Source organism: Arenibacter echinorum (assembly GCF_003259375.1).
Taxonomy (GTDB): domain Bacteria; phylum Bacteroidota; class Bacteroidia; order Flavobacteriales; family Flavobacteriaceae; genus Arenibacter; species Arenibacter echinorum.
Genome location: NZ_QLLN01000002.1, coordinates 115,344 through 346,029, shown reverse-complemented (window position 1 = coordinate 346,029; position 230,686 = coordinate 115,344). Strand labels below are relative to the sequence as shown.

Annotated in this window: 186 protein-coding genes, 1 tRNA gene and 2 pseudogenes (2 of these 189 only partly in view); 102 read left to right on the top strand and 87 right to left on the bottom strand. The window is 39.5% G+C overall.

Annotation, left to right across the window (positions count from 1 at the left end; genetic code table 11):
- The 4 genes in view from LV92_RS05345 to LV92_RS05330 are tightly spaced (at most 11 nt apart) and all read left to right on the top strand, a layout consistent with a single transcriptional unit that may run on beyond the window.
- Positions 1–745 carry the final stretch of a cytochrome c family protein gene (locus LV92_RS05345; RefSeq protein ID WP_111622620.1) on the top strand. Its footprint begins 1,094 nt before the window's first position, so 745 of the gene's 1,839 nt are visible here — the last part of the coding sequence; its start codon lies beyond the left edge, outside the window; it ends in the stop codon at positions 743–745.
- Positions 721–2,604 (top strand): hypothetical protein, encoded by a 1,884-nt coding sequence (locus tag LV92_RS05340; protein WP_146613516.1) that lies wholly within the window; start codon positions 721–723, stop codon positions 2,602–2,604. The genes LV92_RS05345 and LV92_RS05340 overlap by 25 nt, the downstream gene beginning before the upstream one ends.
- Positions 2,605–2,611: 7 nt before the next feature.
- On the top strand, positions 2,612–4,195 hold the full coding sequence (locus tag LV92_RS05335) for a hypothetical protein (protein ID WP_146613515.1): 1,584 nt from the start codon (positions 2,612–2,614) through the stop codon (positions 4,193–4,195).
- An 11-nt stretch (positions 4,196–4,206) separates the two neighbouring features.
- On the top strand, positions 4,207–5,013 hold the full coding sequence (locus tag LV92_RS05330; RefSeq protein WP_111622617.1) for a GW dipeptide domain-containing protein: 807 nt from the start codon (positions 4,207–4,209) through the stop codon (positions 5,011–5,013).
- Positions 5,014–5,024: 11 nt separating this feature from the next.
- Here the strand turns inward: LV92_RS05330 and ccsA are convergent, their stop codons facing one another.
- Positions 5,025–8,150: a cytochrome c biogenesis protein gene (gene ccsA, locus LV92_RS05325; RefSeq protein WP_111622616.1), complete on the bottom strand. Its 3,126-nt coding sequence runs from the start codon at positions 8,148–8,150 to the stop codon at positions 5,025–5,027.
- 428 nt (positions 8,151–8,578) lie between these two features.
- On the opposite strand from ccsA, the gene LV92_RS05320 reads away from it, so the two are divergent.
- From LV92_RS05320 to LV92_RS22060, 5 genes are all read left to right on the top strand, one after another.
- Entirely contained in the window at positions 8,579–10,603 is a 2,025-nt protein-coding gene (locus LV92_RS05320; RefSeq protein ID WP_111622615.1) for a helix-turn-helix domain-containing protein, read from the top strand.
- Positions 10,604–10,878: 275 nt separating this feature from the next.
- Complete coding sequence (locus LV92_RS05315) at positions 10,879–11,934, top strand: class I SAM-dependent methyltransferase (RefSeq protein ID WP_111622614.1); 1,056 nt, start codon at positions 10,879–10,881, stop codon at positions 11,932–11,934.
- A gap of 124 nt (positions 11,935–12,058) precedes the next feature.
- On the top strand, positions 12,059–12,553 hold the full coding sequence (locus LV92_RS05310) for a YybH family protein (protein WP_111622613.1): 495 nt from the start codon (positions 12,059–12,061) through the stop codon (positions 12,551–12,553).
- 183 nt (positions 12,554–12,736) lie between these two features.
- The gene (locus LV92_RS05305; protein WP_111622612.1) at positions 12,737–15,160 is read left to right on the top strand and encodes an outer membrane beta-barrel family protein; all 2,424 of its coding nucleotides are present in this window, start codon (positions 12,737–12,739) and stop codon (positions 15,158–15,160) included.
- Positions 15,161–15,257: 97 nt separating this feature from the next.
- Positions 15,258–15,392, top strand: coding sequence for a hypothetical protein (locus LV92_RS22060; protein WP_262511293.1), 135 nt, complete (start codon positions 15,258–15,260; stop codon positions 15,390–15,392).
- A gap of 75 nt (positions 15,393–15,467) precedes the next feature.
- Here the strand turns inward: LV92_RS22060 and LV92_RS05300 are convergent.
- Positions 15,468–15,541 (bottom strand) — tRNA-Ala (locus LV92_RS05300).
- Between the two features lie 72 nt (positions 15,542–15,613).
- Positions 15,614–16,411, bottom strand: a complete 798-nt coding sequence (locus tag LV92_RS05295; RefSeq protein ID WP_111622611.1) for a universal stress protein — start codon at positions 16,409–16,411, stop codon at positions 15,614–15,616.
- Positions 16,412–16,567: 156 nt separating this feature from the next.
- Between LV92_RS05295 and LV92_RS05290 the strand changes: the two genes are divergently transcribed.
- The 4 genes from LV92_RS05290 (at position 16,568) to LV92_RS05275 (ending at position 19,748) form a co-directional block, all read left to right on the top strand.
- The gene (locus tag LV92_RS05290; RefSeq protein ID WP_111622610.1) at positions 16,568–17,068 is read left to right on the top strand and encodes a GNAT family N-acetyltransferase; all 501 of its coding nucleotides are present in this window, start codon (positions 16,568–16,570) and stop codon (positions 17,066–17,068) included.
- An 11-nt stretch (positions 17,069–17,079) separates the two neighbouring features.
- Positions 17,080–18,414: an MATE family efflux transporter gene (locus LV92_RS05285; RefSeq protein ID WP_111622609.1), complete on the top strand. Its 1,335-nt coding sequence runs from the start codon at positions 17,080–17,082 to the stop codon at positions 18,412–18,414.
- Between the two features lie 83 nt (positions 18,415–18,497).
- Positions 18,498–19,268: an enoyl-CoA hydratase/isomerase family protein gene (locus LV92_RS05280; protein WP_111622608.1), complete on the top strand. Its 771-nt coding sequence runs from the start codon at positions 18,498–18,500 to the stop codon at positions 19,266–19,268.
- Positions 19,269–19,271: 3 nt separating this feature from the next.
- On the top strand, positions 19,272–19,748 hold the full coding sequence (locus LV92_RS05275) for a DUF4199 domain-containing protein (protein ID WP_111622607.1): 477 nt from the start codon (positions 19,272–19,274) through the stop codon (positions 19,746–19,748).
- 158 nt (positions 19,749–19,906) lie between these two features.
- Here LV92_RS05275 and LV92_RS05270 read toward each other — a convergent pair whose 3' ends face one another.
- A complete protein-coding gene (locus LV92_RS05270) occupies positions 19,907–20,551 on the bottom strand; it encodes a 2OG-Fe(II) oxygenase (RefSeq protein ID WP_111622606.1) in 645 nt (214 codons plus the stop codon).
- A 195-nt stretch (positions 20,552–20,746) separates the two neighbouring features.
- Here LV92_RS05270 and LV92_RS05265 point away from each other — a divergent pair, with 195 nt between their 5' ends.
- The 3 genes from LV92_RS05265 to LV92_RS05255 are packed head-to-tail and all read left to right on the top strand — an operon-like array spanning position 20,747 to position 23,233.
- On the top strand, positions 20,747–21,955 hold the full coding sequence (locus LV92_RS05265) for a PHP domain-containing protein (protein WP_111622605.1): 1,209 nt from the start codon (positions 20,747–20,749) through the stop codon (positions 21,953–21,955).
- A 40-nt stretch (positions 21,956–21,995) separates the two neighbouring features.
- Positions 21,996–22,445: a 6-pyruvoyl trahydropterin synthase family protein gene (locus LV92_RS05260; protein ID WP_031445794.1), complete on the top strand. Its 450-nt coding sequence runs from the start codon at positions 21,996–21,998 to the stop codon at positions 22,443–22,445.
- A gap of 20 nt (positions 22,446–22,465) precedes the next feature.
- Positions 22,466–23,233, top strand: coding sequence for a UDP-2,3-diacylglucosamine diphosphatase (locus LV92_RS05255; RefSeq protein ID WP_111622965.1), 768 nt, complete (start codon positions 22,466–22,468; stop codon positions 23,231–23,233).
- 154 nt (positions 23,234–23,387) lie between these two features.
- Here LV92_RS05255 and recJ read toward each other — a convergent pair whose 3' ends face one another.
- The 3 genes from recJ to LV92_RS05240 are packed head-to-tail and all read right to left on the bottom strand — an operon-like array spanning position 23,388 to position 27,465.
- On the bottom strand, positions 23,388–25,106 hold the full coding sequence (gene recJ, locus LV92_RS05250; protein ID WP_111622604.1) for a single-stranded-DNA-specific exonuclease RecJ: 1,719 nt from the start codon (positions 25,104–25,106) through the stop codon (positions 23,388–23,390).
- Positions 25,107–25,111: 5 nt separating this feature from the next.
- Positions 25,112–27,022, bottom strand: coding sequence for a peptide-N-glycosidase F-related protein (locus LV92_RS05245; protein ID WP_111622603.1), 1,911 nt, complete (start codon positions 27,020–27,022; stop codon positions 25,112–25,114).
- A 23-nt stretch (positions 27,023–27,045) separates the two neighbouring features.
- The gene (locus tag LV92_RS05240) at positions 27,046–27,465 is read right to left on the bottom strand and encodes an OsmC family protein (protein ID WP_111622602.1); all 420 of its coding nucleotides are present in this window, start codon (positions 27,463–27,465) and stop codon (positions 27,046–27,048) included.
- Between the two features lie 55 nt (positions 27,466–27,520).
- On the opposite strand from LV92_RS05240, the gene LV92_RS05235 reads away from it, so the two are divergent.
- Entirely contained in the window at positions 27,521–28,111 is a 591-nt protein-coding gene (locus tag LV92_RS05235; RefSeq protein ID WP_111622601.1) for a carboxymuconolactone decarboxylase family protein, read from the top strand.
- Between the two features lie 571 nt (positions 28,112–28,682).
- On the opposite strand, the gene LV92_RS05230 is transcribed toward LV92_RS05235, so the two are convergent.
- The 4 genes from LV92_RS05230 to purN all read right to left on the bottom strand — a co-directional run bounded on the left by LV92_RS05230 (position 28,683) and on the right by purN (position 32,844).
- Entirely contained in the window at positions 28,683–30,581 is a 1,899-nt protein-coding gene (locus LV92_RS05230; RefSeq protein WP_111622600.1) for an amidophosphoribosyltransferase, read from the bottom strand.
- A 44-nt stretch (positions 30,582–30,625) separates the two neighbouring features.
- Positions 30,626–31,552, bottom strand: coding sequence for a PfkB family carbohydrate kinase (locus LV92_RS05225; protein ID WP_111622599.1), 927 nt, complete (start codon positions 31,550–31,552; stop codon positions 30,626–30,628).
- 87 nt (positions 31,553–31,639) lie between these two features.
- The gene (locus LV92_RS05220; protein ID WP_111622598.1) at positions 31,640–32,275 is read right to left on the bottom strand and encodes a ribonuclease H1 domain-containing protein; all 636 of its coding nucleotides are present in this window, start codon (positions 32,273–32,275) and stop codon (positions 31,640–31,642) included.
- Entirely contained in the window at positions 32,275–32,844 is a 570-nt protein-coding gene (gene purN / locus LV92_RS05215) for a phosphoribosylglycinamide formyltransferase (RefSeq protein ID WP_111622597.1), read from the bottom strand. Before purN ends, LV92_RS05220 begins: the two co-directional genes overlap by 1 nt.
- A 159-nt stretch (positions 32,845–33,003) precedes the next feature.
- On the opposite strand from purN, the gene LV92_RS05210 reads away from it, so the two are divergent.
- The 5 genes from LV92_RS05210 to pyk all read left to right on the top strand — a co-directional run bounded on the left by LV92_RS05210 (position 33,004) and on the right by pyk (position 37,438).
- Positions 33,004–33,237, top strand: coding sequence for an acyl carrier protein (locus LV92_RS05210; RefSeq protein WP_008269813.1), 234 nt, complete (start codon positions 33,004–33,006; stop codon positions 33,235–33,237).
- Positions 33,238–33,348: 111 nt separating this feature from the next.
- Positions 33,349–34,599: a beta-ketoacyl-ACP synthase II gene (gene fabF, locus LV92_RS05205; RefSeq protein ID WP_111622596.1), complete on the top strand. Its 1,251-nt coding sequence runs from the start codon at positions 33,349–33,351 to the stop codon at positions 34,597–34,599.
- 8 nt (positions 34,600–34,607) lie between these two features.
- Positions 34,608–35,351 (top strand): ribonuclease III, encoded by a 744-nt coding sequence (gene rnc, locus LV92_RS05200; protein ID WP_111622595.1) that lies wholly within the window; start codon positions 34,608–34,610, stop codon positions 35,349–35,351.
- Positions 35,352–35,526: 175 nt separating this feature from the next.
- The gene (locus tag LV92_RS05195; protein WP_111622594.1) at positions 35,527–35,991 is read left to right on the top strand and encodes an IPExxxVDY family protein; all 465 of its coding nucleotides are present in this window, start codon (positions 35,527–35,529) and stop codon (positions 35,989–35,991) included.
- 4 nt (positions 35,992–35,995) lie between these two features.
- Positions 35,996–37,438, top strand: coding sequence for a pyruvate kinase (gene pyk, locus LV92_RS05190; protein ID WP_111622593.1), 1,443 nt, complete (start codon positions 35,996–35,998; stop codon positions 37,436–37,438).
- A 67-nt stretch (positions 37,439–37,505) separates the two neighbouring features.
- Here the strand turns inward: pyk and dinB are convergent, their stop codons facing one another.
- Entirely contained in the window at positions 37,506–38,603 is a 1,098-nt protein-coding gene (gene dinB / locus LV92_RS05185; protein WP_111622592.1) for a DNA polymerase IV, read from the bottom strand.
- A 61-nt stretch (positions 38,604–38,664) separates the two neighbouring features.
- Between dinB and LV92_RS05180 the strand changes: the two genes are divergently transcribed.
- Genes LV92_RS05180 through LV92_RS05170 form a run of 3 tightly spaced genes read left to right on the top strand, consistent with a single transcriptional unit; the run spans position 38,665 to position 40,342 of the window.
- Positions 38,665–39,372 carry a Rossmann-fold NAD(P)-binding domain-containing protein gene (locus LV92_RS05180; RefSeq protein ID WP_111622591.1) on the top strand — a complete coding sequence of 236 codons (708 nt, stop codon included), beginning with the start codon at positions 38,665–38,667 and terminating at the stop codon, positions 39,370–39,372.
- Positions 39,373–39,377: 5 nt separating this feature from the next.
- Positions 39,378–39,851: a CYTH domain-containing protein gene (locus tag LV92_RS05175; RefSeq protein WP_111622590.1), complete on the top strand. Its 474-nt coding sequence runs from the start codon at positions 39,378–39,380 to the stop codon at positions 39,849–39,851.
- The gene (locus tag LV92_RS05170) at positions 39,839–40,342 is read left to right on the top strand and encodes a YciI family protein (RefSeq protein ID WP_111622589.1); all 504 of its coding nucleotides are present in this window, start codon (positions 39,839–39,841) and stop codon (positions 40,340–40,342) included. Before LV92_RS05175 ends, LV92_RS05170 begins: the two co-directional genes overlap by 13 nt.
- On the opposite strand, the pseudogene LV92_RS05165 reads toward LV92_RS05170, so the two are convergent.
- The 20 genes and pseudogenes from LV92_RS05165 to LV92_RS05070 form a co-directional block, all read right to left on the bottom strand.
- A pseudogene (locus LV92_RS05165) lies at positions 40,334–40,855 on the bottom strand (TetR/AcrR family transcriptional regulator); the annotation flags it as partial. The gene LV92_RS05170 and the pseudogene LV92_RS05165 sit on opposite strands and share 9 nt — an antisense overlap.
- A gap of 87 nt (positions 40,856–40,942) precedes the next feature.
- Positions 40,943–42,361 carry an efflux transporter outer membrane subunit gene (locus LV92_RS05160; RefSeq protein ID WP_111622587.1) on the bottom strand — a complete coding sequence of 473 codons (1,419 nt, stop codon included), beginning with the start codon at positions 42,359–42,361 and terminating at the stop codon, positions 40,943–40,945.
- Positions 42,362–42,366: 5 nt separating this feature from the next.
- Positions 42,367–45,504: an efflux RND transporter permease subunit gene (locus LV92_RS05155; protein WP_111622586.1), complete on the bottom strand. Its 3,138-nt coding sequence runs from the start codon at positions 45,502–45,504 to the stop codon at positions 42,367–42,369.
- Positions 45,505–45,529: 25 nt separating this feature from the next.
- On the bottom strand, positions 45,530–46,663 hold the full coding sequence (locus LV92_RS05150; RefSeq protein ID WP_111622585.1) for an efflux RND transporter periplasmic adaptor subunit: 1,134 nt from the start codon (positions 46,661–46,663) through the stop codon (positions 45,530–45,532).
- Positions 46,664–46,675: 12 nt separating this feature from the next.
- Positions 46,676–47,179, bottom strand: coding sequence for a GbsR/MarR family transcriptional regulator (locus LV92_RS05145; RefSeq protein ID WP_111622584.1), 504 nt, complete (start codon positions 47,177–47,179; stop codon positions 46,676–46,678).
- A gap of 179 nt (positions 47,180–47,358) precedes the next feature.
- Positions 47,359–47,754: a hypothetical protein gene (locus tag LV92_RS05140; RefSeq protein WP_111622583.1), complete on the bottom strand. Its 396-nt coding sequence runs from the start codon at positions 47,752–47,754 to the stop codon at positions 47,359–47,361.
- A gap of 121 nt (positions 47,755–47,875) precedes the next feature.
- The gene (gene pheS / locus LV92_RS05135; protein ID WP_111622582.1) at positions 47,876–48,895 is read right to left on the bottom strand and encodes a phenylalanine--tRNA ligase subunit alpha; all 1,020 of its coding nucleotides are present in this window, start codon (positions 48,893–48,895) and stop codon (positions 47,876–47,878) included.
- A gap of 78 nt (positions 48,896–48,973) precedes the next feature.
- Entirely contained in the window at positions 48,974–50,854 is a 1,881-nt protein-coding gene (locus LV92_RS05130) for a SulP family inorganic anion transporter (RefSeq protein WP_111622581.1), read from the bottom strand.
- A 124-nt stretch (positions 50,855–50,978) separates the two neighbouring features.
- Complete coding sequence (locus tag LV92_RS05125; protein ID WP_111622580.1) at positions 50,979–51,608, bottom strand: carbonic anhydrase family protein; 630 nt, start codon at positions 51,606–51,608, stop codon at positions 50,979–50,981.
- A gap of 15 nt (positions 51,609–51,623) precedes the next feature.
- Positions 51,624–52,469: a universal stress protein gene (locus LV92_RS05120; protein WP_111622579.1), complete on the bottom strand. Its 846-nt coding sequence runs from the start codon at positions 52,467–52,469 to the stop codon at positions 51,624–51,626.
- Positions 52,470–52,474: 5 nt separating this feature from the next.
- Positions 52,475–54,067: a SulP family inorganic anion transporter gene (locus LV92_RS05115; RefSeq protein WP_111622578.1), complete on the bottom strand. Its 1,593-nt coding sequence runs from the start codon at positions 54,065–54,067 to the stop codon at positions 52,475–52,477.
- Positions 54,068–54,142: 75 nt separating this feature from the next.
- On the bottom strand, positions 54,143–54,439 hold the full coding sequence (locus LV92_RS05110) for a hypothetical protein (RefSeq protein ID WP_146613514.1): 297 nt from the start codon (positions 54,437–54,439) through the stop codon (positions 54,143–54,145).
- A gap of 58 nt (positions 54,440–54,497) precedes the next feature.
- Positions 54,498–55,256, bottom strand: a complete 759-nt coding sequence (locus tag LV92_RS05105) for a tetratricopeptide repeat protein (protein WP_111622576.1) — start codon at positions 55,254–55,256, stop codon at positions 54,498–54,500.
- 3 nt (positions 55,257–55,259) lie between these two features.
- A complete protein-coding gene (locus LV92_RS05100; protein ID WP_111622575.1) occupies positions 55,260–57,038 on the bottom strand; it encodes a BatD family protein in 1,779 nt (592 codons plus the stop codon).
- Positions 57,039–57,043: 5 nt separating this feature from the next.
- Positions 57,044–57,898 carry a tetratricopeptide repeat protein gene (locus LV92_RS05095; protein WP_111622574.1) on the bottom strand — a complete coding sequence of 285 codons (855 nt, stop codon included), beginning with the start codon at positions 57,896–57,898 and terminating at the stop codon, positions 57,044–57,046.
- Positions 57,899–57,911: 13 nt separating this feature from the next.
- Entirely contained in the window at positions 57,912–58,949 is a 1,038-nt protein-coding gene (locus LV92_RS05090; protein ID WP_111622573.1) for a VWA domain-containing protein, read from the bottom strand.
- A 51-nt stretch (positions 58,950–59,000) separates the two neighbouring features.
- A complete protein-coding gene (locus tag LV92_RS05085) occupies positions 59,001–59,999 on the bottom strand; it encodes a vWA domain-containing protein (protein ID WP_111622572.1) in 999 nt (332 codons plus the stop codon).
- On the bottom strand, positions 60,000–61,655 hold the full coding sequence (locus LV92_RS05080) for a BatD family protein (protein ID WP_111622571.1): 1,656 nt from the start codon (positions 61,653–61,655) through the stop codon (positions 60,000–60,002).
- Positions 61,656–61,660: 5 nt separating this feature from the next.
- A complete protein-coding gene (locus LV92_RS05075; RefSeq protein ID WP_111622570.1) occupies positions 61,661–62,527 on the bottom strand; it encodes a DUF58 domain-containing protein in 867 nt (288 codons plus the stop codon).
- Between the two features lie 88 nt (positions 62,528–62,615).
- A complete protein-coding gene (locus LV92_RS05070; protein WP_111622569.1) occupies positions 62,616–63,617 on the bottom strand; it encodes an AAA family ATPase in 1,002 nt (333 codons plus the stop codon).
- Between the two features lie 546 nt (positions 63,618–64,163).
- Here LV92_RS05070 and LV92_RS05065 point away from each other — a divergent pair.
- Positions 64,164–64,937: an SDR family NAD(P)-dependent oxidoreductase gene (locus LV92_RS05065; RefSeq protein WP_111622568.1), complete on the top strand. Its 774-nt coding sequence runs from the start codon at positions 64,164–64,166 to the stop codon at positions 64,935–64,937.
- The gene (locus tag LV92_RS05060) at positions 64,934–66,070 is read left to right on the top strand and encodes an ATP-binding protein (protein ID WP_111622567.1); all 1,137 of its coding nucleotides are present in this window, start codon (positions 64,934–64,936) and stop codon (positions 66,068–66,070) included. Before LV92_RS05065 ends, LV92_RS05060 begins: the two co-directional genes overlap by 4 nt.
- Before the next feature lie 19 nt (positions 66,071–66,089).
- On the opposite strand, the gene LV92_RS05055 is transcribed toward LV92_RS05060, so the two are convergent.
- A complete protein-coding gene (locus LV92_RS05055; protein WP_111622566.1) occupies positions 66,090–67,037 on the bottom strand; it encodes a carbohydrate kinase family protein in 948 nt (315 codons plus the stop codon).
- A gap of 124 nt (positions 67,038–67,161) precedes the next feature.
- Positions 67,162–69,714 carry an adenosylcobalamin-dependent ribonucleoside-diphosphate reductase gene (locus LV92_RS05050; protein ID WP_111622565.1) on the bottom strand — a complete coding sequence of 851 codons (2,553 nt, stop codon included), beginning with the start codon at positions 69,712–69,714 and terminating at the stop codon, positions 67,162–67,164.
- A 411-nt stretch (positions 69,715–70,125) separates the two neighbouring features.
- On the opposite strand from LV92_RS05050, the gene LV92_RS05045 reads away from it, so the two are divergent.
- Both LV92_RS05045 and LV92_RS05040 read left to right on the top strand, forming a co-directional pair.
- Positions 70,126–70,851 carry a metallophosphoesterase gene (locus tag LV92_RS05045; protein WP_111622564.1) on the top strand — a complete coding sequence of 242 codons (726 nt, stop codon included), beginning with the start codon at positions 70,126–70,128 and terminating at the stop codon, positions 70,849–70,851.
- Between the two features lie 63 nt (positions 70,852–70,914).
- A complete protein-coding gene (locus tag LV92_RS05040; RefSeq protein WP_111622563.1) occupies positions 70,915–71,913 on the top strand; it encodes an acyl-ACP desaturase in 999 nt (332 codons plus the stop codon).
- A 159-nt stretch (positions 71,914–72,072) separates the two neighbouring features.
- On the opposite strand, the gene LV92_RS05035 is transcribed toward LV92_RS05040, so the two are convergent.
- The 5 genes from LV92_RS05035 to LV92_RS05015 all read right to left on the bottom strand — a co-directional run bounded on the left by LV92_RS05035 (position 72,073) and on the right by LV92_RS05015 (position 76,322).
- Positions 72,073–72,624, bottom strand: a complete 552-nt coding sequence (locus tag LV92_RS05035) for a hypothetical protein (RefSeq protein ID WP_111622562.1) — start codon at positions 72,622–72,624, stop codon at positions 72,073–72,075.
- An 18-nt stretch (positions 72,625–72,642) separates the two neighbouring features.
- Positions 72,643–72,840, bottom strand: coding sequence for a hypothetical protein (locus LV92_RS05030; protein WP_111622561.1), 198 nt, complete (start codon positions 72,838–72,840; stop codon positions 72,643–72,645).
- A 627-nt stretch (positions 72,841–73,467) separates the two neighbouring features.
- Positions 73,468–75,021: an L-piperidine-6-carboxylate dehydrogenase gene (gene amaB, locus LV92_RS05025; protein ID WP_111622560.1), complete on the bottom strand. Its 1,554-nt coding sequence runs from the start codon at positions 75,019–75,021 to the stop codon at positions 73,468–73,470.
- Between the two features lie 152 nt (positions 75,022–75,173).
- On the bottom strand, positions 75,174–75,719 hold the full coding sequence (locus tag LV92_RS05020) for a 3-hydroxyanthranilate 3,4-dioxygenase (protein WP_111622559.1): 546 nt from the start codon (positions 75,717–75,719) through the stop codon (positions 75,174–75,176).
- 126 nt (positions 75,720–75,845) lie between these two features.
- Positions 75,846–76,322 (bottom strand): CAP domain-containing protein, encoded by a 477-nt coding sequence (locus LV92_RS05015; protein WP_111622558.1) that lies wholly within the window; start codon positions 76,320–76,322, stop codon positions 75,846–75,848.
- Positions 76,323–76,675: 353 nt separating this feature from the next.
- On the opposite strand from LV92_RS05015, the gene LV92_RS05010 reads away from it, so the two are divergent.
- Together LV92_RS05010 and LV92_RS05005 are read left to right on the top strand one after the other, a co-directional pair.
- A complete protein-coding gene (locus LV92_RS05010; protein ID WP_111622557.1) occupies positions 76,676–82,186 on the top strand; it encodes an alpha-2-macroglobulin family protein in 5,511 nt (1,836 codons plus the stop codon).
- Positions 82,187–82,277: 91 nt separating this feature from the next.
- The gene (locus LV92_RS05005) at positions 82,278–82,808 is read left to right on the top strand and encodes a DUF5004 domain-containing protein (RefSeq protein ID WP_111622556.1); all 531 of its coding nucleotides are present in this window, start codon (positions 82,278–82,280) and stop codon (positions 82,806–82,808) included.
- A gap of 73 nt (positions 82,809–82,881) precedes the next feature.
- On the opposite strand, the gene LV92_RS05000 is transcribed toward LV92_RS05005, so the two are convergent.
- Positions 82,882–83,430: a CvpA family protein gene (locus LV92_RS05000; RefSeq protein WP_111622555.1), complete on the bottom strand. Its 549-nt coding sequence runs from the start codon at positions 83,428–83,430 to the stop codon at positions 82,882–82,884.
- Positions 83,431–83,536: 106 nt separating this feature from the next.
- Between LV92_RS05000 and LV92_RS04995 the strand changes: the two genes are divergently transcribed.
- From LV92_RS04995 to LV92_RS04980, 4 genes are all read left to right on the top strand, one after another.
- Positions 83,537–83,893 carry a hypothetical protein gene (locus LV92_RS04995; protein ID WP_111622554.1) on the top strand — a complete coding sequence of 119 codons (357 nt, stop codon included), beginning with the start codon at positions 83,537–83,539 and terminating at the stop codon, positions 83,891–83,893.
- A 2-nt stretch (positions 83,894–83,895) separates the two neighbouring features.
- Entirely contained in the window at positions 83,896–84,207 is a 312-nt protein-coding gene (locus LV92_RS04990) for an antibiotic biosynthesis monooxygenase family protein (protein WP_111622553.1), read from the top strand.
- On the top strand, positions 84,188–86,578 hold the full coding sequence (pbpC, locus tag LV92_RS04985) for a penicillin-binding protein 1C (RefSeq protein WP_111622552.1): 2,391 nt from the start codon (positions 84,188–84,190) through the stop codon (positions 86,576–86,578). Before LV92_RS04990 ends, pbpC begins: the two co-directional genes overlap by 20 nt.
- 98 nt (positions 86,579–86,676) lie before the next feature.
- Positions 86,677–88,344, top strand: a complete 1,668-nt coding sequence (locus LV92_RS04980; RefSeq protein ID WP_111622551.1) for a glycerol-3-phosphate dehydrogenase/oxidase — start codon at positions 86,677–86,679, stop codon at positions 88,342–88,344.
- A 51-nt stretch (positions 88,345–88,395) separates the two neighbouring features.
- Here LV92_RS04980 and LV92_RS04975 read toward each other — a convergent pair whose 3' ends face one another.
- Positions 88,396–89,397, bottom strand: a complete 1,002-nt coding sequence (locus LV92_RS04975) for an NAD(P)H-dependent glycerol-3-phosphate dehydrogenase (RefSeq protein ID WP_111622550.1) — start codon at positions 89,395–89,397, stop codon at positions 88,396–88,398.
- A gap of 329 nt (positions 89,398–89,726) precedes the next feature.
- Here LV92_RS04975 and LV92_RS04970 point away from each other — a divergent pair, with 329 nt between their 5' ends.
- The 3 genes from LV92_RS04970 to LV92_RS04960 all read left to right on the top strand — a co-directional run bounded on the left by LV92_RS04970 (position 89,727) and on the right by LV92_RS04960 (position 93,510).
- Complete coding sequence (locus LV92_RS04970) at positions 89,727–90,653, top strand: nicotinic acid mononucleotide adenyltransferase (protein WP_111622964.1); 927 nt, start codon at positions 89,727–89,729, stop codon at positions 90,651–90,653.
- A gap of 224 nt (positions 90,654–90,877) precedes the next feature.
- Entirely contained in the window at positions 90,878–91,849 is a 972-nt protein-coding gene (locus LV92_RS04965; protein WP_111622549.1) for a phytanoyl-CoA dioxygenase family protein, read from the top strand.
- 83 nt (positions 91,850–91,932) lie between these two features.
- A complete protein-coding gene (locus LV92_RS04960) occupies positions 91,933–93,510 on the top strand; it encodes a SulP family inorganic anion transporter (RefSeq protein WP_111622548.1) in 1,578 nt (525 codons plus the stop codon).
- A 98-nt stretch (positions 93,511–93,608) separates the two neighbouring features.
- On the opposite strand, the gene LV92_RS04955 is transcribed toward LV92_RS04960, so the two are convergent.
- Positions 93,609–94,088, bottom strand: coding sequence for a c-type cytochrome (locus LV92_RS04955; RefSeq protein ID WP_111622547.1), 480 nt, complete (start codon positions 94,086–94,088; stop codon positions 93,609–93,611).
- 42 nt (positions 94,089–94,130) lie between these two features.
- Positions 94,131–95,093, bottom strand: coding sequence for a YheT family hydrolase (locus LV92_RS04950; RefSeq protein WP_111622546.1), 963 nt, complete (start codon positions 95,091–95,093; stop codon positions 94,131–94,133).
- A gap of 267 nt (positions 95,094–95,360) precedes the next feature.
- Here LV92_RS04950 and LV92_RS04945 point away from each other — a divergent pair, with 267 nt between their 5' ends.
- From LV92_RS04945 to LV92_RS04930, 4 genes are all read left to right on the top strand, one after another.
- The gene (locus tag LV92_RS04945; RefSeq protein ID WP_211322934.1) at positions 95,361–96,743 is read left to right on the top strand and encodes a 3-keto-disaccharide hydrolase; all 1,383 of its coding nucleotides are present in this window, start codon (positions 95,361–95,363) and stop codon (positions 96,741–96,743) included.
- Positions 96,744–96,771: 28 nt separating this feature from the next.
- Positions 96,772–98,130: a Gfo/Idh/MocA family protein gene (locus LV92_RS04940; RefSeq protein WP_111622545.1), complete on the top strand. Its 1,359-nt coding sequence runs from the start codon at positions 96,772–96,774 to the stop codon at positions 98,128–98,130.
- A gap of 18 nt (positions 98,131–98,148) precedes the next feature.
- Positions 98,149–99,216, top strand: coding sequence for a DUF6807 domain-containing protein (locus LV92_RS04935; protein ID WP_111622544.1), 1,068 nt, complete (start codon positions 98,149–98,151; stop codon positions 99,214–99,216).
- Between the two features lie 256 nt (positions 99,217–99,472).
- Positions 99,473–100,522 carry a substrate-binding domain-containing protein gene (locus LV92_RS04930; RefSeq protein ID WP_111622543.1) on the top strand — a complete coding sequence of 350 codons (1,050 nt, stop codon included), beginning with the start codon at positions 99,473–99,475 and terminating at the stop codon, positions 100,520–100,522.
- 110 nt (positions 100,523–100,632) lie between these two features.
- Here LV92_RS04930 and LV92_RS04925 read toward each other — a convergent pair whose 3' ends face one another.
- The 3 genes from LV92_RS04925 to LV92_RS04915 all read right to left on the bottom strand — a co-directional run bounded on the left by LV92_RS04925 (position 100,633) and on the right by LV92_RS04915 (position 106,834).
- Positions 100,633–102,291, bottom strand: coding sequence for a RagB/SusD family nutrient uptake outer membrane protein (locus LV92_RS04925; RefSeq protein ID WP_111622542.1), 1,659 nt, complete (start codon positions 102,289–102,291; stop codon positions 100,633–100,635).
- 45 nt (positions 102,292–102,336) lie between these two features.
- Positions 102,337–105,408, bottom strand: a complete 3,072-nt coding sequence (locus tag LV92_RS04920) for a SusC/RagA family TonB-linked outer membrane protein (protein WP_111622541.1) — start codon at positions 105,406–105,408, stop codon at positions 102,337–102,339.
- A 451-nt stretch (positions 105,409–105,859) separates the two neighbouring features.
- Complete coding sequence (locus tag LV92_RS04915; RefSeq protein ID WP_111622540.1) at positions 105,860–106,834, bottom strand: NAD(P)H-dependent flavin oxidoreductase; 975 nt, start codon at positions 106,832–106,834, stop codon at positions 105,860–105,862.
- 137 nt (positions 106,835–106,971) lie between these two features.
- On the opposite strand from LV92_RS04915, the gene LV92_RS04910 reads away from it, so the two are divergent.
- Positions 106,972–107,448, top strand: a complete 477-nt coding sequence (locus LV92_RS04910; protein ID WP_111622539.1) for an acyl-CoA thioesterase — start codon at positions 106,972–106,974, stop codon at positions 107,446–107,448.
- Here the strand turns inward: LV92_RS04910 and LV92_RS04905 are convergent.
- Both LV92_RS04905 and LV92_RS04900 read right to left on the bottom strand, forming a co-directional pair.
- Entirely contained in the window at positions 107,432–108,325 is an 894-nt protein-coding gene (locus LV92_RS04905; RefSeq protein WP_111622538.1) for a DMT family transporter, read from the bottom strand. The two genes, LV92_RS04910 and LV92_RS04905, sit on opposite strands and share 17 nt — an antisense overlap.
- A complete protein-coding gene (locus LV92_RS04900; protein WP_111622537.1) occupies positions 108,322–108,675 on the bottom strand; it encodes an arsenate reductase family protein in 354 nt (117 codons plus the stop codon). Before LV92_RS04900 ends, LV92_RS04905 begins: the two co-directional genes overlap by 4 nt.
- Before the next feature lie 205 nt (positions 108,676–108,880).
- On the opposite strand from LV92_RS04900, the gene LV92_RS04895 reads away from it, so the two are divergent.
- Positions 108,881–109,348, top strand: coding sequence for a DinB family protein (locus LV92_RS04895; protein ID WP_245946265.1), 468 nt, complete (start codon positions 108,881–108,883; stop codon positions 109,346–109,348).
- A gap of 8 nt (positions 109,349–109,356) precedes the next feature.
- Here LV92_RS04895 and LV92_RS04890 read toward each other — a convergent pair whose 3' ends face one another.
- Entirely contained in the window at positions 109,357–110,100 is a 744-nt protein-coding gene (locus LV92_RS04890) for a DUF3298 and DUF4163 domain-containing protein (protein ID WP_111622536.1), read from the bottom strand.
- Positions 110,101–110,188: 88 nt separating this feature from the next.
- Here LV92_RS04890 and LV92_RS04885 point away from each other — a divergent pair, with 88 nt between their 5' ends.
- The 4 genes from LV92_RS04885 (at position 110,189) to LV92_RS04870 (ending at position 116,040) form a co-directional block, all read left to right on the top strand.
- Complete coding sequence (locus tag LV92_RS04885; RefSeq protein WP_111622961.1) at positions 110,189–111,343, top strand: cystathionine gamma-synthase; 1,155 nt, start codon at positions 110,189–110,191, stop codon at positions 111,341–111,343.
- 104 nt (positions 111,344–111,447) lie between these two features.
- On the top strand, positions 111,448–112,791 hold the full coding sequence (gene gdhA / locus LV92_RS04880) for an NADP-specific glutamate dehydrogenase (RefSeq protein WP_111622535.1): 1,344 nt from the start codon (positions 111,448–111,450) through the stop codon (positions 112,789–112,791).
- Between the two features lie 119 nt (positions 112,792–112,910).
- On the top strand, positions 112,911–113,630 hold the full coding sequence (recO, locus tag LV92_RS04875) for a DNA repair protein RecO (RefSeq protein ID WP_111622534.1): 720 nt from the start codon (positions 112,911–112,913) through the stop codon (positions 113,628–113,630).
- A 1-nt stretch (position 113,631) separates the two neighbouring features.
- Positions 113,632–116,040, top strand: coding sequence for a TonB-dependent receptor (locus tag LV92_RS04870; RefSeq protein WP_170126284.1), 2,409 nt, complete (start codon positions 113,632–113,634; stop codon positions 116,038–116,040).
- A gap of 55 nt (positions 116,041–116,095) precedes the next feature.
- Here the strand turns inward: LV92_RS04870 and LV92_RS04865 are convergent, their stop codons facing one another.
- Complete coding sequence (locus LV92_RS04865) at positions 116,096–116,515, bottom strand: hypothetical protein (RefSeq protein WP_146613513.1); 420 nt, start codon at positions 116,513–116,515, stop codon at positions 116,096–116,098.
- 229 nt (positions 116,516–116,744) lie between these two features.
- Between LV92_RS04865 and LV92_RS04860 the strand changes: the two genes are divergently transcribed.
- From LV92_RS04860 to LV92_RS04840, 5 genes are all read left to right on the top strand, one after another.
- Positions 116,745–117,692 carry a DUF4382 domain-containing protein gene (locus LV92_RS04860; RefSeq protein WP_111622531.1) on the top strand — a complete coding sequence of 316 codons (948 nt, stop codon included), beginning with the start codon at positions 116,745–116,747 and terminating at the stop codon, positions 117,690–117,692.
- A 126-nt stretch (positions 117,693–117,818) separates the two neighbouring features.
- On the top strand, positions 117,819–121,220 hold the full coding sequence (ileS, locus tag LV92_RS04855) for an isoleucine--tRNA ligase (RefSeq protein ID WP_111622530.1): 3,402 nt from the start codon (positions 117,819–117,821) through the stop codon (positions 121,218–121,220).
- A 4-nt stretch (positions 121,221–121,224) separates the two neighbouring features.
- Complete coding sequence (locus LV92_RS04850) at positions 121,225–121,608, top strand: TraR/DksA family transcriptional regulator (RefSeq protein ID WP_031445713.1); 384 nt, start codon at positions 121,225–121,227, stop codon at positions 121,606–121,608.
- Between the two features lie 35 nt (positions 121,609–121,643).
- Positions 121,644–122,264 carry a DUF4097 family beta strand repeat-containing protein gene (locus LV92_RS04845; protein ID WP_146613512.1) on the top strand — a complete coding sequence of 207 codons (621 nt, stop codon included), beginning with the start codon at positions 121,644–121,646 and terminating at the stop codon, positions 122,262–122,264.
- Positions 122,265–122,298: 34 nt separating this feature from the next.
- Positions 122,299–122,949 (top strand): lipoprotein signal peptidase, encoded by a 651-nt coding sequence (locus tag LV92_RS04840; RefSeq protein ID WP_111622528.1) that lies wholly within the window; start codon positions 122,299–122,301, stop codon positions 122,947–122,949.
- Here LV92_RS04840 and LV92_RS04835 read toward each other — a convergent pair.
- Positions 122,921–123,481: a 5-formyltetrahydrofolate cyclo-ligase gene (locus LV92_RS04835; RefSeq protein WP_111622527.1), complete on the bottom strand. Its 561-nt coding sequence runs from the start codon at positions 123,479–123,481 to the stop codon at positions 122,921–122,923. The two genes, LV92_RS04840 and LV92_RS04835, sit on opposite strands and share 29 nt — an antisense overlap.
- A 577-nt stretch (positions 123,482–124,058) precedes the next feature.
- On the opposite strand from LV92_RS04835, the gene uvrC reads away from it, so the two are divergent.
- From uvrC to LV92_RS04785, 10 genes are all read left to right on the top strand, one after another.
- On the top strand, positions 124,059–125,846 hold the full coding sequence (uvrC, locus tag LV92_RS04830; protein ID WP_111622526.1) for an excinuclease ABC subunit UvrC: 1,788 nt from the start codon (positions 124,059–124,061) through the stop codon (positions 125,844–125,846).
- Positions 125,847–125,863: 17 nt separating this feature from the next.
- Entirely contained in the window at positions 125,864–128,119 is a 2,256-nt protein-coding gene (locus tag LV92_RS04825; RefSeq protein WP_111622525.1) for a patatin-like phospholipase family protein, read from the top strand.
- A gap of 250 nt (positions 128,120–128,369) precedes the next feature.
- Positions 128,370–129,512 carry a 4-hydroxyphenylpyruvate dioxygenase gene (gene hppD / locus LV92_RS04820; protein WP_111622524.1) on the top strand — a complete coding sequence of 381 codons (1,143 nt, stop codon included), beginning with the start codon at positions 128,370–128,372 and terminating at the stop codon, positions 129,510–129,512.
- A 426-nt stretch (positions 129,513–129,938) separates the two neighbouring features.
- Entirely contained in the window at positions 129,939–130,766 is an 828-nt protein-coding gene (locus LV92_RS04815; RefSeq protein WP_111622523.1) for a DUF3108 domain-containing protein, read from the top strand.
- A 1-nt stretch (position 130,767) separates the two neighbouring features.
- Positions 130,768–131,727, top strand: coding sequence for a tryptophan 2,3-dioxygenase family protein (locus tag LV92_RS04810; RefSeq protein ID WP_111622522.1), 960 nt, complete (start codon positions 130,768–130,770; stop codon positions 131,725–131,727).
- 7 nt (positions 131,728–131,734) lie between these two features.
- Positions 131,735–133,003, top strand: a complete 1,269-nt coding sequence (locus tag LV92_RS04805; RefSeq protein WP_111622521.1) for a peptidoglycan DD-metalloendopeptidase family protein — start codon at positions 131,735–131,737, stop codon at positions 133,001–133,003.
- Between the two features lies 1 nt (position 133,004).
- Complete coding sequence (gene pgi, locus LV92_RS04800) at positions 133,005–134,642, top strand: glucose-6-phosphate isomerase (RefSeq protein ID WP_111622520.1); 1,638 nt, start codon at positions 133,005–133,007, stop codon at positions 134,640–134,642.
- Between the two features lie 172 nt (positions 134,643–134,814).
- Positions 134,815–137,379: a TonB-dependent receptor gene (locus LV92_RS04795; protein WP_111622519.1), complete on the top strand. Its 2,565-nt coding sequence runs from the start codon at positions 134,815–134,817 to the stop codon at positions 137,377–137,379.
- A gap of 92 nt (positions 137,380–137,471) precedes the next feature.
- Positions 137,472–137,930: a hypothetical protein gene (locus LV92_RS04790; protein ID WP_111622518.1), complete on the top strand. Its 459-nt coding sequence runs from the start codon at positions 137,472–137,474 to the stop codon at positions 137,928–137,930.
- A 115-nt stretch (positions 137,931–138,045) separates the two neighbouring features.
- Positions 138,046–138,639, top strand: coding sequence for a 3-keto-disaccharide hydrolase (locus tag LV92_RS04785; RefSeq protein WP_111622960.1), 594 nt, complete (start codon positions 138,046–138,048; stop codon positions 138,637–138,639).
- 4 nt (positions 138,640–138,643) lie between these two features.
- Here LV92_RS04785 and LV92_RS04780 read toward each other — a convergent pair whose 3' ends face one another.
- Positions 138,644–139,687 carry an endonuclease/exonuclease/phosphatase family protein gene (locus tag LV92_RS04780; protein ID WP_111622517.1) on the bottom strand — a complete coding sequence of 348 codons (1,044 nt, stop codon included), beginning with the start codon at positions 139,685–139,687 and terminating at the stop codon, positions 138,644–138,646.
- Between the two features lie 121 nt (positions 139,688–139,808).
- Between LV92_RS04780 and LV92_RS04775 the strand changes: the two genes are divergently transcribed.
- Both LV92_RS04775 and LV92_RS04770 read left to right on the top strand, forming a co-directional pair.
- Positions 139,809–142,550, top strand: coding sequence for a TonB-dependent receptor (locus LV92_RS04775; protein WP_111622516.1), 2,742 nt, complete (start codon positions 139,809–139,811; stop codon positions 142,548–142,550).
- Between the two features lie 41 nt (positions 142,551–142,591).
- Positions 142,592–143,962, top strand: a complete 1,371-nt coding sequence (locus LV92_RS04770; RefSeq protein WP_111622515.1) for a DUF5689 domain-containing protein — start codon at positions 142,592–142,594, stop codon at positions 143,960–143,962.
- Between the two features lie 2 nt (positions 143,963–143,964).
- Here the strand turns inward: LV92_RS04770 and LV92_RS04765 are convergent, their stop codons facing one another.
- Positions 143,965–144,372, bottom strand: a complete 408-nt coding sequence (locus LV92_RS04765; RefSeq protein WP_111622514.1) for a response regulator — start codon at positions 144,370–144,372, stop codon at positions 143,965–143,967.
- 13 nt (positions 144,373–144,385) lie between these two features.
- Entirely contained in the window at positions 144,386–146,581 is a 2,196-nt protein-coding gene (locus tag LV92_RS04760; protein ID WP_111622513.1) for a PAS domain-containing sensor histidine kinase, read from the bottom strand.
- A 352-nt stretch (positions 146,582–146,933) separates the two neighbouring features.
- Between LV92_RS04760 and LV92_RS04755 the strand changes: the two genes are divergently transcribed.
- The 3 genes from LV92_RS04755 to LV92_RS04745 are packed head-to-tail and all read left to right on the top strand — an operon-like array spanning position 146,934 to position 148,824.
- Positions 146,934–147,410 carry an ankyrin repeat domain-containing protein gene (locus LV92_RS04755; RefSeq protein WP_111622512.1) on the top strand — a complete coding sequence of 159 codons (477 nt, stop codon included), beginning with the start codon at positions 146,934–146,936 and terminating at the stop codon, positions 147,408–147,410.
- Between the two features lie 2 nt (positions 147,411–147,412).
- Entirely contained in the window at positions 147,413–148,036 is a 624-nt protein-coding gene (locus LV92_RS04750; protein ID WP_111622511.1) for an NUDIX hydrolase, read from the top strand.
- Positions 148,037–148,047: 11 nt separating this feature from the next.
- Positions 148,048–148,824: an amidohydrolase gene (locus tag LV92_RS04745; protein ID WP_111622510.1), complete on the top strand. Its 777-nt coding sequence runs from the start codon at positions 148,048–148,050 to the stop codon at positions 148,822–148,824.
- Here LV92_RS04745 and LV92_RS04740 read toward each other — a convergent pair.
- Positions 148,808–150,445: an Ig-like domain-containing protein gene (locus tag LV92_RS04740; protein WP_317046754.1), complete on the bottom strand. Its 1,638-nt coding sequence runs from the start codon at positions 150,443–150,445 to the stop codon at positions 148,808–148,810. The genes LV92_RS04745 and LV92_RS04740 overlap by 17 nt on opposite strands.
- Positions 150,446–150,474: 29 nt before the next feature.
- Entirely contained in the window at positions 150,475–151,074 is a 600-nt protein-coding gene (locus LV92_RS04735; RefSeq protein ID WP_245946263.1) for a ComF family protein, read from the bottom strand.
- Between the two features lie 145 nt (positions 151,075–151,219).
- Between LV92_RS04735 and LV92_RS04730 the strand changes: the two genes are divergently transcribed.
- Together LV92_RS04730 and LV92_RS04725 are read left to right on the top strand one after the other, a co-directional pair.
- The gene (locus tag LV92_RS04730) at positions 151,220–152,116 is read left to right on the top strand and encodes an AAA family ATPase (protein ID WP_111622507.1); all 897 of its coding nucleotides are present in this window, start codon (positions 151,220–151,222) and stop codon (positions 152,114–152,116) included.
- A gap of 37 nt (positions 152,117–152,153) precedes the next feature.
- Positions 152,154–153,698 (top strand): glycine--tRNA ligase, encoded by a 1,545-nt coding sequence (locus tag LV92_RS04725; protein WP_111622506.1) that lies wholly within the window; start codon positions 152,154–152,156, stop codon positions 153,696–153,698.
- An 82-nt stretch (positions 153,699–153,780) separates the two neighbouring features.
- Here LV92_RS04725 and LV92_RS04720 read toward each other — a convergent pair whose 3' ends face one another.
- A complete protein-coding gene (locus tag LV92_RS04720; RefSeq protein WP_111622505.1) occupies positions 153,781–155,862 on the bottom strand; it encodes a TonB-dependent receptor family protein in 2,082 nt (693 codons plus the stop codon).
- A gap of 245 nt (positions 155,863–156,107) precedes the next feature.
- On the opposite strand from LV92_RS04720, the gene LV92_RS04715 reads away from it, so the two are divergent.
- Together LV92_RS04715 and LV92_RS04710 are read left to right on the top strand one after the other, a co-directional pair.
- Entirely contained in the window at positions 156,108–156,869 is a 762-nt protein-coding gene (locus LV92_RS04715) for an exodeoxyribonuclease III (RefSeq protein WP_111622504.1), read from the top strand.
- Positions 156,870–156,922: 53 nt separating this feature from the next.
- Positions 156,923–157,963, top strand: coding sequence for an NADP(H)-dependent aldo-keto reductase (locus LV92_RS04710; RefSeq protein WP_111622503.1), 1,041 nt, complete (start codon positions 156,923–156,925; stop codon positions 157,961–157,963).
- A 130-nt stretch (positions 157,964–158,093) separates the two neighbouring features.
- Here LV92_RS04710 and radA read toward each other — a convergent pair whose 3' ends face one another.
- The 5 genes from radA to panC form a co-directional block, all read right to left on the bottom strand.
- The gene (gene radA, locus LV92_RS04705; RefSeq protein ID WP_111622502.1) at positions 158,094–159,455 is read right to left on the bottom strand and encodes a DNA repair protein RadA; all 1,362 of its coding nucleotides are present in this window, start codon (positions 159,453–159,455) and stop codon (positions 158,094–158,096) included.
- A 228-nt stretch (positions 159,456–159,683) separates the two neighbouring features.
- Complete coding sequence (locus LV92_RS04700) at positions 159,684–160,826, bottom strand: alpha/beta hydrolase (RefSeq protein ID WP_111622501.1); 1,143 nt, start codon at positions 160,824–160,826, stop codon at positions 159,684–159,686.
- A 25-nt stretch (positions 160,827–160,851) separates the two neighbouring features.
- Positions 160,852–161,817, bottom strand: coding sequence for a lysylphosphatidylglycerol synthase transmembrane domain-containing protein (locus LV92_RS04695; RefSeq protein ID WP_111622500.1), 966 nt, complete (start codon positions 161,815–161,817; stop codon positions 160,852–160,854).
- Between the two features lie 2 nt (positions 161,818–161,819).
- Complete coding sequence (panD, locus tag LV92_RS04690; RefSeq protein ID WP_093977447.1) at positions 161,820–162,170, bottom strand: aspartate 1-decarboxylase; 351 nt, start codon at positions 162,168–162,170, stop codon at positions 161,820–161,822.
- A gap of 76 nt (positions 162,171–162,246) precedes the next feature.
- Positions 162,247–163,089, bottom strand: a complete 843-nt coding sequence (gene panC / locus LV92_RS04685; RefSeq protein ID WP_111622499.1) for a pantoate--beta-alanine ligase — start codon at positions 163,087–163,089, stop codon at positions 162,247–162,249.
- 103 nt (positions 163,090–163,192) lie between these two features.
- On the opposite strand from panC, the gene LV92_RS04680 reads away from it, so the two are divergent.
- The 8 genes from LV92_RS04680 (at position 163,193) to LV92_RS04645 (ending at position 175,375) form a co-directional block, all read left to right on the top strand.
- On the top strand, positions 163,193–164,002 hold the full coding sequence (locus LV92_RS04680; protein ID WP_111622498.1) for a glycogen/starch synthase: 810 nt from the start codon (positions 163,193–163,195) through the stop codon (positions 164,000–164,002).
- A 5-nt stretch (positions 164,003–164,007) separates the two neighbouring features.
- Complete coding sequence (locus LV92_RS04675; RefSeq protein ID WP_111622497.1) at positions 164,008–165,846, top strand: DUF4270 domain-containing protein; 1,839 nt, start codon at positions 164,008–164,010, stop codon at positions 165,844–165,846.
- Positions 165,847–165,973: 127 nt separating this feature from the next.
- Entirely contained in the window at positions 165,974–167,821 is a 1,848-nt protein-coding gene (gene glmS, locus LV92_RS04670; protein WP_111622496.1) for a glutamine--fructose-6-phosphate transaminase (isomerizing), read from the top strand.
- Between the two features lie 245 nt (positions 167,822–168,066).
- Entirely contained in the window at positions 168,067–170,826 is a 2,760-nt protein-coding gene (locus tag LV92_RS04665) for a TonB-dependent receptor (protein ID WP_111622959.1), read from the top strand.
- Between the two features lie 24 nt (positions 170,827–170,850).
- Positions 170,851–172,578: a G-D-S-L family lipolytic protein gene (locus tag LV92_RS04660; protein ID WP_111622495.1), complete on the top strand. Its 1,728-nt coding sequence runs from the start codon at positions 170,851–170,853 to the stop codon at positions 172,576–172,578.
- 337 nt (positions 172,579–172,915) lie between these two features.
- On the top strand, positions 172,916–174,424 hold the full coding sequence (atpD, locus tag LV92_RS04655) for a F0F1 ATP synthase subunit beta (RefSeq protein WP_111622494.1): 1,509 nt from the start codon (positions 172,916–172,918) through the stop codon (positions 174,422–174,424).
- A 79-nt stretch (positions 174,425–174,503) separates the two neighbouring features.
- Entirely contained in the window at positions 174,504–174,782 is a 279-nt protein-coding gene (locus LV92_RS04650; protein WP_111622493.1) for a FoF1 ATP synthase subunit delta/epsilon, read from the top strand.
- Positions 174,783–174,829: 47 nt separating this feature from the next.
- A complete protein-coding gene (locus LV92_RS04645; protein ID WP_146613511.1) occupies positions 174,830–175,375 on the top strand; it encodes a hypothetical protein in 546 nt (181 codons plus the stop codon).
- A 61-nt stretch (positions 175,376–175,436) separates the two neighbouring features.
- On the opposite strand, the gene LV92_RS04640 is transcribed toward LV92_RS04645, so the two are convergent.
- From LV92_RS04640 to LV92_RS04610, 7 genes are all read right to left on the bottom strand, one after another.
- A complete protein-coding gene (locus LV92_RS04640; protein ID WP_111622491.1) occupies positions 175,437–176,447 on the bottom strand; it encodes an amidohydrolase family protein in 1,011 nt (336 codons plus the stop codon).
- A gap of 149 nt (positions 176,448–176,596) precedes the next feature.
- On the bottom strand, positions 176,597–177,703 hold the full coding sequence (locus LV92_RS04635) for a Gfo/Idh/MocA family protein (protein WP_111622490.1): 1,107 nt from the start codon (positions 177,701–177,703) through the stop codon (positions 176,597–176,599).
- A gap of 79 nt (positions 177,704–177,782) precedes the next feature.
- The gene (locus LV92_RS04630; protein ID WP_111622489.1) at positions 177,783–178,079 is read right to left on the bottom strand and encodes a putative quinol monooxygenase; all 297 of its coding nucleotides are present in this window, start codon (positions 178,077–178,079) and stop codon (positions 177,783–177,785) included.
- Between the two features lie 160 nt (positions 178,080–178,239).
- Positions 178,240–179,688: a sulfatase family protein gene (locus tag LV92_RS04625; protein WP_111622488.1), complete on the bottom strand. Its 1,449-nt coding sequence runs from the start codon at positions 179,686–179,688 to the stop codon at positions 178,240–178,242.
- A gap of 135 nt (positions 179,689–179,823) precedes the next feature.
- Positions 179,824–180,945, bottom strand: coding sequence for a serine hydrolase domain-containing protein (locus LV92_RS04620; RefSeq protein ID WP_111622487.1), 1,122 nt, complete (start codon positions 180,943–180,945; stop codon positions 179,824–179,826).
- A 53-nt stretch (positions 180,946–180,998) separates the two neighbouring features.
- Positions 180,999–181,463: a DoxX family protein gene (locus LV92_RS04615; protein WP_111622486.1), complete on the bottom strand. Its 465-nt coding sequence runs from the start codon at positions 181,461–181,463 to the stop codon at positions 180,999–181,001.
- 69 nt (positions 181,464–181,532) lie between these two features.
- Complete coding sequence (locus LV92_RS04610) at positions 181,533–181,904, bottom strand: VOC family protein (protein ID WP_111622485.1); 372 nt, start codon at positions 181,902–181,904, stop codon at positions 181,533–181,535.
- Between the two features lie 483 nt (positions 181,905–182,387).
- On the opposite strand from LV92_RS04610, the gene LV92_RS04605 reads away from it, so the two are divergent.
- The 5 genes from LV92_RS04605 to LV92_RS04585 all read left to right on the top strand — a co-directional run bounded on the left by LV92_RS04605 (position 182,388) and on the right by LV92_RS04585 (position 194,501).
- A complete protein-coding gene (locus LV92_RS04605) occupies positions 182,388–185,639 on the top strand; it encodes a SusC/RagA family TonB-linked outer membrane protein (protein ID WP_245946262.1) in 3,252 nt (1,083 codons plus the stop codon).
- A gap of 12 nt (positions 185,640–185,651) precedes the next feature.
- Positions 185,652–187,520, top strand: coding sequence for a RagB/SusD family nutrient uptake outer membrane protein (locus LV92_RS04600; protein ID WP_111622484.1), 1,869 nt, complete (start codon positions 185,652–185,654; stop codon positions 187,518–187,520).
- Positions 187,521–187,616: 96 nt separating this feature from the next.
- Positions 187,617–190,925 (top strand): VCBS repeat-containing protein, encoded by a 3,309-nt coding sequence (locus LV92_RS04595; RefSeq protein ID WP_245946260.1) that lies wholly within the window; start codon positions 187,617–187,619, stop codon positions 190,923–190,925.
- 80 nt (positions 190,926–191,005) lie between these two features.
- Positions 191,006–192,244 carry a multiheme c-type cytochrome gene (locus LV92_RS04590; RefSeq protein ID WP_111622482.1) on the top strand — a complete coding sequence of 413 codons (1,239 nt, stop codon included), beginning with the start codon at positions 191,006–191,008 and terminating at the stop codon, positions 192,242–192,244.
- A gap of 349 nt (positions 192,245–192,593) precedes the next feature.
- The gene (locus LV92_RS04585; RefSeq protein ID WP_111622481.1) at positions 192,594–194,501 is read left to right on the top strand and encodes an AraC family transcriptional regulator; all 1,908 of its coding nucleotides are present in this window, start codon (positions 192,594–192,596) and stop codon (positions 194,499–194,501) included.
- Positions 194,502–194,839: 338 nt separating this feature from the next.
- On the opposite strand, the gene LV92_RS04580 is transcribed toward LV92_RS04585, so the two are convergent.
- The 5 genes from LV92_RS04580 to LV92_RS04565 form a co-directional block, all read right to left on the bottom strand.
- On the bottom strand, positions 194,840–196,381 hold the full coding sequence (locus tag LV92_RS04580) for a RagB/SusD family nutrient uptake outer membrane protein (RefSeq protein WP_111622480.1): 1,542 nt from the start codon (positions 196,379–196,381) through the stop codon (positions 194,840–194,842).
- Between the two features lie 25 nt (positions 196,382–196,406).
- The gene (locus LV92_RS04575) at positions 196,407–199,553 is read right to left on the bottom strand and encodes a SusC/RagA family TonB-linked outer membrane protein (RefSeq protein ID WP_111622479.1); all 3,147 of its coding nucleotides are present in this window, start codon (positions 199,551–199,553) and stop codon (positions 196,407–196,409) included.
- Between the two features lie 393 nt (positions 199,554–199,946).
- The gene (locus tag LV92_RS22055; protein WP_262511292.1) at positions 199,947–200,081 is read right to left on the bottom strand and encodes a hypothetical protein; all 135 of its coding nucleotides are present in this window, start codon (positions 200,079–200,081) and stop codon (positions 199,947–199,949) included.
- A gap of 23 nt (positions 200,082–200,104) precedes the next feature.
- Complete coding sequence (locus LV92_RS04570) at positions 200,105–201,655, bottom strand: Ig-like domain-containing protein (protein WP_111622478.1); 1,551 nt, start codon at positions 201,653–201,655, stop codon at positions 200,105–200,107.
- Between the two features lie 163 nt (positions 201,656–201,818).
- Positions 201,819–204,440 carry an AAA family ATPase gene (locus LV92_RS04565; protein ID WP_111622477.1) on the bottom strand — a complete coding sequence of 874 codons (2,622 nt, stop codon included), beginning with the start codon at positions 204,438–204,440 and terminating at the stop codon, positions 201,819–201,821.
- A 471-nt stretch (positions 204,441–204,911) separates the two neighbouring features.
- Between LV92_RS04565 and LV92_RS04560 the strand changes: the two genes are divergently transcribed.
- Entirely contained in the window at positions 204,912–206,723 is a 1,812-nt protein-coding gene (locus LV92_RS04560) for a BspA family leucine-rich repeat surface protein (RefSeq protein ID WP_111622476.1), read from the top strand.
- Between the two features lie 130 nt (positions 206,724–206,853).
- Here LV92_RS04560 and LV92_RS04555 read toward each other — a convergent pair whose 3' ends face one another.
- From LV92_RS04555 to LV92_RS04520, 8 genes and pseudogenes are all read right to left on the bottom strand, one after another.
- A complete protein-coding gene (locus tag LV92_RS04555) occupies positions 206,854–207,063 on the bottom strand; it encodes a helix-turn-helix domain-containing protein (protein WP_111622475.1) in 210 nt (69 codons plus the stop codon).
- A 288-nt stretch (positions 207,064–207,351) separates the two neighbouring features.
- A pseudogene (locus LV92_RS04550) lies at positions 207,352–207,655 on the bottom strand (type II toxin-antitoxin system RelE/ParE family toxin).
- A complete protein-coding gene (locus LV92_RS04545) occupies positions 207,648–207,899 on the bottom strand; it encodes a type II toxin-antitoxin system ParD family antitoxin (RefSeq protein WP_111622474.1) in 252 nt (83 codons plus the stop codon). The pseudogene LV92_RS04550 and the gene LV92_RS04545 overlap by 8 nt, the downstream one beginning before the upstream one ends.
- Positions 207,900–208,176: 277 nt before the next feature.
- Positions 208,177–209,829 carry a hypothetical protein gene (locus tag LV92_RS04540; RefSeq protein ID WP_211322933.1) on the bottom strand — a complete coding sequence of 551 codons (1,653 nt, stop codon included), beginning with the start codon at positions 209,827–209,829 and terminating at the stop codon, positions 208,177–208,179.
- A 252-nt stretch (positions 209,830–210,081) separates the two neighbouring features.
- Entirely contained in the window at positions 210,082–210,372 is a 291-nt protein-coding gene (locus LV92_RS04535) for a type II toxin-antitoxin system RelE/ParE family toxin (RefSeq protein WP_111622472.1), read from the bottom strand.
- The gene (locus LV92_RS04530) at positions 210,365–210,604 is read right to left on the bottom strand and encodes a ribbon-helix-helix domain-containing protein (RefSeq protein WP_111622471.1); all 240 of its coding nucleotides are present in this window, start codon (positions 210,602–210,604) and stop codon (positions 210,365–210,367) included. The genes LV92_RS04535 and LV92_RS04530 overlap by 8 nt, the downstream gene beginning before the upstream one ends.
- Positions 210,605–210,759: 155 nt before the next feature.
- A complete protein-coding gene (locus LV92_RS04525; RefSeq protein WP_111622470.1) occupies positions 210,760–211,293 on the bottom strand; it encodes a GNAT family N-acetyltransferase in 534 nt (177 codons plus the stop codon).
- On the bottom strand, positions 211,294–213,102 hold the full coding sequence (locus tag LV92_RS04520; RefSeq protein WP_111622469.1) for a M61 family metallopeptidase: 1,809 nt from the start codon (positions 213,100–213,102) through the stop codon (positions 211,294–211,296).
- A gap of 128 nt (positions 213,103–213,230) precedes the next feature.
- On the opposite strand from LV92_RS04520, the gene LV92_RS04515 reads away from it, so the two are divergent.
- The 8 genes from LV92_RS04515 to LV92_RS04480 all read left to right on the top strand — a co-directional run bounded on the left by LV92_RS04515 (position 213,231) and on the right by LV92_RS04480 (position 220,927).
- A complete protein-coding gene (locus tag LV92_RS04515) occupies positions 213,231–214,388 on the top strand; it encodes an aminotransferase class I/II-fold pyridoxal phosphate-dependent enzyme (RefSeq protein WP_111622468.1) in 1,158 nt (385 codons plus the stop codon).
- Complete coding sequence (locus LV92_RS04510) at positions 214,385–214,768, top strand: putative signal transducing protein (RefSeq protein ID WP_111622467.1); 384 nt, start codon at positions 214,385–214,387, stop codon at positions 214,766–214,768. Before LV92_RS04515 ends, LV92_RS04510 begins: the two co-directional genes overlap by 4 nt.
- A gap of 1 nt (position 214,769) precedes the next feature.
- Positions 214,770–215,381 (top strand): dethiobiotin synthase, encoded by a 612-nt coding sequence (bioD, locus tag LV92_RS04505; protein ID WP_111622466.1) that lies wholly within the window; start codon positions 214,770–214,772, stop codon positions 215,379–215,381.
- 139 nt (positions 215,382–215,520) lie between these two features.
- Positions 215,521–216,789 carry an adenosylmethionine--8-amino-7-oxononanoate transaminase gene (gene bioA / locus LV92_RS04500; RefSeq protein ID WP_111622465.1) on the top strand — a complete coding sequence of 423 codons (1,269 nt, stop codon included), beginning with the start codon at positions 215,521–215,523 and terminating at the stop codon, positions 216,787–216,789.
- Between the two features lie 3 nt (positions 216,790–216,792).
- Positions 216,793–217,962 (top strand): beta-ketoacyl synthase N-terminal-like domain-containing protein, encoded by a 1,170-nt coding sequence (locus tag LV92_RS04495; RefSeq protein ID WP_111622464.1) that lies wholly within the window; start codon positions 216,793–216,795, stop codon positions 217,960–217,962.
- A gap of 373 nt (positions 217,963–218,335) precedes the next feature.
- Positions 218,336–219,430, top strand: a complete 1,095-nt coding sequence (bioB, locus tag LV92_RS04490; protein ID WP_111622463.1) for a biotin synthase BioB — start codon at positions 218,336–218,338, stop codon at positions 219,428–219,430.
- 76 nt (positions 219,431–219,506) lie between these two features.
- The gene (locus LV92_RS04485; protein ID WP_111622462.1) at positions 219,507–220,364 is read left to right on the top strand and encodes a cupin-like domain-containing protein; all 858 of its coding nucleotides are present in this window, start codon (positions 219,507–219,509) and stop codon (positions 220,362–220,364) included.
- A 65-nt stretch (positions 220,365–220,429) separates the two neighbouring features.
- Positions 220,430–220,927, top strand: a complete 498-nt coding sequence (locus LV92_RS04480; RefSeq protein ID WP_111622461.1) for a DUF6646 family protein — start codon at positions 220,430–220,432, stop codon at positions 220,925–220,927.
- Positions 220,928–220,977: 50 nt separating this feature from the next.
- Here LV92_RS04480 and LV92_RS04475 read toward each other — a convergent pair whose 3' ends face one another.
- Positions 220,978–221,460, bottom strand: a complete 483-nt coding sequence (locus LV92_RS04475; protein WP_111622460.1) for a regulatory protein RecX — start codon at positions 221,458–221,460, stop codon at positions 220,978–220,980.
- A gap of 217 nt (positions 221,461–221,677) precedes the next feature.
- Between LV92_RS04475 and LV92_RS04470 the strand changes: the two genes are divergently transcribed.
- Complete coding sequence (locus LV92_RS04470) at positions 221,678–222,616, top strand: 3-keto-disaccharide hydrolase (RefSeq protein WP_111622459.1); 939 nt, start codon at positions 221,678–221,680, stop codon at positions 222,614–222,616.
- Between the two features lie 76 nt (positions 222,617–222,692).
- Here LV92_RS04470 and LV92_RS04465 read toward each other — a convergent pair whose 3' ends face one another.
- Complete coding sequence (locus LV92_RS04465; RefSeq protein ID WP_111622458.1) at positions 222,693–224,240, bottom strand: Rne/Rng family ribonuclease; 1,548 nt, start codon at positions 224,238–224,240, stop codon at positions 222,693–222,695.
- Positions 224,241–224,511: 271 nt separating this feature from the next.
- Positions 224,512–224,802 (bottom strand): HU family DNA-binding protein, encoded by a 291-nt coding sequence (locus tag LV92_RS04460; protein WP_031445631.1) that lies wholly within the window; start codon positions 224,800–224,802, stop codon positions 224,512–224,514.
- Positions 224,803–224,933: 131 nt separating this feature from the next.
- Between LV92_RS04460 and mutY the strand changes: the two genes are divergently transcribed.
- From mutY to gldD, 4 genes are read left to right on the top strand one after another with little or no spacing between them, the layout of a single operon-like run.
- Complete coding sequence (gene mutY, locus LV92_RS04455; RefSeq protein ID WP_111622457.1) at positions 224,934–225,971, top strand: A/G-specific adenine glycosylase; 1,038 nt, start codon at positions 224,934–224,936, stop codon at positions 225,969–225,971.
- Positions 225,972–225,995: 24 nt separating this feature from the next.
- Positions 225,996–226,463 (top strand): single-stranded DNA-binding protein, encoded by a 468-nt coding sequence (locus tag LV92_RS04450; protein WP_111622456.1) that lies wholly within the window; start codon positions 225,996–225,998, stop codon positions 226,461–226,463.
- Positions 226,464–226,488: 25 nt separating this feature from the next.
- Entirely contained in the window at positions 226,489–227,817 is a 1,329-nt protein-coding gene (locus LV92_RS04445; RefSeq protein WP_111622455.1) for a gliding motility-associated protein GldE, read from the top strand.
- Positions 227,807–228,361, top strand: coding sequence for a gliding motility lipoprotein GldD (gldD, locus tag LV92_RS04440; RefSeq protein WP_111622454.1), 555 nt, complete (start codon positions 227,807–227,809; stop codon positions 228,359–228,361). The genes LV92_RS04445 and gldD overlap by 11 nt, the downstream gene beginning before the upstream one ends.
- Before the next feature lie 7 nt (positions 228,362–228,368).
- Here gldD and LV92_RS04435 read toward each other — a convergent pair whose 3' ends face one another.
- On the bottom strand, positions 228,369–228,788 hold the full coding sequence (locus LV92_RS04435) for a hypothetical protein (protein ID WP_111622453.1): 420 nt from the start codon (positions 228,786–228,788) through the stop codon (positions 228,369–228,371).
- A gap of 427 nt (positions 228,789–229,215) precedes the next feature.
- Between LV92_RS04435 and LV92_RS04430 the strand changes: the two genes are divergently transcribed.
- From LV92_RS04430 to rpmA, 3 genes are all read left to right on the top strand, one after another.
- Entirely contained in the window at positions 229,216–229,671 is a 456-nt protein-coding gene (locus LV92_RS04430; protein ID WP_111622452.1) for a DUF4199 domain-containing protein, read from the top strand.
- A gap of 100 nt (positions 229,672–229,771) precedes the next feature.
- On the top strand, positions 229,772–230,305 hold the full coding sequence (gene rplU, locus LV92_RS04425) for a 50S ribosomal protein L21 (protein WP_111622451.1): 534 nt from the start codon (positions 229,772–229,774) through the stop codon (positions 230,303–230,305).
- A 24-nt stretch (positions 230,306–230,329) separates the two neighbouring features.
- Positions 230,330–230,590, top strand: a complete 261-nt coding sequence (rpmA, locus tag LV92_RS04420; RefSeq protein WP_031445623.1) for a 50S ribosomal protein L27 — start codon at positions 230,330–230,332, stop codon at positions 230,588–230,590.
- A 90-nt stretch (positions 230,591–230,680) separates the two neighbouring features.
- Here the strand turns inward: rpmA and LV92_RS04415 are convergent, their stop codons facing one another.
- Positions 230,681–230,686: the 3' end of an SDR family oxidoreductase gene (locus LV92_RS04415; protein WP_111622450.1), read on the bottom strand. The gene runs 1,098 nt beyond the window's last position; only the last 6 of its 1,104 coding nucleotides appear in the window; its start codon lies off the right edge, out of view; it ends in the stop codon at positions 230,681–230,683.

Genomic DNA, 230,686 nt, shown 5'->3' with positions numbered 1-230,686 from the left:
TCCCATAGATTTTGCGGCATGTACCAACTGTCATGTCGACTATCATAAGGGGGAATTTAAAGAGAACGGCGTCTCACCGGATTGTGTTCAATGCCATTCCTTGGAAAAAGGTTTTGATTATAGCCTATATACTTTGGAACAGCATAAAGAAACTGAATTTCCTTTGGAAGGGGCACATATTGCGACCCCTTGCTTTAGTTGTCACGTTAGCGAAGATGATGATCGCTGGACTTTTCGAAATATGGGGGCCAACTGTGTAGATTGCCATCAGGACATCCATGAGGGATACATAAGTGAAAAATACTATCCCAACGACGATTGTACTAGCTGTCATACCAATGATACATGGAGTTCCGTGAATTTTGATCATAACAAAACAGATTGGCCATTAACCGGTAAACATACCGAGGTGGAGTGCAGGGCATGTCATTTCAACGAATTAACTGTGAACGAACCCATTAAGGGTCAAAAATTCGCTAATTTAGAGAGTAATTGCGCCACCTGTCATGAAAATATTCATGATGACACCTTTGCTATTGACGGGGTTACTGATTGTAAACGTTGCCATATCACCTCCAGTTGGTTCCCGGAAACGTTCAATCACGACTTGACCAATTTTCCTTTGGAAGGAAGGCATGCCAAAATTCAATGTAGTGCATGTCACGAGATAGCCAATGCTAACGGAGAAGTAGAAGTAGTATACAAAATTCAGAAATTTAGATGTATCGACTGTCACTTACAATAGTTGCCCTTATGGGCGTTTGGCATTTGTTTGCGCAATCACCTCATGGTGACCAGCTTAGAATGGATTGTGCCAAATGCCATAATCCTTCGGGGTGGACTATTGATAACTACACGCTTCAGTTTGATCACGATAAAACAGAATACCCTTTGGAGGGTGCCCATGCCCAAGTAGATTGTAAACTTTGTCACAGTACTTTGGTTTTTAATGAAGTGCCTTCAACGGACTGTGTTTCTTGCCATGTTGATATACACAGCCAATCGGTGGGCAACGATTGTGTTCGTTGTCATACTTCCCAGACTTGGTTGGTAGACAATATTCCAGAACTGCACGAAGAAAATGGTTTCCCTTTGATCGGAGCCCATGGTAATCTTAGCTGCGTAGAATGCCACACTTCTGAAACGACCTTGAGGTTTGATAGGATTGGGAACGATTGTATTAGTTGCCATAGGGACGATTATGCCAGTACACAGAGCCCCAATCACGAAACCTCGGGCTTTTCAACAGATTGTATAGAATGCCATAATCCTCTAGGTTTTGGATGGGATTCGGCAGGAGCTGGCAACCACGATTTTTTTCCGCTTACGGAAGGGCACGATATTCAAGACTGCACCCAGTGCCATACTACGGGAAATTATGCAGATGCATCACCTGAATGTGTTAGTTGCCATCAAGACGATTATGCAGGTACCCAAAACCCGAATCATTCTAGTTCTGGTTTTTCCACGGACTGTGCCTCCTGTCATACGACTGCTCCCGGATGGACCCCAGCGACCATTAACCATGACTTTTTCCCCCTGACCCAAGGTCATGATATTCAGGATTGTGCCCAATGCCATACTACGGCCAATTATGCGGATACATCACCAGACTGTGTAAGTTGTCACCAGGATGATTATGCCGGTACCCAAAACCCAAATCATTCTAGTTCTGGCTTTTCAACAGACTGTGTCTCCTGTCATACCACTAATCCTGGATGGACGCCGGCGACCATTAACCATGACTTTTTCCCTTTGACCCAAGGCCATGACCTACAGGATTGTACACAATGCCATACCAATGGTACCTATGCCGGACTTTCGCCCGATTGTGTTAATTGTCATCAAAGCGATTACGACGGAACCCAAGATCCAAATCATCAGACTAGCGGATTTTCAAATGATTGCGCATCTTGTCATTCTACCAACCCAGGATGGTCACCGGCAACGATCAATCATGACTTTTTCCCGTTGACCCAGGGCCATGATTTACAAGACTGCACCCAGTGCCATACCATTGGCACTTATGCCGGGCTTTCGCCCGAATGTGTGAATTGTCATCAAAGTGATTACAACGGAACCCAAGATCCAAATCATACCACCTCAGGTTTTTCAACGGATTGTGTATCATGTCATACAACGAATCCCGGTTGGGCACCCGCCACTATAGACCATGACTTTTTTCCACTAACACTAGGTCATAATATTCAGGATTGTGCCCAGTGCCATACCACGGCCAATTATTCGGACGCTTCTCCTGATTGTGTAAATTGTCATCAGGATAATTATGACCAAACCAACAACCCCAACCACCTGGCAGCCAATTTTCCTACCGATTGTGTGGCCTGTCATACCACCAATCCGGGATGGACGCCTGCAACATTTGACCACGATGCACAATATTTCCCTATTTACTCGGGAAAACATAGGGAAGGAGAGGTTTGGAACGATTGCGTGGAATGTCATACCAATCCGGCCAGTTATGCGGATTTTTCCTGTTTCCAGTGTCATGGGCAAAATGAAATGGACGATAAACACAAAGAGGAAAATGGATATGAATATGTAAGCACTGCATGCCTAGAATGCCATCCCAATGGCAATTAATAAGAACATGAGATTTAAAGTTAGTTTCTTTATAAGCTTTGTAGCTCTAACCTACAACATATATGGGCAGGATCCTGTACCTGCACCATTGTTAAGTGGGGAAGTCTCGTTTGTTACAACACAGAATGTATATGTAAAATTCCATGATACCCAGGCTATAATTATTGGGGATTCCCTACGTTTGGAAGGAACAGGTAATTCCTGTTTGGTGATTAAGAACAAGTCCACCACCTCATGTGTTTGTACAGTGGTCGAGGGCTGTACCATTCAAAAAGGTGATGTAGTAATATACCGTATACCTCCAAAAATACCAGAAAAAAAGAAGGAAACACCAAGGAAGGAAGTTATACAGCCCATCATTGAATTGGAGGAAAAGCCACTGTATAAGGAAACGATTAGGGGAAGTGTATCCGCTGCGAGTTATAATACGATAAATAGCCAAAGGGATGACCGACATCGTTTAGTGGGTCGTCTTTCCATGAATGCAGAACATATTAAAGGGTCAAAGTTCTCGCTTAATACCTACTTGAATTATCAGCATATTTTGGGCTTAAAGGATACTTCATCCTATCTAAAAAATAGTTTGTTGAGAATTTACAATCTCGCTGCACATTACGATGCTACACCAACATTGTCTCTTACCTTGGGAAGGAACATCAACTCCAAAATATCCTCTTTGGGAGCCATAGACGGCTTGCAGGTAGAAAAATTCTTCGGAAAACAATACTTTGGTGCCATTGCAGGATTTCGCCCGGACATATTGGATTTTGGATTTAATTCCAATTTGCTGCAATATGGGGGATATGTAGGTACTCTGACCGAAGGCGCTTCATTATATTCCCAGACCACATTGGGATTCATTCAACAGCAAAATAGTGGAGAAATAGATCGGCGTTATGCTTATTTTCAGCATACCAGTACCATTTTCCAGAACCTTAACCTGTTTTCCTCTCTCGAAATGGACCTGTACAGTAAACTCAATGAAGTGGTCAGCAATAATATTAGATTGACCAATTTATATCTATCCGCCCGATACAGATTCAGTAGAAAATTTAATATGATGGTTTCCTATGATTCTCGAAAAAGGATTTTGTACTATGAAACTTTCCAGACAGAGGTAGAACGACTTTTGGATGATGACGTGGCCCGGCAAGGGGCCCGTGCCCGTATTAATTTTAGGCCCTTTAAAAATATATTTGCTGGAGCCAGTTATAGCAAACGGTTCCAAAATAATAGTGAGAATAGATCGGATAATATCTATGGCTTTATTACCCTTTCAAAACTTCCTACCATCGGAGGAAGATTATCATTGTCCTATAACATGAATGAATCCAATTATTTAAAAAGTAATGTTGCCGCTATACGGCATTCAAATTCCTATTTGGATGGAAGGTTGAACGCTGATTTTTATTATAGATTTGTGCATTATCATTATACCAATAATTTAAATCCGCTAAGTCAACATTATGTGGGTACCAATCTTTCTTATTACATAGACCGAAAATTGATGTTCAGCATCTCCGGAGAAATGACCACTTACGATCAAGAAAATAATTATAGAATTTATTCTAGGCTCGTACAACGATTTTAAAACTTTGAAACATGAAAACTTCTTATAAATTTGGATTATTGATGATGGTTTCTTTATTGGCAATGGGCTGCAACAATAGCCCTAAGGTCATTGCCCCCTCCACCCATACCGAAGATTCTGAAAATGGGAGTGGAATCTTTACCACCAATCCCGCCACCCAAGTAACTCCTAATTCCGACATTTCGTTCAATGAGGATCTTCATAAGGTGGTAGTGCAAGAGGTTTTGCCGACCAATCGCTATGTATATCTCAAAGTAAAAGAGGAAGGGAATGGTCAGTTCTGGATCGCAACCCGAAAACAAGAGGCCAAAAAAGGGGAGGTATATTTTTATAAGAGACCCCTTTTAAAGACCAACTTTGAAAGCAAGGAATACAACCGGGTATTCGATACCATATATCTGGTTTCCAATTTGGTGTCCCAGGACCATTCGAAACATGTAGGGGATTTAAAATCGACTGTCCCAAAGATGGAGCAAACTGTGGCAACTAAGGAAGATATCCCTACACATACCGAAAAATTGGTAGAGCACAAGGGTACTTTAAAAATTTCTGAACTGGTAAAGGATCCTAAAAAGTATGAAGGCCATACCGTTCAGATTAGTGGAACATGTGTTAAAGTGAACCCGAATATTATGGAACGAAATTGGCTTCACGTTCAAGATGGTAGTCAGAACGATTATGATTTGGTTGTCACGTCCAATACCTTTGTTCCGGAGGGTTCCAAAATTACCATTAGAGCTGTAGTTAGCCTCAACCGGGATTTTGGGGCAGGCTATACATATGACCTGATTTTGGAGAATGGCACCCTTGTACAATAATCTTAACTCCTCTACGAAATCACTGGATACTTCCGCTTTTTATAATAGGCCGCACTGCTGATTATAATTATGGAAACTACCACCACATAAACCCAATTTGGGATCGGCACCGGATCTCCAGTGGCATACGAATGTAAACCGGATAAATAATAGTTGACCCCATAATAAGTCATGATAACCGTGGCGAGTCCAAAAATAGTAGCTACGTTATAAGCAAAAAGTCCGGTGAGCTTTGGAATAATGCGCATATGCAAAATAAAGGCATATACAAGAATAGTGACCAAGGCCCATGTTTCCTTGGCATCCCAGCCCCAATATCGACCCCAGGATTCGTTGGCCCAAACACCACCCAAATAAGTACCTATGCTAACCATAAATAGTCCACCGATCAGCGTAAGTTCACTGATGTACGACATTTCCTGAACAATTCTTTTTATTCGTGCCTTGTTGGATTCCTTAAGGAAAACCATCAAAATCAAATTGATCAATCCAATAATAGCTCCCAACATCAAAAATCCGTAACTACCTGCTTCCAAAGAAACATGGATGGTTAACCAATAGGATTTTAATACGGGAACCAAAGGCGTAATCTCGGGATCTAGAAAACTTAGGGTAGATACAAAAAGAATTGTAGCGGCCAAAACCATAGTTGCAGCCAGTCCACCGAAGGATTTCCTGGTAAATAAAACGCCTGCCAAGGTAGATGTCCAGGCAATATAGATCATAGATTCATATCCGTTGCTCCATGGTGCCCTTCCGGACACGTACCAGCGTAGACCGAGTCCTATGGTATGAAAGGCGAAACCTATGAGGACCAATGAGAATAGAAGCAAGTATACTTTTTTTAACTTTACATCCGGCTTAAAAACGGATAGGAACAAAAAGAATAATAATGCGAGTCCCAAAAAGATATAGCCTATGGCCAGGCGGGTAAACACATTTAGTTGGTTCAATAAAATCTCGGCATTGATCTTTGCTTCGGAGGGCATTATTTCGCCCCCGTTTTTGGTCTGGTAGGCTTTAAGCTCCGCTAAAAGATGATCCGCATTTTTGTAGTCTTTTGAATTTACTGCTTCTTTCAAGGCTGAGGTATAAGCACTAAAAAATTTGTCGGCAGTGTTCTCTTCATGGTTATGCCCATCGTTGGCACCGTGGTTATGGGCGGTATTGGAAAGCCAGGTATTATTGGGATCTTCGGGATTTGGAATTAACTTAAGTAAGGTACCCGAAAAGGCCATACTCAGAATATTGATCCTTTCGTCTATTTTTAGAAGTTCCTTCTCGTAAACACCCTGATCAATGGGTTCCAAGCCATAGATTCTTTGCATTTCATCGCGCAATTTATATTTTCCATTGGTATCAAAAAAGTCCTTATAGGAAGCATAGTCACCTCCTACACTAAGTTTCTTTTTAATGTCTTCATGCTTGCCCAGTTTAATGAGGGGTATACCATACCATTCTTGTTTATTAATAAAAAGACTCAGAATAATTTGGTCTGCGGTTAAGCCGTACATGCTTTCCTTGCGTGCCAATTTGCGCATGATTTCTCGGGACAGGGTATGAACTGGTTTCATACGGCCCTTAAAATCCTGTACCACCAAATGGCTAAATTCATTGGCATGTTCCAGAGAAACGGTAGGTTCAATAAAGGAATCGTCCAGTGTTTTTTGGGCAAAGGAAGTTGAAGCAATAAATAATAGGAAGAGGAAAGTACCGCTCTTGGCACGCAGTTTCTTGATCTTCTGAGTAACCTGATAAAACCTGGTATTTCTGCTAAACAATGTCCATATCATGCCTATAGTCAACAATGCATATCCAATATAGGAAATCCAAGTGCCCCAGAAATCGTGGTTTACACTTAAATAGGTGCCTCTTTCATCTTTGTCAAAGGAAGATTGGAAAAACCTATAACCATCATAGTCTAAAATGTTGTTCATGAATATTCGATAATCCATGTTCACATTGTTCTTGTCATCCACCAAGGTAACTTCACTAGCATAGGAGGAGGCACTGTTGGTACCGGGATATTTATCCAAAATAAATTTGTTCAACTTAATGTAAAAAGGGAGCTGTATTTCTTTGGAACCATAGGAAACGGATACGCTTAAACCATCAAAATTAAGCACTTCGGGCCTACCTCCCATGCCCCTGCTACCGTAGACAATTGTTTCTTGGGTTTTTCCGTTTACGGAAACATCCATCAAAAGGGCAGTGAGACTTTCATTTTTTACCTTGGGATCTTCAGATTCGATACGGACAGTTCCATTTTTATCGAAATTGGAAAAGACTATATTGTTCGCCCCGTCAGAATAAAGTGAGCGCAGCAATAAGGGACTATAATTTTGGGAAGGATATAAGGTGTCCTTCTTCTGTGTGGCCATAACGGTTCTTGAAAATGTTCTATCGGAAGCGAACAAAATGGAATCGTTTCTATATGCAATATTAATGGCATCTGGCAATTGGGTGTCCTTAAAATTGAAAATGAGGTTCTTTATACGTTTGGTCTGACCTTCATTGATAAAATACTCTTCCCTCCCGTTGGCTCCTGCCATCACAATCTGTAGGGTGGGTTTCCCATCTATACTTTGGCCAAGAATCTGTTTGGGATTGGGGATAAATTCTTTTACCTGTACATTGATTAAATCTTTGCCTATCCAATACGACTCATGCCATCGGTTGTTTCCCAAGGAAGCAAAAAGTACTGGTTCGTCGAAATTATAGTTTTGGCCAGCCTGGCTTACATCAAACTTTAAAAAAGTATTGGAAGAAAGGAAATTGTTAGAAGCACCATTTTCGCGAATGTGCATAACCCCTTCAAAACCCAGGTATCTGGTTAATCCTGCTCCGATCAAAATGACAATGATGGCCCCATGAAAAAGTAGTAAGGGCCATTTCTTTTGAGGGATCATTCGGAACTTGAAAATATTCACGATGATCGTAATACCAAATAGAAGAAGCAATAGTTCAAACCACCAAGACTTGAAAATGGTTTTTTGGGCAGCACTGGTGCCAAAATCATTTTCTATGAATGTGGCTACTCCTATGGACAAAGCGAATAGTAATATATAAATTCCAGCTGCCCTAGTATTAAAAAGTGGGGATATATACTTTTTAATATTGACTAACAGGTTTTTCATAAAAACGTTGATGTGGGTCCATCAAAGTTAAAGTAAAAAAAATTAAAATTTTGCTAGTCAAGGGATTATCTCGTTGGACTGATGCATTAAATCTTTTTCAAGTAATATTGACTGTTTTTGTAAATAGCCTGATGTTGTGACTGCATTTCGACACCAATAAATTTCATTACGGTAAGTAGACTTTAAGTGTATGCTTTATAAAACCCTAATTTGATTTAACTGTATTCGTTATTAAGAGAATGTTTACAATAAGTTCAGGGCAATAGGTCTGCAAATTGTTGGTAGATAAGAATTTATAGACGTCGCCAAAGAGACCTAATGCCAAACGTTGGCTTAAAAGGATTAGTTAAATGCCTGATAGTTACAGGTCAACTATTTTTTAAATTGCTTAACTTGTGCTACTCCCCTTTAAGAAATTGGATTAGTAGATGAGTTCGGACAAGAATTTGGACAAAGGATTTCACGCAAAATCAATGGGGGGTACTCTAGTCGAGCAACTTACCAAAGAAATTGAGGCGCACCTAAACAACGATCAATTTGGGGTGGATAGTCTTGCCCAAGCGGTGGGAATGAGCCGTTCCAGTCTACATCGAAAACTGCACAAAATAGTAGGTGTCTCTACAAGCCAATTTATCAGGGAATATAGATTGAAGAGGGCTTTGGAGCTGCTAAGGGAGGAAAATGTTACAGCCTCAGAAGTAGCTTATCGGGTGGGTTTCAGCAGTGCCACCTACTTCAGCACTTCTTTCCATAAGTTTTACGGGTACACCCCAGGGGAGGTAAAATCTAGAGAGGCCAGTGATGGCGTTGAGAGTAAAGAACCATCCAATACCGCAACAGGCCAAGGGTTGCTCTCCTCTGTGGACCTATCAAAAAAACAAAAAGGAAGCTATAAAAAACCATTAGTCTTGTCTGTATTGTTAATAGCAATAGTAGCAGCGGCCTTATTTCTTTATAGTACTATTTTAAAGAAAAATGTAGAAACCAAAGGCATGGAAAACTTAATTGCAGAAAAATCCATTGCTGTACTGCCCCTTAAAAATTGGACGGGAGATCCAAATCTGGAATATATAAGTGATGGTATGACAGATGCCGTTATCTCGAGACTCACCAAAATTAATTCAATTGATAAGGTTATTCCCTTTACATCTACTATAAAATACAAGGAAACGAATAGGTCTGCCCAGGAAATTGCAACTGAATTGGGGGTGACAAATCTCCTGCAGGGCAATCTTCAGATTTCCGGTGACCAAATCAAAATAAACCTGCAAATGATAGACAGTCGGACCAACGATCATTTATGGTCAAAAGAATACATCAGGGAATGGAGAAGTGACGAAATTTTTAAAATGCAGACCGCAGTTGTAGAAGGTATTGCCGCTAATATGAATGCTGTTATTGCCGATAATGAACTTGATAAAATTCAAAAAGTTCCCACAAAAAGCAAACAGGCCTACTCTTATTACCTTCAAGCCGAGTTTCAAAGGAATAAGGCCAACGAACTATCGTACTCCAATGCTATTGCCTCATATGAAAAAGCTATCGCCATAGACTCAAATTTCGTGGATGCCTATAGAGGTCAGGCTATGGTATGGAGCTTCGGAGGATTGGTTTGGGGGATATATGATGAACAAGAAGCCTGGAGAAATGCCAAAAAATTACTGGAGAAAGCACTAAAAATAGATCCGACCAACAAGGAAGTGGAGGAAGAATTATACAGCGGGTATTTTTTTTACGATTGGCGTTTTGAAGAAGTAGAGAATTATTACCAACGAATTTTGAAGGATTCTTTCGTGGACAATACTCCCTCTATAAATGCAGATTATGCCATAAAAACAGGAAGGTATCAAAATGCTGTCGATGCCATGGATGAAGTAATTTTGACCGATTCATCAATCGGCATTCTTTTTTTCTTCAAGGCCGAAGCCTTAGTTTTTCTTGGAGAAACCGAAGAAGCTTTGGAACTTTTAAACAATACCTATTCTTTGCACAGTGATAATTGGTTTTACCTAAGGGAGTCCGCTAAACTCAATTTTTATCTAAAGGAATATCAGAAATCAAAAGAACAACTTCATAAATTACTGACCCAATTCCCAGATTATCCACCTATCCTGATGTGGCTTAATGCCGTATATGCCCAAATGGATGGTAATACCGTAGATGCTTCCAAATATTTGGCAGAGTTGGAAACTAAGTACGACAATCGCTCTTCTGGTAGTCCGGCATGGTTTATAGCACTGTTTTATAGCACACAAAAGAATTATGAGAAGACTTTTGAATGGCTACAAAGGTCGTACGACAGGCACGAGGTAGAAATGACCTGGTTACGGGAAGAGCCACTTCTTGCCCCCTTAAGAGATGATCCAAGATACATAAATCTATATGATAAAGTTGGATTTTCAAGTATAGGCATACCCATAAAAACTTCTTCAGAAATTTATAGCTCAAACTAAGCTTTTCAACATCATTTAAAGGTCTTGCACCATAAGTTAAAGGCATGTGCAAAAGTTTAACAAGTTTGCAACATAACTGTTAATCAGTGCTTTATGTTAATTTCCATCTTTGACAACAACAATTTTGAGGTATAGGATACATAGGCTGTAGAGCGGAAATTCTCCCACCATTTGCAGAAATAATGAACCCCCTTTCCGCACAATCCTTTTGACCTTAAAGTAAACTTTAGTTCCCCTTGATAATTAAAATTAATTGTTCACTTAAAATTAGAACCATGGAATTAAATGAAGCAAAATTAAACGAGTTACTGGGAAAAGTAGTTACCGAAATGGGAGCTGCAGCCAATGGACCCTTGATCTTATTGGGGGATAAATTGGGACTTTTCAAATCTTTGGCCGTATCCGGGCCAATGAATTCGACCGAGTTGGCCGATGAAACAAATACTGCGGAAAGATATGTCCGTGAATGGCTATCGGCCCAGGCGGCATCGGGTTATGTAAGTTATGACGCCACAACCAATAGCTTTTCAATGACCCCAGAACAGGCAGCTGTTTTCGGCGATGCGGAAAGTCCTGTATTTATGACCGGAGCATTCTATGCAATTACATCGGTCTACAACGATGCACCCAAGATGGAAAAAGCCTTTAAATCGGGGGAAGGGGTCGCTTGGGGCGATCACAGCACTTGTTTGTTCTGCGGTACCGAAAAATTCTTCAGCCCTTCCTATGAAAATAATTTGGTTAACCACTGGATTCCATCTTTGGACGGTGTAGATGCTAAATTAAAGAATGGGGCAAAAGTGGCGGATATTGGCTGTGGCCATGCTGCGTCTACTATTATTATGGCCAAGGCTTATCCTAAATCCACTTTTATTGGATATGATTATCATGCTAAATCTATAGAACATGCTAGGGAAAGTGCAGCCGCCGCAGGTTTGGACAATATTTCTTTTGAAGTTGCATTGGCCAAAGATTTCCCAGGAAGCGATTACGACTTTATCGCTTTCTTCGATTGCCTGCATGATATGGGCGATCCCGTTGGGGCCTGTGCCCACGTAAAAAAAGCCTTAAAGCCCGACGGTACCTGTATGATCGTGGAACCTTTTGCAAATGATTCTTTGGAGGAAAACCTAAACCCGGTCGGGAGGGCATTTTATGCATTTTCTACAACACTTTGCACACCGTGTTCCCTAAATCAGGAGGTAGGCCTTGCCCTAGGTGCCCAGGCAGGTGAAAAACGTTTGCGGGAAGTTGCGACCTCTGCTGGGTTTACTAGGTTTAGAAGAGCTACGGAAACACCTTTTAATTTGATTTTAGAGGCAAGAGCTTAGATCTTTTTATTCTTGCTGGGAGATACAACCATTTTGATTTTATGCTGAGAAGGAATAAAACAATCCTTATTGGCAAATATCGGACACATAAAAAGTAAACTATTAACTATATAAATTTAAGATTATGAAAACTAAGATGACACTTACAATGATTATGATTTTTGGAATTTTAATTTCAGGATATGCACAACAAGCTGAAGTAAATAGGATCGATTTGATAAATGACGAGTTTCCGGAAGCGAAACAAGAAGTGATGGAGACCTTTGGCGCAATTGCACAAAGTATTAAGGATGGTGATATGGATAAACTAATTTCCTTTCACGCCTACAGTCCAAAGTTTACGGAATTCAAAAATGGAGAACCAAGAAATGGGGGTGATGCAAACGAGGCGCATGAACGAACTGTTTTTGGTGCTGTGTCCGAGGTAGTAAAGTTCGATGCCAAAGATTTACAAATTGCCGTTTATGGCGATGTTGCCAATTTAACCTTTCACTCGGATTTTCATTTAAAATTTGGAGAGGAACTAGTGGTGGTTAATGACCAAATAACATTGTTGTTCGTCAGGACGGACAATGGATGGAAAATGGTTCACGAACATCATTCACCTTTGGCAAAATAAGACGGTTAAAAGCGCGCCATAACAATAAATATAGGCAATAGATTAACCTCCTTTTAATATACTATCTGTACAAACCTTTATTCACAACGGTGGGGATTTAAAGTTTCCATTTCCCCACCTATCACTATGATCTTTTAGGATACTAAGCAATTCCCCCATAGAAAATAATCAAAATAATACTACATGCGTCAACTCAATTATTATGGTTTAGTGGTGGCTTTGGTGCTTATGGGATCCGGACAAGCCGTATTTGCACAGAACGCTTCGCTGACCGGCAATGTTTATGATGAAAATAAAGAGGCAATGCCTTTCGCACATGTACTTATATTACAACAACAGGATTCTGTTTTGGTGAAGGGCGTAACCACCAATACCAATGGAGGGTTTGTTGTGGAGGGAATATCAATGGGCAATTATATACTCAATATTTCACTTTTGGGATACGAGCCGTACTTCAGATCTATAGCACTTACCGATTTAAAAGAGCATTCTACGGGGAATATCCAATTATCACCTATGAGCCAACAGTTACAAGGCGTTCAGGTGGTTGGGCGTAAGGCCTTATTCCAGCAAATGAGCGATAGGTTGATATTGAATGTGGGGTCCTTACCTACTTTTAGTGGTAATAATGCCCTGCAGGTTCTTCAAAAGGCACCTGGGGTAATGGTACAGGAGAATTCGAACAGCATTAGTCTAAACAATAAGGGCGAGGTGCTGATTATGATAAACGATAGGGTATCGCGCGTACCCAAGGGTAACTTGATACAGCAATTAAAGGGAATGCGGGCAGAAAGCATTGATCGTATAGAACTCATACATCAACCATCGGCCAAATATGATGCCGATAATGCCGCCGGTATTATCCATATTGTCATGAAGGAAAACAATCTTTATGGGTTTAACGGCAACGCTAGTTTTACCGCTGGTATTGGGCAAAGGGAAAAATTCAACGGCAGTACCGACTTTAATTATCGCAATAACCGTTTGAACATTTATGGCAATGCCACTGGCTTTCATAGCAGATCTCCCCAGTTATTGATAAATCATTTTAGGGAATATGAAAATGAGGGCGATTATTACTATTACGAGAACAAGTTGAAATTTGAAAACCCTACCAGCAATTCATTGGGTTTTACATTGGGGGCCGATTTTGAAATTGATAAAAACAACACTGTAGGGGGTCTTTTTGGGTATTCCAAAAATAACGAACTGGGCCATGATTATACTAGTAGGTCAAGTGGTTCAATAAATTCGGTGCCCAATACCAATTCAGAATTCCTCCTTGATGTTGACAATCCTAACAGTAACACCTTTATAAATCTAAACTATTTTCGAAAAATAGGGGCTAATGCTTCTTTAAATATCGATGTGGATAGGGTAACACTGGATGTGCAAAATTCTTCCGAACTTTCTAATCTAGATCCGGGGGAAGCCATTGATAAAACAGCTGTTGATCGTGAATCACAATTTGAAATTAAAACGGCAAAGGCCGATTTTGAATGGGAGACCGAAGCGGGCAACAAATGGGAAACAGGTCTCAAAGGCACTTTTAATAACTCCAATACCCAATCACAGATTCGGAACAGAACATCCGGTATTTGGGAAGTAGACGAAGCATTCACAATGAACGATGACATTGCAGAAAAGGTTTTGGCAGCCTATGCCTCGGTTCATAAACAATGGAACGGGAAATGGGAAAGTAATTTGGGCCTTAGACTGGAGCATTATAATTATGAACTTGACGATACCGTTGGAGAGAACGACTTTAGCGTTACTTACAATAATATTTTTCCGGTCGTCAGGACCAGCTACGCTATTGATTCGACCAAGTCGCTGACTTTATCCTTTAACCGACGTATTGAAAGGCCGTCTTTTTTTAGTTTGGCAGGTTACTACGTTTTAATAGACCCGTCCCTGTTCGCCAGTTCAAATACGCGAATAAGGCCATCATTTACCAATGCCGTCAGGTTGGCTTATAATCAAGGCTCTTTTTTGATCTCGATGGAGATAAACAGGGCCAAAGGTGCCATCGCATTTTACAACACAGTTGATAAGGAAAAGAATCTGCAGACGAGTATCCCCATCAATTTTGATAAAATGGACGGATTCCTGCTAAATATGAGCTTCCCGATAAAAATCACTCAGAGGTGGAAAATGAACTGGAATTTGGACGGTTCTTACAAAAAGGTAAAAGATGCCTCTAACCGGCCCCTACCTTTTGAAAAAGGTTTATTTACTGTTACGGCCCAGTTGGCCAACGTTTTTGAATTGGGTAATTCATGGACCGCCAACATCGATGGCAGGTATATGAGTCCTTACATATCTGGAGACCAAGAGCAGTACTTGCAACATTACGTAAACGTGGGAATCAGTAAAAAATTCAGGAACGAAAGTTCGCTTACGTTTAGTGTACAGGATATCACTGCCACTAGCGGCATCATCGAATGGGAATATAATCAGCCCGAATTGGGCATAAAAACCTATGGCGATAATGATTGGTCAGAAAGGGTATTTCAGCTAACTTATTCTTTTCCCTTTGGAAATAAAAAAGTAGAGGAAAAAAGGAATCGGGAAACGGGATCTCAAGAGGAGCGCAATCGAATGTAAGTGTTTCCAAAAATTTTGGGCTAATTTATCTAGACACATAATACTCTTCGTAATAGAAATAAGTTTTAAAGAGTGAAGAATTATAAAAATAGGTTATTTGAAATCAACCAAATACAGGGTAAGCTCATCTAAGTTTTGTGTAACCACATTGCACCAGACCAAATCCCTTCCTGCAAACCTGCCTGCCCGAAGGCAGGTGCAATTGGTAATATCTGTGACCTTGGCCTTCTAAAACACAAAAGCCACACAAATTTATTTGTGTGGCTTTCTTTGGTTTTATAACGCAATACCCAATTGCGTTTGATCGTGGAGAATACCGGAGTCGAACCGGTGACCTCTTGCCTGCCAGGCAAGCGCTCTAGCCAGCTGAGCTAATCCCCCAAATTTGGCTGCCGCAAAGAAAATACTTTTTCTAACATAATCAAAGTACAATTACAGCTAATTCCAAATTTATTAGTCTTTCTTTACACTTAGGACCAAAACAGGTACCGGGGCATAAAATTCCGATTTAAGAATGGTGTTCCTTTCCCATAGTTTTTTAAAGAATCCTCTTTTTCTCCTAAAAACACATAATAAGTCCGGATGTTTGGCCTCAAAATGCTGTAAGACTCCCAAATAGGTAGTTGGGTTTTCAGATTGGGTAAGTTCAGAACCTAGGCCCATTAAGGACATGTTTATCTTAAGATCTTCCTTGGTGTAGCCTGGAGTTTTTACAAATAATAGACTAACCTTGGAATCGAATTTTTTCTTGATTTCAACCAAGGGATATAAAATACTCTTCTGCTTTAATACCCCAGATTTAAAGGCCGTCAAAATTGTTTTAAACGGTTTAAAAATGGTCCCTTTTGGTACAATAAGGGTAGGAATATCGGTTTGTTTTACAATTTTCCCTGAAGTATTCCCAAGGTAATATTCCTCTTGTATGTCGTTACTTCTTGGTGCCAAAATAATTAGATCAATTCCGAGCTCCTTATCGATATCCTTTAGTCCGTCTACTATGTCGCCGTTATAAGTGGCAATCTTAATGTTGATATTTCTTGCATTTACCTTTTCAAGGACGCCTTTGATGTGTTCTTTGGTAAGATCGTCCAGTTTTTCCTTGATATTGGCCAAACTGCTGGCACTGGAACTAACGCTAAATACTTCCATTACATAAATGTTGGAGTCAAATTCGGTTGCAAAATCAACCGCATATTGTAATGTTTCATGGGCATTTTCAGAGGTTCCAATAGGAACAAGGATATTTTTCATCGGTTCAGTATTAATTGTTTTTAACGCCTATACTTGTTTGTTGGTCAGACATGGCGCAGTTAAACATCTTGGTTATTACCAACTAAAGGGTTCTTCCCTTTCTTTGATAGGATTATTCATGAATAGCATAAATTTACAAATTAAATTCAACCGTCCATGATTCGATTGGCAAAGATATTGGAAATTCCGAATATTCTTAATATTACTCAGGCCTGCGCTAAAAACATGATAGACCAGGGCATTTATCAGTGGAACGAGTATTATCCTTCAAAAGAAGCCTTTGAAAAGGATATAGCCCGTAAGGAACTTTATGTTTTGGAGAAAAATGATGAAATAATTGGAACAATCGTAGTATCCACCCTTATGGATGGGGAGTATATTCCCATTAACTGGTTAACGCCCAATAAAAACAATATTTACATTCACCGCTTGGCAGTACATCCTAAAGAACAAAAGAAGGGCTATGCCCAGGATTTAATGGATTTTGCAGAGGATTATGCCCGTAAAAGCGGCTTTATTTCCGTAAGGCTTGATACTTTCAGTAAAAATGGCCGCAATAATAATTTTTATCAGGTACGCGGTTACCAAGCAGTTGGGGATATCTATTTTCCTAAGCAAAGTGAATTTCCCTTTCATTGTTATGAACTAATTTTATAAAATATTCTTTTTTGAAGAACCCAATTAATTTTAAAACCATTAATAATCTTGCCATTCCCGCCACTATTGCAGGCATAGCAGAACCAATCCTATCCATAACCGATACGGCCATAGTGGGCAATATTCCCCATGATGGCATGGAGTCCTTGGCAGCCGCAGGAATAGTGGGTTCGTTTTTGTCCATGTTGATTTGGATATTGGGACAGACACGGAGCGCCATCTCGGCTATTATTTCGCAATACTTGGGTGCGGGGAAGTTGGAAAGGGTTCAAACGCTCCCGGCACAAGCTATTTTCCTAAATATTTTGTTGAGTATTGTGATTCTCCTTTCCACTGTTTTTGTAGTGGAGGAAATTTTTGTTTTGCTAAACGCTTCCGGCAAAATTCTGGAACTCTGTATTTCTTACTATTCCATACGGGTATGGGGTTTTCCCCTGACCTTATTTGTATTTGCCGTTATGGGAATTTTTAGAGGTTTGCAGAATACCTTTTATCCTATGTTGATTGCCATAACCGGAGCTGTTTTGAATATAATTTTGGATTTTATTTTGGTATATGGAGTGGAAGGGATTATTTCCCCAATGTATTTGGAGGGGGCGGCTTGGGCCAGTTTAATTGCCCAAGGTATTATGGCTGTAATGGCATTTGTACTGCTGATTACCAAAACAAATATCAGCCTTAGACTTAAATTCCCCCTACACCCGGAATTGGGTAGGTTGGTGGTTATGAGCCTAAACCTTTTTGTAAGGGCGCTGGCCTTGAACATTGCCTTAATTTTGGCCGTTAGGGAGGCAACTGCACTAGGGGATAAGTATATTGGGGCACATACCATTGCTATTAATCTTTGGCTTTTTTCTGCCTTTTTTATTGATGGCTATGGTGCCGCGGGGAATATTATGGGAGGTAAACTATTGGGGGCCAAGAATTACGACGGACTTTGGGAATTGGCGAAAAAAATAATGCTCTATGGTTTTGTGATAAGTTTGATACTTGCTGCAGCGGGCTTCCTGTTTTACAAGCCTATAGGCCGTATATTTTCCAATGACATAACGGTTTTGCAAGCCTTCTATTCCATATTTTTTATCCTTATACTTGGGATTCCAATGAATATGGTGGCATTTGTTTTCGACGGACTTTTTAAAGGTTTAGGGGAGATGAAATACCTTAGGAATGTATTGTTGGTGGCCACTTTCTTTGGCTTTATTCCTATGCTTTTCCTGGGCAAATACCTAGGTTGGGGCCTCTATGGAATATGGGTAGCCTTTACGCTTTGGATGTTTATTAGGGGTGGGGCTTTGGTATGGAAATTTAGGCGAAAGTTTCGTCCGCTACTTCAAAACGTTTAAATTTGAAATACCGCACTTTGGTTTTTAGTAAAAAATTCAGAGTAGGAGGAAAATTTAATTAGAATACCACTAACCATAATAATATGGGCACTAGCCGATCTAACGGAAGTTTATATACCAACATCATCAATGGTGTGGCCACAGTAGAATTTGGACATCCAGCCAGCAATTCATTTGTATCGGAACTATTGGAAAGGCTCACCAAGACATTGGGGGAATTATCCAATAAGGAAGAGGTATCTGTAATTCTATTAAAATCTGAAGGGGATAGGGCGTTCTGTGCGGGGGCCTCCTTTGATGAACTTTTGGAAGTGGACAACTTGTCCAAGGGGAAAATATTTTTCAGTGGGTTTGCCCATCTTATCAATGCAATGCGGACCTGCAAAAAGCTTATCGTGGGCAGGGTGCAAGGTAAGGCCGTTGGCGGAGGGGTAGGAATTATAGCTGCCTGCGATTATGTATTTGCCGTAGAGGCAGCTTCCATACGCTTGTCCGAACTAACCATAGGCATCGCACCCTTGGTGATTGCGCCGGTGGTACAGCGAAAAATTGGTGTTGCCGCCCTTTCGGAACTGTCGCTTTCCCCGAATGAATGGAAAAATGCCTATTGGGCACAGGAAAAGGGGCTGTTTTCCAAGGTCTTTGATAAACATGACGAAATGGATAAGGAATTGGAAATTTTCACGGAAAAATTGGCCAAGTATAATCCTGAGGCTATGGAGGAATGGAAAAAAGTGCTTTGGGAAGGGACTGGGCATTGGGATACCTTATTGACCAACCGGGCGGAAATAACCGGACGTTTGGCAATTTCTGAAGAAACTAAGCAAGCATTGGAAAAATTCAAAAATAAGTAGATTATGAGCAAGTTCCGGATTGAAATTAAATGGGCCATTATTTTTGCATTGGCTACCCTGCTTTGGATGGCCTTTGAGAAATCTATGGGCTGGCACGATGTACTCATTGAAAAGCACGCCATTTATACCAACTTTTTTGCCATCATAGCTATCGCAGTGTATGTACTGGCCTTGTTGGACAAAAGAAAAGTGGATTACAATGGAAAAATGAATTGGAAACAGGGATTTATCAGTGGTATCATTTTAAGCGTGATCATTGCCGTAATTAGTCCGCTAACACAGTATATCACCAGTACTATAATTACGCCCGAATATTTTAAAAATATTACTAATTTTGTGGTGGATTCGGGGAAAATGGATCAAGAAGCTGCAGAGAGTTATTTTAATGTGAAAAGTTATATAATTCAAAGTCTTTTTGGCGCATTGACCATGGGAATCGTTACTTCGGCGATTGTGGCGTTTTTTGTGAAGAAGCAATAACTGGCACAGTTCACCGTTTTATTTTTTTAAACTTTTGCAATGGATATTTTATCGTTTTTAAACGGAAACTTTGTTTTCCCTCTACTAGCCTTGGTTTTATTGGTAGTTTATTTCGTTAATCGAATTAAAAACAATAGAAAATATAAAAGATAAGTCGGTTATCGGGTCTTTAACCACCCAGTGATGCTCAGCCGTTCGCGATGGGCGGGTTTTACCTCGTGCTCCAATTCCTGACTTTCAAAAATAACTACCCTTCCCGGAAAGGGGGTAATATGTTTTGCCTCTTCCCCATTTTCCATGGGTAAGTATAGTACCAATTCCCCACCATCTTGCTCTGGCTTCCAGTCCGGTTCATTTAGATAACAGACCATGGAAAGTTTACGCCTATCGTCATTCTGAAAGGTGTCCAAATGCCTTTTATAAAAAGTGCCTTCAGGATAGATGGCATAGTGAAACTCTTTGTGCATGATTCCCATAAAACAAGTCTTGTTCAGATAATTGGCCAATTCATTTATTTTCAGAAAAAATTGCTGTTCCAGTACATCCTTACTGCTTTCATCCATCCAAAGGATAAAATCGCCACGGATAGCCTTAATGATCAATTCGTTGACACGGTTCCCGATAGCTGCTTTTTTAAATTGGTCCTCTTCATACTTGGCCAATAGGGAATCCCTTAATTGGACCACATCTTCCGGCGAGAAAAAATCGTCTACAATACTGTATTTCTGGATTAGGATATCATCTATCACTTTTTCAAAAAGAGGATTCTCCTTAAACTCCAGTTGTTCAAATAGTTCTGCCAAGTTTGTGTGGTTTTAAAAATCGGACAAAAATAGACGAAAATGCCATTGGTTTCACACAGTGTGTTAAGTGTGTATTAATTGTCCCTATACGCGCATTATGTAATTGTAATGTTTATTGTTGATTTTTATCTTATTCCTTGATTTCTAATACATTTTCATTAACTTTTGAGCATTAATTTCCAAACAAGCCTAGATATGAAACATATTTTACCCTCTATTTTATTGATTTTGGTCTTTATATTCGGAAGCTGTGGAGATAGTACTAAGAATGCAGAGGAAACTGTAAAGAAAAGGTGGTATAAAGGAAATTTGCATACCCATTCCTTCTGGAGTGATGGGGACGAATTTCCTGAGACTATTTTGGATTGGTATAAGTCCAACAATTACCAATTTATAGCGCTATCGGACCATAATACCATTTCTATGGAGGAAAAATGGATACAGGTCAGGGAAGATTCTGTTTATCAAAAAAGCTTTGAGAACTATTTGGCAACCTATGGGGAGGATTGGGTAGAATATAAAGTGGACTCGGGAAAAGTGCAGGTAAAATTAAAGACTTATGCAGAGTATAGGGATCTTTTTGAAAAGCCTGGAGAATTTTTGGTAATTCATGCGGAAGAAATAACGGACAGGTACGAGGATAAGCATGTTCACATGAACGCTACAAATATTCAAGAAAAGATAGATCCCCAGGGAGGAAATAGCATTTCCGAGGTCATGCAAAACAATCTGGATGCGGTGCTGCAGCAACGGAAAGAAACGGGAGTTCCTATTATGCCGCATATAAATCATCCCAACTTTTATTACAGCATTAGTCTTGAAGATATGATATCCTTGAAGGGTGAGCGCTTTTTTGAAGTGTACAACGGTCATCCCATGGTTCATAATATGGGGGATTCAACACATATTTCTACAGAGGAGATGTGGGATCAGATCAATATATCCTATTTAGCTGCCAAAAAGCCCATTATGTACGGATTGGCAACCGATGATTCCCATAATTACCATAAAATGGGCAGTAAATGGAGCAATTCCGGCAGGGGTTGGGTTATGGTACAGTCTGATACCTTATCGGCTCCTGCATTAATAGAGGCCATGGAAAGAGGCGATTTTTATTCCACCACCGGGGTTAGCCTTAAAAGTTTAGATGTAAACGAAAAGAATTTAAAGGTGGAAGTAGAACCGGAGGCGGGCATTGATTATACCATAACTTTTCTTGGCTGCCTAAAGGGGGAAACCGAGGTCAAGGAGTTTAAAACTGTTGAAGGCAGTTCTGCCAATTTCGAGCTAACGGATGATATACTCTTTGTAAGGAGTAAAATAACTTCTACAAAACTTCAGGAAAATCCAATAGAGGACATCAAATACGAATCGGCTTGGACGCAGCCTCTTCTAAACGATTAGTTTCACAGAATAAATTACCTTTGCAGTCCAAATAAATATTATGGGCAATATTCGTATTACCAAACAGTTTAATTTTGAAACTGGACATGCCTTGTTCGGTTACGATGGTAAATGTAGAAATGTACATGGGCACAGTTATAAACTTTCCGTTACCGTAATTGGTAAGCCTATTACCGATACTGCCCACGTAAAATTGGGAATGGTCATAGATTTTGGGGATTTGAAGAGAATTGTGAAGGAAGAGATTGTGGACCAGTTTGATCATGCTACGGTTTTTAATAAAAATACTCCGCATGTGGAATTGGCACAGGAGCTAACGGATAGGGGGCATAATGTAATATTGGCCAACTACCAACCTACCAGTGAAAACATGGTTTTGGATTTTGCAGATAGAATTAAGGCCAGGTTGCCAAAAAATATCAGCCTACATTCTTTAAAGCTGCAGGAAACCGACACCTCCTTTGCGGAATGGTATGCTTCTGATAATTAAAAAGGCCCTGCATGAAAACTATTGACGTTCCCGCGGGCAAAAAAATATACTTCTCAAGTGACAATCATTTAGGGGCTCCTACCAAGGACCTTAGTTTTCCACGAGAAAAAAAGTTTGTAGCTTGGTTGGATTCCATAAAAGAAGATGCTGCCGCTATTTTTCTCCTCGGGGATCTTTTCGATTTTTGGTTTGAATATAAAACAGTAGTGCCCAAGGGCTTTACCCGTACCTTGGGGAAATTGGCTGAAATTACCGATTCGGGCATTCCGGTGTACTATTTTGTGGGCAACCATGATTTATGGATGAATGGCTATTTTGAGGAGGAGTTGAACATTCCTGTATATCACGAACCTCAATCTTTTCTTTTAAAAGGAAATTCGTTTTTAATTGGGCATGGAGATGGTCTGGGCCCGGGGGACAAAGGATACAAACGGATGAAAAAATTGTTCACCAACCCAGTATCCAAATGGCTTTACAATTGGTTGCATCCCGATTTTGGCGTTAAACTGGCCCAATATCTTTCTGTAAAGAACAAAATGATTTCCGGGGATGAAGATATTAAATTTCTGGGAGAGGAGAACGAATGGTTGGTGCAATATTGTAGGCGAAAACTGGAGCAGCAGCACTATGATTATTTTGTTTTTGGACATCGGCACCTGCCTTTGGAAATACCTTTAAATGAAAATTCTACCTATGTAAATTTAGGGGATTGGATTTCCTATTTTACCTATGGTGAGTTTGATGGATCTTCCATGTCCCTGAAAAAATATGGGTCTTCTCTAAGCTGAAATACTGCAGATTTTGTGAAACATCTAGAGTTAAAATCGTAATACGATCGATTTAATAATTTGTGCTATCAAAAAGTAATATAATTCGTACTTTAATTTGTAGTTACGGCCTGTTAAAGTTGTATTTTATTAATACCTGGTAATTATCAATAAATTAAAATTGATAACTATCATGCTCTTTTAGGTCCTTTAACTTCATTTGAAGGGCTATTTTGCCCTGCCATTCGTTTTCATCCAATGTAAAAACGGCACTAACGCTTTTGCTTGCCACCGTAGGTAAATACTTACCTAAATTAAAGCCAATAGAATCAATTCCCAACCTCTTGGAGCCGTTATTTTTATCAAAAAGCTTACATTTTAAATGCTTTCCTTCTTGGCCAACCACTTTTGCATAGCCGGTATCGTTGAGATTTTCTACCATGAAAACAGGGGTCATATTTCCTGGGCCAAATGGGGCAAATTGTTTAATAATGCGCATTAGCTTTGGAGTAATTTGATCCAGGCTAATTATGGCATCTACCATAATTTCAGGTGACATCAGATTTGGATCCATGGTATTGGCAACTACTTCCTCAAATTTGGATTTAAAGGCCTCGTAATTTTCTTCAAGTAAGGTAAGTCCGGCGGCATACATATGCCCGCCAAATTGTTCAATGGTATCGGAACAGCCCTCCAAGGCCTCATATACATCGAAACCTTTAATGGATCTGGCTGAGGCCGCTAATTTATCGCCGCTCTTTGTAAAAACCAATGTGGGTCTATAATAAGTTTCAATGAGACGGGAGGCTACAATTCCGATCACTCCCTTATGCCAAGTTTCGTTATATACCACCGAGGTAAACCCTTCTTCCTCTTTGTTTTCTTGGATCTGTAATAAAGCCTCTTGGGCAATGATCTGGTCCAGGTTTCTTCTGTCCGTGTTGTATTTCTCTATTTCGGCGGCAAAAAATTCGGCCCGTTCCAAATCGGTTTCCTTTAAAAGATTAACCGCGTGTTGCCCGTGCTCCATGCGCCCTGCCGCATTAATTCGCGGAGCAATTATAAAAACCACGTCCGTAATGGTAAGCACTTGTTTTTTTATTTGATTGATTATTGCCTTGAATCCTGCTCTTGGATCTTGATTGATTACCTGTAGTCCCCAATAGGCCATAACTCGGTTTTCCCCATTAATAGGAACTATATCTGCCCCTATGGCCGTAGCCACCAAATCCAAATAAGGAACTAAATCTTCAATAGTTTCCCCCTTTTTGCTCCCCAGTGCCTGAATCAATTTAAATCCGACCCCACAGCCACAGAGTTCGTCATAAGGATATGAACAATCTGCCCTTTTGGCATCCAATACGGCCACTGCATCGGGCAATGTATTCCCTGGCCTGTGGTGATCACAGATAATAAAGTCGATACCTTTTTCCTTTGCATATTTAACCTTTTCAATCGCCTTTACCCCACAATCCAAGGCAATTATTAAGGAAAAGCCGTTATCCTCCGCGAAATCTATACCTTGATAGGAAACCCCATAGCCTTCGTTATATCTGTCCGGTATATAGGTGGCCACGTTGGGGTAGGTGCTTTCCAAATAGGAGGAAACCAAGGCTACTGCCGTAGTGCCATCCACGTCGTAGTCACCAAAAATCAATATATTTTCCTGCTCTGCAATGGCCTTTTCTATACGTTCCACAGCCTTGTCCATATCCTTCATTAAAAAGGGATCGTGAAGGTCTGTAAGCTGTGGCCTAAAAAACCTTTTGGCATCCTCATAGTTGGTAATGCCGCGCTGTAGTAATAATTGCGCTACCAAATCGTCCACGCCTAATGCAGATGTCAGTGCATCTATTTGAGGTTGTTCGGGTTTTGGTTTAATGGTCCAGCGCATGGTGATTACTCCTTTAGCCTAATTCTATTTTTAAATACCTCATTGCCGTCTATAACAACTTTTAGATAGTAGCGCATTTTGGGCAAATATGAGAGGTCGTATGTAAAAATACCTTTTTTGAAATTTAAGTAAGTATGGGTTTCCACTATTTTCGTCTCATCCTCTTGTTGGGTTATAATGACCTTTACATCTTTTTCGTCGTTGGCAAAATAATCCAATGTTACCGGGCCATCGGTTCTGGCAGGGAACATGTTTATGGACGGTTCGTTGTCCAAATGATAGGTAGCTCCAGGTTGTACCTTAAAGTTATAAATAATATGGCTTCCAAAGTCGGAATTAAAATGTTTTGTGGCCTGTCCTAAAGTATCCAATAGTTTAACGCTACCATTGCCATCTTTTGCCTTGAACCAAAACTCAAGTCCATCCCCTCCGTTATCCCTTACCTTAAAAGTATAGTTGCCCTCTTGAAGTTTAAGGGTATCCATATAGGAGGTATTGGGTTTGAGATCTACACTGTCCCTTTTAAATAGTATCTTCCCATAACTATTGGTAATAGAGTATTCATTTTGCCCCGGCTTATTATTCGTCTTAAAATAAATGACAGTAGTCTCTGGCAATATGTTTGGCCTGATATAGACCGAACTTTTGGAATTATCCCCTATGTACCCGTCTTTTTTACCATTGGGTCTTTTTAGCTCCACATAAAAATAAGTGGAATCTTTTTCAATAAATATTTCTTCTGGCAATGTTAGTAATGCCGTTTCCCCGAAAGGAATATCTCCTTTCCATCTAAATTCTTTTGGTTTTTGTCCCTCTAGAAAATATTTGATTGCCAAAGACTTTAAATTTTCCTTGCCATTATTCTTGATACGGATAACTGCCAAGGCCTCCGTTTCATTTTTTCTACTATGGATTTTTTCGTTGGAAGGGGATATGATATCCACTAAAGTGACGTCATTTTGAGAGTTTATCTTACCATATTCCAGAACATAGGCCACTAGAAGTTCCTTTGCACTTGGCTTTTCCGTTTCATAGGGTTCCATATTGAGATCAATGGTAAATTCTTGTCCTGCCTTAATATCGAACCCCACTTCATCCGGTTGCAGCAAATACCCAGGGCACCAATTGGCACGGTCAAAGATCCATGTCCCGGCTTGTGGATATAAGGGGTTATCCCCACATTCCATCCACAATTGTTTTCTATCGATGACTTTTCCGTTATGCAGTATTTCGCGGTATTTGTCACAAAATTCTCCACAGCCGTTAGCATCCATTCCATGTCCTGTCTGATGAATTTTTACCTTCCCAAAGTTGGATTGGGTACTGGCCTTTAAGGCTACTGGTACCAAGTGATTTTCAATCGGATCTGATTTATCTCCATAACTATAATTGCCATCATAGATCTTATGTATGGCCAGTGGCTCGGCAACGGGTATTCCATAAGTTATTTCAAAATCTACGGTAACCTTCCAGCCACGGGTCTTATTATCCTCATAGCCTGTGTGTATGTAATCAACTTCCAGACTATCCCTCAAAATGGTAATAAAATCAGTAATGTCTACCTTCCAATCAAATCGCCAGTCCTCCTGCAATCTGCCTCCGTATGGAGTGAGCATTCTGGCAATCTCATAGTTGACAGAGTCGTTCTTTTGTCTCACTTTAATATGGTCAACATAATCCCAATCCGCACAACGCATTTTGTCCGGGCATTCAAAGGTGAGATTTAAGAATATCTGCCGAATTTCCTTGTTTTTGGGAGGAAAAACAGCCCAGTTCTTATAACTATTTTCACCTTTTGAAGGATCGGTAACAATGGTTTCCTGGTTGTGGGATATTATATTTTCTGTAGCTTGGGCATGTAAGTTTTGTTGTACCAGTATAAAACTAGCTAACAGATATAAAAATCTTTGGATCATATTAAAATGTAGAAGGGAAACTATTATTTATTAAAATAAGTCTTAATCTCCAAGGTTGCGAATTGACGGAACATTTCCATTACCCCACAATATTTTTCAACGGAAAGGTCAACCGCTCTTTGTAACTTTTTTTCATTGAGGTTAGGACCGGTAAAATGATACTCTATCAATACTTTGTCGTAATATTTGGGGTCTTCCTCTGTTAGGTTGGCAATAGTCTCTATTCTAAACGCTTCCACCTCCAGTTTCATTTTTTTAATAAGTGAGGCCACATCCAGACCTGAGCAGCCGGCCAAAGCGGTAAGCATAAGAGCTTTTGGTCTATATCCCATGCCTTCTCCACCATTTTCGGGAGCTACATCTATAGTTAGGTTGTTTCCGGATGGATTGTTACTTTCAAAGGCCATATTACCAAGCCATTTCGTAGTGATTTGATTTGTCATGTAGGTGTTTTTTTCGTTACTTGTATAGGTCAAAAATACGCATAATTCACAAATCATGTCCCTTGTAGATCCTTTAGATGCCGATCATGATGCAGCGACCAAAAAGTTGGCTGAATTTTTTAATGAAACTTTGGGTTTCTGTCCCAATTCGGTATTGACAATGCAACATAGGCCCGCTATTTCCAAGGCATTTATTAACCTTAATATGGCGGTTATGGCCAATGAAGGAAGGGTTAGTTCTGCTTTAAAAAGAATGATGGCCTGGGTAAGCAGTAATGCTACTGGTTGTCGATATTGCCAAGCGCATGCAATAAGGGCGGCAGAACGTTATGGAGCGGAACAGGAACAATTGGATAATATTTGGGAGTACAGGACCCATTCTGCATTCTCAGAGGCCGAAAGAGCGGCCTTGGATTTTGCATTGGCTGCTTCCCAAGTACCAAATACCATGAATCCAAAGATAAAGAAGGCCTTATATAGGCATTGGGATGAAGGTGAAATTGTGGAAATGTTAGGGGTCATTTCTTTGTTCGGCTTTTTAAATCGCTGGAACGATACCATGGGTACTAGCTTGGAGGATGGTGCTATAGAAAGTGGTAAGCAGTATTTGGAAAAATATGGATGGGAGAAAGGCAAACACGTTTAACGAAAATACTTTTTGTTGCAAGGTGCAAAACTACAAGCGGAACTCAATTTGTCTTTAGGAAGTCAATACTTGTTATAATTTCTGCTCTAATATCCAAATAGTAAGCCTATCGAAATCCTCAAAATAAAGTGTTGGGAAGTTTAGTTAACTAGATATTGTCATTACAGATTTTACCAAAAATAAAAAGGTAGAGCATAGCTCTACCTTTTTCCCCAAATCTTACCATGAACTTAACCTACTTATGCTATGGTCCTCCAAAAGTATAGTAATATAAGTTGTGGGAAAAAGGTTTTAGATGAATGTCTCTTTAATAAGTTGAAATACTTCTTATCCGATAAAGAGTAGTTTATATAGGATGTAATACAGCTGGTATTTGGGCTTGGGTTAGGTCCAATAAAAAAGGTGGAGAAGTCTCCACCTTTTTTGCCCCAAATCTTACCATGAACTTAACCTACTTATGCTATGGCACTGCTAAAGTACAGGTGCACAGCAGGTTTTTGATCAAAAAGACGTTAAAGAGTGTATTTCATCGATGAAGTGCATAAAAACCTACCCTTCATCGATGAAATGTTTAGTATGCCCGTTCGTTCTTGCCTTCGAAAAAGTTTATAAACGCCCTGTTTACCACCCGGTTACCACCTGGAGTGGGGTAGTTGCCGGTAAAGTACCAATCTCCCAAGTTTTTGGGACAAGCTTCATGTAAGTTTTCAATATTTTGATAAATCACCTGAACCTTGGCTTTAATGTCCGGCGGACTTAATAATTGCCCAATTTTGTCGGAAATCTCATCTGCCGTAAAAGGGGCATAGAATTCCTTAACGTAATTCACCACCTCTGAATCATGTGTCTGTGTTTGTAGCAAACATTTTTTATAGATTTCCTCCACAAGGTGCATAGTGTTCCTTTCTTCATGAAGGGCCAAAGCGGCCTTAAATGCAACAAAATCTTCCAGTTTGGCCATGTCTATACCGTAGCAGTCAGGATAGCGGATTTGAGGCGCTGATGAGACAACTATAATTTTCTTCGGTAATAGTCGGTCCAAAATTCTAAGGATGCTCTTTTGAAGAGTGGTCCCTCTAACTATACTATCATCTATGATTACCAAATTGTCGTTTTCCTTCACAGATCCATAGGAGATATCATAGACGTGTGCCACCAGATCATCCCTACTGCTGTCTTGGGTTATGAAGGTCCGGAGTTTGGCATCTTTTATGGCTACTTTCTCTATCCTCGGCCTCACTTCCAGAATCTCATGCAGTTCTTCCCGTGTTATTTTTCTTCCAATAGAAAGAATTTGTTCTTCTTTCTTCTTGTTCATGTAATTCTGTGCAGCGATTACCATTCCGAAAAAGGAGGTTTCCGCGGTATTGGGAATATAGGAGAATACGGTATTTTTTATATCGTCATCTATCGATTTCAGGATTAGTGGGAAAAGCAGTTTTCCCAACATTTTTCTTTCCTGATAGATTTCCTTATCACTGCCCCTGGAGAAATAAATACGTTCAAAAGAACAGGCTTTTCTTTCGGTAGGCTCTAAAATTCTCTTGATTTTGACCTTGCCATTTTTTTTGATGATGATGGCATGCCCAGGATCCAATTCCTTAACATCTTCGAAGCTAACGTTGAATACTGTCTGAATTGCAGGCCTTTCAGACGCCACTACGGCAATCTCATCGTCTTTATAGTAATACGCAGGTCTAATCCCTGCAGGATCTCTTAGAACAAAGGAATCGCCATGCCCCAACATACCTGCCATGGCATAACCGCCATCAAAATTTTTGGCCGCTCTTCTTAAAATTTTGGCAACATTTAATCTTTCAGCAATTATTGGAGAAGCTTCCCTTTTATTAAAGCCCTCTTTTTTAATATCCTTATAGAGCTGGGCTACTGCATCATCCAGAAAATGCCCAATTTTCTCCATTACCGTTACCGTATCTGCCTTTTCCTTGGGGTGTTGTCCAATTTGAATCAAATTGTCGAAAAGTTCATTAACATTGGTCATGTTAAAATTTCCGGCAACGATCAAGTTCCGGTGCATCCAATTGTTTTGTCTTAAAAAGGGATGTACACTCTCTATACTGTTTTTTCCAAAAGTTCCGTAACGCACGTGTCCCAAAAGTACTTCCCCGATATAAGGAATATGCTTTTTTTGTTTGGCTACATCGTTGATATATTCCGGATTTTCTTTAAATGAAGTATTGATACGGTCATTTATTTGTGCAAAAATGTCCTGTATGGGTTGTTGGTCTATGGATCGTACCCGACTCATATAACGCTCGCCCGCCTCCATATCCAATTTAATACTAGCAAAACCGGCACCATCCTGGCCACGGTTATGCTGTTTTTCCATCATCAAGTACATCTTGTTTACCCCGTAAAAGGCAGAACCGTACTTTTCTTGATAATATTCCAACGGCTTTAATAACCGAATTAAGGAAATTCCACATTCATGCTTAATAGCGTCGCTCATGGTAATGTTAAATTAAAAATGCCCTGTAAAATTAGGGCACATATTTATTGTAATTCAATATCAAATTGGGTAAGCTCCTTAAACTGGAGCAACCTGTCGTTGACCTCTTTCTTTTCTAATTTTTCCATTCTCTCGGTGCCAAAACGTTCAACACAAAATGAGGCTAAATTGGAACCGTGTATAACTGCACTCTTTAGGTTGTTGAAACTTATGTTTTCGGATTCCGCCAAATATCCGGAAAAGCCGCCTGCAAAGGTATCTCCCGCACCTGTTGGATCAAAAACTTCTTCCAAAGGCAACGCCGGTGCAAAAAACACCTTGGATTTGTGAAACAACAGCGCCCCGTGTTCCCCTTTTTTTATCACCACAAATTTAGGGCCCATTAGATGTATTTTCTCAGCAGCCTTTACCAAGGAGTGCTCTCCTGTTAGCTGTCTGGCCTCTTCATCGTTAATGGTGATCACATCTATATGTCTTACAACTTTCATCAACTCTTTAAGGGCATGGTCCATCCAAAAGTTCATGGTGTCAAGTACTATTAGCTTTGGTCGTTCTTCCATCTGATTAATTACACTCAGTTGTGTGTCTGGGTGTAAATTCCCCAACATCAATATGTCAGCGTCCTTAAAATTGTTGGGGACTACCGGAGCAAAGTCGGCAAGCACATTCAATTCTGTAGATAAGGTATCCCTGGAATTAAGATCGTTGTGATATTTGCCACTCCAAAAGAAGGTTTTACCACCTTTAATGACTTGTAGGCCGGAAATATCAATATTCTTTTTGGTCAAAAGATCCAAATAATCCTGGGGAAAATCTTCGCCCACAACAGAAACAATAGCAGATTTTACCCTAAACTGGGAAGCTGCCAAACCAATAAAGGTGGCTGCTCCTCCCAAAATTTTATCGGTTTTGCCGAAAGGGGTTTCTATAGCGTCAAATGCAACTGTTCCTACGATTAAAAGTTTGCCCATTAAATTTCGAAATTTGCTGCAAAGATAGGTTTTTGAACTGCCAATTCCTCAGCATTGGAAATCAAATTTTAAAAAATGATGATATCCCTATTTTCTACCAAAATCCGCAGGAATTTCACCCCAGGCCTTGGTTTCCCATTTAACAATAGTTGTAGTGTAGGTGTTTTTTTCCAGCCAAGTAATGGCACGCCTTACCAAATCGAAAACCACTTTGTTTTCTGGGGTCTCGGGCAATTTGGAGTTACAGCTCTTTTTTCGGACCCAGCTCATGGCCGTCTTGGAATCCGTATAAATTATTCTGTCGCTATTCTGTTGTTTTAAAAAAGCCAGTCCATGCACCAAGGCCAAAAACTCGCCAATATTATTGGTACCTTGCTTAAATGGGCCCTGTTTAAAAAGCTCTTTTTTTGTTTTGGTGTCTACCCCTCTGTATTCCATGATACCTGGATTACCACTTGAGGCGGCATCTACCGAAATGGAATTATAGTTGGGGTCGCCTATTTTACTTATCTGCTCTTTACTGAGTGTGGAGGAAGTAATTTTTTTGCCCTTATAATCATCATAATTGCCGTTGTAGGCCTTTTTTGCGGCTTCAAATGTTGGGAAAGATTTATATTGGGCTCCCTTGTAGTTGGTGATAGCTGCTTTACAGTCTTTCCAGCTGGTGTATATTCCTGGTCGACTTCCCTTCCAAACGGTATAGAATTTTTCTTTTTTGGCCATTATGTCCCCATCAAAACCTGTTCTATCACCTTGGGAAAATAGTCATATTCCAATTGATGAACCTTTTCCGCAATCATTTCAGGAGTATCATTTGGGCTCAAATCAATCTTTGCCTGCTTAATTATGCCTCCTTCGTCATAATTCTCGTTTACAAAATGAATGGTTATGCCCGTTTCCGTCTCATTATTGTTCTTTACCGCTTCGTGAACGTACATTCCGTACATTCCTTTGCCGCCGTATTTGGGGAGCAGTGCGGGATGAATATTAATTATTTTATTGGGATAGCTGCTGATAAGGTTATCTGGAATTTTCCAGAGAAATCCTGCCAAAACAATAAGGTCCGGACTTAGGGATTTAAGTATGTTTAAAACGCAGTCCGAATTATAAAACGAATGTCTATTAAAGTATAAAGCATTCAAATTTAATCGGTTACATCTTTCAAAAACTTTGGCGTCCTTTTTATTGGAAAGTACACAGCTAATGGAAACCTCGGGATTGTCGCGAAAATAATGTGCTATGTTTTCAACGTTGGAACCGGAGCCGGAAGCAAATAGGACAATCCTTTTCATGAATTATTTTGGGGTTAGGACAGAAAATAATTTTGGGCTAAAATAGCACTCTTGTATTTAATTTTATTAAATTACATCACATTTTAACGACAAATAGTGTTATTAAACCAAAGTTTTTTATTTTTGCCATCAATTTAAATTTTTAAAACCGATATTATTATGTCAGACATTGCATCAAGAGTAAAAGCTATCATCGTAGATAAATTAGGTGTTGATGAGAACGAAGTTGTAACCGAAGCTAGCTTTACCAACGACCTAGGGGCAGATTCATTGGATACTGTTGAGTTGATAATGGAGTTCGAAAAAGAATTTGATATTCAAATTCCGGACGATCAAGCAGAAAACATTGCTACAGTTGGTCAAGCTATAAGTTATATAGAAGAAGCCAAGTAATTTTATGATTTCTTGAACAAGTTTCAAAATTATCCATGTGGTAAAGACGCTGCATGGATAATTTTTTTTAATTTACACCTAACTTAATAAGTTAAACAAAATTTTAGTTCAATGCAATTAAAGCGAGTTGTGGTTACTGGTCTAGGTGCTTTGACACCTATTGGCAATAATATTGAAGAGTATTGGGAAGGCCTGAAGAGCGGAAAAAGTGGTTCGGCCCCTATTACTTATTATGATACAGAGAAGTTTAAAGTAAAATTTGCATGCGAATTAAAGAACTATAATGCTGAAGATTATTTTGATAGAAAAGAGGCCCGCAAGTTGGACAGGTTTGCCCAATATGCGCTCATTTCTTCAGATGAGGCCATTAAGGATTCGGGATTGGATCTTGATAAGTTAGATAAATTTAGAGTTGGAGTAATTTGGGGCGCCGGTATAGGAGGATTGGAAACTTTTCAGAACGAAGTTTTAAATTTTGCCGCAGGAGACGGAACGCCAAGGTTTAATCCATTCTTTATCCCAAAAATGATTGCTGATATTGCTCCTGGCAATATCTCTATAAAGCATGGTTTTATGGGTCCCAATTATACTACGGTATCGGCTTGTGCCTCCTCGGCCAATGCCATAATAGATGCCTTGAATACTATCCGTTTGGGGTATTGCGATGTTGTAGTTACTGGTGGTAGTGAGGCAGCGGTTACCATAGCCGGAATGGGTGGTTTTGGAGCAATGCATGCACTTTCCACACGTAATGATAGCCCAGAAACTGCTTCTAGGCCATTCGATGCCACTAGGGACGGATTTGTCTTGGGAGAAGGAGCAGGAGCTCTGATCCTTGAAGAATATGAGCATGCCAAAGCCAGGGGAGCAAAAATATATGCCGAAGTGGCCGGTGGAGGATTATCCAGTGATGCCTACCATATGACTGCCCCACATCCTGATGGAATTGGTGTTGTTCGGGTAATGGAAAATTGCTTAAAGGATGCCGGATTAAAACCGGAAGATGTAGATGCCATAAATACACATGGTACCTCTACACCATTAGGTGATGTTGCCGAACTAAAGGCTATATCCAAGGTTTTTGGAGAGCATGCTCCCGACATTAACATAAATTCTACCAAATCAATGACAGGGCATCTTTTAGGTGCAGCAGGGGCTATAGAAGCTATAGCTTCAATTTTGGCCATGGAGCATGGATTGGTACCTCCTACAATAAATCATACTACCGTAGATGAGAATATTGATCCCAAATTAAACCTTACCCTTAATAAGGCACAAAAAAGAGAGGTAAATGTTGCATTGAGCAATACTTTCGGATTTGGGGGACATAATGCATGTGTGATATTTAAAAAAATTAGCTAATTCATAGTATGAACGCTTTTTCCAATATATTTAATTCCCATTCAAAAAAGGATGGGGATTTTTTTTTGGGAATGAAAAAAATTTTGGGATTTAAGCCAAAAAACCTTGAAGTTTATCAAAAAGCGTTCGTTCATCGTTCTGCCAACAGAAAGGATAAAGCAGGCTTCCCAATGAATTATGAGCGTCTGGAATTTTTAGGGGATGCTATGTTGGGGACCATAATCTCCAAACATTTATATAGCATGGTCCCGGATGGGGACGAAGGATATCTCACCAAAATGAGATCTAAAATCGTAAGTAGGGAACACCTCAATGAGCTGGGGAAGGATCTTAAATTAATCGATTTTGTGGAGAGTAGAATTCCTAAATCGCGCTTTGGGGATAATATACACGGAAATGTTTTTGAAGCCTTGGTAGGCGCCATATACCTGGATAGAGGGTATAAATTCTGCGAAAAGTTCATAAACAAGAGAATTATAGTTCCCTATGTGGATATTGAACAATTGGAAGGTAAGGTTATAAGCTATAAAAGCTTGGTAATAGAATGGTGCCAAAAACAAAAAAAATCTTTTAATTACGATATCTACGAGGATACGGGAAATGATGTTATTAAGCATTTTGCCGTAAAATTGTCTATTGGGGGCAAAATTGTGGCCAAAGCTAGGGCAACCTCAAAAAAGAAGGCGGAAGAACGGGCTTCCAAGAGGGCCTATTTTGCCTTACAGGACAAAATGGATAAATCCAATGAGTGAAAATCCCTAAATATATGGATCATCGCTAAAATTTGGAGGGAAAACTTAGCAATTGCCTCAAGGGCACAGAATTTTATTAAACTCCAACGTTTTCGTAGGCTGAACTACGTTTTATACTTGGAATGGATAGGCTAGTTTCGTTATTAATCCTATATTTACGCCTTTCACGGAAAGTATGGCAGCGATACACAAAATTTCGGAAGATTTTTATGAAGAAACTTTTACTTTAATCGCTTTGCACAGCAGTATAGAAGATTTTATGCTGGTATATGCACTTAATTCTTGTCTTAAAACAAAGTTGAAGAGGTCCGTGAACGATTTGGATTTATCGGAAAATGGATCGTTCCCAATTTTTGATTGGAGAGATGAGGTAAATGATCGCTATTACACATTTGTCAGCAATAATGATGTAAAGGAAGAGGTATTAAGTATAGCAAATCTATTTCAGGATCAGCCAACATTAACAAAGTATCATTTGGTTCCAGAATTTAGGGATGTGGACTACTTTTTAAAGATAGAACACGACGAATTGGACGTGGAAGAAAACATTTTGAAGTCTGTACTAACTATCCCAAAGGTCATAACGGCCTATTTAGTGGATGCAAGTAAACTAAAATCTAAAAATAATTTAATATTTTAAAATAATGCCAATAAATAAAAAGACAAAAATAGTAGCGACCCTAGGACCAGCTACTAGTACGAAGAGTGTTCTTAAGGACATGATTGAGGCTGGAGTGGATGTCTTTAGGATAAACTTTTCCCATGCCGATTATAAGGACGTTGCAGAACGCATACAGATGATTCGTGATTTGAATGAGGAATTAGGTACCTACACCTCTATTCTTGCGGATTTACAAGGACCAAAATTAAGGGTCGGCGTAATGGCAGGTGAAGTGGTAGTTGCCCCGGGAGACGAAATAACTTTTGTTACCGGTAAGCCTTTTGAAGGAAATGCGGAGAAAGTGTATATGAACTACACCAATTTCCCCAAAGATGTAAAAGCGGGTGAGCGCATCTTATTGGATGACGGAAAGTTAATGTTCGAGGTGATTTCTACCAATTCCAAGGATGAAGTTAGGGCAAAAGTAATCCAAGGTGGGCCTTTGAAGTCCAAAAAAGGGGTGAACTTACCAAACACCAATATCTCTTTACCAGCTCTAACAGAAAAGGATATTAAGGATGCTATTTTTGCCATTTCACAAGATGTGGATTGGATAGCACTTTCTTTCGTAAGATTTAGTCAGGATTTAATAGACCTACAGAATATTATCAAGGAACATTCTGCGCATAAAATTCCAATTATTGCAAAAATTGAAAAACCGGAAGCAGTAGAAAACATCGATAAGATTGTGGCGTATTGCGACGGATTAATGGTTGCGAGAGGTGATTTGGGAGTTGAAGTTCCGGCACAGGAAGTGCCTCTTATTCAAAAACAATTGGTGTTAAGGGCCAAAAAAGCCAGGATTCCGGTGATTATTGCTACCCAGATGATGGAAACCATGATTACTAGCCTTACACCTACCCGTGCAGAGGTCAACGATGTGGCCAACTCGGTAATGGATGGGGCGGATGCCGTAATGCTTTCAGGAGAGACTTCTGTTGGAAATTATCCCGTTCAGGTAATTCAAAAAATGACCAGTATCCTGGAAAGTGTAGAGAATTCAGAACTAATTAAGGTACCGCACGAACCACCACAGGTTAGGACAAATAGATATATTACCAAATCCATTTGTTACCATGCCGCCAATATGGCCAATGAAATAAAGGCCAAGGCCATTTCTACCTTGACCAACAGTGGATATACAGCATTCCAGATATCCGCGTGGAGACCAAAAGCCCACATATTGGTATTTACCTCCAATAAAAGAATCCTTACACAGCTTAATTTATTATGGGGAGTAAAGGCCTTTTATTACGATAGATATGTGTCTACGGACGAAACTATTGAGGATGTAAATAGAATGGCGTGTCAGAAAGGGTTTTTAGAGGTAGGGGACATGTTGATAAGTTTGGCAGCGATGCCCATAAAGGATAAGGGTATGGTGAATACCTTGCGCGTCTCACAAATAGAAAGCAGTAATTTTTAGAAGCAAAAAATAGAATATTTAAAAGGGCCTGTCTGGATTTTAAAACCGGACAGGTCCTTTTTTATCGCTACAAGTCAAATTTTAGTTGTACGGTAAGCACCTTTTGTTCCATGGGTTCATTTTTTTCCGTATTCAAATTGGACAGGGATATCCCCAATAGGCGTACGGAATTTTCCAGTTTTTCCTGGTAAAGCAGTTCCTTGGTAGTTTCCAAGATCAAGGATTTGTCGGTAATGTAATAGGGTAGGGTCTTACTCCGCGTTTGAAGGGTGAAATCACTATATTTAATTTTCAAGGTTACCGTTTTCCCTGATATCTTTGATTTTTTTAGGCGCTTTTCCAGTTCTGTGGCAATGTTTTCCAATCTTTGTAGCATAAAGATCTCACTGCTCAGGTTTTCATCGAAAGTACGTTCTGCTCCCACTGATTTTGGGATCCTATTGGGCTTTACCTCACTGGTGTGAATTCCTCTAACCACATGGTAGTAGTAATCCCCGCTTTTACCAAAATGTTCCCTTAGAAATTCAACGGATTTCTGCTTAAGATCTTTACCCGTAAAAATACCGAGATGATACATTTTGTCCGCCGTAACCTTTCCCACACCATAGAATTTCCTTATTTCCAAGTTTTCCAAAAAGGATATTACTTCTTCTGGATTAACTGTTTTTTGACCATTGGGCTTGTTGTAGTCACTGGCAACCTTGGCGAGGAATTTATTGATGGATATTCCTGCCGATGCGGTAAGGCCAACTTCGTCAAAAATACGCTGTCTAATCTCCTCTGCGATAAGGGAAGCCGAGGGATTGCCCTTTTTGTTGGTAGTAACGTCCAAATAGGCCTCGTCCAATGAAAGCGGTTCCACCAAATCTGTATAATCGAAAAATATGCTTCTAATTTTAAGGGAAATCTCCTTATAACGGTCAAAACGTGGGGGTACAAATATTAAGTCGGGACAGTTCCTTTTGGCCAAGTAGCCACTCATAGCGCTGCGGACCCCAAATTTCCTGGCCTCATAACTGGCGGCAGAAACCACACCCCTTTTTTCGGCCCCACCAACGGCCAAAGGCTTCCCCTTTAAAGCAGGGTTATCCATTTGTTCCACGGAGGCGTAAAACGCGTCCATGTCCACATGGATTATTTTTCGTTGTGGGAAATCCATTTTCATACCGTAAATTTATAACAAGTTGGCGCTATAAGGCCCCACCTAAAATGTTAAACATCCTATAATGGGCAAGGGACAAATTAAATTACAGGAGAAAACGGCGATTGTACTGGGTGCTACCGGCTTAACGGGAGGGAATTTATTGCAGATGTTGCTCACGGATGAACGCTATATAAAAATTAGGCTCTTTTCAAGGAATAGTATTGGATTTACCCACCCAAAATTGGAGGAACATATTGTAGACCTCTTAGATTTGGAGACTTATAAGACCAATTTTCTGGCAGATGAAGTTTTTTGTTGTATTGGTACGACCAAAGCAAAAACCCCCGATACGGAAATGTATAAAAGGATAGATTTTGGAATACCGGTTTCGGCGGCCAAAATTAGCCGTATAAATGGTATTGAAACCTTCCTTGTCATCTCGGCTATGGGAGCCAATTCCAAAAGCGGCGTTAATTACAACAGGATAAAAGGGGAAATGGAAGAAGCTGTTTTAAAGTGTGGCATCCCTAACACCTACATTTTACAACCCTCGTTAATAGGGGGTAAGCGGGAGGAGCAACGAATGGGGGAATGGCTGGCCAAGCAGTTTATGAAAATTCTTAATTTTGTTCTGGTTGGACCCTTGGAAAAATTTAGGTCTATTGATCCAGAAGTCATTGCGGGTGCCATGGTATGGTTGGCCAATAATAGTTATGACCAGGTCAAAATTCAATCGGACGAAATTAAAAAGATATACCATAGCCATTTTAATACATCAGTAACCAACTAGTATAAATGATAGAAATAGAGCGTAAATTTTTAGTGAAATCGGAAGCTTTCAAATCAGACGCTATTAAAAAGGAAAGAATTGTACAAGGTTTTTTAAATACGGACCCCTTAAGGACAGTAAGGGTAAGGATCAAGGGAGACAGAGGATATATAACGGTGAAGGGAAAGGGTAACCAGAATGGTACCACGCGTTTTGAATGGGAAAAGGAAATTTCCGTTAAGGAGGCGGATGCCTTGATCAAACTGTCCGAGCCCGGGGTAATAGATAAGATGCGATACTTTATTGAGGTCGGGAAACATATATTTGAGGTGGACGAATTTTATGGGGACAATTCGGGATTGATAATAGCGGAAGTTGAATTGGAACATGAAGATGAGGACTTTTTAAAACCTCAGTGGTTGGGGGATGAAGTAACTTCAGATATCAAATATTACAATTCACAGCTGAGCAAAAACCCTTTTAAGACATGGAAAAAATAAGGTTGTTATTCGTTGTAATATTATTGTGGCAGTGCTTTTCCTGTAAGGATAAGGTAGAGGAAACAACTATAAAAATGGAGCAGCAAGTTATTGAACCCGAGCCTTCCGTGGCCGAATTGAAGAAGCGTTTGGAATCACAGGGATTTAAAACTTTCGAATATATAGATGAAAAGACCAGGGATACCATCTTGATGCAACAATATTTTATTGCCTTTTTAAAGAGTGGTCCAAATCGGTCCCAATCCAAGACTGAGGCAGACAGTCTACAGGCCTTACATTTGGCCCATTTGGGTAGAATGTACGAGGAAGGTTATGCCGATATTTCGGGTCCTTTTGGAGACAATGGGGACATACGTGGCATTACTATCTACAATGTACCAACCCAAGAAATGGCAGATAGTCTGGCCAATATGGATCCCATGGTAAAAACAGGCAGGCTGGCCATTGAGATACATCCATGGTGGGCTGCCAAGGGGTTCAAACTAAGATAGTTTGGAGACATAATTTTCTGTTGCTATACCTCTAAGATTATTTATGATCAAATGTTCCAATAATTCTGAACTGGTGTATTTGTCAAAGAGATTGTGGGTTGAAAAAAGCATATATTCCAATCTGTTTAAATATATATGGGAGGTAAGTGCCAAATTCACATTCTGTCTGATCTGGCCTTTTATTTGGGCCTGTTGCAAAAGCGCAAGGACATTATCATGTATTACGCTTACCCTAAATCCATTGAAAAGTTCGTTGGCTTTGGGATAGTATTTCTGTAGGCCCAATAAAAATGACGGACTAAACTTTTTAAGATTATTCAACCCTATCCTGTAAATTGAAATAATTCCTTGGATAGGGTTGTTTTTTTCTTTTTCTATTGCCTCTGTTATCTCATTTTGTACTTTGTTCAATAGGTACTTTAGGCTTTCCAGTACTATTTCTTCCTTGCTCGAAAAATGCCGGTAGATCGTTTTCTTTGAGACACCCATTTCATGGGCGAGGTCATCCAGGGTAAATCGTTTGCTCCCAAATTTTTAAAATTTGGAAATAGCGAATTCTAAAAATTCCTCCTGGTTCTCCATTGCCTATAAACTTGACTTCTATTGCCATCCACCACCCAAGGAGCGATACAATTCTACCGTAGCCGATAATTGGGATAGTTTGTTGGTAATAAGGTTTAGTTCAGCACTCAGGGCGCTTTGTCTAGCTGTTAACAAGTCCAAGTAATTGGCGTAACCATTTTTTAACAACTCCTCAGAATTAGTTTCTGCTTTTCGCAAGGCTTCCACTTCATTTTTTCTGAACTCGAATTTCTTGGTTTCAGCATCATAGGAAAATAACGCATTGGACACTTCACTTCCTGCAACCAATAGGGTTTTCTTAAAATTCAATAAGGAACTTTCTTGATTGGCAAGTGCAACTTCTTTTTGGGTTTTTAGTTTTCTTTGATTCAAAAGAGGTTGTGTCAAACCACCAACTACGGTTGCAAATAGGGAGTTTGCATTTAGTAACTTATCCAATTCCAAACTCTGTAAGCCTCCCGAAGCTGTTAAGGTAAGGGACGGATAAAAACTGCTATTGGCAACATTGGTCAATTCAAAATCTCTGATCAGAGCATATTCTGCAGCCATAACGTCCGGTCTGTTTCTTAACAATCTTGCAGGTACGCCCAGCTTTATTTCCTGATCAATGCTTTGATTGTCCAATCGACTTCTTTTAAACTCTTGAGGTGCCTTGCCAAGTAAAATACTTAATGTATTTTCTGCTTTAAAAATAGCAGTTTCTATATCTATTTGTAGTGCTCTAGCACTATTGTACTGCGCTATGTTTTGGTCTACTGCAACCTGGGTTACTTGACCTGCATCTTTTAATGCTTTAATTGTTTCTACGCTACTCTCCCTAGTGGCAATGGTTTGCTTGGTCACTGCTAACTGTGCATCTAAAGCCAATAAGTTGAAATAGGTATTCGCAATGCTGGAAATCAATTGTGTTTTCACCGCTTGATGTCCTGCAACACTTTGTAGATAATCTGCCTGCGATGCTCTTTTATTACTTCTTATTTTTCCCCAAATATCTGCCTCCCAAGATAAATCTGCAGTAATGTCATATGTGTCCAAACCTCCACTAAATATAGAACCGAACTGACTGTTCCCTGAATATTCCTGATGTGTATAGTTGGGCCCCACACTTAATGTTGGCAAATAACCTGCTTTCCCTTGTTTTGCATACGCTTCAGCAGCTATCATTTGCTGAATTGCGATACGAATGTCCATATTATTCTGCAGACCTTCCTCTATATATTGTTCAAGATATTGATCTGTAAATAAGTTTTTCCAAGATACGTCTGCCATAGAAACACTATCCTTTGGAAGGTTTTCGGTTCTATAAAGGTTTTCGGTTTCTATATCCAGATCCGGTCTTACATAATCCCGTGCCACAAAACAACTTTGTAATGTTATTGCAACTACTAGTAAAAGTGCACCTTTACTTAAACTTCTATGTTTTATAATTGATTTCATTGTTCTTAATCTTCAATAGTTTGTACTGCTGGTTTACTTGAGACTTTTTCTTGTAGCCACTGAAATAAGATAAATAGGATAGGAATCACAAAGACACCCAAAATGGTCCCAATAAGCATTCCTCCTGCTGCTCCTGTTCCGATAGAGTTGTTTCCTTCTGCTCCAACACCATTTGCCAACACCAATGGCATTAATCCTAAAATAAAGGCAAACGAGGTCATTAAAATTGGACGTAAACGCGCTTTTGCCCCATGGATGGCCGCATCAACGATACTCTCGCCATTCTTTCGTCTTTGTAGCGCAAATTCCACAATAAGGATGGCGTTTTTAGCAAGCAGTCCTATAAGCATGATTAGGGCTATTTGGAAATAAATATTGTTTTCCAGGCCTAAAAACTTTGTACTTATATAAGCGCCAAACACACCAAATGGTAAGGATAATACAACTGCAAATGGCAGTAAATAACTTTCGTACTGTGCACTTAACAAGAAATACACAAACAGGATACTTAATATAAAAATAAAGGTGGTTTGGTTTCCGGCATTCACCTCTTCCCGGGTTAATCCTGAATAAGCCACTGTATAATTGGTCGGTAGTTTTGCCACTTCTTCCTCAATAACCCTGATGGCATCACCTGTACTAAATCCGTCGTTTGTGGCACCTGTTATAGTCGTAGAATTGAACAAGTTGAAACGGGTAACCGATTGTGGGCCATAAACACGTTTTAGATTGACAAACTGTGTAATTGGTGTCATTTCTCCAGTATCGGTTCTTACATACATACTGTTTAACGCACTTTCATCTGCTCTGTCTTCTGGCAATGCCTGAATGTATACCCTAAATTGTTTTCCAAATCTTGAAAAATCCGAGGCGTAAATTCCACCAATGTATCCCTGTAATGTGGAAAAGATACTGGTTATTGAAACTCCTTTTTCTTTCGCTAGGGGCACATTCACCTCCATTTCATACTGTGGGTAATTCGTATTAAATGCGGATGTTGCGTATTTAATTTCTGGATGCTGCATTAAGGCCATGGTAAAGTTGTTCTTAGCCTTGTCCAAATCCGTGAACTCTCCTCCAAATTTATCCAGTAAATTAATCTCAAAACCAGCAGAGTTACCAAATCCACGAATACTTGGTGGCGAAAAGAAAATAACATTGGCCTCTGGAATAGTGGCTGCTATACCAAATAATTTTCCGGTAATGGCCTGTGCAGATAATGCTTCATCCTTACGTTCACTCCAATCCTTAAGTTTTATAATCCCAAACCCAAAGTTACTTCCCGATCCACTAATGATACTTCGACCTTTAATAAAATTAACGGCTACAATACCATCCATACCGTCTATTTTGTCGAATAATTTTCTTGCCACTTCATCTGTTCTATCCAAAGAGGCCCCAGGTGGCAATTCAATATTTGCGAAAATAATTCCTCTATCCTCATTAGGTACAAAACCTGTTGGAGTTGTTGTAGATGCCCAATAAATTCCTATAACGGCAATGATCAATAATATAACGGAAACGAATTTTTTTCTGTATAAAAACTGAAGTGATTTACCATATTTGTCTATTGTTGCGTTAAAGCCGCGATTGAATAATGTGTAAAAACGTTTTATCGGACTTTTTCCTTTTAATTCTTCGTCTTCCTTGTGTTCTTTTAATAATAGAGCACATAAGGCCGGACTTAACGTTAAGGCATTTACGGCAGAAATAAGGATGGCAATAATAAGAGTTACACCAAATTGCTCATAAAATACACCTGTTGGACCTGTTACAAAGGTTACCGGAATAAATACCGCTGCCATTACCAAGGTAATTGATATAATAGCTCCGGATATTTCGTTCATGGCTGTTAAGGTTGCCTTTTTAGGATTGTGTTCTCCGTTGTCCATCTTGGCATGGACAGCTTCCACAACCACAATGGCATCATCCACCACAATACCAATAGCGAGCACTAGTGCGAATAGCGTTAATAAGTTGATGGAATAGCCGAAAATATTCAAGAAAAAGAAGGTTCCAATAATAGAAACTGGTACTGCAATTGCAGGAATCAAGGTGGAACGAAAATCTTGCAAGAAGATAAATACCACTAAGAATACCAATAAAAATGCTTCTAACAAGGTGGTTATTACCTTATCAATAGACGCGTTTAGGAACAAACTCGTATCGTATGGTACAAAAATGTCCAAACCTTCCGGAAGGTCGGCTTTAACCGATTCCAAAGTAATTTTAATGTTCTCAATAATTTCTTGGGCGTTGGAGCCTTTTGTTTGAAAGATCCCCATAAACACCGCTGGATAACCTTTACTCATTGCGTTAGCCGCGTAAGATTGTGCATCCAACTCGATTGTAGCCACATCTTTTAATCGTAAAAACTCCCCGTCTCCCAACGCTTTAATTACAATGTCGCTGTATTGACTTTCATTTTTAAAGCGTCCGCTATAGGTTAGGGTATATGAGAACGATTCTCCGTTGTTCTGACCTAAGGAACCAGCTGCCGCTTCCAAATTTTGTTCTGCCAACACGGCGGAAATGTCTGAAGGAATTAAACCGTACGAAGCAAGTTTTTCTGGATTTAACCAGATTCGCATTGCATAATCCTGTTGTGAGAAGACACTAACATCCCCAACACCGCTAATACGTTGCATTGCTGGAATAACGTTTATTTTTAAGTAATTCTGAATAAAGGTAGCATCATAATCTTCGCTTTCAGAATACATGGATATAAACATCAACGCACTCGTTTCCTGTTTTTGCGTGGTAACACCGGTTTGGGTAACCTCTTGAGGCAATAAGGGAGTGGCCCTTGCCACACGGTTCTGCACGTTTACTGCGGCTATATCGGCATCAATTTCTTGATTAAAATATACAGTAATTTCTGCACCTCCTGTATTGGATGCGGTAGACGTTATGTACGTCATGCCCTCCACACCATTGATTTGTTCTTCAATTGGGATGATGACGCTCTCCATAACAGTTTCGGCGTTGGCTCCGGTATAGTTTGCAGAAACCTTAATAGTCGGTGGTGCAATATCAGGGTATTCCTCTATAGGTAAGCTAGTAATACTGATAATTCCTAGTAATACTATAATAATAGAAATTACCGTTGAAAGAACGGGTCTTTCAATAAATGTTTTTAACATGACTACTATTTTTGTTAGTTGGTGACTAGTTTTTAAATAAAGTTGCTACTGGTTTAATGGCATCTTCAAAAGAAGTTTCTTGAGGGGTAATGACCATCCCGTTTCTTAGTTTGCCTACCCCGGAAACAATAATTTTATCATTGGTATCCACACCGGATTCCACAACATATAGGTTTCCTACCGAGCCTTTTATTTTTACAATGGAAGTTTTTGCTTTGTTGTCGGCGCCCAATTTAAATATCATTATGTTGCCTTGTTGTTCAAAAGTGGCTGTCTGAGGTACCACTACAGCATCTTTATATTCTATAGGAAATCTTATTTTACCGCTGTTGCCATTGGTTAAAATTTCGTTAGGATTGTTAAAAGCCGCTCTAATTTTTATGGTTCCCGTATTCTGATTTATTTGACCTGTACTCGTTTGAATACGTCCTTTTTCCGAATATATTTTACCGTTGGCCAGTACCAAACTTAAATCTGGCGAATTTTTTATGCGTTCTGCCTTACTTTTCCCTTCAGATCTCTGTAAATGGTCTATGTATTGTGCTTCATTGAAACTAAAAAACGCATATACTTGGTCAATTTCACTTACAGTTGTTAATGGGGTAGCATCACTTGGACTAATTAATGCACCTTCCCTAAAATTTATGGAACCAACATAGCCGTCTATTGGACTTTTAATAGTTGCATAACCAATGTTTGCTGAAACTCCGCTATAGCTGGCTTTTGCTTGGGCTAAATTAGCTTTGGCGGTTTCCAATTGCACGGGGCTAATAATGTTTTTTTCTACAAGTGGAATCAATTTGTCTACTTCAACTTGTGCTACATTAACACGTGCTTTTGCCGCAACTGCATCTTGATTCAAAGACTGTGTTTCCAATTTAAATAACACTTGTCCTTTTTTTACTTTTTCCCCTTCATCTACATATACTTTTTCAATATATCCTGATGTTTTAGCTCTTACATCACTGTTTACCCTGCCCTCTATGGTTGCAGGATAATCTATGTATCCTGTAACGGTTTTAAGTTCTACCTGGGACACAGGAAAAGGTAATGGGGGTGCTTGTTGTGCCGCTGCAGCGTTTTCTTGTTTGTTGCCGCAACTCACTATAACCAAGAATACACTTAGTCCTAGAATAGCATATAATTTATTATTTTTCATTTTTGCTTGGGTTTAAATATTGAATTTGTTATTGGTTAATTTTGTCCTTAATTCATCTACAGAGGCTATTGCGCCATCCAAAAATTTGATGTAATCATCATGAAATCTTAAATCAAATTTTTCATCTTGATTTTCAATTTTATTGTTGTTTATGGTTTCTTTGTAGTTTTTTAATTCTAAATGCATCTCACGTTCCTCTCCCCATTTAGTGATCATGCGATCGATATGTTGCATAACCATGCTTTTGTTAATAACAAAATATTTTTTGCGATCTCCAGTTTTTGTGAAATACACTATTTTATTTAAATCCTGTAGATGATTAAGGTGTGTAGAAATTGTGCTTTTACTTGCACAGAGTATAGTTACCATATCTTCAAAAGTGGATCCTTTCTTACCTGTAAGGATTATATATGCCAAAATACGCGCTGCAACAGGTGCCAATTGCTCTCTATCTTCCAAATGAACGCCGAGTTTTTCAACCAAACCCATTTTTTCTTTGCAGATATTGTCTTTCATTTTTAATTGTTTTATTACGGTTTTCCGAAAATGAATTATCAGTTTTCCGAAAAATAAAGTGCAAATATACCTATTGGTTCTGAACAAACCGAACCAAACGAAATTAAATTTTTGTTAAATTGATATGAATATATTATAAGTTAGGTGGAACCAGGGGATCTGTAGATATAATTAATGGACTATTTGGCAAGGACACCTTCCATTTCCATAACCGGGATAGGCCCTAGATTGGATTCGCTAATAGAGTATTTTTCGAAGAGGAAGCGTTTCTCGTATAATTTGTCATCCGCGAAAAAAGTAACAAAGAATTCGTTATTAAAGGCCAGGATATCTTCATGGAGTATTTCAATTTTTCGAAAGCCTTTGGCCGGGATGTCACCCAATCCATGTCTCATGGTGGAAGTTTTCCGATCTCCTTCATAACCATTGGAAACTGCTATGACAGCTTCAATCTTGGAATCCCTATCGTTGATAAGGTAGGCATTCCAATTTTTCTCCAAGAATTCATCATTCCATTCATGAATAATGGCGACATGTACATTTTTCGCAATTGGAATTTCTATATCTTTTTTCAATTGTACAGAAAATATTTCAGAATACTCCCAACTATAATAGTTGGTGAAATTTGGTTAATACTATATTTAAAAGGTACCATATTATGATATTGCCATATTTGTTGGAATACCGGGCTTAGAATTAAAAAGCACTCTTAAACTGCTCCAAAAAGCGCACATCATTTTCGCTCAATAATCTAATATCTGAAATTTGATGTAGCAATAAGGCAATTCTATCTATACCCATACCAAAAGCAAAGCCAGAGTATTCGTTAGCATCGATGCCGCAATTGGTAAGCACATTGGGGTCTACCATACCACAGCCCATGATTTCCAGCCATCCAGTTCCCTTGGTCATTTTATAATCCGTTTCGGTTTCCAGTCCCCAATAAACATCTACCTCGGCACTAGGCTCGGTAAATGGAAAGTAGGAAGGCCTAAGCCTAATTTTGGATTTTCCGAACAATTCGGTAGTAAAAAATTGCAAGGTCTGTTTTAAATCGGCAAAGGAAACATCCTTGTCAATGTATAGTCCTTCCACTTGATGAAAGAAGCAATGGGAACGAGCGGATATAGCCTCGTTCCTGTAAACCCTGCCGGGAGAAATGGTCCTTATAGGGGGTTTGTTGTTTTCCATATAGCGCACCTGTACCGATGAGGTATGGGTACGCAATAAAATGTCGGGATCGGTCTGTATAAAGAAGGTGTCCTGCATATCCCTTGCCGGATGGTATTCCGGAAGGTTTAGAGCGGTAAAGTTATGCCAATCATCTTCTATTTCCGGTCCTTCGGAAACATTGAACCCAATTCGGGAAAAGATGTCTATTATCTGATTTTTGACTATCGAGATGGGATGGCGTGTTCCAAGGCCCAAAGGTTCCCCCGGTCTTGTTAAATCGCCATAAATTCCTTTTTCCTCTTTCTTATTTTCAAGGGCTTCCTTTAAATCGTTGACTTTTTCGGTAGCAACGGTTTTAAGTAAATTGACAGTTTTTCCGAACTCCTTTTTTTGTTCGTTTGGAACGTTTTTGAAATCTGAAAAAAAATGATTGAACAATCCTTTTTTTCCCAAGTATTTTATTCGGAATGCCTCTATGGCCTCAATATCGGTAGAAGAAAAATTTTCTACCTCGGTAATGTGCTTTTTTATGGTATCGATCATGCTGTTCGGCTAATGCCGCAAATTTAAGATATTTACGGCATTACCGACTACATATTTCATCATAAATTGGCTTAGAAACTATGCGGAAGCTTCAGTCTTTTGTTTAACCGGCTTTTGATTTAAGTACGTTATGCATTCATCAAAAGTGTCAAAAATGCGGTCTTTTGGAATTAAATCAGGTATTAGATCTACCCGTTCCATCATGTAACGTGGCTGATCCAGTACATCTACCAATAATACTTCGATGTTGGAATTAAGTAAATCTATAAGCACGTCTTCCAAAGTGTAGAGACCGGATTGATCCATATATTGCATACGGTCCATACGAATAATAACAGTTGATGCCGTTCTTGGAATTTGGTTTGCCAAGGCTTGAAATTCACTGGTGGAACCAAAGAATAGGGGGCCTTTAATGTGCTTTATAAAGACTTTCTCTTTTAAATGTTTTGGGAAATTGGCTTCATCTGCCCATCCTTTTTCATGTTCCAAGGTTTTTACGTCTGACCTTTCGGCGGTAAGATCCCCCATTTTTTTCATGAACATTAACGAGGCAATTACTAGGCCAACACCCACCGCATAGACCAAATTCCATACGGAAGAAAGAACCAGTACAACAAGCATAATGATAACCTCAGAACTTAATTTAAGTGGGCCTATGCTCATGTCTTTCGGTAAACTTGGTATGGCTTTCAGGCCTTTATAGTCCATAACACCTATACCTACGGTAACCAATATCCCGGCAAGCACAGCTGCAGGTATTTGGGATGCAACCGGACCCAAAGCTAAAAGAATTATTAAAAGCAGTACACCTGCGACCATACCCGATAGTTTGGTTTTACCCCCTGCGTTTATATTTACTACGGTACGGATAGTAGCACCAGCTCCAGGTATTCCTCCAAAAATAGCCGCTATACTGTTGCCTATTCCCTGACCCACAAGTTCCTTATTGGGCTGGTGCTTTGTTTTGGTCATGTTATCCGCTACTACAGATGTCAAAAGCGAATCTATGGCTCCCAATAAGGCCAGGGTCAAAGCTGTAAAGATATAAGGAGTTACGGAGTTGAGTTTAAATGCGGTGAATATTTCAAGATTGGGCACGGGAAAACCACTAGGTATTTCTTCAATAGGACGATAATTGAGTCCAAATCCGTATGCCACTCCTGAAACAACAATTAGGGCTACCAATGCACTTGGTATGGCAGTTGTAATTTTTTTGAAACCATAAATTATAGCGATTGTTGATAGTGCCAAAATAAGTTCCAGCCAATTGATGTTTTGCATGGCCCTAGGAAGGACTTTTATTGTCCCAAAAACCCCTGAAGCATCAGTTTTGGCCAGAGTACTAGCTTCTTTGTTCACGTCATCTTGGGTAATTCCTTCCGAGCGTTTGATTGTTTCCTCAAAATCTTCCAAAACTAGAATACCTTCGCCTGCCTCTTCTTTAAGAATATTTTCTAAGATGATTTCTTCGGCTAGTGGTTTGTATTGTGACACATACTCATCATCTTCTTTTGGGTAATACCCTACGGCCGGTAAAATTTGAGTAACCAATATAATTACCCCAATTGCGGTCATAAAACCTGAAACTACTGGGTAAGGGATGTAGCGAATGTACTTGCCAATACCTAAAAGGCCAAGACCTATTTGCATAAGGCCGGCCAATAAAAATACAATAAGAATGGCTGGAAGCGCTTTTTCAATGCTTCCGTCATTTAGCGCCACGATACCTGCAATAACCACCATACTTACTGCGGTCATTGGAGCGGTGGGGCCGGATATTTGAGTGTTGGTGCCTCCAAAAAGAGCAGCAAAAAAACTGATAAATATAGCTCCATACAGTCCGGCACTTGGTCCAAGCCCTGAGCTTACACCAAAGGCCAAGGCCAATGGAAGGGCAACAATACCTGCTGTTATTCCACCAAAAAGGTCTCCTCTAAAATTTGAAAAAAGATTTTTCATAAAATTGAATTTAGTGCTAGTTAGTTTAAGCAATAATTACTTTAGATTGAAACCAACGTTTAGTTTCAATATTAAGAAGGCCAATATGGCAACATTGGCCTTCTATTTCATTTCATTAGGTGTTTTATTCGTAGAAAACAACTTCACCATTGGAGACATCATACATTGCTCCAACAACTTTTATCTCCCCAAGTTCTTCCATTTCAGTTAGAACAGGGCTTTTCTTACGAATATTGCCCATTGTTAAATGAACATTCTTTTCAGCAACTTTATCTACAAACTCAAGGTTTTTGGAATTTCTTAAATTTTCATCTGATGGTTCTGTAACTGCCTCTACTGCTGGTTCTATTTTGTTGATCAAGGCGGTAAGATTACCCAATCTTGCGTGATCACAAGCTCCTTTTATTGCCCCACAGCTTGTGTGGCCCAGAACAACGAGCAGTTTGGTTCCTGCAAGTTTACAGGCAAATTCCATACTACCTAAAATATCTTCATTTACAAAGTTACCGGCTATCCGAATACTAAAGATATCACCAAGGCCTTGGTCAAAGACCAATTCGGCAGAAACTCTGGAGTCGATACAACTTAAAATGGTTGCAAATGGAAATTGACCTTCACTCGTATCGTTAACTTGTTCAAGTAGGTTTCTATTGGCTTTCAAGTTGCCTTGAAATCTTTGGTTGCCTTCTTTTAAATATTGCAACGCCTTATTCGGGGTCATTGTTGCTTGGGTTTCTCTTGTATGTGCTTTCATATTTATATATTTTAATTATGCAATTTTTAGTGTTGTGTTAAAGTTATCGTGGGTGTGTTTTTCCCCGGTTACCAAAAGATTAATATCGGATTTCCTTACCATATCATATGAATTTAATAATCTGGAAAGATCTTCTTTTTCCTTATTTCCTCCATCCAAAAACAAGAGATCTATATTACTTATGGATAAATAGACGGGAAGATTATTGACCGTATTTTCATTATTATCAAAAACATAGTTTATGGTCTTGCGCCCTAAGGAATTGTCTGAATGTGGTAGAACATTTGAAGATTCAACAATATTGAACGACTTCAAAGTACTGTTTGCATGTAAAAAGAGCTCATCAGCAAAGGACGAGTTAATTACCGCTTCAGAACAATTAAGGGACCCTATACTTATCTTCATACCTGGTTCAAGGCCTTTGTCATGTGAAACGATCAAGACTGTGCCCTTAAAAACACTTAGAACAAAGTTGATTATTCTATTTTCAGCCGTATTAAAATGTTTGCTTTTATGCCTTCCCAAGACTATAATGTCAGGGTTATTTTCGCGTAGATACCTATCAATCTCATTTCTAATATTGCCAAAGGTACTGGAATAATTAACAGCTACCCCGTAATTATCAATTATAGGAGACAATATATCCTTCATTCTTTTATCCGTAAGAATATATTCACGGTTTAATGAGCGCATGGCGGATAGTTGGTTTTCTTTCCCAATAACTGCCGTGGGTTTTGTTACATTTAGGACTTCAATTTCCCCATTGATCATTTGAGCCAAACTAACAGCACTTTTTAATAGGCTGGAGATGTCTCCTTGCAGATCCGTGAACAAAGCTATTTTGTGTTTATTTCTCTTCATGGCTATTAGCTTAAACTTAATTTAGATTTTGGTCTTGTTCTAAAGAATTCTGTAAAACTTGATGGGTTTTCGACTACACCACGCTTGGAGATCAATTGAATATCTATATTACGCTCCTTTGCCTTCACCGAAAAATCGTCTAGAATTTCAATAATATCAAGATCAAGATATCTTGTCTTTAGCAAGTTTATCTCTAAATAGGTGTCCCTTGGCAGGCTATCCAATTCTTTAAGAATGGCACCTTTATTAAAAAATGTCACTTCTTCTGCAAGGGTCATTTTTATCCTATGCTTTCCGTTACTTACATCTTCCATATGAAGGAAATGGGAATTCTGATAGCTTTTCAATAGGATTACCACGATGCCAACAGCAAGGCCGAGGCTGATACCAACAAGTAAATCTGTAAATATGATACCAAATACGGTCACCGAAAAGGGAACAAACTGTTTCCATCCCAATTTGTACATTTTAGCAAAAAGGGCCGGTTTAGCCAATTTGTAGCCTACGATAAAGAGTATGGCCGCTAAAACCGAAAGGGGTATCATATTCAATAGTCTTGGAATAAGAATAACGGAAATTAGCAAAAGGAAACCATGAAAAATGGCCGATAGTTTTGATTTCCCACCAGATTGAATGTTGGCAGAACTTCTAACGATTACTTGGGTTATGGGTAGTCCGCCAATTAGTCCGGATAAAATGTTACCCGTACCTTGGGCTAGCAGCTCGCGGTTGGTAGGTGTTACGTTTTTTTCGGGATCCAACTTATCGGTGGCCTCAACGCATAAAAGGGTCTCGAGACTAGCAACCAAAGCAATTGTAAAGGCGGTTATCCATACATCCGGGTTCGAGATTGCGGCAAAATTAGGGAAGCTGAACTGTCCTAAGAATGATGCGGCATCTTCAGGAATGGGTACACTTACCAAGTGATCGGAAGAAATAGCCAAAAATGAACTGTTCTGTGTTAAAACAAAGAATATGATACCTACCGCAACGGCAACCAATGGCCCTTGGATAAGCTGAAAAATCTTTCCTTTTTTGGAAAGTACCTTATCCCATAACAGTAATATGGATAAGCCAGCTATAGCCACCAGCGTTGCACCCGGGCTAATATTGTTTACAGTATTTATGATTTCCGAAAAGGTGTTCTCCCCATCCACTTGAAAAAAGGCCCAATCGCCTTCGGGGTCCGGGTCATAACCAAAAAAATGTGGAATTTGTTTAAGTATAATAATGATACCTATACCGGTAAGCATGCCTTTTATTACCGATGAAGGGAAATAATAACCTATAATTCCAGCTTTTAGAATGCCGAATATCAACTGAATGATTCCACCAAGTACAACGGCAACCAAGAAGTTTTCAAAACCTCCCAATGCGCCGATTGCGGTTAAAACAATAGCGGCCAGACCGGCTGCTGGTCCACTAACACCAATTTTAGAGCCGCTAAGTGCTCCTACAACAATACCGCCGATTATACCGGCAATTAAACCCGAAAACAGGGGGGCGCCACTGGCTAAGGCTATACCCAAACATAGGGGTAGCGCAACAAAAAATACCACGACACTTGCGGGAAGGTCGCTCTTAAGATTTTTGAACATATAAAATAATAATTTAGTCCTTAATGGGAATCAAGGACAAGTTTTTAATTAATCGAAATAGTTTGACTTTTAAGATTAACTTATATGTTCAGGTGGTGGTAGAAGAATTTTTTGGGTGATGTTGATATGGCCCATTGGGTGGTATACACCCATTATCGATTTTTGGGACAGGGCTATTAAAGAAAAATTTGATGAACTATCGTTTACGAACTTTTCCTGCAAGGGAGATTTCTTACCGGTTTCTTGTTGTTCTTCTTCGTTAAGGTTGGTTACAATAACGGGATTGTCAATGTCCATTAAAGTAATCGCGCTCGGAGCCACTATGGCAAATAGCCATAGGGAAAGCAAAAGTATACGAGCGAAGACTTTCATAGAATCACAAATTAGAGCAAATATAACACCAACGGATTTATTAGACGTTAAAGAAATATTAAAAATCCTTAAGGACTTTTATATCCTCCGATGGAATCCAACCCGTGGTGCCATCGGAAATTTCAATTTTTTTCCAGTCATTCAATTGTTCAAGTACATTGACCTTGGTACCGGCATGCAAAGTAAAAATAGCCTGACTCCTGTTGTTGGGCTCGGATTTAATACCAACTTCTTCAGTAAAAACTATGGCAGGTTGTTCCGATTCAAATTTGGAAAATTGTATATAGGCCAAAACAACCGCCAGTACTGTTAAGAGCAGAAAAATAAGGCTGCTTATAAAGGCTATTCGTTTTTGGGTAGAAAATTTAAAATAATAAAAGGCGATATAACAGCATACAAAAAGCATCATAAAACCAATTGCAACATAGGCCCATTGGTCAAATGAAAGATAGGTAGTCAGTCTGTTATACATTTTGGAAATAGCAGTCTGGGGCAGGGGTTCAATGGCATCCAAAGTCATATTTTGAGCATAGGCCAGGTTGTTCCTAATGTCCTGATCATTTGGTTTTAACAATAATGCCTTCTCGTAGTAATAGATGCTAGGGGCAATTTTGTTAAGCTTATAATAGGTGTTGCCCAGATTGAAATAGAGTTCGGCCGAATGCTCACCATTCTCCAATATCTTTAAATAATTGTCCGCAGCTTTTATATACTCTCCTTGGTTGTAAAATGCCGTAGCTTCGTCAAAAAGTTGTTCGTTTTGGGAAAATCCCAAGGTACTTACCAAAAAGGCTAAAATAGTTAATACACGTACCATTGTTTAAATTTGTTTATCCAGTTGTGAAATAACCTCACTCGCTTTATTGTAATCCTGTTGCATCTGAACGTCAGAAAAAGGGCTATATCTGGCCATTTCACAATTTTTCAGTAAGCCCATAAAGCCCTCCCGTGTGGCTTCGTCTACATTTTTTTCACTTAGAAAAGAGGCTATTTTATCCTTACTGAATTCTGATGTCTCAATTTTAAGTTTGGCTTTCAAATAATTGTGCAATGCCTTTTCCAAGGCCACATAAAATGACTCCTTGGACCCCAATGCTTTTTTGGCCGCAGATAGGTATTTCTTCGCCAATTTATTGGCACGTTTAATCTTGTTTCCTTCCACGTCACTGGCAATGGCCTCTCTTTTTTTGCCAAATACGATAGCCAGAGGAATTAATAGAATCGGTAGTAGCCACCAAAGAAAAAAGCTTCTAGAACCAAAAAAGTATTGATTATTGATGGTAGTTAGATTTGGTTTTATTTTATTGAATACAAATTGATCTCCCGTAGCCACCACCCTTTGTTTATTATTGGAAATAGAACCAGTGTTATCTGCGGCTCCGCTTGTGGGGCCTTCAAGCACATTGATCATAATTTCCCCTGAACTCAAGGTTTGATATTTTTCAGTCTTAGGGTTGAAAAAGCTAAAGGCTATGCTAGGAATGGGATACTTGCCCTTGAACGTGGGCACTACCGTGTAACTATTGCTTACATTTCCTTCCATGCCGGACAGGGTAGTACGAACACTTTCGTTGAACTCTGGATCATATACTTCCAAGGAACTAGGGAGATTTAAACTTGGAATTTCGAAGAGTTTTAAATTTCCCTTACCATTTATGGCAACTTTGGCCTGCAGGGATTCTGATGCATTTAGTTGGGTCTTACTGGTGGTCACCGAAAATTGGAATTCTCCTACCGCACCACTAAAATCCGTCGGTTTGCCTTCTGTAGGCAAAGGTTTTACATTAATTTTCCTATTGCCAGCGGATACGGTCTTGTTGGTTTGGGCAAATATTCTTCCCCCAAAGAAATCCCGTTTGTTGGTGGGAACCTGGAGACTTACATCCAGTGAAAGTGGCTCAATTTCCAATTCTCCCGTTCTCTGTGGATATAAAACTACCCTTTTTAAAATTACGGATCTATAAGACTTACCATCAAAGGTAGTATTCTGTACATCGTATTTGGTGACTGGAATATCCTGGCTCCAGAAATTGTTGTATTTAGGGTTGTCCAGCGCCCTAAAATTGGTGACGTCTATAGAAGGACTTGCGTAAAGTTTATAAACTACTGTAACAGCTTCATTTAAATATGGGCTGGTTTTGGATATTTCGGCTACCAGATGTAAGCTTTCGTCCGCAACATCATCGACCGTTTTTTCCCCGTCCGGTCTTTCGACTGCAGCGGTAACCTCCACTTCTTTGGGGAGCGATTTATAGGTTTCACCCTTTATGACAATCGTGGCCTGCTTAATGGTAAATTTTCCCCTTGCCGTAGGTGCAAGCGTATAGGTGTAGGTTTTGGAAAAGCTCCTAACCCCGTTCACCCATGAGGAGCTAATGGATTGGGAAGGGCCCATAAGCACCCTGAAACCTTCAAAATCCGGCGGCACAAAATTATCCCCATCCCTATTCATGGTAAAGTCTACCCTTAGACGTTCGTTAATGCCCAACACATCCTTGCTGAGATTCATTTCGAAGGTAACGGTTTCATCATTCTGGGCATACGAGAGTATACCTAGGAACAACAATGAAAGTAACGATATGTATCTTTTAATATTCACGTGTATTACCAGTCTTTTTCATTTTGCATTTTTGCACCTTTTACTTTTTGTGCATCAATTTTTTCCTGTACTTTTTTCTCCTCGTTCTGCATGGCCTCCAATAAGTTTTTCACTTGCTGAGGAGATAATTGGTTAGGTCTTGGTTGTTGCTTCTGCTCTTCTGCGTTATAGGGCTCGTTGTTTTTCTCTTCATCATCTCCTTCACCTTCTTTATTGTCTTCTTTCTCTTGTTCGCCATTATCTCCCTCTTCCTTCTTGTCGCCCTGGTTTTCCTCTTTTTGGTCGCCTTTATTGTCCTCGTTCTGGTCTCCTTCCTTTTTATCCTGGTTCTGGTCCTTTTGATCTTTTTGGTCTTCCTGGTTTTGGTCGTCCTTATTCTGATCATTTTTTTGTTCTTCTTCCTGTTGCTTTTTTAGCATTTCCTTGGCCAAAGCCAAATTGTAACGGGTCTCTTCATCCGTAGGGTCGTTCCTTAAAGCTTCTTTATAGGCATCTACCGCTTTTTGGTATTCTTTGTTTTTCATAAAGACATTGCCCATGTTATGGTATGCCATGTGCTTGTCCTTTTTGCTGGTGGCATTTTCTCCCGCCTGCTTAAATCTGCCGAAGGCTTCGCTATAGGTTTCGTTTTCATAATAGGCGTTCCCTAAATTATAGGGAGCTATACCGTTTTCAGCACTCTTGGAGATAGCCCTTCTATAATTGGCTTCGGCATTTACAAAATTGCTTTCGGACAGGTCTTTATTTCCCTCCCAAGTATAGTTGTTGGCAATTTTAAGTGATTTTTCCTTTTCCTTATCCACTTCCTGCGCTTGGACAAGACTTCCGATCAAAATAATGATAAATGCTATCTTTTTCATAATCCTACTGCGTTTATCGCTCGTTAAACAGATTTAATTTTTTAAGCCACTTCGTTTTTCTATCCAGGACAAAAATGTCTAAAAATAAGAATAAAAGGCCCGCGGCCAAAAACCACTGGAATTGATCTTTGAATTCGGCAAATTGTTTGGCCTCAAATTCTTTCTTGTCCATCTGGTTCAATTGCTCCTTAATAAAGGCAACTGCTTCTTCAGTGTTTTCGCCGTTTATGTATTCCCCATTGCCCTCATCGGCAATTTCTTGAAGCACGTCTTCATTTAATTTTGTAATGACCACTTCGCCTTGGTTGTCTTTTTTTAGGCTTTCAACAATACCGTTTCTTTTTAGGGGTATGGGAGCTCCTTTTGCTTTTCCTACCCCAATGGTGAATACCCTTATGCCTTCATTGGTGGCATCCTCAACGGCATTGGATACATCCCCTTCCGAATGGTCTTCCCCGTCCGAGATAATGAAAAGCACACGGTTGGTTTGTTCCTCATCGTCATAATAAGTCGATGCCAATTCAATGGCCTGGTCAATAGCCGTTCCTTGGGAGGAAAGCATATCGGTGTTCATGTTTTGCAAGAACATTTTGGCGGCTCCGTAATCGGTCGTTATAGGGAGTTGGGGAAATGCTTGTCCGGCATATGCAATAATTCCAATTCTGTCACTCGCAAGTTGATTGATAATCTCGGAAACCAGACGTTTGGCCTTTTCCAACCTATTAGGGGCTATATCCTCGGCCAACATACTTTTGGAAACATCTACTGCAAACACAATATCTACCCCTTCCCTTTTAACCGTTTCCAATTTGGTGCCTATCTTTGGGTTGACCAATGCCATGGTCAACGAGGCTATTCCCAATAGAATAAAAATTAATTTTAAGGTGGATTTGAAGTTGGACCTGTCAGGAGTCAATCGCTTTAAAAGACTAAGGTCTGCAAACTTTTTCTGTGTTCTTTTTTTCCAGATTTGAAGGAACACAAATAGAACCACCATCACCGGAATAATGGATAACAGGTATAAATATGATTTTTCGTCTAACTGAATCATTTTGTATTCTTCCTTTTTAAATCAATTCCCTCCAAAACTAGTTCTTTGATATTAAATAAAACTCCTGAACAAGGTGTTCCTTGCCAGCCATTCCAACAAGAGCAAAACCCCTGCCAAATAGACCCAAGGTCTAAATCTTTCTTCGTATTTGTAGTATTTAAACTCCTCTACCTCTGTTTTTTCCAACTTATTTATCTCCTCGTAAATGGCCTCCAGTTTTTTATTGTCGGTGGCTCTAAAATACTGCCCGCCAGTTGTTTCCGCTATCGATTTCAATAGGCTTTCGTCTATTTCTACCTCCCGCATCCCATATCTGAAGGATCCGTCGGCATTATATGCAATGGGGGTCATGGCGTTTCCGTTGGTACCAATACCAATAGTGTAGGTTTTAATTCCGAACTCCACTGCCAGATCTGCGGCGGTTTGGGGCTCTATAAATCCCGAATTGTTTACTCCGTCTGTGAGAAGTATAATTACTTTGCTCAAAGCCTTACTTTCCTTAAGTCTGTTGACAGAGGTAGCAAGTCCCATCCCAATAGCGGTTCCATCATTTAATTGTCCATAAGTTATTTCGTCCAAAGCCCTTAAAACTATGGATTTATCACTTGTAATAGGCGTTTTGGTATAGCTTTCCCCTGCATAGGCCACCAGGCCTATCCTATCGTTGGGTCTTTCGCTAATAAAATCGGCCGCTACTTTTTTAAGTGCTGCTAATCTATACGGCTTTAGATCTTTGGCCAACATACTGGAGGAAACATCGATGGCCATAACAATATCGATGCCTTTTGTAGTTTTGGTCCTTGTGGAGATATCCTCGGTCTGTGGTCTCGCCATTGCAACTATGATAGCGGCCAATGCCAACAAGCGCATTACAAACAGCGCCGGTTTTAATTTGGGCAATATGTTACCTTTGGGGAAGCCCTTGATGCTCGACATTTTTAAAGAAGCGGTCTGTTCCCTTCTTTTAAAGAAATACCAAAGCATTGCCACTGGAAGTAGTAGTAACAACCAAAAAAATTGTGGGTTCGCAAAGGAAATATTCTCAAACATCTATAAGCTCGTTTTTACTTCTACTGAATTTAATATTCGGTCTACTATCTGGTCTGCATAGTGGTCATCTTCCAACCATGTCAAGATTACATTTTGCTGAAAACCTTTACCGCCAAAAAATAGGACCATGTAGTTCCCAGAGATCAATTCTTTGGATTCGGGCACTGCAAATTTTGCACTTCCGTAAAGTTTAACACCTTTAACCCCTGTAAGGGTAGAAAAAGCTTCTTGCTTGGTAGTGATGTTCCTGGCACCTTGATTTTCAAAATTTTTCAAAATCTGTTCGGAGGCCTTTTCAAAATCCGGTTCTTCCGGTTGTGCCAACGTAATAGATGTGGCGCCAATGGTGAAAAGTCCAACAGAGCTCCTATAGGCAAATGCCTGCATTTCTTTGATGGAGGCTTGGGCTTCTGGCGGGAGTTTTACCGCTTGTCGCAACAAGACTTTTGGGGTCTGTAAACTAATAGGGGGAAAACCGTAATCGCTTTGTACCCATTCCCCTTCCAATAATTCTTTGGTCGGGTGTCCCAAAACGGTATCCTTTACTTGTCCAAATCCGTAGTAACCTATTGCTGCTACCGTGGAAATTAATAGTACAAATACCGCAGTGACAGCAACAATTACTATTTTTTTCTTCTGTTTCTTGCGTTCCAGCTCCTCCAAATACTCTTCCCGTTGCAATAACTCCTCTTCAGTAGGTTCTGGAATGGCTTCTTTGGTCTTGATCACAATCTGCTCCACAGATTTTCTATCCAGTTCGGCTGCTGACGACTCCGGCTTGGATTTTGCAAATTTTACCAAATCTGAGGTCTGTAAAACCTTTTTGAACTGTTGTATGGTCTCATGGTCCAGTTTCAATTGACCAGCATCCTTCATCATTTCCAATTTATCTATCAATTGGTCCGTAGTACTCTCCAATGCGGTAACATGAACATCTTCTTCCAAGTAGGATCTCACAATGTCCGTTAACTCGGAATAATAGGATTTATAATCGTCCTGAATTAAATATTTTGATTTTTCCAATTGTTTTAAACCAAGGATAGCACGGTCAAAAGGAGGTAATAGGGCTACTTTTTCCTCTTCGCTCAATGGTTTTTTTCTGAATACGAACCAATATAATGCTGCCCCGGCCAAAATTAAAATACCCAGTACCCAAAGGAGGATTCTCCAAAGGGCCCCGTTCGATTTTTCTACATTTATAATGGGTTTTATGTCGTACATCTTCTGCGCCAAGGTATCGACGGGTACCGTAGCAACATCAATTTTTATGGAATCGGTAAAAAACGGTTTTCCGTTTACCATAATCTGTTGTCTTGGAAGGGTGTAGGAACCGGAATCAAATTGGGTCAGGGCATAGATTTTTTGCAGGGTCATCCTGTCCATTTTTTTAACCGTATCGGTCTTTAGGGCTTCCACGGTTTCCAATGGTGAAAAGGTTTGGCCTTCAGGGAAGATTACCTGGGCTGTTGAATCTGTTTCTACGGTGACCTTAAAATTGATCTGTTCGCCAATCTTTATATAGGTAGTATCCACCCCTGACACAATGGTGGGGTTATTTTGGGAAAAACCTTGTGCCGAAGCAAATAGTAGACACAATGTAATATATCGTAGAAAATACGAATAACTATTTATAATGCTCAAATTTAAGTTCCTCATTTAAATCAACCTCTTCTCTTAAAATAGCCCAATAATTTCTTTACATAACTTTCATCCACCCTACAACTCAACACCCCACAACCAGATTTGGTAAAAGTCTCCTGAAAATAGGCCACGCGCTCACTATAGTGTTTGCCATAGGCCATCCTTACTTTTTTGGACTGGGTATTCACCAATTGAATAGCGCCCGTTTCGGCATCCTGCATTTGTACCATGCCTAAATTTGGGATGGTCTCTTCCCTTTCGTCAAACACCCTAATACCTGTAAGATCGTGCTTTTTACCTGTAATACGCAAGGTTTGAAGGTAGTCATCGGTAATAAAATCCGAGAGTACAAAGACAATTGCTTTCTTCTTCATTACGTTGGTAAGGAATTTTAAGGCAGCTCCCAAATCGGTTTCGCTGCTCTTGGGCGAAAACTCCAGCAATTCCCGTATTATTCTAAGGGCGTGACTTTTTCCTTTTTTTGGTGGAATGTAAAGTTCCACTTCATTGGTAAACAAAAGAAGTCCAACTTTATCATTGTTCTGAAGTGCTGAATATGCCAGCGTAGCAGAAATTTCGGTAATAATTTCCTTTTTAAACTGATTGTTGGTACCAAAAAGTTCTGAGCCGCTTACATCTACCATAAGCATCATGGTAAGTTCTCTTTCCTCTTCAAATACCTTTACATAGGGTTCGTTATAGCGTGCGGTTACGTTCCAATCTATGGATCTAACATCATCGCCAAATTGATATTGGCGCACCTCACTAAAAGTCATACCCCTTCCCTTAAAAGTCGAGTGGTATTCCCCGCCAAAAATATGGTCGGATAGACGCCTCGTCTTTATTTCGATCTTGCGAACTTTTTTTAATAATTCCTTGGTATCCATTTTCAGTTTGCAGTTTGCAGTAAAAAGTATTCAGGTACAGTTTTAAGGATTAAAGACCAAAAGCTGTAGACGGATAACTGTAGACTGATTAAGGTACTTCAATTTCGTTTACGATCTTGTTTATTATTTCTTCCGAAGTAATGTTTTCTGCCTCTGCCTCATAGGTTATGCCTATCCTGTGGCGCAAAACGTCATGGATCACTGCCCTTACATCTTCAGGGACAACATAGCCCCGTCTTTTAATAAAGGCATAGCATTTAGCAGCCACCGCTAAATTTATACTACCCCTTGGCGAAGCTCCGAAACTAATCAAAGGCTTTAGGCTTTCTAAATTATATTTTTCCGGGTAACGGGTGGCAAATACAATATCGAGAATATATTTCTCAATTTTTTCGTCCATATATACATCCCTTACCGCCTTTTGGGCACTAAGAATCTGCTTAACACTAACTACGGGTTTTACCTCTTCATAGGCTCCTTTAAGGTTTTGCCTAATTATTAATTGCTCCTCGCTAAGTTTGGGGTAATCTATAACGGTCTTTAACATAAAACGATCCACCTGGGCTTCCGGTAAGGGGTAAGTTCCTTCTTGTTCCACAGGGTTTTGGGTAGCCATAACCAGAAAAGGCTTGTCCAGTATAAAAGTTTCATCACCTATGGTAACCTGTTTTTCCTGCATGGCTTCCAAAAGGGCGGATTGCACTTTTGCAGGGGCACGGTTAATTTCATCTGCCAAAACAAAATTGGCGAATATGGGACCTTTCTTAATGGAAAAATCGTTTAATTTCATATTGTAGATCATAGTACCAACAACGTCTGCCGGTAAAAGATCGGGAGTGAACTGAATTCTACTAAAGCTTCCTTGTACCGCTTTCGCCAAGGTGTTTATCGCCAAGGTTTTGGCCAAACCGGGGACACCTTCCAGTAGAATATGGCCCTGCCCTAAAAGTCCAATGAGCAATCGTTCAACCATATGTTTTTGTCCTACGATTACTTTGTTCATTTCTAAAATAAGTAGGTCTATAAAAGCACTCTCCTGGGCAATTTTCTCGTTCACGGCACTGATATCTACCGAAGTATTTTCTTCCATATAATCCTTTGTTTTGTTTTGTTTAAAGTGGTTTACTCCAAAAGTGGATGCAAATTGAAAATTTATTTAGTTATTGGCTGTTAATGTATGGTTAAAAGTTAAGCAATGGGTCCAGTTTTATGAACTATTTAAGGGAATTATTCATAATTTCACAAACATATGAAAAATAAAACATCTTATTTCAAAATCGTTGCGGGGACAATTGCTTGGGACAATTGGGGTAAGAGGCTTTCTGCTGGGGAAAGATCTATGTTAGTTGGTCATTTATAAGCACAGGAAAATACTACTTTTAATTGGGCTGATATTTATGGCTTACTTGGCAATGAATCGGCTTTTAAAAATGCCCTTTCCAAGGCTGAAATAGCAAGGTGTAAATTTAGCTATTAAGTAACGCTCATACTAATCTGATGACTGATACCATAAAGGCTGTAAAATTGGACCAACAGCAGAAAGATTGGTTTTGTTCCCTAGATGGGGCGTAGGACAATTGAACTATTGATTGCCGATCAACGGCATTGTTAGAAATATAATAAAGAATTAATTTTTATGAGTATTACCATTAATGATAAACCAACAGCATTTATAACCGGGGCTACAAGTGGAATTGGGCTTGCAACCGCCAAACTCTTTGCCTCCAATAGGATTAATTTAGTTATCTGTGGCAGGCGAAAAAAGCGCTTGAACGAACTTAAAAAAGAACTGTCCAGACATACCAAGGTTTTCATTCTGGAATTTGATGTACAGGATAAAAAAGCAGTCTTTGAAGCCATTGCTTCCCTTCCGGATGAGTTTTCCAATATTGATATTCTAATCAATAATGCTGGCAATGCCCATGGTCTGGATTCTATAGAGGAAGGAAATATTGATGATTGGGAGGCTATGTTGGACATTAACGTCAAGGGACTTTTGTATGTTTCCAAGGCAATAATGCCAAAAATGATCAAAAACAAAGCGGGACATATTATAAATATTGGTTCCATTGCGGGGAAAGAAGTGTATCCTATGGGAAATGTGTACTGCGCTAGTAAATACGCTGTAGATGCCATAAATCAAGGGATGAGAATAGATTTGAATAAACACGGTATTCGCGTTGGGGCCATTAATCCGGGATTGGTGGAAACGGAATTCAGTAAGGTACGGTTTAAGGGGGATGATGGCAGGGCCGAGGCCACCTACAAGGGGTATAAGCCGTTGCAACCGGAAGATATTGCGGATGTAATCCATTTTATGGTTACTAGACCATCCCATGTCAACATTGCAGACTTATTAATTTTGCCTACGGCGCAAGCGAGTGCCACTATTGTCAATAAGGAATTATGATCAATAAACGCCTGCTCGTAAAAAACTTACTGGCCCATAATGACGAGAATAGCTTTTATGATAAAAAGCGCTTTATAGATATTGGACAGCGGGAAGGGAAGGCTAAATTTTTAAAGCATGTCTGTGCACTTGCCAATAGCAACCCTCAAAACAATTCTTTTATCGTTATTGGGGTCGAGGATGAGGACAATGAAATTGTAGGGGTCGATTTTTTTGATGACAGCAAGATTCAAAATTTGGTAAACGCCTATTTGGACAATCCCCCACGGATTACATATGAAAACATTCCATTTCCGCATTTGCCCATGGGCAAAGTGGTTGGTCTGGTAACTATAAAATCCAATGGGAAGGTTTGTTCCTTGAGAAAGAATATCTGGAAGTATTATGGGGGATCAGTATTTTTTAGGGACGGTAGCATAAGTATGCCCAAGGCTTATGGCATAGAATTGACTGATGTTAATGCAGATATAGTAGCTACCATAGAAAATCATGCCAAAAACAACATTGAACTTACCTTGGATGGCGTAATCGATTTTTTAAACGAAAGGCATAAGGATCTTACCAGTAATTATAAGGTTTTTAAGGAACAATTTGTGGTTTGTTGGGCGGGGCATCAAAAAAAAGTAAAAAATGAAACCTATTATTCCCGGGTCGACATAGAATTGATCAATGAACAAGTGAAATTGTTTTTTTCGGAATTTGATGAAATTACGATAGCTTATAATGAAAATTCCTTCACTACCATAGAATATGTGCAGTTGGGGTTAAGCAGTCAACAAAAGTACTACCCCTTGGAAAAAGTGGTCATTACCTTCTTGGATAATGGCACCTATACCATTCAAAGTGATTTAATATTTGAACCTCCCTTATATGACAAGAAAACACTTCACCATATATACAATGCCAATGTGGCCATGCTTAAAAAAATTGAAAAGGAAATTCCTTTGACCCTAAACGAGGAAAGGGATTTAGGTCTGTTGTCCGATACTTTTTTAATTTGCTATGTCAATGGATTTGAAGAAGCCAAGGATACTATGGAAAACGTAAAGCCTATCATGAAAAAATATAATCTTCCCGTGTATCAATCCATAAAAGAATCCCTACGCATCATTAGAAAGATGAAATATAATTAGGGGACGACGACAATTACATTTAAACCTGATTTATTTGTTCTTGGGTGGGCAAGGATTCTATGGCCCCATAGTTCAGGGTGGTAATGGCACCGGCCTTGTTGGCATCCTGAACCATTTTTTCCAACAATCCTGAATCGTCTAGGAGGGCATCCAGGTTGGTTGTATTGGAAATTTGTTTCAATAAACATCCAATAAATGCATCTCCAGCTCCCGTTGTATCAACAGGTTTTACCTTTATGCTAGGGATTATTTTTTGTATGGAAGGGGTGCTTAAATAGGTGCCCTCCCCACCTAGGGTAACGGTAATTATTTTTGTGCCCAACTGGTGTAAAAAAGTACAGGCCTCTTTTAAATCTTCTTTTTTTGAAAGCAATTGGGCCTCTTCCAAACTAAATTTGCACATATCCGATTTTTCCACAAATGGGAGGCATTTTTGGATAAAAACTTCCTCAGTTCCTTTCCATAGGTCTGCCCTAAAATTAGGGTCGAAACAGATAAAACTATTGTGGGATATGGCTTCCTGGAAATAGAGGGAATAAGCCTCTTCCAAACTACCGCCAAGGAAAGAGGTTGCGGCTCCAAAATGTACAATCTGGTTCCTAAATAGATTTTTTAATCTTATGTCGTGCGTTAATTCTTTGTCCGCCCCACGGCTAAAAACAAAATCGCGCTCCCCATCCTCTGCTATGGAAACAAATGCCAAGGTAGTGAAAGTGTCGGACCGCTGTGCCAGGGATACGTCCACTTGCCCTTCCGTTAAGGTATTGATTAGAAAAGTGCCAAAGGGGTCTTTGCCTACGCAGCCAATAAAAAAACTTTTGCCCCCCAGTTTGGCTATTGCCGAGGCTACATTAGCCGGGGCACCCCCTGCTTTTTTAGTAAAGTTTTGTGCTTTTGATAGTTCGCTCCCTTGTTTTTCCGCTACAAAATCTATTAATAATTCCCCTATACAGAAAACGTTTTTCATGCCTTGTTTTTAAATGATTGTTCTAAAATAGATAGAAATACGGAATTATACTAAAAACGCCTCCAAATGCATGCAGATGGGGGCGTAACTTTTAGAAAGAAAATTATAATTTTATAGTAATGGTTTATCCGCATTTGGACGAACCACAATCCTTACAGGTAAGGCATCCTTCTTGATAAATGAGGTTTTTGGAATTACAGGAATCACATTTTTGTCCCTTGGCCTCAGTGCCATCGGCAACGTATCTTTTTAGTGATCTTGCTACCCCGTTTTTCCAGGTGTTGATAGATTCACTGTCTAGTTGTAGACTGTTGATAAGATCCACCACTTTTTCTATAGGCATGCCATGGCGGAGGGTACTCGAAATTAATTTGGCATAGTTCCAATATTCAGGATTAAATTTATGGGATAGCCCCTCAATGGTCGTTTTATAGCCTCTTTTGTTTTTGTATTGAAAATCATATCGAGAAGAACCGTCTTCGTTTCTACTTTTTAGAATTACTCCGTCATTAACCCATCTAGGAATTAATATACCGTCCTCGTCATCGGCCATACCCGTGAAAATTTCATAGGGCTGGTCGTTTATCAGCCCAATAAAAGCAATCCATTTTTCTTTGTTATTTTGCAGTCGAACAACATCTGCCTCCAAAATTTGGGGACGTTTAGTGGGGAAATGGGTGAGGGTTTCCTCATTTTCCGATTTTTTTGGGTCATTGGAGATCAATACACCAGATCTGGAACCATCCCGGTAAACAGTGACTCCCTTGCAGCCTGCTTTCCAAGCTTCCAAATAAAGTTTTCCGACCAGTTCTTCGGACACATCGTTAGGAAGGTTTATAGTGACACTTATGGAATGGTCTACCCATTTTTGCACCGCACCCTGTAAACGAACTTTGCTCAACCAATCCACATCATTGGAAGTAGCTTTAAAATACGGCGAACTTTCTACAATCTTCTGTAACTCCTCCAGGGAATAATTTTTTTCGGTATCAATTCCCTTGACGGACATCCATTGTTTGAATTTATGATGGAAAACCAAATATTCTTCCCAAGAATCCCCAACTTCATCCACAAAATCAATACGAACATTCTTGTCATTGGGGTTAACTTTTCTACGGCGCTTGTATACAGGTAGGAAAACCGGTTCTATACCAGATGTGGTTTGGGTCATTAAACTTGTGGTACCCGTTGGCGCAATGGTCAATAGCGCTATATTTCTTCGGCCGTATTCCAACATTTCGTAATACAGTTTTTCATCGGCCTCCTTCAGTCTCAGGATAAAGGGGTTGTTTTTTTCCCTTTCCGCATCAAAGATTTGAAAGGCACCTCTATCCTTGGCGGTATGTACCGAGGCCCTATAGGCTTCCAAGGCAATAGTTTTGTGTACTTCAATTGAAAATTGGTTGGCCTCTTCACTACCATAACGCAGGCCAAGTGCTGCCAGCATATCTCCTTCTGCGGTAATGCCTATTCCTGTTCGCCTTCCTTGTTGGGCTTTTTCTTTGATGTTGGTCCATAAATTATATTCCACGGCTTTTGTGTCATCCAATTCCGGATCCTCTTTTATTTTTTTCAGAATCACATCTACCTTCTCCAATTCAAGGTCAATAATATCGTCCATGATACGCTGGGCCGCCGCAATATGCTCCTTAAATAGTTTAAAATTAAAGGTCGCATTATCTGTGAAGGGCTGTTCAACATATGAGAAGAGATTAATGGCCAACAAGCGACAGGAATCATAAGGACATAGTGGAATTTCGCCACATGGATTGGTAGATATGGTTTTATAACCCAAATCTGAATAACAATCCGGTACGGATTCGTTTATAATGGTATCCCAGAACAAAATACCTGGTTCTGCCGATTGCCAAGCGTTATGGACTATCTTGCCCCATAATTTTTGGGCATCTATAGTTTTGGAAACCTTGGGATTGGGGCTTTGAACAGGAAATTTTTGGGTATATGGTTGTCCACTTTCAACTGCCTTCATGAAATCATCGTCCATTCTAACAGAAACATTGGCACCCGTTACCTTGCCCTGTTCCATTTTAGCGTCTATAAAATCTTCTGCATCCGGATGGTTAATGGAGACGGATAACATTAGCGCTCCTCTTCTGCCATCTTGGGCTACCTCCCTAGTAGTATTGGAATATCTTTCCATAAATGGCACTAGGCCGGTTGAGGTCAAGGCCGAGTTTTTTACCGGTGATCCCTTGGGTCGTATATGGGATAGGTCATGCCCAACTCCCCCGCGGCGCTTCATAAGCTGTACCTGTTCCTGGTCTATTTTCATGATTCCCCCGTACGAATCGGACTGGCCTTCATTGCCTATTACAAAGCAGTTGGACAGGGATGCAATCTGAAATGGATTGCCAATTCCTGCCATTGGGCTACCTTGGGGCACTATATATTTAAAATTTTTGATCAGGTCAAAAACTTGCTTTTCATTCAGAGCGTTTGGATATTTTTGTTCAATTCTGGAAATTTCCTTCGCTATCCTGTGGTGCATATCATCTGGGGTCAGCTCATAAATATTCCCTTCGGAATCTTTTAGGGCATATTTATTTACCCATACCCTGGCCGCAAGGTCATCACCTTTAAAATATTTTAATGAGGCATTAAAGGCTTCTTCCTGACTGTAAGTCTTTTGTGGTCCTTGGGCGATTTTAGTTGGCATATAATGATTTTTAAGGGTTGTAATTAAATTGGAATAAAGAACAAAAGTATTAAAAAAAGTAGAAAGAAAAACATGATAATTATCATAGAAGTTTACAAGAAATATGAATTAAATAAGTGATAATCAATAAAGTACGTATTTATCAACAGGTAAAAGTTAACAAATAAATTATACTTTTTTTAATTTATATTTTTTGAATACTGTCGTTTTAAATAAAATAACTGCTCTTGGAGGCTTACATACCTTTTATTTTGTGGATATGTTTCTATTTGGTTTGGTCTGGTTCAAAGGTCTTTTAATCAACATCGAATTAACTATAGGTTATAGGATTTGTACATAAATTATTGGAATAAATCCATTTTTAGTTCTTTTTGGCATGGATATTAAACTGGTATTTGCGATTTTTGCCAAATGAGAACATTGGTAATCGGAGACCTGCATTCTGGGTTAAAGGCCTTGAAGCAAGTTTTGATAAGGGCAAAAGTGAGTCCCAGTGACCATCTTATTTTTTTGGGAGATTATGTGGATGGTTGGAGTGATGCTGTGAATACGGTAAATTTTTTAATGGAACTTGGGCATACGCATAAATGCTCTTTCATAAGAGGAAATCACGATGAACTTTGCAGTGATTGGTTAAAAAGTGGCGAGAATAATCCAATGTGGTTGCAACATGGAGGGAGTGCTACGCAGAATTCTTATCGGTTGGTGGGGGATAAAATAAAGGAAGACCACATTCAATTTTACGATAATTTGGAAAATTATATTCTGGACGCTGAAAATCGCTTGTTTATCCACGCGGGATTTACTAACTTAAGGGGTGTGGGCCACGAGTATTTTACCAAAACCTATTATTGGGATAGGACCCTTTGGGAATTGGCATTGTCTTTGGACCCGGCACTGAGCAAAGAGGATGAATTTTACCCTCAAAGGTTAACACATTACAAGGAGATTTTTATTGGCCATACTCCGGTAACAAGGATTGGGAGGACAACCCCAAAGAATGCTGCCAATATTTGGAATGTGGACACAGGGGCGGCCTTTAGAGGGCCATTGACGATCATGGATGTTGGATCAAAGCAATATTGGCAAAGTGATCCGGTATATTTGTTTTATCCCTCCGAAATGGGAAGAAACTAAATTTTACTGTCTGTAGGGACAGATTATCAAGATTATTAAGGATATTTACATAAAATTTCAAGAATGTCTAATAAGAACGTTAGAATAGAAGTGATGAAGTCCATTGAGGGCAAGGTGGATGGTTTTATAGACCAATACCTTATTCCAATACAAGACATTTGGCAACCCACGGATTTTTTACCGGATACACAAAGTGAAGGCTTTATGGATCACGTAACACAAATACGTGAAGAAGCCAAGGAATTGGGGTATGATCTTTGGGTCACCTTGGTAGCCGATACTATTACCGAGGAGGCATTGCCTACCTATGAATCTTGGCTAATGGACGTAGAAGGAATAGACCAACACGGTGAGAACAAGAATGGCTGGTCCAAATGGGTGCGTCATTGGACCGCTGAGGAAAATAGGCATGGCGATGTGCTTAACAAATACCTTTATTTGGCAGGTAGGGTCAATATGCGGGAAGTGGAAATAACTACCCAGCATCTTATTGCCGATGGTTTTGATATAGGAACGGATAGAGATCCTTATAAAAACTTTGTTTATACCTCTTTTCAAGAGTTGGCCACTAATATTTCACATAAAAGGGTAGGTCAAATGTGTAAAAAGGGAGGCAATACACTTCTTGGTAAAATGTGTACCATTATTGCCGGAGATGAAATGCGTCACCATTTGGCTTACAGGGAGTTTGTTAAGGTTATTTTTGAAAATGATCCTAGTCAGATGATGTTGGCCTTTGCCGATATGATGAAGAAAAAAATTGTAATGCCAGCCCATTTCCTGAGGGAGTCGGGTGGAAGCATAGGGACCGCTTTTGAAAACTTTTCCAATTGTGCCCAAAGACTGGGGGTTTACACTGCTCAGGACTATATAGAAATTTTGAAAAAATTGAATAGCTATTGGGAATTGGATAGTATTAGAAGTCTTAACGATGATGCGGAAAGGGCAAGGGACTATTTAATGAAATTACCTGATAGATTAGAGCGAATCGCGACCAGGATGAAATTCCCTGAGGACAATTACAGATTCAAGTGGGTAGAAGCCAACGGAAGAATGGTCTAGTAGATAGAGTGATAAAAGACAAAAACACCCCACTTAGATAACTAAGTGGGGTGTTTTTTTTATATTCTTTACCGCCAATAGACCATTGACATATTTGTAATTTGTATAGGAGCACTTCTATTGATTTAACTGAAGTGCAGATTTAGAAGACTGTAATTACTATAGTTTTCCTCTTTTGTGTTCTTCCTGCCATTTGTGTAATTCTTTCCATTTGCCTTCGTAGGCCATTTTTGCTTGCATAGGCCATGAGGCAGGATCGTGAATTTTATAACGGGCTCCTCCACTGTCCAGTATCTCCTGACATTTGGCAACGGCAGTTTCGGACAAATCTTTCCATGTTTTAATATCAAAAGAATTGAATAGTTGCTGAATTTTAGGTCCGATTCCTTCCACAATCTTAAGGTCGTCCCGTTTTACAGTTTTTCCAAGGGCGGCCTTTGCTGCCTGTGCATTAAACGGAAGTAGGGCTTCTGCGGCGGCTATTGGGGCAACGGGTTTGGCAGGAACAACAAGCTCCACTTTTTGGGATAGTTGTTTGTTACATGCCGCCAAATCGGTTTCCAGTTTTGCGTTTTTGTCCTTTAATATATTTAATTCTGAAGTGTGGTCTATTTGGGAATTCTTGCCTTTTCCGATTAAATAGCCAAATAGTGCGCAGACTATACCTACCACGGCGGGTATTAACCAGCACCAAATATTCAGGTTTTCCATGTTTTTTATTGTTTTGGGTTAGTTGTTTTTATCAAGGTTCTGACGCTCATTTTTTTTCTCTGCCAGCATACTATTTTTAGTAACATCCGCTGTATTTTCAACCGTGGGAGTATCATCTGTTTTGGTTACGCAGGTATTGCACAACATGAGGTTAAAATAGGTTCCAGCAACAATGGCAATAACAATACCCAATAAATTGGTTGTTTTTTTGGACATTTCGAATAGCTGTTAGGGTTTTGTCTAAATGTATTAAAAAAATCCCTTAAATGTTAAAAAAATGTTATTAAATATTCCATATCAAATAGTTAGCAAAATAATTGGCTTTGGGAAGTTTACTCGCCCTCAGTTAAAATTTAGGAAGTCAATGTTTTAGATAGCCGGTTGTAAAAATTGTTTCCACCCTATATTTAAACAACTTTAGACTGCAAAATAGGTATGAAAATTTAGGGCAGCAGTTGCAAAATTTACCAATTATACACATTTTATTACCATCCGTATAGTTTTGCTTTTAATCATGGAATGAAATGTAGACTTTAGCGTAAATATTAGAATTATAAAGACCTTATTTCTCCCGACTAAGTTCCGGCATTGAAATAGGTCTTTTTCACCATAATTATTTGAGTTAGTTTGGTTAAACCCGCAGCTATTTCTAATGGACCTATTCGGGGGGAGGGGAAATTTTCAAGTGGCTACGGGTTTATATTTTCTTGAACATTCAAGTAGAAACTTTTTGTCTTGGAGTATAGAGCTATTCTTCAGGATGTAATTTGGTTGGTTAGTTTAAAACCCGCTATGTACTGGTTTACATCCAGTACATAGCGGGTTTTTTCATAGGTTGTAATTCTAAAGATCAAACTTTATCCCTTGCGCTAAAGGCAATTCTGTAGTGTAGTTAATGGTGTTGGTTTGTCTTCTCATATATATTTTCCAAGCATCCGAGCCAGATTCTCGCCCTCCACCTGTTTCTTTTTCCCCTCCAAAAGCTCCTCCTATTTCAGCACCGGAAGTCCCAATATTAACATTGGCTATACCACAATCGCTACCTTGAACGGATAAAAAGCGCTCTGCCTCCCGCAGATTATTTGTCATTATTGCCGAGGACAATCCCTGAACCACTCCGTTCTGTATAGCAATAGCATTTTCTACATCTCCGGAATATTTTAATAGGTATAGCACTGGGGCAAAGGTCTCGTGTTGTACAATCTCATACTTATTGTTTGCTTCGGCAATGGCCGGTTTTACATAGCATCCACTTTCATATCCTTCCCCTTTCAACACACCTCCTTCAACAATTAGCTTGCCTCCTTCTTCCACCACTTTCTTAAGTGCTTGTTGGTACATCTTTACGGCATCGGTATCGATCAAGGGACCTACATGGTTCTTCTGATCCAGTGGATTTCCGATTCGTAATTGCTTGTAGGCGGTAACAACTGCATCTTTTACCTTATCATAAATAGATTCGTGTATGATTAATCTTCGTGTGGAGGTACATCGTTGGCCTGCTGTGCCAACGGCCCCAAAAACCGCTCCGATAACGGTCATTTTTATGTCCGCGTCAGGGGTTACTATAATGGCATTGTTTCCTCCTAGCTCCAAGAGAGATTTTCCCAATCGGGCCGCTACTGCCTGGGCCACGATTTTTCCCATGCGTATAGACCCTGTGGCAGAAATTAGAGGCACTCTTTTGTCATGGGTCATAAATTCACCTACCTTATAATCACCATTTATCAAGCAGGAAATACCTTCAGGAAGATTATTTTCTTTAAAAACTGTTGCTGCTATGTTTTGACAGGCAATCCCGCACAGAGGTGTTTTTTCACTCGGTTTCCAAACGCAGACATCGCCCGATATCCATGCTAGAGCGGTATTCCAGGCCCATACTGCTACTGGGAAATTGAACGCCGAGATTATACCGACCACCCCTAAAGGATGATATTGTTCATACATTCTATGTCCCGGTCTTTCGGAGTGCATGGTAAGTCCGTGCAATTGTCTGGATAGACCTACGGCGAAATCACAGATATCGATCATTTCCTGCACCTCTCCCAAGCCTTCCTGATATGATTTTCCCATTTCATAGGAAACCAATTTTCCCAAAGGCTCCTTGAGTTCACGAAGTTTATCGCCAAACTGTCGCACTATTTCCCCCCTTTGGGGTGCTGGTTTTGTTCTCCAAATTTTAAATGCATTGGTGGCTGCATCCATCACTTTTTCGTAGTCCTTTTTAGTGGTGGTTCTTACTTTGGCAATTAGAACACCATCTACAGGAGAAAAGGAGCTTAACTCCTCTCCGGAAGAAAAATTATCAGAACCTGTTGAGGTTCCATTATTTATAGCTTCGACGCCTAATTTTTTTAAGGCTTCTTGGATTCCAAATTCTTGTGCAATTTTTGACATTTATAACTATTTTATCGTTAATTGTTATATTTTTCAAATTTACAAATTAATGGGCAGTCTATGGTATAACCAACCATAAATGTTTTAATACCGAATGTATGGCTTTAAGTCCAACTTAGGATATGGGAAGTAACACTAAATAAAGATGTCGACTATTGATCTTCCTTGGCAATAAATCTTTCATCAACGGGCATTATAGTGCCACAATTGCTGCAGGTTCTAAGTTCATCCGAACCGTAGAAGGTTTTAAAATGCCCCAAAAAGTCCTTTTCTATATTATTTAAGGTGAAGTATACTTCATAAAGTTTATTGTTGCAGTTATCACAAAACCACAACAAGCCATCATCAACGTTCATCTCGGCCCGTTTACGTTCTATAACCAAACCTATGGATCCTTCTTTCCTAACCGGGGAATGAGGTATTTTGGCCGGGTGCAGGTACATGTCCCCAGGCCCCAATTGCATCGTCTTTTTTTGACCGTCTTCTTGAATATGAACTTCAATATTGCCTTCCAATTGATAAAACAGTTCCTCTGTTTCATTATAATGATAATCTTTTCTGGCGTTGGGGCCCGCTACGACCATAACAATGTAGTCTCCAGATTCCGTGTAAAGGTTTTTATTTCCTACTGGAGGTTTTAAAGTATCCCTATTCTCGGAAAGCCATTTATTTAGATTGAATGGTTGTTTTATGGACATAGTGTAGATTATTGAAGTTAATATTATACTGCCGCCCCTTAACATCTGATATCAGCTACTGCGCAATCAAATATTAAAACACGGTTTAACATCAAAAATAATAAAAGTAAACTGCTTTTAAGAAGACTATCGGTAGAAGAGTTGTGTAAAATATAGTTTGCCGTCTGTGTTCCTCTTTACACTTACAGCAGTGTGCGTAAATTCGCCTTCCATAGTTTTTCTATGGTCAGAACTGGCCAACCATTTTTGAAAAGCCTCCAAAGCAGAATCGTAGTCCTTTGCTACATTTTCGGAGACAAAAGAGGCATTTACTGCTTGGGAAATATCCGATGCACGCGCGCTAAAATTGTCATGGTTAATAGATCCTTTGGCTATCATATAGTCTGTATGCTTGTTAGCGTACTCATATGCCACTGAGCTGAAATCCAAGTCATTATAGCCTAAGGAAATACGATGGTCGTTGACGATCCCAAGTAATTCCTGCTCCACGTCAATCGCATTTTCGACTTCGGGACTAATTGCCGGCTCAATAGACTCTGTGCTACAGGAGACTACTACAAATGCGAACAATAGCATTACAAAATAATGCATTTTCATTTTCATATAATGTTCTATTTGTAAGTAGGAAGAAAGGGAAGAATGGGGAATTCTTGTGTTCTCGTAATTGGCTTCTCGTAACCAACGATTGTAATATTAAAAAATTAATTTATCACAAAGTCGAATAAACCACTTTATTCGACGAAATGCATAGCTCTTTAAGAATCCTGTAATCCATGGATTACTTATATATTACTTTCAACTGTATATTTTCTGATGCACATTTAGTATTTGGAATTTCGGGGCTATACCTGGAATAGAAATGGTAGGTAAATAAATTTTTACAGAGCTAATCAGATCAAAAAATATTCCACAAAAGGAAAACCTTTTATCTTTACTGTACTAAATTGGTTCTTTTCATGAAATTAATTGTCCATGCCCTAATATTTCTTTTCATCCTTGGTTGTAACCCGAAAAAAGAGACTGGTAAAACCCCAGTAGATAACTTAAATCTTTATCAGGAATATATAACGGAAGTGTCCCATGGAATAATTTCTGTAAAAGCAGATGTACGGGTTGTGCTGAGCCGTCCGGTTGATTCCTGGGAAAGTGGAAAGGAATTGGACAGCGATTTATTAGTCGTATTTCCCAAGACAAACGGCAGGGTAATAGCCTTGGACAGTAGAACCATTGCTTTTGTGCCCGAGGCCGGTTTTCAGCAGGATAGTAACTATGGGTTTACTTTAGATCTGGGATCTTTTATTTCAGGGATCCCAAAGGAGTTGCGCAAGTTTAATTTCGAGGTGAAAACATTGAAACAACAATTTAATGTGTATACCCAGGCCCTACAGTCCTATTCCAAGGATTATCAATATTTGGAAGGTCAATTGAAAAGTGCCGATCAATTAAGTTTGGAAAAAGCCAAACAATTGTTGCAGGTAAAACAGAAAGGGAAAATGGTCCCTGTTAAATTTGACACATCCATTGCTGAAGGAACCCAATTTCATTTTAAGATTGACAGTATTCAGCGATTCGCAGAGGATACGGATTTGGAGGTTGTGTGGGACGGCACCGGTATGGATATTGAAAGTGCTGGAAAAAATACTATAAAAATACCGGGTAAGAGTAATTTTAGCATTCTGGATGTTGACTTGGAAACAGGGGAAAATCAAATCATAAATATCAATTTTTCGGATCCTTTAAAAAAAGGACAAAACTTTAAGGGCCTGGTAGTGCTGGAAGGCGATGGGAACCTAAAATACAATGTAGTGGGCAATACTCTAAAGATATATCCTTCCAAAGAGATGAGCACAACACTAAGGCTCGAGGTTTTTGAAGGTATTGAAAGTGTTGATGGGTACAAACTTAAAACAAAGCTTACAGAAAGGGTAGCGTTCGAACAAATAAAACCGGAGGTCCGCCTGTTATCCAATGGAACAATTTTACCTTCCTCCAATAATCTAAAAATTAATTTTGAGGCAGTCAATCTGAAATCGGTCGACCTAACCGTCTATAAAATTTTTGAGAGCAATATTTTGCAGTTCCTACAAGGAAATGATCTTAATGGGAGTTACAATTTAAAAACGGTGGCAAGGCCAATAGCCTCCAAGAAATTGGATTTGGAAGCCGGTCTTGGCAACAATAATGGTAAATGGTCCGCGCATGCCATTGATTTAAGAACCCTTATTGCACCGGAGGTAGGGGCTATTTATAGAGTTGAATTTGGTTTTAATCCTTCGTATAGCCTATACAAATGTGAGGACACCAATTTTGAACAAGAAGCCCCATCGGAAGATGATTTTGATCAGGAAACGGAAAACAGCTCATGGGACGGAGTGGAATCCTATTATGAAGATTATTACTTTAACTATGACTGGAATCAAAGGGATAACCCTTGCCATACCTCCTATTACTATGATAAAACGGTAGGGGCCAATGTTTTGGCCTCGGATTTGGGGGTAACCGTAAAACAAGGGGTGAACAAGAGTTATTTTGTGGCGGTAAATAATATTGTAAACACAGAACCCGTTGCCGGGGCCAAGGTAACCTTCTATAATTACCAGCAACAGCCCATTGGGCAGGTAATAACAGCCTTGGATGGTACCTCTCTCTTTGATACCGATCATTTGGCCTACTTTGCAGTAGCTGAGAGCAATGGTCAAAAGACCTATGTTAAACTAAATGACGGCAACGCCCTGTCCGTAAGTAAGTTTAATGTTGATGGGGTTGCATTACAAAAAGGGATAAAAGGTTTTGTTTTTGGGGAAAGGGGAGTCTGGCGGCCTGGAGACAAACTTTTTCTTTCGTTTATGTTGAATGATAAAGCCAATAAACTTCCTGAAGGGCATCCCGTGAAATTGGAATTGATAGACCCCTACAACAAAGTGGTGCACCGGGAGGTAAGGACAAATTCCCTCAACAATTTTTATAGTTTCTTTTTAAGGACGGATGAAAATGCACCTACTGGTAATTGGCTGGCTAAGGTTTCAGTGGGAGGGGCAACTTTTACCAAAACCCTAAAGATTGAAACAATCAAACCAAATAGATTAAAAATTAAGACAACTTTTGAAAACGAGGTCTTGTCTGGCGGTAAACCCATTAAAGGGATGCTAGAGGTAGCTTGGCTTCACGGCGCGGTGGCCAAAAACCTTAAAGCCGATATTACTGCCAAGTTCAATGTACAGACTACAACTTTTAAGAACTTTCCGGCTTATGTTTTTGATGATCCCACTAGGGCGTTCGCCACAGAGGATCAAATAGTATTCAATAATGCTGTCAATGCAGAAGGCAAGGCAGTCTTTTCGCTAAATCCGCAAATTAATAGTCAGGCCCCGGGAATGCTTATCGCAGCATTTATTACCAAGGTTTATGAAAATGGCGGCGATTTTAGTACTGATGTCTTTACAAAGCAATTTTCGCCCTTTAACACTTACGTAGGCCTTAATGTACCCAAAGGTGATAAAACAAGGGGAATGCTGCTCACAAATGAGTCCCATAAGTTTGAAGTGGTAACCGTAGATGAAATGGGCAATCCCAAAGCCACAAACAATTTAAAGGCGACTATTTATAAAGTGAGCTGGAGATGGTGGTGGGAGACTTCTGCCGATAATCTTTCCAGTTTTAGCAGTAGTGAGTATCAGGAAAAAGTATTGGAGGAAACCATAAGTACTGATTCCAATGGTAAGGCATCATTTAATTTTGTGTTAAAATATCCCGAATGGGGCCGCTATTTGGTTAGAGTGGAAGATCCAAAGGGAGGGCATGCAACTGGTAAAACAATATACGTAGATTGGCCGGGATGGGCCGGAAAATCCATGAAAAATGATCCTTCCGCCGCCACTATGTTAATGTTCTCCACGGATAAGGAAGTCTATAAAGTAGGGGAAACGGTCATCGTTACCTTTCCTGGTTCAGAAGGTGGCAGGGCATTGGTTACCGTTGAAAATGGTAGTGAAGTACTGCATTCGCAATGGGTGGAATCCGAAAAAGGGGAAACAAAATTTGAAATTCCTATATCCGAATTGTATACCCCCAATGTTTACATCAATATTAGTTTGTTGCAACCACATGCCACTACTTTAAACGATTCCCCTATACGGATGTACGGGGTAGTTCCTATATCGGTAGAAGATCCTATGACCAAACTGCAACCAGAAATTGCTATGCCGGATGTCTTAAAGCCTGAGGAAAGTATAACCATCAAAGTAAATGAGAAACAAGGCAGGGCCATGACCTATAGTATTGCCATTGTGGATGAAGGCTTGTTGGATCTAACACGTTATAAAACTCCAAATCCGTGGAATACTTTTTATGCAAGGGAAGCACTTGGGGTACGGAGTTGGGATGTATACGATGATGTAATCGGGGCCTTTGGTGGAAGAATAAATCAGGTTTTTGCTATAGGTGGGGACGGAGAATTGGCCGGTGCCAAAAATAAAAAGGCCAATCGCTTTGAACCTATGGTGGTTTATTTGGGCCCCTTTAGCTTGAATAAGGGGGAGACAAAATCACATACAATAGACATTCCCAAATATGTTGGTTCGGTACGTACAATGGTCATAGCAGGAAATTCAGGGGAAGCCGCATATGGCATGGCAGAAAAAGCAACCCCCGTAAGAAAACCTCTTATGGTATTGGCTTCTTTGCCAAGGAAAATTACCCCTGGGGAGACGGTGACTTTACCGGTTACTGTTTTTGTTATGGAAGACAAGGTTAAGGAAGTGACGCTAAAAATTAAACCGGATCCTTCCTTCAGCATAGAAGGGAAGTCCGTACAAAACGTTTCTTTCACCCAACCCGATGAAAAAATGGCTTATTTTCAATTAAAGGTAGCCGATTTTAAAGGTATCGGCAAGGTTGTGGTGGAGGCTTCGGGTAATGGGGAAAAGGCATCTTTTGAGGTGCCTATAGATGTGGTAAACCCTAATCCATTGACTACGGTTACAGAGGATATTGTCTTGGAGGCCACTAGTAGCAAAAATATAGACCTTGAAACTTTTGGTATTCCCGGAAGCAATAATGCGGAGGTGGAATTTTCTACCCTTCCACCCATGAATTTTAATGGAAGAATGCAATATTTGATACAATACCCGCATGGGTGTTTGGAGCAGACCACCTCTAGTGCTTTTCCTCAGTTATTTATTACGGATATCTTCGATATTAACACAACAAAGAAAAAGGAGATACAGCAAAATGTTGAAAGTGCCATAAAAAGGGTAGGTAGCTATCAAACCCCACATGGAGGTTTCGCCTATTGGCCAGGACAGAATTATGCCGATGATTGGAGTTCCTCCTATGTAGGACACTTTTTATTGGAGGCAGAGAAAAAGGGATATGTTTTGCCCCTAGGATTTAGGTCATCCTGGTTAAATTATCAGCAGAATATAGCTAGACAATGGAGATCGGGAACAGGGTCTTCAGATTTGGCCCAGGCATATCGCCTGTATACCCTTGCACTTTCTGGAAATGCGGATATTGCTTCAATGAACAGACTAAGGGAAACACCCAATCTATCCAATGAGGGGAAATTCCGCTTGGCGGCTGCTTACGGACTTGTTGGTCAGGAATCTGTGGCCCAACAAATAATTAAATCTGCCAATTATGATTTTTCAGAAGGCAAATATGATTACCAAACCTATGGATCCTCCAATCGCAATATGGCAATGGCCTTGGAAACCTTTGTGCTTTTAAATGATAAGGTAAAGGCTCAGGAAATGGCCAAGAATTTAGCACAACGTTTAAGTTCAGATCAATGGATGAGTACCCAGAGTACTGCCTATTGCCTCCTGGCACTGGCAAAATTTGCCGATATGATAGGGGGTAAGGGAATTAAGGCCAGTATAGATGTTAATGGAGGCAATACCACCATTAACACGGACAAAACCTTGGCCAATACAGAATTGGGTATTAGAACGGGGACCAATTCCATCAATATAAAAAATACTGGCGAAAATTTGCTTTATGTGAGTATCATAAAGAGTGGGATTTTGCCTGTGGGAGAGGAAAGGGAGTTGCAACGGAATTTGGTGGCCAATGTGGTCTTTAAGGGAAGGAACGGCATTAAATTGGACCCTTCCACCATAATGCAGGGCACGGATTTTGTCGCAGAAGTATCGCTTACCAATACCAAGGCAGAATTGATTAAAAATGTGGCATTGTCCGAAATATTCCCTAGTGGCTGGGAAATAGTGAATACTAGGTTCACGGATTTTGGCGATTTTGCTGAAAACGAGGTGACTTATACGGATTTGAGGGATGATAGGGCCAATTTTTATTTTGACATGAAGAAGAACGAAACAAAAGTGTTCAGGGTATTGTTGAATGCCTCTTATTTGGGAAGATATTATTTGCCAGGGATACAGGCAGAGGCAATGTACAACAATGATTATGCTGTGCGTACCAAGGGCCAATGGGTAGAAGTAGTGCAGTAATTGTTCTTGGCGCCCCTAAAAAAATGAATGCTCCTTAACGCAACCATTTTGTATTTTTTGCATTTATAAATAAAAATATAAATGATATCATATGAAAAAAATAATTTGGTTTGGGCTCTTTGGGGCTATTGCGTTTAACAGCTTATTGGTAGGCTGTAGTACGGATAATACAGTTGAATGTCCTGCTGATTATGAAGGGGCACTTGTTGCGGAGGAAAATGATTTGCTCGGGACTTGGGAGTTGACGGCCATTGTTGCGGTAAAGGAAGTAGATATTACCAAAGATGACGTGCAGAATCCAAAAAAGGATATTTATGTGCAATATACGGACTGTGAAAAGGATGCCGAGTATACTTTTGGACCTGGTCGCGCCTACGAATTCGCACAGGGTCAAAATGCGTCCAACTGTAGTACTAAACTTAAGATTGAAGGGACTTGGAAACTTTCCAGTGACATCCTAGGTTTAATTGGGAATTGTTCCGCTCAAAATTTGAAAATTGTTTTCAATGAGGGCAAATCTGCATTTACCACTACTTCCAACTATAACATAACAGATGTAAATGGGCAAACCGTGCAGACAGACGTTACCTTTACCTATACTAAAATGGGAGCCACCGATTAATTGGTATTGAGAGAAAGATCATATCATCCTAATGGCTGCCAAATTATTTTTTTGGTGCCTTAGGATGATATAATTAACCACCTACCTTAATGAAGGTGTTTTTATCCTTGTTCTGTGGTGGTTCAACTTCAAGAGGTTCGTTATCCTTAAGCACCTTGCTAAAAACAAGAGCCCCTATTTCCTTTACAGGCATATATAGTTTGGATTCGTCAATTGATTCTTGCTTAACAAATCCAAGTTGATTATTGGTCCTGTCAAAAAATATCAATAGGGCGCCGAGGATTACAGCAACCTTGAGTGCGCCAAATATTCCTCCCGCTATTTTGTTTAGTATTCCCAACATGGCAAAATCGGCAATCTTGGTCAACAATCTTCCGGCCATATTTACAACAAGGACAATAATAATAAAGGTAATCAAGAAGGAAGCAGTGTTCATATATCTTTCGTTCCACTCCATATTTTTGGAAAGATATTCCCCAACAATATAGGAGAAGTGAATGGCACCGTACAAACCTGCAACAAGGGCAATAAGAGAAGCCAATTCTACAAAGAGCCCATTTTTAATTCCTTTGTATAGGCCGTATAGTAATAGTAGTCCAATAATAATATCCAATACACCCATACAAAAGTCTTTTGACAAATATAAAACTTTGATTTGTACCTTTGAAGAATTCTATTCTGTTTGGGTTAGTGAATCCAACAATAGATTCAAATTAAGATAAATTACGATGTCTAGAGACACACAATTAAAAGATAGGTGGGAGATTTTGGTAAAAAAACTGTCTTCCCAATTTGCGGACAACGATCCCCTGGAATTGGATGCCATTATATATCTGGTAGGAGTTCAGGAACTGGGGCAAATTCATAACACCTTTAAGAAGGATGAAAAATTAAATCTAATGCATATAGCTATCTGCAGGTTATTGGAACCTTATGGATATTATGAATTCGATTTTTTTGATGAAGATGGCTGGCCACATTATAACATAAAGGAAGAACTGCCCCCATTAAAGGCCGGCGAACAATCCGTTTTAATGAAAGAAGCTTTGGTGAGCTATTTCTTGGAAAAGGAATACATTTTATAGATATGGAACTTAAAAAGCCTTATTACGCGGTAATATTTACTTCTGTTACAACAAAAGATGATAAGGGGTATTTGGAAATGGCCCATCAGATGGAGTTATTGGCAAAAAGTCAGACAGGCTTTCTAGGCTTTGAAAGCGCCAGGGACCAAATAGGGATCAGCGTAAGTTATTGGGATAGTCTGGGTGCCATTGCGGATTGGAAAATGCAGGCGGATCATTTGTTTGCCCAAAAAAAAGGCAGGGAAGAATGGTACAAATGGTATAAGGTCCGTATTTGTATGGTGGAAAGGGAATATGAATTTGGGAACGGATAGTGATCCAGACAAGGGAGTAACAACCTTACAAAGGTTGAAGGGGCTAATTCAAAAGCACCCTAAGAAGTTGCTTATCCTTACTTTACTGCTGATTGCCTATTATTTCTGTTTGCCCAAACAACTATTCCATACCCCCCATGCTACCGTTGTTGAGAGTAGATCGGGCAAACTTTTGGGAGCACTTATTGCCGAGGACGGGCAATGGAGATTCCCGGTGGTGGACAGCGTGCCCTACAAATTTGAGACCTGTATTTTAAATTTTGAGGACGCCCATTTTTATTGGCACCCCGGTTTTAATCCCATTTCCATAGGCAAAGCTTTTTTAGCTAATATTTTGGCAGGGAAAACAGTAAGGGGGGGCAGTACCCTTACCCAACAGGTGATACGTTTATCCCGTAACCACAAAAAACGGTCCTATTGGGAAAAAGTGAGGGAACTGGTTTTGGCTACAAGATTAGAGTTGGGGTATTCCAAGAAATATATTTTAAAACTATATGCCAGTCATGCCCCATTTGGTGGTAATGTGGTAGGGTTGGAGGCCGCAGCTTGGCGTTACTTTGGTATGCAGCCCAGTCAATTGTCATGGGCCGAAGCAGCTACTTTGGCCGTATTGCCGAATGCGCCAAGTTTGATTTACCCTGGAAAAAATCAAAAAAAACTGCTGAACAAAAGAAATAGATTACTTCATAAATTACTGGATAATAATTATATAGATAGTACTACTTACCAGCTTTCGCTTTTGGAAGAATTGCCTAAAAAGCCTTTTCAATTACCGGATACATCACCCCATTTGGTTCAATATTTGGCCAATAAATATAAGGGGAAAAGAATTTTGACCCATGTGGATGAGAACCTACAGGCCAGTATAAACAGTATTGTAAATAAGCATTATAAAAACTTGAAGCAGAATCAGGTTTACAATGCGGCAGTTCTGTTGATGGATGTTAAAACACGTAAGGTACTTTCATACGTTGGTAACACTCCAACGGACAACGAACACGAAAAGGATGTGGATATGGTGCAGGCAAATCGCAGTACTGGGAGTGTGCTAAAGCCTTTATTGTATACCGCCATGATGAATGCGGGAGAATTGTTGCCCGGTATGCTAATACCCGATGTTCCCACCCAAATTGCAGGTTATACCCCTGAGAATTTTAACGAAAGCTATAGTGGCGCCGTGGAGGCCGATAAAGCTTTGGCCAAGTCCTTAAATATCCCTGCAGTGCGCTTGCTACGTTCCTACGGACTTGAAAAATTTAGGGATCAACTGGATTTGTTTAATTTAAGGGGCCTGGATAAGTCTGCCGATCATTATGGTTTAACATTAATTCTTGGCGGAGCAGAGAGCAACTTGTGGGATTTGTGCAAGACCTATGCCTCCATGGCATCAACCGTAAACCATTTTAACGCCACCTCCAGTGAGTACTATACCAAGGAATTTGTAGAACCAATCCTAACATCGGAAACCAAGGTAGATTTTGGCACCAAATCTACCGAAGTGACTATTTTTGATGCAGCCAGCATCTATCTCACTTTTGAGGCCATGAAAAAGGTCAACCGGCCCGAGGGCAGTGAATCTTGGGAGTTTTTTGATTCCTCCAAACAAATAGCTTGGAAAACGGGTACCAGTTTTGGAAACAAGGATGCCTGGGCCATTGGCATTACCAAAGACCACGTAGTTGGGGTTTGGGCCGGAAATGCCGATGGAGAAGGAAGACCAAATGTAACCGGACTTACCAGTGCCGCACCAATTTTATTCGATGTTTTCGATGTTCTGCCCAGGTCTTCCTGGTTTCAAAAGCCAGAGGATGAGTTTACGGAAATTACAGTATGTTCGGAAAGTGGTTACCTGGCTACTGACATTTGTCCCAAAACAGTAATTTCTATTCCCAAAAAGCAAAATTTCGTAAAGGCATGTGCCTATCATCAATTGGTGCATTTAAATGCTCAGAAGCAGTTCAGGGTCAATTCCTCCTGTGCAGATTTGTCCGAAACGGTCAGTGAATCTTGGTTTGTATTGCCCCCATTGATGGAATACTATTATAAAAAGGGACATCCTTCCTACAGGAACTTGCCTCCCTTTCCAGAAAATTGTAGTGAAACCAATACTGCCTCAATGGAGTTTATATATCCAAGGAACGGAAGTATAATTACCCTGGCAAGAAATTTTGAAGGTAAGAAAAATGAATTGGTAGTTAAGTTGGCCCATGTTAAACCGGCAACACCGGTTTATTGGTATTTGGATGAGAAATTTATGGGTCAAACCACAGACTATCACGAAATAGGATTGATGCCCGTACCTGGAGAGCATGGAATTACGGCAGTTGATGCCCTGGGCAATGAAGTGGTTATAAAGATAACGATAGAGTAACAATTGTCCTTTGATTTGGATCTATAATCAATTACCTTTAATGACATTGGTCAAAGTAAGATAAATACAGCCGCAATAAACTGATATCGTATAAAAAGATGACAAAAAATATTCGATTTTCTAATTTGGATAGGAAAAAAACAATTGCCAAACTAAAGGGGGAGACCTTTGATCTGGTGGTTATAGGTGGAGGTATTACAGGTGGTGGAATTGCATTGGATGCCGCATCCAGAGGCTTAAAAGTCGCCTTGGTTGAAAAAAATGACTTTGCATCTGGCACCAGTAGTAAATCAACAAAACTGATTCACGGTGGTTTGAGATATCTAAAACAATTTGATTTCTGGTTGGTAAAGGAAGTGGGTTCCGAAAGGGCAATAGTACATAATTTGGCGCCACATTTAGTGCTGCCTGAGAAAATGTTGTTGCCATTGATAGAAAATGGGTCCTATGGTAAATGGCTTACGTCTATTGGGTTAAAGGTCTATGATATTTTGGCCCAGGTGACAGGAGATGATAAACGCAAAATGTTGGAGAAGAAAGAGGCCCTAAAATTGGAACCTTTGTTGCCCAAAAAGATTTTGAAAGGAGCGGGGTATTATGCGGAGTATAGGACAGATGATGCCCGACTCACCATGGAGACTATAAAGACCAGCCTGCAATATGGTGCCATGCCTCTAAACTATGCCGAGGTGACGGACTTTATTTATGAAGAGGATATGGTTGCAGGGGTTAAAGTAAAGGACACGGCCTTGAATACAGAATTCCCAATAAAGGCCAAATATGTCATAAGCGCAGCAGGACCTTGGGTAGATGAGCTTAGGGGTATTAACAATTCCAAAAAAGGAAAGCGACTACATCTTACCAAAGGGGTGCATTTGGTTTTTCCCTATGAGAAATTGCCTATAAAGCAATCCGTTTATTTTGATATCCCGGACGGACGCATGATGTTTGCGATTCCAAGGGGCAAGATTACCTATATTGGTACTACGGACACAAATTTTAATGAGAACAAGGATAGCGTAAAAACGGATGTGGCCGATGCCATTTATTTAATATCTGCAGTAAATAATATGTTTCCGAAGATAAATTTGGAAATGGAAGATATAATCTCTTCATGGGCAGGTCTACGTCCGCTTATACACGAAGAAGGTAAGTCTGCCTCTGAATTATCGCGAAAGGATGAAATTTTTACTTCAGATTCCGGCCTCATAAGTATTGCCGGCGGAAAGCTAACGGGATATCGTAAAATGGCGGAGCGCGTGGTGAACAGGGTGGCCAAAAAAATGGAAGAAGATTATGGTATTAGTGTAAAGGATTCGGATACGGAGCATATTCCTCTTTGCGGAAACGATTTTAAAAAGTATAAATATGTTAAGAAATATATTGCCGAAATCCATGAAAGACTAACCCCTGAGGGATTTTCTCAATATGACGCCTGGTATTTGGTAACCAATTATGGAAAGCAGACCGAAACAATTTTGCAGTATTATTCCAAACAGAAGGAGGATGATCATGTGTTGGGCATGGCAAAGGCCGAGTTAAAGTTTACAATAGAAAATGAAATGGTACAAACTCCAATGGATTTTTTTATCCGTAGAACAGGAAGGTTATACTTTGATATAGATAGTATTAGAAATTTGATGGAACCCATCCTAGCCGAGTTCAAGACTATTTATAAATTGGATGATGAGGTAATTAACTCCTACCGGAAAACCTTGGAAAGAGAAATGGACGAGCATTCCAATTTTTCACTAGACCGAATTTAAGGAAAGTGGTTAGGGGGATTATTGGAGGCCTATGGGAGTTAAAGCGTGAGGCTAATCCAGCTTTTCGGTGAGCTCTTTAAAGACCTTTTTCGGGTTTTTATTTTCATAGAGCACTTCGTAAACGGCATTTAGAATGGGCGTTTTTGACTTTTTCTTGTGTTTGGAAACTATTAGATAGGCACTATTGGTGGCATAATATCCTTCGGCCACCATTTTCATTTCCATCATGGCACTTTTTACGGTGTAGCCTTTGCCTATCATATTCCCAAACATACGGTTACGGCTAAAAACGGAGTAGCCCGTTACCAAAAGGTCCCCTAAATATGCAGAGTCGTTAATGTTGCGTTTCATCTTATGTACCCGTTTTATAAACCGCTTCATTTCTCTTATGGAGTTGCTCATAAGTACACTTTGGAAGTTGTCGCCATAGCCTAATCCATGGGCGATACCGGCAGCAATAGCATAAATATTCTTTAACATAGCAGCATATTCCGTTCCTATAATATCGTCGGATATTTTGGTTTTTATGTAGTCGCTACTTAGGTGTTTGGCCACCAGTTTGGCTTTTTCGGTATCCGCACAGGCTATGGTTAAATAGGACAAACGTTCCAAAGCAACTTCTTCGGCATGACATGGTCCTGTAATGACCCCAATATTTTCGAAAGGAACGTTATAGTTGACATGAAAATGCTCTCCCACGATCAAACTGGATTCCGGCACAATACCTTTAATGGCCGAAAAAATAATCTTATCCTTGATATCTACGGTCAATTGCTTTAATTCGCTTTCTAAAAAAGCGGAGGGAATGGCAAAAATAAGGACATCGGCATCGGCAACAGCCTCATTAATATTGTCCGTGAGGTTTAATTGTTCTGTATGAAATTCTACCGAACTTAGGTAATTGGGGTTGTGTTTCTGTGTTCTAATGTGTTCAATAGCATCGGTATTGCGCATGTACCAATTAACCACATCGGCATTCTCTGTCAACATCTTAACAATGGCAGTTGCCCAGCTACCACCACCCAACATTGCAAACTTTATATTGTTTTTCATTTATTTGATATTTCTTGTTGTACACCCAAGACCCAATAACCAAGGTATCTCCCTATTAAAAAAAATCAATGGCCCATCAATTTTCCGGTATTAATTTAGAGGAGCACATGGTTGAATAAAATCTATGGCAATGTAGGACTGTTTTTTGGAGATTCAAAACTAGAATTCAATACCATCGGTATAAGTTTTGGTGTCTAATTGGCAACCCAAGTTTTTGTTCTTGTAAATATTTTTCAATGTTTTTTGTTTATAAAATATTGATAATCAATATTTTATATTATTGGCATAATGATTGTTTTACTTGTATAGGTAACATCAATCTATATCATATGAGAACTATAAAACTACTATTTACAACTTTAACCCTAGCCGTTTTGGCAACAGCTTGTTATACCGAAGTTATTATTGAGGACGAATATATTGATGAACCCGTTTTAAATGTTCATGCCTTATTAAAATCCCATGAGCTTTGGTATGTAGATATCAATGCTACTTCAGGCAATAGGGAGGTTCCTTTTTTACAACGTGCATTTACCGTCTCATTTGTGGGTGAAACCGTTTTTGCCAATAACAATATTGTAGGTATTGGTAAAACAGGGAATGGCTTTGGATTGGATGTTGGGTATTTCAATACTGCCAATGGAAGGCTTCAAATTAACCATGATGTGGACGGTTATTGGAGCTTGGAGGTATTCATGGTGGATAACAATACCATTGAATTATATGATTCCAATAGCCGAACCTCATATTATTTGGAGGGATATCAAAGAAATAACTTTGATTATGACATGGTATTTTATGACAATATTGAATATCTATTGCAGGAATATGATGTTTGGGAAAAGGTAACCACGAGTAAGGAAGGATTACTGAACGATTTTGATTCGGAAAATTATTTACAGTTCTATATTGAAGGCAACAGAAGTATGTTTAATTCCTCGGTAGACCCCAGTGGGATGCATTTGGACGATGTTTTATGGGATTATAGTGGGGAGTATTCAGTATTTGGCGTTTATAACGATGAAACGCTCAAAACTTTAACACTGGATTATGACTTCATGGGCAATGATTACTTTGAGTTGTACGTTATAAATGATAGTACAATAGAGCTGTATCATTCCTCTAGTGGAACGGTTTACAAGTTTAAGGGAAAGGGATTTATTAGCTATTTGAAATCTGGTATATCCCAATTGGACAAGAAAAGGACAAAAACCGAATATGGAACCATGAAGGTGGTCAGAAAAAGAAAGATATAATTATTGCCGTAAGGTTTTACGGCAGCGATATAAAGAAGTTTTTGGTTGGTTATTTAGTTAAAGACCGTCTTGGAGTAATTGCCCAGGGCGGTTTTTTTATTCATCATTTTCCCAGAACATTCCATAGGAGCAATTCCACAATCCGTTTAGTGTGCAACTAAGTTTTTTTTCTAATTAAATTCCTTAATTTAATGTACTGTACGCTACCTTAAAAAGTCAAGGAAATGAAATCCAAGGATACTAATTTGAAAAAGGGGAATCCCCATGCGGAGATACCGGGCAACCCATCCACCTCCGCCACTGGCAAAATTATTTTGAACGACAGAAGTAATGGAAAACCATTAAGGATACTGAGTGAGGAGGATTGGAAATTTTGGCAGTACAACGGATATATCGTTATCAAAAATGTGATTTCTAAAGATCAAGCACAGATAACAGCCAATTTTATATGGGAATTTGAAGAAAAAGATTCCGGGGATCCCAAGACATGGTATACTCCACCAAGGGCAGAAATGAAAATGAAGGAATTAACGGGAACTGGAATGGTAGAAGTGTATAATCACCAACTTTTATGGAACAATAGACAGGAACCGAAGATTTATGATGCCTTCGTGGATGTCTGGGGAACTGAAAAACTTTGGGTAACCATTGACAGGGCCAATCTAAATTTCCCAATTAGGGCTGGATTTCAACAAAAAGGGTTTATACATTGGGACTACGACCCTGAAACAAGGCCCCAGAATGTGCAGGGCGTATTGGCCTTAGTAGACCAGACCGATGAAAATATGGGAGGATTTCAATGCATCCCTTGGTTATATAGAAATTATGATACTTGGAAACTGACCCAGCCCAAAGAAAGGGATCGTTTTAAGCCGGACGTAAGCGCCATACAGGATAAAATAATAAAGGTTAAAATGGAGGCGGGCGATCTATTAATTTTTAATAGTACCCAACCTCATGGAATAAGGCCCAATCGTTCAAAGGACAAAGTGCGTATTGCCCAGTATATTTCTATGATGCCGGCGGAAGAGGATAACGGGCCGCTCCGGGATTGGCGCATCAACGCTTGGAGAAATAGATTGGCACCAGAGGGTTACGCCTTTCCCGGTGATCCCAGAAATTGGGAACAAACTAAATATAATACTGCTGAATTAAATACTTTGGGGGAGAAATTATTAGGGCTTCAATCCTGGTAATTTGTTGTTTATGTCACATTTAGGGATATCATGGTCCTTAAAACCAGAAAATCCACTACTTTTGCGCCCTTAAAAACAAAGACGTGAAGAAGTATTTAAATCTATTCGATTTTAAACAAAAAGTAGATTATAAGACCGAGATTTTGTCCGGTTTGACCGTGGCCCTTGCTTTGGTTCCCGAGGCAATTGCTTTTGCCTTGATCCCTGGGTTTTCACCGCTAACAGGACTATATGCAGCCTTTGTTCTGGCATTGGTGACCTCTATTTTGGGTGGTAGACCAGGAATGATATCCGGTGCAACGGGAGCAGTAGCAGTTATTTTTGTGGGATTAATTTTGGAATTGAAGAATACTTTCCCAGGGATTACTCCAGAAACTATATTGAATTATGTTTTTGCTACAGTGATCATTGCCGGCCTATTGCAAATAATGGCCGGAGTTTTAAAATTGGGTAAATTTATACGTTTGGTTCCACATCCGGTGATGTTCGGATTTGTAAACGGACTGGCCATTATAATATTTATGGCCCAGTTCCCTAATTTCTATATCAAGGGAACCTCAGAATTGATGTCGGGAATGCCTTTTTGGACCATGCTTGGATTAACTCTTTTAACAATGTTGATCATTTGGGGTTTCCCAAAAATAACCAAGGCGATTCCCTCTTCCTTGTTGGCGATCGTAGTGGTATCGGCCATCGTTTTGGGCTTTGGTATAGATACGCTTACAGTAGCGGATACAATGGTTGAAGGCCAATCCATTAAAGGAGGATTTCCTCCCTTGTCCATACCCAATATACCTTTTACACTGGAAACCTTAAAAATAATTTTTCCCTTTGCGGGCATTGTTGCCGGTGTTGGTTTAATTGAGAGTTTGCTTACCTTAAATATAATAGACGAAATTACTGACACTCGCGGAAGTGGTAACAAAGAATGTATAGCACAGGGAACAGCGAATATTTTTTCCGGATTCTTATCTGGGATGGGAGGTTGTGCTATGATAGGACAAAGTTTGATCAATACATCGGCTGGCGCTAGGGCCCGGTTATCGGGAATCACCGCTGCCGTAATGTTGCTGATATTTATAATGTTCGGTTCCAATTTAATAGAACAATTGCCCATGGCCGCTTTGGTTGGACTAATGTTTATGGTGGCCATTGGAACTTTTGAGTGGGCAAGTTTTAAGACATTTAGAAAAATGCCTACCTCAGATGTTGTTGTAATGGTGTTGGTTACCTTGATTACGGCCATTACCCATAATTTGGCCGTTGCCGTATTGTTCGGGGTAATTATTTCTGCCTTGGCCTATTCCTGGGAGAATGCCAAACGGATTAGAGCTAGAAAATCTACGGATGAAAACGGGATAAAACATTATGAAATTTACGGACCATTATTTTTTGGGTCGACCACTGCCTTTGCCGAAAAGTTTGATATACAGAACGATCCCAACGAAGTAATTATCGATTTTAAGGAAAGTAGGGTTGCAGATATGTCTGGAATTGAGGCCCTCAACAAATTAACTGAACGCTATGCCAAGGTGGGTAAAAAAGTGCACCTAAAACATTTAAGTCGCGACTGTATCAGGTTATTGGAGAATGCCAATGAAATTATTGATGTGAATGTAATCGAAGATCCTACTTACAAGGTAGTTGTGGATAAGGTTTAGTTTCGACCTTAGGATATTCGTCACAGAATAATAATATATAAGAAATGCGTTTGCAACAACCTAAATTATTGGTGCAAACGCATTTTATTTTTAGTGTACTATAAGGTCCTTAAATACTCCGCTACCGCACGAGCATCCTCTTCGGAAAGATTCTGGTTTAGCATAACGGCATTGTTATACTCCTTCAACAAGGCCTTGGCTATAGGGTCTTCCTTAAGCATACCATCTGGGTTCAGGATCATGTTCATAACCCATTCTGGGCTTCTTCTTTCAAAAACACCTTTTAGTGCAGGTCCAATTAAACGCTGCTCGGCCATATGGCAGGCCACACAAATGGTACTGAATGTTTTTTGTCCTTTGGCTGCCAGCTCGGTATCTATTTCATCTGCAAATGTTACAGATTTAATAGGCCCAACACCTTTGTTGTTCATGTCAACAGGTACTCCCTCACTTACAGGTTCCGCTTTGACTTCTTTTTTGGTACGGTTCATTTCAAAACCTTCCTTCTTTTCTTCTTTTTTTTCGCCACAGCTAAGGATTAATCCAGCTAAGGCCAAAGGGATAAATAATTTTCTCATCGTTTAGGTATATTATTTCACGAAGATAATAAATAGATTATTTTAATATAATTCTTCAACGAATTTTAATGCCCTTTTTTCAGTATAGGTGATATTTTTTTGGCCATAAAAGCCTACATGACCTCCGTACAAGGGAAGTTCAAAATGTACGGAATTATTTTGTTCAGCTTCCTTGTGAGGATAACATTGGTCCCCTAAAAAGGAATCATTTTGTGCATTTATAATCAGGGTGGGGGTTCTAATGGCATGGATAAATTGAAGCGAACTGGATTTTTGGTAATAATCAATGGCATCCTTAAATCCATGTGCCCGACTGGTATAGACGTCGTCAAAATCTTTTAGGTTGTTTATCTTGGCGATATCCAGATCACTTATCTTATCCGGAAAAAGAAGCTGTTTTGCACGAAGTTTTTCTATAAGATGTTTCTTGAAACGTTTGGCGTACAGTATGTTTTTTGGTTTCAATAGTTCCAATAATGAACTGTGCAAGTTACAGGGGACAGAGACTGCCACCGCCCCTTTTATTTCTTTGGGTACGGACCTTCCTTCCCCTAAGTATTTCAGGGTCAAATTACCGCCTAGGCTAAACCCCTTGAGGTAAATATTAGCGTATTTTTTTTCTTTTAGTATATGGTTTATTACGGCTTCCAAATCTTCCGTGGCTCCGGAATGATAAGATTGGAAAAGGCGATTGGTTTCACCACTGCAACCTCTATAGTTAACGGCACAGGCATCTATGCCAACGGCATTGAATTGTTTTGCACTCCCGGTAATATAGGGTCTTTGCGCATTGCCTTCCAAACCGTGTAAAAGTATTACCACTCCGGAAGACGGCTTTGGGGCGTAGCTCCAATCCAAATCCAAAAAATCCCCATCACTCAGCTCTATGCGTTCCCTTATTTGGGTCAGTCCATCAATCTTTCTGATCAATCCGGAATAGATTGTGGAGAAATGTCCATTTTTAAAGGGGAATGGTGGGTTGTATTTGGAATTGATTATAGGCATTGATAGTATTCTAAAAGGAGTTGAGGAATTAAAAGTATAAGGACACAAGATAAGGTTATCCTATAATTTTGCAAAGATCGGTTGCAAGTATATATTAGGAAGTAGTCTAAAGGCTTAAAATTTCAGAATATGCTATAAATTTGTTGGTAATTTTAGTTAATTCTTGTCTATTATAAATTTTATGTATGAATTTGTGAATTATTGTGTGATTGTCTCAACATATTTTTATATTTTCGTTAACGTTAACGAAATTAATACTTTAATGTTATGGCTAATAGGAAAATGACCAAGATATTCTTGGTAGCACTGCTTCATTTTACTTTTTTCAATGCTTTTGCCCAAGATGGGTGGGAAACACTTTTTAATGGTAAGGATTTTTCCAATTTTGAACAATTGAACGGAAACGCAAAGTATAAAATTGAAAATGGGGAAATGATCGGAACCTCTAGGTTGAATACGCCCAATAGTTTTATGGCCACCAAAAAGGCCTATGGCGATTTCATTTTGGAGTTTGATGTATTTGTAGAAAACGGACTGAATTCCGGAGTTCAATTTAGAAGTTTGAGCCTTCCCGAATATATGGATGGAAGGGTGCATGGATATCAGTGTGAAATTGAAACCAGTGATAGAAAATGGGCCGGGGGAATTTACGATGAGGCAAGAAGGGGATGGTTATATCCTTTGTCCAGAAACGTTAAGGGACAAAATGCTTTTAAATCTGGGGAATGGAACCATTATAGAATTGAGGCCATTGGTAACAACATTAGAACTTGGATAAACGGAATACAGTGTGCCAACTTGGTAGATGATGTTACTGCGAAAGGATTTATTGCTTTTCAGGTTCATTCCATTCACGAAGCTAGTTTGGAAGGCAAAATAGTGAAATGGAAGAATATTAGGATAAAAACCACAGATTTGGAGAAGGAGCGTAAGCAGGTTGCCGTATATGCTCCGGAAATAAGCTATTTGCAAAATCAGCTTACCTCAGATGAAATTAGAAAAGGCTGGCGATTATTATGGGATGGAAAAACATCGGAAGGATGGCGAGGTGCCAAACTGAATGCGTTTCCAGAGAAAGGCTGGAATATGGAACAGGGCACACTAAGTGTTCTTTCATCTGATGGCGCCGAATCCAGAAATGGTGGAGACATTGTAACAACGGATGCGTTTAGCAATTTTGAGTTAAGTGTTGATTTTAAGTTGACCAAAGGGGCTAATAGTGGGATTAAATATTTTGTAGATCCAGGGCTTAATATGGGCGAAGGTTCGGCCATTGGCCTGGAGTTTCAGGTGTTGGATGACAAGGAGCATCCAGATGCCAAAATGGGAAAAAATGGTAATAGGACCGTGGGGTCCCTATATGATCTTATCCGTGCAGAGAACTTTGAAAATTCAAGGGGCAAGAACTTTAATGGGGTAGATAAATGGAACAATGCCCGTATTGTTGTCAGAGGCGGCCATGTTGAACATTGGCTGAATAATGTAAAGGTGGTGGAATACGACCGTTTTAGCCAGGCATTTAAGGCTCTGGTGGAAAAAAGCAAGTACGAGAAATGGGAAAATTTCGGAACAATCCCAGCAGGTAGGATCCTATTGCAGGATCATGGGGACCATGTTTCCTTTAGAAGTATAAAAATTCGTGAGTTTTAAATAAGGTTCAATTTAAAATATTAAGATTATGGGTGAAGGACGTAGAAATTTCATAAAGAAAACGGCATTGGCCTCAGGAGGAATAGCCTTGGGAATTAATGCTATGAGTGCCAAAAGCTACAGTAAGATAATTGGTGCCAATGATAGGGTACGGGTAGGAATTGCAGGGTTTTCCAATAGGGCCAAAGGTGCATTGATTCCTGCATTTTTGGGGCATCACAAAAAGCAGAATTTTGAAATTGTGGGGGTTTCCGATATTTGGAACCGCAGAAGGGATGAAGGAGCTGCCTACCTGAAGGAAAAAACTGGGGACAAAATGAAGGTTTGGAGAAACCATGATGAAATGTACGAGGAAAATAAAATTGATGCCGTCATAATTTCTACTCCAGATTTTCAACATGCCCTACATACTGTTCAGGCGGCCAATGCCAAAAAGGATATCTACGTAGAAAAGCCATTTGCAGAAACTATGGACGATGCAAGGGTTGGTAAAAAGGCGGTGGAAGATTCCGGTATCGTGTTTCAAATTGGTTCCCAAAGGCGAAGTGGTCGTAACTACCATGCGGCCAACGACTATATTAAATCGGGAAAATTTGGGGATATCGTAATGGTTGAAATGAGTTGGAACGTAAATCAGCCTGACAGATGGCGCTTGCCCGAATTGACCAGTCAAATCAAGGAATCGGATACCGATTGGAAGCGTTATTTACTGAACCGACCTTATGAGGCCTGGGATCCTAGAAAGTATTTGGAATATAGATTGTTTTGGCCTTTTTCTTCAGGAATTCCAGGACAATGGATGTCCCACCAGATTGATACCGTACACTGGTTTACGGGATTGAACCATCCGCGTAGCGTTGCAGCCAATGGCGGAATCTATCTTTGGAAAGATGGAAGAAAGAATTACGATACTATGACAGCGGTATTCGATTATGGCCCATTGGATGACCTTTCAAAAGGTTTTCAAGTGGTATATTCTTCCAGGTTTACCAATTCTGCTGGGGGTACCAAGGAGATTTACTATTCCAACGGGGGAGAATTAAACTTGGACACCAATAAGGTGAGTCCCAATGGTGGATTAAATGCTTCCCATGCCAACAAAATGGGAATGCAAGAGAATAAATTGCCAGAGTTTGATCTATCGGATAGTGCTGTACAAGTGGTTACCTCCGCGGATACCGGAGCAGATAACATGACCTCCCTGCATATGTTGAATTGGATGGAATGTGTAAGGAGCAGAAAGGAAACAAATGGTCCAATAGACGCAGCATACAATCATTCCATTGCCAACATAATGACCACTGCAGCCCTTAGGACGGGATTAAAATCCACTTTCGACGAGAAGGCTCAGGATGTTTTGGCCGGGGATAAGGTTTTCAAATATTAAACTAAAATCATCAATAGCATGAATAAAATCAATATTGGTTGTTTTCTCATTCTTATGGTAATTTTTTCCTGTAAGGATAAGGTAGAAAAGGGAGATGTTGGGGAACCTTCACCTAAGATGGATCAAGTCACCTTTAATAATGATGAAAAGAATCAAAAGGTAGACATACTATTAGACGGAAATTTATTTACAAGCTATATATATGATGGTAAAACCCCTAAACCCGTTCTCTATCCTGTAATTACCAAAAGCGGTAAAAAAATAACCAGGGGATTCCCTTTAGAACCTGTTGAGGGGGAAAGGGTAGATCATCCGCACCATGTGGGGATATGGTTTAATTACGGAGATGTAAACGGATTGGATTTTTGGAACAATTCCTATGCCATAAAAGAGGAGGATAAACATAAATATGGAACCATCAACCATCGGCAGATCGTGGAAACCGATGCGGAAAATGGAATCCTAGTCACCAAGGCTAGCTGGGATACTTCTGATAAAACAAGTCTACTGGAGGAAACAACTGAATTTGCCTTTAGTCAAAACGGGGAAACTAGGAAGATTGTTAGAACCACTACTTTGAAAGCCTTGGAGGATGTATCCTTTAAGGACAATAAAGAGGGAATGATTGCTATAAGGGTAACAAGAGGGCTAGAGCTTCCTTCTGATCGACCCGATATATTTATGGATGCCAACGGGATACCGACGGAAGTAAAGGTTTTGAACAACGAAGGTGTCAATGGCAACTATTTGACCAGTGAAGGAAAAACGGGTGAAGAAGCTTGGGGAACCCGGGCCAAATGGACTACTTTATACGGAAAGATTGCGGATGAGCCTGTTTCGGTAACCATAATGGATCATCCTAATAATGTAGGGTATCCTACTTATTGGCATGCGCGCGGTTACGGACTTTTTGCGGCCAACCCATTGGGACAAGAGGTGTTTTCGGAAGGTAAGGAAAAATTGAATTTCTCTTTGGCAAAAGGGGATTCTGTTACTTTTAAATACACCATCTTGGTCCACAACGGCGAGCAATTGACACAAGATTCACTGAACGGATATTTTTCTGATTTTAGCAAAAGCCAATAATAGTAATATGAAATATATTGCCATTTTATTGTTTTTTCTAACTTTTGGCAACAGTGGCATGGCTCAAGCTTTACAAAAGACGTCTTTGTAAAGCTTGTTCAATGGTAAAACATTGGAGTCTTGGAAAATACCGGAGGGAGGGAAATGGAAATACACTTTAAAAAAATAGTTTTAGGCAGGCTTTAAACTGAATCAAGTTGTAATTTTGCCGCCGTTTTATAATGCTCTTATATGGCTAATCTAAGGTAACAGGTCTATGGACAATCTTATCGGAATTAAACAAATTGCAAAACTTGCCAATGTCTCCATAGGCACTGTAGATAGGGTGTTACATGATAGGCCCGGGGTATCCGAGACAACACGTGAAAAAATAAAGGCTATTATCAAGGAAACCGGATATAAAAAGAATACGGTGGCCAGTCGCCTTAATTTGGCAGGACGAAAGAAAGTAAAAATTGCCGTGCTTATTCCGGAGGTGTCCAGTAATTGGAGTTATTGGGAACTGCCCAAAAAAGGCATTGAAAAGGCTGTGGAAGAATTAAGTGAGATGGGTATCCTTGTTTCATATTACTATTTTACCGACCCTTTCTCCTTTATAAAAATGGGCGATGCCATTATGAATAAAAAATATGACGCCCTGGTAACGGTCCCATTTTTTATGGCGGAATGCAACAATCTTTTAAGTAAGGCCAAAACCGAAAGGATTCCTGTAGTCTTTATGGATACAGAGATCAAACTGGATTACCCTTCCTATTTTATACGGCAGAATTCACATAATGCCGGAATGGTGGGAGCGAGGCTTTTACATGGATTGGTAGGCACTGAGGGACTCTATTTTGTAATTAATATTGTAACGGAGAGGGGATTGCACGCCAATAATCAACAAAGGGAAAATGGCTTTAGGGAATTTTTTGCAACGAATTTTAAGGGCAAGCCAATTTCCATTATGACTATTAATCATCCTATAGATCGACCTTTTGAAATTAATCCTGAAATAGAAAATTGGTTCAGGGATCCCAGGCGAAAAGGCATTTTTGTGACTAATGCAAGATCTTATTTAATTCCGGATATACTTAAGACCTATAATGTTTCCAATGTTTCTGTAGTTGGGTTTGATCTTCATCAAGACAATCTGAAATGTCTAAGAAAGCAGGAAATTGATTTTTTAATCAATCAAAAACCTGAATTTCAAGGGTATACTGCTATTAAGGGAATGTTTAAATTCCTTACGGAACAGGACCCTTCAGATTTAAATATGGATGTCCCCGTAGAAATAATTGTGGAGGAAAATTGCGATGCCTTTTAGGTAGCAGTCTCCCTTATCTCTTTAGTTACTGCTTATGATCGATAATAAAAATAGGCCTCCAAATATTTGGAGGCCTATTTAATTACTAACTCAATAACAACAACTTTATATTATTGTGGATATCCCGGATTTTGGGGATAACCTCCCAAGGTCCTGTCTATTTGTTCCTGTGGGATAGGTCTTACTACATGATAATCCTGTATGTTTGGAGCGGCTCCAGTATTGTACATCCTAGTACGTTCAACCAATTTCCCGGTACGGACCAGATCCCACCATCTCCAGCCTTCGCCAGTTAACTCTCGAGCTCTTTCATCCAATAGAAAGTCTAAGGTTACATCACTTGCGGTTATCTGACTTGCTACTTCTTGCCCTGGTACGGCAGCCCTCATTCTCACTACATTAATATCCTGTGAAGCACCGGAAGGATTGCTTTGTTTCAGTCTTGCTTCTGCGCGCAGCAGATAGGCATCACCCAATCTCATCAAGATAAAATCGCGTTGCCCATTTACTTTCTGACGATCAGGTCGGGTCGGGTCTATCCATTTGTTCATGGAAGGAAACAACCTTTCTGAATATTCATCGTTGGTAATAACAATATAGGCCTTGGTGTCCTGTAAAGATTGCGGCCAATCCATATCTTTTCCAGGGCCTGGTATGTAGATGGCAGTATCCCCTATAGATAGTGCAGCCCTTGCTGGCTCACTTCCACTAGCTTCAGTAGCCGGTTCATTCTTATTGGCGTACCATACATGTTTAAATGAAGCGTCGTATCGCGTATCCATGTCCCTGTCCCATAGCGTAAGCATAAAATCGGTAGGGCGATGCCTTTTCCATGGTCTACCATTTTCAGTATCTCTGGTCATTCCACGTCTAACGTCATATTCCATAAGGAAATACAAGTGCCCACGGTGACCATAAGGGTCAATATCGCTGTCTACCTGCGCCTTTGAATTGGAAATAACAAAGACCATTTCACTATTCCCCTCGTTCGTAATATCCCATAGATCGGCATAGTTATCCAATAGGGAAAAGCCATAATTGTTGATGACGTTACCAAATAAGGTTTCCGCCCTAGATGCGTCATTACTATCAGCAAAGGAGGTATAGCTACGCGTCAACAATGCCTTTCCCAAAAGAAATTCTGCGGCAGCCTTTGTAGCTCTACCATAGTCCGACTGTGAGTTGGGAAGGTTGGCAATGGCAAATTCAAGGTCGGGGACAATGGCTTGGCTATAAATTTCTGTTTGGGCAGTTTTATTGGCCTCTACTTGTACGCCTTCGGTTTCCTCCAAGCTAAGATGTGCATCACCAAAGGTGGTCACTACTTGAAAATAATAAAGAGCCCTTAAAAAACGGACTTCCGCTATGCGCAAGTTTTTCTGCGTTTCTTCCATGTCCACATTCGTGGAACGATTGATAACACCATTGGCTTGATTTATTCCCCTGTACCAAGTGGCCCAAGATTCCTGTACATAACTCTCGGCACTGTTAAGTCCGGTATCGTAAAAGTTGAAGACTTTATGGCCACCATCTGCACCGTTTGTCCAGATATCTGTTCCAAAAGTAGTCATCGCAAAGCCCATCTCCTGTCCGTAAAAAGGTTTTAAAAATGAGTAGGTTGCTTTAACAGCATCTTCAAGTCCTTTTTCCGTGGTGTAGTAAGAGGCTGCCGAGACGTCGGTTACCAATTCCTCATCAAGTGAATCGGAGCAGGAATGGGCCAGGAGCCCAAGGGCCAAAAACCATATATAATATATTTTTCTTTTCATGATATTTTAAATTTATATTTTTTTAAACCGTGTTTATGCTTAATGTTAAAACTTGGCGCTTAAGGACAAGGAATACATTTTGTTACTAGGGACTATCCCGCTACCCGCCGAAACAGCGTCTTCGGAAATTTCTGGATCGAAGGTTTCGTAATCTGTAATAATCAATAGATTCTGACCGGAAAGGGTTAACTTTAGTTCCTGCATTCCCAGTTTCTCTATAATTGATTTTGGTAGGTTGTACGCCAAAGAGACATTACGTAGTTTAATAAAACTAGAATCAAAATACCTAAGGGTAGACCCGTTTCTTGGACTTTCCTGATTCTCGTTAGGTCTTGGATTGGCGTTGCTAGGATTGTCTATGGTCCAGTAATCTACATCCAAATTGTTATAACGGGCAAACAAGGAATTGTTACTGGCATGAAAGTCCGATCTAATCGTTTGGCCTTGACGGAAAAAGAAGAAAACGCCCAGTTCCAATCCTTTATAGGAAAATTTGTTGTTAAAACCTCCGTAAAAATCAGGGGTATCGGTACCTAAAATCTTACGATCATCAGGGGTGATAAGTCCATCGCCATCTAAATCATTTAGTCGGATTTCCCCAGGTACTTTTTGCTCTTGGGAATTGGCCAAAGCCTCTTCATCTGCCTGATAAATCCCTATTTTTTCATAGTCGTACCACACTCTGATCGGTTGTCCAATAAACCAATTGTTACCAATATCATCTACAGGATTTCCGTTTTCATCCTTTAAAGCCAATTCAATGATTTCTTCTTTATAACCAGCTACGTTAAAATCCATTTTCCAAGAGAATCCATTGGGATTATCCAAGATACCGGCACTAACCGCAAATTCCAAACCTTGGGTACGTGTGGCACCAATGTTCTGTAAAATACTATTGTATCCCGAAGTAAATGGTAGACTTCTGTCTAAAAGGATGTCCACTGTGTTTGTTCTAAACCAATCTACTGCACCATTGATACGCCCATTAAAGAGGCCGTAATCAACACCTATATCCAAGGTTTTCGATACTTCCCAGCCCAAAGCTGCATTGGGTATTTCCGAAAGTGCAAAACCAAGTGCGGATTCCTCTCCAAAGGCATAGGCGGTACCTTGTAGCCTTCCAGCAGTTTGATAGGGAGCTACGGAAGTGTTACCCACTTCCCCATAAGAAGCCCTTAGTTTTAACTCGGATATAGCCGATTCTGCCATAAAGGATTCTTGTGAAATTCTCCAACCAGCGGAAACGCCAGGGAAGTAGTTCCATTTGTTACCTTCGGCCAGTCTTGAAGAGCCATCCGCCCTTAAAGAGGCTTGGAACAAATATTTACCAGCAATATCATAATTTATTCTGCCCATAAAGGAATTCAGCGTCCATTCTGATAAGGAGGAATCTACAATACTGTTATCAGCAGATCCTAAATTATAAAAAGCTTGCGACTCATAGGGTATGCCTGTTACGGATGCATTGGAGAATTCAGATCGTGAGTTCTGAGTACTCTGTAACAAGGTTACCTTTAAATTATGATTACCTGCAATCTCGGTACCAAAGGTCAATAGATTTTCCAAGGTATATCCGAAAGTATCAAAATGGGTGATAGAAGCATCGCCTGGACCACCTCTGTTATCATTTGTTAAACTACCCCTGAATTGGCCTCGTCTACCAATTCGAATATCTGGACCAAAAGTGGTGGTCCAATTTAATCCTTCCGCTATGTTTATATCTAAAAAGATGGGGGCAAAAATACGTGTAAACTTTCTTTCATCTATGTAGGCGCCATCCACCAGTTCATTCAACGGGTTGGTTCGTATACCATCATTGGTAGGCAAGAATAAGAGGTTGCCCTCATCATCATACGGTACTCCCAAAGGGTTAATAGCCAATGCTTCGCCCATAGTGGCGTTGGAGCCCCAATTCTGAACGGAATTTGAAATTAAAAACGAGGCGCCAATCTTAAATGTATTATTGATTCTGTGATCAATATTGATCCTACCAGAAAAGCGCTCGTAATCTTGGTTACTTATAATACCTTGCTCCTTAAAATAACCAATGGAAGAGTTGAACGTAGTATTTTCTGATCCTCCGCTCACTCCTAATTGATGATTGGTCTGATATCCATTTCCTACTACTAAATCAATCCAATCTGTTGATCTTCCTTCTTCAATGGACTTTAATTCTACTGGGTCAAAAAAGACATCTACATCCGCAGGGATGGTTCCGTTCCAAGATGAACGTCTAGCTTCCCTTTTCATTTCCGCGTACTCTTGCCCGTTCATCATGTCTACCAATCGCGCGGCCGACGTAAGTCCAATCTGGCTGCTATAACGAACCTGTGTCTTGCCGACTTTTCCGCGGTTGGTGGATACTAGGATAACACCGTTTGCACCCCGAGATCCATAAACAGCTGTAGCAGCCGCATCCTTTAGAATTTGCATTGAGGCAATATCTTGAGGGTTGATATCGGACATTGATTCCGAACCGTCAATTAATGGAATTCCATCTACCACATATAATGGGTCATTGGAAGCGGTGATAGATCGTCTACCCCTTATACGTACGGTCGAAGTTTGCCCCGGTCTTCCTCCCGAAGCCTGGATGTCTACCCCAGAAATTTGCCCTTTAACGGCATCTATACTACTTGAGGTTTGGACAATACCTAATTGTTCGGCATCTACAGATGCGATTGCTGCGGTAACCTCGCCCTTCTTTTGAGTACCATAACCCACAACTACCACTTCATCCAATAAACTGGAATCAACTTCTAAGGAAGCGTTGAGGGTGCTTTTGCCGTTTACGGCAATTTCTTTGGGTGTAAAGCCAACATAACTGAATACCAATACGCCATTGGAGGCAGCATTAATGGTATAATTGCCATCAAAATCGGCCACTGTACCAACCGTTGTTCCTTTAACCACAATACTTGCACCTGGCAAAGGCACGCCCGAATCATCTGTTACTGTACCACTAACCTGTTGTTGAATGGACAGGCCGGAGTCCGTAATTGCATGAGATGTGCTGAACACACCTAAACACGCCAGCAAGGATAGCTGCAGAAAGATTTTCTTCCAAACAGGAACACACTGTCGTGCATGAATTGCTTCATTAATTTGTTTTTTCATAATTTGAGTTTTGAAGAGTTAGTTAAACGTTAAACATTGATTTTTGTTCGTTAACGTTAACGAATATAGTAAACTATTTTTTATAATATAAGGGAATTAATAAAATTTTTACGTTAAATTTTATTAATACTTAATATAATTCATATTATATTAATGAATTATTATTTTTTAACATAAATTAACTTAATGTTTTACGGAGGGGGTATGGGTTTGTTTTCTAGGAGAAATGGTTAATGTTTATCGGACGTCAGTAAGAAATCACTGGTGATAATGGTACGAATTTTAGGGCACGCTGGGTTCATCAAAAATTCAAGTGGACAAAGTTTTATGTCAAAACAGTATTTGCATTTATAGTTTGGGGATGCGGTAATATGGTAGGCTACTATATATAATAATTTGTCCCTATTATGTAAATGAACAGAAGGCAAAAATGAAAAAGGCTTTGAAATAATTATTTAGGATAGACTTCCAGGACCTTGATCTGTTCTTCAATAGCTAATTTAAATTCGGATTTAAGGTTCGTCACCAGTTCTGATACGGATTCGACGTTGTCAATAGTGGTGACTCCCTGTCCGGCAGACCAAATAGTTTTCCAAGCTTTGGCTTCCGTATTCAGCTCTTTTCCAAAATCTATTTTTCGGTCTTTTTTTAAATCTTCTTCCGTAATTCCCGCTGCCTTTAAGCTTGCTCCCAAAAAATTGGCATGTACACCAGATATGGCGGCAGTATAGACCACATCGCTGGCCCCGGCCTTGATAATCATTTGGCGATATTCCTCGGTAGCTTTACTTTCTTCGGTGTTTATAAATCGAGTGCCCATATAGGCCAAGTCTGCTCCCATCTGCAAGGCTGATGCTATATCCCTTCCGTTACTTATACAGCCGGAGAGTAAAATGGTTTTGTCGTAGAATTTCTTTATTTCGGCAACTAATGACATAGGGTTTATGGTGCCCGCGTGTCCTCCCGCACCAGCGGCTACCAAAATTAATCCGTCTACCCCGGCTTCTGCAGCTTTTTCCGCATGCCTTTTTTTAATGATATCATGAAATACCAGGCCACCATAACTATGTATGGCGTCTACTACCTGGGCCACTGCGCCCAAAGAGGTAATTATTAGCGGGACTTTATGTTTTATACAAACCTTTAAATCGGCTTCCAATCTGGGGTTGGTAGGGTGTACAATTAGATTCACCCCATAAGGAGCGGCTTTCTTTCCAGTTTCCTTTTCAAATTTCTTTAATTCGGTTTTAATCTCCACCAACCAATCCTCAAAACCTTCCGTACTACGTTGATTAAGGGCTGGAAAAGTACCCACTATTCCATTTTTACAGCATTCAATGACCAATTGTGGGCCAGATATAAGAAACATGGGTGCTGCTACTACGGGTAGTGCTAGTTCTTTTATGAAAGCGGCTTTTTTGCTCATTTGGATTGTGGTTTTAGTGAATTGAATATACTGGGATAACCCAAAAGTTACTAACTATTGTATTTAATTTTTTATAAAATATAGTACATTTGAATTATTATGCATGCATAATAATTCAAATGTACTAAATAAAAAGGATGTATTTAAAAGAATTCGAAATTCGATGGAGCGATGTAGATGCCAATCGCCATATGGCTAATTCTGCCTATTTAAATTTTATGAGCCATACAAGGATGTCTTTCTTGTTGGAAATTGGTTTTAACCAAAAGACAATGTCGCAGAACAATATTGGCCCAGTGGTATTCCATGAGCATGTCTATTATTTTAAGGAAGCATTTTTAGGAAAGCCGGTAAAGGTTTCCTTGGAGTTGGTAGGACTTAGTGAGGATGGAATGTTCTTTGAATTTCATCATAATTTTTACGATGGCAATGGAAAGAATTTTGCCCATTGCCAAATTATGGGTGCATGGATAGATTTAAAAACAAGAACCCTTACCGGTTTGGGTCATGAGTTTCTTGGGGCTTTTAACAAGGTACCAAAGGGAGACGGATTTAAGGTGCTTACCAAAGAGGATACCCGTAAGTTTTCGGTGCGTCCTAAGGACCTGGTTTAACTTTTTTGCTTACCAGATATACACCGATCAAAACCAAGACTATTGCCAAAAACTTAACCAAAGTAAGATGGTCTTTGCCGGCCACAATTGCAAATATGATTCCTATCAAGGGTTGCAGGTACATAAAAACACCTACTGTAGAGGCCTTTAATTGGGTAAGGGCAAAAACATTGAACAAATAGGTTAAAAAGGTAGTTCCAATGATAACAAAAGCAATAGCTCCAAGGGCTTCCCCAGGAAGATGGCTCCATTGTATCTCATTAAATTCTGTGAATGTTATGGGTAGTGTAATGATGAATCCAATTCCAAACATCCATTTCATTAGGGTGAAAGGGTGGTATTTTTCGAGGAGTTTTTTTACCAATATAAGGTAGAACCCATAGGATGTGGCATTTACCATAAATAGCAGGTTTCCCAATGGTATATTGGTGGCATCCTGTCTAATTTCAGCACCAAATAGAATTAATGCCAGTGCTCCTATCAAGCCCATAAAAACACCAATGCCCCGCTGAAGGGTAATTTTTTCCTTTATAAATAGAGCAGATAAGATTACAACAAGTATTGGCGTAATGGTAATGAGTACGGCACTATTTATCGGGGTGGAAAGGTCCAATCCCTTAAAGAACGATAGCATATTGATGCCCATTCCAAAGATGGCGCAAACCAGTAATCTGCCCCAATCCCTCCGTTCCAGTTTTTCTTTTGGACCGAAAAAGGAAATGCCCCAGAATAGTAGGGTTGCCCCGAAAAGTCGCAGGAAAATAAATCCAAATGGTTTTACGTAGGTAGGCATCACCCCCTTGGCAATGGTGTGGTTTATGCCATAAATGGTGGTCGCCCCAAAGGCGGCCAAAATAGCAAGGGTTCGTCTACTCACGAATTTATTTTTGCTTTGGCTGAAGCCACAACAGCCTTGCTATTTCCTACAAAAATATCGTTATCAATAATGATAACCGGGCGTTTTAAAAAGGTATAGTGTTCAAGAATTAGTGCCTTGTAGTCTGCTTCGGATAATTTTTGTTCCTTTAAATTTCGCTCTTTGTAAAGTCGCGCACGCTTGCTGAACAAGCTCTCGTAGCTCCCAGATAATCGGGCCATGCTTTCCAATTGGTCCGGTGTAATAGCCTCGTTTTTTATATCTTGAAGCATAAAATTTTTGGAGGGTTCCAAATCTTTTAAAATCCTTTGGCAGGTATCACAAGTACTCAGGTGAAATATTTTTTTCATGTGTATTTTTTATTCCTTTTAGAGGTCACATGAAACCATTTATGATTAAAATAACAATTAAATGCCAATGGGTAAGATTATTTTAATCTTGGCGGTTTCATTTTGTAAATCTGTTCCTTCCTATATTTTGCCTTGCAAAGAAACCCAATTACATTGAATTGTACTATTTTTAGCGGCAATTGTAAAAAAATAATAACCGAAAATTATGTCAACTTTGGAAAATGCATTCGAGGTAACGCTTCAAAACAGAAAAAGACTATATAAATTTTTAAAAGAGACTCCAATGGAGGTTCTTCTAGAAATTCCCCATGGCTTCCGCAACAATATTTGGTGGAATATTGCCCATGTTGTAGTTACCCAACAACTTCTGGTGTACAAATTTAGTGGACAGCCCATGCGGGTGAATGATGCCTTGGTGGAAAAATTTAAAAAGGGTACTATGCCGGATGGTACTGCTACAGGGGAGGAGATTAATCAAGTGGCAGATTTATTATTGTCCACTGTTGAATGGATGCAAGAGGACTATGCGAAAGGACTATTTAAGGGTTATACGGAATACACTACCAGTGCCAATGTTACCCTAAGCTCGGTGGATGATGCCATTATTTTTAATGTTTATCACGAAGGACTTCATCTTGGGGCCATTTTATCCTTAATGAAGGTTGTATCCTAGGCTGGGATTTATAATGTCTTCTTAAATTTTAAGTAGGGCTCTAATTCTTTGAATTTCAGGGTTAAAATAATTGGGCCGTCCGCATAGGAGGCAACTTCATACTGTTCGTAGAACAATTGTAGGCCTTCTTGGGTAAACCCAATATTCTCCGGAAGGTAAAATTCGTCATCCTCAAACATAAAACCAGTAGCATTTATTGAGCCGTTAGCTGGAATTTTTTCTTGGTCCCTAAATTTGCCTTCGGCAAAACTTTGAAATTCCAAAGGATCATTAAATAATTCCATGGTTTCTATTTCCAGGCCTTTTGCCTTGTCAAAATTTAAAAATCGGGTAGAGGAAAAACCGTGAGCCCCACCGGTAAAGGAATAGGAACTGACTTGTATGGTCAGTATATTTTTATCCTCATAGGTTACTTTGCCTTCAATATCGGCCTCCCAGCCAACCGGCTCATCGGGATACATTTTTTTTAATTCCAAATATCCGTTCTTAAAGGATTGGATAGCTTCCTCTATGTTGGTGGCTTCTATTTCATCATCATAAATGAGCAAGGATATCACCTCCTCATTTACCGAGTTGTTTATGATGTTGCTTATAGGTTTGTCATCCAAGGCTTTAGGAATTTGGATGGTTACCTTAGGACAACTGTTACAATTTTCTGTTGTAAACTTAAGGGGTTCAAAAGTGAGTCGATCATCCTTTTCACAATTCCATATAAATAAAACGATCAATAAATAAGCGAATCTAATCTTCATTAAAGCGATTGTTTTAGAAAGGTACAAAGCTACAATATCATTGTATTCCCAAAAAGATAAAGGTACATTTGTGTATAGAAATTTAGTTATGGGTAAAATACAATTAAAATTCAATAGCAGGACAATTCATGGGGGACAGGCGCCCGATGAGGCATATGGCGCGGTTATGCCCCCCATCTATCAAACATCTACCTACGCCCAAAGTACTCCGGGCGGGCATAAGGGTTATGAATATTCCAGAAGTGCCAATCCAACAAGAACGGCATTGGAGAATTCCTTGGCCAGTATTGAGAATGGGAATTATGGTTTGGCTTTTGGTAGTGGATTGGCGGCCATTGACGCGGTTATAAAATTATTGAGCCCTGGGGACGAGGTAATTTCCACCAGTGACCTGTATGGGGGCAGTTATCGGATTTTCAAAAAAATATTCGAAAAGTTCGGAATCGTTTTCCATTTTGTTGGGATGCAGGATACGGGGGAGATAGCCAAACACATTAGTAGTAAAACCAAGCTTATTTGGGTGGAGACCCCTACTAATCCAATGATGAATATTATTGATATTATGTCGGTTTCCCAATTGGCAAGGAAACATAGGATCCTGCTTGCTGTGGACAACACTTTTGCGACGCCTTATCTGCAGCTTCCTTTGGATTTGGGGGCCGACATTGTAATGCACTCGGCCACAAAATACCTTGGGGGTCATAGCGATGTGGTCCTGGGGGCACTGGTAGTCAGGGATAAGGAATTGGCGGACCAATTGTATTTTATTCAAAATGCAAGCGGTGCCGTGTGTGGACCAATGGATAGCTTTTTGGTGCTGAGGGGCATAAAAACTTTACATGTAAGGATGCAGAGACACTGCGAAAATGGTAGAGCAGTGGCAGAATATTTAGTAAATCATCCTAAAATTGAAAAGGTATTTTGGCCAGGGTTTCCTGAGCACCCCAATCATGAAGTGGCAAAAAGCCAAATGAAGGATTTTGGGGGAATGATTTCCTTTGTTCCAAAAGGGGGCAATTACCAAGATGCCATTAAAATTGTTGAAAAACTACAGCTATTTACCTTAGCAGAATCCTTGGGCGGAGTGGAAAGTTTGGCAGGTCATCCGGCCAGTATGACCCACGCCAGTATCCCGAAGGAGGAAAGGGAAAAAAGTGGAGTGGTAGATGCCTTGATAAGACTAAGTGTGGGCATAGAGGATAAGGAAGATTTAATTGAGGATTTGCGTCAGGCTATAGAATAAATATTTTGTCAAATTTTGAAAATAATAGGGTTTACATTATAGAAATACTATAATTTTGCCCTTAAACTCAATATTTATCAACAATTAGCAATAAAAAAGATTTTATGGAAGACAAGATAAATGCTTTTATGGATGAGGTAAAAGGGCGTAATAGCCATGAGCCGGAATTCATACAAGCTGTGCAAGAAGTTGCAGAAACAGTTATTCCTTACATTAGTAATAATGAAATTTACAATGGCAAGAATATATTATTAAGAATGGTGGAGCCGGAAAGGTTAATTTCCTTTAGGGTTTCCTGGGTGGATGATGACGGTGAAATACATGTAAATAGAGGCTATAGGATTCAAATGAATTCTGCCATTGGCCCTTATAAAGGAGGGCTTAGGTTTCATCCTACCGTAAACGCAAGTGTTTTAAAATTCCTGGCCTTTGAGCAGGTTTTCAAAAATAGCCTAACTACCCTGCCTATGGGTGGTGGCAAAGGAGGATCCGATTTTGATCCAAAAGGAAAATCGGATGATGAGGTAATGCGTTTTTGCCATGCGTTTATGACAGAGCTATGTAGGCACATTGGCCCCAATACCGACGTTCCTGCAGGTGATATTGGTGTTGGTGCAAGGGAAATAGGCTTTCTGTTCGGAATGTATAAAAAGATCAGAAATGAGTTTACCGGGGTATTGACCGGCAAGGGTCTTTCTTGGGGCGGTTCTAAAATACGACCTGAGGCTACGGGATATGGAACCGTTTATTTTGCCCAAAGTATGTTGCAATCCAAAAAGGACGATGTTAAGGGAAAGACCGTGGTCATTTCCGGATCTGGAAACGTTGCGCAATATGCTGCTGAAAAAGTGATTCAATTGGGGGGTAAAGTAGTTACCCTTTCAGATTCTGGTGGTTATATTTACGACAAGGATGGTATTGATGAGGAAAAATTGGCCTTCGTTATGGATATTAAAAACAAAAATCGCGGAAGAATATCAGATTATTTGGATAAGTATACATCCGCAGAATTCCATAAAGGAAAGACACCTTGGGAGGTGCCATGCACTATAGCCTTACCCTGTGCAACCCAAAATGAGTTGGACGGGAAGGATGCCAAGACCTTACTGAAAAATGGATGTATCTGTGTGGCCGAAGGAGCAAATATGCCATCAACCCCGGAAGCAATACATGCCTTTCATGAAGCTAGAATACTATTTGCCCCGGGAAAAGCGTCCAACGCTGGTGGGGTGGCCACCTCAGGTTTGGAAATGTCACAGAACTCATTGCGCATTAGTTGGACGCGTGAAGAGGTAGATGAACGTCTTCAAAAAATAATGAAGGATATTCATGATTCCTGTATAGAATATGGAAAGGACGACGATGGCTATTGTAACTACGTAAAAGGAGCAAATATTGCCGGGTTTGTAAAAGTTGCCGACGCTATGTTGGCGCAGGGAGTGATATAAGTTTTAATAAGTCGACATTAAGTCGAGCTATTTTAATTATGAGCAATTTTCAAGACCCTTAAGGTTTTCATGACCTTAAGGGTCTCTTTGTGTTATCTTTGCTCCCAGATATATTTGTAATGCAGGTTGCTACCAAAGGAATTGTTTTAACGGCTATTAAATATGGAGATACCAGTTTAATTGTCAGGATATTTACTTTTTCTGATGGAATAAAATCCTATCTGTTGAGAGGGATTCTGGCTTCAAAAAAAGGGAAGTTAAAAACCGCCTACTTTCAGCCTTTGCTTCAATTGGACCTAATTGCTTCACATAAAAACAAGGGAACCTTGGAAAGCATTACCGAAGCCAAGGTAGGTTATCATTATCAGTCGCTGCACACGGATATTGCCAAGAATGCCCTAACATTTTTTTTGGCAGAAATGTTGGGCAATAGCATTCACGAGGAAGAGGCCAATGAAAGTCTGTTTAATTTTATTGAAGCGGCCTTGCAATGGTTGGATGCCCATGATGAAGTTGCCAATTTTCACCTCTATTTTGTACTGTCATTGACCAAGTATTTTGGTTTTTACCCGGACACCAATAATATGGACTATTTGTATTTTGACCTTTTGGAGGGAGAGTTTATAAAAGTACCATCATTGAACCCAATCCTGAAAGGGGAGAATTTAGAACACTTTAAAGAGCTTTTGGGCATAAATTTTGATGCAATACATTCTATTAAACTTAACAAAAAGAACCGTCAGGAGCTCTTGAAAAATCTTGTCCTTTATTTTGAATTACATTTGCAGGGATTTAGAAAACCGAAGTCATTGGCCGTGTTAAATGAAGTTTTTAGCTGATATGCAAAAAATAGTTTTCATAGTTGTCCTCCTTTTATTTAAAGGTGCATTGGGGCAGGAAATTGTTATTTTGGACGAGGAAGACCATCAGCCGATTCCCAATGTTATTGTTTATAATTGGGATAAATCCAGAACGGCCCTTTCCGATTTTGACGGCAAATGTGACCTTTCTAAATTTGATCAGGGAGAACGGATTACCTTCACGCATATTGGTTACCAAAACTATAGAAGTACAAAGTCCAATGTGCTTAGAAAGGGAAAGCTCTACCTAGCATTGACTGCCGAGCAGTTGGATGAGGTGGTGATGTCTATCTCTAAATGGGAGCAGCAGAAAAAGGACATTCCTCAGAAAATATCGCTGATGAATGCCAAAACCATAGAATTTACAGCCTCCCAAACTTCGGCAGATCTCCTTCAAAATAGCGGAAAAGTGTTTGTCCAGAAAAGTCAGCTTGGAGGGGGTAGTCCTATGATACGGGGTTTTGCCACAAATAGATTGTTGCTTTCAGTAGACGGTGTTCGCATGAACAATGCCATATTCAGAGGGGGTAACATTCAAAATGTGATTTCAATAGACCCCTTTACCATTAAAAGTACCGAGGTGATTTTTGGGCCTGGATCTGTAATTTACGGTTCTGATGCTATTGGAGGGGTTATGAATTTTTACACCAACAATCCTCAATTTTCAAAGACGGATAGTTTACAGTTCTTTGGGAAATCAAATTATAGGTATTCATCGGCCAATAACGAAAATACGGTTCATGTAGATTTCAATTTGGGCAAAAGGGAATGGGCGTTTTTGAGCAGCCTTACCTATAACAACTTTGGAGATCTTAAAATGGGTACCCATGGACCATCTTCTTACTTAAGGAACAATTACGTGGTTACTGAAAATGGGCAGGACGGGTTACGGGAAAATGAGAACACCAAAAAGCAGGTACCTACCGGGTATGATCAAATTAATTTAATGCAAAAAGTGCTCTTTAGGCCCAATAGCAATTGGAATATCAATCTAAGCGCATATTACTCAGAAACTTCCGATTATTCCAGATATGATAGGCTTATTAGACCGTCAAAGGACGGATTGGGCCTACGCTCCGCAGAATGGAATTACGGCCCCCAGAAATGGTTTATGGGAAACCTGCAATTTTATAAAAACGGCAAGGGAAAGTTTTATGATGGATTAAAAATAACCACCGCCTATCAAAATTTTGTGGAATGTAGGAACGACAGGGATTTTGGGGAGGACATAAGATATAGCACCAAGGAGAATGTAGATGCTATTTCTGCCAACGTGGATTTTGAAAATAAACGTATTGGAAATCTTAGGCTTTACTATGGGGGGGAATACATTTTTAATAAAATTGGCTCTACAGGAAATGAGTATAATATAGAGACTATGGTTACCTCTCCTAGTGCATCCAGGTATCCGGACAATTCTACCTGGCAAACCCTTGCAGGTTATATTAGTGGTGAACTAAAGGCCAAGCCTAACTTTACATTTCTATCCGGGCTTAGATATAGCCATGTTTGGATCGATGCAATTTTTGACCAAACCTTTTATTCTTTTCCCTTTAACGATGCCGATCTTAGTACAGGAGCTTTAACAGGAAGCTTGGGATTTAGTTGGTTTCCGAAAGCGGATTTACAGTTGACCTTCAATGGATCTACAGGTTTTAGGGCCCCGAACATAGATGATGTTGGTAAGATATTTGACTCGGAACCCGGGTCCGTGGTAGTTCCCAATCCGGATTTGGAACCTGAGTATGCCTATAACTTGGAAGTAGGGATCCAGAAGAATTTTAATGATAGACTTATGTTAAAGGGAGCCTCCTTTTATACTTATTTGGTAGATGCTCTTGTACGACGGGACTTTCAATTTAATGGGCATGGTGAAATAATGTACAATGGGGAATTACATAATGTCCAGGCAATACAGAATGCTGCAAAGGCCTATGTTTACGGTTTTGAATTTGGATTGGATGCCTTTTTAACCGAAAGCTTGTCTGTGAACGCCAACCTTACCCTTACCGAGGGGATAGAGGAAGAGCAGGACGGTACGGATACCCCGGGTAGACATGTGGCCCCAACTTTTGGCGATTTTCATATAGTTTGGAAGAACCAAAAACTGAAAACCGATCTCTTTGCCAACTTTAACGGGGAAATCAGTTCAAGGGACATGGCAATGTCCGAAATAACAAAGGACTATATATATGCAGTAGATGCGGACGGCAATCCTTACTCCCCATCCTGGTATACCTTAAACTTTAGATCACAGTATCAACTCTCCAATGCTTTTAAACTTACAGCAAATTTGGAAAATATTACCGATCAAAGGTATCGTTCCTATTCATCCGGAATCGTGGCCCCGGGAATCAATTTAATTTTGGGTGTGGGCTATACGTTTTAAAAAAAAAGTCCGGTATATGTATACCGGACTAAAGTTTTAATTGGAATAGGGAAAACTATTCCTGTATTTTCTCCTTTGCCTCTTTGGCAGCGGCCTTGGTTTTCTCTGCAGCCTTGGTAGCGGCATCTTTCACCTCGTCACCCACCTCTTTGGCAGCAGCTTTGGTTTTGTCTACTGCATCGGTAGCAGCACCCTTAATATCCTCTCCTACTTCCTTGGCAGTATCACCGGCCTTGTCCATGGCCTCGTTACCGGCCTCTTTCATATCCTCTCCCATTTCTTTTGCATCGTCCATGGCTTCGGAGGCTGCACCTTTTACATCTTCCCCAACTTTCTGCATATCCTCACCAACTTCTTTTAATGCTTCATTTGTTTCTTCCATAGCATCCTTGGCCTTATCCTTTGTTTCTCTACACGATACAAATGAAATACTGAGGGCTATCATCAAAATTGAACTTAAAATTACTTTTTTCATATTTTTTGCTTTAGAAATTAATTTGAATCTGATATCAATATATACGGATGAATTGGAGATAAAGACCATATTTATCGCTCCAGGGCAGAAAAAATATGTAAGAAAATTAATCATTTAGAATTCTGAAAATCAGGTTTCTAGGCAAGAATCAATTTTTTGGGGGAGATTTTGTAGGTAGGGGAAGACTGGTCTTGGTTGTTATATAGGCAAATGTTTAAAATAAATTATTATGAAGAATTATTTAAAGATTTCAGGATTAGCTTTAATAGCTTTAGTAGGGATGATGTCATGTGGCAAAAACGACGATGATGCCATGGAGGGGGAATCGTATAATACATCCTTTGAAGTTACAGATGCACCCATAGATAAGGCCGAGGTAGAAGCGGCTTTTGTTACTATTACCAATGTTTCCGTAGACGGAAAGTCTCTAGAGGGATTCACTGCAACAACAATAAACCTTGCCGCTTTGGTAAATGGTAAAACTGAGGCTTTGGGGAACTTGGACCTACAGGCAAAATCTTATTCCAGTATCGTTTTTGAATTGGATTTTGATAAGGATGTGAACGGTGATGCTCCAGGTTGTTACGTAGAGAAGGCCAATGGGGAAAAAGATGCCTTGGTTGCTTCTTCAAACAAAATTACCATTAATGATTCCTTTGAGGTGTTGGCCAATGCCACTAATGTTATTGTGATAGATTTCGACCTTAGAAAAACTATTAAGGAAGAGAAAGATGGATTGTCCAGCGATTTCAATTTTGTTACCATGGCAGAGCTTACTGCAGGAATAAGAACGGTAAATACAGAATTGACCGGAAAAATTTCAGGGAGTGTCAACGATGCTAATAATACATCGGACAAGATTATTGTCTATGCTTATGAAAAAGGAACTTTCAATGCCGATGTTGAAACACAGGGAAAAGGGGAAAGCGAAGTTACCTTTGCCAATGCCGTAACCAGTGGAGAAGTAAAAAGCTTAAGCGGATCTTATAGTCTGGATTTCTTGGAAGAAGGGGAATACGAATTAATTTTTGCGTCCTATAGGGAAGATGACAATAGCGAGTTCTACTTCAATGCTTTGTTGAATGTAGAGTCGACCACAGGCCTTAATTTAGGGGCTATAGAGATAAGCTCGGCCATCCAAATAAGCGCAAATGTTACCGTAACCGGGACAAAATAATTTTAACAAACTATAAAAATTCTAAAAAGCTCCTTTTCAAAGGGGCTTTTTGCTTTTAACAGAATCTTTTTACGCTAAAAATCATTAGTTTTGCAAACTTAAAATGTAGCATTAGAAGCTGTTATTATGAAGTTTGCAGAATACAAGGGTTTAGATTTACCGAAAGTGGCTGAGGAGGTATTGCACTATTGGAAGGAGAACAATGTTTTTGAGAAAAGTGTCACAAGCAGGGAAGGGAAGGATAGTTTTGTTTTCTATGAAGGACCACCTTCTGCAAATGGATTGCCTGGTATTCACCATGTAATGGCCAGGACCATCAAGGATATTTTTCCACGCTATAAGACCATGAAGGGTTTTCAGGTAAAGCGAAAGGCCGGATGGGATACCCACGGACTTCCCATTGAATTGGGAGTGGAGAAGGAATTGGGAATTACCAAGGAAGACATAGGCACCAAAATATCCGTTGAAGAATACAATGCAGCCTGCAAGAAGGCTGTTATGCGCTATACCGATGTATGGAACGCCATGACCGAAAGAGTAGGCTATTGGGTAGATATGGAGGACCCATATATTACCTACAAATCCAAATATATGGAATCTGTGTGGTGGTTGCTCAAGCAGATTTATGACAAAGGACTTATTTATAAGGGATATACCATTCAACCCTATTCCCCAAAGGCAGGAACCGGATTAAGCTCCCATGAGCTAAATCAACCGGGTACCTATCAAGATGTTACGGATACCACCGTGGTGGCACAGTTTAAAGCGGATAAAGCGACCTTGCCACAGAATTTGAAGGACCTAGCCGGGGATGTGTTCTTTTTGGCATGGACGACCACCCCTTGGACCTTGCCGTCCAATACGGCATTGACCGTTGGTCCTAAGATTGATTATGTAGTAGTGAAAACCTTCAATCAATATACCTTTGAACCCATGCATGTTGTCTTGGCCAAATCTTTGGTAGGAAAGCAATTTAGCGGTAAATTTTTTGAAGCAGAAGACGATGCCGACTTTGAGAAATACTCTTCAACAGATAAGAAAATACCCTATCAAATTGTAGAAAGTGTCAAAGGGCAGGAACTTGTTGGATTAAAATATGAGCAACTGTTGGACTATGCACTGCCTTACCAAAATCCAGAGAATGCCTTCAGGGTAATTGCAGGTGATTTTGTTACCACAGAAGATGGTACTGGTATTGTACATACGGCGCCAACTTTTGGGGCAGATGATGCCTTGGTAGCAAAATTGGCGGAACCGGAAGTACCGCCTATGTTGGTTTTGGATGAAAATAACAATCCAGTTCCATTAGTGGATCTTCAGGGTAGATTTAGACCCGAAATGGGAGAGTATGCCGGTAAATACGTTAAAAACGAGTACTATGACGATGGTGAGGCTCCAGAGCGGTCTGTAGATGTAGAGATCGCCATCAAACTAAAAGAAGAAAACAGGGCCTTTAAGGTAGAAAAATACGTTCACAGCTATCCTAATTGCTGGCGTACGGATAAGCCTATCCTCTACTATCCCTTGGATTCATGGTTTATAAAGGTCACCGATATCAAGGATAGGATGTTCGATCTTAACCAAACCATTAATTGGAAACCCAAGGCTACAGGAGAAGGAAGATTTGGCAATTGGCTGGCCAATGCCAATGATTGGAACCTGTCCCGTTCACGTTATTGGGGTATTCCCTTACCCATTTGGCGTACCGAAGATGGCAAGGAAGAATTGATGATAGGTTCTGTGGCCGAACTTAAGTTAGAAATGCAAAAAGCCTTAAAAGCGGGAGTTCTTGAAAAAGATATTTTTGAGGATTTTGTTATAAGTGATATGAGCGAGGCCAATTATGATAAAATAGACCTTCATAAAAATATTGTAGATCAAATAACCTTGGTGTCGCCCTCTGGAAAACCAATGAAACGCGAAAGCGACCTTATAGATGTTTGGTTCGATAGTGGTTCTATGCCCTATGCACAATGGCACTACCCATTTGAGAATAAGGACTTAATAGATGAAGGAAAGACTTTTCCGGCCGATTTTATAGCCGAAGGAGTTGATCAGACCCGTGGTTGGTTTTACACCTTGCATGCCATAGCCACCATGGTATTCGATTCTGTGGCTTATAAGAATGTTGTTTCCAATGGCCTGGTATTGGATAAAGAAGGTAAGAAAATGTCCAAGCGCTTGGGCAATGCAGTAGATCCTTTTGAGACCATGGATGAATTTGGGGCCGATGCCACTCGATGGTACATGATATCCAATGCAAATCCATGGGATAATTTAAAGTTCGATATAGAAGGTATCGCAGAGGTAAAACGTAAGTTTTTTGGTACCCTTTACAACACCTACTCATTTTTTGCGCTGTACACCAACATAGATGGATTTATTTATAGCGAAGAGGATATTCCCCTAAATGAAAGACCGGAAATAGACCAATGGATTTTATCGGAATTGCATTCCCTGATCAAAACTGTGGACGAGGCTTATGAAGATTACGAACCCACCAAGGCAACTAGGGCCATATCGGACTACGTACAGGAAAATCTTAGCAATTGGTATGTGCGTTTAAGTAGAAGGCGTTTTTGGAAAGGGGACTATCAAAAAGATAAAATATCGGCTTACCAAACCCTGTATACTTGTTTGACCACTGTAGCAAAACTATCAGCACCGGTGGCGCCATTTTATATGGATAGGTTATACAAAGATTTAACCATTACGACACAGAAAGAGCCTTTTGAAAGTGTACATTTGGCCGATTTTCCTATATATGATGCCTCAATGGTGAATAAGGAATTGGAAAGTAAAATGGCAAAGGCGCAGACCATATCATCCTTGGTCCTGTCCATTCGTCAGAAAGAAAAGATCAAAGTACGACAACCATTGCAAAAGATAATGATTCCGGTATTGGATAATAAACAAAGGTTGGAGATCGAGGCTGTTGCAGATTTGATAAAGTCCGAGGTGAATGTGAAAGAGATAGAATTGTTGGATGACGCTTCTGGAATTTTGGTTAAACAAATTAAGCCCAACTTTAAAACCTTGGGGCCAAAGTTTGGGAAGGATATGAAGTTGATTGCCAGTGCCGTAGCGCAATTGAATCAGGATGATATCCAAAAAATTGAACAGGAAGGCGAAATTTTGCTGCATTTTGATAATAAAAGTATTACTTTACAGTTACAGGATGTAGAAGTTTCCTCCCAAGATATAGAAGGTTGGTTGGTAGCAAGTTCAGGTCCAATAACGGTGGCCTTGGATATATCTATCAATGAGGACCTTAGAAAGGAAGGTATTGCTAGGGAACTAGTCAATAGAATTCAGAACCTTAGAAAGGAATCGGGTTTTGAAGTGACAGATAAAATAGATATTAAGTTATTGAAAAATGGATTTGTCCAGGATGCGGTAGAAAGTAATATTGCATATATTAAAACCGAAACCTTGGCAGCAGAACTTAATTTTGAAGAAAGCATGGACAATGGAATAGAAGTGTCTTTCGACGAAGTTAATACCAGATTGTTTATAGTAAAACACTAAGATTATGGCCGAAGAATTAAAAGTAAGGTACGCGGATAAGGATTTAAACGAGTTTAAAGTCCTGATCGAAGAAAAAATTGAAAAAGCAAAAAGTCACTTGGAACTTTTAAAGAGTTCTTATATGAATGATGGCAATAATGGAACTGATGATACATCGCCAACATTTAAGGCTTTTGAAGAAGGCTCTGAAACAATGAGCAAGGAAGCAAATACCCAATTGGCCATTCGTCAGGAGAAATTTATAAGGGATTTAAAGAACGCTTTGTTGCGTATAGAGAACAAAACCTATGGTATTTGCCGGGTTACAGGAAAGCTGATCAGCAAAGAGCGACTTAAATTAGTACCGCATGCAACGCTGAGTATAGAAGCGAAAAATATGCAATCTTAAAATTAAAAGCGCCTTTAAGGGCGTTTTTTTATTGTATGAGACTAGTTGCCGTTGTTATCTTCCTAATGGGTAGTTGTATTTTACACGCCCAAAAAAAAGTCGTCAAAACCATTGAAAATCCCAACGTCTCTTTTATTCAGATAGATGGCAAGAATTGTTTTTCCCTTGCTTTGGAAACTGTGGATATTCCAAAAATAACTATTGCGGCTTCAATAGATGGTGAGTATTTACAGGATTTATTGGTAAATGTAAAGCAAGAGGGAGCAACCGTATTGGTCAGTACCGGCTTCCAGCCCAATTTTGTTTTCCCAAACGATAAATTAAGTGCTCACAAGGTTATTTCCATTTCCTTAAAGATTTCAATCCCCAAAAATCTTAATGTTAACGTATACGGTACCAGCACCAATGTTGGCGTTACGGGGCATTATGCCAGCCTAAAAATTAGTTTGTCCGATGGCAAATGCACCTTAAATGGAACGGGGGAAAATGTGGATGTACATACCCAAAGTGGAAATATTGAGCTAATTACAACAAACGCCCAAATTATGGCTTCTACAAAATTTGGCAAAATTAAACGCGAAGGGATTGCCTCTGGAGATGACCATTTTACGCTGAATTCCGTAACTGGAAATATCAGCATAAGGAAAACCGAATAATATGTTTATTTTTGCCGAATCTATTTTTTAAGTAATGAGTTTAAAAAAATCCTTAGTAATCATAATAGCAATTCTTGCTATAGATCAGATAAGCAAAGTATATATTAAGACAAACTTTGTCTTGGGCGAGTCGGTAGATGTCTTTAGTTGGTTCAAGATTTTGTTCATAGAAAACGAAGGTGCTGCTTGGGGAACCAAACTAAGTGATTTACTGCCCATATCCGATGAAGTAGGGAAACTGATACTTACCATATTTCGTTTGTTTGCAATTGTTGGGATAGGATATTGGTTATTTGATACCATAAAAAAGAATTCTTCCAAAACCTTAATATTGGCGGTATCACTTATTTTCGCGGGGGCACTCGGAAACATTTTGGATTCCGTTTTTTACGGTATGATCTTTAATGATAGCTATTCTCAAGTAGCCACGGCATTTTCTTCAGAACCTTATGGCAGTCTTTTTCACGGTAAGGTGGTAGATATGCTCTATTTTCCTATGATAGACTCCGTATGGCCAGATTGGGTGCCTATGGTCGGGGGAAATAATTTCCGTTTTTTCGAACCCGTCTTTAATATTGCGGATACCGCAATAAGCACAGGTGTAGGTATACTAATTGTATTTAATAAAAGTGCTTTTGGGGAAAGTTTGGAAGAAGTCAAAACTGATAAGTCCGATCAGGAGTAACGCAAAAGTTCAGTGGAACATCGTGGGGGTCTATATCCTCAATTTTTTCTTCTGCTTTAAATAGCGAGAGCCCCACCTTAATAACATCGGGTCTGCACTTATTCAGTAGCACATCATAAAATCCTTTGCCGTAACCAACTCTGTGACCTTCTTCGTCAAAAGCCATTAACGGAAGAAAGACAACATCTATTTTTTCAACAGGCACTTCAATTCCGTCTACCGGTTCAGGAATGTTCCAGCGATTTTTTTTTATGGGCGTACTATCGGTGAGTAAATAATTGACAAGGTTTAGGCTATCCACCATTTTCGGAAGTAGTATATTTTTGTCCTTCCCTTGTAAAATGGACATGATAAAACTGGTGTCGACTTCCTTTTTCTCGGTTATGGAAAGGAATAGATGATAATAAGAATAATTCCAAATGGGTAACTGAAGCAGCCGGTTGGCTATCAATAAGCTTGAATCTGATATTGTTTGTGAAGTAAGATTTTCTCTGCGTTCGGAGTAGATTAAACGCAAATCTTTTTTCAACATAAGGGTATTGGTTAAACTCGGGGCTTTGGGGACAGGGTTTAAATAGGAAAACTATTCCTTGGAGGCCACGGCGTAATAAATTTTGAAAAAAAGCATAAGAATTAAATATGTGCCCAAGGTTATTATATAGTTGTCCATGCGTTAATAATTTTAATTTTTCTAAATATAGGTAAAAAATTAATAAATCCTCCACAAAGGGTATCGTTTTATCGATGAAATGCATCATTTTTAACAAATATTTTGGTTTTTGAATTATTTGTTAATAGTATTTCGTTGTTAAATTTTTATAAAAAGCTGTTTATCAGTATATTACAAAATAGTGTACGATAACGTTAATTTTTTGAAATTGTGTATTTAATCGATATTTATTTTTGCCTTATCGAATTTTGTTGGATTGGATGTTGAATTTTAAGTAGTAAAATCCCTTCTTTTTGGTAATGTAATACAATTGTAAAATGAAGGGTTTCCAAAATTTCCCTTCGGAATCGTAACATCGGAGTTAAAAAGCTATATTCTTTGTGTCCTTTGGGAAAAACACAGTAATTTTCCTTACCAAAGAAAAAATTTATCTGAATACATGTCCCATATACCTATAGAAGTACAGTTAAGTTCGCTTCCTGCCAATCCCGGGGTATATCAGTTTTATGATTTAGAGGATAAGATTTTATATGTTGGCAAGGCTAAAAATCTGAAAAAAAGGGTTAGCTCCTATTTTAATAAAACGCACGAACAAGGAAAAACCCGTGTTCTGGTAAAGAAAATAAAAAGTATTAGGCATATAGTGGTGCCTACCGAGTCCGATGCACTGTTGTTAGAGAATAATCTAATAAAAAAATACCGTCCTAGGTACAATGTTTTGCTTAAGGATGACAAGACATTTCCTTGGATCTGCATAAAGAATGAAAAGTTCCCGAGAATCTTCCCTACCAGAAAATTTATCAAGGATGGTTCGGAGTATTTTGGGCCTTATACAAGCATGAAAACCATTCATACACTATTGGACCTGATTAAAAGCGTCTATCCTCTTCGCACCTGCAACTATGATCTTGCACAAGATAAAGTGGGGGCCGGGAAATACAAGGTTTGCTTGGAGTACCATTTGGGTAATTGTAAAGGTCCTTGCGAAGGGTTTCAACTGGAGGAGGAATATAATCGGCAAATACAGGAAATCAGGGAAATTATCAAAGGTAATTTTAAGTCTTCCCTGCACTATTTTAAAAGTCACATGAAATTGTTGGCCCAAGAGATGAAGTTTGAAGAGGCACAGCTTATAAAGGATAAAATAGAGGTTCTGGAGAACTATCAGGTAAAGACCACTATTGTAAATCCCAAGATCAATAATGTGGATGTATTTACCATAATTTCTGATGAGGTTTTTGCCTATGTAAATTTTCTGCAATTGTCCCATGGTTCCATTATACGGTCCCATACTTTGGAAATCAAGAAGAAATTGGATGAAACGGATGAGGATCTGCTCCAATTGGCAATAATTGAAATTAGACAACGCTTCAATTCCCATTCAACAGAGATTTATGTTCCATTTGAGGTTATCTTGGAACCGCACCTAAAAGTGGTAGTACCTAAACTGGGAGATAAAAAAAAGATCTTGGAGCTATCGGAGCGCAACGCCAAATTCTTTAGACAGGATAGGTTTAAGCAGATAAAGATTATTGATCCGGACAGGCATACCAATAGGATAATGGGGCAAATGAAAAAGGATTTGCGACTTTCCATGGAACCCAGGCATATAGAGTGTTTTGATAATTCCAACATCCAAGGTAGCAACCCAGTAGCGGCCTGTGTTGTATTTAGGGATGGAAAACCTTCAAAAAAGGAGTATAGGCATTACAATATTAAGACGGTTGAAGGTCCGGATGATTTTGCTTCTATGGAGGAAGTTGTTTTTAGACGCTATAAGCGACTTTTGGACGAGGAGCAGTCATTGCCCCAACTTATTGTTATTGATGGAGGCAAGGGTCAGCTATCATCTGCCCTTAAAAGTTTGGACGCCCTTGGGTTAAGAAGGAAGATAGCCATTATAGGTATTGCCAAAAGATTGGAGGAAATTTACTTCCCGGAAGATCCTATTCCTCTATATTTGGATAAAAAGTCCGAATCCCTGAAAATAATTCAGCAATTGCGTAATGAGGCCCACAGATTTGGGATAACCTTTCACAGAAACAAGAGAAGTAAGGCAGCCATTAATTCGGAATTGGAAAGTATAGAAGGGATAGGGAATAAAACCGTGGAAGAGTTGTTGAAAAACTATAAATCCGTAAAAAGGATAAAAGAAGCCAGTTTGGAGAATTTGGCCCAAACCGTTGGAATGTCCAAAGCCAAGAAAATATTTGAAACCTTTCATTAAACCACTGTATTAACTATATGCTGAAGTCACTTCTTATATTTTGTGTATTAATTTTTCCATTCCTGGTCCTTTCACAGGAACGGTTGGAAAATAAGGATGTAAAAGTGGGACTGGTCTTGAGTGGAGGTGGTGCTAAAGGGTTGGCACATATTGGTGCCCTGAAGGTTATTGAAGAAGCCGGGGTTAAAATAGATTATGTAACCGGAACCAGTATGGGCGCCATTGTTGGGGCGCTCTACGCTTCGGGATATTCTGCAAACGAATTGGATTCTATTTTTAAAAATACGGATTTCGAGTCATTGATCCAGGATAACGTGCCCAGAAGTGCCAAAACATTTTATGAGAAGGAAGATTCGGAAAGATATGCCCTGACACTTCCGTTCAACAAGTTTAGAATTTCTATTCCCCAAGCCATATCGGGAGGGCAGAGTATTTACAACGAGTTTGTTAGATTATTGTACCATGTTAAGGATGTTGATGATTTTAGTAAACTTCCAATCCCTTTTCTATGTGTTGCCACAGATGTGGAAACTGGGGATCAGATATTGTTGGATAAAGGTTATTTGCCCGAGGCAATTTTAGCGAGTGGTACGTTTCCCTCACTTTTTAGACCCGTAGAAATCAATGGAAGAGTGTTGATTGACGGGGGTGTGGTAAACAACTACCCCATAGGCGAATTGAAGAAGATGGGCGCCGATGTGGTAATAGGAGTGGATGTACAGCATGGGCTGTCCGATAGGGAATCCTTGTTGAGTGCTACGGAAATACTGCTACAGATCAACAATTACAGAACGGTTAGGGATATGCAAAAAAAATCGGCCCAAACAGATATTTATATAACCCCGGATATTAAAGATTACTCGGTAATCGATTTTGACATGGGAAATGTTATAATAGATAGGGGCGAGGAAGCGGCTAGATTGCACATGGGGGAATTGTTGAAAATTGCCAAAGACTCCAATCTTAAAAGGTCAAAGATTTTAGCTGCCGGGATAAAAGATACACTGTTTGTCAATGAATTGACAATCCAAGGGAATTACAATTATTCCAGGGCCTACATTAAGGGTAAATTAAGATTTAATGTAGATGATAAAATCACCTTTAAAAAATTGCAGCAGGGTATCAACAATTTGTCCGCTACCGGAAACTTTAGGGCTATTAAATATGAATTGCTCAATAACGAGGAAGGGGTAGAGTTGCTGTTGAATGTTAAGGAAAATCCTGATAAAATGTTCATTCGCTTAGGGGTTCATTTTGATGATCTGTACAAAAGTGCGGGAATCGTAAATCTGACCAGAAAGAATGTTTTTATGGATGATGACGTAGCCTCGGTAGATTTTATCATTGGGGATAATCTGAGGTACAATTTGGAATATTATGTGGACAAGGGCTTTTATTGGAGTTTTGGGATAAATTCCAGGTTTGACGATTTTAATAAAGAAATTAATTTTGATCTGATAAAATCCAATTTTGATGTCGATAATAGTTCCAATATTAGAAAAATAAACCTAAGCGCCTCAGATCTGACCAATCAGGTGTATTTACAAACCGTAATAGAAGAAGAGTTTGCCTTTGCCATTGGGGTGGAACATAAATTACTGAAATATAGCACTAAAACTTTGGGGCAAATAGACACCACTAGTACGTCTACCGCGGCCAATGCGAGAACCTATTTTGAAAAAAGTAATTATTACAGCACCTATGGGCAGCTAACTTTTGACACTTATGATGATGTTTATTTTCCTACTAAAGGGCTGTTCTTTGACGGGGACTTTCATTTTTATGTCCTATCGTCCGATTTTAACGATAATTTCAAGGAATTTTCAGTAGGCAAGGCAAGAATGGGCGGAGCATTTTCCTTGGCTAGAAACATTTATCTAAACTTGGAAACTGAAGGGGGTTTTAAATGGGGCATATCCCCTATTACCTCCCTTGATTTTGTTTTAGGCGGATATGGGAACCATCTTGTAAATAATTTCGTGCCTTTTTACGGATACGATTTTTTAAGTTTAGTAGGGAACAGTTATGTAAAGGCATATGGCAGGCTGGATTTTGAGTTTGTTCCCAAGAACCATATATTGTTGGCAGCAAATGTGGCCAATGTGGGCGATGACCTTTTTAGAACGGCTGATTGGTTCAAGGCTCCCGAGTTTTCCGGTTATGCACTCGGTTATGGGTTCGAATCCTTTATTGGGCCAATTCAAGTGATTTATTCCTATTCCCCCCAAATTAAGGAAAACCACTTCTTTTTTAGTATTGGTTACTGGTTTTAAATATGGCTTTTGGGTGTTTTTTTTGTAACCTAATGCGCGGCTCTTAACACTTTAAGCCAACATTTATTCCGATATTTGTTAAACAGGATTTTGATTATGCTTCAATTTAGAATTGATATAACTGCCCATCTCAGGGCTATGTGGTAATTTAACGCGAATTGGAAGTTGTCCAGTTTTGTTTTGGCTACTTTCTACCAATAGCTAAGGACTTGGCTACATATCTATTAAATCAATTCAAAAATTTATTACTATGGCAACTACCGATAAAACATCTTTAAAATTAACAAAGGAAAATCTGGAAGCTCAGGATTTTCTGCCACTTCTTGGCACCGACTATGTAGAATTATATGTGGGCAATGCAAAACAAGCGGCATATTACTACATGGCTGCATGGGGCTTTCAACCAGTGGCATATTCCGGATTGGAAACAGGACTAAAAGATAGGGCTTCCTATGTGGTACAACAGGACAAGATTAGGCTGGTATTAACTTCGCCCTTAAAATCCGGAGGGGATATCAATAGGCATATAGATGCCCATGGTGATGGGGTAAAGGTAATTGCATTGTGGGTAGATGATGCCAGGGAGAGTTATGTGGAAACAATGAAACGTGGGGCCGAAAGTTACTTTGAGCCTAGGGCCAAAAGGGATAAAGATGGGGAGGTGGTTACAGCTGGTATCCATACCTATGGTGAAACGGTGCATGTTTTTGTGGAACGCAAGAACTACAAGGGGGCATTTATGCCGGGATTTAGGCCCTGGAATCCTTTTTATAAAGCATCGGATGTTGGATTGAAGTATATAGACCATATGGTAGGTAATGTGGGTTGGAACGAAATGAACAAATGGTGTCAGTTCTACGCCAAAGTAATGGGGTTTGCCCAGTTGGTTTCCTTTGATGATAAAGATATTTCAACTGAGTACACCGCTCTAATGAGCAAGGTTATGAGTAATGGGAACGGCAGAATTAAATTCCCGATCAATGAGCCGGCGGACGGAAAAAAGAAATCCCAAATTGAGGAGTATATAGAATTTTATAACGGTGCAGGGGTACAGCATATGGCACTGGCAACCGACAATATTATTGAAACGGTGAGCGCCCTTAAAAATAGAGGGATCGAGTTCCTGAACGTACCCGCTAGTTATTATGAAGATGTTTTGGACAGGGTTGGTACTATAGACGAGGATTTGGCGCCTTTAAGTGAGCTGGGGATATTAATAGATCGGGATGATGAGGGCTATTTGCTCCAAATCTTTACAAAGCCTATTTTGGATAGGCCAACCATGTTCATTGAAATAATCCAGAGGAAGGGTGCAAAATCTTTTGGGAAGGGAAATTTTAAAGCATTGTTTGAAGCGATAGAGCGGGAACAGGAATCCCGAGGAACGTTATAAAAGGGCCCTTTTCTTAACTTTTTGCCAATTTTGGGTATCTAATTATTAAATAGTGTTAATAGAATCGTTAAAGTAAGTTAAATCTTATTTTTGAAGCGAATCTTGTATTAAATTTGTACTCGTAAGGGGTGGTTCCCTTACAACTTTAAGTATTGGTTTTTCATAATTTAAAGTTTGGTTGGTTATTTAGGAAAAGCCCAGTTTTGCGACTGGGCTTTTTTTGTGGGCCAATTTTTGGAACAAATTTTGTTTAAGTATTATCAAATAAAAGAAAAGTAAAATCGTTTTTATTAATTTTACATGAGTAATGAGGTGTTACATAGGCTATTGCAATTTATCGCCATGGCTATGAAAATCAAGATCGCCTATGAATTTGCTTGGCAGAAAGTACATCGATACCTACTGTAATTAGATCAATTTAAACAGATGAAAAAGATTTGCATTGTACTTGTTTTAATTTTTGGATTTACTATCAATTCCCAGGTTCAACAGCTTCCAAATAAAGGTGGGTTTCATTTGCCTGAGAATTCGGAAAATACATCTGCTTTTAAAATAGGGGAATGGCTAAAGTTTAGGATACATTATGGATTCCTAAATGCCAGTTACGCTACACTTCAGGTAAAATCCCATGAATTGGACGGGGTTCCGGTCTATCATGTGGTCGGGAATGGTAAAACGACCGGTTTTGCCAGTATATTTTTTAAGGTGGATGACACCTATGAAAGCTTTTTTGATAAAAAGGATGGCAAGCCCTATAAATTTATAAGAAAAATTGATGAAGGAGGATATACCAAAGATATTGAGGTGAATTTTCACCACGACAAGGATATTGCGGTATTAAACGATAAAAAAAAGGATAAAAAGTTTAATTTTACCATTCAAGAGGGTATACAGGATTTGGTTTCAGCCTTTTATTTTCTCCGTAACAACTATAAAGTAGAAGAGTTGGTTGAAGGGGAGTCTATTGAATTGAACCTCTTGTATGACGATGACGGAGTTTTTAAGTTTAAGCTTAAGTACTTGGGCAAGGAGGTCCTAAGAACAAAGTATGGTAAAGTAGAATGTTTAAGGTTTAGGCCTTATGTACAATCCGGACGTGTATTCAAGGAACAGGAAAGCTTGTCCCTCTGGGTGTCCAATGACAATAATAGAATTCCCATAAGAATACAGGCGGATTTGAGTGTTGGGTCCATAAAAGCCGATTTAGACGGATACAACGGACTCAAGCATCAATTTAAAATAATAATGGATTAAAATGAATAAAGAGCATATTGATTCCCAGATTTCCAAACTAGAAGAAAAATACAAGGATTCTGGACAAGACTTAAGCTCTTATTTGGACGGACTTTTATATCAGCGATATCTCACTTATTGGGATTACATACATCTAGATACCCTGCTCAGTATCCAAGTACCTCGGACCCATTTTCCGGACGAGGAGATTTTTATAATGTACCATCAGATTACCGAATTATATTTTAAACTTATTCTTCACGAGCAAAAGCAAATTGTGGACGACAAGACCCAGGATGTTGACTTTTTTATAGAGAAGGCAGATCGGATAAATAGTTACTACAAGGTTTTGATATCGTCCTTCAGTGTTATGATAAAGGGTATGCAGCGGGAACAATTTATGCAGTACAGAATGGCACTGCTTCCGGCCAGTGGATTTCAGTCTGCACAATATAGAATGATAGAGCTGTACGCAACTCCCTTGGAAAACTTGGTGCAATTTTCTGAAAGACATAATTTCTCCTCTAATAACACTATTGAGGAATTGTACGAGCATATTTATTGGAAAAAAGGGGCCACAGACGTGGTTACAGGTGAGAAAACATTGACCTTAAAGCAGTTCGAATATCGTTACACGCCCAGGCTGATACGTATAGCCAATGAGGTTAAAAACAGTACTATATACCATAAATACCAGCAATTACCACAGAAAAGTAAGGATAATAAAACCTTGGTTGAAGCGTTAAAAGCTTTGGACGTTAATGCTAATATAAATTGGCCACTGATGCACATGGGGTCGGCATATCGTTATTTGACCAAGGACAATGCACAAATCGATGCTACTGGCGGAACAAATTGGAAGGAATATTTGCCTCCAAGTTTTCAAAAAGTTGTATTTTTTCCGGAATTGTATACAAAACAAGAGTTAAATAATTGGGGAAAACAGTGGGTAGACCATATCTTTAACCCAGAAAAAGTTTAGAATAACAATGCAAAAATATTGGGGCCTAGTTTTTAGTATAGTATTTATTTTCTCATGTAAGGACGACAAACCTGTTACAGACGAAATAGCAGAGGTGGTAACCATAGAAAAACCCGTCGTAGTAAAAGAGTTCGGGTTTAATCTGGACGATTTTGAGGTCTTGAGGGACACCGTCAAAAATGGGGACAGCTTTGGTGAGCTAATGCTGAGGAATAGCGTTGAGTACCCCAAGATTGCAAGAGTTTCAGAACACTTTCGGGATACTTTCGATGTTAGGAAAATAGTTGTTGGCAAACCTTATCTTATTTTGAAGTCCAAGGACACACTTAATAATGCACAGGTATTTATTTATCAAAATGATCCCATTAACTATACTGTGGTCGATTTTAGGGATAGCGTCCTAGCCTATAAGAAAAAGCAAAAGGTAAAATATGTAGAGCGGGAAGCTTCCGGAATTATTGAATCTTCATTGTCGGAAGCAATATTGAAACAAGGCATTGATTACAATGTTACCAATAATTTATCCGAAATTTACGCATGGACCATAGATTTCTTTAGACTTCAGAAAGGGGATAGGTTCAAGGTTATCTACAAGGAAAAATATATCAACGATACTATTTATGCCGGTGCCAGTGGTATAGAAGCAGCCTATTTTGAGCACAATGGTGAGCCATTTTACGCCTTTAATTTTGTGTCCGATTCTACCAAAAACATCAATGACTATTATGACGATCAGGCAAAAAACCTGAGACGTACATTTTTGCAGTCGCCAGTTCAGTTTAGTAGAATTTCTTCCAGATATAATTTAAACAGAAGAATTGCCTATTACGGATATAAGGTAAGGCCACATAAGGGAACGGATTATGCAGCTCCTATTAATACTCCTATCTTGGCAACCGCCAATGGTACCGTTACAGAATCTACAAGAAGAGGTGGTAATGGTAAATATGTCAAAATTCAACATAACGGCACCTATAGTACCCAGTATCTCCATATGAAGAACCAGAATGTGAAGAAAGGTGATTTCGTGAAGCAGGGCGATGTAATAGGTTGGATCGGAATGACGGGTAATACCGGAGGCCCGCACGTGTGCTATAGATTCTGGAAAAATGGGCACCAGGTAGATCCATTAAGGGAAAAATTACCGGCTGCCGAACCCATAGCGGATAGCCTAAAAACTGCTTATTTGGATTTTGTAGGGCCTAAGAAAAGTCAATTGGATTGTATTGAATACATAGAATTACCGGAAGAAGATTTGCTAACACTCAACGACTAACATGGCTTTACAGAATACCGACCCGACCAAAACAGAAGCTTGGAAAAAACTTTCACAACATTATAAAGAGAATACAGATCTTTCCTTAAAGGATTTGTTTGCAAAGGATTCCGATAGGGCTAATAAACATAGCATTCGCTGGAACGAATTCTTCATAGACTTTTCAAAAAACAGGATTACTCAAGATACCCTTCAACTGCTTCTGCAATTGGCAAATGAAGTTGGCTTGAAGGATGCTATCCGGAAACAGTTTGAAGGCGATATTATAAATAAGACTGAAGGAAGGGCGGTTCTTCACACGGCCTTAAGGGCCAAAGAATCGGATGTCATCAAGGTAGATGGGCTAAACATTGTCCTAGAAGTCTACAAGGTGAAACAAAAGATAAAATCTTTTACTGAGTCGGTAATTTCCGGATCTAAGAAGGGATATACAGGAAAAGCCTTTACCGATGTGGTCAATATTGGTATTGGAGGATCGGATCTTGGTCCTGCCATGGTAGTGGAAGCCTTAAAATTTTACGGCAACCATTTAAAAATGCATTTTGTAAGCAATGTAGATGGGGACCATGTTTACGAAACCTTAAAGGGCTTAGATCCTGAAACAACATTGTTCGTTGTGGTTTCCAAGACCTTTACTACCCAAGAAACTTTAAGCAATGCCACGACCATAAAAAAATGGTTTCTAAAACACGCTACCCAGGCAGATGTAGCCAAGCATTTTGCCGCAGTCTCTACCAATGCTGAGAAAATTTCGGAATTTGGAATTGATGCGGATAACGTATTCCCTATGTGGGATTGGGTTGGAGGAAGATTTTCATTGTGGAGTGCGGTTGGACTATCTATTGGCTTGGCAGTGGGATACGATAATTTTGATGCCATGTTAACTGGTGCCAATGAAATGGATCAGCATTTTGCAACTTCCGAGTTTGAAGGGAACATACCGGTAATCCTTGCTCTCATAAGTGTTTGGTACAATAATTTTTACGGTGCCGAGACAGAAGCCATTATTCCCTATACCCAATATTTAAGCAGGTTTTCGGCCTATTTGCAGCAAGGGATCATGGAGAGTAACGGGAAAAGTGTGGACAGGAAAGGAAATAGGGTTACTTATGAAACTGGAACCATTATATGGGGGGAACCAGGAACCAATTCCCAGCACGCCTTTTTTCAATTGATCCACCAAGGGACTAAATTAATTCCTACCGATTTTATCGGGTTTAAGGAATCCCTGCACGGGGACATAGACCATCACAATAAATTAATGGCCAATTTCTTTGCCCAAACAGAGGCGCTAATGAATGGTAAGTCTGCTGATGAGGTTAGAAAGGAATTGGAGGATAAAAAGGTTTCGGAAAAAGAGATTGCGGAAATCTTGACATTTAAAGTTTTTGAGGGAAACAAACCTACCAATACCTTATTAATAGATAGGCTAACTCCCAAGACTTTGGGATCTCTTATTGCCATGTACGAACATAAAATATTTGTTCAGGGCATAGTTTGGAACATATTTAGCTACGATCAGTGGGGTGTGGAATTGGGCAAGCAATTGGCTACTGCCATATTGAACGATATTGAAGGGTCCTCCATTGCGAATCATGATGCTTCTACGTTAAATCTTTTAAATTTATTTAAGAAATAATTGGCAATTTTGCCAATTCCTAATAAACGGTATTAACTTACTGTCTTTCAGGAGTTATTAAGGTTTTTAATGTTAAATTTGCACTTACTAATTTAACATTATAGTAATGTATTGTTGTAAAAATTTACTCACTTTTGCAGCCATTATTTAAAACTAATTAACTCTTAGAAAAATGAAAAAAATGTACTTTGTTATTGCTGCTTTTTTGTTAACGGCAATAGGATTTTCTCAAGGAACTATTACTGGTTCTGTAGTGGATGGTGATTTTGGTGATCCGTTACCTGGAGCGAATATTATGGTTCAGGGAACCACCACTGGGGTTGCCGCAGATTTTGATGGTAACTTCACCATTGAGGTATCCCAGAGTTCTGGAACCTTGGTAATTTCCTATATTGGATTTATTAGCAAGAAAGTAGATTTCACAACAGTCGGCAATATTGGTGCCATATCCCTAAATCCAGACGCACAGGAATTGGAAGGGGTGGTTATAGTAGGCTCCGGAATTATCGATTTGGCCGAGGACAGGCAAACGCCCATAGCAGTGTCTACCATAAAGGCAAGGGAAATCAGGGAGAAAACAGGAAACTGGGATTTACCTGAGTTATTAAAATCTACTCCTTCAGTTCAGAACGTTAAGGGAGGTGCTTTTGGAGACGGCCAAATGTTCTTAAGGGGCTTTGATCAGACCAATACGGCATTCCTTTTAAACGGACAGCCAATTAACGGAATGGAAGATGGAAAAATGTACTGGTCCAACTGGTCCGGAGTATTGGATATTGCCAATGCTGTTCAGGTGCAGAGGGGTTTGGGATCTTCTAAATTGGCCATTTCATCTGTTGGTGGTACGGTAAACATTGTGACCAAAACCTTGGACAAGCGTGAAGGAGGTTTTTTTCAATCTATGATTGGCAATGATAATTATATTAAGACCACCGGATATTACTCAACCGGGATAATGGAAAACGGCTTATCCGTTGCCGCAATGTTGGGACATTGGCAAGGAGATGGTTATGTGGACAATACCGGAGGCCAAGGTCAAACTTATTTCTTGTCCTTTGGGTATGTACCCAATGAAAATAACATCTTCAACTTTATTCTAACAGGTGCTCCTCAGTGGCACGCTGCCGCTGGATCCGATAATCTTAGGACTTTTTTGGATAATGGAAGAAAATACAATTCTTGGAATACTCCAGATGTTAACAGTCCTAATACCTTAAATGGTGGCGCCTACCCAGGAGGTAGAAATATCTATCACAAACCGGTAGCCAACCTTAGCTGGGACTTAACTTTTAGTGATACTGCCTCTTTGTCTACCGTATTGTACGGCTCAATAGGTAGAGGGAGTTTTTCGCAGTTGATAACTAGCTCTGGGGAAGCACTATATGCAAGGGGATCCAATAACAACCACAACTGGGGCGGTTTGGTAACCAACTTTAATAAGCAAATTAATGAAAGCCTTAATTTCAACATTGGTGCCGATGTCCGTTTGTACAACGGTATCCACTTTAGGGATGTAAGGGAGTTTATTGGGGTTAATTCGGTTTCGGCTTCCAGCAATTACAACGGAGGTGCCTATGAACTTACCAATGCCTATGGCGGTATTAATCCTTGGAATATAACCTTTAACCCCAATGATGACCACTCCCAAAGATTTGGTTATGATTATGAGGAAAAGATCAATTACGCAGGGGTGTTTGGACAATTGGAGTATTCCAAAGGTGCTTTTTCTACCTTCTTCCAAGGATCGGTTTCTACACAATCGCATATCAGGGAGGAATTTTTGAACGCGGCCAATGAAGGGCAATCAGAAGAATCAGAAAAAGTAAACAACCCAGGATTTAACGTTAAGGCAGGTGTAGCCTATAACCTATCCAAGCAAAACTCAATATTTGCCAATGCAGGTTACTACTCACGTCAGCCTTATCACAGTGATTTGTATATAGACGATAGAAATTCAAATGAATTGAATCCTTTGGCTACCGAAAATCAGAAGATTACAGGATTGGAAGGTGGATATAAGTTTATGGGCGATATTTTATCGGCCAACCTGAACGTGTATTACACTATTTGGGATAATAGGATACAATATAGCTCTGATGATACCAATAATGATAATATCGTGGACGAGTTTACCCAAACCAGTCCATTGAAACAGGTACATTCCGGTGTGGAATTGGAGGTGTTTTTGCGACCTGCGGACGGGTTGAATTTTCAGGGATTTGTGTCCATTGGTAATTGGGAATACGATGGTAACGTTACCACAACCACCTCTGATGAAAACGGAAATATACTTTCTACAGGAGACACTAGTTATATAGATGGTGTAAAAGTAGGTCAGGCCGCACAGTTTACTGCCGGTATTAGTGGAGATTACGAAATATTGCCTAGACTTAAGCTGGATGCCAACTGGAATCTTTATGACAACTTATACGGTTCTACCCTTTTTGGGGATTCCGAATTTTCAACTGCCAACAACAGAGGTGCTATTAAATTACCTGCCTTTGATACTATGGATGTTGGGCTCTCTTACCGCATGTTGGTTGGGAAGGAAAACAACAAATCCATTCAGTTCCGTTTAAACATTAACAATGTCTTTGATGAGGTATATTTGGAAAGCTCTAGCGATAACAGACATGTTGAAGCTGGAGATGACGTTTGGAACGGTGTAAATACAGATAACCGAGTGAGGTTTGGTTATGGTAGGACCTGGAACGTTAGCATGCGCTACAACTTCTAAGTACCATTAAAGGTAAAAAATGATAACCCCGCTATTTCGCGGGGTTTTTTTATTCCCAAAAATCCTTACATTTATAAATTAAAATAAAAACTATGGAAGATTACGGATTAGCACATCAATGGATTCTCGCCTTACATTCTTATTTTGCCTATGTGGTATTGGCTGTATTGTTTTTAGCTGTGGCCAATGGTATTTTGGGATGGACAGGAAATAAGGATTTTACTCTGAGAAAGGATTTTAGAATTAGCCTCTTTGCGCTTATTTTATCACATCTGCAACTCTTGGTAGGCCTGGTACTCTATTTTGTGTCCTCCAATGGGTTGAATGCCATAAAAACCTTGGGTATGGGCGGGTTAAACTCTGCATCCCGTTTATTGGCCGTAGAACATCCGTTTATCAATATAATTGCTGTCGTCTTTATTACGGTAGGCTGGTCCAAACACAAAAAAGTATTGGAAGGCAAAAGAAAGTTTAAGACTATTACCATTTTTTATGGTTTGGGATTGGTTCTTATCCTTAGCAGAATTCCATGGGCACAATGGCTCAATTAATTAATTGTCTTTGGGTAGATTAATGTTCTTTGGGCACAGGCTGAACTATTGGCCGTTGTATTAATCTTAACAAATTAAAAATATCAATAAATCATAAACCTAATTTATGTACCATATGAAAAATTTAGTAGTTGTTGTTCTGGCCCTTATGGCCATACCGGGGATCTCCCAGGAAATGTCGTTGTTTAATGGCAAAGATTTATCGGGCTGGACGGTCTATGGCACCGAAAAATGGTACGTGGAAGATGGACTGCTTGTTTCTGAAAGCGGACCGGACAAACAATATGGTTATTTGGGCACCGATAAATATTATGATGATTTTGAGCTTACCTTGGAGTTTAAACAGGAAGCCAATGGGAACAGCGGGGTGTTTGTTAGGTCTACTGTAGATGGCACCAAAGTTAGTGGCTGGCAGGTAGAAGTTGCACCCCCGGGCCATGATACTGGAGGTGTTTACGAATCCTATGGCAGAGGATGGCTAATTAAGCCAGATCCTGAAAAGGACAAGGTCCTCAAGGAAGGGGAGTGGAATACAATGAAAATTAAGCTGTCTGGCAATAAATTAACTTCATGGCTTAATGGTACGGAAATGGTGAGTATTACCGATGATAAAATTGGTGAAGGTAAGGGCTCCATTGCCCTTCAGATACATGACGGTGGCGGTATTAAGGTAAAGTGGAGAAATATCAATATTGTTCTTCCGCAATAATTGTCTAGTTTACAGCCTTAATTAGGTGGATATATACTGGGAAATGGTCGCTATAGCCGCCAATATAATTTCCTCCTGCATAGGTACGTAAGGGATATCCTTTGTATTGGCCCTTTTTATCAATTAGGTAAGTCGGACTATATACCCCTGCTTTCCAGAAACGGTATTGGTCCGGCGATTCTTGAGTCATATTGGCGGTGAAATAAATTTGATCAAATAGGTTCCATCGGTCCCTATAAGCCAAGGATCCAACTCCTTTTTTATGGAGTATTTCCATAGGATTATAAAGATCGCCATTTTCCAAGTCTGCAAGCTTTCCCTTGGTTTTCAATATTTTTTTTAAACTGTCATCTATTGGGTCGTCGTTAAGATCGCCCATACTGATGATTTTTGCTTCTGGATTCAATTTTGAAATGGAATCTATGATCTTCTTGTTTAGTCTGGCAGCCTCTATTCTGTTGGGCTTGCTCCTGGCTTCCCCTCCGCTTCTTGAAGGCCAATGGTTTACAATGAAATGTATTTCCTCCCCGTCTAAAATACCGCTTACTACCAATTGGTCCCTAGTGTAATCCCTATAGTCGTTTTCATTAGTGAGCAATAGTCGCAGACTGGAAAATGAAGTGGGCAGAAAAACTGTTTTTTTATATAAAAGGGCCACATCTATGCCCCGTTCATCAGGGGAATCAAAATGAATTATTCCATAGTTCTTCTCGCTAAGATGGGGATGGTTCGTTAGGTCCTCTACTACCTGTCTATTTTCCAATTCACATAACCCAATAATGTCTGGGGAACTTAGGGCCTCGGGACTTCCTATTTCCGATAATACCTTGGACATATTGTAAATTTTTTGGTTATACCTTTCAATGGTCCAATTGTCCTTTCCACCCGGGGTACGATCGTCGTCCAATGTCAATGAGTCGTTAACGGTATCAAACAAGTTTTCCAAATTGTAAAAGGCCACGGTTCTAATTTTGTACGTCTTGGCCTCCTGTGCTAGGGCACCACTAATTGCAAAGAAGGTCACAAATAAGGTGTAAGTAATACTCATGGATTACATTATTTCTTGAATACTGTAAGCTATATATTAACTTTTCTTGGAATAAATTAAGAATAAACTCTCAATTATTAATATCTTATAACCAAATTGTTAAAATATTTCATCTTCAGCAATGAAAAATGGTTTGGCAATATCCTTTTTATTACTACAGGGCATCTGGGTTTATGCACAGGAAATCTACTATGTAAAGGGTTTTGTAAAGGATATGGTTACTCAAGAAGCCATTGAATATGCCAAGATTGGGATTTCAGGGTCTGCCCCTATAAAACCTGATCCCATCGATGGAAAATTTGTTCTTTCGGTAAAACAGCCTGGAGATTATATACTATCGATCACCGCCCAAGATTATCTAATTAAAAGAATGCCCATTTCTTTAGGTACAGAAGATCTGGATCTGGGAATTATTTTTTTGGATCGAGATATTGTCCAGGAGAATACGGACAATTTAATAACATTAACGGATTCCGAATTGTTGGAAGATGAAAGTATTTCAATGACCTCGGGCATGTTACAGGCTACCAAGGATATTTTTCTAAATAGGGCGGCATTCGATTTTGGTCAAGCTTTTTTTCGTGTAAGGGGCTATGGCTCGGAAAATGGCGTTATCCTGCTAAACGGCATTCCCATGAACAAATTGATGGACGGGCGTCCTCAATGGAACAATTGGGGCGGCCTTAACGATGTAACACGAAATCAGGAATTCACCCATGGGTTACAGGCATCGGATTACTCCTTTGGAGGTATTTTGGGAACCACAAATATTAGTACCAGGCCATCCACTTTTAGGAAAGGGATGCGTTTGTCTTCCTCGGCAGCCAATAGAAGCTATGCGGGCCGATTTATGGCTACCTATTCCTCAGGTCTGCCTCAAAAAGGCATCAATTACAGTGTCTCGGCCTCTATACGTTGGGCAAAGCAGGGATATATTGATGGTACCTTGTACGATGCCTATTCTTTTTTTGGTGCTTTTGAATATCAATTGGATGACAAACATAGCATCAATCTAACAAGCATTTGGGCTTCCAATCGTCGGGGAAGGTCTTCTGCTATTACCGAGGAAGTTTTTCAGATGGCCGGGAAAAGATATAATCCTTATTGGGGAACACAAAACGGTAAAATCAGGAACTCTAGGGAACGGAAAATTGTGGAGCCCATATTTATGTTCAATCACTTTTATAACTCCAAAAAATTTACCTTAAATTCGGGGATATCCTATCAATTTGGAACCAATTCCAAAGGCAGGTTGGGATACTATGATGCCCCTAATCCCGATAAGACTTATTACAGATATTTACCGAGTTATTATATAAATAGTCCCATTGGGGCCAATTTTATAGCGGCCAATATGGCCAAAGATGGATTCTTGAAAAATCCACAATTAAATTGGAACAATCTATATCAGGCAAATTCCAGTTTGTCCGTCCAGGGCAAAGCCGCTTATATTTACTACGAGGATACCAATGAGGACCAACAGTATAATGTATCTACCATCGGTAATTACGTCCTAAATGACCACCTTAAAATTGATTTAGGGGGGCATTATACCAATTTGAACTCGGATAACTATGCAGAAATCAGCGATTTGTTGGGTGCTGAATATCATGAGGATATAGACCCATTTTCCAACACAAACAATGACCGGGATGGTAGTCTTAATAAAATAACATCCAATCTATTCAACTACCATTATAATATCAAAGCTGAAGTCTATAATGCCTTTGCCCAATTCGGTATAAGGTATCCGAAATGGGACGGGTTCATGGGGGCTAATTATACCTTGACCAATTATCAAAGGGACGGTAAATTTAAGAATGAACGTTTTGTGAATACCTCCTTCGGAAAGGGTGAAAAAGTTGAGTTTTCCAATTTTGGGGCTAAAGCTGGTTTTACCTATAAATTTAACGGCAGGCATTGGGTTGCCTTAAACGGAGCGTATTTAACCAAGCCCCCGGTGTATCAAAATGTTTTTATAAACCCAAGGGAAAATAACCAGTTGGTAAATGATATTCAAAGCGAAACAATTACAACAACAGACCTTAATTATTATATAAGACTTCCAAATTTAACCGGACGCGTAACCGGCTATTACACGAGATTTCAGAATATTACCGATATTAATTTTTTCTTTGTGGATGCAGGGGTAGGCAGCGATTTTGTGCAGGAAGTCCTTACGGATTTGGACAAACTCCATTTAGGTACGGAACTGGGATTGGAGTATCAGTTTTCATCGGCGGTGAAATTATCCCTAGCGGCTGCCATAGGCAAATTTCTTTATGCTAGTGACCCTTTTGTAACCATAAATTTTGATACGGCCGGAGCAGAGGAAGATATCCTTAGTCCTGATGGCAATATAGATTTGGGAATTGCAAAGGTAAAGGATTACAAATTGTCCCAAGGGCCTCAACAGGCATTTGCCCTAGGGGTGGAATACCGAGATCCCAAATATTGGTGGATAGGGGCTACTGCCAACTATTTGGGGAATAATTATGCCAGTATTTCTACAATAACAAGGACACAGAGTTTTTATTTGGATCCAGATACGGGTTCGGCATTTCCAGAGGCTACGGATGAAAATGTAGAACGCTTATTGTCCCAAAATAAATTGGACAATTTTTATTTATTGAATATGCTAGGGGGTAAATCTTGGTTGAAAAAGGGGAAGTATATAAGTGTTTTTGCAAGTATTAACAACGTTTTTGATGCAGTTTTTAGAACTGGTGGATACGAACAAAGCAGGAACGGTAATTTTGGACAGTTGCAGCAGGACAATTTAAGCGGCAATCCCTCATTTGCACCTAAATATTGGTATGGCTATGGACGTACCTACTTTATAAATTTTGCTATTAGTTTTTAAAGTTCCCTTTTGTAATTGGACTGGAGAGAAATAATGGAATAATGAATTTCAAGATCAACAATATTAAATACGTTACTTGCCTTTTGGGTTTATACCTGCTAATGGCCTGTGTTAAGGATAAAAATTTTGAGACTCCCAAAGCCGATTGTGTATCGGATCTTTCGGCCAATTTAACCATAGGGGAGTTAAAGGCGCATTATGTGGATGAATTGATACAGATTCAGGAAGATTGGGTTATAGAGGGTTATGTGGTATCGTCAGATCTGGCAGGCAACTTTTTTGGAACTCTGCACATCCAGGACAATCTAGTCAACCCCACTCAGGGTCTACAATTGGAAATTGACCTAAGGGATTCACATTTGTTTTATGAAGTGGGCTCTAAAATCCTTATAAAAACCAAGGGGCTTTATTTGGGGATGAGTAAAGGGGCAATTAAATTGGGCGGCGTTTTTAGTGCTTTTGGGAACCCTGCTGTAGGACGTTTGCCTGCTGCTATAGCTGGGCAGCATTTGTTTAATTCCTGTGATCCATTGGGTTCGCTACTACCAAAAACAGTCGGTATTAATGAGTTGGATGATTCCATGATAAGCACCTTGGTCCAGTTTGGTAATATGGAGATTTTATTGTCCGAATTGGGACATACCTTTGCCGTAAGAGAGGAGGAAACCATAAGGACCTTGACCAATTGTGAAGATTTGGAACTTGAGCTACTTAACAGTGGGTATTCCGATTTTCAGGGCAACCTTTTGCCAGAAGGGAATGGAACCATAACGGGGGTTTTAATAAAGGACAATAAAGATTATCAATTGGTAATAAGGGATACTTCTGATATTGTTTTTAAGGATATTCGTTGTGAGGATCTGGTGGATGAATTTACCTCAACAAAAATTTTCATTTCGGAATTAGCGGATCCGGATAATAATACAGGGGCAAGGTTCGTAGAGTTTTATAATTCAGATTCCGAACCTTTAGATTTAAAGGGGTGGGTCTTGAGAAGATACACCAATGATAATACGGATATAAGTTCTACCATTGATTTGTCAGGATTTATAATCGAAGGTAATAGTACCTTTGTTATTTCCCCAAATGCTTCAGAGTTTGAAATGGTCTATGGTTTTCCACCCAACCATGGTGTTTCCACAAATAGTCCTGCAGATTCCAATGGCGATGATAATTTGGAATTGGTGGATCCGTTCGGAACTGTAATAGATAGTTTTGGGGTAATTGGCGAGGATGGCTCTGGCACCAACCATGAATATGAGGATGGTAGGGCACTACGGAATGGAAATAATTCTGAAGCCAATCCCATTTATACTTTTAGCGAATGGACCATATATAATGACTCTGGAGAATGGGGCACTATCAATGAGCCTCAAAATGCTCCGGACGATTTTAATCCGGGCATCAGGTAAATTCAATAGTTACTACCATCAGACAGTAACCTAAGCAGATCGGCTGATTTGATAGGTTTCAAAATGTAATTGCTTACCAAACTATAATCTTGGGCCTTAATTACATCCCGTGGATCTATAGAGGAACTGATAATATAAATAGTTACCGCTTTGGTATTGTTATTCGGAATTTTAATAAAATCGTCCAGAAACTCCCACCCATCCATAATAGGCATGTTTAGATCCAATAAAATAATGGAAGGTAATGCTATCCCTTCCGCAACCATATTATTCAATCCGTCTATGGCATCCTGTCCATTTTTATAGACTACTACGGTGTTGCAGAAATCGATTTCCTTCATCGATTTTTTTATCCCATATATGGCAATAGGATCGTCATCTATAATACAACTACTTTCAATCTTCCCCATTTTTATTTAGTTTTTATGCAGCAACCAAGGTGATTCTAAAAAGCGTTCCCTTGTCAACGGCACTTTCCACTTCAATTTTTCCGTTCATTGCCTCTATTTGATTTTTGGTGATAAAAAGACCTATACCTTTCGAATCCTCATGTTGATGAAACGTTTTGTACATTCCGAACAGCTTTTTTCCATGTCGCTCAAGATTGATTCCCAGTCCATTATCCCTAAAATTTAAGATAATGAAATTTCCGGACTTGGTGGCTTGGATCGAAATCTTTGGAATTCTATTAGGGCTACTGTATTTTACACTGTTGGTAAAAAGATTAAGTAGAACACTGTCTAGATAGGCATGTATGCCTTTTACTTTAATGGATTGGTCTATAGAGATTTGGCATTCTACTTTTTTCTGTTGTAGAAGGGCGCTAATGTTCTTCTCTACGTTTTTAACTATTTCATTTAGACAAACAGCCTGTAATTGTCCTTCCGCTTCGGTGCTGATCTGTACAACTTCATTTAAATGTGCAACGGTTTCGTTTAGACTTTCCGATGCATTCACTATCATGGTTTCAATTTCCCTTTTTTCAATTTCCCCTTGTTCCTCTATTAAATAATTGGATAACATGGACAGGTTGGAAGAGTGCGATCGTAGATTGTGCGAAACAATATGGGCAAAATTTAATAAACTATTATTCTGACTTTTGGTCAATTCCAAGAACTCTTCGGATTTCTTTTGGGCTTCAATTTTTGCTGTAATATCTACCACCTGGGAAATAAAGTGGGAAATATTACCTTCTATATCCTTCACGGCAGTAACGGTGAGTACAACGTATACTATGGTTCCCTTTTTATGGAAGTATCTTTTTTCCAATTGGTAACTATTAACCTTCCCATCCAAAAGCCTTTGTAGTTGGGATAAATCTTTCTCAAGATCTTGAGGATGTGTAATATCCTGAAAGGAAAGCTGCAATAGCTCCTTTCTTGAATATCCCAAGCTAAGACATAGGGTTTCATTTACGTCCAACCATGAACCATCCTTTGCAACCAGTGCCATTCCTACAGCGGAAGACTTAAATGATCCCTGGAAGGACTCTTCACTTTTGTTCAGCTTTAATTGGGTGTTAACAACTTCGGTTATGTCCCAATTGGTTCCGACCATTTTAATAATTTTTCCCTCATCGTCCTTGAAAATACCGGCATTGGCCTTAATGTGTTTTACAGTGCCATCTGGATGGACGATCCGAAACTCGGTTTTAAAATCCTTGATTCCTGATACGGCCATGTCAAATTCCTGTAAGCATCGCTCTAGGTCATCTGGATGTACAGTGGCCTTCCAGGATTCGAAATTGCCCTTGAAGTCTTTGCGTTTTACACCAAATAGAGGAAACATTTCGTCGTTCCACTCAAGCTCATCTTTAAGTAAATTGTATTCCCAAATTCCTATATTGGCCACTTCGGTAGCCAGGTCTAGCCTTTCCTTAATTTGGGCATTCTTGATTTCGGCTTTTTTCTTTTTGTCTATATCTTGAAATATTCCATAAAGTCTAACACATTTTCCGTTGACAAACTCCGGCATTCCCTTGGCCCTTACCCACAATTCTTTGCCTTTTGCGGTAACGATCTGTAATTCTATATCCCATTCCTCACCCTTGGTAATAGCTTTCTGAATCAACTCGGTAATTTTTTCCCTATGTTCTCCTTCCTTATAGAAATTTATCCCTGTCTCCAAACATGGTACATAATCTAAGGGCACTTCATGTATCTCCTTTGTAATTCTGGACCAATGAATGGTATTGGTAATCATATCCAAATCCCAACCTCCCATTTTGGCTACATTTTCGGCCGCAATCAATAGGTCTTTAGCCCGTTTAATCTTGGTAATGTTGGTACAGGTTATGATTAGGCCACCAATTGTACCATCTGTCTCTTTCCAAGGTTTAATACTCCATTGATACCATTTATTGCTACCGTCCGGCATAATATGTTTTTGTTCTTCCACAATATTGTCGTCAATGGAAAAACTATTTTCAAGGACGCTTCGAAATAACCTAGGGGTACTTGGGACAACGTCAAAAAAAGATTTTCCAAAGATTTCTTTGTCCGGGCTTATAAATTCTTGTTGCCAAGGGGTGGAACAATTTATAAAACAGAGATTGTTATCTAATGTGGCAATGGCAATAGGGGCTTCTTCTATTGTAATCGTACGCGTTAATGTGTCCAAAATTATATAAGCTTTTAGGGGAATTTATTAAGAAAACGTAGGAATATGGCTATAAATTGTGAAAGGCGAAAAAATTCCTATAAGACAACTAATTTTTTGTATTGAATATGTCAAATGTTCCCTAGAGATTCAAGCTATAAATGAATTAGAGCTTTTAACGAAGGTTTAGCTAAATGACAAATGTTTATAAACTATGTTGGAAAAGGTATTATTACTTCTTCTGGATAAGGAGCTTTTCTTTTTAGGTATGAAATGTGTTTTATTGGGTTTAATGGGAATTATTACTTTAAACTATATTTTCAGTTTATTAAAGTGATTGTTTTTTTATACATTTAACTAACGGTAATTATCTATGAACGAATTTTTCTTTAACGAAATTAGAAACGGGAACTTCGATGAGGTAAGGGCCATGTTGAAGAAGAACGCCTTACTCTTGGACAGTAAAGACCAAAGAGGGTCTACTCCCCTAATTCTGTCTACCTATTACGATCAAGAGGAAATAACCGATCTTTTATTGGAATCTGGCGCTAAAATAGATGCCAAGGATGCCTCTGGTAATACGGCCTTGATGGGTGTCTGCTTTAAAGGCTATACGGATACCGCCAAGAAGCTTATAGATAAAGGTGCCAGTATTAATGAACGAAATACTATGGGCGCTACCTGTCTTATTTATGCGGCAACCTTCGATAGGGAAGAGATTGCCAAAATGCTTATGGACAAAGGTGTAGATACGACGATCAAAGACGTTCGCGGTCTTACCGCCTTGGACCATGCCAAAATGCAAGGAAAGCCATCGCTGATTGCACTGTTGGAAAATGCTCAAGGATAAATATGGATTTACAGGAACAATTAACCCTTGTAAAAAGAATTAAAGCATTGGCCGATACGGGACTGGTGTACTGTGAAGATGATTATAATCGGGAGCGCTATCAGGAATTAAGAAGTATTGGCCTGCAACTTCTTAGTCTTATTAGTGATGTTCCCTTGAAAGCTTGGCAAGAATTTTTAATGCCGGTGGCCGACTATCCTACTCCCAAGGTTGATGTAAGGGGTTTTGTACTAAACCATAAGAACCAGTTATTAATGGCCAAAGAGAGCATCGATGGGAAATGGACCATTCCAGGTGGTTGGGCCGATATTGGATTTACCCCTTCGGAAATGGTGATCAGGGAAATTGAAGAAGAAACAGGTTTACAAACCACGGTAGAAAGACTATTGGCAGTTTATGACAAGAAGTGCCACTCCCATCCTCCCCAGCCTTTTTATATTTACAAAATGGTTTTCCTCTGTAAGATAGAAAAGGGAGAATTAAGGCCTGGTTTTGATATGCAGGGAGCCGCTTTTTTTGATATCGATAATCTACCTGAACTTTCTGTGGACAGAATCTTGGATACGCAAATAAGACAACTTTATAAACTGACGACCGAAAAGCATACCAATGTCTATTGTGATTAAGAAATTAGGCCATGGAAAATGAACTTAAATTAGCACTTATACAATCCTCCCTAGTTTGGGAGAATCCGGAAAAAAACCGGGAACACTTTTCCAAGAAACTCGATTCCATAAATGGGGAGGTAGACCTGGTGATACTTCCTGAGATGTTTACCACCGCCTTTACCATGACTCCTTGGAATATTGCCAAGGAGGAAGGGGAAGAAACGGTAAAATGGATGCAAAAGGAAGCGGGGAGAAAAAAAATGGCCTTAATAGGTAGTATGGTCTATTTTGCTGACGGGCATTATTATAACCGACTTTGGTTTGTGGAGCCCGACGGAAAATCGATTTTTTATGACAAGCGACACACCTTCACCTTAGCCGGTGAGGACAAGATATATAACAAAGGTGAAAAAAGGATCGTGATCAACTTCAAAGGTTTTAGAATCTGTCCGCTAATTTGTTATGATCTACGTTTTCCTGTTTGGGCAAGGAATACGGAGGACTATGATGTGCTTATCTATGTTGCCAATTGGCCGCAGCCAAGAATTAATGCCTGGGACGCACTGTTAAAAGCACGTGCCATTGAAAATATGGCTTATGTAATAGGTGTCAATAGGACGGGAACGGATAATACCGGGCATAGTTATCCCGGCCATTCTACTGTTAACAATGTCTTTGGCGAACCAATAGTATTTTCGAAGGAAGAAAAGATACTTTATGCCACTTTGGATAAAAAACATATTTCCGAAGCGAGGGAAAAATTAAAATTTTTGGAAGACCAGGACCATTTTAGTTTGAAAGGGTAAAGGTTTGTTCCAATTCCCAATTGGCCCTTACTTCCAATACATTGGGGTAGTAGGTAACTTTTTCTGGTTGAATTCTTTGAAGGTAATTCCCGGTATCCCATTTTTGATTAGCGTTACTATCGTATATGACCCGAATAAGATATTTTGCCGGCTTAATATTGGTGAATTCAAAGACCTTTTGTTCATTGGCGAACAATTCTTTTACGGTAGCTCCTTTTTCGTCTGTTAATTGCACTATCAAAGGGAAGGTAACAGTCCCGTCCAAGGTAAGTCTTAAATTCCCGAAATCTGCATAACTTTTGGTAGACAGTTTAATGGATATGGTGTCATTTTCGGTTTCGAAAAAATCAACTATGGCACCTGGGAGTAGTTCCAGAGCATAATTTTCGTTGGGCTCCACTTCAAAATCAAAATCAATTTTATTACTTACAGTATCCAAGGCCGTCATGAATTTTACCAGGGTCGAATCCTTGCGTGCCAAACTTATCTTTGAACTGTCCATACGGGAAATGGGAGTATTGGCTCCAATGTAAAAAGGAATTCCAAACTCTAGGGTTCCTCTTTGGTTGGGCTGTACAACAAGGGTATCCAAGCCTACTTTTTTTGTTTTAACGGTAAAGGTGTCTATAAGGCTTTCCTTCTCATTGGCAACTGTAAAAACCAGTGAATCCGCATTAAAAGGAGTAAACCAATAGTTTAGCGTGTCCTTTTCACGTTCTTTGGTGATTTTGGTTTTTACCGTATCCGGAATGTTGCTTAGGGCTCTAATCGATATATCTTTTGCATTGCCCTGATATCCAAAAATAATCTTGTTTTTTGCCGCAAAATTGGGAACAGAAATACTATAGTCTGGCAATTCCTTAAACATGGTCAATAAATAAACGGAATCTGTTGGAAGATTTATGGTGTCCTTTATAAAGGCAATTTTATCCACTTTTTGATTGAAAATGTTGTTTTTGGCCTCATCTTTTACACCGAACATGGCATATTTTCCTTCTTTTAGATTTTTTAAATGAAAAATAGGAGTACTGTCCAAGGTGTTGGTAATATAATTTGGTGGTTGCCGATAGATGGTAGAATCTGTATAGACACTATCTATCTCATAAAGCATAATGCTTATAAAAGTGTCCGCATTCTTGTTATACGCATCCTTGACCACGCCAGAGACTGTTAAGGAATCTATATAGTCCCCTGTTGAAAACACGTAAGTAAAATAACTAAGTGGGTTCCCCTCGTTGTTATCAATTATACTTTGTCCGAAATTTAGGGTATAGGTGGTATTCGCTTTTAGGGTATCCTTTAGGATAACCTCTACATATCTGTTGGCCGATCCCTGTGGGGATATTAAGGGAGTATACTTTAAAGGCGGGGAAACAATAAGTTGCTTTTCAATATCCTTGAGCTTAACGTATTCGTCAAAATACAATCGGATTTTATTGGTATTAAAGTTTATGGACATATTCTTGGGTTCTGCCTTTACCAATTTCGGCGGCGTAATATCCTTATCACCACCACTGGGTGCACCTCTACGTGCGCACTGTACAAGGGCCGATACGGTTAAAAGGAGAAACAAAAACCCTAAAATGCGTTGGATCATAGCAATAATGAAAATGTTCAACAAAGAAACAACTAATTTGGAGAATTGTAAAATTAAGGTACTATGGCCATGGAGGCAACATATATATTAATTCCCTGAGTTGCAGATAAGGCTGTGGCACAGACCTCCATGGTAGCCCCCGTTGTAATGACATCGTCCACTAACAATACGTTTTTGCCCTTGAATATTTCATAGTCAGTTAAAACATAAAGGGCCTGTTTGTTCTGCCATCTTAGTATTCTGGATTTTTTGGTCTGGGTCCTGGTATTGGCGGTTTTAATAAGGACGCCTTCATGGTATTGGGCACCAATGTGTTCCGCTATCGATTTGGCAAATAGGGAAACCTGGTTGTAACCTCTTTTTTTTAATTTTTTTCGGTGTAGGGGAACGGGTACTACATAATCAATGTTGTTAAGAAAGTTGTTTTGCTTCAATATATGGCCATACCAATTCCCTAAAAAAGCACCAATTTGCTCTTGGTTTTTGTATTTTAGGTAGTGAATAATACTTTTTACAATTCCCTTTTCAGTAAAAAACAGAAAAGAACTGGCTTTAATAATGTTAATTCTTCCATAAAATATACGGTCAACAGGGTTTACAGCGTTAAAAGTATACTCGGTGAGTGGTAATTGATTTCGACAAACGGTACACACATGTTCTTCTCCTCTATATAATAGAGCATTACATCCAAAACATAGCCTTGGTAGAAGGACCGTGTTGATATCGTTTAGTATATTTGAAATCTTGGAATACACAAATCTAGATTACTATTAACCTACTTAATACGCATGCTTTTAGATGGATACTGAAGATAATAAATTTAATTATAAGATAATACTTGCCGCTTTGGCAGCTATTATACTGGGTATTCTTATTGCCTTCTATTATAGTTATGCCCAATCCAAAAGTCGCATCAGTTTTTTGGAGCAAGAGAAAGAATTGCTTGTTAAAGATCTTACTTTGATGAAATCTGATGTAGATAGGCTCTCTGCACTTAATGAAGTAAATGAAATAGAATTACAGGATTCAAAATATAGGGTGCAACAGTTGTTGGATTCCGTGGGCCGCTTAAATTTTACAGTCGAAAAATTAAAGGAATACAAAACCGAACTTAGAAAGCTCGAGGCTAAAAATGATAGCCTCAAGCTGAAGAACAATTTCCTTAAGTATAACAATATGCTCCTTGGGGACAAATATGAGGAAACTAGGAAGATGATCGAGGAACTCAGGGGAAAGAGCAGTTCACTGGCGGAGGCCGAAGCTGCACTTAGGAGAAAGAACAAAGAACTTAGTCAGGAGCTTAAGACCAAAAGCTATCTAAAATTGGAGAATTCTGAGGGTAGTGGTTTTAGGTTTAGAAGTGGTAAACATATCAAAACCAATAAGGCTAATATCATATCCAAACTAAGGGGTTGTGTTACCGTAATGGGAAATCCCAATTCTAAAAATGAGGAGCGGGTTATCTACCTGCAATTCTTAAATCCAAATATGGGTGTCATAGAGGATAATGCCAATACCATTTCCGTAAATGGAAATGTATATAGCAAACGCGTAGAACTGGTTTTTATGGGGCAGGAATTTAGCGTATGTGACGCTATTTCAGTACCGGAAGGATCTTTGGCGGAAGGAACCTACACTCTAAATGTTTTTGAGAATGAAAAATTATTGGCGACTTCAGAATTTCAATTGAAATAAACCTCTTCATTTTCCACTAATATTATATTTTTGCCAAATGGTGAAACAAGAAGACGATTTTAAAAAAGTAATCTCGCATGCAAAGGAGTATGGATACGTTTTCCAATCCAGCGAAATTTACGACGGACTAAGTGCCGTATACGACTATGCCCAGAATGGAGCAGAGTTAAAAAAGAATATCCGTGAATATTGGTGGAAGGCCATGGTTCAGTTGAACGATAATATTGTAGGACTGGATTCCGCAATATTTATGCACCCAACCGTTTGGAAGGCATCCGGACACGTAGATGCTTTTAACGATCCATTAATAGATAACAAGGATTCCAAAAAAAGATATCGTGCAGATGTTTTGGTGGAGGATTATACCGCTAAAATTGAAGCTAAAATAGATAAGGAAGTAACCAAGGCAGAAAAACGTTTTGGAAATGCTTTTGATAAAAAACAGTTTTTGGAAACCAATCCAAGAGTGGTAGGCTACCAAGAACAGATCAATACTATCTTGAAGCGCTTGGGAAAATCCTTGGAAAACGAGGATTTGGTAGATGTAAAAAATCTAATTGAGGAACTGGAAATTGCATGTCCCTTGTCCGGATCAAGGAATTGGACGGACGTAAAGCAATTTAATCTAATGTTCGGCACCAAATTGGGGGCCTCCGCCGATAGCGCCATGGATCTATACCTAAGACCCGAAACTGCTCAAGGTATTTTTGTAAATTTTCTAAATGTTCAAAAAACTGGAAGAATGAAGATTCCGTTCGGGATTGCCCAAGTGGGCAAGGCCTTTAGAAACGAAATCGTTGCTAGACAGTTTATCTTTCGCCAAAGGGAGTTTGAACAAATGGAAATGCAATTTTTTATTCGTCCTGGATCTCAAAAGGAATGGTATGAAACCTGGAAGGAAAAAAGGATGGCCTGGCATTTGTCCTTGGGCCTGGGGGCCGAGAACTATAGATTTCACGATCACGAAAAATTGGCGCATTATGCAGATGCCGCTGCCGATATAGAATTTAAATTTCCTTTTGGATTTAAGGAATTGGAAGGGATTCATTCCAGAACCGATTTTGACTTAGGAAGCCATGAAAAATTCTCTGGCAAAAAATTACAATATTTCGATCCTGAACTTAATGAAAGTTATGTTCCTTACGTGGTTGAAACTTCCATAGGTTTGGATCGTATGTTTTTGGCCGTTTTTTCAAACTCCTTGGTAGAAGAGGAATTGGATAACAACACCACTAGAACCGTGCTTAAATTACCGGCTGTTTTAGCACCCATGAAGGCTGCAGTACTGCCTTTGGTAAAAAAGGATGGTTTGCCTGAATTGGCCCAGGAAATCATAGACGACCTTAAATGGGATTTTAATGTGGTATATGATGAAAAAGATGCCGTTGGCCGTCGTTACAGAAGGCAGGATGCCAATGGTACACCTTTTTGCATTACCGTGGATCATCAGTCTCTAGAAGATAAAACGGTGACCATAAGACATAGGGACACCATGGAACAACAACGTGTGGCCATTGCAGATGTTAAGGCAATCATCCATAAGGAAGTGGATATGAAAAGCTGGCTACAGCGAATGGCTTAATTCCAGAAAATAGGATAATAAAGGTCTAAAAAGTGGATTCATTTGCAGCGGTGAATAGGAGACACTTTTTAGACCATTTCTTTTACAAGCTATACCCCAACCTCAAGCTTCCATAGTAATTCCTGTCGTTTCCTGGATAGTAATATCTAGGCTCAGACCCTCCAAACCCAATGGCATTGATGAGTACGGATTGGGCATAGTTAATGTCGAAGATATTGTTGATTCCAAAAGCTAGATCCAGTGAAAGCTTTTTGCCCAACTGACTTTTGTATCCCAATTTGCTATTCACCACATTATATGCGGAGCTGGATAGGGTATTGGCATCGTTCAAGGGTATTTCCCCTACATATTGATGGGTGGAATTCCAATAAAATTTATTGTTGAATTGGGCTTGTAGGCCAGAATTTAATCTGTGTTTGGGAACCCCTGTCAATGGATTTCCGGAATAATTGTTGTCCTCGTCCACAAAGGTCACAAAACTGTGATCATTGTACGTATAGCTGATAAAAGGCGTTAGTTTAAGCTTTGCACTAATATCCATATTGTAATCTGCTTCCAATTCCAGCCCTTGATGTTTGGTCTTGCCTGCGTTTTTGCCAATGTACTGATCTTCACCGACCCTTTGTGCCACCAATAAATTTTTGATATCCATCCTGTAAATTGCCATATTTAGATTTAATCTTCTATCTAGAAGGCGAAATCTACTGCCAATTTCATAGTTCGTACCCGTTTCCTGGGCAATATCAGGGTTAATTACCCCTTCCGGAGTAAGGGTTTCCTCCACAGTAGGATTGGAAAAACCTCTACTTATATTGGCATAGATTGAATTCACTGCTGAAAAATTGTAGTTGAGGTTTAGGCTGGGAAGAACTATGGCGTCAAAATTCCTTTCCGCACTCTTATTGTCCGTCCCTTGGTTGAATACATCCCTAAAATCGTAATAAGTCTTGTTTACGTTCAGCCCAATTTGGGTAGAAAAAGCTTTCCCGAAAGGGATAAGAAGATTCCCAAAAGCATTGAACTGTCGTCTAAACTCTTTGTTATCTGAAAATTGATCGCCCTGTAAACTTCCTTGTCCGTTATTGTCTTGATATAGATTTTCAAATTGGCTCCATTGGTATTCATCCTTGTATAATTCTGCACCAAAATTGTAGTCAATCTTGGATTCATTGCTAGTCCATGCACCGGCGAACTTTGTCCGGAAACCATAGCCATTGGTGTATTCCTCCAAAATACCAAAAGGCGCGGGTTCGTAATGATCCAAATAGGAATAGAAAATACTGGTCGTATTTTTTATTTTATTGGAAAAGGAGTGGTTTAAGGTTATTCCTGCCAAACTGTATTTGTTATCCTCGTATCCCTTGGCAGATTTCCATGTAAAGGCAGCCTTTGTGGGGTTTTCGTTAAAATCGGTCTCTCCCAAAGAGCTGGGAATCTGGGCGTTATAATCAACATGATTGAAAAGAACGCCAATGTTGGTTTTGGGATTTATTTGGTAATTTAAATCCAAGAGCAAACCTTCACGTTTAAATTTATTGTTTTCCCTGTAGCCATCGGTTTCCAAAAAGCCATAATGTAAGTTGAGCGTAACCTTATTTTCCTTTAAACTAAATTGCAGATTGTTCTTTATTAGATTATAGGAGCCTACGGTAAAGTTGTTTCTAAAATAGGTGGACTCGTTGGTAGGCTGTTTGGAATTTAGCAAAATTGCCCCTCCTAAATTTGTGCCATAATTGGTCGCTTTTGGGCCCTTGATTACCTCCACCGAACTTAGATTTTCCAAATCGAAAGATTCTATGGAGGAGAAACCCGAACCATTAGTTATTGGGATGTCGTTATAGTACAGCCTTAATTTATCCGTCCCGTACAAGGTTCTTGCACCTACCCCCCTGATGGTGATCCTGTTGGTATTTAAAGCCCCGGACAATATATAAACTCCGGATATCTGATTGATTGCCGAAACCATATCTACTGGACTATAGTTCTGAAATACCTTGGTGCCTATAATTTTAGTAGCAATTATGCCATTATCCGTGGCAGAGTGAAGGGAATCCAAAAGGATTATTTCGTCCAATATGGTGATGCTATCTCTTTGGACAGGTTCCTGGGCATTGGATACAAATAGAAAAATTATGGCAAATAGAAAAAGAAAGGAGGATTTCATGAATTAAATATAAGTTTCAAACTTAAGGATTATTATCTGATTTTTTTCCATTCAAATTCCCAAAATCCATAGCTTGGCTCCTTTAAGTCAGGTTTAAATATCAACTATTTTGCTTTGGCTTTTTGGTTACAAAAAACATTGGCTATTTTTAGCCATATTTTGTCAAAGTTGACATTGAAGTGAATAAAGGCACATGAGTCTTCCCTTGCATTTAAGAGGAGTAGGTGTGGCATAAATAAATTTAAATGAAAATTGTTTCTTATAACGTAAATGGAATCAGGGCTGCGGTGAACAAAGGATTTTTGGATTGGCTAAAAACAGTAAATCCGGATGTGGTGTGCTTACAAGAAATCAAGGCCAATCGGGATCAATTGGATCTTGCAGTTTTTGAAGCCATGGGTTACCACTATCATTACTGGTATAGTGCTCAAAAGAAAGGATATAGCGGAGTAGCTATTCTTGCCAAAACACAACCGGACCATGTGGAGTACGGAACTGGAATAGACTATATGGATTTTGAGGGGCGTAATCTTAGAGCCGATTTTAATGGGGTTTCTGTTATGAGCCTTTATTTGCCCTCAGGTACCAATATAGCCCGATTGGATCATAAACTGCAGTATATGGCCGATTTTCAAGACTATGTAGATGATTTGAAAAAGGACAGGCCGAATCTTATAATTTGCGGGGATTACAATATTTGTCATGAGGCGATAGATATTCATGACCCGGTTAGAAACAAAAATGTTTCAGGGTTTTTACCCGTGGAAAGGGAGTGGATCGGAAATTTTATGGATAGTGGGTTTATAGATAGCTTCAGGCATTTTAATAAGGAACCTGATAATTATACCTGGTGGAGCTATAGGGCAAACTCCCGAGCCAATAATAAGGGATGGAGGTTGGATTATGGATTGGTCAGCAAACCATTGGAAAGCCGTTTAAAACGTTCCGTTATTTTGTCACAGGCCGTTCATAGTGATCATTGCCCCATTCTCGTGGAGCTGGAGTAAAGCTTAAGGTCTCACCAAAAAATAAACTCTTAATAACAAAGCGATAGCAGAAAATGAAGTATACCAATCTCCCCCATACCGATATTGAAGTAAGTAAAATATGCTTGGGCACCATGACCTGGGGCCGACAAAATACAGAAGAAGAAGGTCACGAACAGATGGATTATGCCCTGGAACAGGGAATTAACTTTTTTGATACTGCAGAACTGTATCCCATTCCAGCCACAAAGGAGCGATATGCGGACACCGAAAGAATTATTGGCAATTGGTTTAAAAAGAAAAAGAACCGCGATAAGGTAATTTTGGCGTCCAAGATTGCAGGAAAAGCCGAAATGACCAAGTTCATCAGAACCACCGGAATAAACCGCGACACCATTAAACAGGCCGTTGAGGGAAGCCTTTCACGCTTGCAAACAGACTACTTGGATCTTTATCAGTTGCATTGGCCCGATCGGACAACGAATTATTTTGGAAAAAGAGGATATAAGCATAGTATCAATGACCATTGGGAGGACAACATACATCAGATATTGGAAGCTTTAAGAGACCTTGTAAGAGAAGGTAAAATTAGACATGTGGGTATTTCCAATGAAACCCCATGGGGAGCTATGCGGTACTTGGAAGAAAGCAAGGTACATGCCAGTTTGCCAAGAATGATCACCATACAGAATCCATATAGTCTATTAAATAGGCTTTTTGAAGTTGGTTTGGCGGAAATCTCACATCGTGAAAATTTGGGCTTGTTGGCCTATTCGCCTTTGGGTTTTGGTACTTTGAGCGGCAAGTACCTCGGAGGAAGAAAGCCCGAGAATGCAAGGGTTACCCTTTTTCCAAATTACAATAGATATAGTAGTGGGGCAGCCGTCCGGGCTACCCAAAAATATTATGAATTGGCCCAGGCAAACGGCTTGTCATTGGCACAAATGGCACTTGCCTTTGTAAATTCGAGACCATTTCTGACTTCCAATATAATTGGCGCCACCACAATGGATCAGCTTAAGGAAAATATAGGAAGTATAGAGGTGCAATTAAGCGAGGAGGTACTTCATAGTATTGAGGCGATATATAATGAAATTCCTAACCCAGCTCCTTGAGAATATGATAGCGATAAGTTTTTTAAAAGTAGGTTTTTGGCAACTAGGCTTAATTGTTGTGGTCGTGGTTCTAATGATGGTTTTGGCAAGGATGTTCAATTCTAAAAAATAGCGAATACTTAAGGGGGCACTAGGAGAAGAGACTATTGGCTACATCTTCGATCTTGGAGACCAACTGTATTCGGATTTGGGTGTTTTTTAATGTTATCTTGTTATTTTTGGAAACGTAGATAGTGCTGAAACCCAATTTTTCTGCTTCCAAAATGCGCTGATCTATACGTTGTACCGGCCTTATTTCACCAGCAAGACCTACCTCGGCAGCAAAACATACTCCTTTTTCTATGGGAATGTCCTCGTTACTGGAGAGGATGGCCGCGATAACGGCAAGATCAATTGCGGGATCGTCTACAGATATACCTCCGGTTATGTTGAGAAAAACATCCTTCGCCGCTAACTTAAATCCGGCCCTTTTTTCCAAAACTGCCAAAAGCATGTTTAATCGCTTAGCGTTGTAACCGGTGGTAGAACGCTGAGGCGTGCCATATACTGCCGTGCTTACCAGGGCTTGTATTTCTATCATCAATGGGCGCATGCCCTCTACGGTAGACGCAATGGATGTGCCGCTTAATCCTTCATCGTTCTTGGAAATTAGAATCTCGGACGGGTTGTTCACTTCCCTTAAACCGCTGCCCTGCATTTCATATATTCCCAATTCCGAAGTAGATCCAAAACGATTTTTTAAAGACCTAAGGATGCGGTATACGTAATTTCTATCGCCCTCAAATTGCAATACGGTATCTACCATATGCTCCAATATTTTGGGTCCGGCAATGGTGCCGTCTTTTGTGATATGGCCAATGAGGATAACTGGAGTGTTGGTTTCCTTGGCAAATTTAATGAGTTCCGCGGTACATTCCCTTATCTGGGAAATACTGCCTGCAGTAGACTCAATATAATCTGTATGAAGGGTTTGTATGGAATCTATGACCACAATATCGGGCTCCGTGGCTTCGATCTGTTGAAAGATATTCTGGGTTTTGGTCTCGGTAAGGATAAAACAAGTTTCACTATTGGGGTGAATGCGGTCGGCCCGCATTTTAATCTGCTTTTGACTCTCTTCCCCGGAAACATATAAAGTTTTATAGGGGAGTTTAAGGGCTATCTGAAGTAATAAAGTACTTTTTCCTACTCCCGGTTCTCCACCCAAAAGGGTTAGGGAGCCAGGGACCAAGCCTCCGCCAAGGACCCTATTAAATTCCAAATCGTAAGTGTTGAGTCTTATTTCCTTATCGGTACTGATCTCATTGACCCTTAATGGTTTTGCAATTTTTTTTGAGGGATGGGAAGTACTTTTCCAAGATACTTTTTCCTCTTTCTGAATTACCTCTTCCACAACGGTGTTCCATTGCTTGCAGGCTCCACATTGTCCTACCCACTTGGCATATTGTGTTCCACAGCTCTGACAAAAAAAAGCAGTTTTTGTTTTGGCCATTATTTAAATTATGGTTTGCGCTAAGGTAATAAGAAGTTTGAAAATAAGGTAGGGTTTTGAGCACTTAGAATAAAATGATAACAAGTGTATTTAAGGTAAATGGGTAGTGGTATTAATTATCCTCCAACAAGACGTATTATTGGCCATACGTGCAACAACGATGGCCATGGTGTAAATTTTGGCATAGAGGATTTTTAATTTCCCCTATTCATTTAAGCAAAGGTCTTTTTAGTATCCAAAATCTGCTTTGAGGGCATCAATTTTTTCCAAAGCCATTTCTTTGGTAAGAAAATCTATTTCTTCCATACCAAATGCCTTTTCAAAAGTCCGTAGAGCCTTTTTAGGTTCGCCCAATTGCTCGTAATATTCGGCTTCAAAATAAAAGCCCAACATAGTATTTGGATACTCTTTTTTACAGAGATCTGATAAGGGCTTCAGGGATTCAAAATCCTCCTTTTTTCTGGAGGCAGCGTAAATGGCCATAATGTCGTTTAGACTGGTTGTTTTTCTAAAGCCAAATAGATTTTCTATAGAAGCCTGTTTGTCCGCCAAATAATCAAATACAGGTCCAACTTGGGTTAAGATCTTTTCTTTGTACTCTTTTGGACTTATGGGTTTGAACATTCCAAAGATATTGTCGAAGGCTTTTCCAATGCCGTAGGTGGCCACAGAAATATGATCGGCATTCTCATACTGATCAAAGAAATAGCGTAGATTATCAGACTCCATACCTTTTAATGTTTGGTGCATGGCCAATACTCTATTGCTATTTTCACTTTTTTCGCCCTCCAAGATCAATTGGTAGAATATTTTCTTTTTCATCACGGATAATCTGGAAGGTACCCTTGTTTCCATTTCTGGGGCCAAATATGGTGAAATACTGATATAGGCGTTAAATAGGGAATCGTCCTTAAAGAGGTAAAAATTTCCAAAATTAGCAGTGATATCGTATCCCACGAACATTTTAAAGGGAGCCGTACTGAATTTGGTTTCCAAATAGGGAATAAGTTCCATTCCCAAAAATTCGAAGAACAATTTGCCTTTTTCGGTGGGCAGACCGCTATCGGGCTCAAAGCCACAATCCTGATTCCTTAGGTTATTTTTGGATTGATGTACGCCAACTACAATAGCTTCGGGCATGCCGTGGAAATTACTGTAAAATTTTGCATTGGCCACCACTTGATCAAATAGATATTCCCCATCCAGAACAACGATGACCGGATATTTTTTTTCTACGGTATAGGTTTCGGGGAAGTAGTATTGTACATCCCTGCGCTCCTGTAATTTAAAGGATTCGAATATTTCTTGGGTTACTTGTGCATTGCTACCAAAGTAGACGAACAAGGCCAATAGAGTAAAAAAACGTTGCATAGAACAGTATTTGGGCAATAGAAGACTATTTGTTTCTGTTCCATAACGGTAAAATCAGAAAAGATATTGCGCCAAAAACTACTATCATTAAAGTTTGTGAAATCCACATAATCCATCCAAAGGCATCCCCTGAAACCTTACTAATGCCGAAAATTGCCAAGGCGCTACTTACGGCAATGGGGTAAATGCCTATACCTCCATTGGTGGCAGACATGGCAAAGGCTCCTGCCACAAAGGCTACCAGTAGCTGACTTAAGCTTAGGTCCACGGTTTCCAATACCGTATATTTTATTACCCAAAACATCGCTATATAGGCTAGCCAAATAAATAAAGTGTGAAAAACAAAACCCCATTTATTTTTCATTCTAAAAATACTGAGGATGCCCTCCAAAAGGCCTCGCAAAAATGTTTTTAGTTTTAAGGCAAATTTTGATTTTGATTTTTTTACCATATACGTCCCCAAGGAGAGGACCAAAATCCCTGAACCAAGAAGTACTAGCATCAATACAAGGTTAAAACCTTTTTGTTGTAGGAAGTCCCATATAATATCAGTTTGAAGGAAGAGTGCTATGGCAACAATGAGGAATAGCATAACCAAATCGATGACCCTTTCGGTGACTATGGTTCCAAATCCTTTTTGGAATGGAACATGCTCGTAGGTGGCCAAGGCTGTAGCCCTCAAAATTTCTCCGGACCTAGGTATGCCCAGGTTTGTAAAATAGGCCGTTAATATGATCAATATATTGTTGAATAGTTTTGGTCTATAGCCTAATGGCTGCAATAGATAGTTCCACCTTACAGCTCTGGAAAGGTGTGTAAGGATCCCTAAAAAAACGGATACCCCGACCCAAAAAGGATCTGCATTTTTTACGTAATGTATTATTTCCGACCTATCCTCCTCGGAAGTGGAATAATAAGAATACCATACTAAAAAAACTCCCAGCAGTATTGGGAGAATTGTTTTTAGCGTATTCTTAATGGAAGACTTCAAAACTATGTCAATAAATTGGTTTCCTCATTAGGGAAAACCAAGGATGGATTGAATTTCTTGGCCAGTTCAATATCCATAGTAGCGTAGGTTATTAGAATTAATACATCGCCAACGGCTACCTTTCTGGCGGCAGCGCCATTCAAGGTTACCTCCCCGCTTCCTCTGGTTCCGGGAATTGCATAGGTCTCCAGCCTTTCACCGTTGTCGTTATTGACAATTTGTACCTTTTCGCCTCTAATAATATTGGCCGCGTCCATTAAATCTTCATCAATGGTAATACTGCCTATATAGTTGAGGTCAGCACCCGTTACTTTCACGCGGTGTATTTTAGATTTTACTACTTCTATTTGCATGGGACAAAGTTAATCATTTATGCCAATTGGATTTCCAATTTAATTATGGTCGGCATTATGGAATTGGTTTTCAACTTTAAAGGGCAATGTTATCTATAAGCCTAACATCTCCCGCATAAACGGCGATAAAGGCTCTATATTTTACATTTCTGTTTTTTCTTTTAACAGGTTTCAATTGGTCTACATCTGCAATTTTAACATATTCCAAGTTTAGTTTTGGATTGGCGTTAAATTGCTTTTTTACCCAATCCACTGTAAAATTAGCACTTTTCGTGCCAAATTTATGTTTGGCAGCTTTTAGGGTTTTGTAGATAAAACTGGCCTCTTTTCTTAATTCTGTGTCCAACCTTTCGTTTCTGGAACTCATGGCTAGTCCGTTGGCTTCCCTAACAATTGGACAGCCTATTATTTCTATTGGTAACTGGGCTTTTTTAACCAATTTTTTAATGATCTGTAGTTGTTGAAAATCCTTTTCCCCAAAGTAGGCCCTGGTTGGTGAGATTAAACGCAATAATTTTTCCACAATAGTTCCTACACCGTCAAAATGTCCTTTTCTAAATTCACCTTCCATAACATTTTCCAATCCCTCAAAATCGTATGTTTTGGAGATAATTTTACCAGAATATATTTCGGAGGCAGAAGGGGCAAAAACCGTTATCCTATCGGAAACTACTTCTAATAGGGCCAGATCGGCCTCTAAAGTGCTAGGGTACTTGTCCAAATCTTCCTTGTTGTTGAATTGGGTAGGGTTCACAAAAATACTTACCAAGGTAAGGTCATTTTCTTCAACCGACTTTTTAACCAAGGCCATATGTCCCATATGCAGTGCTCCCATGGTAGGGACCAAACCAATTGTTTTGGTTTTTTTATGGGAGTCTAGATAAGACTTAAGCTCCTTTTTAGTGTTAATTAGCTGCATTCGTTTTACTTAAAAGAGAGCAAACTTACTATAATTACTGCTAATCTGCATAATTTTTGTAATTTTGCACTTTCTCTTACTCTATTAATAAAATATTGCTTTTATGAATGGCAAAAAGATATTGTTTGTATCTTCAGAATTAGTACCCTATCTACCAGAGAACGAAGTTTCCTTAATGTCTTACGAAACCCCAAGAATGGTCAATAGCAATGGTGGCCAGATAAGGATTTTTATGCCAAGGTTTGGAAATATCAATGAACGTAGACATCAATTGCACGAGGTTATTAGATTATCCGGGATGAATTTGGTGATTAATGATATGGATATGCCATTGATCATAAAAGTGGCCTCAATCCCTAGAGAGCGTATTCAGGTTTATTTCATTGATAATGATGAATACTTTAAAAGAAAGGCAACTTTTACCGATGAGGATGGAAAATTATTTCCAGATAATGATGAAAGAGCTATTTTCTTTGCCAAAGGTGTGGTGGAGACTGTCAAGAAATTGAATTGGTCCCCGGATATTATACATGTTCATGGATGGTTGGCATCTTTGTTGCCACTCTATCTTAAAAAATTCTATGCCGACGAGCCATTATTTTCCGAGAGCAAGATCATCATGTCTGTTTATGGACAAGGTTTTGATGGTACCTTGGATAAGGACCTCGTTAAAAAGATTGCCTTCGACGGTGTTCCTGAAGAAAGTATAAAAGTGCTTGAGGAGCCCAATTATAATAATTTGTTAAAAGTTGCTGTGGATTATGCCGATGCTGTTATTTTAGCCGCAGAAGATATTCCGGCCGACTTGGAAGACTACATATCCAAGCTCGAAAAACCTGTTTTGCCATTTGTTCCTTTACAGGAGTTTGAGGAAGCTTACGTGAATTTTTATAACACCAAAGTTTTAAAATAATCTAAATGAATTTACTGAACAGATTAAAATTGCCTACTGTGGTAGGTATATTACTTGTTGTGGTCTTGGGGTCCTGTGAGGAGGATTTGACTACTGTAGGTAGTGGTGTAGTAGGTGGCGAACCATTTACGGCCGGTAAGGCGGTTTACGATGTTTTTGCTTACAATAAAAAGATAGAAGCTGTAAGGACCAATAAATTACCTGTTTATCAAATCGGGAATTATACAGACCCAGTATATGGAAAAACTGAGGCAAGTATAACCACTCAGGTACAATTATCCTTTGCCAATCCCAGTTTTGGAAATTATTCGGCAGCGGTGGAAGAAACTGCCGATACAGATTCCAGCACCCTTACCATTAAAGAAAATGAGACGGTGGAAGAGGTTATTCTTTTCATCCCTTTTTTGACAAATCCAAAGGGAGACCTTGACCTTGATGGGGTGGCCGATGCCTACGATGCCGACCCTGAGGATGCCAATAGTGATAGTGATGGGGATACTTTAACGGATATCCAGGAAAAATCGCTTGGTACGGATCCCTTGAACCAAGATACGGACGGGGATGGTATAAATGATAATTTGGACGACGATACTGCAGTGAACAGATTCCCTGTAAAATATGACTTGGATAGTATTTTTGATGCCAATGGAAATATTCCCGAATCGTTTAATTTTAAAGTTGAAAGATCTACTTATTTCTTGAGGGATTTGGATCCCAACACCAATTTTCAGGAAGCGCAACAATATTATTCATCCCAACAATTTTCACCATCCTTTGTATCCGATCTATTGTTCGATGGTACTGTGGAGGTTAAAAATGTAGAAGAATTGATTTTTCAGGAGGACGATCCCGAAACTGAGGATGTGGACGAATCGGAAGAAGCACCAACTAGGATTGCCCCTGGAATTAGGGTAGCCTTAAATGCGGCATTTTTTCAACAGAATATTTTGGATAAGGAGGGCGATTCCGAGTTGTTGAGTCAGGCGAATTTCGCAGAATTTTTCAGAGGTGTCCATTTATCGGTTCCTGATGATGTTTTAGTGTTGTTGGATATAACACGTGGAAATATTACCATAAAATATAAATATGATCGTGTAACCAGTTCTGTGGACGACACCATAATTGAAGGCGAGAATGAATTTGTTCTAAATTTCATTAGGCGTGATACTAGTACTGGATCTGTAATCGGGAATGCCGTAAATACTTTTATCAATGAGGACTATCCCGCTGAAATCACAAACGGATTGGACAATGGGGAAAATGCCTCTAAGATTTACCTAAAAGGTGGGGCGGGAAGTTTTACCCAAATTAAACTTTTCGACGAAATAAATGGAGACGAGATCATTAATCAGATCAAATCCAAGAATTGGATCATAAATGAAGCAAATTTGGTGTTTTATGTAGATCGAAATACTTTGGATGCGGCCGGTAATGTTATTGAACCTTCAAAACTGTATTTGTTCAAGGACAATACCAATGCACCAGTCTATAATCAATTCTTGGAATCAGAAGAGGATTATAACGCTGGTAATTTTATAAACTATGATGGTGGTCTAAATAAGGTAAGCGGTAAAGGGCAGAGTTATAAAATTAAGATTACCAATTACATCAACGACCTAATAGTACGGGATTCTACCAATACCACACTTAATTTGTCATTGACTTCGGACATAAGACTTACAGCCACCGGAAAGGCCATGTTAGCCAATAGTACGGAGGGGGAAGTACCGGTTATGTCCTCTATAAACCCTTTTGGGACAGTCCTTTACGGCGGTGCTAATTTACCAAGTGGTCAGGAGGACAAAAAATTAAAACTCGAAATTTTCTACACCAAAGCAAATTAAAAGCAAGAAAAATACCACTTATAGTGTTTTTACGTTAATTAACTAAAAGATAAAAGGTTTTATATAACAAGGTGCTAACTTTGTTATATAAACCTTTTGTTGGTTACTAACCATTAAACTTAGAAATATGTGTGGAATCGTAGGATATATTGGGCATAGGGATGCTTATCCCATTATTATAAAAGGACTTCAACGTTTGGAGTACAGAGGCTATGACAGTGCTGGGATAGCCTTATACGATGGCAACGAGATAAATTTATCCAAGACCAAAGGGAAGGTAGAGGATCTAAAAAATAAGGCAAAAAGTACCATTTCCCTAGAGGGTAAACTGGGTATAGGCCACACAAGATGGGCAACACATGGTGTTCCCAATGACGTTAATTCGCACCCACATTATTCCAATTCCGGTGATTTGGTAATTATCCATAATGGGATCATAGAGAATTATGATTCTATAAAGAAGGAATTAACAAAAAGGGGCTATACTTTTTCTTCAGAAACCGATACGGAAGTGTTGGTAAACCTTATAGAAGAAGTAAAGCGCAAGGAAGGGGTTAAGCTTGGTAAAGCTGTTCAAATTGCTTTAAATGAGGTGGTTGGTGCTTATGCCATTGCAGTTTTTGACAAGCAAAAACCAGATGAAATAGTAGTCGCCAAATTAGGTAGTCCGTTGGCAATAGGTGTAGGGGAGAACGAATTTTTTATAGCGTCCGACGCATCACCTTTTATAGAATTCACCAATAACGCCATTTATTTGGAAGATGAAGAAATGGCGGTCATTAGATTGGGGAAGGAAATTAAATTGAGAAAAATAAAAAACGATGCCATTGCCTATCCTTCTATCCAAGAATTGGCGCTTAATCTTGAGGAAATTGAAAAGGGCGGTTTTGATCATTTCATGCTAAAAGAGATCTACGAACAGCCTAGGGCCATTTTGGATACCTATCGTGGACGGCTGTTGGCCAAGGATGGGATAATTAAAATGGCTGGGATAGATGATAACCTTGAAAAGTTCTTGAATGCCAATCGTATTATTATTGTAGCATGTGGTACTTCTTGGCATGCGGGATTGGTGGCAGAATATATTTTTGAAGATTTGGCCAGGATTCCTGTAGAAGTGGAATATGCTTCGGAATTCCGCTATAGAAACCCGGTTATAACGGATAAGGATGTGCTTATTGCCATTTCGCAATCTGGTGAAACGGCAGATACGCTAGCGGCCATTAAATTGGCCAAGGAAAAAGGAGCTTTTGTTTTTGGAGTGTGCAATGTGGTTGGTTCTTCCATAGCCAGGGAGACAGATGCAGGTGCCTATACCCATGCTGGTCCCGAAATTGGGGTTGCCTCAACTAAGGCATTTACAACACAAATAACGGTGCTGACCCTATTGGCATTAAAATTGGCCAAGGAAAAGGGAATATTCGATAATAGGAGATTCCATGAGTACTTAAGTGAATTGGAAAATATTCCTTCCAAGGTTGAAAAAGCATTGCTTTCCAATCCTCTGGTAGAAATAATAGCCAATGTCTATAAGGATTCTACCAACTGCCTATATTTGGGAAGGGGTTACAATTTTCCGGTAGCTTTGGAAGGTGCTTTGAAATTAAAGGAAATTAGTTACATACATGCTGAGGGCTATCCTGCGGCAGAAATGAAGCACGGGCCAATTGCCCTTATAGATGAACATATGCCGGTGGTGGTAATAGCAACGAATAAAGGGCATTATGAAAAGGTGGTAAGTAATATACAGGAGATAAAATCCCGAAAAGGGAAAATTATAGCTGTGGTAACGGAGGGAGATGAGCAAGTTAAGGATTTGGCGGACCATGTCATAGAAATTCCAGAAACCTTGGAGAGCTTAACTCCATTATTGACTACTATTCCACTTCAGTTATTATCGTATCACATTGCGGTAATGAGAGGCTGTAATGTAGATCAGCCCCGTAACCTTGCCAAGTCCGTTACGGTGGAATAGATCCTTCTTAATAAAACTATAATGACATCCATAGATGATGGCCGAAAAGGGCCGTTATTTATGGATGTCATTTTTTATTGTCCAATATTTTGTCAAATTTTTATTAAAAAATGTTAAATTTTGAGTAAAAAATACTATGCATGCATAATTTATTTGATTTTCCTATTGTCAAATTAAAAATTGGTGTATATTGGCTACTAGGTGATATCTTACCATTAACTGATACTAATTTAACTCAAAACTTTATGAGATCAATTCTTCTATTATTCTTTTTCATGTTTGGAATGTTGGCGCATTCACAAACGATTATTAAAGGGAATGTGGTGGATCAAAACAATGATCCCGTACCTGGTGCCAACATTGTAATCATGGGCAAAGCCATCGGTACCGTATCCGATTTTGATGGGAATTTTATATTGAACACTAGTGAGAATCCTCCCTTTACCTTAAATATTACCAGTATTGGATTTATAGCTTCTATAGCTAATATTACCCAAAACAATCAGACTATTTCAGTTATTCTAAACGAAGAGCAGACCAGTTTGGATGAAGTGGTAATTTCTGCTTCAAGGACTCCGGAGCGTGTTTTTGAATCCCCTGTAACGGTGGAAAGATTTGGGATTCAGGATATACAGAATACGGCCTCGGCCGATTTCTATGATGGCTTGGAAAATTTAAAAGGGGTCGATGTAAACACTAACAGTTTAACTTTTAAATCCGTAAACACTAGAGGTTTTGCTTCTTTTGCCAATACTCGATTTATGCAATTGGTTGATGGTATGGATAATTCTACTCCGGCGTTAAACTTCCCTATTGGAAACTTAGTAGGGATGATAGAGACAGACGTTCTAAGTGTTGAATTATTACCCGGTGCATCCTCTGCACTTTATGGTGCCAATGCCTTTAACGGGATACTTTTTATGCGCAGTAAAAGCCCTTTTGATCATGAAGGAATTAGTGTTTCCATAAAAAGAGGTGTCACCTCTCAAAAGTCGGCAGGAACTAATCCGTATACTGATTTTGGGATTCGCGCGGCACATAAATTCTCCGATAAATTTGCTGGAAAAGTAAACTTTGGATATTTAAAAGGGACAGATTGGGCTGCAACTAGTGAGGTTGATAAATTCGATCCAACTAGAACAAGAGCTGATTATAACTATGATGGAATTAATATATACGGCGATGAAGTTTCTACTAACATTAGATCTGCATCCGGTGTGGGAATTATTCCAGATGTAGAGGTAAGTAGAACAGGTTACAATGAGCGTGATTTAACCAACTATAATGCTGAAAGTATAAAAGCAGATTGGGGATTATACTATCGTCCAATTGAAGACAACAGCCTTGAGCTTTCTTACGTGGGTAAAGTGGGTACTGGTACTACTATTTACCAAGGAACAAACCGTTACAATATCAATGGTTTTTTTCAAGAGCAACATAAATTAGAAATTAAAAATGACAATTTCTTTTTAAGAGGATATGTTGTAGGAGATAAAGCAGGAAACTCCTATGATATGGTGTTTACAGGGATTAATATAAACAGATCTTGGAAATCTGATGAAGACTGGTTTGGAGATTATATAGCAACTTATGCTGGAATAGAATTGTCTGGTAATCCTTCTGGTTTAACAGATGATCAAAAACATGCACAGGCGAGAGCCGTTGCAGATACGGGTCGTTATCTTCCAGGAACACCAGAATTCGAAGCTGCATTTAATAAAAGTATAAATGATCCTAATTTATCAACTGGTTCAAAGTTTCAAGATGCCTCTAAATATTACCATGCTGATGGTAATTATAACTTTAGTCATTTGATCGATATTGCTGAAATTCAAATTGGAGGATCCTATAGAAAATACAGTTTAAATTCTGGAGGTACAATATACACTGATACTGATGGTCCAATTGATTATTCTGAATATGGTATATATACCCAAATTCAAAAAAAGATTGAACTTTCTGATCTGAAAAGTATAAAATTAACAGGATCAGCACGTTATGATAAATCAGAATTTTTTGATGGTTTCTTATCGCCACGTATTTCTGCTGGTTTCACACTTAATAGAAATCACAACATTAGAGCTTCCGTGCAGACTGGATTTAGAAATCCAACCACACAAGATTTATTTATTGGCTTAGATGCAGGTAGGGCAATTTTAGTTGGTTCCGCACCTGATAATTTGAATCGTTATTCTGATACCTATGATGTAAGTTCAACTGGTCAATTGGCAGGCCAGCCTGCATCAGTAGTGCAAACAGGAAGAGCGGCTTATGAAAATGCCTATTCAGCTCAGTCCGTAGAGACCTTTAAGCTTACTGATAACGTGGCCGATTTAAAGGTTTCAAATCCGGATTTGGTAAAACCCGAACAGGTTACTTCAATTGAGGTTGGGTATAGGGGAAAGATAGATAAACTAGTAGTTGATTTTAGTGCCTATTACAATAGTTATAAAGACTTCATTTCTCAAGAAGTTGTTGATGCACCTTATTATGGTATTGCAGGTGATGGCAACCTCTCTGTAGATGCTATCAGAAACGATGATGTACAGCGCTATAGTGCCTACACTAATACGGATGCAGATGTTAACTCTTACGGGGCTTCTATTGGTTTAGACATGAAAGTACTTGGTAATTTTGATTTAGGGGGTAGTTATACTTTTACAAAGTTGGATTTTGATCGAGAAGCAAATCCAGATGTTATGTTGAATTTTAATACCCCAGAACATAAGTTTAAAGCCAATTTTGGGAATGAAGAATTATTCAAAAACTTTGGCTTTAATCTAGCATACAGATTTAGTGATGATTATTTTTGGGAAGCCACTTTTGGCGAAGGTGTTGTGCCGGAATTCCATACACTTGATGCTCAAATTAGCTACAATGTTCCAAGCATCAAATCTTCCTTTAAGTTAGGTGGAACCAACATTACGGGCAAGGAGTATTTTACTGCCTTTGGTACAGGTTTTATTGGATCTATGTACTACCTATCTTGGACAATTAATAACTAAACTAAAATCAAATCATAATTTGACATGAAAAATTTAAAATATATATTCTTAGCTTCTTCACTGTTTTTATTTACGAATTGTAACGATCCTGAAGATGTAGATTTGAACCCTATTGTGGAAGAGGAGGCAAAACCCGCATTGACTGCTGGTTCTGCTAATTTTTCCAAATATGTAGCTATAGGAAATTCATTTACTGCTGGTTTCACTGATAATGCATTATTTATTGCATCACAGCAAAATTCTTTTCCTAATCTATTGTCACAAAAATTTTCATTAGTTGGTGGTGGTAATTTTTCTCAACCATTGATGAATGATAATTTTGGAGGACTTTTATTAGGAGGAAGTCCTGTTTTAGATCCACTAACTGGAAAAAATCTATTTGGTCCAAGACTCTATTTTTATAATGATTCCAATTCAGCATGCCCTGACTATACTGGCCCTGTTGTTCTAGGAATTGACCCTAACGATACCAGTACACAGGTAACTAGTTCTACAACAGATTTTTTATTAAATAATCCAACAGGACCATTTAATAATATGGGTGTTCCTGGCGCAAAAAGTTTTCATCTATTAGCTCCAGGTTATGGAGCCTTGGCCAACCTTTCCTTAGGCCTAGCAAATCCTTATTTTATAAGAATGGCTTCAAGTTCCAGTGCTAGCGTTTTAGGCGATGCTCTTGCACAAGCACCAACCTTTTTTACACTTTGGGTTGGTATTAATGATGTTTTAGGCTATGCCCTTTCTGGCGGAGACGGATCTAGTGCCATCACGCCATTGGATGGAGCACCTGGAGTTGGTTTCAATCAAACTTATGCAACCTTGATCGGAGCAGTAACGGCAGGTGGTGCACAAGGTGTTGTGGCAAATATTCCAGATGTAACAAGTATTCCACATTTTACAACGGTACCCTATAATCCTTTGGACCCTACTGATGAATGTTTACAAGCTTATACTGATCAAATACCTACATTAAATGGTGTATTTGGTCAGTTGAATCAGGTGTTTGCCTATTTGGAGAGTCAAGGAATTCCAAATGCAACGGACCGACAAATTGTTTTTTCAACGACTGAGGCAAGTGCGGTTGTGGTTAACGATGAATCCTTAATTAATTTATCAGCTCAAATTGCAGGAGTATTGAAGGTAAGTCCTACGTTTCCTGCGTTTGTGCAATCATTTGGTTTGCCAGTTGAAGCCGCGCCAGTGGTAGCCGATCTTTTTGGTTTAGCTTACGGACAAGCTAGGCAGGCTACAGCAGACGATTTGCTGGTATTGCCTAGTTCATCTATTATTGGTACGGTAAACACCAGTTCGGTTGCATTTTTAATGTCCCAGGGACTATCCCAAGCATTGGCTGGGCAATTTTCTGTAGAAGGGGTGTCTTTACCATTAGCTGATAAATGGGTTTTATTGCCAAGTGAACAAGCAGAGATTGCAGCAGCAACGACTGCATTTAATACAACTATCGCAGCAACAGCTACTCAAGCAGGTTTGGGTTTGGTGGACGCCAATGGTTTAATGAACAAATTGGCAGATGGAGGAGTTACCAGTGGTAATTTTATCTTAACGTCTGCATTGGTTAGGGGTGGTGCATTTTCTTTAGATGGTGTTCATCCAACAGCTAGAGGCAATGCTTTGATAGCTAATGAGTTTATGAAAGCGATAGATGTCACCTATGGTTCAAATTTTGAAGCATCAGGTTCTTTATTGGATATAGGGGCCTATCCAACAAATTATTCTTCAACGCTTCAATAAAATGAAGTTAATTTAAACAGATAGATAGCACCTTATTTAAGGTGCTTTTTTATGGAACTGATTTTAAATTTTTGTGTTTAAGTGAAAATCAGCCATTATTTGAAAACTTTTTCATGTTGAATAGCCTAAGCGAAGAAAGGAGAAAACGGTAATAAAGGGGGTGGAAAAGGAAGTTTTTTTAGCAGATGGAAAAAGTGTACATCAGTTCTTCTATAAAAATTAAAAAAAACAATTTCTTTTTAAAAATGGAAAACATATCTTTGCAGCCTTAAAAACAAAGCGGTAAGTCACGCTGTTTTTATTTAAAAGATAACAGTAAAACGTAAATACTCAAGTAATGTCTAAAGTTACAGGTAAAGTTTCTCAAATCATCGGCCCGGTAGTTGATGTTGAATTTCAGTCCGGAGCGGACCTTCCCAGAATTTATGATTCTTTGGAAATACAAAATGCAGATGGTTCACTATTAGTATTGGAGGTTCAATCCCATGTTGGTGAAAGTACCGTAAGGACAATTTCTATGGACTCTACCGATGGTTTAAGTAGAGGTGTTGAGGTAAAAGCAACAGGGAACGCAATACAGATGCCAATAGGTGATGCTGTTTACGGCCGTCTATTTAATGTAATTGGAGATGCTATCGATGGTCTTGGCAATTTGCCAAAAGCTGGTAAAGACGGTCTTCCAATCCACAGGGATGCCCCTAAATTTGAGGATTTATCTACTTCTACGGAAGTATTATTTACTGGAATTAAAGTTATCGATTTGATCGAGCCTTATGCAAAAGGTGGTAAGATTGGTTTATTTGGTGGTGCGGGTGTTGGTAAAACGGTACTTATCCAGGAATTGATCAACAACATTGCAAAAGGACATGGTGGACTTTCTGTTTTCGCAGGAGTAGGGGAACGTACCCGTGAAGGGAACGACTTGCTTCGTGAGATGTTGGAGTCCGGTATTATAAAATATGGGGATGATTTCTTGCATTCTATGGAAGAAGGCGGATGGGATTTATCCAAAGTAGATAAAAAAGTAATGAAGGATTCCAAAGCGACATTCGTTTTTGGACAAATGAACGAACCTCCTGGAGCTCGTGCCCGTGTAGCCTTGTCTGGATTGACTATAGCGGAATATTTCCGTGATGGTGCAGGTGAAGGTCAGGGAAAAGACGTTTTATTCTTCGTAGATAATATATTCCGTTTTACGCAAGCAGGTTCCGAGGTATCGGCCCTTTTGGGGCGTATGCCTTCAGCGGTAGGTTACCAACCAACCTTGGCTACAGAGATGGGTGCCATGCAAGAGCGTATTACATCAACCAAAAGGGGTTCCATTACTTCAGTTCAGGCGGTGTACGTACCTGCGGATGATTTAACGGATCCAGCTCCTGCAACCACGTTTGCCCACTTGGATGCTACTACAGTATTGTCCCGTAAAATTGCGGAATTGGGTATTTATCCAGCGGTGGATCCTTTGGATTCAACTTCAAGGATTTTGACCGCCGATATTTTAGGTAAAGATCATTACGCCTGTGCCCAAAGAGTAAAAGAGTTATTGCAACGTTATAAAGAACTTCAGGATATTATTGCCATATTGGGGATGGAGGAATTATCTGAAGAGGATAAATTGGCCGTAGGTAGGGCAAGACGTGTTCAACGTTTCCTTTCCCAGCCATTCCACGTGGCAGAGCAATTTACAGGTATCCCAGGAGTCTTGGTAGACATTAAGGAAACTATTAAAGGATTTAATATGATTATGGATGGTGAGTTGGATCATCTTCCAGAATCTGCTTTTAACCTTAAAGGTACCATAGAAGAAGCTATTGAAGCTGGAGAGAAAATGCTTGCTGAAGCGTAAATGAGTAGGCAGTAATCGGTTAACAATTGACAAAATGCAGTTGAATACTGATTGCTAAATACTGAATATCGATAAAAATATGTATCTAGAAATTGTATCACCAGAGGCTACTTTGTTCGCCGGAGAAGTTACAGCAGTAACAGTTCCTGGAATTGATGGTGAATTTCAAATGTTGAACAACCACGCCCCTATCGTTTCTCTTTTACAAGAGGGAAAGGTAAGGATAAAGGGTAATGTAGTACTGGATGAGGCTCACGGGAACAAATTTTCCAAAGCTTCCAATGGCGATACTATCCTGGAAATTAGCAGTGGCACTATTGAAATGAAGAACAATAAAGTAATTGTATTGGCAGATTAACAAAGTTTAATGTCAATAATAAATTAAGCAAAAGCTGTACGTTTCGTATGGCTTTTGTCGTTTTAAGGCCAATGGACAAGACCAAAATCATAATTTCTGAGGGAGTGAGACCTTTATGGCAGACTATGACAGCTTCTGTTTTCTACACCTTGGCCATTATCTTGCTCGCCATGTTCTTTTTTGGGTATGAAATTGTTCCTTTAAACGGAAAGGACAACAGCTGGAATTTTGGTGTATTTTATATCGCTACCGCCTGTGTGGCACAGGGAATTATATTTTCAAATATAAAGAGTATTTTCTTCGATCTCGAAAATCAGAAATATAAGGAAGAATATCGCGTAGGACCTATAGGTTTAGGTAGATGGAAAACATTGCCCAAAATAGAATATGTATCTGTTTTTAGACAATTAAAGCAAAACAAGTCTTATACCTATGAGGTAAATTTGTGGGTCAAAGGGAATAGAAGCTTTACTATTTATGAAGGGCTGGATCTGGGAGCCACATTTGCTATGGGGAAAACTACGGCCAAGACTTTAAATGTTGATTTATTGGATGCTACGGTACCCAATAATTTTAAATGGGTAAATCGATAGGATTGTAGAAAGGACATGTACACAGCACGGCATTGAATATTTTGGGACAAATAGGATGGCCTCAGTTTGTTTTTTTTCCATGGTGTACTGAAATATCCTCTTCACTAAGTCGCAGAAACCTTGCGGCATTGTTATATAGAATGTCCCTTTTTTGTTGCGCATCCAGAAAATCGGCAGTGTTGATGGCTTCTAGTCCAACTTCTATAGTTTCGGGCCAATTCATTTGATCCGACCCAAACATAACCCGTTTTCCAAATCCTGCATCAAAAATACGTCTTAGATATTCGTGAAAGGCTTTCCTAGGAACGGCGTAACATATAACACCCACATCAACATATAACTGTGGATGTGTCCAAAGTACGGCAAGCAGATCGTCGATCATAGGATATCCCGCATGCATTAAATATATCCTAAGTTTAGGGTGTCGCATCAAAAGTTCTTCCACAACCATGGGACTGTGCAATTTAGCCCTGTAATTCTCAATTCCCAGCAGATAGGCCGCACCAGGGGGTCCTGTACCAATATGAATTCCTACTGGAATATCCAATTCTTCGGCTATTTGGGCATAGGGTTCAAATCGTTGATCACTGGGGGAAACACCATTGTACTGGATGGCCACTTCCCCAAAAACCTTGTATTTTCCAGATGACAGGAGTTCAAGTACCTTTTCCGGAGTTTTATCGGCCATAAAAAAATTGAAATGTAAGCCAGGAATTATGCGGTCACCGCCAATGGCCTTATAATCATCGATCAGGGCTCCGCTGGTTATTCCATAAATATTGTGTTTTTCTAAAATGTCCAAGGTATTATCCATAACCTCTTTATCAGTAATAGGACCCCACACCGCATTTTCGCAGTCGGGATTTTTTAGATATTCATTGAAGCCCTCTGCCCAGGATTTTGCAGGGTCATGAACTGGCATTTCTTCCGGAGGCGCACAGATGGCAGTAGGTGGTGGTCCGTTAAGAGCAGCAGGGAGGGCATGCAAGTGCATATCTATTATAGGGGGTTTGTTCTGGGCAAAGCCTGTAATGGCCAAAAGTACCAAAGGCAAAAGAGTCGTAATCCTCATTTCCAATTGCTTTAGAATTCAACACAATAATGGGGCATAATGGTAATTTATGCCGGCCGGGAAGAGAGTGTAAGATATACGAACCTAATAGCCAATAAGATACAACTTTTTTTCGATTTTGTTTGCCGATATCCCGTTTTCAAGGACAACTAATTTTTAAGCTGGATCGTTCGTTGCGACTTTGAACTTTGAACGGCAGCCTCCAAGATTTCCATGGTAATCATATTGTTTTCCAAAGTATAGGGATCGTACCTATCCAAGGTAGTTTCGCCTCTAATCACGGAAGCGAACAGGGCGAAGGGTTCGTCAAAAGGGGCATCCCTTTCCCCAAGTTTAAAAATTTCTTCATCATAGCCACTATATCCTTCCGAAATCCGGAGGCGTAGGTCATGATTATTGTCGGCATATATAGCTCCTTTTTCCCCATAGATTTCCATGTCCTTCCGGCCAATGGGCCAATTCCACGACGGTTCCAAAATGGCCATGGCACTGTCATAGGTTAGTATTATGGTGGCATCATCGTCTACTTTGGGGTTGTTTTCGGGCTGTAACTGTTGGGTCACTGCGGTAACAGAATTGGGTCTTTTGCCTTGTTGTATCCAGGTCATTAGGTTGGCGCCATAACAGCCAAAGTCCATGATGGCACCACCCCCATTTAGCTTGGGGTCGGTTAGGAAATTCAAAAATTCGGGGCTTACGCCAATTTTTTTAGGCCCTTTGTGTCCGTCCCTTACAATTACCTTTCTAAGAGCACCTATTGTACCTTTATGGAGCAGTTGGTAGGCCTTTACATTGGTGGGGTACCAGGAGGTTTCATAATTGGTGAGCAGATGGATCTTATGTTTTTTGGCCAGGGCCTCCATCTTCTTGGCGTGTTCCAAGCTAACGGCCAGGGGTTTTTCCACCATTACATGGATGCCTTTGGGAGCGCAGGTCTCTACAATGGTAAGGTGGTCGTATATGTTACCGAAGCCGGCCACGGCATCAGGCTTAACGGCAGCAATCATCTCTTCCATGGTATTAAAGACTATTTCCATGGGAAAGCCGTGCTTCTCAGACAAGCACTGCGCCAGATTTCGATCGGTCTCTACGATACCCACCATAATGATATCCTCATTGGCTTCCCTGTTTAAAATCCAGCCAACATGCCCGTGGGTAAGGCCAACCACCCCTAATTTTATTGGTTCTTTCTGGGCCAAAGCGCTTGTAAGCGTCAATAAAATGAAACAAAGGGATAGTGTAGTGTATTTTTTCATGCTTATAAGTTACCTAGGGACCAGAGTAAATAGGTTTACCATGGTCTTTGAAAGATACTACATTTTTAAACGCAAAATATTAACTAACCGGAGTTAACTGACCTATAATTACCTCTACTACGGCCCCTTCGGTAGCCTTTCTGTGTGCTGCAATATGTGCACTGTTGTTATGTTTCTGCCAATGATCATAACTGCTCCAATTTTCATAGAAGAAAAAACGATCAGGGTTTTCATTGTCCTGGTGCAGATCATAGTTTAGGCAGCCTTCCTCCTTGAGGGTAGGAGGTATAAGTTTTAATAAGGCTTGCTTTACAAATTCGCGTTTTTCGGTTTTAGCCAAAATACTGGCAGTGATGGTCAATTGCTTGTTGCTCATTTTTAATTTAAATTTTATTCATTAAATATATGGAACTTACGGGCGATGGGGAAAGCCATTCTATAATCTTTGCCATTTATCGTTAGAATTATGGACAAGACCATTAAGCCATTACTTTCCATATTTCGTTGAGAAATAATATTTTTGCAAATAATCTAGCCTAAAATGCCCCTTTTGCATTATTTTTTGTAGCATTTAACTTCTGACCTGGCATTTCTCCCCTAACATTGTGAAACTCCGTTTTTATCAACCCAGCTTTTTTAAGATACCAATCCTTGGTTAGGTTTTCGGGGATATTATCGCTAGTTTCCTCCATCCATTCGCTTAATATCTTTCTCATACTTTTTAGGGTTTCCGCATATTCAGGTAGTGATGCCACATTGAGCAATTGAAGGGGATCCCGACTGTAATCGTAAAGTTCTTCATGAGGCCTGGGTACCATAAACACATCGGCCTGTATGGCAGAAAGTTTTCCTTGGTCCTTTAAAATTTCCAAATCCTTAAAAGACGGACTGCCCACGGCATCCAATGGTCCGTTTTGTGGTTGCATGGGTCTCGAATTTAATATATACATATAATTCTTGTTCCTGACCATACGCTCGTGAGCTTCATAATCGTGCCAATTGTGCTCGGCAAACAGATAGTTGCGGAAAGGGAGGTCTGGTTCGGTTAGAAGTCGGTCGAAACTATGGCCCTGAAAATGGACGGGGCTATCAATGCCCGCCAAAGTTAATATTGTGGGGGCGATATCCACGGCACTTATCAGGCTTTTGCTAGTGACATCTTTATTTTTTATTCCGTTGGGCCAATGCATAACAAAGGGAGTTTTCATACCACGGTCATTGACCCTGGTCTTACTGTGGGGAAATGGCCGCCCGTTATCGGACATAATAATTATTAGTGTATTGTCCAGTTCTTTTTGTGTTTTTAGTTCATTGACCACCTCTCCAATATAAAAATCGAATCTTTTAATTTCGTCATAGTATTTGGCCAAATCGGCTTTGGTTTCGTCACCATTGGACAAGTAGAATGGGGGTTCCAATTGGTTTGGTTGGTGTGTTCCCGAAAATTTATTGGGTCCCCATTCCCTGTGGGCATCATAGGATGCGAACCACATAAAAAAGGGCTTGTTTTTTGGTCTTTCCTTTAGGGAGCTTACCCAGCTTTCTTCACCTCCATCCCCATTCTCATTGTGATGTTCATACATCGTATCAAATCCACGTCTGGCATAAGGGCCCATATGGAACTTCCCGGCCAGGACGGAATAATAATTATTGTTCCTTAATAATTCGGGAAAGGATACCATGTCCAATGGTGGGGTGGTGTGTAATTCGGCAGCTCCGGTATTATGGGGATATCTCCCCGTAATTATGGAATTTCTGCTGGGGCTGCACGAGCTTGCCGTTAAATAGAAATTATCAAACTTTAATCCGTCTTTTGCAAGTTTATCAATATTGGGAGTATTGACCTGTGCATTCCCGTAGCATCCTAAATCGTCCCAGCTAACATCATCCGCTATAAAAACTATGATGTTCAGTTTTTCTTTTTGTGCATAGGCTGTACTGCTTGTGGATAGAAATAAGAGAAAAGGGATAAAAAGATGTTTCATAATTTTTAGGTTAACATAAACATATTATTGGTAGGTATTCCATAGCTATTTTAAGAAGGAGACTTAAAAATATATAAAAACTAATAAGGATGGATAATCCTTTTTTGCCTAAGGGTGCCCTATTTAGATTATACGTTATTGTTGGGCAATTGAATTGGATTTTTTAAGTGTTCCCATTAAGCGTGTGCCAAGGTTATCTATGTTCATATTTTTTTTGTGAAAGGCCGATAGATTGGAGAGAATAACTACCCCTGTTTTGTTTGTCATATCAATTACGATGAAAGATCTATATCCTCCAGTACCTCCACTATGGGTGATCCATTCCTCGGCTGTATTATTTTTAATGGCCCAGCCTAAACCCATTTCCGCTTTATTGGCCTGTAGGGTAAAGGTAGGTTTTCTGGTCAAAGCCAATATTTGGTCAGTATCATTGAATTGCGCTCGCGCAAATTTTGACAGGTCGGCTACCGATGATAAAATTCCACCAGCCCCCGCCAAAACATTTAAATCCCAGTTTGGGGTTTCTTTGCCATCGACATCTAGTCCCTTGACCAATTTGTTCATAATACGGCTTTTGTCGGATGTAGTACTGACCAAATCGTACTTCGTACATATTTTGGTCTGGAGTAGATTTTCATAGGAAGTGCTATCTATTTCACTTAAAATATACCCTAGCAAACCTACTCCTAAGTTGGAATATTCGGATTTCTCTCCTGGATTTTGGTTCAGTTGAAGATCTTGGGTCAAATACTCTTTCAAGCTACTCTTGTCATAGTCTTTATATGGGTTCTGTAGGTCTACGGAATCCAATATCAGATTGGACGGCAGTCTTGGAAGTCCGGAAGTATGATTGGACAACTGTTTAAAGGTAATTTTCACATCGCCTTGTAACGGCCAGGCCAAATAATCGTTGATATTATCATCCAGGCCTAGTTGATTATTCACTACCATATCTGCCAATAGGGTAGCCGTAAATACTTTGGAGATAGAGCCAATTTCAAAAACACTATCATAGTTGTCAAAAGTGATAATGGTATCATTTTTACGTTTTATTCCATAAAATTTAGTAGTTCCATTGTGCATAATGGCGATGGCCAACTGGGTGTTATTGGGGAAGTCTTTGGTTTCCGCAAAAATATTTTGGGATTGGATTTCCGTGATGTTTGGAGTGTAATCTTTTTGACCGTTTACGGCAACTTTTTCCTTGTTGCATCCGCTAATAATCAATAGCAATACTATGGGAAGATATTTTTTCATGGGTATTATTATCGATTATATGTATTTTAATCGGAGACCAATGTTCTTAAGTGTCAGGCACTATTATATTTTTTTAAAGTGGTGAAATAGACCCAGAGGATAAAAAATATTTGTAGTGGTACTCGGAACCACAAATATTCAATTCCGTTACCATTCAGTTCCCCGGTCTGATAATTGATATTTTCAACAGCCGCTTTAATATTGGCCGGTAGTATGAGGATAAAAAATAGCATTAGCAACCAGGCCGTAAGGATCTTCAATCTTGGAATGAGCAATCCAATGGCAAATAGAATTTCCAAGACCCCCGTAACATAAACCATTTCCTTTTTTAGGGGCATAAATTCTGGCATCATGGCGGTCATGCCTTCGGTAAACATAAAATGTCCCAAAGAGGTAAACAGCAACATAGCGGCCATGGCGATTTGTCCGGCCAATTGCCATTTTATTTGCTTCAGCCTAAAATATAAAACCAATAAGGCTATTAAAAACGAGGCAAGGAGGACTATTAGAGGTTTCATTTTAATTGGATGGTGTTGGAGGTAAAGTTTAGGTCCATTGACTATGTATCAGATTGCCCAATGGCTAAATTAAACATGTTGGTCTATTAGAATCTGATTTCCATCGGGATCGGTCAGCATTATGCTTGCCGGTCCTGTTGATTCTTCTTTTGCCTCTTGCTCCAACTTTAGTTTTTTACTTTTTAGGTGGGCCTGAATTTTTCTAACATCATCAAAAGAGGATAGAGCGGTGGCATTCTCGTCCCAGCCCGGATTAAAGGTAAGGATGCTCTTGGGGAACATGCCTTGGAACAGACCCACCAAGGCATTTCCGTTTTTCATGATCAGGTAGTTCATTTTTAGGTCCCCGGCAAATACGGTAAACCCCAGTTTTTCATAAAATTCTTTGGACACGCTTAAATCCTTTACGGCCAGACTAATTGAAAATGCTCCTAGTTTCATTATGCAACAGTTTATTTAGGATGTGTTTGGGGGAATTGTCAGGTATACGCCAGATCTTACTAAGGTAAGGAATTACTGTAAACCTGCAAAGATATCACTGGGTGCTTTGATTATATGGGATTGGGCTGGCGACAAAGTGAAATCAATAATTATAAAGTTAATTTCTTAGCAGTATACAATAATATTTAACATATATTTATGGTATCTTAACAAAAGATTAATATATTTGTTAAGCAAGCGTTTTTTTTACGGTTATTAAATGTTGAAATAAAATTGAAGTTGGAATGGCGTGACTTTAATTTTATTATTCGATTTGGAATAATGGAAATCCCCAAAAGTTTTATGGATTAATGCCTTGGTTGTCAAGGACGAAAAGACAGTTTAATTGAGGGTTCTTCTTGTGCCAAATTTGAAATTGCCTATATTGATAATTTTATTAAAACCGCTTTTAACTATCTAACTAACTAACTTAATTTTTAAATTATGGAGAAAAAAACCTGGTTTTCTGTCCAAACAGAAATCAATCAGAGAAGGAAGCTCAAAAGAATGCTTTCGGTTTTGATGTTTGCCATGGCATTATCTAGTGTGCAAGCAGAATCAATCCCTACGAGCGAACCAATTAATTCGGTTCAGGTGCAACAAACCATTTCCGGAGTTGTGTCTGATGGCAATTTGCCATTGCCGGGGGCCAGTGTTGTGGTAAAAGGCACAACCAATGGTACCCAAACCGATTTTGACGGTAACTATACCTTATCAGGGGTTGCCAATAACGCGGTATTGATATTTAGCTACATTGGTTATAAAACCCAGGAAGTAGCAGTTAATGGTCGATCCACCGTAAGTATTACCTTGGAAGAAGATGCCAGTCAGTTGGAAGAAGTGGTAGTTGTTGGCTATGGTACCCAGAAAAAGGCAACTTTAACTGGTTCTGTAGCTACGGTAGGTGGGGAAGCACTTGAAAAATCTTCGTCCCCCAACTTGGGAACAGCACTTGCCGGTAAAGTTGCCGGTCTTTACATTGATACGGGCAATGCCGCTCCCGGAGCGGAGAATACCGGTATAAGGGTGCGTGGTACAAATACCTTTAATAACTCTTCCGCCTTGGTGGTTATTGACGGTATCCCGGATAGGGCAGGAGGTATTACAAGGATCAATCCTGCTGATATTGAAAGTATATCGGTACTTAAGGATGCTTCTGCGGCCATTTATGGAGCAAGGGCGGCGAATGGGGTTATCTTGGTAACTACTAAACGCGGTAAAGTGGGAGCACCCGAGGTAAAGATTACCAGCAATTATGGTTTACAAAATTTTACCACAACCCCTGATATGTTGAATGGGGCGGAATATATGGATTTGGTGAACGTACTTAATGTATATAAATTACCCGTAGGCGAATGGAATGCTGCCCATGCCGGCAGAGGGGCTCCTTATACTAGATCGGACAACGGTGAAGTAGTGAATCCTACCTTTACCAATGATCGGATCCAACAGACGATCGCAGGAAATGACCCATGGTTGTATCCAGATACCGATTGGATGAAGGAAGTAACCACAAGGGGAGCACCTATACAGCGCCAGAATTTACAGGTTTCCGGAGGTACGGAGCACGTTAGATATCTTGCTTCCTTGGGCCACCTAAGACAGGATGTGAACTTTAAAAATGCCCCAAAAGGGTATACACAGTACGATCTTAGGTTGAATCTAGATGCAAAGATCAATGATCATTTAAGTATGAATGTAGGTCTTTATTCAAGACAGGAAGAGAATTATACAGCTACCAATTCACCGGGGAATGTTTTTAACGATTTGGTAAGGCAATATCCTTGGTTCCCAGCTTTCTGGCCAACAGGTGAATATGGCCCTGATATCGAAAATGGGAACAACCCTGCAATACGGGTTACGGATGGTCCTGGTTATACAGACAATAGTACCAATTACGTACAGAGTAATTTTGGGATTACTTTTGAAGTTCCTGGGGTGGAAGGTCTACAGCTCATGAGTACTATTTCTTACGATAAAATGAATTATGATTACAAGAATTGGAATCGTCCATGGACGCTTTATACCTGGGATGGTGTAAATAGGAATTCTTCAGGTTTAACAGCGGCCCAGCGTGGTCCAGGTGATCCAAGTTTGAATCAACAGCATACCACTTTAACAGATTTTACGGCTTCTTTGAATGCTTCCTATGAAAAGGATTTTGGAGATCATTACTTTAAATTGCTTGGTGGGGTTACCCGTGAGGAATCCGAACAAAGTTTCTTTGGAGCCTTCAGAAGGTTTTTCCTTTCCAGTGATCTAGCGCAATTGGACCTAGGGGGTAATGAGGGGCAAAATAGCTTTGGAAATGGTTATGAAACCGCTCGTTTAAACTATTATGGACGTCTTAACTACACCTACAAGGATAAGTATTTAATTGAGGGCTTATTTAGATATGACGGGTCTTACTTGTTTCCTAAAAATAATAGGTTTGGATTTTTTCCTGGAGTATCTGCAGGTTGGGTTGTTTCCGAAGAATCCTTCTTTCAAAAGGCATTGCCGTTCATTAATTTCTTTAAGTTGAGAGGTTCTTGGGGGCAGCTGGGTAATGATAATGTGGAACCTTTTCAGTATATTGCAACATACGAATTGTCGGCTACAGGTTTAGGTCCTGTTTATAGTACGGCATATGAGAGCAAAGTGGCAAATCCCGATATTTCTTGGGAAACCGCCACCTCAAGAAACGCTGGTTTCGATTTGAGAACGTGGAACAACAAATTAACACTTGGTCTGGATGTTTACAAAAATTCCAGAACGGATATTTTGACCACCCCATTAAAAACATTGCCGGAATATAGTGGTATTGCAGCACCGGCGATAAACATAGGGGAATTCGAAAACACGGGGTACGAGATAACTATGGGTCTTAACGGGGCCAATGATTCTGGTTTCAGTTATAACCTAACGTTTAACTTTAGTGATTCCGACAACAAATTGGTATTCTTTGATGAGCCCGATTTGGCCGACAGGCCTTGGCAACGTGAAACTGGCGGGGAGATAGGAAGACCACTTCTGTATAAGTTCGATGGGGTTTTTCGTACACAAGCTGAAATTGATGCCGAATCTTTGGATTACAGTGGGGTAACTCCTCTGTTAAAACCTGGTGATGCTAGAGTTCAGGATATTAGTGGTGATGGAAAAATTGGACCAGAGGATAAGACCCGAGTTGGTGGTAGTGCATTTGCGGATACCCAATTTGGATGGAATACTGCCATTAATTATAAGAACTTTGACTTCAATATGTATTGGACAGGTTCAGCTGGCGGTTATAATACCTATGAGTGGAGCTTTATGTCTGGAACCCTCGCCAACGTTCAACGGGATGTCCGTGATCGTGCCTGGTCCCTGGATAATCTAGATGCCTATGGCCCTAGATTGGCGGATCGTGGGGATCAATGGTATTCTGGACAAACGGATGCCTATCTCATAACCAGGGATTTTTTCCGGTTAAAAACCTTGGAATTTGGCTATAGTGTGGATGAAGATCTAATAAATCAATTTGGAATCAAAAGTTTGCGTATTTCGGTATCGGGTACTAACTTGATTACAATTACCGACTTTCCATTTGATCCAGAGGTGACTCAAAACGGTGTAAGTGTGGGGAATACTAGAGATGCCACTGGGGGAGCTGTTAATAATGGTGGTGCATACCCCATGTTGAGAACTATAATGACCGGATTGCAATTAACGTTTTAAAAAAATACTGAAATGAAGAAGAATATTTTAAAAATTACAGCCTTATTGGCCTTCGGATTTCTTTTTGTGGGATGTAACGAGGATTTCCTGGAAACCACCCCACTTAGTGAAGTGGCTGAGGCAAATGTTTGGTCGGATCAAAAACTTGCCGAGGCGGCCGTTTTGGATCTTTACCAAGGGACATGGGCAGGTACCCTTACCCGTGAGGAGACTACAGATGCCTTCACGGATCAGGCCGTTTTTACGCACCCAGGTAGGGGAGTGGATGGCTATACGGAAGGTAAGATGAACCCCGCAGGCAACTTTATGGACATGCAATGGTTTAGTTGGCCAGAATTATATCCATTTATTAGAAGTGCCAATATTGCCATTGAAAAACTAACCCTCAACGAGGCTGAGATGGAAGCTAGTTTAGTGAATCGTTTGCTGGGAGAAGCTTATTTTATGAGAGGCTACTACTACGCCCAATTAATGAGACAATTCGGTGGTGTGGTACTTACATTGACACCCTTAACATTGGATAGTGAAGCTAGCAATCCTAGGGCCACTTTTGCGGAAACGGTTAGTCAAATTTTATCGGATCTGGACCAATCAATAGATTTATTGGAGGATGCACCAAGAGATCCTGCAAGGGCAGATAAGATTACAGCCTTGGCAATGAAATCTAGGGTGTTGACCCACGTAGCCAGTGATTTGTACGAGCCCTCCAAAAATTCTGGGGTTTCTACCATAGCTTCCTATAGTCATCCTGAATTGATAGGATGGACCAGTGGTTCACAAATGCAACGTTGGGAAGCTGCCAAGGTGGCCTCCAAGGCCTTGCTGGATGCTACTACTGGATATAAATTGGATTATACTGCTCCAGCTTCACATGAAGAGGCTATTCAAAATTATGAGGATATATGGCTTCAAGGAGATCAGAACCAGGATTTTATTTGGGGAAGATTGGTAGAGGAATTCGGATTTGGTTCCAGGACCTATCCCGGAGGTAACGAATGGTCCCAGGGACCCGGAATGGTGGCATTGTACCATGGGCCCAACGGCTATCACGAATGGGCAGGAACTACCCCTACCGAAGCTTTGGTTTCCAAATATGATCTTGCGGACGGTACTAAGTTCAACTGGGACAACCCTGCACATGCTGCAGCTCCCTATGACAATCGTGAGGCCCGTTTCTATTCCACCTTCCTTTATGATGGAGGTCCATGGAAGCCTAGAACGGATGATGTAGTTAAATTTGATAAATTCAATGAACTACAGACCGGTTATTATACCTTGTCCGATGGTACCATTATTAATGGTGTGGATACGCGTCAAGGTCCTGTTGAAGATTGGAATGGTTCCAGAACTGGTTATTATTTCAGGAAATTTGTGGATCCAAATCAACCGGCTTCTTGGCCCAACGATCTTCAGAAAGTAGATGCTCCATATATAAGATATACCGAGGTATTATTAAACTATGTGGAGGCCAATATCAATATTGGAGAAGAAGGGGAAGCAATAACTTGGTTGAACAAACTCCGATTTAGAAATGGTATGCCAGCGGTTACAGAATCCGGTGCAGCATTATTGGAACTCTACAAAAGGGAACGCGATAAAGAATTGGTAAATGAGGATGCAAGGCTATTTGACATGAAACGATGGTTGGAAGGTCCGCAATCCTTGAATAAACAGGTACAGCAAATATTGATTCAGGCAACACAAAAGCCGGGTACTACTGTAACGGATTATAGAAAGGATACTTCCCTCTTTAATTATGTCTATAGGCCCACAAACATTGTTTTTGAAAATAGAATTTGGCAGGATCATGTTTATTTTATGCCTATTAAACAGGAAGAGATCGATAAGGATCCTTCAATAATCCAGAATCCGGGTTATTAGTAACAATAAATATTAATTAACAATTATATTGAATAACCCTTAGCACTTATGTGCGGGGTTATTCTTATTTTAGGATTATTATGTCAATTCAGATTTATGATGAAGAAATATATATTTTTTATTTTTTTGGCACTGTTGGTATTAGCCTGTGAAACAAAGTCAACACAATTGTTTTCCAAATTGGACGCCGCCAAGACGGGGGTGGACTTTAAAAATAAACTTACAGAAACCCATAAGTATAATTATTTTACCTATCCCTATATGTATCTCGGGGGAGGAGTTTCAGTAGGAGATGTGAATAATGATGGGCTTGAAGATATCTTTTTTACAGGAAATATGGTGGCCAATAGGCTGTATTTGAACAAGGGAGATCTTGAATTTGAGGATATTTCCGAAAGTGCAGGAATAACCGGCGACGATCGTTGGTATTCCGGAACCACATTCGTAGATATCAATCAGGATGGGTATTTGGATATCTATTGCTCTGTGGGCGGAAAAAATGGCCCCAATAACAATGTGTTATACATTAATAATCAGGATAACACCTTTACCGAGAAGGGAGCCGAATACGGAATAGACTGCGATGGGATTAGTATGCAGTCTACCTTTTTTGACTATGACAAGGACGGCGATCTGGATCTATACGTTATCAATTATCCCCCTACCAGCTTTACTGCCCCTGTGGAGTACTATCAATATATGTTGGACCATCATGAGATAAAGGATTCAGACAGACTTTATCGTAATGACAATGGCAAATTTACGGATGTAACCGTGGAAGCGGGATTAAGTTCCTTTGGGCTTAGTTTGGGGGTTGTAGCATCGGATGTTAACAATGACGGCTATACGGATATCTTTGTTTCCAATGATTTCAATGCCCCCGATTTTTTGTTTATCAATAACCAGGACGGTACTTTTACCAATCAGATCAATACCAGTTTACAACAAATCTCCTTCTTTGGAATGGGCGCTGACATCGCTGATTTTAATAACGATGGATTCATGGACATTTTTCAATTGGATATGTCCGCTGAGGACAACTTTAGATCCAAGGCCAATATGTCTTCCATGGACCCTGCTGCCTTTTATAAATCCGTTAATGTTGGCCTGCACCACCAATACATGCAGAATTCCCTTCAAATGAATAATGGCAATGAAGAAGGTGAGCTGCCCCTGTTCAGTAATGTGGCCAGATTGGCTGGGGTATCCTCAACGGATTGGAGTTGGGGCGGACTTATGGCCGATTTTGACAATGACGGATGGAAAGATCTGTTTATAACCAACGGTATACGTAGGGATGTAAACAACAAGGATTTTTATGGTAAGTACAGGGAGTTTTTCGATAAAATGGAAAAAGATCCCGATTATAAAAATAAGGAAGAGGAGGTTGAGCTTTTAAAGTATCTGGAGGAATTACCTTCGGAGAAATTGAGCAATTATATGTTCCAAAACAACAGGGACCTAACCTTTACCAAAAAGACCGATGAGTGGGGTTTTGAAGAAAAAACATTTTCCAACGGAGTGGCCTATTCCGACCTGGATAATGACGGGGATTTGGACCTAATTATCAATAATTTGGAGGATACTGCCAGTATTTATCGGAACAATGCTACCGGAAGCAACCAATTGACCTTGGATCTAAAGGGTCAAGGGAAGGTGCTGCCCAATGGAAGTAAGGTTTCCATTTATACTTCAGACGGACTTCAGGTTCAGGAATACAATACGGTTAGGGGCTATTTATCATCCGTTTCTCCTTTGCTACATTTTGGACTTGGACAAGTTAAACAAGTAGACAGTGTCTTGGTAGCATGGCCCAACGGATCGACTACGAAGCTCGATCAAATAAAGGCCAATCAGAGGCTTACTGTAAATTATGACGAGAACAAGTTGGTAAGTACCAAAAAGTCGATGTCCAAGCTTAAAAAGCAATTCGAAACTATAAATAGTCCAGATTTATTTAAACACAATGAGAACGTCTTCAACGATTTTGGCGTAGAAGTATTGTTGCCACATAAAAATTCTACCTTGGGACCTGCCCTTGCCACTGGGGATTTAAATGGGGATGGTTTGGACGATTATATTGTTGGGACCGCTGTAGGGCAGCAGGCTGCAGTATTTTTACAAACCAGTTTGGGCCAATTTGAAGAATTGGAAATTCCCGATCTCGCAAAGGACCAATATTACGAGGATCTTGGGATTGTAATTTTTGATGCAGATAATGATGGGGACAATGATTTTTATATTGCCAGTGGAGGTAACGAATTTAAGCCCAATTCTTTGGGGTATGAAGATCGCTTTTATGAGAATATTGGGAACAATAAATTTCAACGCAACAAGGAGGCCATTCCGGATACCAAGATTAGTGGTCTTAATGTTTCCGTTGCCGATTTTGACAAGGACGGGGATTTGGACTTGTTTGTTGGTGGAAGATTGGTTCCCAAGAAATATCCCTACCCTGCAGACTCCTATATTTTGGAAAATGTAAGTACTCCTGAGGGCGTAAAATTTGTGGATGCTACCGAAAAAGTTCTTCCAGGGTTGAAAGCTTTGGGTCTGGTAACCTCTTCAAGTTGGATAGATTTTGATAATGATGGATGGGAAGACTTGGTAATCGTTGGGGAATGGATGCCCATCAAATTCTATAGGAATGTAAAAGGTGTTTTTCAGGATGTATCCGATCAACTGCTACAAGGCAATACCTCGGGCTGGTGGTTCTCGGTAGAAAAAGGGGATTTTGATAATGATGGAGATCAAGACTTGGTAGTAGGCAATTTGGGTAAAAATTATAAGTATCAGGCCAGTTCCAAATCGCCCTTTAAAGTGTATTTAAATGATTTTGACAGCAATGAAACTTCGGACATAGTACTGAGCTATAAGAAAGGGGAAACAGAATTTCCGGTACGGGGAAGACAATGTTCTTCACAGCAAATGCCGGCAATAAAGGTGAAGTTCCAGGATTATAACTCTTTTGCAAGCGCTACCTTGAATCAAATTTATACGGACAAATTATTGGAGGAGTCCCTGAGCTATGAGATTACCTCCTTTGCCAGTATTTATCTGGAGAACAATAATGGGGTGTTTACCGCAAGGCCATTGCCACAATTGGCGCAGATTTCAAGTATAAACAAATTTGTGGTAGACGACTTCAACAAGGATGGAAACCTGGACGTGGTCCTGGCGGGGAATTTGTATAATTCCGAGGTGGAAACCCCAAGGAACGACTCCAGTTTTGGACTCTTTCTACAAGGGGACGGTACCGGAAATTTTATTACCAAGACTATGATGGAATCCGGACTAAAAATAGTAGGCGATGTAAGGGGAATGGAACTCCTTTCCGTAAACGGACAAAAACATTTGCTGGTGGCCAAAAATGATGATTTCCTGCAAATGATCAAGGTGAATTAGTCAAAAAGCATTACAAATAGACCCAACACTTTAATGTTGGGTCTATTTCAATATAGAAAAGTAAATGGCAGGGGTTTTATATGGCTATAATCAATAGAAAGTTCTTTAAGAATTCCATAATGGTTATTATGCTGTTGGGGCTGACTTCATTGGTGTTCCATTGTAAAAATGGAACAAAGGAATCAGAATACTTCAATCCCCAGATCTTGGCAACCCATGGGAACGGGGAACATTTTGTTGGTTCCAAAACCTGCATGGAATGCCATAGGGATATTTACAGTGCTCATTTAAAAACGGCACATTTTAATAGCGGGGCCATAGCGGATTCATCCAATATTAAGGGGAGTTTCACGGAGGGTGCAAATGTATTGGACCTGAAGGCGGTGGAGTTTCAAATGTTGAAGGATGGGGAATATTTTTATCAGCATACCAGCATCAAAAATAGGAGTACTGAAATTCCACGTACAAAATTCGATATTGTTATTGGATCGGGGGTCAGGGGTCAGTCTTATCTAAGTTGGGAAAAGGACGAATTATATCAATTACAGGTTTCCTATTACACCCCTACGGACAGTTGGGTGAACAGTCCGGGATATCCTAACTATTACGATGAGCCTAGGCCCATACGGGATGCCTGTCTTAAATGCCATATCACCTATGCTAAAAATTTGGAACCGGCTCCCCAGGGCAATCGTTTTGACAAGTCCCAGATGATTTATGGGATAGATTGTGAGCGTTGCCATGGTCCGTCTGCCAAGCATGTGGTGTACCATAGGGAAAACCCCGAGCTGACTGCAGCAAAATTTACCTTAAAAATAGGTGATCTTACTAGGCAACAGCGGTTGGATCTATGTGCCCAATGTCATTCAGGGCCAAGAAGCATTGTTTTGAAAGGAAATTCTTTTTCTTATTTTACAGGGGAAGATCTGAACCATTATTCCAAGAATATGGACAATGGTAACCCTGATCAGAAGTTGGACGTTCATGGCAATCAATACGGTCTTCTTACCAGAAGTGAATGTTTTAAACAAACTGCAACCATGGATTGCAGCACCTGCCATGACCCCCATAGGAAGCAAAGGGGGAATGCCGTTTATTTTAATAGTAAATGCATAAGCTGCCATGCAGAGGGGAAAACGGTTTGTTCCAATATGGGCACGGACAAGCATATAATGGCCAACAATTGTATTACCTGCCATATGCCCACTACCCCAAGTCAGGCCATGATGGTGCAATTAACCAAGGATAGTTTGGAAACCTCCTTTAATATCAGGACCCATTTGATCGGAATCTATGATCAGGAATTGTGGCGGGATTAGAGACTGGGTTAACTATAATAGGTGCCTCAATATGTCAAAAAAGTGCTCGTTCAACCAATTATATACAAGATATCATTGACTTCGAAACCAAGAATCTAATTTTATCCAAATAGGAATTTATGCAAACCTTTGCATAATTAATACAGACCTATCTTTATATTTACATTATATTTAAATATCTATTTATATATTTATCAATACTATATTGCTCTTTTGATAAAGGGCCCAATTCTATTTTTGGCTTTTTATGTTCCACCTAAATGGCGGTCTCATTATAAAAGATAGAATTCAAGCAGGGTCTTTAACAATCAAAATCCCCCAAATGCAATTAGTATAAAAAAAATAAACCATGGATAACTTAACCAAAACCACATTGCTGATTATACTATTATTAGTGTTTAATCCTTTAAGCGCAAAAGAAATTCCAGTAGATTCCGTAGACTCCTATTTAAATGCCCTACATAGTCTAGTAAAAAATAAGGATAACTTCAAAGAGGATTTTTTAGATATTGAGTTTTTGCTCCACAAAAATGAACATGCCAAAGGCAAGGAAAAAGTATTGACCCTATTAAGTCTTTACACCGCCTATATCTATGAATCTGCCGAAATGGCCAACAATTATAACAATCAGGCCATGGCCCTTTCAGAGAAATTGGCATATAATGAAGGAGTACTCAAGGCAAAGTACAACAGGGCCTATTTTTTGTTTGTCCTAGGTGATTTTGGGGAGTCCATGAAAATGGTCCTTGAAATTCAAAAATTAGTTGGCGCTACTACTTACCCAGAGATCTACGCTGATATTTCAACTTTAAGATCATACATTTATTCGGAACGAGGAGAATATGACAGGGCATTGGAAACTGGCCTAAGACTTTTGGATAGCGCAGAAAAAAGCAAGAACGACTATCTTTTAATGAAAGCCAATTCCGCTATATCCCATTATTACTTAAGAATTGAGAACTATTCAAAATCCCTCAATTATTGTTTAAAAGGACTGCACTACATCCTTAAGCTCAAGAAAACACAATATATCTATCCAAAAATAGATGAAATTGCCCGAATGACGGCAAAATTAAACGACCCCAAAGGCGCCCTTAAAATTTATGCCTTCTTTTTGGAAATAGAAAAAAAACTTCCCCCTGCCGGCAGCTACATACTGGCATCCGTACACAGTAATATGGCCAATATTTATATGTCCATTGGGGAAAATGAAAAGGCATTGACCCACATTTCAAAGGCCTTGGAAATTAATTTTGAAAATAATTACCTTTTTAGGATACCCCGGGCACTTACTGTACAAGCGGAATTATATTTGCAGACCAACGACACTATCCAAGCGATATCCAATTATGAAAAAAGCATTGAAGCTGCGGAAAACATTGATGCCTTTGATGTTGTAAAACGAAATAGTTATGTTTTGGGCCAACTGTATGAAAAAACTAATCAACCCTCCAAGTCCGATGACTATAAATCCCTGTACAAAGCCATAAACGATTCATTGTTTACCAATGAAAAGGAGCAAAAGATCATTATTCTGGAGACCAAAAGGAAAATAAAGGAGGTTCTGCAGAATAAAAAAATCCTGGAATTGGAAAACAAAGCCCAGAAAGCTCAATTCAGGGGCATTATCATCGTACTCATTTTACTATTTATTATTAGTACGATTTCCATTTATTCGTACCTGAAAGTAAGGAAGAAAAATAGACTACTGCTACTAAGAACGATCGATCTCGCGGAAATACAGCTAAGAATGAGCGAAAAAATCAGTGGGTTCCAAAATATGGAAACCCAATGGTCGGTTGAAAGAAAAAGTGCGGATATCCCTAAAACCCAGCCTAGAATAGACAATGATATTAAGAATATTATTTTGACCAAATTGGTGAAACTGGAAAAGGAAAACTTTTTCTTGGACCCAAATTGTAATTTACATCAACTTTCGGAACAACTAAAAACCAATCCCAAATACCTATCACAGGTCATAAATCAGGAAAAAAAATCCAATTTCAATAATTATATCAACGAATTAAGAATAAACTATTTACTCCCCAAATTATTGAAGGATATAGAATTCAGAAACAGCAAATTAAGTTACATTGCCTTTTCCCTTGGATACAACAACTTGAACACTTTTAATGCCGCCTTCAAAAAGCGATTGGGTATACTTCCTTCCAACTTCATTAATGAACTTAATAACGCATTTGAAATTAAAAGCAAATCTCCGGCTCACCCATCCTATAAACTAAAAAAGATTGGGTAGCACGCCATCTTTTGCATTTTAGTTTTACTTGTTGAACTTTCAACTATTGGTTGCCTTGTCGATACTTTGCTCCTAGGCTGGATATTGCTCTCTTTTATAATGGATCCATTTAGCTAAAAGGAACTTGATATATAAGGTGCAAGGAGACCGGAACTCATTGATCTTTTGACATTATTTAAGCCAATATAGGGTCTTTGTCTATTAGCACGACCACAGCATATTTATCCAAAGCCCAATCAAAACAAAAAGGCAGTATCCCCAATCGGATACTGCCTTTTAAAATAACAAAAACTAATTAACTCAAACAATATTATTATTCCATATAACCATATGGTTTATTAATTATAACCAGGGTTCTGTGGTGTTAAATTTGGATTGTTGATCATTTCCTGTTCCGGAAGGGGAAACAACAAATGCTTTTCTTGCAGCGCCTGATCCGAACTAAGGTTTACATGTCCTACGAAATCATCAAAGGTCCCAGTTTCACTGTTCAGTACTTTTCTAAGGCGTACCATATCAAACCATGTGATTTGTTCGTAGCTAAGCTCATGCCATCTCTCTTTCCATACAGCCTCCCTTAAAGATGCCTGGGTAAAAGCGCCAAGCGCCGGAGTGGTCAGTTGTGCACGATCCCTTATCCTTGTCAAGGCATCAACTGCATCCTGATTAGGTCCTGTTGCCTCGTTCGATGCTTCGGCGTAAATCAACAATACCTCTGCAAAACGAATAATTGGCATATTGAGGTTGTCTTTGGCTGTTCCCGGAACACCAAAAGTACCGTTGGCAATAACATTAAAGTGCTTAAAAATATAAGGGGCACCCAAATCAAAAAGTTCACCACTACCATTGGTATAGTAACTGCTGTAAAACCAACCTTCACGATCTACTGCCCTAAGATCACCTGCCTCATAAGAGTTATAAAACTCAATTTCCGGTACTGTACTTCCTGTTCCGGATGGTCCTCTATAGGTTACCGGTTGGAAATTAGGGAACATATTGCCCATTGGGTTTCCTGCCACTTCATCATTGTATTGCAGGCTAAAAATGTGTTCGACCATATTGCCCAAAGTTTCATCGTGTACTTCACCGTAAGTGTCAAAAAGATCTATTGGCCCAGCATTGTCTATAACCTCTTTGGCTTTACTCGCGGCGTCGGCATAGCGGGCTGTTTCATTTAGCGGACTTCCGGCCATAGTAAGATACACCTTGGCTAACAAAGATTTAACAGCGGACTGTGAAACTCTACCACTATCATCTGTCCAAGACAGGCCTGCACCTTCAGCGGCCAACAGATCGGCTACAATTTGATCATAGACCGCACTCTGCGGGCTACGGGTTGGATTAAAATCTTCTGACGTTGCACTTTGTGGCAGCGTAATCAAGGGAACATCTCCCCAAAGTCTAACGGCGTAAAAGTAACCCCAGGCCCTAAAAAACCTAGCTTCCCCTAATACTTTGTTTTTCTGTGCCTCATCCATTTCTATGCCAGGGACATTTTCAAGTACCAGATTGGTGTTGGCTATAAGTTTGTAAACTCCTCGCCACCAATTCCTGATATGCAGTGTATTGGCATCATAGGATAAGGAATACAAATTGTTCAAATCCGAATTTTGGGCTGTCTGGGTAGTGGAAGTACCGGTAACTGCTTCAAGCAATTGCCAGTTGGATGAAAAGATGCCCGCACCGTCACCTACAAACCTGGCATCCGCATAAACAGCAGCAATGGCTGATTCGGCATGCTTGGCCGTAGTGTAAAAACTGTCCGGTGTTAGATTTGATGGATCGGATTCATCCAAAAAATCGGAACAACCCACTGTTGTAAGCAACAATAGCGTACAGAGGTAAAACTTTCCAATGTGTTTTGTTATATCAAATTTCATAATATCTTATTTTAAATTTTATTAATTACAGACCGACTTGCAGACCAATTACGAATGTTGTCGATTTTGGATATTCATGCCACTTCATTCCTTGAGAGAAGACGTTGTTGCCCTCCCCACCACGAATAGGTGTTACCTCGGGATCTCCAAGTAGTTCATCATCCACTATCAAAAAGAAATTTTGAGCAGAAGCGTACAGTCTCAATTTATTTAGATGCATACGTTCAACCAAGTTTTGATCAAAAGTATATCCTAACATAATGTTTCTACCTCTTACAAAAGAACCATCCTTTACCCAATGTGAATCCACGTTGGTAACATAACCAGCACGTGTATCCCTAACCTGGGCAATCATGGTATCCTGGTTATCAGGGGTCCATGCGTCCAATACCGTTGTATAACTATTGGCAAGCGCTTGTCTATCCTCACTGGAGTGTAGGTTCATATCCATGACATCGTTACCCCAAGAATATTGAAGTTCCAAGGTAAAATCTATGTTTTTATAATTAACATAATTGGTAAACGTTCCCCAAGCTGTTGGGTATCCATTACCGATGATAGATCTATCCTCATCATTTATAATTTTGTCGCCGTTAAAATCCTTGTATTTGATATCACCCGGAAGAATAGTAAGACCGTTTCGATAGCTTACGAAACTAGCCGCTTCAGCGGCCTCATCCGTACCCCAAGTTCCCAAACGGGTAAGGCCCCAGAAAGCTCCTACGGGTTCACCTACCCTAATAATACTGGTTTCATTGGTTATTCCAGGTCCACCTACACCAAAGATATCAGATGGTGTGGCCAGAGAAAGTACTTTGTTCCTGTTCATGGAAATATTGAAGGAACTGTTCCAGGTTAGATCAGCGGTTACTATGTTCTTGGTAGATAACCCAAGTTCAAGACCTTTGTTCTCCATGGAACCTACATTTCTTCTTATAGTTGCATACCCGCTGGATTGTGGTACAGGTGCATCCAAGAGCATATCTGTAGTTTTCCTGTAGTAATAATCAGCCTCAAGGCTAATTCTATTCTCAAATAGGCCTAATTCCACACCCACATCATACTGTGCGGTCTTTTCCCATTTCAAATCAGGATTCGCCAATCTATTTAAACCAGTTCCTCCCACACGACTGTCGCTCCATATGGCAGCGTAGTTGGAGCTCAAAAGAGATAAGGAAGAGTATGGTGGTATTTCGGAGTTACCCGTAACCCCATAACTTGTTCTAAGTTTTAAATTGGAAATTAGAGTGTTGTCTACTAGAAAATCCTCGTCCGAAATCCTCCAGGCAACTGCCGCTGAGGGAAAAAAGGAAAACTTATTGTTGTCTCCAAATTTCGACGAACCATCGGCCCTACCCGTAACTGTAAATAGATACTTGCCATATAGGTTATAATTTAACCTTCCAAAATAGGAGTTTAGCGCTTCCCTATCGGCAAAAGATTGTACCGCTATATTATCTGATCCTGCTCCCAAGTTGTTGAATTTAAAAAAATCGGTAGGGAAATTTCTGGAATCTGCGTTAACAAAGAATTGATTGGACTGTTGCCAAGATAGCCCCAGTAAGGCTGTTAATGAATTGTTTTCATTGATTTCCTTATTATAGGTCAAGTAGTTTTCAATAGACCAGAACGTTTGTTTTTCATTGCTTGCTTGTGCTCTGGCTACAGCATTGTTATCCAACACACTGTTCCGGAATTCATTGTTCTCCTGAGTAAGGATGTTGGCGCCTATAACTGTCCTCATTTCCAATTCCTTGGTAAGGTTAAGGTTGGTGTAAAAACTTCCGGCCGTTGTTTGGGTATTTAAGATATACTCATTATTATCAAGCCAGTTTACCGAATTTCGGGTACCCTCTGCATAGGGATAATCCCTGTTATTGGCATATAAGCCTTCCAAGGGTCCACCTGTATGATATGGAGCTGGGTAAAAAGGATAATCTTCGACCATTCTACGTGGTACCTGATCATTGGTATCGGCCAAATTCTCTGTCTGATTATTATAGCTCAAAGAACCTCCGATCTTCAACCATGTTTTAATTTGATCATCAATTGAAAAGCGCCCTGAATAACGTTTTAAGTAGGTATTTTTAAAAAGACCTTGATCATCCCTAATTCCAAGTGAGATGGCATATGTTGTTCTTTCATTACCCCCTGAGAAACCCAATTGATGGTTTTGTGATAATTTATGCTGCACCACTTCTTTGGACCAATCGGTATCATAGATTGCATTACCATCACTATCAAACAAATAAGCCACATTGGGATTGGCCCTTTTTAGCCTTGGTTCATACTGGGCGTATTTCCCAGCTGCCCATCCGTCCGGGTCAAATTTTTGCGTATTTTCCCAAGAAAGCTGCTCAATCATGGCATATTGCTCAGAATTTAAGGCCTTGGCCCTATTGGGGCCATATTGGTTTACGCTATAGTCAACATCGTAAGTAACCCTGCCCTGTCCGGCACGACCTCTTTTGGTGGTCACCAAAATAACACCGTTGGCACCACGAGCCCCGTAGATGGCAGTTGAAGAAGCATCTTTTAACACTTCAATAGATACTACATCGTTAGGGTTTAAATAATCAATGGCTGAACTAAAGTTGGCTTGATTACCTTGAGGTAACTGCACCCCATCTATAACGTATAGCGGGTTGTTGGAAGAGTTTATCGAACTAAAACCCCTAACCCTAATGTTGGATTTACCACCTGGACGACCCGAGTTGGTATTTACCTGCACCCCGGCAATCTTACCGGATAAAGCCTGGTTAAGGGATGTAGCAGGACGTTCTGCAAGTTGATCAGAATCCACTTGTCCAACCGAACCGGTAAGATCCGATTTCCTCTGACTACCGTAACCAATCAATACTACCTCCTCCAGTTCACTGGCATCTTCCTCCAAAACAGCATTAATAGTAGATTTTCCACCTACAGGTATTTCCATAGTTTTGAAACCTATATAACTGAATACCAAAGTGGCATTACTACCCACATTGTCCAAGGAGTAGTTACCGTCAAAATCTGTTTGGGTTCCATTGGTAGTACCTTTAACCAATACGTTCGCCCCAGGCAAGGGTCCGGATCCATCCGAAACACTCCCTGTCACCGTTTGTGCCCCCGCCAGTCCGAAACATAAAAATGCTCCTGCTAGCAATAGGCATTTACCTAGTGTAATCTTCATAAATAATTTTTTTAGTTAGTTAATTGTTTTTAATTGTACGTCAAGCCGAGTTAAAAGCATAAAACATACAATCGTTAAATATATCTTAATGAAAATGGAATGTTACGGATTAGAAAAAAAAGAACTCTAAAATTCATGAATTTTAGAGTTCTTTCCTACATTTTTTAGGATATTCCTAATTAGAGCCTTATTTCTTCGGCCTTTTTAAGCCAATACAACAATTGGTTGCATTGGCTTAAATTTCTAGATTTAACTTCTATTAAACAGGGTTATAATATATCCGACAATATGATTTTCCCAATTGAAACAACCATATAGGGATATTCAACTATATTTAAAACATGTAAACCTTGATAAGAAAAGTCGATCCTTATCTTTCGTCTTTTGAATATTCTATTTCAGGATTACTTTCCGTAACGAATTGCCATAAGGGGTTTCCAGCAGAACCGCATATACCCCATTTGGCAGACCGGAGATATCAAAGGGAATGGTATAAGATAATTCCCCTCTTTCTTTTTTAGAGGCCATAAGGGCGTTGTTGGCGATAATTTTTATTCAGTGCATTGACCATTTTGTAAATCTGCTATAGTGGGGTTGTAAAAATTGTCAACGCACAAATATTCTTCTCCGGGTATGCCATTATAATTTTCACCTAATGTGCCATTTTGAATGAATGAGTTGAGAGCGCAGTAATTGGCTAAGTCCGTGTTTTCTTCAAATACTATTTGCTTTGCACTCAATAGGTTTTCTAATCCACTTAAGTTTATTAAGATTGTTTTCCTAATTGAAAATGTTCCATTAATTGTTCTTAAATTATTTAGTCCTTCGAGTGTTGATATATCTCTATGTTCATCTTCATAAAATGAATCATTTATAGAAAAATTACCATCAACGGTATGATATTCTTTTGATGCAAATTTATTTAGGGAAGTTGCACCTCTTATTAGAACACTGCCATCGTAAACTCCTTCAGGAATTTCCTTTAAACAGTCGTTATATATAATTTCATATTGGGTTGGGTTGTATCGATTATAACTAGTATTATAAAATGTACCAGAAACCCCGCCATTTAGGAGTAATTCCTTTATACCGCAATAGTCATAAAGTGAACTATTATCTTGAAATCGTACCGAAGAAACATTTTGTAGAGTTGACAGACTATTCAAATTTTCTATCAACGGGTTCTCTTCTACTATGAGGTCTTTTTTAATTATGGTAACATTGGAAAGGCCATCCAGGTTTGTTAATAACGGATGATTTTTTATGCGCAGATTATCTCCTACTTCTGTTATATTGGATAGGCCGTCAATTTGGGTCAATGCAGAATTGGACAAAAAACTTAGATAATCAGATAGCTTGGTAACCCCTAATAGTGCATCTACATTTTTCAAAGCCGAATTTGATAGTAATTGAATGCTATGTGATACATTAAGGTTTTCCAGTCCGCTCAAATCTTCCAATGCCCTTGTACTTATAACTTGAAGGCTGCCTACATCAGTGAGTTTATTTAAACTAGCTAGGCTGGTAATTTTAGAAAAATTGTTAATATTTCCAATAAAAAGTGCCACCGTAATTTCAGTATACCCTAGTTTAGCAAAGTCTTCAACTTCCTCTTGGGTTATTAGGGTTACAGAACCCTCATAAACAGAACTAACTCCAAATCCTATTATTGGCGTAACGTTGGAGCCACTTGTAGCATTTGATTCAATTGTTATGGAATTGCTATAGTCCGCAATCTCAGTTGGAATAAAAGTTACAGTAAACTGCTTACTGGAATTAGAAGGTATAATGCCTGAAGTTGAATCGATAGTATAATTATCAGGGAGAATAATGTTTGTGATATTTAAATCTGAATTCCCAGAATTCTGAATACTAAAAACCCTCGTAGCAATAATGTTTGTTACAACATCGCCAAAATCAATTTCGTTAGATTCTTCGCTTGTAAGATTGATGATAGCGGTTTGCTCTATTTCGGTTTCTGGTTCATTTTCTATTGGTGCATCTTTATCGTCTGAAGAACAGCCAGAGAAAATTATAATATAAATTAGTATAAGAATTTGATTTCTAAATTTCATTGCTTTATGGGTAGGATTTGTTTGCATGCTGTTTTATGTTTTTAGATAAATTTCTGCCAACGTGTTTGTGTATGGTTAGTTGCGTGGTTAAGCACGTAATTTATCAAATAAAAACCGAATAGAAAATCAGCGAAGATTTTCGTAAGTAGGCTAGAACCAAGCAATTAATTATACACGGTGTTATGCTTTGTTATTTTCTTCTTTTCCTAATATCATTTATATATTCTTCCAAAACTTTCAAGTCCGCAAGAAATTCGTCAGAGTCAGGCATTTCTTCAATTAAAGTTCCTGCTGTATCGTGTCCAGTAAAATAAGTTGAGCATTTACTCATATTGGTATCTACAAGATTGTAATCATCATCTGTCAAATCTACAATTTTTGATAAACGTTGAGTTTGTATTGCTCTTCCAAACCTTTGAATTGCTCCATTTAAGAATACTTCCTCAATAAAACGTTCCCAAGTTTCTCGAAGTTTACCATATAAAATTTTTGCTCGTTCTTTATATACTTCTTCAGTTTCGGTTCTTTCGATTTTTTCTAATTTTTGGTAGGCATCTTTTAATAAACCAATTCTTTTGCCAACAGGTAAAGCATCCCAAGGTGGATTGCTTGCAATCAGGCCTGTTTCTTTTTTCTTTCTTGTAAGGCTCTTTATGTCTAAATCACAATTTAATTTAATAGAATGTTCTTGAATCATTAGTAGAAAAGTAATATCGTGAGTAAAAACGATTACTTGTCTATCTATAGATTCTTCTGCAATTCTTTTTGATATTTTATTTCTCCATTTGTGGTCGAGAGATGAAACTGGGTCGTCAAAAATTATAGCACTTTTATGCTCTGAAATGGATAATTCAGACAAGAATGTTGCTAAAGAAATACACCTATGTTCTCCTTCGCTTAAAATATCTTTTAATGCTATTCCGTTTGCATTTTGTTCATCAAGTCTTAAATAGTGATATTGTTTTCCTCTTTGTCCTTTCGTTTCGGTCTCTATTTTGATATTCTTAAAGCCTAGTTTGGTCAGTTCGGTTTTGAAATTCTGTTTAAGGTTTTGACTTATATAATTTGTAGCTAACTCGTTACTATGCGTTGTAATGGTTCGAGTATTACATTTACTAATGCATTGATTAAGTAATTTTATTTTTTTTTGTCTATAAATTTCACGACCTAATTTTGGTTTAAAATCGAAAATCTTTTTTTCCCCTTTTAATTGATTCAGTTCTTTATTAAGTGGTTTTAAATCTTCTTCAATTGATTGGACTTTTAATTTCTCATTTGTTTCCTTTAAGGTTTTAATGAGTTCTTGAATTTGTGTTTTTGGTGTGTTCTCAATTTCAATTTTATTAAAATCTTCAATAGTTTTTTTAGCATTAAAAAGAGTTACCAAACAATCTTTCTGTTTAGTAAGTAATTCTAAATATTGTTCTTGATTTTGAGAATAATCATCAATCAATTCATTTAATTCTATTGTTGAAGGTTTTTGCTCCTCAAAAGAGAAGTCTAAACTATTCAAATCTTCAATCGCTAAATCAAATTTATTAGATGCTTCGTCAAAAGTTTTTTGAATATCATTTTTTATAAATTCCTCAAAAGAAGTAAATCTATTCTTTGCATCCTCATCTAAATCTTGAAGACAAAGAGGACAATTGCTGTCTTTATCTATTTCTGGAAAGTTCTCCGTTTCCGTACTTTCATTATAGAATTTACGAGCACTTTCCCAAAGTAATTTCCACGAACTATTACCAACACCTTCAATTGGTAAATCAGAAAATGCTTTTTCAGAAGATTCTTTTAAAGCTTTACTTGTTGTTACAAAGTTATTTAACGTTTGTTTTAAATCTATTAAGATTTGACCTGTCAAATTATCTTCTAGCGTTTGAAATTTCTTTTGCAAAATTTCAAAACGTTTTATCTTTTCTTCATTTTCTTTTAAGCTTTTCTTTGGGTCTGTCGCGTTTAATTTCTCTATTTCTTTAATCAACTTTTCAATTCTAGAATCTTTGGTTGAATTCCAAATAGATTCAGCTCTTAATTCATCTAGTTTTGAATCTGCGTTTAAGTTGTCGAGAAAGGTTTTAGCTGTTGAACATTCGGAAACATCTAAAAGTGAATAGTCAAATCCTTTTAAAGCTGGACTTAATAATTCTGAATTTAGTTTGCTCTCAACTTTTTTTATATCAATTGCCAATTTTTCTATAATTGACAAACCTTGAGGAATGAAAGCAATTTCATCTTCTCCTTCAATATAATGGTTTGCACTAAATGTGTCGAAAACATCCACACTTTTTAAAACAGAATTACTTACTTCTTCGTTAACAAGATTTACTGTATCAAAGTTTGTTCCATCAATTGTATATTCAATATCAGCTTTTTTATCGTTTCCAAAACAAGTTGGGTCGTATAAATTATCGTTGATTTTTGGCTTATGTCCTCTTGTGTTACAAGCGTGTTTTAAAATACTCACATAGCTTGATTTTCCCGAACCATTATCGCCATAGACTATCGTAAGTCCTTTTTGGGCAAATTCTAATTCACAAGTTTTTGAGAGTGCGTTTACATTATCAATATTAGAAATTTTAGAAAGTATAACATCATCGCTACTGGTTGCATTATTTGCAAAATTTCTTAAATCATTAAAATCTACTTTAGTAAAATTAAATTCCGACAATCCATAATCTACTTTACAAATTTCTGTTAATTCCGTAATGTCATTATCAGTAAGCTCATTATTCCTAATTAAGCGGTCAATTGCTACTTGCCAGAAGTCAGGTTTATTTTCAACCCAGTCAATTATATCATTTAGTATTGGCATTTTCTATCATTTATCGGGTTGTTTTTTAATAAAGCATAACAATTGTATATGATCATTGATCGTATATCACTTAAATGTTATGTAATCCGTAATGAAAAACTCCTTTTTACCGACTAGGGTAAGCTGGTGTTAGTGGGGGAAGTAGTCGCTAATATAGTTTAAATTTTATTATTTAAAATTCTCAAATAGACCTAATAATGAGATGTTTTGCGCATTATTATTGGTCGAAAACCAATTGAAAACATTGATTCAATTACGTTTTTTTAATCACAAAGTTATTTGGTTGGATGGGGCTTACCTTGCGGAAATCCGCAAATGTTCTGCTTTCAAGGGTCTCCACGGTTACTTACAGTAATACAGCCAATTTCAATTTTTCATCGAAATAAAATCATTTTTATTCAAGATTATATAAATAATCTATACATTAAAGGTTTTTTCTTACAGAGTATGTTTTATTTAAGCCAATAATTTATGAAAAACCTAAAATTTGTTGCCTTAGTTTGCGCTTTCGTAGTATTGTTTCTGTCTTGTTCTAAGGACGACAATCCGGAAAAAATCACAGAATTGCCAGAAAAAGAAAACCAGATTCCGGCGATTACTTCCCAAACATTCAGTGCTCCCGAAAACATAACCGACGAGGTCACCATTGGAACCGTTACAGCTACGGATCCAGATCAGGATGAATTAAGCTTTAGTATCGTTGCCAATAGTGATGATTTATTTGAAATTAGCGCTACAGGTGTTTTAAGTTTGGCTACTAATAAAGAGTTGGACTTTGAAACTGCAGAATCACATGAGATTACGGTTAAGGTTTCTGACGGGGAACTAACGGCGCAAGCGGCAGTTACCATTACGGTGGAAGATATAGATGATACGGTTGCAGAACCTGGTAGTTTGGCTTTTATTACCACTTGGAAAACAACCGCGGCAATGGAGACCATAGAGATACCTGTTGCTATATTTGGATTGACCTACGACTATGAGGTGGACTGGGGAGATGGACAGGTGAGCACTGGCCAGACCAGTAAAGCAACGCATGTTTACGATGCAGCAGGAACCTATGACGTTGCCATTACCGGAAAGTTTCCTGCCGTATACTTTGGAGGCACATTTGGTGAAAAAAGGCAGATCCAGGACATAAAACAATGGGGCAATATAGAATGGGAAAGTTTTCGCAATGCCTTTTATTTGTGCGTTGAATTAGGGGTCAGTGCAACCGACAAACCAGCCCTATCCAAGGTGACCGATCTTAGCGGAATGTTCGGATATACGAGTATAGAAAACCCAGATTTTAGTGAATGGGATGTGAGTGGGGTTACGGATATGGGGTCAATGTTTGAATTTGCCGCTCTCTTTGAAAGTGATATTAGCCAGTGGAACGTTGGAAACGTGACCAATATGGCTGCCATGTTTAATGGTGCTTCTGTCTTTAATGCAGACCTGAATGATTGGAATGTGAGTAACGTAACCAACATGGATCAGATGTTCTCACGAGCAAAAGCTTTTGAGGGTGATCTTGATAATTGGAATGTAAGTAAGGTAACGTTAATGATAAACATGTTTGCCGGTGCTACTATTTTTAATGGGAATATTAGTACCTGGAACGTGAGCTCGGTAGAGGATTTTTATGGTATGTTCTATGGGGCAACTGCCTTTAATGGAAATATAGGGTCTTGGGACGTTTCAGCAGCTAATGTAATGACAGGAATGTTTAGCGGTGCAATTACATTTAATCAAGATCTTAGTAGTTGGGATGTATCTAATGTATGGGATATGGAAACAATGTTCGAAGGGGCCGTAGCCTTTAATATGAGTCTAAATTCATGGGATGTTTCCAATGTTAATACCATGGAAGGAATGTTCATGGAGGCTACTGCTTTCAATGGGGACATCAGTGCTTGGAATGTAAGTTCCGTGACCGATATGACTTCGATGTTCGAGGGAGCAACCGCTTTTAATGGCAATATTGCGGATTGGAACGTTGCCAGTGTAGAATACATGGATGATATGTTTGACGGAGCAAGTGTATTCAACCAAAATCTTGGCACTTGGAATATTACTTCAGTAAAAGATATGTACGGAATGTTGAACGGCACGAGTTTGACTATTGCCAATTATGATGCCACCTTAAAAGGATGGTCAGAATTGGCCACAGTGCCCAATGATATTGACCTTGGATCACAAGGTCTGGAGTATTGTACAGTTGGGGAAACTGCCCGTACTACACTAGAATCGAAAGGCTGGGATATTGTTGGGGATTCCAAAAGCGGGACCTGCAAATAAATATCAATTTTAAGTGAATAAAAAATAGGTGATCTAAATTTTTAGACCACCTATTTTTTTGATATCCGGTTGGCACGAGTCTGCCTTATCCAGATAGGTCTGATGCTCCCGATAGCTGGGTTTTACCAGGTCATTGATTAAGTGCTTTACTATTCACAGGACCTATTTCATGCCCGAACATCCGAAGAACCAGATTCACTTTGTCCAAATTAAGATTGGTTTTGCCCTGTTCAATTTTGCGCACCACGGTTAATGCTACCCCCGCACGCTCCGCGAATTCTTCCTCAGTAAGATTAACTGCTTTTCTACGTTTTTTCACGAATTCCGCCAACTGTGTCATTATATGCAATTAAATATAAAAGTATTAAAAATTCAATATTTATATTCTTTTACATATAATAAGATGTTCAAACCTCATTGATGAGGTTTTCTTTCTTGCACTGCTAGCTAAACGTAATGATTTGGTAATTGGTGCTATTAATCCTTTTAATCTTAAGTCGATTATTGGTAATAGCACGAGCATGATGCTCGCGCTAGCGGAGGAAATGAGGGGATTATGATTGAAGTCTATTGGAGGGAATCGGAAATTTGAGGTTAACCAAAATTGAGGGCTCGTTGTTCTTAGTTTTTATTTTTCGTGGATTCGTTTTTTTAAGTCCATTCTTTCATGCAAAATTCTCGTAATTTCAACATAATTTTCATTAGTTGATCGATAGAATATAATATGTCGATTCGTTTTAAAACCGAATAGATTTTGAGTAATTCCAACATAATTCTGACCTAAATCAGGATTGTTAGCAATTTCTTGAAAATAGGAAATTAACATTTCATAATACTTGTCCGCTTGGTTTTCCGACCAGACCTCAAAAGTATAGTCCCATATTTTAGCAAGGTCCTCAACGGCTTTTTTTTGTCAGTTTGTATTCAGCCATGCGAATGTTTTTTCGCTTTTAAGGATTCGAGATGCTTTTTTGGGTCAAAATCCTTCGCAATTCCACTATCAATTCCTTCTTGAATAGCAGTTTTCAAGGCTATGACCTTATTTTCTTCTTCCTCTAATAGTCTTAAACCAGCACGAACAACTTCACTCACATTTTTAAATCGGCCTTCTTTAATTCGGTTTTGAATGAATTGGTCAAAATAATTTCCCAGCGATATGGATGTGTTTTTACTCATTATGATACATTTATTTCAAATATACCAAAAATTGGTAAAAAATAAAACTCTAAAAGTACACTCAACCCTTGTAGTAACTAGGTTGTTGTAATAATATTTTTGTTGCCAAGTTTGTTTAATGGCCATATTAATTTTTTAAATCACTACTTAAGTTTTGTTGTAACGGGCTTTCTTTGCTGGCATGGATATGCACCGCCAAAGAATTGTGATCCATTAGAATTTGTCTAACGAAAATATTTCCAGGCTGGCGCATAGTTTGTGTTAGATGGAGATTATCTCACTCCATATGCACCCTCACATCTTGGAACATAAACGGATTTCTGCTGATTAATAGGTCCTTGCCACTTGTGGTGGTCACATTCTTAAGGATTATTTCATTGGTTTTGATATATGGAAATTGCTCCTGATAAGAATCATCCGTCATTTCTTCATTAAAGTCTTTAAAAATGGCGGGCCCTTCATAATCTTCCGGGTGATTGGTATCATCTATATGGAGGTTCTCTAAGGTGATTCTTTCGGGCATATAACAGGTATAGCCAAAATTATGCTGCCCAGAGTAGGAACCTCCTATAATGTTGGCTTCGCTGGGCTTACCCCCTTCGGGTATAAAAACACAGTTGCGGATCACTATCTCTCCCTGCCATGTACTACCATAATCCTCGCGCAAATTAATTAGGGTTTTACCTCGGATAGTGCTGTTCTCAATGGTCAAGACACCGCTACCTATGGCATTGATTCCCATATGGCCAAGGGTAGAGTTTAGGATCGTGGCATTGGCAACCCCCTTATGGGCATCGAAGCGTGAAAAGGTGCAATGGTCATAGATCAGGTTCTTGGAGTAATTGGAACTCATTATCCCCCAATAGGTATTGTCGTTAATATCATTGGTCTGCCTGCAATTCTCAAACTTTACATTGAGGCCACGGTTTACCAGAAGGTCATACGATCCCATAGATACCGGTTTCCCTGCCGAGCCAATAGTTCGGTAGGTTTTGCGACCGGTGAGGAGGGTGTTCTTCACGGTTACATAGGCACAGTCACGGATATTGATAAAGCCGCCATAGGGCGCACCATGATCTCCTTCTCCTATGACGTGGTGCTCCAGCCCATCGATTACTACATTGGAACGGTTGACCCAGATGTTCCTGCTATAATAATTGTACTTGGATTCGGCCTTATTGGCAATGGTGGTAAAACGTCCTCCTGTAATATTTAGGGTTGTGGTGTCCAAGGGTATGGCGGTTACATTCGAAATCTGCTCAAAATCCCAAATAATGGGGGCGTCCAAATCCACATGTCCGTTTTTGTCAACGACAAAGATATCGGTTTGCTGGGAGCCATTGTCTTGGTTTAGCCCAAAGCGGATATAGTGCCTCACATTGGAATTCGTAACCGTGATAAGACAGGACTGAGGCAAAACGACGTCTATTTTTTCCTGGTTTCTTTTAAGTGATGTTATGCCATCCAGTTTAAAGGGCTGTAAGTTGGAAACCACCTTAAAAACCGAAGCTTTGTGGTTTTGGACTTGGGTATCATCAATAATAAAGGCCGCCGTTCCAAAATCGGTATCGGTTTGGATTTCTGCCGTACGTTCCTTGCCTCCTATGTAGTAGGTGAAACCCTGGTCGGCTTTCACCATAAGGCCGTGAAGATTGGCGAAGGCATGGGTTGCGGCAATGGCGTCCATATCATCTGTTTTACCATCACCTGTGGCGCCGAAATCACTATAGCGTACCCATCCAATAGCTTTAAATTTAAGGACATTTTTTGGGGATACATTTAGATGCAATTGCCCATTGTTACCTGCTTTTACTTGGGTTTTTTTCTTGTTGGAGGTGATAATTACATTTTCAAACTGCTTTTCTGCCTGTCCATGTGCCAAAAATAAACATGAAAAGAAAAAGATCAATAAAACGGAATATTTCATCATGGGCGCATGCTTTAGGTCAGCAATTTGAGAAAAAATCTTGCGGACGTTATAAATATATAAAAACTTGGCATTAATCAGCAAAGCTTGCATTGCCGAAGGGATTCAGTTATTCTCCGGCTTCCTAGAAGTACCGGTTAAGTAATTTGAGTTACTATTTAATAATAGGGAAGATATGAGCCTGCCGATTTGGACAAGGTTGAGTTAGCACAGGAATTTGTGGAGAAATAACTATTTAATCTGCGCTAACGGAGGTTAGAGTGGCATATTGTTTAAATCTTGCCTTCCAATAATGGCCATTATTTCAACAGTGTCATCCTGTATTCTGTAATAAATACTAACTGAACCGCAAACACAACGTCTATAGCCTTCTTTTATAAAATCAACTGATTCAAATGAAAAAGGTAGTTGGGCAATAATGTCAAAATACTCGAAAAATGAATAGTAGTATTGGTCAGCTTGTTCAACACCAAATTTTCTTACTTCGTATTGATGAATTCGTATCAAATCCACTCTGGCAGAGTTGCTTAATTTATAGTTAGCCACGAAGTAAGGACTTGGATTGCTCTAATATTTGTTCTTTACTATCTTCAGTAAATCCGCTGTTCTCAGCTTTTTCTAATTTAGTTCTGATCCAATCTATTTGGACATGTTGTTTTCTGGCTTGTCTGATCAAATCATTGACCAGTTCACTTTTGCTAGAGTACTCCTTATTGTCTACTTGTTTTTTTAACCATTCATCGTTGGGTTCTGTGAATGAAATACTTTGTCTAGACATAATTTTTATTTTGGTGTAAAAATACACCAAAAACGAATCAAATATAAATTTCTCAATTATCTTACCTAGCTTATCGGATGGTTAACGCCTGCTTGACGGCTAGGTAGGTTTGCGCCCAAGTCTTACGGTTATTCCATCTTATTTCCCAAAATTCATTACCGCAACACGATCAACTTCCAATCCTGCCCTCCTGCATGGTAGGTTTTTAATTCCTCAAATCCCACCGCGTAATGGGCTTCCAACGAACGCAGGTTGGTGGCATCTACCTCGGTAACTATACTGGTAAAATTGGGCTGTAGGGTATTCTTCATGGTTTCGTACAACTTTCTAAAAATACCCTGTCGCCGGTACTCCTTGTCTATACATATTTGTCCCATGACCATATAGGGGTCCCCTTTGGGTAGTACCGCTTCTATTTCCACAAACATGGGTTTTAAGACCTCAACGTCATTTCCAAATCGGGGATGCATGCAAAGCGCGTAGCCCACCACTTTATCTTGGTCCTTGGCAATGATATGGGGACAGACAGCATTCATTTGGGTCAGGAGTTCCAAAGTATGGGATACCGTAACAAATCCTTCTTTTTCCTTTTCATCGGCATCCACATTTTGTAAGTGGTTCCTATGTTGCAGGTCCAAGATTTGCTGCAATTCAGCTTTTGTGCTGCAGCGGGTGAATTTTATTTCCATTTAATCCAGTTTTAACCACTCTTTTCTATTTTTCAACACCTGTTTGCTAGGTTTGTCACCATCCTTTTCTGTTAACTGTATGCCATAGGCAGGATTCCCTGCGAGAACCACAGCGGTAGATTTTGGAAGGCCATAACGGGTATAGGCTACTTGTAGCGTGTCCCCAACCTTAAACTGGTTTATGATGTCGTTAAAACTCTGTGTTGCAGTCAAAGGAACGTTATTGATGGCGGTAATAACATCCCTGGCGTCTAGTCCTGCGTTATAAGCTGGGCTCCCTATTGGGGTATTTTCCTGAATGCTACCCATACCAAATCGGTTGGTGCTCACACTCGCCCCAAAATATGGTTGGTCCATGGCCTGCTTTAATGCAACCCCTACCGATGCGAACAATGAACCATAATCTGGCATTTCACTTTGATATATGTAGCTATCAAAGAAACTGTTTCCAAATTCCTTTCCCGCATATTGCACTAGGGTTTGGCGTAGGTCGGACAAGGTGTAGGGCACCTCTTTTTTACCGTAGGTCTGCCAGACCAATTTCATAAAGTCGTCCAAATTAAGTCCGTTTTGTCGTAAAGAAAGGTCCAGGGCCAGTCCCAAAACACTGCCATAGGAATAATACGAAATAAAGGTGTTTTCCCTATTCACCGGATCCACAGAAGTGGCAGCGTCCACAAAGGGCGCTTGGTAGCTCATTTCTATAGGGTTAAAGAATTGCCTAGCCGGAGAGTTCCAAACATAATTAAAAGTACCCGTTAGGCCCTCTACATATTCCTCAGGGGTGATGATACCGGCGCGACAAAGGATAAAATTGGTGTAATAACTGGTAAAACCTTCCGCAAACCAAAGTTCCCCGCTCATATTGGCTTCGGCAAAATTGAAGGGTTCCAAGGCCTGGGGACGAATACGTTCCACGTTCCAACAATGAAAAAATTCATGGGCAACAGTACCTATATTGTTTTTCATGCCACCTTCGGCCAAGCCTTCCCTATCGGTAAGAATGGTAGAATTTCTATGTTCCATGCCATCCCCGGAGGCATTGGGGATATAACAGGCCAAAAATGTATAGGTCCCGTAATCGTAGTTGGGCAGTTCACCAAAGACATCCTTTTCGGCCAGAACCACCTTCTTTACCTGTTCAAAATAGGTGTCCAGCTCTGCTTCCGTTCCGTTGTGGTGCAATACAAATTCTATGTTTTGTGGTGTTCCATGGTTATCTACCACAAATTGGCGGATCGCGTAATTGCTGATTTCGGTTGGACTGTCCATAAAGTACTGTAAGTTGGGTGCCGTATAGATATTGCCCGAAACTTTGGGCATTTGGGTGGCCACCTTCCAGTTGAGGTCTTCCCTTACCTTAAAATCCACTTCTATTTTCCGATCGGTTAAATTGGTCACGTACATAAAGGTGGCAGGGATATTTAAATGGGCATGGGTTTCGTCAATTTGGGCATAAGTGCCATCCCCACGATTAGCAAAAAGGGTATAGCTAATGTTTACCTCCCCATCATGGCCGGTAATATCCCACTGGTAGGGATTGGGCCTGGTAATATCCAAGGCCTTTCCTTTGCTATCGGTCGCCTTAAAATTGTATACATTTTTTGCAAACTCGTGTATGGCATAGCGCCCGGGAGAGGAGCGGCCCATCCGTACAGAAAGTACACCGGGATTCAGTGAAGGAAAGGAGGTCGTAATTTCCGCTTCGTGATGTACGGCATTTTCAAAAGAAATGCTATATTGGTTGGTTTGGCCCTGCAGGCCAAGGCTAATGGCAAGAAAAAGGAGGCTTAGAATGTTGATTTTCATATAATTCGATTTCGATATATTTTTATAGATGGGAAACCTGAGTTAATACCCGGTCCCGTATTATTATTTTCCAATGCTTTGTATAAACGAATATACTATATAAATACAGGATATGCTACATTTGTGATATGACGGAATTCCCAAAAAAATTGTCGGCTAAACTCACCGAAAGACAGACGAATAATGCCCTTCGGAAATTGCCAGTGCCCAATGGCCTTATCGATTTTTCCTCCAATGATTATTTGGGTTTTGCCAAAAACGAGACCATTTTTAAAAATGCCTCCAGCATCTTGGAAAAGAAAGGCGTTATAGCCAATGGTGCTACTGGATCTAGGCTGTTGACGGGTAATGACGGATTATATGGGGAGTTGGAAGATTTGTTGGCCAGCTTTTTTGGCTCGGAATCGGCATTGGTCTTCAATTCGGGATACGATGCCAACATAGGTTTTTTTAGTGCCGTACCACAGCGTTCAGATGTTGTTTTTTATGACGAACTCTCGCACGCCAGTATTCGTGATGGTATTGGGATGGGCCTTGCCCAGAGCTATAAGTTTAAGCACAACCGATTAAAAGGTCTTAAAGGGCAGATAGACCGCACCCGTGAAAGAAAGACTGATGGCGATATATATGTGGTTACGGAATCGGTCTTTTCTATGGATGGGGATACTCCGGATTTAAAGGCATTGGTGGAATTGTGCACTTCCAAAGGAGCCTATTTGGTCGTGGACGAAGCCCATGCGGTTGGGGTATTTGGTAAAAGGGGGGAGGGACTTCTAAATGATTTGGGATTGCAGGACAAGGTATTTGCAAGGATTGTCACCTTTGGCAAGGCCATGGGCTGTCATGGCGCAGCAATATTGGGAAGCCATACCCTTAAAAGTTATTTGGTAAATTTTGCACGTAGCTTTATTTATACTACGGGAATGCCCCCGCATTCCTTGGCAACGATTTTGGCAGCTTGTGAACATATGTCCATGTCAAGAGGTGGGCAAATGCAACTTAGGGCTAATATCGAATTTTTTAAGGATCAATTGAGGGGCTATGAACTTGAAGCCTATTTTATTCCCAGTAATTCGGCGGTGCATTGTTGCCTGGTGGAAGGCAATGAAAAGGTGAAAAATTGGTCGCTACAGTTGCAGGATAAAGGTTTTGATGTAAAACCCATTATGTCGCCCACCGTACCAAAAGGGCAGGAGCGATTGCGATTTTGTTTGCACAGTTTCAATACCGAAAATGAAATTAAGGATGTACTTTTAAGCTTGGCCCAATTATTTGAAAAGAAATGAATCCAGAATTTTACACCCTGGCTGCCTTTGAGTATGTAGCCGACGTTCAAATTTTAAAAGGACGATTGGAGGCCGATGGTATCCCGGTATTTCTAAGGGATGAGAACACCCTCAATTCAGACCCCCTGATCAGTAATGCTATAGGTGGAGTGAAGCTTCAGGTGTATTATTCCGATAAGGAAAGTGCTACGGAAATCTACAATGAAATTAGGGCCTATGCCATGGATGACCATGGCAATTTTAGGCGTTGTCCCAACTGCAAAGCAGAGAGAATGGAGATTTATTTTAACAGGAATGGGATTTTTTATAAACTTTTTCCATTTTTTGAAAAAAGAAAGTATAAATGTCTAAATTGTGAGTTTATAACAGAACCAAGCTAGAATGAAACAATTTTTTGTAACAGGAATATCAACAGATGTAGGAAAGACGATTACCTCGGCAGTCTTGGTCGAGGCCTTGGAAGCAGATTACTGGAAACCCGTTCAAACTGGGGACGATTCCGATAGTGAAACCATTTCCAGCCTAATCTCCAATACTAAAACAGTAATGCATAAGAGCAGTTACTCCTTAAAGGCACCCTTGAGTCCACATGCTGCCGCTGCTTTGGAAGGGGTTTATATAGATCACAATAAAATAAATGAGCCCAAATCGGAGAATCATATGGTGATCGAAGGGGCCGGAGGCGTTTTGGTGCCGCTGAACGATTCCGATACGATATTGGATATTATTATGCCAACCTATCATGTAGTTGTTGTGGTGAAGCATTATTTGGGCAGTATTAACCATTCCCTGTTAACCATTAAATGGCTCTTGCTGAAGGGTTACGATGTTGCCATACTTTTTAATGGGGAGCCCAATAAGGCGTCCGAAGATATTATTACTAAAATTACTGGAGTTCCTGTCTTGGGCAGAATTGGTCATGAATCCACTTTAACAAAGGAAGTGGTCAAGAAATACGCAGAGCAATTGAGGCCTGCTCTTATGGCCTGGTAAGGGCGTTGGCCGAAAAATTTGTTCCTTGGATCCAAAAGGGATAATGGTATGTTTATTCGCCTTAAATGAATTGGGATAGGGATAGTGTTTTTACTCATTATTCCCCATCTTTGCACCTCTATTTAAAAAGGATATTCAATTGAAAAGTCTTTCGGAAAGGGATCAAAAACACCTTTGGCACCCACTTACGCAGCATAAACTGCATCCTAAAATGCTTGGCATTGTTAAGGCAAAAGGGGCGGTTTTATTTGATGAGCACGGCAAGGAATACATAGATGGCATATCCTCTTGGTATACCAGTGTCTATGGTCATTGCAATGATGCTATTATTGCCAAAGTGTATGCGCAAATGCAGCAGTTGGATCAGGTGGTCTTTAGCGGATTTACCCATGAACCGGCCATAGCGCTTTCCGAAGCCCTGATTTCCTTGTTGCCGGAAAATCAGGAAAAATTATTTTTTTCCGATAACGGTTCCACTGCAACAGAGATAGGGATAAAGATGGCTTTGCAGTACCATCATAATTTGGGTAAAAAGCGGTCTGTTTTGATGGCTTTTGAAGATGGTTTTCATGGCGATACCTTTGGGGCGATGTCCGTCTCCAGCTTATCCGTATATAACGGTCCTTTTGAAGATTATTTTATTGATGTAAAAAGGATTACTGTTCCTACAGATGATAATATTGGGAGTCTATTGCATGAATTGGAAAATACCATAGATCTTGATGCTATTGCCGGATTTATCTATGAGCCCTTGGTGCAGGGTGCGGCAGCCATGAAAATGCACAAGGCCGAACATTTGGAGAAAATTCTAAAAGTGATAAAATCCCATGGAGTATTGGCCATAGCCGATGAGGTAATGACGGGATTTGGAAAAACAGGAAGGCACTTTGCTTCCGATTATATGGAGGTGAAGCCAGATATCATATGCATGTCCAAGGCCCTTACGGCCGGGATGCTGCCAATGGCAGTAACCAGTTGTACCCAGGAAGTTTATGATGCCTTTTACAGTGATGATATTGCAAAGGGACTCTTTCATGGGCATACCTATACCGCAAATCCCTTGGCCTGTGCTGCTGCCTTGGCGGGTATTGCACTGCTTAGGTCAGAAGAGATTCAAAAAAATATAGGTCAAATAATACAATGGCACCAAGAGTTTGATGCCGAAATTAAGGATCACCCCAAAGTGACTGCCACCAGACAGACCGGGATAATCTATGCCTTGGATCTTAATATTGTTATGGAGCGCTATGGCAATGTAAGGGATAAACTGTTTCAGCATTTTATGGATGCCGGGGTCTTTTTGCGCCCCTTGGGTAATACCATCTATATTTCGGCACCTTATATTACTACTAAAGATCAAATGCAAAAGATATACGACAGTATAAGGGAAGTCTTAGAAAAATTTTAATTCATGCAACACGAGCCTATTTATATTACGGCATTGTCCTCTATCTCCCCTTTGGGAACATCCTTAAAGGAAGTATGGGAAAACTATAAACGTCCGGACCATTTTTTAGGGGAGAAAACCTATGACAATATAACTGCCTGGGGAGCTTCCTTCACAGAGGATACACGGCAGAAGATATTAGCTTTATCCAACTCGGATACCAAGTATAAGAATTTGGATCCATCCGTGCTATACGCTATTTATGCGGCTAGGGAGACCATTTTGCAAGCTGGATGGCAAGATGGCAATTTTGGGGTAAACATTGGTTCATCCAGAGGGGCAACTGCCCTTTTTGAAAAGTATCACAGCGAATTTATCCAAAAGGGCGAAGCCTCTACCTTATCTTCCCCTACCACTACTTTGGGAAATATTTCGTCATGGGTGGCGCATGATCTGCAGACCCAAGGCCCGGAAATTTCCCACTCTATTACCTGTTCCACGGCCTTGCATTCCCTCTTGAACGGAGTGGCATGGCTAAAAAGTGGTATGGCCAATAAATTTTTGGTTGGGGGCAGCGAGGCGCCATTGACACCCTTTACCATTGCGCAGATGAAGGCACTGAAGATATACTCTAGGTTTGAGCCGAACGACCCGGAAGGTTATCCCTGTCGCGCCTTGGATTTGGACAAGAAACAGAACAGTATGGTTTTGGGAGAAGCGGCCTCTATGGCCTGTTTGGAGATAGGTAATTTGGATAATGCCCTTGCCCGCATTGAAGGTTTGGGATATGCTACCGAAATATTGGAGCATAATATCTCTATTTCCTCCGATGCCGTATGTTTTCAAAGGTCTATGGCAATGGCCTTGGGGAAGACCGACCCCAAAGAGGTGGATGTAGTGGTAATGCATGCCCCGGGAACCATTAAAGGCGACTTGTCCGAAGTAACGGCTATCAAAAAGATATTTGGAAAGGACATGCCTGCCTTGACCACCAATAAGTGGAAAGTAGGGCATTCTTTTGGAGCTTCAGGGATGTTGAGTTTGGAATTGGCGGTGTTGATGTTGCAGCACCAAGAGTTTATCCCAGTACCTTATGTAACTTACGATGTAGTTCCCAAGCAGATCAACAAAGTAATGGTCAACGCGGTGGGTTTTGGGGGGAATGCCGTGAGTATTCTTTTGGGTAAGCCTTAACTCTTTAAGGGCTTGCATTTAAAATTTTGTCACCTCACTTTTTTTGGCATTTTTTAGTGAAAGAAAGTTTATTTAAGCAGTTGATAATTGCAATAATTGATGAATTAGGGAATCGATTATTACAATTTCTGCAGATTATAAGTTATTTTTGACCCCTAAATATATGTTGGCTTAGGGATTGAAGCGACATCCTTTTTTTGCTTGCCGAGCTAAGCGAAGGTAAACTGAAAAAGATATAGCGAATAAGCCCGACCCCGACTTCCTTGCCCTCTCCTGCAAAGTGTAGACCTACAAGGTCTCCAAGACCTTGCAGGTCCTCCTTGTAGGAGTTGGGAGAGAAGGAAGTTGGGGAAAGCCCCAAGAACTAATAAGTATGAGCGAAGTAAGACATAACTGGACCAAACAGGAAATACTGGATATTTACAACAAACCGTTTATGGAGCTCCTTTACGAGGCGGCCACTGTACACAGGAAAAATCATGATCCCAATACGGTGCAGGTATCTACCTTGCTATCCATTAAAACGGGTGGGTGCCCAGAGGATTGTGGATACTGTCCACAGGCTGCACGCTACCATACCAATGTTGAAGGCAATGACCTTATGAGCGTCTCCCAAGTTAAGGCCCAGGCCTTGCGCGCTAAAACCGCCGGAAGTTCAAGGGTGTGTATGGGTGCTGCATGGAGGAACGTTAAGGACGGACCCGAGTTTGATCAGGTGTTGGAAATGGTGCGTACCATTAACAAGCTGGACATGGAAGTTTGCTGTACCTTGGGAATGATTACCGAGAACCAGGCGCATCGTTTGGCCGAAGCCGGACTTTATGCTTACAACCATAATTTGGATACTTCCGAGGACTACTATAAAGATGTAATCTCTACACGTGCTTTTAAGGATCGTTTGGATACTATAGACAACGTACGTAAGAGTAATGTTACCGTTTGTAGCGGTGGTATTATAGGTATGGGAGAAGCTTTGGAAGATAGGGCAGGTATGTTGGTGGCCCTTTCCACTTTGGACCCACAACCGGAATCCGTGCCGATCAATGCCTTGGTGGCAGTTGAAGGTACACCTATGGCAGACCTACCTCCAATCCCAATTTGGGATATGGTGCGTATGGTGGCCACTACCAGAATTATTATGCCCGAAACCCAAGTCCGTTTATCTGCCGGTCGTACTCAAATGAGTAGGGAAGGGCAGGCCATGTGTTTCTTTGCAGGTGCCAATTCTATATTTGCCGGGGATAAGTTGCTTACTACACCCAACCCGGATGTTAATGAGGATATGGCCATGTTTAAGCTGTTGGGATTAAACCCACAAAAAGCTTTTACCAAGGTTTCCCAGCCCCAAACTGTGGAAGCTGAAGATTCCCAGTATGCAGCCAAGGGGGAAAAGCCAAAATGGACCAGGCCCGGCCATACCATTGATAGGAACGAAGCTGCTAAAAAGAAGGCCAATCTAACGGAGTAATCCTGCGTTGGAATGAATTGCCAAGAAAATTATTTTTGGTTTTTTTAACTTTGCTAGATTAATCAATCAAGTTATATTGAACTTAAAAGAGATTCCAAGGGTAGCGAATATTACCAAAGAAGAGTTTCTCAATAACTATTTTAGGCCACAGAAACCTGTGGTCATAGAAAAGTGTATTGAGGAATGGCCGGCCTATACCAAATGGAATTTTGAGTATATGAGGCAGGTGGCCGGTAATAAAACGGTTCCGTTATATGATGATCGTCCGGTACATCATAAAGACGGATTTAACGAGCCCCATGCCTCCATGAAAATGTCCCATTATCTGGATCTTTTGCAAAGGGAGCCTACAAAATATCGCATTTTTTTATGGAATATTCTTAAAGAGGTACCAGAGCTGCAGAAGGATTATTCTTTTCCTGATTTTGGTCTTAACTTAATGAAGGGCCTACCCATGCTTTTTTTTGGAGGTGCCAATTCCCATACCTTTATGCATTACGACATTGATCTGGCCAACATTTTTCATTTTCATTTCGCAGGTAAGAAAGAGATCATTCTATTCCCTCAGTCGGAAAATAAGTACTTGTATAAAGTACCACATTCGTTGATTACCCATGAGAGCATAGATTTTTCCAATCCTGATTTTGACAAGTGGCCCGCCTTAAAAAATGCAACCGGATTTAAAACCTATTTAAAACATGGGGAGGTCTTGTATATGCCGGAAGGCTATTGGCATTATATGAAATATATTACCCCAGGTTTTTCTATGAGTTTAAGGGCAATAGCAAGAAATCCGGCGAATTTGGGAAGGGCCTTTTACAATGTGTTGGTTATGCGTTATTACGATAATATGATGCGAAAAATAAAAGGTCAGGAGTGGATAGATTGGAAGAACAAACAGGCCATAGAAAGGACAAATAAACTGTTGTCCTAGGTGATATGTGTAAGGAAAGGAATATCTTTGTCCCCTTTAAATAAAATTATATTAAGAAGATAATTATGAAAAAATTATTGTTTGCAGTGGTATTTGTTTTGACTGTGTCTTTTGTTAATGCACAGGCTTTTGATGGTAAAGAAGATATGAAATTTCAGATAGGGGCCAATTTTCAGGACAATGGAACCGGAATTGTAGTTGCCTATGATTATGGTTTGGGGGAAAACTTCTCACTTGGCCTATCGTCCTCCTATGCGTTGGGGGTGGCAGAGTGGATCAATGCCGATTTTGGAGACAGAATAGACCTTAAAGCAAGGTTCAATGCCAATTTGGGCAGTGTTTTTCAGTTGGGGGACAATGTGGATATTTATCCAGGATTGGATCTTAGTCTTAAGAATTTTGGTGGTCATCTGGGCATCCGCTACTTTTTTAGTGATGGCTTTGGTGTATTTACCGAAATAGGTGCACCACTTGCAAAATATAAAACCGATACTTTGACTCCTGCTGAAGAACTGCACAATCAGTTTGTCTTCAGTTTAGGAGCTTCCTTTAACCTAAATTAAAGTATATGATCTTTCGCCCTCTCCATAAAGAGGGGGCTGAAGGTCAATTTTTATTTATTAGGAACCAGTTCATATACTTTTTCATAGACCATTCCACTTTCCCACCCACGGTACAGAAGATAATCGGCAAGTTTTTTTCGCCTTTTTTGTAAGTCCTTTTCCCTTATTTCTGCCAAGCGTTTTTTGGCCAGGGCATTAAAGGTTTTTAAATATTCTTTGGACTCTATTTCCTCCAGTGCCAGGGTTATGTTGTATTTGGATATTTCCCTGTGCTTCAATTCGTTTACAATTCTATTTTTTCCCCATTTTTTAATTTTGAATTTCCCTCTGGCGAAACTACGTGCAAAGCGTTCCTCATTTAGAAAATTCTCTTGAATCAAGTGTCCCACTATAAGGTCTACGGCCTGTGGAATCATATTCATTTCCCTTAGTTTGGAAATCACCTCTTTATGGCAACGTTCCTGATAGGCGCAATACCCTTCCAATTTTTTGGTAGCTTCGTCTACTGAATAGGAATTTTTGGGAGTTATCATTAGGTAAACAAGGGTCTGGATGGTTAATTCCTCCTGTAAATTTTCTGGAGTATTTATGTAAATATACGTTGGTTTGTGGAATTGATAAATCTAGCCCGTTAATTTATTCAAGGTCCTAAATTTCCTTGGTTATTGGATAGGTTATTTTGGGGTCGTTAATTGGTGCAGTAGGCATATTGTAATTATATTTACGGCTCATAAAAAAACAATCTTTGAAATGAATAATAAATTTAAGATGTGTGTAGTAGCATTTAGCTTTATACTGGCTTTTACTACTTTGTCCTTTGCCCAACAAATAAACCCATTAGAGGGGCGTTGGGATATGGTTATTTCCCAAGAGGGGGAAGAACTTCCTTCTTGGCTGGAAATCCGTCACTCCGGTTCCCGGACTTTGGTAGGCAGGTTTGTTTATGCCATGGGTAGTGCCAGACCAATTTCCGAGGTAAAAATGGAAGATGGAAAATTTAGTTTTGCCATTCCCCCCCAATGGGAAGACGGCAATACCTACATGGAGTTTGAAGGAAGTATGAACGGGGATGTCTTAAAAGGTACCATGTTGTATACCAACGGCCAAACATACAATTGGGTGGCTACGCGTGCCCCTAAATTGGAGTATACCAAAAACCCAAAGTGGGGAAAACCCATTAAATTGTTCAACGGAAAGGACTTAAGTGGATGGAAAGCTATGGGAGAAAACCAATGGATAGTGGATTCCGGAGTACTAAAAAGTCCAAAATCTGGTTCCAATTTGGTTTCCGAACAAAAGTTCAACGATTTTAAATTGCATTTGGAATTCAAATATCCCAAAGGAAGTAATAGTGGGGTTTATTTACGAGGACGCTATGAGGTGCAGATTATGGACGGACAAGGGACAGAGCCCTCGGATGTGGAATACAGTGGTGTATACGGCTTCCTAACCCCTAATGAGGTGGTGGCCAAGGCGGCTGGAGAATGGCAGGAATACGATATTACCTTGATAGGGAGAAGGGTAACCATTGTGGCTAATGGCACTACCGTGATCAGTGATCAAATTATCCCTGGAATTACCGGTGGTGCATTGGATAGCGCGGAAGGTGAGCCAGGACCATTTTATTTTCAAGGGGATCACGGTCCTATAGAATTTAGGAATATAATTGTTACGCCTAGGGTAGATTAATTTTGCAAGGAATTTTTTGCGCAATTAAATGCGTTAAAACAAAAAAAGCGACTCCGTTTTGGAAGTCGCTTTTTGTTTAGTATATGGTTTTACCGTCTTTATTCTTAAAACGATATTCAAGATAAGTATAGGCATCCCTAGGTTGAATCTTAATCCATCTTTTGTTTTCCAAAAACCATTTGGAACGTATGGATGGAAACCCTTTGGTTAAATAGGCAGCAATAAATGGATGTATATTTAAGATAATTCCATTATCCTTTGCCGGACCTTTTAAGAGTTTTTCCAGATCTGCATTTATCTTGTCTATCAAAACAATTGGGGCCTCTACCTCCTGACCGGAGCCATTGGGATTTTCCTCACTTGTTTTAATGTTCATTTCGGGTCTGACCCGTTGTCTTGTAATTTGTATAAGTCCAAACTTACTTGGGGGTAGTATTTTGTGTTTGGCCCTGTCGTCCTTCATCTCATCCCTAAGGTGATCAAAAAGGCGTCTTCTGTGTTCGCCCTTACCCATGTCGATAAAGTCTACCACGATGATTCCTCCCATATCTCGCAGGCGTAATTGCCTTGCGATTTCAGAGGCGGCCAATAGATTTACTTCTAGGGCTGTGTCTTCCTGATTTTTGGCCTTATTGGAACGGTTACCGCTATTTACGTCTATAACGTGTAGCGCTTCGGTATGTTCAATAATTAAATAGGCACCTTTGCTCATGGAGGCTGTACGGCCGAATGAAGTTTTTATTTGTCTTTCTATCCCAAATTTTTCAAATATGGGAACAGTAGAATTATACAATTTTACAATAGATTCTTTTTCTGGTGCAATTTCATGCACATAATCTTTTACCTGCTCAAAAAGCGTTTCGTCATCAACATGGATTCCGGTAAAGGAATCGTTAAAAACATCTCTAAGAATGGAAGAAGCCCTTGTTAGCTCTACCAAAACTTTGGATGGATGCGGTGCTCTTTGGATCTTATTGCACATTACTGACCATTTGTTCAGCAAATTCTGCAAGTCTTTGTCTAGTTCTGCTACTTTTTTACCTTCTGCTACTGTTCGGATAATAACGCCAAACCCTTTTGGTTTAATACTCCTTACGAGTCTTTTTAACCTATCTTTTTCTTCTTTGCTCTCAATTTTTTGTGAAACGGAAACGCGGTCGGAAAAAGGGACCATGACCAAGTATCGGCCAGCTATGGAAAGTTCAGAGCTTATTCGTGGTCCTTTTGTGGAAATGGGTTCCTTTACTATTTGTACGAGTAAGGATTGATTGGCTTTAATAACATCATTGATGCTACCGTTTTTGTCAATATCTTCTTCAAACTGAAAATTACTTAAAGAATAGTCCTTAAGTTTTCCAGTGCTAACTTTTTTAATGAATTGCAACATAGAAGCTAGTTGCGGCCCCAAATCGTGGTAATGTAGAAAGGCATCTTTCTCATACCCTACATTTACGAAGGCTGCATTTAGTCCAGTTACCGGCTTTCTAACCTTGGCAATTAAAATATCGCCAACAGCAAAGTCGTTACTGTCTTCTTCTTTGTGTAATTCAGTGAGTTTTCCATCCTTTAGCAAGGCAAAATCAACGGCATTGGAACTAGATCTTACGATTAATTCTCTATTCACCTGAATTAATTTATATTCATCCCGCCACTCAATATATCAAGTGGGGATAAATGATTAAACAATAATTTGTACAGGTTGTATAAACCCGTCGAAATTCTATTACGAATTTCTATGTCAAGGAACGTATAAAAGGAAAAAGTAGTTGTAACAACTACTTTTTCTTGTGTCGGTTAGCTCTCCGGCGTTTTTTACGCTTGTGGGTAGCTACCTTATGTCTTTTTCTTTTTTTACCACTAGGCATAGAGGTCTACTTTTTTAGATTAATAATATTTTATTTGACTTGTACATTACTTTTTACGCCTTCCACAAAAACCTTGGCCGGTTTAAAGGCAGGGATGTTGTGTGCTGGGATTTTAATGGTAGTATTTTTGGATATGTTCCTACCTGTTTTTTCAGCTCTTGTTTTAATGATAAAACTGCCGAAACCTCTTAAGTATACGTTGTCTCCGCTTTCTAAAGATGTTTTTACCTCATCCATGAAAGATTCCACAGTTGCTTGCACATCTCCTTTTTCAATTCCCAGTTTTTCTGAGATTTTCGTTACAATTTCCGCTTTCGTCATTTTAACTAAATAAATTTCTAAAGAATTTTTTTTTCGGGATGCAAATATATGAATTAAATTGAATCTTTCCTTGCTAAGGAACTTAATTTTAAGTGGGTAAACCATTACTTTTGTAAATTAGGCCCTAGTAAATGAACTTTTCCAGAATTATTTTAGAGTGGTACGAGCTAAATAAGAGGCTTCTGCCTTGGCGTAGTTCCAGTGAGCCCTACCGTATTTGGCTTTCAGAAATTATGCTGCAACAGACCCGTGTGGCACAAGGTATACCTTACTATTTGAAGTTTGTGGAAGCTTTCCCGGAGGTGCAGGATTTGGCTGCGGCATCCGAAGAACAGGTTCTTAAGTTATGGCAAGGTTTGGGGTATTATTCAAGGGCAAGAAACTTGCATGCCACTGCAAAAATAATTACTGAAAAATATAATGGAAATTTTCCAAATACCTATAAGGAGCTGATGCAATTGAAAGGTATTGGGGATTATACGGCCTCGGCAATAGCTTCAATTTGCTTTGGACGGCCAGAGGCTGTAGTAGATGGAAATGTCTATAGGGTTTTGGCCAGATATTATGGTATAGACTTGCCCATAAACAGTGCGGGGGGTATTTTATACTTCAAAGAATTGGCCCGCGAAATTATGGATACCAAAAATATAAGGGACTACAACCAGGGAATTATGGAATTTGGTGCCCTACAATGCACTCCAAAGAATCCGGACTGCGGTAGCTGTCCCCTTCAGAAATCATGTGTGGCCCTCGCTACTAATAGCATAGATAGCCTTCCGGTAAAAATAAAAAAGAATAAGGTCCGTAATCGTTATTTTAATTATTTGGTATTGGTAGACGAAAATAAACAGACTTTATTGCAACAACGAAAGGGAAGTGGTATTTGGCAAAATTTATATGAATTTCCGTTACTGGAAACGGAAAAGTATATTGATCAGGGAGAGGTTGCGGGTAATTTGAAAGAATTGGTAGCGTTGGAGGAACCCTCTGAAATATACCTTTACAATGAAAGTAAAATAGTTCATAAACTTTCACACCAACATTTGCATACTCGGTTTTGGATCATCACCTTTGAATCCAATCTTAAAAATGGAATACAAATAGCTGAACTTCATAAATATCCTGTTCCAGTTTTAATTGCAGATTTTATAAAAACGTTTAAAATTTAGTACTTTTGAACTTTACTTTGAGTTATGAGCGGAACACTAAATAAGGTAATGCTGATCGGGCATTTGGGAGATGAGATTAAAATTCACTTTTTTGAAGGGGGAAACTGCATAGGGAGATTCCCATTGGCTACCAATGAGACCTATACCAATAAGCAGACAGGGGAAAGGGTAACCAATACGGATTGGCATAATATAGTGGTGCGGAACAAGGCTGCGGAAATATGCGAAAAATATCTAAGTAAAGGGGATAAGATTTACGTGGAAGGTCGACTTAAAAACCGTCAATGGCAAGGGGAAGATGGGAATACCAGGTATACTACCGAGGTGCATGTTCAGGATTTTACTTTTTTGACCACCAAAAAGGAAAGTATGGCCAATGCCCAGGCAGGCAACCAGAATCAACCACAGCAGGGTGCATCTGCCACAACAAATAAGGTTAATGAGCCGTTAGTTAACAACGGACCTGAAGATGAAGATGATTTACCATTCTAGACTAATTAAATTTAAAGACTGACTATTGGACCCAGACCCCCTTAGTTTATTATTGAATTTTATTGCAATCGATAGCGGTTTTGCTTTTAAAATCGCATTTCTTTTTATTTTGTTGTCTTTTTCTGCCCTTATTTCTGGGGCTGAAGTCGCTTTTTTTGGCTTATCTCAAACCGATGTTAATGAGATAGAGGAAAAAAAGACGGCCAAAGGAAAAATTATTGTCACCCTCCTGGATCGTCCCAAAAAACTTTTGGCCACCATATTGATTGCGAACAATGCCATAAATATTGGGGTGGTATTGTTGTTCAATAATATTGGTGACACCATTTTCGCTGACATTACCTATGTTATTTTAGGACTTGTTCCGGTGCGCTTTCTCCTAGAGGTAGTAGTGGTCACCTTTTTAATATTGATGTTCGGGGAGATTTTGCCCAAAGTATATGCCAATCGCAATAAATTTACCTTCGCCTTTTTTATGGCTTTTCCTTTGAAGGTATTGGACTTCCTATTTTCACCGTTAAGTTTGCCAATGAGGTCTGCTACCATTTACCTGTACAACAAATTGGGCAAACAGAAATCCAGTCTTAATGTGGGCCATTTGTCCCAGGCATTGGAACTCACTTCTGAAGGGGATACTACCATGGAAGAACAAAAAATACTAGAGGGAATCGTCTCTTTTGGAAATACGGATACCAAACAGGTGATGAGGCCCAGGATTGATATTTTTGCCCTTAATGAGGAAATGAAATTCTTGGAAGTGTTGTCCGAGATAAAAACTCATGGGTACTCCAGGATCCCGGTATTTTCCCAAAATATGGACAATGTTCTGGGGGTGCTTTATGTTAAGGATCTCCTGCCCTACATTGACCGAAAAACCTTTAATTGGATGTCCTTGATCAGGGAACCCTATTTTGTTCCTGAGAACAAAAAATTGGACAATTTGTTGCTGGATTTCCAGACCAAGAAAAATCATTTGGCCATTGTGGTGGATGAGTATGGGGGTACTTCCGGAATAGTTACCCTTGAAGATATTATCGAGGAAATTGTAGGGGATATTAGTGATGAGTTTGACGATGAGGACTTAATTTTCTCTAAGCTGGACGATTTTAACTACGTCTTCGATGGCAAAACAGCTCTAAAGGATTTTTATAGGGTAGCCAAAATTGAGGATGAGGATGATTTTGAGGAGAAAAAGGGAGAATCCGAAACGGTTGCAGGTTTTGTCCTGGAAATAGCCGGGAGCTTTCCTAAAAGAGGTGAGGTGGTAAGGTTTAAAGAGTATCAATTTATTGTGGAGAGCCTGGACAAAAAACGTTTGAAGCAAATAAAAATCACATTGCCCCATGAAGCGTAACCTAGGACTTGTTATTTTATTGTTATGTCTTGTGTCGGCTTGTAAAGACGATGTTTTACCAAAGCCGAAGGCCATGTTAAGGTTGGAATACCCATCCGGTAAGGAAGGAACATTGGAAACAGAACACTTTTCTATCAAGTACAATGAAACGGCGCAATTAAAATCCGAGTCCAATACCTCCTTTACATTGGACTATCCCCTTATGAAAGGCTCTATTTTTATTAATTATAAAGCAGTGAACGGTAATTTGGACAAACTGCTTACCGATGCTCAAAAACTTAGCTACGAGCATGTTGTCAAGGCCGACGGCATTTATGAGGAACCCGTAGTTAATGAGCCTTATAAGGTGTATGGAATGTATTATGAGGTAAAAGGTAATGCAGCCTCGCAATCCCAGTTTTATGTAACGGACAGTACAAAACACTTTGTAACCGGGTCATTGTATTTTTATGCCAAACCGAATTATGATTCCATTTTGCCAGCAGCGGTACATCTGCAAAAGGATATTCGCAAAATTATTGAATCCTTACGCTGGAAGGAGTAGCAATGCTCTAGTTGCTTTGCAATAAGTCCTCCGCCTGCTTAATGCTGGAATTTATTTGATTCTTAAGGGACTTCACTTTGGCCTCTTCCTCATCAAGCCATTTTTGTTTTTCTTCCGTCAATGCTTTTCCGTTCAGTATCTCGTCACCATCAAAACGATCGCCAAAGCTTTTCATCCAGTCCATCATAGCCTTGTGTGCTGCCTTTAATTCCTCCCTGGCAGCTGCATAGTCGTCGGAAGAGGCATCGTTCGTAATTTTTTCGTCCAATTGTGCCACTAATTTGCCAATAGTTCCCATTTTGGGCATTACCTCATCATGAACGGCCATTACACTTTTCATTTGTGAATTCTCCTTTTTTTCATCTTTACAGGAATATGCAACCGCAATTATAACGGATAAAATAAGGATTAATCTTTTTTTTGTCATGAGGTAAAGTTTAATGTTATTACGGGTGGCCTAAGTGGCCTTTTAATTTAAATTTTAAGTTGGGCAGACGGTTTTTTACAGGGTCGGCATCATTACTTTAAAATGACCTCAAAGATACTGAATTGTGAACGTTTTATAACTGCATTTGAATCCCATTTTCGAGAAAATCGACAGGTGTTATTTTGCACACTTAAATTATTTTGATGATAATTCAACCAAAAAATTGCTCCTAACCCCATTAACACCAATTTCATGAACAAGCTTTTGGGAAAGGAACAATTCGTTTTTCCCATAAATACGGTAATTACAAGAAGTGGCCAATGCGTTTCCAGGGTAAAATCGACTATAAAATCAATTCCTTGTTAATTTGCGCGGATAAATCATTAAAATTCTGTAAATTAAATGCATAACCTAAAAATTCTATACAATGAAACAATTTGCACTTCCTATTAGGTTTGGCATAGCTGTTAGCGGCTCATTGATTGCCTATTTCTTATTGTTGTCCCTTTTTAATCTTCACACCAATATTTTTTATAGTCTTTTTAATGGTGTAATTACTGGATTCGGGATATACGAGGCCATAAAATACTTTAGGCTTAAGGAGGGGCCCTCCTTTAATTATGGTAAAGGTTTTACGGCTGGGATTGTGACCGGCTTTGTAGGCACATTGATTTTTACAATTTTTTTCGCCTTTTACGCCACAGAGATAAATCTGGGATTCTTGGATAAGCTATCCAAAGTTTGGTTCCGGGATTATAACACTTCAGCTGGCATTGTATTCTTTACAGTGGCCATTATGGGCTTTGCTACTTCTTTGGTGCTGACCCTTTCTTTTATGCAATTGTTCAAGACCTCGAACAACCTCAAAAGAAAATCGGTTTAAAAATCTCAAAAATCACTTGTGGATTAAGGATTTAGGAGTATATTTGCACCCGCCTAAGTAAATATTAGGCTTGTTCTTAAAATTATAAATAACACAAGCTATGTACGCAATTGTAGAGATAGCAGGGCAGCAATTTAAAGTTGCGAAAGACCAAAAAGTGTATGTTCACCGTTTACAAGACGAAGAAGGTAGCAAAGTAACCTTTGATAACGTTCTTTTGTTGGAAGATGGTAGTAACATTACAATTGGCGCCCCAGCTATAGACGGAGCCGCTGTTGAGGCTAAAGTCATTAAGCACCTAAAAGGTGATAAGGTAATTGTCTTTAAAAAGAAAAGACGTAAAGGTTACAAAAAGAAAAACGGTCACCGTCAATATTTGACTGAACTGGTAATAGAAGGTATCATTGCCTCTGGAGCCAAAAAATCAGAGAAAAAGGCGGAACCAAAAAAAGAAGCTAAGCCTGCCGCTAAAAAAGCAGAGGTTAAAGCAGAAGCCCCAAAGAAGGTGGAAGCTAAAGCTACCGAGGATTTGAGTAAAAATACGGTTGCTGAGCTAAGAGAATTGGCAAAAGCTAAAGGAGTTGAAGGTTATTCTTCAATGAAAAAAGCAGAATTAATTGCCGCTTTAAGTTAATAACGAGAATTAAAACAATATATCATGGCACATAAGAAAGGTGTAGGTAGTTCTAAAAACGGTAGGGAATCAGAATCAAAACGCTTGGGCGTTAAGATTTATGGTGGACAAGCTGCCATTGCTGGGAACATCATTGTAAGACAACGTGGTACTAAGCATAACCCAGGTGAAAATGTTTATGCTGGAAAAGATCATACTTTGCATGCAAGGGTAGATGGTCTTGTAAAATTCCAAAAGAAAGCAGGAGGTAAATCCTATGTTTCTATTGAGCCTTTTGAGGCTTAATATATTCTAGCTTTTAAGAATTAAAAAACTCTTTCCTACTAAGGAAGGAGTTTTTTGTTTTTAGCGTCTCTACTTAATATTATATTCGTTTTACCA

Excerpts from the sequence above, each read along its gene's own strand:
- LV92_RS05340 (WP_146613516.1), top strand. The coding sequence starts at position 721 with ATGTATCGACTGTCACTTACAATAGTTGCCCTTATGGGCGTTTGGCAT.
- LV92_RS05335 (WP_146613515.1), top strand. The coding sequence starts at position 2,612 with ATGAGATTTAAAGTTAGTTTCTTTATAAGCTTTGTAGCTCTAACCTAC.
- LV92_RS05330 (WP_111622617.1), top strand. The coding sequence starts at position 4,207 with ATGAAAACTTCTTATAAATTTGGATTATTGATGATGGTTTCTTTATTG.
- ccsA (WP_111622616.1), bottom strand. The coding sequence starts at position 8,150 with ATGAAAAACCTGTTAGTCAATATTAAAAAGTATATATCCCCACTTTTT.
- LV92_RS05320 (WP_111622615.1), top strand. The coding sequence starts at position 8,579 with ATGAGTTCGGACAAGAATTTGGACAAAGGATTTCACGCAAAATCAATG.
- LV92_RS05315 (WP_111622614.1), top strand. The coding sequence starts at position 10,879 with ATGGAATTAAATGAAGCAAAATTAAACGAGTTACTGGGAAAAGTAGTT.
- LV92_RS05310 (WP_111622613.1), top strand. The coding sequence starts at position 12,059 with ATGAAAACTAAGATGACACTTACAATGATTATGATTTTTGGAATTTTA.
- LV92_RS05305 (WP_111622612.1), top strand. The coding sequence starts at position 12,737 with ATGCGTCAACTCAATTATTATGGTTTAGTGGTGGCTTTGGTGCTTATG.
- LV92_RS05295 (WP_111622611.1), bottom strand. The coding sequence starts at position 16,411 with ATGAAAAATATCCTTGTTCCTATTGGAACCTCTGAAAATGCCCATGAA.
- LV92_RS05290 (WP_111622610.1), top strand. The coding sequence starts at position 16,568 with ATGATTCGATTGGCAAAGATATTGGAAATTCCGAATATTCTTAATATT.
- LV92_RS05280 (WP_111622608.1), top strand. The coding sequence starts at position 18,498 with ATGGGCACTAGCCGATCTAACGGAAGTTTATATACCAACATCATCAAT.
- LV92_RS05275 (WP_111622607.1), top strand. The coding sequence starts at position 19,272 with ATGAGCAAGTTCCGGATTGAAATTAAATGGGCCATTATTTTTGCATTG.
- LV92_RS05265 (WP_111622605.1), top strand. The coding sequence starts at position 20,747 with ATGAAACATATTTTACCCTCTATTTTATTGATTTTGGTCTTTATATTC.
- LV92_RS05260 (WP_031445794.1), top strand. The coding sequence starts at position 21,996 with ATGGGCAATATTCGTATTACCAAACAGTTTAATTTTGAAACTGGACAT.
- recJ (WP_111622604.1), bottom strand. The coding sequence starts at position 25,106 with ATGCGCTGGACCATTAAACCAAAACCCGAACAACCTCAAATAGATGCA.
- LV92_RS05245 (WP_111622603.1), bottom strand. The coding sequence starts at position 27,022 with ATGATCCAAAGATTTTTATATCTGTTAGCTAGTTTTATACTGGTACAA.
- LV92_RS05240 (WP_111622602.1), bottom strand. The coding sequence starts at position 27,465 with ATGACAAATCAAATCACTACGAAATGGCTTGGTAATATGGCCTTTGAA.
- LV92_RS05235 (WP_111622601.1), top strand. The coding sequence starts at position 27,521 with ATGTCCCTTGTAGATCCTTTAGATGCCGATCATGATGCAGCGACCAAA.
- LV92_RS05230 (WP_111622600.1), bottom strand. The coding sequence starts at position 30,581 with ATGAGCGACGCTATTAAGCATGAATGTGGAATTTCCTTAATTCGGTTA.
- LV92_RS05225 (WP_111622599.1), bottom strand. The coding sequence starts at position 31,552 with ATGGGCAAACTTTTAATCGTAGGAACAGTTGCATTTGACGCTATAGAA.
- LV92_RS05220 (WP_111622598.1), bottom strand. The coding sequence starts at position 32,275 with ATGGCCAAAAAAGAAAAATTCTATACCGTTTGGAAGGGAAGTCGACCA.
- purN (WP_111622597.1), bottom strand. The coding sequence starts at position 32,844 with ATGAAAAGGATTGTCCTATTTGCTTCCGGCTCCGGTTCCAACGTTGAA.
- LV92_RS05210 (WP_008269813.1), top strand. The coding sequence starts at position 33,004 with ATGTCAGACATTGCATCAAGAGTAAAAGCTATCATCGTAGATAAATTA.
- fabF (WP_111622596.1), top strand. The coding sequence starts at position 33,349 with ATGCAATTAAAGCGAGTTGTGGTTACTGGTCTAGGTGCTTTGACACCT.
- rnc (WP_111622595.1), top strand. The coding sequence starts at position 34,608 with ATGAACGCTTTTTCCAATATATTTAATTCCCATTCAAAAAAGGATGGG.
- LV92_RS05195 (WP_111622594.1), top strand. The coding sequence starts at position 35,527 with ATGGCAGCGATACACAAAATTTCGGAAGATTTTTATGAAGAAACTTTT.
- pyk (WP_111622593.1), top strand. The coding sequence starts at position 35,996 with ATGCCAATAAATAAAAAGACAAAAATAGTAGCGACCCTAGGACCAGCT.
- dinB (WP_111622592.1), bottom strand. The coding sequence starts at position 38,603 with ATGAAAATGGATTTCCCACAACGAAAAATAATCCATGTGGACATGGAC.
- LV92_RS05180 (WP_111622591.1), top strand. The coding sequence starts at position 38,665 with ATGGGCAAGGGACAAATTAAATTACAGGAGAAAACGGCGATTGTACTG.
- LV92_RS05175 (WP_111622590.1), top strand. The coding sequence starts at position 39,378 with ATGATAGAAATAGAGCGTAAATTTTTAGTGAAATCGGAAGCTTTCAAA.
- LV92_RS05170 (WP_111622589.1), top strand. The coding sequence starts at position 39,839 with ATGGAAAAAATAAGGTTGTTATTCGTTGTAATATTATTGTGGCAGTGC.
- LV92_RS05160 (WP_111622587.1), bottom strand. The coding sequence starts at position 42,361 with ATGAAATCAATTATAAAACATAGAAGTTTAAGTAAAGGTGCACTTTTA.
- LV92_RS05155 (WP_111622586.1), bottom strand. The coding sequence starts at position 45,504 with ATGTTAAAAACATTTATTGAAAGACCCGTTCTTTCAACGGTAATTTCT.
- LV92_RS05150 (WP_111622585.1), bottom strand. The coding sequence starts at position 46,663 with ATGAAAAATAATAAATTATATGCTATTCTAGGACTAAGTGTATTCTTG.
- LV92_RS05145 (WP_111622584.1), bottom strand. The coding sequence starts at position 47,179 with ATGAAAGACAATATCTGCAAAGAAAAAATGGGTTTGGTTGAAAAACTC.
- pheS (WP_111622582.1), bottom strand. The coding sequence starts at position 48,895 with ATGATCGATACCATAAAAAAGCACATTACCGAGGTAGAAAATTTTTCT.
- LV92_RS05130 (WP_111622581.1), bottom strand. The coding sequence starts at position 50,854 with ATGAAAAATCTTTTTTCAAATTTTAGAGGAGACCTTTTTGGTGGAATA.
- LV92_RS05125 (WP_111622580.1), bottom strand. The coding sequence starts at position 51,608 with ATGAAAGCACATACAAGAGAAACCCAAGCAACAATGACCCCGAATAAG.
- LV92_RS05120 (WP_111622579.1), bottom strand. The coding sequence starts at position 52,469 with ATGAAGAGAAATAAACACAAAATAGCTTTGTTCACGGATCTGCAAGGA.
- LV92_RS05115 (WP_111622578.1), bottom strand. The coding sequence starts at position 54,067 with ATGTTCAAAAATCTTAAGAGCGACCTTCCCGCAAGTGTCGTGGTATTT.
- LV92_RS05110 (WP_146613514.1), bottom strand. The coding sequence starts at position 54,439 with ATGAAAGTCTTCGCTCGTATACTTTTGCTTTCCCTATGGCTATTTGCC.
- LV92_RS05105 (WP_111622576.1), bottom strand. The coding sequence starts at position 55,256 with ATGGTACGTGTATTAACTATTTTAGCCTTTTTGGTAAGTACCTTGGGA.
- LV92_RS05095 (WP_111622574.1), bottom strand. The coding sequence starts at position 57,898 with ATGAAAAAGATAGCATTTATCATTATTTTGATCGGAAGTCTTGTCCAA.
- LV92_RS05090 (WP_111622573.1), bottom strand. The coding sequence starts at position 58,949 with ATGATTCAGTTAGACGAAAAATCATATTTATACCTGTTATCCATTATT.
- LV92_RS05085 (WP_111622572.1), bottom strand. The coding sequence starts at position 59,999 with ATGTTTGAGAATATTTCCTTTGCGAACCCACAATTTTTTTGGTTGTTA.
- LV92_RS05080 (WP_111622571.1), bottom strand. The coding sequence starts at position 61,655 with ATGAGGAACTTAAATTTGAGCATTATAAATAGTTATTCGTATTTTCTA.
- LV92_RS05075 (WP_111622570.1), bottom strand. The coding sequence starts at position 62,527 with ATGGATACCAAGGAATTATTAAAAAAAGTTCGCAAGATCGAAATAAAG.
- LV92_RS05070 (WP_111622569.1), bottom strand. The coding sequence starts at position 63,617 with ATGGAAGAAAATACTTCGGTAGATATCAGTGCCGTGAACGAGAAAATT.
- LV92_RS05065 (WP_111622568.1), top strand. The coding sequence starts at position 64,164 with ATGAGTATTACCATTAATGATAAACCAACAGCATTTATAACCGGGGCT.
- LV92_RS05060 (WP_111622567.1), top strand. The coding sequence starts at position 64,934 with ATGATCAATAAACGCCTGCTCGTAAAAAACTTACTGGCCCATAATGAC.
- LV92_RS05055 (WP_111622566.1), bottom strand. The coding sequence starts at position 67,037 with ATGAAAAACGTTTTCTGTATAGGGGAATTATTAATAGATTTTGTAGCG.
- LV92_RS05050 (WP_111622565.1), bottom strand. The coding sequence starts at position 69,714 with ATGCCAACTAAAATCGCCCAAGGACCACAAAAGACTTACAGTCAGGAA.
- LV92_RS05045 (WP_111622564.1), top strand. The coding sequence starts at position 70,126 with ATGAGAACATTGGTAATCGGAGACCTGCATTCTGGGTTAAAGGCCTTG.
- LV92_RS05040 (WP_111622563.1), top strand. The coding sequence starts at position 70,915 with ATGTCTAATAAGAACGTTAGAATAGAAGTGATGAAGTCCATTGAGGGC.
- LV92_RS05035 (WP_111622562.1), bottom strand. The coding sequence starts at position 72,624 with ATGGAAAACCTGAATATTTGGTGCTGGTTAATACCCGCCGTGGTAGGT.
- LV92_RS05030 (WP_111622561.1), bottom strand. The coding sequence starts at position 72,840 with ATGTCCAAAAAAACAACCAATTTATTGGGTATTGTTATTGCCATTGTT.
- amaB (WP_111622560.1), bottom strand. The coding sequence starts at position 75,021 with ATGTCAAAAATTGCACAAGAATTTGGAATCCAAGAAGCCTTAAAAAAA.
- LV92_RS05020 (WP_111622559.1), bottom strand. The coding sequence starts at position 75,719 with ATGTCCATAAAACAACCATTCAATCTAAATAAATGGCTTTCCGAGAAT.
- LV92_RS05015 (WP_111622558.1), bottom strand. The coding sequence starts at position 76,322 with ATGAAAATGAAAATGCATTATTTTGTAATGCTATTGTTCGCATTTGTA.
- LV92_RS05010 (WP_111622557.1), top strand. The coding sequence starts at position 76,676 with ATGAAATTAATTGTCCATGCCCTAATATTTCTTTTCATCCTTGGTTGT.
- LV92_RS05005 (WP_111622556.1), top strand. The coding sequence starts at position 82,278 with ATGAAAAAAATAATTTGGTTTGGGCTCTTTGGGGCTATTGCGTTTAAC.
- LV92_RS05000 (WP_111622555.1), bottom strand. The coding sequence starts at position 83,430 with ATGGGTGTATTGGATATTATTATTGGACTACTATTACTATACGGCCTA.
- LV92_RS04995 (WP_111622554.1), top strand. The coding sequence starts at position 83,537 with ATGTCTAGAGACACACAATTAAAAGATAGGTGGGAGATTTTGGTAAAA.
- LV92_RS04990 (WP_111622553.1), top strand. The coding sequence starts at position 83,896 with ATGGAACTTAAAAAGCCTTATTACGCGGTAATATTTACTTCTGTTACA.
- pbpC (WP_111622552.1), top strand. The coding sequence starts at position 84,188 with ATGAATTTGGGAACGGATAGTGATCCAGACAAGGGAGTAACAACCTTA.
- LV92_RS04980 (WP_111622551.1), top strand. The coding sequence starts at position 86,677 with ATGACAAAAAATATTCGATTTTCTAATTTGGATAGGAAAAAAACAATT.
- LV92_RS04975 (WP_111622550.1), bottom strand. The coding sequence starts at position 89,397 with ATGAAAAACAATATAAAGTTTGCAATGTTGGGTGGTGGTAGCTGGGCA.
- LV92_RS04970 (WP_111622964.1), top strand. The coding sequence starts at position 89,727 with ATGAGAACTATAAAACTACTATTTACAACTTTAACCCTAGCCGTTTTG.
- LV92_RS04965 (WP_111622549.1), top strand. The coding sequence starts at position 90,878 with ATGAAATCCAAGGATACTAATTTGAAAAAGGGGAATCCCCATGCGGAG.
- LV92_RS04955 (WP_111622547.1), bottom strand. The coding sequence starts at position 94,088 with ATGAGAAAATTATTTATCCCTTTGGCCTTAGCTGGATTAATCCTTAGC.
- LV92_RS04950 (WP_111622546.1), bottom strand. The coding sequence starts at position 95,093 with ATGCCTATAATCAATTCCAAATACAACCCACCATTCCCCTTTAAAAAT.
- LV92_RS04945 (WP_211322934.1), top strand. The coding sequence starts at position 95,361 with ATGGCTAATAGGAAAATGACCAAGATATTCTTGGTAGCACTGCTTCAT.
- LV92_RS04940 (WP_111622545.1), top strand. The coding sequence starts at position 96,772 with ATGGGTGAAGGACGTAGAAATTTCATAAAGAAAACGGCATTGGCCTCA.
- LV92_RS04935 (WP_111622544.1), top strand. The coding sequence starts at position 98,149 with ATGAATAAAATCAATATTGGTTGTTTTCTCATTCTTATGGTAATTTTT.
- LV92_RS04930 (WP_111622543.1), top strand. The coding sequence starts at position 99,473 with ATGGACAATCTTATCGGAATTAAACAAATTGCAAAACTTGCCAATGTC.
- LV92_RS04925 (WP_111622542.1), bottom strand. The coding sequence starts at position 102,291 with ATGAAAAGAAAAATATATTATATATGGTTTTTGGCCCTTGGGCTCCTG.
- LV92_RS04920 (WP_111622541.1), bottom strand. The coding sequence starts at position 105,408 with ATGAAAAAACAAATTAATGAAGCAATTCATGCACGACAGTGTGTTCCT.
- LV92_RS04915 (WP_111622540.1), bottom strand. The coding sequence starts at position 106,834 with ATGAGCAAAAAAGCCGCTTTCATAAAAGAACTAGCACTACCCGTAGTA.
- LV92_RS04910 (WP_111622539.1), top strand. The coding sequence starts at position 106,972 with ATGTATTTAAAAGAATTCGAAATTCGATGGAGCGATGTAGATGCCAAT.
- LV92_RS04900 (WP_111622537.1), bottom strand. The coding sequence starts at position 108,675 with ATGAAAAAAATATTTCACCTGAGTACTTGTGATACCTGCCAAAGGATT.
- LV92_RS04895 (WP_245946265.1), top strand. The coding sequence starts at position 108,881 with ATGTCAACTTTGGAAAATGCATTCGAGGTAACGCTTCAAAACAGAAAA.
- LV92_RS04890 (WP_111622536.1), bottom strand. The coding sequence starts at position 110,100 with ATGAAGATTAGATTCGCTTATTTATTGATCGTTTTATTTATATGGAAT.
- LV92_RS04885 (WP_111622961.1), top strand. The coding sequence starts at position 110,189 with ATGGGTAAAATACAATTAAAATTCAATAGCAGGACAATTCATGGGGGA.
- gdhA (WP_111622535.1), top strand. The coding sequence starts at position 111,448 with ATGGAAGACAAGATAAATGCTTTTATGGATGAGGTAAAAGGGCGTAAT.
- recO (WP_111622534.1), top strand. The coding sequence starts at position 112,911 with ATGCAGGTTGCTACCAAAGGAATTGTTTTAACGGCTATTAAATATGGA.
- LV92_RS04870 (WP_170126284.1), top strand. The coding sequence starts at position 113,632 with ATGCAAAAAATAGTTTTCATAGTTGTCCTCCTTTTATTTAAAGGTGCA.
- LV92_RS04865 (WP_146613513.1), bottom strand. The coding sequence starts at position 116,515 with ATGAAAAAAGTAATTTTAAGTTCAATTTTGATGATAGCCCTCAGTATT.
- LV92_RS04860 (WP_111622531.1), top strand. The coding sequence starts at position 116,745 with ATGAAGAATTATTTAAAGATTTCAGGATTAGCTTTAATAGCTTTAGTA.
- ileS (WP_111622530.1), top strand. The coding sequence starts at position 117,819 with ATGAAGTTTGCAGAATACAAGGGTTTAGATTTACCGAAAGTGGCTGAG.
- LV92_RS04850 (WP_031445713.1), top strand. The coding sequence starts at position 121,225 with ATGGCCGAAGAATTAAAAGTAAGGTACGCGGATAAGGATTTAAACGAG.
- LV92_RS04845 (WP_146613512.1), top strand. The coding sequence starts at position 121,644 with ATGAGACTAGTTGCCGTTGTTATCTTCCTAATGGGTAGTTGTATTTTA.
- LV92_RS04840 (WP_111622528.1), top strand. The coding sequence starts at position 122,299 with ATGAGTTTAAAAAAATCCTTAGTAATCATAATAGCAATTCTTGCTATA.
- LV92_RS04835 (WP_111622527.1), bottom strand. The coding sequence starts at position 123,481 with ATGTTGAAAAAAGATTTGCGTTTAATCTACTCCGAACGCAGAGAAAAT.
- uvrC (WP_111622526.1), top strand. The coding sequence starts at position 124,059 with ATGTCCCATATACCTATAGAAGTACAGTTAAGTTCGCTTCCTGCCAAT.
- LV92_RS04825 (WP_111622525.1), top strand. The coding sequence starts at position 125,864 with ATGCTGAAGTCACTTCTTATATTTTGTGTATTAATTTTTCCATTCCTG.
- hppD (WP_111622524.1), top strand. The coding sequence starts at position 128,370 with ATGGCAACTACCGATAAAACATCTTTAAAATTAACAAAGGAAAATCTG.
- LV92_RS04815 (WP_111622523.1), top strand. The coding sequence starts at position 129,939 with ATGAAAAAGATTTGCATTGTACTTGTTTTAATTTTTGGATTTACTATC.
- LV92_RS04810 (WP_111622522.1), top strand. The coding sequence starts at position 130,768 with ATGAATAAAGAGCATATTGATTCCCAGATTTCCAAACTAGAAGAAAAA.
- LV92_RS04805 (WP_111622521.1), top strand. The coding sequence starts at position 131,735 with ATGCAAAAATATTGGGGCCTAGTTTTTAGTATAGTATTTATTTTCTCA.
- pgi (WP_111622520.1), top strand. The coding sequence starts at position 133,005 with ATGGCTTTACAGAATACCGACCCGACCAAAACAGAAGCTTGGAAAAAA.
- LV92_RS04795 (WP_111622519.1), top strand. The coding sequence starts at position 134,815 with ATGAAAAAAATGTACTTTGTTATTGCTGCTTTTTTGTTAACGGCAATA.
- LV92_RS04790 (WP_111622518.1), top strand. The coding sequence starts at position 137,472 with ATGGAAGATTACGGATTAGCACATCAATGGATTCTCGCCTTACATTCT.
- LV92_RS04785 (WP_111622960.1), top strand. The coding sequence starts at position 138,046 with ATGAAAAATTTAGTAGTTGTTGTTCTGGCCCTTATGGCCATACCGGGG.
- LV92_RS04780 (WP_111622517.1), bottom strand. The coding sequence starts at position 139,687 with ATGAGTATTACTTACACCTTATTTGTGACCTTCTTTGCAATTAGTGGT.
- LV92_RS04775 (WP_111622516.1), top strand. The coding sequence starts at position 139,809 with ATGAAAAATGGTTTGGCAATATCCTTTTTATTACTACAGGGCATCTGG.
- LV92_RS04770 (WP_111622515.1), top strand. The coding sequence starts at position 142,592 with ATGAATTTCAAGATCAACAATATTAAATACGTTACTTGCCTTTTGGGT.
- LV92_RS04765 (WP_111622514.1), bottom strand. The coding sequence starts at position 144,372 with ATGGGGAAGATTGAAAGTAGTTGTATTATAGATGACGATCCTATTGCC.
- LV92_RS04755 (WP_111622512.1), top strand. The coding sequence starts at position 146,934 with ATGAACGAATTTTTCTTTAACGAAATTAGAAACGGGAACTTCGATGAG.
- LV92_RS04750 (WP_111622511.1), top strand. The coding sequence starts at position 147,413 with ATGGATTTACAGGAACAATTAACCCTTGTAAAAAGAATTAAAGCATTG.
- LV92_RS04745 (WP_111622510.1), top strand. The coding sequence starts at position 148,048 with ATGGAAAATGAACTTAAATTAGCACTTATACAATCCTCCCTAGTTTGG.
- LV92_RS04730 (WP_111622507.1), top strand. The coding sequence starts at position 151,220 with ATGGATACTGAAGATAATAAATTTAATTATAAGATAATACTTGCCGCT.
- LV92_RS04725 (WP_111622506.1), top strand. The coding sequence starts at position 152,154 with ATGGTGAAACAAGAAGACGATTTTAAAAAAGTAATCTCGCATGCAAAG.
- LV92_RS04720 (WP_111622505.1), bottom strand. The coding sequence starts at position 155,862 with ATGAAATCCTCCTTTCTTTTTCTATTTGCCATAATTTTTCTATTTGTA.
- LV92_RS04715 (WP_111622504.1), top strand. The coding sequence starts at position 156,108 with ATGAAAATTGTTTCTTATAACGTAAATGGAATCAGGGCTGCGGTGAAC.
- LV92_RS04710 (WP_111622503.1), top strand. The coding sequence starts at position 156,923 with ATGAAGTATACCAATCTCCCCCATACCGATATTGAAGTAAGTAAAATA.
- radA (WP_111622502.1), bottom strand. The coding sequence starts at position 159,455 with ATGGCCAAAACAAAAACTGCTTTTTTTTGTCAGAGCTGTGGAACACAA.
- LV92_RS04700 (WP_111622501.1), bottom strand. The coding sequence starts at position 160,826 with ATGCAACGTTTTTTTACTCTATTGGCCTTGTTCGTCTACTTTGGTAGC.
- panD (WP_093977447.1), bottom strand. The coding sequence starts at position 162,170 with ATGCAAATAGAAGTAGTAAAATCTAAAATACACCGCGTGAAAGTAACG.
- panC (WP_111622499.1), bottom strand. The coding sequence starts at position 163,089 with ATGCAGCTAATTAACACTAAAAAGGAGCTTAAGTCTTATCTAGACTCC.
- LV92_RS04680 (WP_111622498.1), top strand. The coding sequence starts at position 163,193 with ATGAATGGCAAAAAGATATTGTTTGTATCTTCAGAATTAGTACCCTAT.
- LV92_RS04675 (WP_111622497.1), top strand. The coding sequence starts at position 164,008 with ATGAATTTACTGAACAGATTAAAATTGCCTACTGTGGTAGGTATATTA.
- glmS (WP_111622496.1), top strand. The coding sequence starts at position 165,974 with ATGTGTGGAATCGTAGGATATATTGGGCATAGGGATGCTTATCCCATT.
- LV92_RS04665 (WP_111622959.1), top strand. The coding sequence starts at position 168,067 with ATGAGATCAATTCTTCTATTATTCTTTTTCATGTTTGGAATGTTGGCG.
- LV92_RS04660 (WP_111622495.1), top strand. The coding sequence starts at position 170,851 with ATGAAAAATTTAAAATATATATTCTTAGCTTCTTCACTGTTTTTATTT.
- atpD (WP_111622494.1), top strand. The coding sequence starts at position 172,916 with ATGTCTAAAGTTACAGGTAAAGTTTCTCAAATCATCGGCCCGGTAGTT.
- LV92_RS04650 (WP_111622493.1), top strand. The coding sequence starts at position 174,504 with ATGTATCTAGAAATTGTATCACCAGAGGCTACTTTGTTCGCCGGAGAA.
- LV92_RS04645 (WP_146613511.1), top strand. The coding sequence starts at position 174,830 with ATGGCTTTTGTCGTTTTAAGGCCAATGGACAAGACCAAAATCATAATT.
- LV92_RS04640 (WP_111622491.1), bottom strand. The coding sequence starts at position 176,447 with ATGAGGATTACGACTCTTTTGCCTTTGGTACTTTTGGCCATTACAGGC.
- LV92_RS04635 (WP_111622490.1), bottom strand. The coding sequence starts at position 177,703 with ATGAAAAAATACACTACACTATCCCTTTGTTTCATTTTATTGACGCTT.
- LV92_RS04630 (WP_111622489.1), bottom strand. The coding sequence starts at position 178,079 with ATGAGCAACAAGCAATTGACCATCACTGCCAGTATTTTGGCTAAAACC.
- LV92_RS04625 (WP_111622488.1), bottom strand. The coding sequence starts at position 179,688 with ATGAAACATCTTTTTATCCCTTTTCTCTTATTTCTATCCACAAGCAGT.
- LV92_RS04620 (WP_111622487.1), bottom strand. The coding sequence starts at position 180,945 with ATGAAAAAATATCTTCCCATAGTATTGCTATTGATTATTAGCGGATGC.
- LV92_RS04615 (WP_111622486.1), bottom strand. The coding sequence starts at position 181,463 with ATGAAACCTCTAATAGTCCTCCTTGCCTCGTTTTTAATAGCCTTATTG.
- LV92_RS04610 (WP_111622485.1), bottom strand. The coding sequence starts at position 181,904 with ATGAAACTAGGAGCATTTTCAATTAGTCTGGCCGTAAAGGATTTAAGC.
- LV92_RS04605 (WP_245946262.1), top strand. The coding sequence starts at position 182,388 with ATGGAGAAAAAAACCTGGTTTTCTGTCCAAACAGAAATCAATCAGAGA.
- LV92_RS04600 (WP_111622484.1), top strand. The coding sequence starts at position 185,652 with ATGAAGAAGAATATTTTAAAAATTACAGCCTTATTGGCCTTCGGATTT.
- LV92_RS04595 (WP_245946260.1), top strand. The coding sequence starts at position 187,617 with ATGATGAAGAAATATATATTTTTTATTTTTTTGGCACTGTTGGTATTA.
- LV92_RS04590 (WP_111622482.1), top strand. The coding sequence starts at position 191,006 with ATGGCTATAATCAATAGAAAGTTCTTTAAGAATTCCATAATGGTTATT.
- LV92_RS04585 (WP_111622481.1), top strand. The coding sequence starts at position 192,594 with ATGGATAACTTAACCAAAACCACATTGCTGATTATACTATTATTAGTG.
- LV92_RS04580 (WP_111622480.1), bottom strand. The coding sequence starts at position 196,381 with ATGAAATTTGATATAACAAAACACATTGGAAAGTTTTACCTCTGTACG.
- LV92_RS04575 (WP_111622479.1), bottom strand. The coding sequence starts at position 199,553 with ATGAAGATTACACTAGGTAAATGCCTATTGCTAGCAGGAGCATTTTTA.
- LV92_RS22055 (WP_262511292.1), bottom strand. The coding sequence starts at position 200,081 with ATGGCCTCTAAAAAAGAAAGAGGGGAATTATCTTATACCATTCCCTTT.
- LV92_RS04570 (WP_111622478.1), bottom strand. The coding sequence starts at position 201,655 with ATGCAAACAAATCCTACCCATAAAGCAATGAAATTTAGAAATCAAATT.
- LV92_RS04565 (WP_111622477.1), bottom strand. The coding sequence starts at position 204,440 with ATGCCAATACTAAATGATATAATTGACTGGGTTGAAAATAAACCTGAC.
- LV92_RS04560 (WP_111622476.1), top strand. The coding sequence starts at position 204,912 with ATGAAAAACCTAAAATTTGTTGCCTTAGTTTGCGCTTTCGTAGTATTG.
- LV92_RS04555 (WP_111622475.1), bottom strand. The coding sequence starts at position 207,063 with ATGACACAGTTGGCGGAATTCGTGAAAAAACGTAGAAAAGCAGTTAAT.
- LV92_RS04545 (WP_111622474.1), bottom strand. The coding sequence starts at position 207,899 with ATGAGTAAAAACACATCCATATCGCTGGGAAATTATTTTGACCAATTC.
- LV92_RS04540 (WP_211322933.1), bottom strand. The coding sequence starts at position 209,829 with ATGATGAAATATTCCGTTTTATTGATCTTTTTCTTTTCATGTTTATTT.
- LV92_RS04530 (WP_111622471.1), bottom strand. The coding sequence starts at position 210,604 with ATGTCTAGACAAAGTATTTCATTCACAGAACCCAACGATGAATGGTTA.
- LV92_RS04525 (WP_111622470.1), bottom strand. The coding sequence starts at position 211,293 with ATGGAAATAAAATTCACCCGCTGCAGCACAAAAGCTGAATTGCAGCAA.
- LV92_RS04520 (WP_111622469.1), bottom strand. The coding sequence starts at position 213,102 with ATGAAAATCAACATTCTAAGCCTCCTTTTTCTTGCCATTAGCCTTGGC.
- LV92_RS04515 (WP_111622468.1), top strand. The coding sequence starts at position 213,231 with ATGACGGAATTCCCAAAAAAATTGTCGGCTAAACTCACCGAAAGACAG.
- LV92_RS04510 (WP_111622467.1), top strand. The coding sequence starts at position 214,385 with ATGAATCCAGAATTTTACACCCTGGCTGCCTTTGAGTATGTAGCCGAC.
- bioD (WP_111622466.1), top strand. The coding sequence starts at position 214,770 with ATGAAACAATTTTTTGTAACAGGAATATCAACAGATGTAGGAAAGACG.
- LV92_RS04495 (WP_111622464.1), top strand. The coding sequence starts at position 216,793 with ATGCAACACGAGCCTATTTATATTACGGCATTGTCCTCTATCTCCCCT.
- bioB (WP_111622463.1), top strand. The coding sequence starts at position 218,336 with ATGAGCGAAGTAAGACATAACTGGACCAAACAGGAAATACTGGATATT.
- LV92_RS04480 (WP_111622461.1), top strand. The coding sequence starts at position 220,430 with ATGAAAAAATTATTGTTTGCAGTGGTATTTGTTTTGACTGTGTCTTTT.
- LV92_RS04475 (WP_111622460.1), bottom strand. The coding sequence starts at position 221,460 with ATGATAACTCCCAAAAATTCCTATTCAGTAGACGAAGCTACCAAAAAA.
- LV92_RS04470 (WP_111622459.1), top strand. The coding sequence starts at position 221,678 with ATGAATAATAAATTTAAGATGTGTGTAGTAGCATTTAGCTTTATACTG.
- LV92_RS04460 (WP_031445631.1), bottom strand. The coding sequence starts at position 224,802 with ATGACGAAAGCGGAAATTGTAACGAAAATCTCAGAAAAACTGGGAATT.
- mutY (WP_111622457.1), top strand. The coding sequence starts at position 224,934 with ATGAACTTTTCCAGAATTATTTTAGAGTGGTACGAGCTAAATAAGAGG.
- LV92_RS04450 (WP_111622456.1), top strand. The coding sequence starts at position 225,996 with ATGAGCGGAACACTAAATAAGGTAATGCTGATCGGGCATTTGGGAGAT.
- gldD (WP_111622454.1), top strand. The coding sequence starts at position 227,807 with ATGAAGCGTAACCTAGGACTTGTTATTTTATTGTTATGTCTTGTGTCG.
- LV92_RS04435 (WP_111622453.1), bottom strand. The coding sequence starts at position 228,788 with ATGACAAAAAAAAGATTAATCCTTATTTTATCCGTTATAATTGCGGTT.
- LV92_RS04430 (WP_111622452.1), top strand. The coding sequence starts at position 229,216 with ATGAAACAATTTGCACTTCCTATTAGGTTTGGCATAGCTGTTAGCGGC.
- rplU (WP_111622451.1), top strand. The coding sequence starts at position 229,772 with ATGTACGCAATTGTAGAGATAGCAGGGCAGCAATTTAAAGTTGCGAAA.
- rpmA (WP_031445623.1), top strand. The coding sequence starts at position 230,330 with ATGGCACATAAGAAAGGTGTAGGTAGTTCTAAAAACGGTAGGGAATCA.